General features: G+C 71.8%; 208 protein-coding genes, 5 tRNA genes and 5 pseudogenes (2 of these 218 running past the window's edge). 92 read left to right on the top strand and 126 right to left on the bottom strand.

Annotation, left to right across the window (positions count from 1 at the left end; all coding sequences use genetic code 11):
• Positions 1-3303 carry the 5' portion of a DNA-directed RNA polymerase subunit beta' gene (locus ABD437_RS05460; protein WP_344647629.1) on the bottom strand. It extends 594 nt beyond the left edge of the window, so only the first 3303 of its 3897 coding nucleotides appear in the window; it begins with the start codon at positions 3301-3303; its stop codon lies off the left edge, out of view.
• Between the two features lie 102 nt (positions 3304-3405).
• Positions 3406-6837: a DNA-directed RNA polymerase subunit beta gene (gene rpoB / locus ABD437_RS05465; protein ID WP_344647630.1), complete on the bottom strand. Its 3432-nt coding sequence runs from the start codon at positions 6835-6837 to the stop codon at positions 3406-3408.
• 735 nt (positions 6838-7572) lie between these two features.
• On the opposite strand from rpoB, the pseudogene ABD437_RS42980 reads away from it, so the two are divergent.
• Positions 7573-7740, top strand: a pseudogene (locus ABD437_RS42980) (PRC-barrel domain-containing protein); the annotation flags it as partial.
• A 429-nt stretch (positions 7741-8169) separates the two neighbouring features.
• On the opposite strand, the gene ABD437_RS05470 reads toward ABD437_RS42980, so the two are convergent.
• Entirely contained in the window at positions 8170-8622 is a 453-nt protein-coding gene (locus ABD437_RS05470) for a hypothetical protein (protein WP_344647631.1), read from the bottom strand.
• Between the two features lie 2913 nt (positions 8623-11535).
• Between ABD437_RS05470 and ABD437_RS05475 the strand changes: the two genes are divergently transcribed.
• The 4 genes from ABD437_RS05475 (at position 11536) to gmd (ending at position 15521) form a co-directional block, all read left to right on the top strand.
• On the top strand, positions 11536-12243 hold the full coding sequence (locus ABD437_RS05475) for a phosphocholine cytidylyltransferase family protein (protein ID WP_344647632.1): 708 nt from the start codon (positions 11536-11538) through the stop codon (positions 12241-12243).
• 230 nt (positions 12244-12473) lie between these two features.
• Complete coding sequence (locus ABD437_RS05480) at positions 12474-13214, top strand: CDP-alcohol phosphatidyltransferase family protein (RefSeq protein ID WP_344647633.1); 741 nt, start codon at positions 12474-12476, stop codon at positions 13212-13214.
• A complete protein-coding gene (locus ABD437_RS05485; protein ID WP_344647634.1) occupies positions 13211-14455 on the top strand; it encodes an MATE family efflux transporter in 1245 nt (414 codons plus the stop codon). The genes ABD437_RS05480 and ABD437_RS05485 overlap by 4 nt, the downstream gene beginning before the upstream one ends.
• 13 nt (positions 14456-14468) lie before the next feature.
• Complete coding sequence (gene gmd / locus ABD437_RS05490; protein ID WP_344647635.1) at positions 14469-15521, top strand: GDP-mannose 4,6-dehydratase; 1053 nt, start codon at positions 14469-14471, stop codon at positions 15519-15521.
• A 61-nt stretch (positions 15522-15582) separates the two neighbouring features.
• Here the strand turns inward: gmd and ABD437_RS05495 are convergent, their stop codons facing one another.
• Both ABD437_RS05495 and ABD437_RS05500 read right to left on the bottom strand, forming a co-directional pair.
• A complete protein-coding gene (locus tag ABD437_RS05495) occupies positions 15583-17247 on the bottom strand; it encodes an O-antigen ligase family protein (protein WP_344647636.1) in 1665 nt (554 codons plus the stop codon).
• 171 nt (positions 17248-17418) lie between these two features.
• Positions 17419-18600 carry a glycosyltransferase family 4 protein gene (locus tag ABD437_RS05500; protein ID WP_344647637.1) on the bottom strand — a complete coding sequence of 394 codons (1182 nt, stop codon included), beginning with the start codon at positions 18598-18600 and terminating at the stop codon, positions 17419-17421.
• 66 nt (positions 18601-18666) lie between these two features.
• On the opposite strand from ABD437_RS05500, the gene ABD437_RS05505 reads away from it, so the two are divergent.
• Together ABD437_RS05505 and ABD437_RS05510 are read left to right on the top strand one after the other, a co-directional pair.
• Complete coding sequence (locus ABD437_RS05505) at positions 18667-19617, top strand: GDP-L-fucose synthase family protein (RefSeq protein WP_344647638.1); 951 nt, start codon at positions 18667-18669, stop codon at positions 19615-19617.
• Between the two features lie 27 nt (positions 19618-19644).
• On the top strand, positions 19645-20400 hold the full coding sequence (locus ABD437_RS05510) for a WecB/TagA/CpsF family glycosyltransferase (RefSeq protein WP_344647639.1): 756 nt from the start codon (positions 19645-19647) through the stop codon (positions 20398-20400).
• A 48-nt stretch (positions 20401-20448) separates the two neighbouring features.
• Here the strand turns inward: ABD437_RS05510 and rplL are convergent, their stop codons facing one another.
• From rplL to ABD437_RS05545, 7 genes are all read right to left on the bottom strand, one after another.
• Positions 20449-20838, bottom strand: coding sequence for a 50S ribosomal protein L7/L12 (gene rplL, locus ABD437_RS05515; RefSeq protein ID WP_344647640.1), 390 nt, complete (start codon positions 20836-20838; stop codon positions 20449-20451).
• A gap of 70 nt (positions 20839-20908) precedes the next feature.
• Positions 20909-21481, bottom strand: coding sequence for a 50S ribosomal protein L10 (rplJ, locus tag ABD437_RS05520; protein ID WP_344647641.1), 573 nt, complete (start codon positions 21479-21481; stop codon positions 20909-20911).
• A 266-nt stretch (positions 21482-21747) separates the two neighbouring features.
• A complete protein-coding gene (gene rplA, locus ABD437_RS05525) occupies positions 21748-22464 on the bottom strand; it encodes a 50S ribosomal protein L1 (protein WP_344647642.1) in 717 nt (238 codons plus the stop codon).
• Between the two features lie 68 nt (positions 22465-22532).
• Positions 22533-22967 (bottom strand): 50S ribosomal protein L11, encoded by a 435-nt coding sequence (gene rplK, locus ABD437_RS05530; protein WP_344647643.1) that lies wholly within the window; start codon positions 22965-22967, stop codon positions 22533-22535.
• Between the two features lie 53 nt (positions 22968-23020).
• Positions 23021-23728 carry a transcription termination/antitermination protein NusG gene (gene nusG, locus ABD437_RS05535; RefSeq protein WP_425558093.1) on the bottom strand — a complete coding sequence of 236 codons (708 nt, stop codon included), beginning with the start codon at positions 23726-23728 and terminating at the stop codon, positions 23021-23023.
• Positions 23729-23826: 98 nt separating this feature from the next.
• Positions 23827-24231, bottom strand: coding sequence for a preprotein translocase subunit SecE (gene secE / locus ABD437_RS05540; protein WP_344647644.1), 405 nt, complete (start codon positions 24229-24231; stop codon positions 23827-23829).
• A 12-nt stretch (positions 24232-24243) separates the two neighbouring features.
• Positions 24244-24316, bottom strand: a tRNA-Trp gene (locus ABD437_RS05545).
• Between the two features lie 187 nt (positions 24317-24503).
• On the opposite strand from ABD437_RS05545, the gene ABD437_RS05550 reads away from it, so the two are divergent.
• A complete protein-coding gene (locus tag ABD437_RS05550; RefSeq protein ID WP_344647645.1) occupies positions 24504-25727 on the top strand; it encodes a pyridoxal phosphate-dependent aminotransferase in 1224 nt (407 codons plus the stop codon).
• Between the two features lie 214 nt (positions 25728-25941).
• Here ABD437_RS05550 and ABD437_RS05555 read toward each other — a convergent pair whose 3' ends face one another.
• From ABD437_RS05555 to ABD437_RS05595, 9 genes are all read right to left on the bottom strand, one after another.
• Positions 25942-27360: a DHA2 family efflux MFS transporter permease subunit gene (locus ABD437_RS05555; RefSeq protein WP_344647646.1), complete on the bottom strand. Its 1419-nt coding sequence runs from the start codon at positions 27358-27360 to the stop codon at positions 25942-25944.
• Between the two features lie 74 nt (positions 27361-27434).
• Positions 27435-27989, bottom strand: coding sequence for a TetR/AcrR family transcriptional regulator (locus ABD437_RS05560; protein ID WP_344647647.1), 555 nt, complete (start codon positions 27987-27989; stop codon positions 27435-27437).
• A 71-nt stretch (positions 27990-28060) separates the two neighbouring features.
• Positions 28061-28489, bottom strand: coding sequence for a MaoC family dehydratase (locus ABD437_RS05565; protein WP_344647648.1), 429 nt, complete (start codon positions 28487-28489; stop codon positions 28061-28063).
• The gene (locus ABD437_RS05570; RefSeq protein ID WP_344647649.1) at positions 28489-28941 is read right to left on the bottom strand and encodes a MaoC family dehydratase N-terminal domain-containing protein; all 453 of its coding nucleotides are present in this window, start codon (positions 28939-28941) and stop codon (positions 28489-28491) included. Before ABD437_RS05570 ends, ABD437_RS05565 begins: the two co-directional genes overlap by 1 nt.
• Before the next feature lie 1085 nt (positions 28942-30026).
• Entirely contained in the window at positions 30027-30158 is a 132-nt protein-coding gene (gene rpmG / locus ABD437_RS05575) for a 50S ribosomal protein L33 (protein ID WP_240746576.1), read from the bottom strand.
• Positions 30159-30252: 94 nt separating this feature from the next.
• Positions 30253-30325, bottom strand: a tRNA-Met gene (locus ABD437_RS05580).
• 53 nt (positions 30326-30378) lie between these two features.
• Positions 30379-30451, bottom strand: a tRNA-Thr gene (locus ABD437_RS05585).
• Between the two features lie 89 nt (positions 30452-30540).
• On the bottom strand, positions 30541-33111 hold the full coding sequence (locus ABD437_RS05590; RefSeq protein WP_344647650.1) for a putative bifunctional diguanylate cyclase/phosphodiesterase: 2571 nt from the start codon (positions 33109-33111) through the stop codon (positions 30541-30543).
• 105 nt (positions 33112-33216) lie between these two features.
• Positions 33217-33507: a hypothetical protein gene (locus ABD437_RS05595; protein ID WP_344647651.1), complete on the bottom strand. Its 291-nt coding sequence runs from the start codon at positions 33505-33507 to the stop codon at positions 33217-33219.
• A 145-nt stretch (positions 33508-33652) separates the two neighbouring features.
• Between ABD437_RS05595 and ABD437_RS05600 the strand changes: the two genes are divergently transcribed.
• Both ABD437_RS05600 and ABD437_RS05605 read left to right on the top strand, forming a co-directional pair.
• A complete protein-coding gene (locus tag ABD437_RS05600; RefSeq protein ID WP_344647652.1) occupies positions 33653-34363 on the top strand; it encodes a M50 family metallopeptidase in 711 nt (236 codons plus the stop codon).
• 179 nt (positions 34364-34542) lie between these two features.
• Positions 34543-35148 (top strand): ANTAR domain-containing protein, encoded by a 606-nt coding sequence (locus tag ABD437_RS05605; RefSeq protein WP_344647653.1) that lies wholly within the window; start codon positions 34543-34545, stop codon positions 35146-35148.
• 162 nt (positions 35149-35310) lie between these two features.
• On the opposite strand, the gene ABD437_RS05610 is transcribed toward ABD437_RS05605, so the two are convergent.
• Positions 35311-37536 (bottom strand): putative bifunctional diguanylate cyclase/phosphodiesterase, encoded by a 2226-nt coding sequence (locus ABD437_RS05610; RefSeq protein ID WP_344647654.1) that lies wholly within the window; start codon positions 37534-37536, stop codon positions 35311-35313.
• 343 nt (positions 37537-37879) lie between these two features.
• Here ABD437_RS05610 and ABD437_RS05615 point away from each other — a divergent pair, with 343 nt between their 5' ends.
• The 4 genes from ABD437_RS05615 (at position 37880) to ABD437_RS05630 (ending at position 40377) form a co-directional block, all read left to right on the top strand.
• Positions 37880-38224, top strand: coding sequence for a hypothetical protein (locus ABD437_RS05615; protein ID WP_425558094.1), 345 nt, complete (start codon positions 37880-37882; stop codon positions 38222-38224).
• Entirely contained in the window at positions 38224-39411 is a 1188-nt protein-coding gene (locus ABD437_RS05620) for a hypothetical protein (RefSeq protein ID WP_344647656.1), read from the top strand. The genes ABD437_RS05615 and ABD437_RS05620 overlap by 1 nt, the downstream gene beginning before the upstream one ends.
• Positions 39408-39923 (top strand): roadblock/LC7 domain-containing protein, encoded by a 516-nt coding sequence (locus ABD437_RS05625; RefSeq protein ID WP_344647657.1) that lies wholly within the window; start codon positions 39408-39410, stop codon positions 39921-39923. The genes ABD437_RS05620 and ABD437_RS05625 overlap by 4 nt, the downstream gene beginning before the upstream one ends.
• A gap of 82 nt (positions 39924-40005) precedes the next feature.
• Positions 40006-40377 carry a hypothetical protein gene (locus ABD437_RS05630; RefSeq protein ID WP_344647658.1) on the top strand — a complete coding sequence of 124 codons (372 nt, stop codon included), beginning with the start codon at positions 40006-40008 and terminating at the stop codon, positions 40375-40377.
• 31 nt (positions 40378-40408) lie between these two features.
• On the opposite strand, the gene ABD437_RS05635 is transcribed toward ABD437_RS05630, so the two are convergent.
• Positions 40409-41002, bottom strand: coding sequence for a TetR/AcrR family transcriptional regulator (locus ABD437_RS05635; RefSeq protein ID WP_344647659.1), 594 nt, complete (start codon positions 41000-41002; stop codon positions 40409-40411).
• A 76-nt stretch (positions 41003-41078) separates the two neighbouring features.
• On the opposite strand from ABD437_RS05635, the gene ABD437_RS05640 reads away from it, so the two are divergent.
• Together ABD437_RS05640 and ABD437_RS05645 are read left to right on the top strand one after the other, a co-directional pair.
• On the top strand, positions 41079-41954 hold the full coding sequence (locus tag ABD437_RS05640; protein WP_344647660.1) for an SDR family oxidoreductase: 876 nt from the start codon (positions 41079-41081) through the stop codon (positions 41952-41954).
• Positions 41944-42867, top strand: coding sequence for an alpha/beta hydrolase (locus tag ABD437_RS05645; RefSeq protein ID WP_344647661.1), 924 nt, complete (start codon positions 41944-41946; stop codon positions 42865-42867). The genes ABD437_RS05640 and ABD437_RS05645 overlap by 11 nt, the downstream gene beginning before the upstream one ends.
• Positions 42868-42870: 3 nt before the next feature.
• On the opposite strand, the gene ABD437_RS05650 is transcribed toward ABD437_RS05645, so the two are convergent.
• On the bottom strand, positions 42871-44358 hold the full coding sequence (locus tag ABD437_RS05650) for an NAD(P)/FAD-dependent oxidoreductase (protein ID WP_344647662.1): 1488 nt from the start codon (positions 44356-44358) through the stop codon (positions 42871-42873).
• Positions 44349-45158: a carbon-nitrogen hydrolase family protein gene (locus ABD437_RS05655; protein WP_344647663.1), complete on the bottom strand. Its 810-nt coding sequence runs from the start codon at positions 45156-45158 to the stop codon at positions 44349-44351. The genes ABD437_RS05650 and ABD437_RS05655 overlap by 10 nt, the downstream gene beginning before the upstream one ends.
• 119 nt (positions 45159-45277) lie before the next feature.
• Here ABD437_RS05655 and ABD437_RS05660 point away from each other — a divergent pair, with 119 nt between their 5' ends.
• The gene (locus ABD437_RS05660; protein WP_344647664.1) at positions 45278-45901 is read left to right on the top strand and encodes a TetR/AcrR family transcriptional regulator; all 624 of its coding nucleotides are present in this window, start codon (positions 45278-45280) and stop codon (positions 45899-45901) included.
• Here the strand turns inward: ABD437_RS05660 and ABD437_RS05665 are convergent.
• The 9 genes from ABD437_RS05665 to ABD437_RS05705 all read right to left on the bottom strand — a co-directional run bounded on the left by ABD437_RS05665 (position 45898) and on the right by ABD437_RS05705 (position 52722).
• Complete coding sequence (locus tag ABD437_RS05665) at positions 45898-46431, bottom strand: PaaI family thioesterase (protein ID WP_344647665.1); 534 nt, start codon at positions 46429-46431, stop codon at positions 45898-45900. The two genes, ABD437_RS05660 and ABD437_RS05665, sit on opposite strands and share 4 nt — an antisense overlap.
• Complete coding sequence (locus tag ABD437_RS05670) at positions 46432-47583, bottom strand: PucR family transcriptional regulator (protein WP_344647666.1); 1152 nt, start codon at positions 47581-47583, stop codon at positions 46432-46434. It abuts the gene before it with no gap.
• Positions 47584-47625: 42 nt separating this feature from the next.
• Positions 47626-48051, bottom strand: coding sequence for a hypothetical protein (locus ABD437_RS05675; protein ID WP_344647667.1), 426 nt, complete (start codon positions 48049-48051; stop codon positions 47626-47628).
• Positions 48052-48110: 59 nt separating this feature from the next.
• On the bottom strand, positions 48111-48419 hold the full coding sequence (locus ABD437_RS05680; RefSeq protein ID WP_035857868.1) for an antibiotic biosynthesis monooxygenase family protein: 309 nt from the start codon (positions 48417-48419) through the stop codon (positions 48111-48113).
• Entirely contained in the window at positions 48407-48799 is a 393-nt protein-coding gene (gene hpxZ, locus ABD437_RS05685) for an oxalurate catabolism protein HpxZ (RefSeq protein ID WP_344647668.1), read from the bottom strand. The genes ABD437_RS05680 and hpxZ overlap by 13 nt, the downstream gene beginning before the upstream one ends.
• Positions 48800-48849: 50 nt before the next feature.
• Positions 48850-50580, bottom strand: coding sequence for a permease family protein (locus ABD437_RS05690; RefSeq protein ID WP_344648157.1), 1731 nt, complete (start codon positions 50578-50580; stop codon positions 48850-48852).
• A gap of 2 nt (positions 50581-50582) precedes the next feature.
• On the bottom strand, positions 50583-51254 hold the full coding sequence (locus tag ABD437_RS05695; protein ID WP_344647669.1) for a cysteine hydrolase family protein: 672 nt from the start codon (positions 51252-51254) through the stop codon (positions 50583-50585).
• A gap of 10 nt (positions 51255-51264) precedes the next feature.
• Positions 51265-52002: a biuret amidohydrolase gene (biuH, locus tag ABD437_RS05700; RefSeq protein ID WP_344647670.1), complete on the bottom strand. Its 738-nt coding sequence runs from the start codon at positions 52000-52002 to the stop codon at positions 51265-51267.
• Positions 52003-52068: 66 nt separating this feature from the next.
• On the bottom strand, positions 52069-52722 hold the full coding sequence (locus tag ABD437_RS05705; protein ID WP_344647671.1) for a GntR family transcriptional regulator: 654 nt from the start codon (positions 52720-52722) through the stop codon (positions 52069-52071).
• A 285-nt stretch (positions 52723-53007) separates the two neighbouring features.
• On the opposite strand from ABD437_RS05705, the gene ABD437_RS05710 reads away from it, so the two are divergent.
• From ABD437_RS05710 to ABD437_RS05735, 6 genes are all read left to right on the top strand, one after another.
• Entirely contained in the window at positions 53008-53148 is a 141-nt protein-coding gene (locus ABD437_RS05710) for a hypothetical protein (RefSeq protein ID WP_344647672.1), read from the top strand.
• Between the two features lie 219 nt (positions 53149-53367).
• Positions 53368-55131 carry a trypsin-like peptidase domain-containing protein gene (locus ABD437_RS05715; protein ID WP_344647673.1) on the top strand — a complete coding sequence of 588 codons (1764 nt, stop codon included), beginning with the start codon at positions 53368-53370 and terminating at the stop codon, positions 55129-55131.
• A gap of 27 nt (positions 55132-55158) precedes the next feature.
• Complete coding sequence (locus tag ABD437_RS05720) at positions 55159-57177, top strand: serine/threonine-protein kinase (protein WP_344647674.1); 2019 nt, start codon at positions 55159-55161, stop codon at positions 57175-57177.
• A gap of 18 nt (positions 57178-57195) precedes the next feature.
• Positions 57196-57861, top strand: coding sequence for a Crp/Fnr family transcriptional regulator (locus ABD437_RS05725; protein ID WP_035857871.1), 666 nt, complete (start codon positions 57196-57198; stop codon positions 57859-57861).
• 122 nt (positions 57862-57983) lie between these two features.
• Positions 57984-61223 (top strand): AAA family ATPase, encoded by a 3240-nt coding sequence (locus ABD437_RS05730; RefSeq protein WP_344647675.1) that lies wholly within the window; start codon positions 57984-57986, stop codon positions 61221-61223.
• Between the two features lie 2 nt (positions 61224-61225).
• Positions 61226-65356, top strand: coding sequence for an ABC transporter transmembrane domain-containing protein (locus ABD437_RS05735; protein ID WP_344647676.1), 4131 nt, complete (start codon positions 61226-61228; stop codon positions 65354-65356).
• 10 nt (positions 65357-65366) lie between these two features.
• Here ABD437_RS05735 and ABD437_RS05740 read toward each other — a convergent pair whose 3' ends face one another.
• The gene (locus ABD437_RS05740; protein WP_344647677.1) at positions 65367-65657 is read right to left on the bottom strand and encodes a hypothetical protein; all 291 of its coding nucleotides are present in this window, start codon (positions 65655-65657) and stop codon (positions 65367-65369) included.
• Between the two features lie 1800 nt (positions 65658-67457).
• On the opposite strand from ABD437_RS05740, the pseudogene ABD437_RS42985 reads away from it, so the two are divergent.
• Positions 67458-67613 (top strand): annotated as a pseudogene (locus ABD437_RS42985) (pentapeptide repeat-containing protein); the annotation flags it as partial.
• A gap of 796 nt (positions 67614-68409) precedes the next feature.
• Positions 68410-68724 carry a hypothetical protein gene (locus ABD437_RS05745; protein WP_344647678.1) on the top strand — a complete coding sequence of 105 codons (315 nt, stop codon included), beginning with the start codon at positions 68410-68412 and terminating at the stop codon, positions 68722-68724.
• On the opposite strand, the gene ABD437_RS05750 is transcribed toward ABD437_RS05745, so the two are convergent.
• The gene (locus ABD437_RS05750; RefSeq protein ID WP_344647679.1) at positions 68721-70961 is read right to left on the bottom strand and encodes a putative bifunctional diguanylate cyclase/phosphodiesterase; all 2241 of its coding nucleotides are present in this window, start codon (positions 70959-70961) and stop codon (positions 68721-68723) included. The two genes, ABD437_RS05745 and ABD437_RS05750, sit on opposite strands and share 4 nt — an antisense overlap.
• Positions 70962-71039: 78 nt before the next feature.
• Between ABD437_RS05750 and ABD437_RS05755 the strand changes: the two genes are divergently transcribed.
• A complete protein-coding gene (locus ABD437_RS05755) occupies positions 71040-72371 on the top strand; it encodes an ATP-dependent 6-phosphofructokinase (RefSeq protein WP_344647680.1) in 1332 nt (443 codons plus the stop codon).
• 3 nt (positions 72372-72374) lie between these two features.
• Here the strand turns inward: ABD437_RS05755 and ABD437_RS05760 are convergent, their stop codons facing one another.
• Both ABD437_RS05760 and ABD437_RS05765 read right to left on the bottom strand, forming a co-directional pair.
• Positions 72375-74513, bottom strand: coding sequence for a putative bifunctional diguanylate cyclase/phosphodiesterase (locus ABD437_RS05760; RefSeq protein WP_344647681.1), 2139 nt, complete (start codon positions 74511-74513; stop codon positions 72375-72377).
• Between the two features lie 220 nt (positions 74514-74733).
• Positions 74734-75126: a cupin domain-containing protein gene (locus ABD437_RS05765; RefSeq protein ID WP_035857880.1), complete on the bottom strand. Its 393-nt coding sequence runs from the start codon at positions 75124-75126 to the stop codon at positions 74734-74736.
• 121 nt (positions 75127-75247) lie between these two features.
• Here ABD437_RS05765 and ABD437_RS05770 point away from each other — a divergent pair, with 121 nt between their 5' ends.
• From ABD437_RS05770 to ABD437_RS05790, 5 genes are all read left to right on the top strand, one after another.
• Entirely contained in the window at positions 75248-76708 is a 1461-nt protein-coding gene (locus tag ABD437_RS05770) for a benzaldehyde dehydrogenase (RefSeq protein ID WP_344647682.1), read from the top strand.
• A 36-nt stretch (positions 76709-76744) separates the two neighbouring features.
• Positions 76745-78097 carry a decaprenylphosphoryl-beta-D-ribose oxidase gene (gene dprE1 / locus ABD437_RS05775; protein WP_344647683.1) on the top strand — a complete coding sequence of 451 codons (1353 nt, stop codon included), beginning with the start codon at positions 76745-76747 and terminating at the stop codon, positions 78095-78097.
• Positions 78094-78846, top strand: coding sequence for a decaprenylphospho-beta-D-erythro-pentofuranosid-2-ulose 2-reductase (gene dprE2 / locus ABD437_RS05780; RefSeq protein ID WP_344647684.1), 753 nt, complete (start codon positions 78094-78096; stop codon positions 78844-78846). The genes dprE1 and dprE2 overlap by 4 nt, the downstream gene beginning before the upstream one ends.
• Positions 78847-78949: 103 nt before the next feature.
• Positions 78950-79900, top strand: a complete 951-nt coding sequence (locus ABD437_RS05785; protein WP_344647685.1) for a decaprenyl-phosphate phosphoribosyltransferase — start codon at positions 78950-78952, stop codon at positions 79898-79900.
• Between the two features lie 658 nt (positions 79901-80558).
• Entirely contained in the window at positions 80559-82523 is a 1965-nt protein-coding gene (locus ABD437_RS05790; RefSeq protein WP_344647686.1) for a hypothetical protein, read from the top strand.
• Here the strand turns inward: ABD437_RS05790 and ABD437_RS05795 are convergent.
• Positions 82513-84540, bottom strand: coding sequence for an acyltransferase family protein (locus tag ABD437_RS05795; protein WP_344647687.1), 2028 nt, complete (start codon positions 84538-84540; stop codon positions 82513-82515). The two genes, ABD437_RS05790 and ABD437_RS05795, sit on opposite strands and share 11 nt — an antisense overlap.
• Positions 84541-84597: 57 nt before the next feature.
• On the opposite strand from ABD437_RS05795, the gene ABD437_RS05800 reads away from it, so the two are divergent.
• On the top strand, positions 84598-86628 hold the full coding sequence (locus ABD437_RS05800; RefSeq protein ID WP_344647688.1) for a prolyl oligopeptidase family serine peptidase: 2031 nt from the start codon (positions 84598-84600) through the stop codon (positions 86626-86628).
• A 31-nt stretch (positions 86629-86659) separates the two neighbouring features.
• Here the strand turns inward: ABD437_RS05800 and ABD437_RS05805 are convergent, their stop codons facing one another.
• Both ABD437_RS05805 and ABD437_RS05810 read right to left on the bottom strand, forming a co-directional pair.
• On the bottom strand, positions 86660-87589 hold the full coding sequence (locus ABD437_RS05805; RefSeq protein WP_344647689.1) for an LLM class F420-dependent oxidoreductase: 930 nt from the start codon (positions 87587-87589) through the stop codon (positions 86660-86662).
• A 54-nt stretch (positions 87590-87643) separates the two neighbouring features.
• Positions 87644-87955 carry a hypothetical protein gene (locus ABD437_RS05810; RefSeq protein ID WP_344647690.1) on the bottom strand — a complete coding sequence of 104 codons (312 nt, stop codon included), beginning with the start codon at positions 87953-87955 and terminating at the stop codon, positions 87644-87646.
• 282 nt (positions 87956-88237) lie between these two features.
• On the opposite strand from ABD437_RS05810, the gene ABD437_RS05815 reads away from it, so the two are divergent.
• The 3 genes from ABD437_RS05815 to ABD437_RS05825 are packed head-to-tail and all read left to right on the top strand — an operon-like array spanning position 88238 to position 90980.
• Positions 88238-88978 (top strand): response regulator transcription factor, encoded by a 741-nt coding sequence (locus ABD437_RS05815; protein WP_344647691.1) that lies wholly within the window; start codon positions 88238-88240, stop codon positions 88976-88978.
• 2 nt (positions 88979-88980) lie between these two features.
• Positions 88981-90582: a sensor histidine kinase gene (locus tag ABD437_RS05820; RefSeq protein ID WP_344647692.1), complete on the top strand. Its 1602-nt coding sequence runs from the start codon at positions 88981-88983 to the stop codon at positions 90580-90582.
• 17 nt (positions 90583-90599) lie between these two features.
• Entirely contained in the window at positions 90600-90980 is a 381-nt protein-coding gene (locus ABD437_RS05825; protein ID WP_344647693.1) for a MerR family transcriptional regulator, read from the top strand.
• Between the two features lie 1492 nt (positions 90981-92472).
• Here the strand turns inward: ABD437_RS05825 and ABD437_RS05830 are convergent.
• Genes ABD437_RS05830 through ABD437_RS05845 form a run of 4 tightly spaced genes read right to left on the bottom strand, consistent with a single transcriptional unit; the run spans position 92473 to position 96255 of the window.
• Positions 92473-93309, bottom strand: a complete 837-nt coding sequence (locus ABD437_RS05830) for an alpha/beta hydrolase (RefSeq protein ID WP_344647694.1) — start codon at positions 93307-93309, stop codon at positions 92473-92475.
• A 35-nt stretch (positions 93310-93344) separates the two neighbouring features.
• The gene (locus ABD437_RS05835; RefSeq protein ID WP_344647695.1) at positions 93345-94166 is read right to left on the bottom strand and encodes a carbohydrate ABC transporter permease; all 822 of its coding nucleotides are present in this window, start codon (positions 94164-94166) and stop codon (positions 93345-93347) included.
• Positions 94163-94996 carry a carbohydrate ABC transporter permease gene (locus ABD437_RS05840; protein WP_344648158.1) on the bottom strand — a complete coding sequence of 278 codons (834 nt, stop codon included), beginning with the start codon at positions 94994-94996 and terminating at the stop codon, positions 94163-94165. Before ABD437_RS05840 ends, ABD437_RS05835 begins: the two co-directional genes overlap by 4 nt.
• 29 nt (positions 94997-95025) lie before the next feature.
• Entirely contained in the window at positions 95026-96255 is a 1230-nt protein-coding gene (locus ABD437_RS05845) for an ABC transporter substrate-binding protein (protein WP_344647696.1), read from the bottom strand.
• Positions 96256-96373: 118 nt separating this feature from the next.
• Between ABD437_RS05845 and ABD437_RS05850 the strand changes: the two genes are divergently transcribed.
• The gene (locus tag ABD437_RS05850) at positions 96374-97171 is read left to right on the top strand and encodes an arylamine N-acetyltransferase family protein (RefSeq protein ID WP_344647697.1); all 798 of its coding nucleotides are present in this window, start codon (positions 96374-96376) and stop codon (positions 97169-97171) included.
• Here ABD437_RS05850 and ABD437_RS05855 read toward each other — a convergent pair.
• The 5 genes from ABD437_RS05855 to ABD437_RS05875 all read right to left on the bottom strand — a co-directional run bounded on the left by ABD437_RS05855 (position 97155) and on the right by ABD437_RS05875 (position 101903).
• Complete coding sequence (locus ABD437_RS05855; RefSeq protein ID WP_344647698.1) at positions 97155-97910, bottom strand: ABC transporter permease; 756 nt, start codon at positions 97908-97910, stop codon at positions 97155-97157. The genes ABD437_RS05850 and ABD437_RS05855 overlap by 17 nt on opposite strands.
• 146 nt (positions 97911-98056) lie before the next feature.
• Positions 98057-98341, bottom strand: coding sequence for a GlsB/YeaQ/YmgE family stress response membrane protein (locus tag ABD437_RS05860; protein ID WP_344647699.1), 285 nt, complete (start codon positions 98339-98341; stop codon positions 98057-98059).
• Between the two features lie 99 nt (positions 98342-98440).
• A complete protein-coding gene (locus tag ABD437_RS05865; protein WP_344647700.1) occupies positions 98441-99766 on the bottom strand; it encodes an alpha/beta hydrolase family protein in 1326 nt (441 codons plus the stop codon).
• A gap of 377 nt (positions 99767-100143) precedes the next feature.
• On the bottom strand, positions 100144-100794 hold the full coding sequence (locus ABD437_RS05870) for a response regulator (RefSeq protein ID WP_344647701.1): 651 nt from the start codon (positions 100792-100794) through the stop codon (positions 100144-100146).
• Entirely contained in the window at positions 100791-101903 is a 1113-nt protein-coding gene (locus tag ABD437_RS05875) for a sensor histidine kinase (RefSeq protein WP_344647702.1), read from the bottom strand. The genes ABD437_RS05870 and ABD437_RS05875 overlap by 4 nt, the downstream gene beginning before the upstream one ends.
• Before the next feature lie 86 nt (positions 101904-101989).
• Here ABD437_RS05875 and ABD437_RS05880 point away from each other — a divergent pair, with 86 nt between their 5' ends.
• Entirely contained in the window at positions 101990-102433 is a 444-nt protein-coding gene (locus ABD437_RS05880) for a TIGR03618 family F420-dependent PPOX class oxidoreductase (protein ID WP_344647703.1), read from the top strand.
• 6 nt (positions 102434-102439) lie between these two features.
• The gene (locus ABD437_RS05885) at positions 102440-103237 is read left to right on the top strand and encodes an MBL fold metallo-hydrolase (RefSeq protein WP_344647704.1); all 798 of its coding nucleotides are present in this window, start codon (positions 102440-102442) and stop codon (positions 103235-103237) included.
• 88 nt (positions 103238-103325) lie between these two features.
• Here the strand turns inward: ABD437_RS05885 and ABD437_RS05890 are convergent, their stop codons facing one another.
• Positions 103326-103817: a YajQ family cyclic di-GMP-binding protein gene (locus tag ABD437_RS05890; protein ID WP_035857905.1), complete on the bottom strand. Its 492-nt coding sequence runs from the start codon at positions 103815-103817 to the stop codon at positions 103326-103328.
• A gap of 100 nt (positions 103818-103917) precedes the next feature.
• Here ABD437_RS05890 and ABD437_RS05895 point away from each other — a divergent pair.
• Positions 103918-103999, top strand: a tRNA-Tyr gene (locus tag ABD437_RS05895).
• A gap of 183 nt (positions 104000-104182) precedes the next feature.
• On the opposite strand, the gene ABD437_RS05900 is transcribed toward ABD437_RS05895, so the two are convergent.
• Positions 104183-104563, bottom strand: coding sequence for an ArsR/SmtB family transcription factor (locus tag ABD437_RS05900; RefSeq protein WP_344648159.1), 381 nt, complete (start codon positions 104561-104563; stop codon positions 104183-104185).
• Here ABD437_RS05900 and ABD437_RS05905 point away from each other — a divergent pair.
• Together ABD437_RS05905 and ABD437_RS05910 are read left to right on the top strand one after the other, a co-directional pair.
• Positions 104501-104689: pseudogene (locus ABD437_RS05905) on the top strand (arsenite S-adenosylmethyltransferase); the annotation flags it as partial. The gene ABD437_RS05900 and the pseudogene ABD437_RS05905 overlap by 63 nt on opposite strands.
• Positions 104686-104952, top strand: coding sequence for an arsenate reductase/protein-tyrosine-phosphatase family protein (locus tag ABD437_RS05910; RefSeq protein ID WP_344647705.1), 267 nt, complete (start codon positions 104686-104688; stop codon positions 104950-104952). The pseudogene ABD437_RS05905 and the gene ABD437_RS05910, both read left to right, overlap by 4 nt.
• A gap of 164 nt (positions 104953-105116) precedes the next feature.
• Here the strand turns inward: ABD437_RS05910 and ABD437_RS05915 are convergent, their stop codons facing one another.
• Together ABD437_RS05915 and ABD437_RS05920 are read right to left on the bottom strand one after the other, a co-directional pair.
• Positions 105117-105422, bottom strand: a complete 306-nt coding sequence (locus ABD437_RS05915) for a hypothetical protein (RefSeq protein WP_344647706.1) — start codon at positions 105420-105422, stop codon at positions 105117-105119.
• Between the two features lie 129 nt (positions 105423-105551).
• Positions 105552-105686: a hypothetical protein gene (locus ABD437_RS05920; RefSeq protein ID WP_344647707.1), complete on the bottom strand. Its 135-nt coding sequence runs from the start codon at positions 105684-105686 to the stop codon at positions 105552-105554.
• 215 nt (positions 105687-105901) lie between these two features.
• Between ABD437_RS05920 and ABD437_RS05925 the strand changes: the two genes are divergently transcribed.
• Both ABD437_RS05925 and ABD437_RS05930 read left to right on the top strand, forming a co-directional pair.
• Positions 105902-106312: a HEAT repeat domain-containing protein gene (locus ABD437_RS05925; RefSeq protein WP_344647708.1), complete on the top strand. Its 411-nt coding sequence runs from the start codon at positions 105902-105904 to the stop codon at positions 106310-106312.
• A gap of 89 nt (positions 106313-106401) precedes the next feature.
• Positions 106402-106674 carry a hypothetical protein gene (locus ABD437_RS05930; RefSeq protein WP_344647709.1) on the top strand — a complete coding sequence of 91 codons (273 nt, stop codon included), beginning with the start codon at positions 106402-106404 and terminating at the stop codon, positions 106672-106674.
• On the opposite strand, the gene ABD437_RS05935 is transcribed toward ABD437_RS05930, so the two are convergent.
• A complete protein-coding gene (locus ABD437_RS05935) occupies positions 106590-107162 on the bottom strand; it encodes a GNAT family N-acetyltransferase (RefSeq protein WP_344647710.1) in 573 nt (190 codons plus the stop codon). The genes ABD437_RS05930 and ABD437_RS05935 overlap by 85 nt on opposite strands.
• Positions 107163-107167: 5 nt before the next feature.
• A complete protein-coding gene (locus tag ABD437_RS05940; protein ID WP_344647711.1) occupies positions 107168-107863 on the bottom strand; it encodes an SGNH/GDSL hydrolase family protein in 696 nt (231 codons plus the stop codon).
• Between the two features lie 83 nt (positions 107864-107946).
• Between ABD437_RS05940 and ABD437_RS05945 the strand changes: the two genes are divergently transcribed.
• Positions 107947-108501 (top strand): TetR/AcrR family transcriptional regulator, encoded by a 555-nt coding sequence (locus tag ABD437_RS05945; protein ID WP_344647712.1) that lies wholly within the window; start codon positions 107947-107949, stop codon positions 108499-108501.
• Between the two features lie 115 nt (positions 108502-108616).
• Here ABD437_RS05945 and ABD437_RS05950 read toward each other — a convergent pair whose 3' ends face one another.
• Positions 108617-109096, bottom strand: coding sequence for a nuclear transport factor 2 family protein (locus tag ABD437_RS05950; RefSeq protein WP_344647713.1), 480 nt, complete (start codon positions 109094-109096; stop codon positions 108617-108619).
• An 87-nt stretch (positions 109097-109183) separates the two neighbouring features.
• Here ABD437_RS05950 and ABD437_RS05955 point away from each other — a divergent pair, with 87 nt between their 5' ends.
• Entirely contained in the window at positions 109184-110959 is a 1776-nt protein-coding gene (locus ABD437_RS05955) for an AfsR/SARP family transcriptional regulator (RefSeq protein WP_344647714.1), read from the top strand.
• A gap of 32 nt (positions 110960-110991) precedes the next feature.
• Here the strand turns inward: ABD437_RS05955 and ABD437_RS05960 are convergent, their stop codons facing one another.
• A complete protein-coding gene (locus ABD437_RS05960; RefSeq protein ID WP_344647715.1) occupies positions 110992-112842 on the bottom strand; it encodes a SpoIIE family protein phosphatase in 1851 nt (616 codons plus the stop codon).
• Between the two features lie 299 nt (positions 112843-113141).
• On the opposite strand from ABD437_RS05960, the gene ABD437_RS05965 reads away from it, so the two are divergent.
• Positions 113142-113792, top strand: coding sequence for a GAF and ANTAR domain-containing protein (locus tag ABD437_RS05965; protein WP_344647716.1), 651 nt, complete (start codon positions 113142-113144; stop codon positions 113790-113792).
• Here the strand turns inward: ABD437_RS05965 and ABD437_RS05970 are convergent.
• Both ABD437_RS05970 and ABD437_RS05975 read right to left on the bottom strand, forming a co-directional pair.
• Positions 113781-114332 carry an STAS domain-containing protein gene (locus ABD437_RS05970; protein ID WP_344647717.1) on the bottom strand — a complete coding sequence of 184 codons (552 nt, stop codon included), beginning with the start codon at positions 114330-114332 and terminating at the stop codon, positions 113781-113783. The two genes, ABD437_RS05965 and ABD437_RS05970, sit on opposite strands and share 12 nt — an antisense overlap.
• A 111-nt stretch (positions 114333-114443) precedes the next feature.
• A pseudogene (locus ABD437_RS05975) lies at positions 114444-114965 on the bottom strand (chemotaxis protein CheB); the annotation flags it as partial.
• A 158-nt stretch (positions 114966-115123) separates the two neighbouring features.
• Between ABD437_RS05975 and ABD437_RS05980 the strand changes: the two are divergent.
• Positions 115124-115858: a Crp/Fnr family transcriptional regulator gene (locus tag ABD437_RS05980; RefSeq protein ID WP_344647718.1), complete on the top strand. Its 735-nt coding sequence runs from the start codon at positions 115124-115126 to the stop codon at positions 115856-115858.
• On the opposite strand, the gene ABD437_RS05985 is transcribed toward ABD437_RS05980, so the two are convergent.
• On the bottom strand, positions 115852-117228 hold the full coding sequence (locus tag ABD437_RS05985) for a M20/M25/M40 family metallo-hydrolase (RefSeq protein WP_344647719.1): 1377 nt from the start codon (positions 117226-117228) through the stop codon (positions 115852-115854). The genes ABD437_RS05980 and ABD437_RS05985 overlap by 7 nt on opposite strands.
• Before the next feature lie 267 nt (positions 117229-117495).
• On the opposite strand from ABD437_RS05985, the gene ABD437_RS05990 reads away from it, so the two are divergent.
• Positions 117496-118176 (top strand): hypothetical protein, encoded by a 681-nt coding sequence (locus ABD437_RS05990; RefSeq protein WP_344647720.1) that lies wholly within the window; start codon positions 117496-117498, stop codon positions 118174-118176.
• A gap of 146 nt (positions 118177-118322) precedes the next feature.
• Here ABD437_RS05990 and ABD437_RS05995 read toward each other — a convergent pair whose 3' ends face one another.
• A complete protein-coding gene (locus ABD437_RS05995) occupies positions 118323-119456 on the bottom strand; it encodes an FAD-dependent oxidoreductase (protein ID WP_344647721.1) in 1134 nt (377 codons plus the stop codon).
• Here ABD437_RS05995 and ABD437_RS06000 point away from each other — a divergent pair.
• Positions 119455-120093: a TetR/AcrR family transcriptional regulator gene (locus ABD437_RS06000; RefSeq protein WP_344647722.1), complete on the top strand. Its 639-nt coding sequence runs from the start codon at positions 119455-119457 to the stop codon at positions 120091-120093. The genes ABD437_RS05995 and ABD437_RS06000 overlap by 2 nt on opposite strands.
• Positions 120094-120146: 53 nt before the next feature.
• Here ABD437_RS06000 and ABD437_RS06005 read toward each other — a convergent pair whose 3' ends face one another.
• Positions 120147-122768, bottom strand: a complete 2622-nt coding sequence (locus ABD437_RS06005; protein WP_344647723.1) for an AAA family ATPase — start codon at positions 122766-122768, stop codon at positions 120147-120149.
• A gap of 127 nt (positions 122769-122895) precedes the next feature.
• Between ABD437_RS06005 and ABD437_RS06010 the strand changes: the two genes are divergently transcribed.
• Together ABD437_RS06010 and ABD437_RS06015 are read left to right on the top strand one after the other, a co-directional pair.
• Complete coding sequence (locus ABD437_RS06010) at positions 122896-123417, top strand: nuclear transport factor 2 family protein (protein ID WP_344647724.1); 522 nt, start codon at positions 122896-122898, stop codon at positions 123415-123417.
• Between the two features lie 110 nt (positions 123418-123527).
• Positions 123528-124565, top strand: a complete 1038-nt coding sequence (locus ABD437_RS06015; RefSeq protein ID WP_344647725.1) for a medium chain dehydrogenase/reductase family protein — start codon at positions 123528-123530, stop codon at positions 124563-124565.
• Between the two features lie 92 nt (positions 124566-124657).
• On the opposite strand, the gene ABD437_RS06020 is transcribed toward ABD437_RS06015, so the two are convergent.
• On the bottom strand, positions 124658-126637 hold the full coding sequence (locus ABD437_RS06020; protein WP_344647726.1) for a right-handed parallel beta-helix repeat-containing protein: 1980 nt from the start codon (positions 126635-126637) through the stop codon (positions 124658-124660).
• A 196-nt stretch (positions 126638-126833) separates the two neighbouring features.
• On the opposite strand from ABD437_RS06020, the gene ABD437_RS06025 reads away from it, so the two are divergent.
• Both ABD437_RS06025 and ABD437_RS06030 read left to right on the top strand, forming a co-directional pair.
• Positions 126834-127388 (top strand): dihydrofolate reductase family protein, encoded by a 555-nt coding sequence (locus tag ABD437_RS06025; protein WP_344647727.1) that lies wholly within the window; start codon positions 126834-126836, stop codon positions 127386-127388.
• 68 nt (positions 127389-127456) lie between these two features.
• Positions 127457-127768 carry a hypothetical protein gene (locus ABD437_RS06030; RefSeq protein ID WP_344647728.1) on the top strand — a complete coding sequence of 104 codons (312 nt, stop codon included), beginning with the start codon at positions 127457-127459 and terminating at the stop codon, positions 127766-127768.
• Positions 127769-127830: 62 nt separating this feature from the next.
• On the opposite strand, the gene ABD437_RS06035 is transcribed toward ABD437_RS06030, so the two are convergent.
• Positions 127831-128307 carry a hypothetical protein gene (locus tag ABD437_RS06035; protein WP_344647729.1) on the bottom strand — a complete coding sequence of 159 codons (477 nt, stop codon included), beginning with the start codon at positions 128305-128307 and terminating at the stop codon, positions 127831-127833.
• A gap of 292 nt (positions 128308-128599) precedes the next feature.
• On the opposite strand from ABD437_RS06035, the gene ABD437_RS06040 reads away from it, so the two are divergent.
• Positions 128600-129814, top strand: coding sequence for a hypothetical protein (locus tag ABD437_RS06040; RefSeq protein ID WP_344647730.1), 1215 nt, complete (start codon positions 128600-128602; stop codon positions 129812-129814).
• Between the two features lie 26 nt (positions 129815-129840).
• Here the strand turns inward: ABD437_RS06040 and ABD437_RS06045 are convergent, their stop codons facing one another.
• Positions 129841-132213 (bottom strand): glycoside hydrolase family 2 protein, encoded by a 2373-nt coding sequence (locus ABD437_RS06045; protein WP_344647731.1) that lies wholly within the window; start codon positions 132211-132213, stop codon positions 129841-129843.
• A 57-nt stretch (positions 132214-132270) separates the two neighbouring features.
• Between ABD437_RS06045 and ABD437_RS06050 the strand changes: the two genes are divergently transcribed.
• Complete coding sequence (locus tag ABD437_RS06050) at positions 132271-132888, top strand: hypothetical protein (RefSeq protein WP_344647732.1); 618 nt, start codon at positions 132271-132273, stop codon at positions 132886-132888.
• Between the two features lie 23 nt (positions 132889-132911).
• Here the strand turns inward: ABD437_RS06050 and ABD437_RS06055 are convergent, their stop codons facing one another.
• The 13 genes from ABD437_RS06055 to ABD437_RS06115 form a co-directional block, all read right to left on the bottom strand.
• Complete coding sequence (locus tag ABD437_RS06055; protein ID WP_344647733.1) at positions 132912-133517, bottom strand: dihydrofolate reductase family protein; 606 nt, start codon at positions 133515-133517, stop codon at positions 132912-132914.
• An 87-nt stretch (positions 133518-133604) separates the two neighbouring features.
• Complete coding sequence (locus tag ABD437_RS06060) at positions 133605-136481, bottom strand: AfsR/SARP family transcriptional regulator (protein WP_344647734.1); 2877 nt, start codon at positions 136479-136481, stop codon at positions 133605-133607.
• Between the two features lie 90 nt (positions 136482-136571).
• Complete coding sequence (locus ABD437_RS06065; RefSeq protein ID WP_344647735.1) at positions 136572-137438, bottom strand: NADase-type glycan-binding domain-containing protein; 867 nt, start codon at positions 137436-137438, stop codon at positions 136572-136574.
• 22 nt (positions 137439-137460) lie between these two features.
• Entirely contained in the window at positions 137461-138003 is a 543-nt protein-coding gene (locus ABD437_RS06070) for a phage tail protein (protein ID WP_344647736.1), read from the bottom strand.
• Positions 138000-139955, bottom strand: a complete 1956-nt coding sequence (locus tag ABD437_RS06075; RefSeq protein WP_344647737.1) for a putative baseplate assembly protein — start codon at positions 139953-139955, stop codon at positions 138000-138002. The genes ABD437_RS06070 and ABD437_RS06075 overlap by 4 nt, the downstream gene beginning before the upstream one ends.
• The gene (locus tag ABD437_RS06080) at positions 139955-140362 is read right to left on the bottom strand and encodes a GPW/gp25 family protein (RefSeq protein ID WP_344647738.1); all 408 of its coding nucleotides are present in this window, start codon (positions 140360-140362) and stop codon (positions 139955-139957) included. Before ABD437_RS06080 ends, ABD437_RS06075 begins: the two co-directional genes overlap by 1 nt.
• A 19-nt stretch (positions 140363-140381) precedes the next feature.
• Positions 140382-142244 carry a VgrG-related protein gene (locus ABD437_RS06085; RefSeq protein ID WP_344647739.1) on the bottom strand — a complete coding sequence of 621 codons (1863 nt, stop codon included), beginning with the start codon at positions 142242-142244 and terminating at the stop codon, positions 140382-140384.
• Complete coding sequence (locus ABD437_RS06090; RefSeq protein WP_344647740.1) at positions 142241-142942, bottom strand: CIS tube protein; 702 nt, start codon at positions 142940-142942, stop codon at positions 142241-142243. The genes ABD437_RS06085 and ABD437_RS06090 overlap by 4 nt, the downstream gene beginning before the upstream one ends.
• Positions 142942-143379: a phage tail protein gene (locus ABD437_RS06095; RefSeq protein ID WP_344647741.1), complete on the bottom strand. Its 438-nt coding sequence runs from the start codon at positions 143377-143379 to the stop codon at positions 142942-142944. Before ABD437_RS06095 ends, ABD437_RS06090 begins: the two co-directional genes overlap by 1 nt.
• A gap of 4424 nt (positions 143380-147803) precedes the next feature.
• Positions 147804-147962: a DUF6760 family protein gene (locus ABD437_RS06100; RefSeq protein ID WP_344647742.1), complete on the bottom strand. Its 159-nt coding sequence runs from the start codon at positions 147960-147962 to the stop codon at positions 147804-147806.
• Complete coding sequence (locus ABD437_RS06105) at positions 147959-148405, bottom strand: hypothetical protein (protein WP_344647743.1); 447 nt, start codon at positions 148403-148405, stop codon at positions 147959-147961. Before ABD437_RS06105 ends, ABD437_RS06100 begins: the two co-directional genes overlap by 4 nt.
• On the bottom strand, positions 148405-148848 hold the full coding sequence (locus ABD437_RS06110) for a phage tail protein (protein ID WP_035858015.1): 444 nt from the start codon (positions 148846-148848) through the stop codon (positions 148405-148407). The genes ABD437_RS06105 and ABD437_RS06110 overlap by 1 nt, the downstream gene beginning before the upstream one ends.
• A 30-nt stretch (positions 148849-148878) precedes the next feature.
• Complete coding sequence (locus tag ABD437_RS06115) at positions 148879-150465, bottom strand: phage tail sheath subtilisin-like domain-containing protein (RefSeq protein ID WP_344647744.1); 1587 nt, start codon at positions 150463-150465, stop codon at positions 148879-148881.
• A gap of 223 nt (positions 150466-150688) precedes the next feature.
• On the opposite strand from ABD437_RS06115, the gene ABD437_RS06120 reads away from it, so the two are divergent.
• Complete coding sequence (locus ABD437_RS06120; protein WP_344647745.1) at positions 150689-152035, top strand: RICIN domain-containing protein; 1347 nt, start codon at positions 150689-150691, stop codon at positions 152033-152035.
• A gap of 3 nt (positions 152036-152038) precedes the next feature.
• Here ABD437_RS06120 and ABD437_RS06125 read toward each other — a convergent pair whose 3' ends face one another.
• Genes ABD437_RS06125 through ABD437_RS06145 form a run of 5 tightly spaced genes read right to left on the bottom strand, consistent with a single transcriptional unit; the run spans position 152039 to position 157982 of the window.
• A complete protein-coding gene (locus ABD437_RS06125; RefSeq protein WP_344647746.1) occupies positions 152039-154228 on the bottom strand; it encodes an eCIS core domain-containing protein in 2190 nt (729 codons plus the stop codon).
• A gap of 21 nt (positions 154229-154249) precedes the next feature.
• Positions 154250-156154 (bottom strand): ATP-binding protein, encoded by a 1905-nt coding sequence (locus ABD437_RS06130; RefSeq protein WP_344647747.1) that lies wholly within the window; start codon positions 156152-156154, stop codon positions 154250-154252.
• A complete protein-coding gene (locus tag ABD437_RS06135) occupies positions 156151-156726 on the bottom strand; it encodes a Pvc16 family protein (RefSeq protein WP_344647748.1) in 576 nt (191 codons plus the stop codon). The genes ABD437_RS06130 and ABD437_RS06135 overlap by 4 nt, the downstream gene beginning before the upstream one ends.
• Before the next feature lie 7 nt (positions 156727-156733).
• A complete protein-coding gene (locus tag ABD437_RS06140; RefSeq protein WP_344647749.1) occupies positions 156734-157429 on the bottom strand; it encodes a helix-turn-helix transcriptional regulator in 696 nt (231 codons plus the stop codon).
• The gene (locus tag ABD437_RS06145; protein WP_344647750.1) at positions 157416-157982 is read right to left on the bottom strand and encodes a hypothetical protein; all 567 of its coding nucleotides are present in this window, start codon (positions 157980-157982) and stop codon (positions 157416-157418) included. The genes ABD437_RS06140 and ABD437_RS06145 overlap by 14 nt, the downstream gene beginning before the upstream one ends.
• A 105-nt stretch (positions 157983-158087) precedes the next feature.
• Here ABD437_RS06145 and ABD437_RS06150 point away from each other — a divergent pair, with 105 nt between their 5' ends.
• Together ABD437_RS06150 and ABD437_RS06155 are read left to right on the top strand one after the other, a co-directional pair.
• Complete coding sequence (locus ABD437_RS06150) at positions 158088-158765, top strand: helix-turn-helix domain-containing protein (protein ID WP_344647751.1); 678 nt, start codon at positions 158088-158090, stop codon at positions 158763-158765.
• A 7-nt stretch (positions 158766-158772) separates the two neighbouring features.
• Positions 158773-159474, top strand: a complete 702-nt coding sequence (locus ABD437_RS06155) for an SDR family NAD(P)-dependent oxidoreductase (protein WP_344647752.1) — start codon at positions 158773-158775, stop codon at positions 159472-159474.
• Between the two features lie 16 nt (positions 159475-159490).
• Here ABD437_RS06155 and ABD437_RS06160 read toward each other — a convergent pair whose 3' ends face one another.
• A complete protein-coding gene (locus ABD437_RS06160) occupies positions 159491-159943 on the bottom strand; it encodes an acyl-CoA thioesterase (RefSeq protein ID WP_344647753.1) in 453 nt (150 codons plus the stop codon).
• Positions 159940-160761 carry a class A beta-lactamase gene (gene bla / locus ABD437_RS06165; RefSeq protein WP_344648160.1) on the bottom strand — a complete coding sequence of 274 codons (822 nt, stop codon included), beginning with the start codon at positions 160759-160761 and terminating at the stop codon, positions 159940-159942. The genes ABD437_RS06160 and bla overlap by 4 nt, the downstream gene beginning before the upstream one ends.
• A gap of 141 nt (positions 160762-160902) precedes the next feature.
• Here bla and ABD437_RS06170 point away from each other — a divergent pair, with 141 nt between their 5' ends.
• Complete coding sequence (locus tag ABD437_RS06170; protein WP_344647754.1) at positions 160903-162369, top strand: catalase; 1467 nt, start codon at positions 160903-160905, stop codon at positions 162367-162369.
• A gap of 18 nt (positions 162370-162387) precedes the next feature.
• Here ABD437_RS06170 and ABD437_RS06175 read toward each other — a convergent pair whose 3' ends face one another.
• On the bottom strand, positions 162388-162984 hold the full coding sequence (locus ABD437_RS06175) for a MarR family winged helix-turn-helix transcriptional regulator (RefSeq protein WP_344647755.1): 597 nt from the start codon (positions 162982-162984) through the stop codon (positions 162388-162390).
• Positions 162985-163365: 381 nt separating this feature from the next.
• On the opposite strand from ABD437_RS06175, the gene ABD437_RS06180 reads away from it, so the two are divergent.
• Genes ABD437_RS06180 through ABD437_RS06190 form a run of 3 tightly spaced genes read left to right on the top strand, consistent with a single transcriptional unit; the run spans position 163366 to position 166438 of the window.
• Positions 163366-164121, top strand: a complete 756-nt coding sequence (locus tag ABD437_RS06180) for a S1 family peptidase (RefSeq protein ID WP_344647756.1) — start codon at positions 163366-163368, stop codon at positions 164119-164121.
• Between the two features lie 5 nt (positions 164122-164126).
• Complete coding sequence (locus tag ABD437_RS06185; RefSeq protein WP_344647757.1) at positions 164127-165101, top strand: terpene synthase family protein; 975 nt, start codon at positions 164127-164129, stop codon at positions 165099-165101.
• Positions 165098-166438: a protoporphyrinogen/coproporphyrinogen oxidase gene (locus tag ABD437_RS06190; protein WP_344647758.1), complete on the top strand. Its 1341-nt coding sequence runs from the start codon at positions 165098-165100 to the stop codon at positions 166436-166438. Before ABD437_RS06185 ends, ABD437_RS06190 begins: the two co-directional genes overlap by 4 nt.
• On the opposite strand, the gene ABD437_RS06195 is transcribed toward ABD437_RS06190, so the two are convergent.
• The gene (locus tag ABD437_RS06195; RefSeq protein ID WP_344647759.1) at positions 166425-167441 is read right to left on the bottom strand and encodes a DUF4331 family protein; all 1017 of its coding nucleotides are present in this window, start codon (positions 167439-167441) and stop codon (positions 166425-166427) included. The two genes, ABD437_RS06190 and ABD437_RS06195, sit on opposite strands and share 14 nt — an antisense overlap.
• Positions 167442-167497: 56 nt before the next feature.
• On the opposite strand from ABD437_RS06195, the gene ABD437_RS06200 reads away from it, so the two are divergent.
• Complete coding sequence (locus tag ABD437_RS06200) at positions 167498-168244, top strand: SDR family NAD(P)-dependent oxidoreductase (protein WP_344647760.1); 747 nt, start codon at positions 167498-167500, stop codon at positions 168242-168244.
• Positions 168245-168251: 7 nt separating this feature from the next.
• Here ABD437_RS06200 and ABD437_RS06205 read toward each other — a convergent pair whose 3' ends face one another.
• Complete coding sequence (locus ABD437_RS06205; RefSeq protein WP_344647761.1) at positions 168252-168833, bottom strand: dihydrofolate reductase family protein; 582 nt, start codon at positions 168831-168833, stop codon at positions 168252-168254.
• 62 nt (positions 168834-168895) lie between these two features.
• Positions 168896-169735 (bottom strand): AraC family transcriptional regulator, encoded by an 840-nt coding sequence (locus ABD437_RS06210; protein WP_344647762.1) that lies wholly within the window; start codon positions 169733-169735, stop codon positions 168896-168898.
• Between the two features lie 76 nt (positions 169736-169811).
• On the opposite strand from ABD437_RS06210, the gene ABD437_RS06215 reads away from it, so the two are divergent.
• Entirely contained in the window at positions 169812-170432 is a 621-nt protein-coding gene (locus tag ABD437_RS06215; RefSeq protein ID WP_344647763.1) for a hypothetical protein, read from the top strand.
• Positions 170433-170457: 25 nt separating this feature from the next.
• On the top strand, positions 170458-171024 hold the full coding sequence (locus ABD437_RS06220) for a TetR/AcrR family transcriptional regulator (RefSeq protein ID WP_344647764.1): 567 nt from the start codon (positions 170458-170460) through the stop codon (positions 171022-171024).
• Here ABD437_RS06220 and ABD437_RS06225 read toward each other — a convergent pair.
• The gene (locus tag ABD437_RS06225) at positions 171014-171847 is read right to left on the bottom strand and encodes a helix-turn-helix transcriptional regulator (RefSeq protein WP_344647765.1); all 834 of its coding nucleotides are present in this window, start codon (positions 171845-171847) and stop codon (positions 171014-171016) included. The two genes, ABD437_RS06220 and ABD437_RS06225, sit on opposite strands and share 11 nt — an antisense overlap.
• A 102-nt stretch (positions 171848-171949) precedes the next feature.
• On the opposite strand from ABD437_RS06225, the gene ABD437_RS06230 reads away from it, so the two are divergent.
• On the top strand, positions 171950-172699 hold the full coding sequence (locus ABD437_RS06230; RefSeq protein WP_344648161.1) for an SDR family NAD(P)-dependent oxidoreductase: 750 nt from the start codon (positions 171950-171952) through the stop codon (positions 172697-172699).
• A gap of 7 nt (positions 172700-172706) precedes the next feature.
• On the opposite strand, the gene ABD437_RS06235 is transcribed toward ABD437_RS06230, so the two are convergent.
• Both ABD437_RS06235 and ABD437_RS06240 read right to left on the bottom strand, forming a co-directional pair.
• Entirely contained in the window at positions 172707-173156 is a 450-nt protein-coding gene (locus tag ABD437_RS06235) for a hypothetical protein (RefSeq protein ID WP_344647766.1), read from the bottom strand.
• Positions 173153-173725, bottom strand: a complete 573-nt coding sequence (locus tag ABD437_RS06240) for an RNA polymerase sigma factor (RefSeq protein ID WP_344647767.1) — start codon at positions 173723-173725, stop codon at positions 173153-173155. Before ABD437_RS06240 ends, ABD437_RS06235 begins: the two co-directional genes overlap by 4 nt.
• A gap of 135 nt (positions 173726-173860) precedes the next feature.
• Here ABD437_RS06240 and ABD437_RS06245 point away from each other — a divergent pair, with 135 nt between their 5' ends.
• The 6 genes from ABD437_RS06245 to ABD437_RS06270 are packed head-to-tail and all read left to right on the top strand — an operon-like array spanning position 173861 to position 176399.
• On the top strand, positions 173861-174349 hold the full coding sequence (locus ABD437_RS06245; RefSeq protein WP_344647768.1) for an Asp23/Gls24 family envelope stress response protein: 489 nt from the start codon (positions 173861-173863) through the stop codon (positions 174347-174349).
• On the top strand, positions 174346-174672 hold the full coding sequence (locus ABD437_RS06250; RefSeq protein ID WP_344647769.1) for an Asp23/Gls24 family envelope stress response protein: 327 nt from the start codon (positions 174346-174348) through the stop codon (positions 174670-174672). The genes ABD437_RS06245 and ABD437_RS06250 overlap by 4 nt, the downstream gene beginning before the upstream one ends.
• A 15-nt stretch (positions 174673-174687) precedes the next feature.
• Positions 174688-174873 (top strand): DUF2273 domain-containing protein, encoded by a 186-nt coding sequence (locus ABD437_RS06255; protein WP_344647770.1) that lies wholly within the window; start codon positions 174688-174690, stop codon positions 174871-174873.
• Entirely contained in the window at positions 174866-175264 is a 399-nt protein-coding gene (locus ABD437_RS06260; RefSeq protein ID WP_344647771.1) for an Asp23/Gls24 family envelope stress response protein, read from the top strand. The genes ABD437_RS06255 and ABD437_RS06260 overlap by 8 nt, the downstream gene beginning before the upstream one ends.
• Positions 175261-175818 carry a DUF6286 domain-containing protein gene (locus ABD437_RS06265; protein WP_344647772.1) on the top strand — a complete coding sequence of 186 codons (558 nt, stop codon included), beginning with the start codon at positions 175261-175263 and terminating at the stop codon, positions 175816-175818. The genes ABD437_RS06260 and ABD437_RS06265 overlap by 4 nt, the downstream gene beginning before the upstream one ends.
• On the top strand, positions 175818-176399 hold the full coding sequence (locus ABD437_RS06270; RefSeq protein ID WP_344647773.1) for an Asp23/Gls24 family envelope stress response protein: 582 nt from the start codon (positions 175818-175820) through the stop codon (positions 176397-176399). The genes ABD437_RS06265 and ABD437_RS06270 overlap by 1 nt, the downstream gene beginning before the upstream one ends.
• A gap of 61 nt (positions 176400-176460) precedes the next feature.
• Here the strand turns inward: ABD437_RS06270 and ABD437_RS06275 are convergent, their stop codons facing one another.
• The 3 genes from ABD437_RS06275 to ABD437_RS06285 all read right to left on the bottom strand — a co-directional run bounded on the left by ABD437_RS06275 (position 176461) and on the right by ABD437_RS06285 (position 178329).
• Positions 176461-177486, bottom strand: a complete 1026-nt coding sequence (locus ABD437_RS06275; protein ID WP_344647774.1) for an alpha/beta hydrolase family protein — start codon at positions 177484-177486, stop codon at positions 176461-176463.
• Complete coding sequence (locus ABD437_RS06280) at positions 177483-177836, bottom strand: hypothetical protein (RefSeq protein WP_344647775.1); 354 nt, start codon at positions 177834-177836, stop codon at positions 177483-177485. Before ABD437_RS06280 ends, ABD437_RS06275 begins: the two co-directional genes overlap by 4 nt.
• Before the next feature lie 70 nt (positions 177837-177906).
• Positions 177907-178329 (bottom strand): TetR/AcrR family transcriptional regulator, encoded by a 423-nt coding sequence (locus ABD437_RS06285; protein ID WP_344648162.1) that lies wholly within the window; start codon positions 178327-178329, stop codon positions 177907-177909.
• Positions 178330-178370: 41 nt separating this feature from the next.
• Between ABD437_RS06285 and ABD437_RS06290 the strand changes: the two genes are divergently transcribed.
• Both ABD437_RS06290 and ABD437_RS06295 read left to right on the top strand, forming a co-directional pair.
• Positions 178371-178775 carry a Dabb family protein gene (locus ABD437_RS06290; protein ID WP_344647776.1) on the top strand — a complete coding sequence of 135 codons (405 nt, stop codon included), beginning with the start codon at positions 178371-178373 and terminating at the stop codon, positions 178773-178775.
• 128 nt (positions 178776-178903) lie between these two features.
• Positions 178904-181591 (top strand): helix-turn-helix transcriptional regulator, encoded by a 2688-nt coding sequence (locus tag ABD437_RS06295; RefSeq protein WP_344647777.1) that lies wholly within the window; start codon positions 178904-178906, stop codon positions 181589-181591.
• 40 nt (positions 181592-181631) lie between these two features.
• On the opposite strand, the gene ABD437_RS06300 is transcribed toward ABD437_RS06295, so the two are convergent.
• The 6 genes from ABD437_RS06300 to ABD437_RS06325 form a co-directional block, all read right to left on the bottom strand.
• On the bottom strand, positions 181632-182252 hold the full coding sequence (locus ABD437_RS06300) for an SRPBCC family protein (RefSeq protein WP_344647778.1): 621 nt from the start codon (positions 182250-182252) through the stop codon (positions 181632-181634).
• A 122-nt stretch (positions 182253-182374) separates the two neighbouring features.
• Positions 182375-183304, bottom strand: coding sequence for an NADP-dependent oxidoreductase (locus ABD437_RS06305; protein WP_344647779.1), 930 nt, complete (start codon positions 183302-183304; stop codon positions 182375-182377).
• Positions 183305-183380: 76 nt separating this feature from the next.
• A complete protein-coding gene (locus tag ABD437_RS06310) occupies positions 183381-184235 on the bottom strand; it encodes a helix-turn-helix domain-containing protein (RefSeq protein ID WP_344647780.1) in 855 nt (284 codons plus the stop codon).
• A 4-nt stretch (positions 184236-184239) separates the two neighbouring features.
• Positions 184240-185454, bottom strand: a complete 1215-nt coding sequence (locus ABD437_RS06315) for an MFS transporter (RefSeq protein ID WP_344647781.1) — start codon at positions 185452-185454, stop codon at positions 184240-184242.
• Positions 185455-185582: 128 nt separating this feature from the next.
• Complete coding sequence (locus ABD437_RS06320; RefSeq protein ID WP_344647782.1) at positions 185583-186605, bottom strand: hypothetical protein; 1023 nt, start codon at positions 186603-186605, stop codon at positions 185583-185585.
• A gap of 49 nt (positions 186606-186654) precedes the next feature.
• A complete protein-coding gene (locus tag ABD437_RS06325; protein WP_344647783.1) occupies positions 186655-188127 on the bottom strand; it encodes an MFS transporter in 1473 nt (490 codons plus the stop codon).
• A gap of 185 nt (positions 188128-188312) precedes the next feature.
• Between ABD437_RS06325 and ABD437_RS06330 the strand changes: the two genes are divergently transcribed.
• Positions 188313-189896 carry a peptide chain release factor 3 gene (locus ABD437_RS06330; protein ID WP_425558095.1) on the top strand — a complete coding sequence of 528 codons (1584 nt, stop codon included), beginning with the start codon at positions 188313-188315 and terminating at the stop codon, positions 189894-189896.
• On the opposite strand, the gene ABD437_RS06335 is transcribed toward ABD437_RS06330, so the two are convergent.
• Positions 189893-191314 (bottom strand): FAD-dependent monooxygenase, encoded by a 1422-nt coding sequence (locus tag ABD437_RS06335; RefSeq protein WP_344647784.1) that lies wholly within the window; start codon positions 191312-191314, stop codon positions 189893-189895. The genes ABD437_RS06330 and ABD437_RS06335 overlap by 4 nt on opposite strands.
• A 235-nt stretch (positions 191315-191549) precedes the next feature.
• On the opposite strand from ABD437_RS06335, the gene ABD437_RS06340 reads away from it, so the two are divergent.
• Both ABD437_RS06340 and ABD437_RS06345 read left to right on the top strand, forming a co-directional pair.
• The gene (locus ABD437_RS06340; protein WP_344647785.1) at positions 191550-192332 is read left to right on the top strand and encodes a hypothetical protein; all 783 of its coding nucleotides are present in this window, start codon (positions 191550-191552) and stop codon (positions 192330-192332) included.
• Entirely contained in the window at positions 192329-192703 is a 375-nt protein-coding gene (locus ABD437_RS06345) for a GntR family transcriptional regulator (RefSeq protein ID WP_344647786.1), read from the top strand. Before ABD437_RS06340 ends, ABD437_RS06345 begins: the two co-directional genes overlap by 4 nt.
• A 1-nt stretch (position 192704) precedes the next feature.
• Here the strand turns inward: ABD437_RS06345 and ABD437_RS06350 are convergent, their stop codons facing one another.
• Positions 192705-193586 carry a TIGR03854 family LLM class F420-dependent oxidoreductase gene (locus ABD437_RS06350; protein ID WP_344647787.1) on the bottom strand — a complete coding sequence of 294 codons (882 nt, stop codon included), beginning with the start codon at positions 193584-193586 and terminating at the stop codon, positions 192705-192707.
• Between the two features lie 29 nt (positions 193587-193615).
• Positions 193616-194584 (bottom strand): SEC-C domain-containing protein, encoded by a 969-nt coding sequence (locus ABD437_RS06355; protein ID WP_344647788.1) that lies wholly within the window; start codon positions 194582-194584, stop codon positions 193616-193618.
• Positions 194585-194666: 82 nt separating this feature from the next.
• On the opposite strand from ABD437_RS06355, the gene ABD437_RS06360 reads away from it, so the two are divergent.
• A tRNA-Met gene (locus tag ABD437_RS06360) sits at positions 194667-194743 on the top strand.
• A 173-nt stretch (positions 194744-194916) separates the two neighbouring features.
• Here ABD437_RS06360 and ABD437_RS06365 read toward each other — a convergent pair.
• Positions 194917-195460 (bottom strand): annotated as a pseudogene (locus tag ABD437_RS06365) (alpha/beta hydrolase); the annotation flags it as partial.
• A gap of 41 nt (positions 195461-195501) precedes the next feature.
• Positions 195502-195759, bottom strand: coding sequence for a hypothetical protein (locus ABD437_RS06370; RefSeq protein ID WP_344647789.1), 258 nt, complete (start codon positions 195757-195759; stop codon positions 195502-195504).
• 38 nt (positions 195760-195797) lie between these two features.
• Here ABD437_RS06370 and ABD437_RS06375 point away from each other — a divergent pair, with 38 nt between their 5' ends.
• From ABD437_RS06375 to ABD437_RS06390, 4 genes are all read left to right on the top strand, one after another.
• Positions 195798-196967 carry a cytochrome P450 gene (locus ABD437_RS06375; protein ID WP_344647790.1) on the top strand — a complete coding sequence of 390 codons (1170 nt, stop codon included), beginning with the start codon at positions 195798-195800 and terminating at the stop codon, positions 196965-196967.
• 19 nt (positions 196968-196986) lie between these two features.
• Positions 196987-198264, top strand: coding sequence for a hypothetical protein (locus tag ABD437_RS06380; RefSeq protein WP_344647791.1), 1278 nt, complete (start codon positions 196987-196989; stop codon positions 198262-198264).
• Positions 198265-198339: 75 nt separating this feature from the next.
• Positions 198340-199173: an alpha/beta fold hydrolase gene (locus ABD437_RS06385; protein ID WP_344647792.1), complete on the top strand. Its 834-nt coding sequence runs from the start codon at positions 198340-198342 to the stop codon at positions 199171-199173.
• 21 nt (positions 199174-199194) lie between these two features.
• On the top strand, positions 199195-200145 hold the full coding sequence (locus ABD437_RS06390; RefSeq protein WP_344647793.1) for an NAD-dependent epimerase/dehydratase family protein: 951 nt from the start codon (positions 199195-199197) through the stop codon (positions 200143-200145).
• Here ABD437_RS06390 and ABD437_RS06395 read toward each other — a convergent pair.
• Complete coding sequence (locus tag ABD437_RS06395) at positions 200142-201215, bottom strand: serine hydrolase domain-containing protein (protein WP_344647794.1); 1074 nt, start codon at positions 201213-201215, stop codon at positions 200142-200144. The genes ABD437_RS06390 and ABD437_RS06395 overlap by 4 nt on opposite strands.
• A 109-nt stretch (positions 201216-201324) precedes the next feature.
• On the opposite strand from ABD437_RS06395, the gene ABD437_RS06400 reads away from it, so the two are divergent.
• Positions 201325-202254, top strand: a complete 930-nt coding sequence (locus tag ABD437_RS06400) for an alcohol dehydrogenase catalytic domain-containing protein (RefSeq protein WP_344647795.1) — start codon at positions 201325-201327, stop codon at positions 202252-202254.
• A gap of 3 nt (positions 202255-202257) precedes the next feature.
• On the opposite strand, the gene ABD437_RS06405 is transcribed toward ABD437_RS06400, so the two are convergent.
• From ABD437_RS06405 to ABD437_RS06430, 6 genes are all read right to left on the bottom strand, one after another.
• On the bottom strand, positions 202258-203307 hold the full coding sequence (locus tag ABD437_RS06405) for a hypothetical protein (protein WP_344647796.1): 1050 nt from the start codon (positions 203305-203307) through the stop codon (positions 202258-202260).
• A gap of 2 nt (positions 203308-203309) precedes the next feature.
• Positions 203310-203819, bottom strand: a complete 510-nt coding sequence (locus tag ABD437_RS06410) for a SigE family RNA polymerase sigma factor (protein ID WP_344647797.1) — start codon at positions 203817-203819, stop codon at positions 203310-203312.
• 21 nt (positions 203820-203840) lie between these two features.
• The gene (locus tag ABD437_RS06415) at positions 203841-204569 is read right to left on the bottom strand and encodes a VOC family protein (RefSeq protein ID WP_344647798.1); all 729 of its coding nucleotides are present in this window, start codon (positions 204567-204569) and stop codon (positions 203841-203843) included.
• A 63-nt stretch (positions 204570-204632) separates the two neighbouring features.
• Entirely contained in the window at positions 204633-205274 is a 642-nt protein-coding gene (locus ABD437_RS06420) for a response regulator transcription factor (protein ID WP_344647799.1), read from the bottom strand.
• Entirely contained in the window at positions 205262-205582 is a 321-nt protein-coding gene (locus tag ABD437_RS06425; protein WP_344647800.1) for a sensor histidine kinase, read from the bottom strand. Before ABD437_RS06425 ends, ABD437_RS06420 begins: the two co-directional genes overlap by 13 nt.
• Positions 205573-206019, bottom strand: coding sequence for a hypothetical protein (locus ABD437_RS06430; RefSeq protein WP_344647801.1), 447 nt, complete (start codon positions 206017-206019; stop codon positions 205573-205575). Before ABD437_RS06430 ends, ABD437_RS06425 begins: the two co-directional genes overlap by 10 nt.
• A 111-nt stretch (positions 206020-206130) precedes the next feature.
• Here ABD437_RS06430 and ABD437_RS06435 point away from each other — a divergent pair, with 111 nt between their 5' ends.
• Together ABD437_RS06435 and ABD437_RS06440 are read left to right on the top strand one after the other, a co-directional pair.
• The gene (locus ABD437_RS06435) at positions 206131-207210 is read left to right on the top strand and encodes an alpha/beta hydrolase family protein (protein WP_344647802.1); all 1080 of its coding nucleotides are present in this window, start codon (positions 206131-206133) and stop codon (positions 207208-207210) included.
• 5 nt (positions 207211-207215) lie between these two features.
• A complete protein-coding gene (locus tag ABD437_RS06440; RefSeq protein WP_344647803.1) occupies positions 207216-207476 on the top strand; it encodes a hypothetical protein in 261 nt (86 codons plus the stop codon).
• Here ABD437_RS06440 and ABD437_RS06445 read toward each other — a convergent pair.
• Together ABD437_RS06445 and ABD437_RS06450 are read right to left on the bottom strand one after the other, a co-directional pair.
• Positions 207459-208106, bottom strand: a complete 648-nt coding sequence (locus ABD437_RS06445) for a response regulator transcription factor (protein ID WP_344648164.1) — start codon at positions 208104-208106, stop codon at positions 207459-207461. The genes ABD437_RS06440 and ABD437_RS06445 overlap by 18 nt on opposite strands.
• A complete protein-coding gene (locus ABD437_RS06450; RefSeq protein ID WP_344647804.1) occupies positions 208106-209338 on the bottom strand; it encodes a sensor histidine kinase in 1233 nt (410 codons plus the stop codon). Before ABD437_RS06450 ends, ABD437_RS06445 begins: the two co-directional genes overlap by 1 nt.
• 110 nt (positions 209339-209448) lie before the next feature.
• On the opposite strand from ABD437_RS06450, the gene ABD437_RS06455 reads away from it, so the two are divergent.
• The 5 genes from ABD437_RS06455 to ABD437_RS06475 all read left to right on the top strand — a co-directional run bounded on the left by ABD437_RS06455 (position 209449) and on the right by ABD437_RS06475 (position 214400).
• Positions 209449-210153 (top strand): hypothetical protein, encoded by a 705-nt coding sequence (locus ABD437_RS06455; RefSeq protein ID WP_344647805.1) that lies wholly within the window; start codon positions 209449-209451, stop codon positions 210151-210153.
• Positions 210153-211010, top strand: coding sequence for an ABC transporter ATP-binding protein (locus tag ABD437_RS06460; RefSeq protein ID WP_344648165.1), 858 nt, complete (start codon positions 210153-210155; stop codon positions 211008-211010). The genes ABD437_RS06455 and ABD437_RS06460 overlap by 1 nt, the downstream gene beginning before the upstream one ends.
• Positions 211007-212497, top strand: a complete 1491-nt coding sequence (locus ABD437_RS06465) for an ABC transporter permease (RefSeq protein ID WP_344647806.1) — start codon at positions 211007-211009, stop codon at positions 212495-212497. The genes ABD437_RS06460 and ABD437_RS06465 overlap by 4 nt, the downstream gene beginning before the upstream one ends.
• Before the next feature lie 191 nt (positions 212498-212688).
• The gene (locus ABD437_RS06470) at positions 212689-213636 is read left to right on the top strand and encodes an ATP-binding cassette domain-containing protein (protein WP_344647807.1); all 948 of its coding nucleotides are present in this window, start codon (positions 212689-212691) and stop codon (positions 213634-213636) included.
• Positions 213633-214400: an ABC transporter permease gene (locus tag ABD437_RS06475; RefSeq protein ID WP_344647808.1), complete on the top strand. Its 768-nt coding sequence runs from the start codon at positions 213633-213635 to the stop codon at positions 214398-214400. The genes ABD437_RS06470 and ABD437_RS06475 overlap by 4 nt, the downstream gene beginning before the upstream one ends.
• Here the strand turns inward: ABD437_RS06475 and ABD437_RS06480 are convergent.
• The 6 genes from ABD437_RS06480 to ABD437_RS06505 all read right to left on the bottom strand — a co-directional run bounded on the left by ABD437_RS06480 (position 214342) and on the right by ABD437_RS06505 (position 222249).
• Positions 214342-217410 carry an ATP-binding protein gene (locus ABD437_RS06480; protein WP_344647809.1) on the bottom strand — a complete coding sequence of 1023 codons (3069 nt, stop codon included), beginning with the start codon at positions 217408-217410 and terminating at the stop codon, positions 214342-214344. The genes ABD437_RS06475 and ABD437_RS06480 overlap by 59 nt on opposite strands.
• A complete protein-coding gene (locus tag ABD437_RS06485; RefSeq protein ID WP_344647810.1) occupies positions 217407-218789 on the bottom strand; it encodes an MFS transporter in 1383 nt (460 codons plus the stop codon). Before ABD437_RS06485 ends, ABD437_RS06480 begins: the two co-directional genes overlap by 4 nt.
• A 63-nt stretch (positions 218790-218852) precedes the next feature.
• Positions 218853-219332 carry a MarR family winged helix-turn-helix transcriptional regulator gene (locus ABD437_RS06490; RefSeq protein ID WP_344647811.1) on the bottom strand — a complete coding sequence of 160 codons (480 nt, stop codon included), beginning with the start codon at positions 219330-219332 and terminating at the stop codon, positions 218853-218855.
• A 40-nt stretch (positions 219333-219372) separates the two neighbouring features.
• Positions 219373-220266, bottom strand: a complete 894-nt coding sequence (locus tag ABD437_RS06495; protein ID WP_344647812.1) for a CPBP family intramembrane glutamic endopeptidase — start codon at positions 220264-220266, stop codon at positions 219373-219375.
• Between the two features lie 73 nt (positions 220267-220339).
• Positions 220340-220999 carry a response regulator gene (locus tag ABD437_RS06500; RefSeq protein WP_344647813.1) on the bottom strand — a complete coding sequence of 220 codons (660 nt, stop codon included), beginning with the start codon at positions 220997-220999 and terminating at the stop codon, positions 220340-220342.
• On the bottom strand, positions 220987-222249 hold the full coding sequence (locus tag ABD437_RS06505; RefSeq protein ID WP_344647814.1) for a sensor histidine kinase: 1263 nt from the start codon (positions 222247-222249) through the stop codon (positions 220987-220989). Before ABD437_RS06505 ends, ABD437_RS06500 begins: the two co-directional genes overlap by 13 nt.
• Positions 222250-222387: 138 nt before the next feature.
• Between ABD437_RS06505 and ABD437_RS06510 the strand changes: the two genes are divergently transcribed.
• Positions 222388-222576: a hypothetical protein gene (locus ABD437_RS06510; protein WP_344647815.1), complete on the top strand. Its 189-nt coding sequence runs from the start codon at positions 222388-222390 to the stop codon at positions 222574-222576.
• Here the strand turns inward: ABD437_RS06510 and ABD437_RS06515 are convergent.
• Positions 222558-223367, bottom strand: coding sequence for a nucleotidyltransferase domain-containing protein (locus ABD437_RS06515; protein ID WP_344648166.1), 810 nt, complete (start codon positions 223365-223367; stop codon positions 222558-222560). The two genes, ABD437_RS06510 and ABD437_RS06515, sit on opposite strands and share 19 nt — an antisense overlap.
• Before the next feature lie 38 nt (positions 223368-223405).
• Positions 223406-224890: a C40 family peptidase gene (locus ABD437_RS06520; RefSeq protein WP_344647816.1), complete on the bottom strand. Its 1485-nt coding sequence runs from the start codon at positions 224888-224890 to the stop codon at positions 223406-223408.
• 392 nt (positions 224891-225282) lie between these two features.
• Between ABD437_RS06520 and ABD437_RS06525 the strand changes: the two genes are divergently transcribed.
• On the top strand, positions 225283-226755 hold the full coding sequence (locus ABD437_RS06525; RefSeq protein WP_344647817.1) for a DedA family protein: 1473 nt from the start codon (positions 225283-225285) through the stop codon (positions 226753-226755).
• 69 nt (positions 226756-226824) lie between these two features.
• On the opposite strand, the gene ABD437_RS06530 is transcribed toward ABD437_RS06525, so the two are convergent.
• Together ABD437_RS06530 and ABD437_RS06535 are read right to left on the bottom strand one after the other, a co-directional pair.
• Entirely contained in the window at positions 226825-227472 is a 648-nt protein-coding gene (locus ABD437_RS06530; protein WP_344647818.1) for a response regulator, read from the bottom strand.
• 41 nt (positions 227473-227513) lie between these two features.
• Positions 227514-227705: the 3' portion of a M12 family metallopeptidase gene (locus ABD437_RS06535; protein ID WP_344647819.1), read on the bottom strand. Its footprint extends 2967 nt past the window's final position; 192 of the gene's 3159 nt are visible here — the last part of the coding sequence; the start codon falls outside the window, past its right edge — the gene reads right to left on this strand; the stop codon is at positions 227514-227516.

A 227705-nucleotide genomic window follows, 5' to 3' on the forward strand; every position in this document is an offset into this window, starting at 1 on the left:
GTGCGGGTCGACCACACCGTCGGTGAGCTGCTGGCCCACCGTGACGTGCTCGCCGTCGGCCACCCGCATCCGCACGCGGCGCGAGAGCTTGTCGTAGGCGATCTCCTCCGACCCGTCGTCCGGGACGATGACGATCTTCCGCGACTTCTCGGTCTCCTCGATGCGGATCCGACCGGCCATCTCGGCGATCGGGGCCTTGCCCTTGGGGACACGGGCCTCGAACAGCTCGACCACACGCGGCAGACCCTGCGTGATGTCGTCACCGGCCACACCACCGGTGTGGAAGGTACGCATCGTCAGCTGGGTGCCGGGCTCACCGATCGACTGGGCGGCGATGATGCCGACCGCCTCGCCGACGTCGACCAGCTTGCCGGTCGCGAGCGAACGCCCGTAGCAGTACGCGCACACACCCATCGCCGACTCGCAGGTCAGCACCGAGCGGACCTTGACGTCCTGCACACCGGCCTTGACCAGGGCGTCGATCAGCACGTCGCCGAGGTCGGACCCGCCCGGGGCCACCACGACGCCGTCCGGGCTCTTCGCGTCGGTCGCGAGCGTCCGGGCGTACGAGTTGGTCTCGACGTGCTGGTGCTTGGTCAGCGTGCCGTCGGGGCCCTGGGTCGCGATCGGGACCATGACACCACGCTCGGTGCCGCAGTTCTCCTCGCGGATGATCACGTCCTGCGAGACGTCCACCAGACGACGGGTCAGGTAACCCGAGTCGGCGGTACGCAGGGCGGTGTCGGCCAGACCCTTACGGGCACCGTGGGTGGAGATGAAGTACTCCAGCACCGACAGGCCCTCACGGAACGAGGACTTGATCGGACGCGGGATCGTCTCACCCTTGGGGTTGGCGACCAGACCACGGATACCGGCGATCTGCCGGACCTGGATCATGTTTCCTCGGGCACCCGAGTTGACCATCATCCAGATCGGGTTCGTCTCCGGGAAGTTCGCCTCCATGGCCTTGGCGACCTCGTTCGTCGCCTTGGTCCAGATCTCGATGAGCTCCTGACGGCGCTCTTCCCCGGTGATCACACCGCGCTGGTACTGCTTCTCGATCTTGTCGGCGTCCTTCTCGTACCGGTCGAGGATCTCCGGCTTGCTCGGCGGCGTCACGACGTCGTCGATCGAGATGGTGACGCCGGCCCGGGTGGCCCACCGGAAGCCGTACGCCTTGAGGGCGTCGAGCGTCGCGGCGACCTGCACCTTCGGGTAGCGCTCGGCGAGGTCGTTGACGATCGCCGAGAGCTGCGGCTTGCGCACCTCGTAGTTGACGAAGCGGTAGTCGGTCGGGAGCGTCTCGTTGAAGAACACCCGGCCGAGCGTCGTCTCGACGAGCAGCGGCGAACCCGGCTCCCAGTCCTCCGGCGCGACCCACGGCTCCTTGCCGGGGCCGTTGTCGACCGTCGGCGCACCGTCGATGCGGATCTTGACCGGGGTCTGGATGTTGAGCTCACCCAGGTCGTAGGCCATGACGGCCTCGGCGTCCGAGCCGAAGATCCGGCCCTCGCCGATGCGCCCCTCGCGGACCGCGGTGAGGTGGTAGAGCCCGAGCACCATGTCCTGCGTGGGCGACGTGATCGGGCGACCCGACGCCGGCGACAGGATGTTGTTGCTCGAGAGCATCAGCACCCGGGCCTCGGCCTGGGCCTCGGCCGACAGCGGCAGGTGCACCGCCATCTGGTCACCGTCGAAGTCCGCGTTGAACGCGGTGCAGACGAGCGGGTGGATCTGGATGGCCTTGCCTTCGACCAGCTGGGGCTCGAAGGCCTGGATGCCCAGACGGTGCAGGGTGGGTGCGCGGTTGAGCAGCACCGGGTGCTCGGAGATGACCTCTTCGAGGACGTCCCACACGACCGGGCGCGCACGCTCGACCATCCGCTTGGCCGACTTGATGTTCTGCGCGTGGTTCAGGTCGACCAGGCGCTTCATCACGAACGGCTTGAACAGCTCGAGCGCCATGTAGCGCGGCAGGCCGCACTGGTGCAGCTTGAGCTGCGGGCCGACGACGATGACCGAACGGCCGGAGTAGTCGACGCGCTTGCCGAGCAGGTTCTGGCGGAACCGGCCCTGCTTGCCCTTGAGCATGTCGGACAGCGACTTCAGCGGGCGGTTACCCGGGCCGGTGACCGGCCGGCCGCGGCGGCCGTTGTCGAACAGCGCGTCGACGGCCTCCTGCAGCATCCGCTTCTCGTTGTTGACGATGATCTCCGGCGCACCCAGGTCGAGCAGGCGCTTGAGCCGGTTGTTCCGGTTGATCACCCGGCGGTACAGGTCGTTCAGGTCGCTGGTGGCGAAGCGGCCACCGTCGAGCTGGACCATCGGCCGCAGGTCCGGCGGGATCACCGGAACGCAGTCGAGCACCATGCCCATGGGCGAGTTACGGGTGTTCAGGAACGCCGCGACGACCTTGAGCCGCTTGAGCGCCCGGATCTTCTTCTGGCCCTTGCCCGACCGGATGGTCTCGCGCAGGCTCTCGGCCTCGGCGTCCAGGTCGAAGCCCTCGAGCAGCTTCTGCAGCGCCTCGGCGCCCATGCCGCCCACGAAGTACTCGCCGAACCGGTCCCGGAGCTCGCGGAACAGGAGCTCGTCCGGGATCAGCTGCTTGACCTCGAGCTTGCGGAACGTGTCGAGGACCTCGTCGAGACGGTCGATCTCCCGCTGCGCACGGTCGCGCAGCTGGCGCATCTCGCGCTCGCCGCCTTCCTTGACCTTGCGGCGGACGTCGCTCTTCGCGCCCTCGGCCTCGAGCTCGGCCAGGTCGCCCTCGAGCTTCTTGGCGCGCGCGTCGATGTCGGCGTCGCGACGCTCCTCGACCCGACGACGCTCGACGGCGATCTCCGCCTCGATCGTCGACATGTCGCGGTGACGCGCCTCGGTGTCGACGGCCGTGATCAGGTAGGCCGCGAAGTAGATGATCTTCTCGAGGTCCTTGGGGGCCAGGTCGAGCAGGTAGCCCAACCGGCTCGGGACGCCCTTGAAGTACCAGATGTGGGTGACCGGAGCGGCCAGCTCGATGTGGCCCATCCGCTCACGGCGCACCTTGGCCCGGGTCACCTCGACGCCGCAGCGCTCACAGATGATGCCCTTGAACCGGACGCGCTTGTACTTACCGCAGTAGCACTCCCAGTCCCGGGTGGGGCCGAAGATCTTCTCGCAGAAGAGCCCGTCCTTTTCCGGCTTGAGCGTGCGGTAGTTGATGGTCTCCGGCTTCTTCACCTCGCCGTGCGACCACTGACGGATGTCGTCGGCCGTCGCGAGGCCAATTCGCAGCTCGTCAAAGAAGTTGACGTCAAGCACGTGTTTCAGTCCCTCTTCTAGAGGTTCGTTACTGCCTTTGGGTGTAGCTCTTGACCCTCGTTACGAGCCGGCGGCGGCTGCTGTCGCCGCCGGCTCGGAACCTCACACCTCTTCGACGCTGCTCGGCTCGCGACGAGACAGGTCGATGCCCAGCTCCTCCGCGGCCCGGAAGACTTCGTCGTCCGAGTCGCGCATCTCCAGGGCCACACCGTCGCTCGAGAGGACCTCGACGTTCAGGCAGAGCGACTGGAGTTCCTTCAGCAGAACCTTGAACGACTCCGGAATGCCCGGCTCCGGGATGTTCTCGCCCTTGACGATGGCCTCGTAGACCTTCACGCGGCCGAGCACGTCGTCGGACTTGATCGTGAGCAGTTCCTGCAGCGCGTAGGCGGCGCCGTAGGCCTGCATCGCCCAGCACTCCATCTCACCGAAGCGCTGGCCACCGAACTGCGCCTTACCACCCAGCGGCTGCTGCGTGATCATCGAGTACGGGCCGGTCGACCGGGCGTGGATCTTGTCGTCGACCAGGTGGAGCAGCTTCAGGATGTAGATGTAGCCGACGCTCACCGGCTCCGGGAACGGCTCGCCGGAGCGGCCGTCGAACAGCCGCGCCTTACCACCGGCGTTGACCATCCGGTCGCCGTCGCGGTTCGGGATCGTCGAGGCCAGCAGCCCCGTGATCTCGTGCTCGCGGGCACCGTCGAACACCGGGGTCGCGGTGTTGACGTTCGGCTCGGCCTCGTCGGCGCCGATGCGCTTCAGTTCCTTCATCCACGGCTCGTCGCCGTCGACCTTCCAGCCCTGGGACGCGATCCACCCGAGGTGGGTCTCCAGGACCTGGCCGAGGTTCATTCGACCGGGGACACCGAGCGGGTTGAGCACGATGTCGACCGGCGTGCCGTCCTCGAGGAACGGCATGTCCTCGGCCGGGAGGATCTTCGAGATGACGCCCTTGTTGCCGTGGCGGCCGGCGAGCTTGTCGCCGTCCTGGATCTTGCGCTTCTGGGCGACGTAGACCCGGACCAGCTCGTTCACGCCCGGCGAGAGCTCGGCGCCCTCGTCCCGGCTGAACACGCTGACGCCGATGACCTTGCCGGACTCACCGTGCGGCACCTTGAGCGACGTGTCGCGGACCTCGCGCGCCTTCTCACCGAAGATCGCGCGGAGCAGCCGCTCCTCCGGGGTCAGCTCGGTCTCGCCCTTCGGGGTGACCTTGCCGACCAGGATGTCGCCGGTGGTGACGTCGGCACCGATCCGGACGATGCCCCGCTCGTCGAGGTCGGCCAGGACCTCCTCGGAGACGTTCGGGATGTCCCGGGTGATCTCCTCGGCGCCGAGCTTCGTGTCGCGGGCGTCGACCTCGTGCTCCTCGATGTGGATCGAGGTGAGGACGTCGTCCTGGACCAGACGCTGGCTCAGGATGATGGCGTCCTCGTAGTTGTGGCCCTCCCACGGCATGAACGCGACCAGCAGGTTCTTGCCGAGCGCCATCTCGCCTTCGTCGGTGCAGGGACCGTCGGCGATGACGCCGCCCTTCTCGATCCGCTGCCCCTCCTCGACCAGCGGGCGCTGGTTGATGGCGGTGCCCTGGTTCGAACGGCGGAACTTGTGCAGCAGGTACGTGCGGCGGGTGCCGTCGTCGTGCATCAGCGTGACGTAGTCCGCGCAGACGTCCTCGACCACACCGGCCTGCTCGGCCAGCACGACGTCACCGGCGTCCTGCGCGGCGCGCGCCTCCATACCGGTGCCGACCAGCGGCGACTCGCTACGGAGCAGCGGCACGGCCTGACGCTGCATGTTCGCGCCCATGAGCGCGCGGTTGGCGTCGTCGTGCTCGAGGAACGGGATCATCGCGGTCGCGACCGAGACCATCTGCCGCGGCGACACGTCCATGTAGTCGACCTCGGTGCCGGGCACGTAGTCGATCTCACCGCCCTTACGGCGGACCAGGACGCGGTCCTCGGTGAAGCGGCCGGAGGCGTCGAGGATGGCGTTGGCCTGGGCCTTGACGTACCGGTCCTCCTCGTCCGCGGTCAGGTAGTCGATCTGCGACGTGACGACGCCGTCCTCGACCTTGCGGTACGGGGTCTCGATGAAGCCGAACGGGTTGACCCGCGCGAACGTCGAGAGCGCACCGATCAGACCGATGTTCGGACCTTCCGGCGTCTCGATCGGGCACATCCGGCCGTAGTGGCTGGGGTGCACGTCGCGGACCTCGAAGCCCGCACGCTCACGGGACAGACCACCGGGGCCGAGCGCCGAGAGCCGGCGCCGGTGGGTGAGGCCACCCAGCGGGTTGGTCTGGTCCATGAACTGCGACAGCTGGCTGGTGCCGAAGAACTCCTTGATGGAGGCGACGACCGGCCGGATGTTGATCAGCGTCTGCGGCGTGATGGCCTCGACGTCCTGCGTGGTCATGCGCTCGCGGACGACCCGCTCCATGCGGGAGAGGCCGACGCGGACCTGGTTCTGGATCAGCTCGCCGACCGTGCGCAGGCGCCGGTTGCCGAAGTGGTCGATGTCGTCGGGCTCGTAGCCCTCCTCGGCCACGTGCAGCTTCACCAGGTAGTCGATCGTCGCGACGATGTCGTCCTCGGTGAGCACGCCGGTCGTGATCGGGACGTCGACCTCGAGCTTCTTGTTCACCTTGTAGCGACCGACCTTGGCCAGGTCGTAGCGCTTCGGGTTGAAGAAGAGGTTGTCCAGCAGCGTCTGGGCGTTCTCGCGCGTCGGCGGCTCGCCCGGGCGCAGCTTGCGGTAGATGTCGAGCAGGGCCTCGTCCTGCGTCTGGACGTGGTCCTTCTCGAGCGTCGCGAGGACGATCTCCGAGTGCGCGAAGCGCTCGCGGATCCGCTCCGGCGTCCAGCCCAGCGCCTTCAGCAGAACCGTGACGGCCTGCCGACGCTTGCGGTCGATCCGGACGCCGATCGTGTCGCGCTTGTCGACGTCGAACTCAAGCCAGGCACCCCGGCTCGGGATCACCTTGACGTTGGTGACGTCCTTGTCGGAGGTCTTGTCGGGCTGCCGGTCGAAGTACACGCCCGGCGAACGCACGAGCTGGGAGACGACGACGCGCTCGGTGCCGTTGATGATGAACGTGCCCTTGGGCGTCATCATCGGGAAGTCGCCCATGAACACCGTCTGGCTCTTGATCTCGCCAGTGGTGTTGTTCGTGAACTCCGCCGTCACGAACAGCGGAGCGCAGTAAGTGAGGTCCTTCTCCTTGCACTCCTCGATCGAGGCCTTGACCTCTTCGAAGCGAGGGTTGGAGAAGGACAGGGACATCGACCCCGAGAAGTCCTCGATCGGGGAGATCTCCGTCAGAATTTCATCCAGACCGGCGACCGACGACGGGTCGCCAGTGACCCGGGACCGCCAGGCGTCGTTGCCGACCAACCAGTCGAACGAGTCCGTCTGGAGTGCCAGCAGGTTCGGCACCTCGAGCTGTTCGGCGATCTTCCCGAACGAGATGCGTTGTGGCTTGCCGGCGGCGGTACGGGGAGGAGTGTTTGTGCCGGGGCGGGAGACTGCCAAGATGCGTCCTTCCGAGGACCTGCGGATCCGAACGGTCGTCGTGCGCGCACTCCTATCGACCTCCAGCAAACTGGAGGTGCGAAAGGCAGAAGGCAGCGCAAACTAGCAGTGTAGCCGCAAGGCACACTACTGTCGAATCCCCAGGCAGGCGGCTTGACACCCCGTACGTCAACCACCTCGAACCCAACTCCCGGTTGAACCGTGTTCCCCGCAGACCGCATCTGCCGAAACATCGGGGGGACGACGGGAGCCGGCCCGACCACGCGCCCTGCCGCGCACCTCGGCAGGCCGAAATTACCGGGTTCGAATTACAAGCCCGTACTTCAGGTACTCGTCACGCTCAGCCACCGAGCATGTGCACTGGCTGCGCGCTACGAGAAGAGCGTGCCTGTGCCGGTCCGCCACGTCAAGAGGCGCGCCCCAGGTGGGGGGATACCTCACCGGATGAATGCCGCCCTGGCCAGGTGGAGGATGAGCTGGAGGGACACCGCGAGTCATGCGCGGATCACGGGTCAGAAGTGGGCGATGCACCACTTCGACACGGTTGTGACCGGAGTGACTATCGATGACTCCTGACTCACTGTGTCCCCCGCGCGAACCATGCGGGCCCAGTGAGCGTTTCACCTCACACCAGGCACACGGATTGGACTTTCCGACGATGGGTACCTTGTCCGGCTGAACGAAGACATCGCGGAGGCAAGGACTGTGTTGACCCAGGAGCATGCCCAGGCGCTGGTGCATGCGACGGCCTATGACGCGACCGGTAGCAAGCTCGGCAAAATCGGTCAGGTCTACCTCGACAACCGGACGCAGGCGCCGGAGTGGGTCACGGTCCACACCGGGTTGTTCGGCACCAAGGAGTCTTTCGTCCCGGTGCGGGACGCGGAACTCGACGGCGACCGGCTGCAACTGCCGTTCGAGAAGCACGTCGTCAAGACCGCACCCGACCTCGACCCGGCCGGCCCGTTCGGCGCGCTGACGCCCGAGCAGGAGCTCGAGCTGTACCAGCACTACGGGGTGCGGCCGCCGGCTCTGCCGAAGGTCTCCGACGCGATCGACGAGGACACCGGCCGGTTCAGCTCGTTCGGGGGTGCCACGGCGCTGGACGGCCTGGCCGACGACACGCCGCACGGGGAGCAGGCGCCGGTGCGGGCGGCGCGGGCGGATCTGCCGCCGGATGATCCGTTCGGCGATCCGTACGGGCCATATGACGATGATCCGGATGAGGTTTCGGGTTTTCGGGGTTCGTCGGACGGGGTTGATCGGGGGTCTTTCGGCGAGGGGTCTTCTCGGGAGGGCTCTTCTCGGGAGGGCTTCTCTCGGGAGGGGGCTTTAGCCGAGGGCGATGAGTTTCGGCGTGAGCGGCCGGAGCCGTTCGGGGCGCCGGCGGAGCCGTTCGGCGAGCGGGAAGGGTTTTTGCGCCCGGGGGGTGAGCGCGAGGAATCCCCGAGCGAGCGGCCGGATCCCTTCCGCGAGCGACCGCTGCCGTTGGGCGAGCGGCAGCTGCCGTTGGGCGAGCGGCCGGAACAGTTGAGCCGGCGGCCGGAACAGTTGGGTGAGCGGCCGGAGCAGTTGGGTGAGCGGGGCGATCCGTTCCGCGAGCAGGCGAAGCAGTTCGGCGAGCGGCCGGATCCGTTCCGCGGGCAGGGGGAGCCATTCCCCGAGCGTGAGGGGCCCTTCCGCCAGAGGGCTGAGCGCGAGCAGCCTTACCGCGAGGGGGGCGAACCGTCGGGCGCCTACGGCGAGCGGGAGATGCCCTTCCGCGAGCGGGACCGGGACGAACACGACGAGTTTTCTCGTGCGCGGGTCGACCGCGATGAGCCGTACCGGCGACCGCGTCACGACGAGCCGGACGCGGGTCGCCGCGAGGGCGATGCACCTCGCGACGAGGCTTCGAGCGCACCCACGTCCCCGGCGCCCCGATGGGGAGCCCCGACGGACCAGCAGCGGGATTCCGCGACCCGGACCAACACGCCCGACGCGACCCCGCGCCCGTTCGGCAGGCAGCCTCCGGAGCCGTCCGGCCTACGCGCCGTTCCGGAGCACTCCGAGTTCCGCCCCGGACCGACGCTGTCCAGCTTCCGCCCACCCACGCCAGGATCGCGCCCCAGCCCCATCGAGGATCGCCGTCCAGAAACGCCGCCGCGCACCGACAGCCCTCACGCCGACCGCCCTCGCTCCGAAGGGCTCCGCTCCGAAGGGCTCCGCTCCGAAGGGCTCCGCTCCGAAGGGCCTCGCTCCGAAGGGCCTCGCTCCGAAGGGCCTCACTCCGAAGCGGCACGCCCCGGTGCGGCCCGGCCGGAGCAATCGCGGTCCGGCCAACTGCACGTCGAGCAAACGGGACCCGAAACATGGCGGCCTGAGCAGCCACGCCCCGAACAACGGCGACCCGAGCAGCCACGGCCCGAACAATGGCGACCCGACGAGCCGCGGCCCGAGCAGCGGGGGCCCGAGCAGCGAGGGCTCGAGCACTCAGATCAGCCGCGCTTCGATAGGCCTCGCCCCGGGCAGTCGCGAACTGACCAGCAGCGGCCTGACCAGGTGCGATCCGGCCAGGCTCGCTTCGGTGGGCCCGGCTCCGAGCAGGCGCTCCCTGAGCTTCCTCGCGCTGAGCATGAACGCCCCGAAGGACTCCGCCGGGAACAGGCACGTCCCGAATCGTCCCGCCCCGATCAAACGTGGCCCGACCAGGCACGATCCGAGCAAGCGCGATCCGAGCAAGCGCGCGGCGAGTCAGCACGCAGCGAGTCAGCACGCAGCGAGCCGGTGCGCCCTGAAGCGCAGGGCCCTGACTTGGTGAGCCCTGAATCGACGCCTCGTGAATCGGCTCGCTCTGAATCGGTGCGCCCCTGGTTAGCGCGGCCCGAATCGGCACGTCCTGAATCGGCGCGTCCTGAATCGGCACGTTTTGGGGAGCCTCGGGATGCGCAGGCGCCTTCTGAGGGGTCTCGCTTCGAGCAGCGGCGGTCTGATGGAGGTCCGTCAGCGGGGGCGGGCGGCGAGCGGGTGCGGGCTCTGCGGCCCGTGGAGGCACCTCCGGGCGATGGGCAGTCGGAGGGGCCCTACCCTCCCGGCCCGGTCTCGCTGGATTTCCGGCCGACAACGCTGCACATGCCGCCGCGCCCCGTGGACGCTCCTTCTGAGCCGCTCTCCCCGACGGCGCCCGTGTCACCGGCGGGCAACTGGCCGGCTCGTCAGGTCTGGCCGAACACCCCGACCGGCCGAGCCGTGCCCCCGCAGCCCGGGGCCACCCCGCCGACCGCCAGCTCGGCTCCTGCCACCCCGCCGGCCGCTAGCTCGGCTCCTGCCACCCCACCCGCCGCCAGCTCAGCGGCCACCGACTTCCCCGCTACCAACTCGGCCGCCGCAAACCGGGCGGCCGCCAACCCGGCCGCCGCCGACTCACCCGCTGGAAACCGGACAGCAGCCAACCAGGCCACCGCCAACTCCCCCGCTGCCAACCGGGCAGCAGGCAACTCACCGGCTGCTAACCGGGCAGCAGGCGACTCGCCCGCTAGGGACCAGTCAGCAGCCAATTCGCTCACTGCGAACCGGGCCGGAGTGACCTCGCCTGTTACCGCCTCGGCGGCCACACCCACTGGTGCCAGGCCAGGCGCTGCCGGGCCAGCTACGAACGACTCGACAGCACCTACGCCAGCCGCTAGTAAGCCAGCTGCATCCACCCATAAGCCCACTGCTGCGGCGCCTGACTCACCCGAGTCCGCCGCAGCCAAGCCCGCCCCGACTAAGCCCGCTGCACCCAAGCCAGCCGCAGCAAAGCAGGCCTCTGCGGGCGCGCCCACCGCAGGCACACCTACCCCGGGCGCACCTAACGCAGGCGCATCCACCGCAGGCGCATCCGCCGCAGGCGCACCTGCCGCCCGCGTATCACCCGCGGGTGCAGCCACCGGCGGCGCATCTGCCTCAGGCGCACCCGCGGCATCGGCGCCTTCTCCGGCCGGATTCTCCGATCGAGCCAAGGCGGGAAACCGGTCGAGCCATACTCCACCTAATTTGTCGGCTTCGGCAACAAAAGGGCAGGAAGCCGCCGAAGAAGACAACCAGGACGACGACGCCGTCCGGCCGCCCAACGTCTTCGTTCAGCGCGCCGGCGACGGCTCTCCCTTCCCGCCGGTGACCAAGAGCCCTCTCGTTCCCCTCACCCCGGCCTCCACCGCTGAACGCGGACCCTCCGACCACGTAGGGCGCCACCGCCGCCCGCGATAAGACACCTACCGCCCGCCGGCGGCGAAAAGCCGCCCACAGCAGACGGCTGCCCACAGCGGGAAGCTCCCCACAAGAGGCTGCCATGGCGAGGCTGCCGACAACGGGATCCCGCCACCGGCGAGGCTGCCAGCGGCGAGAGACGCCAGCAGCGAGAGACTCCGACGGCGAGAGGCTCAGGCGGCACAGGCTCAGGCGGCACAGAAGGGCCGCCAACGGAAAGCCGACGCCAGCGGACAGCCGTTCGCAGCAACGAATCCGCCAGCTGCCCGCAGGCAAAAAAACAACCACCGGCAGTGAGAACCACGGCGAGAAAGCCCCAACCCCGCGGGAACTCGGGATGATCAACACCTATCGCATCGGTGACCACCGGGTATCCACAGCCGGGCTTCCGACCGGACGTGAACCGATCACGGGACGCTATCCTCCCCGCGGGGACGACAGCGGACACATGAACGAGGAGTTGATGGCTTGATGGCGCCGCAGGTGGTGATCCTCGCGGCCGGGCTGGGCACGCGGCTCGGACGACCCCACCCCAAGACCTTGACTCCCTTGCGTGACGGCAAGAGCATCCTGCGGCACCAGCTCGACCGGATCGATGCGGCGTTCGGGGGTGCGGCCCGCGTCACGATCGTGGTCGGCTTCAAGATGAACCTCATCATGGAGGCCGCGCCCGAGGCGTTGTTCGTCTACAACGAGGTCTACGACCAGACGAACACCAGCAAGAGCCTGCTCAAGGCGTTGCGGCTGTCCGCTCCGGGTGGGGTGCTCTGGCTCAACGGTGACGTCGTGTTCGTCGACGGGCTCTTGGAGGACGTGGCCGCGCAGGTCGAGGCCGGGCCGAGCTTCATCTGTGTGAACACCGAGTCGGTCGCCGACGAAGAGGTCAAGTACACCCTCGACGGCGACGGGTTCGTGAAGGACCTCTCCAAGCAGGTCCGTGAGGGTGCGTTGGGTGAGGCCGTCGGGATCAACTACGTCGCGGCCGACGACAAGGCCACGTTGATCGAGCATCTGGACGCGGCCGACGACCAGGACTACTTCGAGCGCGGGGTCGAGACCGCGATCGCGGACGCCGGTAGCCGGTTCCGTGCGGTCGACATTTCCCGCTTCGGGGTGGTGGAGGTCGACTTCGACGCCGACCTCGCCCGCGCCAACGAACTGGACGTCGAGACCCGATGACTTCGCCGATCCCCCCGGCCGCCGCGCCCACGATCGCCGCCGCCACGGCCACCCCGCCGAACCCCGATCCCACCCCCGCGGCCACGCCACCGAGCCCAGACGCCGGGGCCACCCCCCAGAGCACCGACTCGGCAGCCACACCCAAGAGCTCCAGCCCGGAGAACTCCCGCCCCGAGAACTCCCGCCCCGAAAGCTCCCGCCCCGAGACCACGCCACGAAGCCCAGGCACCATGCCCCACGCACCGAACACCCGGCCCACCGCCGCCGACTTCCTCTCCCGTCACCGCGGTGGCGGGTTGTTCACCGAGACCGTGAACCAGCGTGTCGGCTCCTACCTGGCCGTCGCCGCGCATCGCCTGCGGCTGGCGCCGTCCGCGCTCACGCTGATCAACCTGGCGCTGGGCCTCGCGGCCTCGATCGCGGTCGTGACGCTCGCACCGGCGGCCGCCCGGGACGACGTGCCGGCCTGGGCCCTGGGCCTCGGCGCACTGCTGCTCTGGCAGCTCGCGTACAGCCTCGACTGCTCCGACGGCCAGCTGGCCCGGGTCACCGGCATGGCCGGTCCGGCCGGCGCCCGGGTCGACATCCTGTGCGACGTCGCGGTGCAGATCTCGCTCGTCGCGGCGATCTCCGCGACGGCGCTGGCGCACGCTCCGGGGACGCCGATCTGGCTGGTCGCGGTGTTCGCGGGCACGTGGATGATCAACCTCGTCACGTCGGTGCTGGCCTCGTCCAACACCGCGTCGGCGAGCCTGATGACGTCCACCTCGCTGCCCGTGCGCATCGTCAAGCTGGTGCGCGACTACGGTGCTGTCGTGACGGTGTGCGGGGTGGTGATCGCGTTCGTGCCGGGCCTGACGCCGTGGCTGATGGCCGCGTTCACCGTGGTGAACGGGTTGTTCCTGCTCGCCAGCATCGGCCAGTCCGCGCGCAAGGCCGGCCTGGTGGCACCCCCGCACGAACCCCAGTGAAGAAGCTGCGGGGCAACGCCGCCGCCGGCCTCGCCGACCAGCTGGTCAGCGCCGGGGCGAACGCGGCGACCGGTCTGCTCGTCCTGCCGTTCCTGGCCCCCGCGGAGGCCGGCGCGGTGCTGTTCGCGATCGGCGTCGGCTTCTTCGTGATCGGTATCGCCCGCGCGCTCGTGGGCGACGTGTTGCTGACCTACTCCGCCCGGTACGGCGACGCCGACCGGGCCCGGCAGTCCGCCGACGCCACCAAGACCGCCCTGGTGTTCGGGGCGGCGGCCGCGCTGGTGGTCGTGGTCGCGTGGGCGGTCGGTCCCGGGTTCTTCGGCGAGCTGATCTGGCTGGCCCCGTTCCTGCCGTTCGTGCTCGTCCACGACGCCGGGCGGTACTACTTCCTCGCCGAACGGAACCCCGCCCGTGCGCTCGTCGCCGACCTGACCTACGTCGGCGTGCAGGCGTTGATTTTGGTCGTTCTGCTCGGGCTCGGCCACCGCGACGGTGCGGTGTTCCTGTGCGCGTGGGGCCTCGGCGGCGTCGCGGGGGCGGCTTCGTTCCTGCTCCGCACCCGGATCAGCCCGTGGAGGGGCGACCTGCGCGGATGGATCCGGGAGACCCGGCACCTGTCCAGCTGGCTGACGCTCACCGCGCTGCTCGGGCAGGCTCAGGTGCAGTTCGTCTCCACGCTCGTCAGCGGCCTGCTGACGCCGACGGCGTTCTCGTTGCTGCGTGCCGCCCAGTACGGGCTGCTGATGCCGGCGCAGAACCTGCAGATGGCCGTGTCCAGCCTGCTGACGCCGCGGATGTCGCGGCTGGCCGGTGCCGGTGACGCGGCCGGGATCAGCCGGCTGCTGCGCAAGGCGCTCACCGTGACCGCGCTGTGCGGGCTGGTGCCGGTCGCGCTCTCGCCGCTCGCCGGTCCGGTGCTCGACGTCATCCTGCCGAAGTACGCGCAGGCGAGCACGATCGCGCTCCCGGTGGCGATCCAGGCCCTGATCTACCTCGTGCAGGTGCCGTTCACCGCGGCGCTGCGCGGGATGCAGCGCGTCCGCAGCCTGTTCGTGCAGTACGTCGTGTTCGTCGTCGCGCAGGCGGTCGCGTTGGTCGTCGGCACGCTGGCCTACGACCTGCGCGGTGCGGCGTGGGGCATGCTCGTCGGCTCGGCGGTCGGCCTCGCGGCGATGATCGTGTTGTACCGGAACGCTCACCGGCGGCTCGAGCCGGTGGAACCCGCGGCCGCCGTACGATGAGCCCCGACCCCCAATGACAGAACAGGACAGCTCAGTGACCGACCCGACCCCCAGGCGTGTGGCATTCGTTACCGGCATCACCGGGCAGGACGGGTCGTACCTGGCCGAGTTGCTGCTCGCGAAGGGTTACGAGGTCCACGGCATCATCCGCCGTGCGTCGATGTTCAACACCGAGCGGCTGGACGCGATCTACCAGGACCCGCACGAGGCCCACCGCCGGCTGTTCCTGCACTACGGCGACGTCACCGACGCCAGCGGGCTGGTCAACTCGATCCGCGACATCCAGCCCACCGAGGTGTACAACCTGGCCGCGCAGAGCCATGTGCGGGTGAGCTTCGACATCCCGGAGTACACCGGTGACACCACCGGGCTGGGCACCGCGCGGCTGCTCGAGGCGATCCGGGCGGCCAAGATCGAGACGCGGTTCTACCAGGCCTCCACGTCCGAGCTGTACGGCTCGACGCCGCCGCCGCAGAACGAGCAGACGCCGTTCCACCCGCGGAGCCCCTACGCCGTCGCGAAGATGTACTCGTACTGGTTGACGGTGAACTACCGAGAGTCGTACGGGATGCACGCGTCGAACGGCATCCTGTTCAACCACGAGTCGCCGCGGCGCGGTGAGACGTTCGTGACGCGCAAGATCACCCGGGCGGTGGCGCGGATCGCGGCGGGCCTGCAGGAGGAGCTGTTCCTCGGCAACCTCGACGCGGTGCGCGACTGGGGATACGCGCCGGAGTACGTCGAGGGCATGTGGCGGATCCTGCAGCAGGACGAGCCGGACGACTACGCGCTGGCCACCGGCGTGCCGGCCACCGTGCGCGACTTCGTCGCGGCGTCGTTCTCGCACGTCGGGCTGGACTGGGAGAAGTACGTCAAGCACGACTCGCGGTACGAGCGTCCGGCCGAGGTCGACGCGCTGGTCGGTGACCCGGGCAAGGCCGAGCGGAAGCTCGGATGGAAGGCCGACACCGATTGGCGCCGGCTCGCCCAGATCATGGTGGACGCCGACATCAAGCAGCTCGACGACCAGCTCTCCGGGCGCTCCGTCCGCCTGGACGACCGCTGACCTGACCCGACGACGAAGGCCGCGCCCTGATGAGGGGCGCGGCCTTCGTCGTGTCCGGGAGTCAGCGGCTGGCCGGAGCGCTGGCCTGGCCGGGCACCGCCGCCGGGTCCGGGGCCACCGGACGGGAACCCACCGACGGCCCGCTCGGGGCGGGGTCGGCCGGGCCACCGGCGGCCGGGGACGGGTTCACGGCGCCCTCCGGCGCCGGAGAGGTGCGTCGAGCCGGCTGGGCGGACCGGCCGAAAGCGATCCAGGCCTCGGCGGCGAGCAGGAAGATCCAGAACGTGCCGCCGACGCCGCCGAGCAGCCAGTCGGCCCACGGGATCGTGGCCAGCGACGCCACGACCGTGATCGTGAACCAGGCCGGCGCCCCGCGCCGGATCCCGCGCCACAGCAGCAGCCCGAGCCCGAACAGGAACGCGACGCACCCGAGGACGCCCGCGCGGCGCAGCGCGCCGATCGCCGAGTTGTCGGTGGTGAGCTCTGGACGCTCCCCCACCGGACCGGTGTCCTCCCGGACCACCGCGCCCCGCGGATCGGAGTTGTTGCCGAACAGCTTCGCGACGACGGCGTCACCCTCGAACTCGTCGATCACCTGCTTCCAGGTGTCGAACCGGCCGCTGGTGTAGTCCTTCACCTCGGTCGCGGTGCTCGGCTCCGTCACCGTGTTGTCGTAGCGGCTCTGGAACAGCGAGGACACCCCGCCCATCCCGATGAACACCATGCCGACGAGCACGATCGGCACGACCGCCGCCACCACGGCCTCGCGGAACGAGGAGCGCACCGGCAGCCCGTCGTCGGGCACCGCGGCACCGCGGCGCGTCCACCACTGCTTGCGGGCCAGCACGAGCAGGTGCACACCGGCCGCGCAGACCAGGAACAGCCACGCCGTGCGCGAGTTGGTCAGCAGGATCACCAGCCCGGTGACGCCCATCACCGCCCACCGCTGCCAGCGGGCGAACGACCGGTCGGGGGCGATCCGCAACGTGACCAGCACGCCGATCAGCGCGAGCGAGTTCGGGTGGTACAGCAGCCCGGGACCACCCCAGAACCGGCCGGTCATCGCCGATCCCCACGGCCCGTCGGGCACCGCGTGGGCGTCGTCGAGGAGGTTGCCGGAGCCGACCAGGAACAGCGCGGCGATCGCGAACAGGAACGCGGTGACGACGCCGATCGACGGGTCACGCCCGGTGCGGCGCAGCGCCACCAGGATGCCGAGCGCGGCCACGGCCGACACCCCGAAGTACGCGACGCGCTGCCCGGCGATCGAGACGTTCGCGGTCAGCAGCGCCGAGATGATGCCCAGCGGCCAGTACGCCAGACCGAGCCAGGCCGCGCCCAGCCGTGGTAGCCGGATCGCGTCACGCACCCAGGGGAACGTCCAGGCGATCAGCAGCAGCGCGCCGATCACGTAGACCGACCAGGTGACCTCGCGGGTGGTGGTCCAGGTCCACGACATGATGCCGCTGAACACCACGAAACCGCCGACGGCCAGGCCGGACCAGGTGACTCCGCGCAGCGTCAGCGCCAGACCGGCGACGGTCACCGCGAGCGCGGCCCCGATCGCGGCCCTGGTTCCGTTCGCGGCGTTGTTCTGGGCGGCTTCGAGCAGCCAGGCGATCGCGACGATCACCGCGCCGATCGTCGCGAAGCGGGTGTGCCTGCTCGTCCATCGATCGGAATCGAGCACCGGGAAGGCGGGGCTGACGCGCTGCTGGTTCACCACGGCTGTGCTGAATCCTCCGGGTCGCTGTGTGCGTACCTGTACTGCTGCACGGCCGCGCCGTTGCCCCGTAGCGCTACCGCACAGTGGACGCGATGCTTTCTGCATCGGTCCCGTTGATTCTCGCATTGCGTCGTCCGAGCCACTGACGGTACTCGCCAGCTATATCCACTCTTATCCTGTGAACTTCGAGGGAAACTTCGAAGCCAGTTCCTCGTACACGCCGATCAGCGCGGCCGTGGTCACTTTTGTGGAGAACTTCTCCTCGTACCGGGCCCGGGCGGCGTCGGCCAGGCCGGGCGCCTCGGCCACCACGCGCGGCAGGATCGCGGCGAGCGCGTCCACGTCCGGCGGCACGGTCCAGCCCGCCGCCCCCTCACCGACGAGGTACGGCAGGCCCCCCATCGCGGTGGCCAGCACCGGGCGGGCGTTGGCCAGCGCCTCCACCACCACCATCGGGCACACCTCGTCCCACGTCGAGGGGGTCACCAGGGCCGCCGACGCGCGCATGGCCTCCTGCACCTCCTCGTGGGTGCGGCGCCCGAGCAGTTCGATGTCGGCCCGACCGGCGGCCACGGAGGCCACCGACGAGGCCAGCGGTCCGTCGCCGATCAGCCGGAGCGTGCCCAGCGACCCTTCGGCGTGCCGCTGCCAGGCGTCCAACAGGAGGTCGAGGCCTTTTTCGGCGGAGAACCGGCCGACGAACAGCAACCCGTTCCCGGCCTGGGAATGCCGGCCCGGGTCCGGGACGCCGTTGGGCTTCACCGTGATGTGCGAATCCTCGATGCCGAACGACCGCAGGTGATCGGCGATCGCCGGCGTGAGCGCCAGGTAGCGGTCGACGGAGTGCCAGGTGCCGCGGTGCACCGCGAGCGTGGTCGCCATCAGCGCGCTCTGCGCCTTGGAGCCGCGGTAGCAGGAGTGCTGCACGGCCGGGTACGGGAACGACTTGCCCAGGCAGTCGTGGCAGGCGTGCCCGTCCCGGAAGTACAGGCCGTTGGCGCAGACCTGCCGGAAGTTGTGCACGGTATGGACGACCGGGACGCCGTGGGCGTGCGCGGTACGGATCACCCACGGCGACAGCAGCGGGTAGGGGTTGTGCAGATGAAGCACGTCCGGCTTTTCGGAGGTCAGCAACGCGGAAAGCGCCTGCTGCGCCTGACGCGCGTAGATCGGCGAGATCGGCAGGAACGCCTTCTGGCCCTTGGAGAGCGACGCGATCTCGTCGGAACTGCGCTGGAACGGCAGCACGGTGATGCCGGCCTCGGCGAGCAGCCGTGATTCCAGGTCGACGACCGTGTTCTCACCCGACGGATTGGCCGAGACGTAGCGGTTGTGCGCTATCACGATCTTCACGGCGGGAGGCTCTCCACAGGCTTGGATACGCTGGCGCCAGACGTTACTACCCGGAGAGGACACGCCTTGTTCCACCACCCGGTCCCCCGTGACGCTCGGGTCTACATCGCCGGCCACGGCGGCCTCGTGGGCTCGGCGCTCTGGCGGTACTTCGAGTCGGTCGGCTTCACCAACCTGGTCGGACGCCGGTCGAAGGAGCTCGATCTGCGTGACCGCGAGTCGGTGCGTGCGTTCTTCGACGAGGTGAAGCCGGAGTACGTCATCGACGCCGCCGCGAAGGTCGGGGGCATCTTCGCGAACTCCACGTACCCGGCGGAGTTCCTCTCCGACAACCTGCGGATCCAGACCAACCTGCTGGACGCCGCGAGCGAGTTCGGCGTCACCCGCTTCCTGTTCCTCGGCTCGAGCTGCATCTACCCCAAGTTCGCCCCGCAGCCGATCCGGGAGGATTCGCTGCTCACCGGGCCGCTGGAGGAGACCAACGACGCGTACGCGATCGCGAAGATCTCCGGCGTGATGCAGGTGCAGGCGATCCGGCGCCAGTACGGCCGCAGCTTCATCTCCGCGATGCCGACGAACCTGTACGGGCCGGGTGACAACTTCGAGATCCCGGGCGCGCACGTGATGCCGATGGTGATGCGTCGGATGCACGAGACCCGGTACGAAAAGACCTTCACGATCTACGGGACCGGCACCCCGCGCCGCGAATTCCTGCACACCGACGACCTGGCCCGCGCCTGCCTGGTGCTGCTCGAGCGCTACGACGACCCGGCGCCGATCAACATCGGGGTCGGCGAGGACGTCACGATCGACGAACTCGTGCAGATGATCGCGGACGTCGTCGGATACGAGGGCGAGTTCACGCACGACACCTCGAAGCCCGACGGCACGCCGCGCAAGGTGCTCGACGTGTCACGCATCAAGTCACTGGGCTGGGAACCGACGGTCGAACTCCGCGACGGCATCCGCAGCGTCTACGAGTGGTTCCTGGAGCACCAGGCGACTTTTCGTCGCTGACGCTTCTACAACTAAGCTCCGATAGCTATGACGACGTCTACGCGGCCGGGCACGTTCGTGTGCTGCGGTGTCCATATCGAAGCAGTCACCCGGCAGCCGGCGGCTGATCTGGTCGTCGACTCGCACTACGGCCAGGCCCGGGCCACGCACCTGTGCAACGCGTACACGCTGTCGCTCGCGGTCCGGGACGAGAAATTCCGGGCGCTGCTCAACGACGCCGACATCAACTTCGCCGACGGTCACTACGTGGCGATGGTGGGTCGGCGTCGCGGGTACCCGGACATGAACGCGCGTACGTACGGGCCCGACCTGATGGCCGACACGATCGACCAGGGGCGCGCGAAAGGCCTCAAGCACTACCTGTACGGGGCGTCCCCGGAAACCGTGGCCAAGCTCGCGGAGAAGCTGGGCGAGCGTTTCCCCGGTGCGGAGTTCGTCGGGGTGGAGTCCCCGCCCTTCCGCCCGCTCACCCCGGAGGAGGCCGACGAGCTGGTGGCCCGCGTCGCAGCCGCCAAGCCGGACGTGTTCTGGGTCGGGCTCGGCACCCCCCGGCAGGACGAGTTCGTGGCCGCGTACACGAAGCGGCTGAACTGCACGGTGGTGCCGGTCGGGGCGGCGTTCGACTTCCACGCCGGCAACAAGCCCTCGGCGCCGGCGGCGGTGCAGAAGTACGGCATGGAGTGGGCGTACCGGCTGGCCACCGAGCCGCGCCGGCTCTGGAAGCGGTACCTCGTCGGTAACCCGATTTTTGTGTACGGGGCGCTCACCGACAGGTGGCGCTAAAAAAAGCCCCGCCCCGGTGTGACCGGGGCGGGGCTTTTTTCGACAGACTTACTTGACCGACACCGTGGCGCCGGCGGCCTCGAGCTGAGCCTTCGCCTTGTCGGCGGTCTCCTTGTTGGCCTTCTCCAGGACGGGCTTGGGCGCGCCGTCGACCAGGTCCTTGGCCTCCTTCAGGCCGAGGCTGGTGAGGGCACGCACCTCCTTGATGACCTGGATCTTCTTGTCGCCGGCCGACTCGAGGACGACGTCGAACTCGTCCTTCTCCTCGGGGGCCTCAGCGGCGGCACCGGGGCCGGCCGGGCCGGCAACGGCGACGGCAGCCGGAGCGGCGGCCTTGACGTCGAAGGTCTCCTCGAAGAGCTTCACGAACTCGGAGAGCTCGATGAGCGTCATTTCCTTGAACGACTCGAGCAGGTCGGCCGAGCTGAGCTTCGCCATGTCAGGCGGTTCCTTTCAGGTTGGGGTGCCGGGGATCGTTCACCCCAGCGTGGTTTTCGTGCGGCGAGACTCAGGCCTCGTCGGCGGGTGCCTCGGCCGGAGCCTCGGCGCCGCCTTCGGCGGCCTTCTTCTCCTGCAGCGCCTGGGCGAGCCGGGCGAGCTGAGTGGGCAGCGCGTTGAACGTCGCCGCCGCCTGAGCCATCTTGGCCTGCATGGCGCCGGCGAGCTTCGCGAGCAGAACCTCGCGCGACTCGAGGTCGGCCAGCTTCTTGATGTCGTCGGCGGAAAGGGTCTTCCCGTCGAGGACACCACCCTTGACGACCAGCAGCGGGTTCGCCTTCGCGAAGTCCCGCAGGCCCTTGGCGGCCTCGACCGGGTCACCCTTGACGAACGCGATCGCGGTGGGACCGGTCAGCAGCTCGTCGAGGTCGGTGATACCGGCGTCGCGCGCGGCGATCTTGGCCAGCGTGTTCTTGGTCACCGCGTAGGTCGTCTCGCGTCCGAGCGAGCGACGCAGCTCAGTCATCTGCGCCATCGTCAGACCGCGGTACTCGGTGAGCACCGCCGCGGACGAGTCGCGGAATCCACCGGTGAGCTCAGCCACCGCGGACGCCTTGTCGGGGCGAACCTGCGTGTCAGCCATGGGCCTCCTCTCTCGTAACTCGGGCTGGTCTACATCCGCCAGAAACGAGAGACGCCCCGGCGCAGGCGCACGGGGCAGCACAAAGGAGAAACCAATGGCGACCGTCCGGCCTGCGCGGGTCGCCCGCGTTTTCAGCGGGACCTTCGGCTGCGCGAGCGCAGCGACCAGCGGTCTTCGGTGGAATGTCGCTCCAAAGCGTACCTGAACTCCAGCGAAACACGAAAAAGGGCGGCCCCGCCTGGGGCCGCCCTTCTCGATCAGGTGATTCAGACCGCGGGGTCTTCCTCGGTGAGGTTACGCGCGCGGTTCGGGTCGACCGGGATGCCCGGGCCCATCGTGGTGGTGAAGGTGACCTTCTTCAGGAACTTGCCCTTCGCCGCACTCGGCTTCGCCCGGTTGATCTCGTCGAGCGCCGCCGCGTAGTTCTCGACCAGCTTCGTGTCGTCGAAGCTCGCCTTGCCGATCACGAGGTGCAGGTTGGCCTGCTTGTCGACGCGGAAGTTGATCTTTCCGCCCTTGATCTCGTTCACGGCCTTGGTGACGTCCGGCGTGACCGTGCCCGTCTTCGGGTTCGGCATGAGGCCGCGCGGGCCCAGGATCCGCGCGATCTTGCCGACCTTGGACATCTGGTCCGGGGTCGCGATGGCGGCGTCGAAGTCCAGCCACCCGCCCTGGATCCGCTCGATCAGGTCGTCCGAGCCGACCGCGTCGGCGCCGGCGGACTCGGCCTGCGCGGCCTTGTCGCCCACCGCGAACACGATGACCCGAGCGGTCTTACCGGTGCCGTGCGGCAGGTTGACCGTGCCACGCACCATCTGGTCGGCCTTGCGCGGGTCGACGCCCAGCCGGATCGCGACCTCGACGGTCGCGTCGTACTTGGTGGTGCTGGTGCTCTTGGCCAGCCGCGCCGCCTCCAGCGGGCTGTAGAGCTTGGTCTTGTCAATGGTCTCCGCGGCTGCGCGGTAGGCCTTGCTGCGCTGCATTTGCTTCTCCTGAAAGCTATGGAGTTGTGGTGAATGAGCCGCGCCCGGCTCTCCCACTAACTACTGAGTCAGTCCTGGACCGTGATGCCCATCGAACGGGCGGTGCCCGCGATGATCTTCTCGGCCTGGTCGATGTCGATCGCGTTCAAGTCGACCATCTTGGTCTGGGCGATCTCGCGGACCTGGTCACGGGTGACCGTGGCGACCTTCGTCTTGTGCGGCTCGCCCGAGCCCTTCGGCACACCGGCGGCCTTGAGCAGCAGCCGCGCGGCCGGCGGGGTCTTGGTGACGAACGTGAACGAGCGGTCCTCGTAGACCGAGATCTCGACCGGGACGATGTCGCCCCGCTGCGACTCGGTGGCCGCGTTGTAGGCCTTGCAGAACTCCATGATGTTCACGCCGTGCTGACCCAGCGCGGGGCCCACCGGCGGGGCCGGCGTCGCGGCGCCGGCCTTGATCTGGAGCTTGATGATCGCGGAAAGCTTCTTCTTCTTGGGAGGCATCTTCCTGGGCTTCCTGGGCTTTACTGCAGACCCCCGGTATCTCCGGAGGAAACTTAGATCTTCGAAACCTGGTTGAAGTTGAGCTCGACCGGGGTCTCACGACCGAAGATCGAGACCAGCACCTTCAACTTCTGGGCGTCCGGATTAATTTCGCTGATCGACGCCGGCAGCGTGGCGAACGCGCCCTCGGTGACCGTGACCGAATCGCCGACCTCGAAGTCGACGACCTTGACCGGCGCCTTGACCTCTTTCTGCACGGTCGGCGCGAGGATCTTCACGACCTCTTCGAGGCTCAGCGGGCTCGGCCGGTCGGCTCGCGAGGTGGCGCCGACGAAGCCGGTCACACCGGGCGTGTTGCGCACCGCGGACCAGGACTCCGGCGTCAGCTCCATCCGGACCAGCAGGTAGCCGGGGAAGACCTTCGACTGGACCTGCTGCCGCTTGCCGTTCTTGACCTCGGTGACCTCCTGGGTGGGCACCTCGATCTGGAAGATGAAGTCCTCGACGTTCAGCGAGTTGATGCGGCTCTCGAGGTTCGTCTTGACCTTGTTCTCGTAGCCCGCGTAGGAGTGCACGACGTACCACTCACCGGGAGCCATCCGCAGGGCGCGGCGCAGCTCCTCGACGGGGTCTTCGTCCTCCTCGACCACGGGTGCCGGAGCCTGGACCGCCTCGACGTCGGCCGACGCCTCGGCGTCGTCGGACAGGGCTTCGGTCTCGCCTCCCTCGGGAAGGCGGTATTCCTCGTCGTAGTCGGGCACGCGATGGCTCTTCTCTGTCTGTGGGGTGTCAATACATTGTTCCGCACGCGAACGCGGCACGAGGCCAACCCGCTGAGCGGGCCGGCCTCGGAGTGGAACTAGGAGTCGCTGTTGGCTCCGAACGCCCACATCACCAGCTTGGCGACACCGGCGTCCAGGCCCCACACGATCGCGGTCATGATCGTCACGAAGACGACGACCACCGACGTGTAGGTGATCAGCTCCTTGCGCGTCGGCCAGATGACCTTGCGCAGCTCGGCCACGACCTCGCGGATGAAGCGAATCAACCGGGAGATCGGGTTGGGGCGACGCTCCTTGGTGCCCTTGCGCGGGCCCTTGTCGCCCGGGCCCTTGCCGCCGCCCGTCGGCTTCTTGGGCGGCTTCGACGAGTCGTCGGACGCAGACCGCTCTGCGGCAGCGACATCCTGGGCGCCGCCCTTACTGTCCGCCACCGGATCTGCCTTCTTCCGTCGTCGGTCGTTCCCAGCCACGTTCGTCGTCATGTGTGTTCTGCGCAGGGGTGACAGGACTTGAACCTGCAGCCTGCGGTTTTGGAGACCGCTGCTCTGCCAATTGAGCTACACCCCTTCGCGCCACTGGGTGGCGCGCTTGCAACATACTTCCTGAGGGCGAGCGCGACGACAACCCGCCGTCCAACCAGGGGTGGCGGGTCGGGCGTCGGCGCGCCCCAGAGCGATGAGTCTACGGGGTCGGCCACGTTTATCCCAAACCGGTGCCCCGCAACCCGGGTGACGCGTCTGCCAGAGTAAGAGGCATGACCGCAGCAGACACCAGCCCCGCCCGCCGCATCTCGAGCAAGGTGGGCGCCATCGCCGAATCCGCCACCCTCGCCGTTGACGCCAAGGCCAAGGCCCTGAAGGCGGCCGGGCGTCCGGTGATCGGCTTCGGCGCGGGCGAGCCCGATTTCCCCACCCCCGACTACGTCGTGCAGGCCGCGATCGCCGCCTGCAGCGACCCGGCGAACCACCGCTACACCCCGGCCGCCGGTCTGCCCGACCTGAAGAAGGCGATCGCCGCCAAGACCCTGCGTGACACCGGCGTCGAGGTCGCGGCGAACCAGATCCTGGTCACCAACGGCGGCAAGCAGGCCGTCTACGAGGCGTTCGCGACGCTCGTCGACGACGGCGACGAGGTCATCCTCCCCGCGCCGTACTGGACCACCTACCCGGAGGCCATCCGCCTGGCCGGCGGCGTGCCGGTCGACGTGGTCGCCGACGAAACCCAGGACTACCTGGTGACGGTCGCGCAGCTGGAAGCGGCCAGGACCCCACGCACCAAGGCGCTGCTCTTCTGCTCGCCGTCGAACCCCACCGGCAGCGTGTACACCGCCGAGCAGGTCGAGGAGATCGGCCGCTGGGCGCTCGAGCACGGCATCTGGGTGATCACGGACGAGATCTACGAGCACCTCGTCTACGGCGACACCGAGTTCGTCTCGATCGTGAAGGCCGTCCCGGAGCTCGCCGACCAGACCGTGATCCTCAACGGCGTCGCCAAGACCTACGCGATGACCGGCTGGCGCGTCGGGTGGCTCATCGGCCCGGCCGACGTCGTGAAGGCCGCCTCCAACCTGCAGTCGCACGCGACGTCGAACGTCTGCAACGTGGCGCAGCGGGCCGCGCTGGCCGCCGTCTCGGGTGACCTGTCGGCGGTCGACGAGATGAAGGTCGCGTTCGACCGGCGCCGCCAGACGATCGTCCGCATGCTCAACGAGATCGACGGCGTGTTCTGCCCGGAGCCGAAGGGCGCGTTCTACGCGTACCCGTCGGTCAAGGGCCTGATCGGCCGGTCGCTGCGTGGCGTCACGATCGAGTCGTCCGCCCAGCTCGCGTCGGTGATCCTCGACGAGGCCGAGGTCGCGGTCGTCCCCGGTGAGGCGTTCGGCACGCCCGGATACCTCCGCCTGTCCTACGCGCTCGGCGACGACGACATCGTCGAGGGCGTCAGCCGTCTGCAGAAGCTGCTGGCCGAAGCGCACTGAACCCCGCTCCTGCCGAAAGCCCGGTGCGTCGGCACCGGGCTTTCGTTTTCATTACGCCACGCGGCGAACCGAGTGCGGGACGGGCGCCGCGCGGGGCCGGCGGCAAGCCATCCACTGTGACCACCGCCCGGCACCAAGCCGCCCGCGAGCCGCCCGAAGCGGTCCCCTTCCGGCGGGCTCCAGCGCGCCGGAAGGGGACCGCTTTGGCCGGCCGTCAGGCCGCGATCGGCTCGGGCTCACGGACCGGCAGCGGCGCCGGGTCCGCGGCGGGCTTGCGGAGGCCCGGCACGAAGAGGGCGGCGACCGCCCCGGCCAGCACCACACCCGCTCCGACCCAGGTCGCGATGCTCGTCCCGTCGGAGTACTCCTGGGCCGAGGCGTAGCTGCCGGTGTGCGAGAACACCGCGGCCAGCACCGCCACCCCGAACACCCCGCCGATCTCGCGGATCGCGTTGTTCGCACCCGACGCCACACCGGTGTCCCTCTCCGGCACGGACCCGAGCACCACGTTGGCGATCGGGACGAAGAACAGCGCCATCCCGATGCCGGAGACCACGAACGCCGGCCACTGCGTCGAGTAGGGCGTGTCGGCCGACATGTTCGCGGCCAGCCAGGCGAGCCCGGCCGCCTGCATGAGCAGCCCGACGACCAGCAGCGGACGCCCGCCGATGCGGTCGGACAGCGGCCCGGCCAGCGGCGCGACGAGCATCGGCATCGCCGTCCACGGCAGCATCTTCAGACCGGCCTCGAACGGACCGGATCCCTGCACGGTCTGCAGGAACTGCGCGAGCAGGAAGATCGAGCCGAACATCCCGAAGCTGAACAGCAGCGCGGTGACGTTGCTCGCGGCGAACCCACGGCTGCGGAACAGGCGCAGCGGCAGCATCGGGTGCTCGGTGCGGGCCTCCCAGGCGACGAACAGCGCCGTGACGACGCCGCCCGCGACCAGCGAGCCGACGACCTCGAGGCTCCCCCAACCGGCCGCGTTGCCCCGGACGAGCCCCCAGACCACGCCGAACAGGCCGACCGTGACGAGCGCGAGACCGGGCAGGTCGAGCCGCTGGGCGGCGCCGCGGTCGGGTGCGAGGCGGCGCAGTGCGATCGGCGCCAGTGCCAGGCCCACCGGGACGTTGATCCAGAAGATCCACTGCCACGCCCAGCCGTCCACTATCGCGCCGCCGACGAGCGGCCCGAACGCGACGCCGAGCCCGGACACCGCACCCCAGACGCCCAGCGCGGCCCCACGCCGTTCGGGTGACACCGCGGCCGAGAGCAGCGTCAGCGTGAGCGGCAGGATCATCGCGCCGCCGACGCCCTGCACCGCGCGGGCGGCGATCAGCGTCCCGATGTTCGGCGCCAACGCGGCCAGCGCGGACGCGACCGTGAAGAGCGCGATGCCCAGCCCGAGGATCCGGCGTCGTCCGAAGCGTTCGCCGAGCGAGGCGCCGGTGAGCAGCAGGACGCCGAACGTCAGCGTGTACGCGTTGACGGTCCATTCGAGGTCTTCGAGGTCGGCGTCGAGCGCGGTGCGGATCGCCGGCAGCGCGGTCGTCACGACCAGGTTGTCCAGGGACACCATGAACGCGGCGAGCGTGGTGACGAGGAACGTCCAGCGTGTGGTGTTGGGTGGCATGTCCCGCTCCCAAGTAGTGATTGGTCACTAACTTCAATGGTCAAAAAGAAGTCCCGGCCGCGCCGGGACCCGTACTAGTCGAAGTTCAGCTTGCCGCGCATGTCCTCGGGCAGGCACATCTGCGCCCACGGAGCGTCGTACTCGTCGAGGTTCATCGCCGCGACGACGTTCCAGAGCATGCCGTAGGCGAAGAACTGGCGGACCGATTCCTCGTCGCACCCACCGATGCGCTCCACGGCCTGCCAGAGCCGGCCGTAACCCTCCCGGGTGGCGATGCGGACCTCCTCGTCGTCACAGCGCGAGTAGGCCTGCATCTGGAGCATCAGGAGGCCGCGGTCGCCGATGAGCTTGGCGTAGGCCTCCCCCATCGCGATCATCGCGTTTTCGCCGGCGAGGCCCTCGGTGGCCTCTTCGAACGTGTCGAGGATCAGCTGGAAGCACTGCTCGACCGCGGCGACGAACAGCGCCTTCTTGGTGGGGAAGAGCCGGAAGAGGTAGGGCTGGCTGATGCCGGCCCGGTGGGCGATCGTCTCGGTGCTCGTGCCGTCGAGCCCACCGCGGGCGAATTCGCTCAGCGCGGCGTCGAGCACCATCTTGCGTCGCTCGTCGGCGCTCAGTCGCGTTGCCATGCGCCCTAAGTTATTGACCAATCACTACTTAGTCAAGGCCGACGTGAGCCCCGCTCTCGCGGGGCGCCTCGTCAGGCGAGTTGGACGATCGCCTTGGCTCGCCCGAGCACCTTGTCGTCGCCGGCGCGCGCGGTGAGGTCCACGCTCACGCGCCGGTCGTCGAGCTTCTCCGAGATCTTCGCGGTGACCTCGAGCGTCGCGCCCCGGTCGTCGTCGGGCACCGGCACCGGCTTGGTGAACCGGACGCCGTAGTCGACGACCGCGCCGGGGTCACCGACCCACTCGGTGAGGATGCGGCTGGCCTCGGCCATCGTGAACATGCCGTGCGCGATCACGTTGGGCAGACCCACCGAGACCGCGACCCGCTCGTTCCAGTGGATGACGTTGAAGTCGCCGGAGGCGCCCGCGTACTGGACCAGGTTCGACCGCTGGATCGGGAACGTCTTGGGCGGCAGCTCGGTGCCGACCTCCACGTCGTCGTAGGAGATGGTGGCGGCCATCAGCCCTCCTTCTCAGCGGCGCGGGAGACGATCAGCGCGTACGCGGCCAGCACGGGCTCGCCGTCCTCGGTAGTGACGTCGGTGCGCATCGACAGGAAGATGCTGCCGGCACGCAGCTTCACGTCCTCGATCTGCGTCTCGCAGACGAGGCGGTCCCCGGCGCGCACCGGGCGGGTGTAGACGAACCGCTGCTCACCGTGGACCACACGCGCGTAGTCCATGCCGATCTCGGGATCGAACACCGCCGGGCGCGTGGACCGCATCGTGAAGATGATCGGAAAAGTCGGCGGGGCGATCACGTCCGGGTGCCCCAACTTCTGCGCCGCGGCCGCGTCGAGGTAGGCCGAGTTGGTGTCCCCGATCGCTTCGGCGAATTCGCGGATCTTCTCGCGTCCGACCTCGTAGGGAGCGGTCTTCGGGTACGTGCGCCCGATCGCATCCAGGGCGCTCACAGGGCGCCCACCAGCGCACTCCAGGTCCGGTCGGCCACGGCGCCTCCTTCGGGGTCGGTTTCCACGCAACCTACCGGGAACTACAGGCACAGCGTCCGCCACGAGCCGGAACCGAGGCACAGCCCACACCGCTCCGTACCCGAAGCGACGAGCGGGGCCTCGAATGCCGGCGCGGGACGCGGGGAGGTGCGGCCCGACGCAGCTCGGCACACAGGAGACGCAGCCTAGATGCGAGGCGCGCGGGCTTGAGGTGCAAAGCGCGGCGCACGGGACCGGAGCGCAAGGCGCGGCGCACGGGACTGGGGCGCAAAGCGCAGGCGCGGGACTGGGGCGCAAAACGCAGGCGCGGGACTGGGGCGCAAGGCCGCGACCGGCGGATGGTGCGGCATGCGCGCAGAAACGGAGTATCGCGGCACCCGGACACGTCCCGACACGCGACTACGCAAAGCACGGCAGCGAACCCAGCGAACTCGGGGCGGGCCCCTACGGACCGCAGAACGCGATGCAGGTGCGGAGCACGCGCAAGCTCCAGAAGGAGAGGAGGGCGTCCGCGCATGGAGCGGGATGGGGCTTCCCCGGGTCTACGACGACATCTCGGCCCTACGACGACATCTCGGCCCTACCGGAGTCCCGCGTAGCCCCGGAAACTCGTCGTAGGCCCGACAACTCGTCGGCGCCGAGGCGATGCACGCCGGCACCCGTTCGTAGACACCGCCAGACCCAAGGCGGAGCGCCGTCCAGCGCAAAGCCCTCGAACGCGGCGCCCCGAGGCGTAGAACCCGAGGTCCGAAACCCTGGAGCGCCTCACCCGCGCACACTCACCACAGCACGCGGACCACGGCGCGGACGTCCACAGCGCGATCCCCAGCAGCGGGGTCCCAGGGGCCGCCGACAAGCGCGTGGAAGTGCCGGGAACCCCAGCTGGCCGCCCAGGCCGTGCCAGCGAATCCATGCTCGACTGCGAATCCCGACTCAGCGGAGCACCCCGAGCCATCGAGCCACCGCCCAGCCCCATCGAACACGAATGGCGCCGACCCCGGTGGGGTGGCGCCATTCGTGATGTTTGTGCGGGGAGCCGCGGAAGGTCAGCGGGTCTCGCGGTGGGGCTGGTGCTTGCCGCAGTTGGGGCAGAACTTCTTCACCTCGAGCCGGTCGGGGTCGTTCCGCCGGTTCTTCTTGGTGATGTAGTTGCGGTTCTTGCACTCCACGCAAGCCATCGTGATCTTCGGTCGGACGTCGGTGGCGGCCACGGAAGTGCCTCTTTCTACGTAATCGGGTTCGGTGCTCGACCTACAAGCTTACCTGGCACGGTAGCGGTGGCCGGACTTGAACCGGCGACACAGCGATTATGAGCCGCTTGCTCTGCCATCTGAGCTACACCGCCATTGGCAGCAAGAGAAACTCCACTGCCGGGCAACCGACCTAGGTCGGGATCGGAGCCCCCTTACGGAATCGAACCGTAGACCTTCTCCTTACCATGGAGACGCTCTGCCGACTGAGCTAAGGGGGCCTTGCGAGCCGCTGCAAAGATTACACGGCCCGCCCCGCACATGCGAAATCGGTATCCCCGGTCCGGCGAAAAACCGCGTCGACCTGCGCTTATCCGTGCTGACCGACGACGCGCAACCGGCGCGTCGCCTCGTCGGCGTCGGCGGAGGCGTCCGCGGCGGTGTCGGTGGACGAGGACGTCCGCGCGGTGACCCAGGCGGAGAGCCGGTCGGGCGGCAGCGGGCGCGCGAACAGGAAGCCCTGTGCGATGTCGCAGCCCATCTCCTCGAGATGCGCCAGCGCCCGCTCGCTCTCCACGCCCTCGGCCACCACCGACAGCCCGAGGTGCTGACCGAGACCGACGATCGACCGGACGATGCCCAGGTCCGCGGCGTCGGTGTTCATTCCGAGCACGAACGAGCGGTCGATCTTGATCTCGTGCACGGGGATCGTGCGCAGGTAGCTGAACGAGGACGTGCCGACCCCGAAGTCGTCGAGGGAGAGCCGCACCCCGCGCTCGGCCAGGCGGCGCAGTGTCGCCAGCGGACGCTCGGCGTCGGTCAACGCCCCGCCCTCGATGATCTCCAGCGTCAGCTGCCCGGCAGGTACGCCGGCCTCGTCCAACAGGTGGTCCAGGTCGTCCGGGAAGTCGGGATCTTCGAGCGTTCGGGCCGAGAGATTGACCGAAACGCCGAGGGGACGGCCGCGGTCCTGCCAGCGCCGGCATTCGGCGAGCGCGGCCCGGAGCACCCAGCGGGTGAGCGGCCCGATCAGGCCGGTGTGTTCGGCGACCGGTACGAACTCGCCCGGCATGAGCAGGCCCTGGTCGGGGTGCTCCCACCGCACCAGGCACTCCACGCCGATCAGCTCGCGCGAGGAGAGCGCGACCTTGGGCTGGTAGTGCACGGTCAGTTCGTCCCGCTCGATGGCTCGGCGCAGTTCGGGCACCAGGCTCAGCCGGTGGACGCTGCGCGACTCCATCGTCGTCGCGTACACCGCGACGCCACGCGGTGACGCCTTCGCCGCGTCGGTGGCCGCGTCGACCCGGCGGAACAGCGACTCGCTGTCGTCGCCGTGGTCGGGGAAGAGCACGACGCCGACCGCGGCGCCGACCTCGATCGTGAAGTTCTCCAGCGGGAACGGTTCGATCGCGACCCGGCGGAGCTCGGTGGCGAGCGCCACCACTCCCTCGACGCCGGAGGCCCGGAGCAGGACCGCGAACTCGTCGCCGCCCAGGCGGGCCACCAGTGCGCCGTCGGGAGCGTGTGAACGGAGCCGGCCGCCGACCTCGGCGAGCAGCCGGTCGCCCGCTTTGTGCCCGAGCGTCTCGTTGACGCCGCGCAGTGCGTCGATGTCGAACTCCAGCAGCGCGACGACCTCGTCGGGCACCGGGTCGACCGCGATCGCGGCCTCCACCGCCTCGACCAGGCGCCGCCGGTTGGGCAGCCCGGTGGTCGTGTCGTGGTAGGCGTCGTAGCGCAGCCGCTCGACCAGCCGCGAGTTCTCCACCGCGACGGCGGCGTGCGCGGCGAGCGTCTCCAGCAGACGGACGTCGGCCGCGCCGAACGTCGCCAGGTCGTGGAGGCGGTCGGCCACCTCGAGGCAGCCGACGACGGCGGTGCCGGAGCGCAGTGGGACGACGATGAGGTCCTTGACCTCGCGCCCGCGCAGCGCGCGGCGCAGACGCAGGTCGGCGTTGGTGCCGCGGGGACCGAGGTGCACGGTGACACCGGTGTCGAGCACGCGCCGGCGGATCGGGTCCTCGCCGATCTGCTCGTCGATCAGGCCGGCCTGGTCCACCCGGGCCACCAGCGCGGTCTCCGGGTGACGGCCCAGCGCGGGCATCCAGAGCGTGGCCGACTCGGCCGACAGCAGCTCGCGCACCCGGGTGAGCATCGTGTCGGCCAGGCTGTTCTCCTGCCGGGCCGTGGAGACCGCCCGGGTGAACGCGTACAACTCCCCCAGGCTCTTGTGCTGGGCCAGGAACTGGGCGTAGGCGCGGTAGCCGGCCACCAGCACCACGGCGAGCACGACGAGCAGCGCGAGCGCCGCCATGTTGACCTTGAGCACGATCAGGACGACGAGGCCGACCGTGGTGTTGAGCACACCGACCGAGATCGACGCGATGATCAGGCGGGTGACCGCGACCGGCGCCGGGCGCCCCTCGTAGAGGGTGATGGCGGCCAGGATGCCGGCGAAGCTGACCAGGTCGGCCAAGCCGACCGCGAGCAGCACCGACACCCAGAGCATCGGTTTGGTCGTGTCGAGCGGGCTCATGTACGCGAACACCGCGACCGCGACGCCGGTCTCGGCGGCGGCCACGGTGCAGTTCGTGACGAACTTGTGCGGCGTGGTGCGACGGACCGCGTTGACCACGATCACCGCGGTGAGCCGGCTGATCACCAGGGCCAGCGGGGAGAGCCAGTAGAGCCCCAGCACCAGCGGGATCTCGGAGATCGAGAACGAGTGCGTCTCGCGGCGGAGCTGGACGTGCAGCTGGGTGGCTTCGCCGACCAGGAACAGGCCGATGAAGACCGGGATCAGCCAGCCCGGAGCGAGCCGGGCGCCGGTGACCGTGATGGCCGCCTCGGTGCCGGCGAGGCCGACGGCGGCCGTGACGAGAACCAGCGGCCAGAGCCGGGTGGGAACCCCGGCGATGCGCCGCCTCGTCACTTCGGCCACGCGCACCTCCCCGGCAGTGTCGTCCCAGCTTGGGCGATCACATCATGCAGGACCCACTGGGCGCTGTTCCCGGAAAGGTGCACAGATTCGGCGCAACGGCCAGGTTCAGCTGGACCCATCGGCCATGTCGGCATCGCCCGTCCCGGACTCGTTGTCACTGTCCTGTGCAACCGTCACGGTCACCGTCACGTCTCCGGTGCGACGCAACGTCCAGCTGGAGCCGAGGACGGGCACGGTCTCCGGCCGGATCACGCCGGTGTCGCCGGTGCCCGTCGCCCGGTCGGAGGCGGCGCTGGCGGCCGGTGCCCAGAGCATGCCGCCGGCCAGGGCGGCGAACAGCCCCACGACGGCGATCCGGCCGCCGGTCGTGCCACCGGCGGAATGTTCCCGCATCATGTCCCCCTCGAACCACGAACGTCCCAATACCACTTAAAAAGGATTATCTCACGCTAAAGCCACCCGGTCATCAAGGCCGCTCACCGGTGAGTGGTGGGCATGTGCGACCCTGCCCGCGACGACGCACGCGACAGACGGGGACCGGGTGGACGAGCGGAGCCTGAGCGAGGTCTGGAACAACGTTCTGGGCACTCAACCCGACCCACCGCGCTGGCTCGTCCTCACCGCCGCGGTGCTCGCCCTGATCGCGGTCGTCCCGCACGCCGTCTGGCGGATCTCACGCAACGTCGTGACGATCGCCCACGAGGGCGGGCACGCGGCCGCGGCCGTCCTGTCCGGCCGTCGCCTCACCGGCATCCGCCTGCACTCCGACACGTCCGGCGTCACGGTCTCCAAGGGCAAGCCGTACGGGCCGGGCATGGTCGCCACCGGCGTCGCCGGCTACATCACGCCGTCGCTGCTCGGGCTGCTCGGCGCGGGCCTGCTCACCGCCGGGCGCATCACCGCGATGCTCTGGCTCGCCATCGTCGGCCTGGCCGCCCTGCTGGTGATGATCCGCAACTTCTACGGCGTGCTCTCGGTGGCGGTCACCGGCGGCCTGGTGTTCGTCGTCTCCTGGTTCGGCACCCCGGAGGTGCAGGCCGGGTTCGCCTACGCGTTCACGTGGTTCCTGCTGCTCGGCGGCGCCCGCCCGGTGGTGGAGCTGCAACGGCTCCGCCGTCGCGGACAGGCCCCCCACTCCGACGCCGACCAGCTCGCCCGGCTCACCGGACTGCACCCGCTGCTGTGGGTCGCGCTCTTCGCGTTCGTCGCGCTCACGTGCCTTCTGCTCGGGGTCCGCTGGCTGCTGAACTGACGTTCGCGACCGTCGACCGGGGACAGTTGCACCACCACTCGACGTCGATCGGCATAATGGCAGCGCACATCTTCGGGAACACGGTTGAGCAGCCAGCCGCCCTATTGGGGAGGGGTGGCTGGGCAGTGGTTTCAGCGGGTCCTGCGGGTGATCCCGCAATCCCGAGCGACGTCACGAATTTGCGCGATGAGTTGCTGAACGTCCGGGCCGAGCTCGACGGGCTCCGGGAGGCGATGAGCCGCCGAGCCGTCATCGAACAGGCCAAGGGCGTGTTCATGGAGCGCTACGGCGTCGACGACGAGGGCGCGTTCGCGCGGCTCGTGAGCCTCTCGCAAAGCACCAACGTGAAGCTCGTACAGATCGCGGCCGACGTGGTGGCACGGTCCGGGATCGGCGGCGCGGACAACGGCCGGGCGCACTGGATCGACCGGGCGCTCGACGCGTTCGGCGAACCGGCGCTGGTGCTGAGCCCGGTGCCGACCGAACGGGGCGCGGTGGCCGACTTCCAGGTCGACCACGCCAACCGGTCGGTGCTGCGCTGGCTCGGCCGACCGCGTGACCGGGTGGTGCGCAGCGCGGTGAGCGAGCTCTTCCCGGCCGCGTCCGGGACGCTCCTGGTCAACGCGTGCCGCCGGACGCTGGCGACCGGCACCGCGGTGGGTGGTCCGTGGCTTCCGGGCGAGGACGACGGGGAGAAACGCGGGGTGCGCCTCCACGCCGCCCGCATCGCCACCGTGGTGCTCGTCACCTGGCAGCGCGCGACCGGCGAGAGCGACCCGCTCTAGGCCCTGTCCTGCAAGTCCATGCTCGGCTGCGGCTCCGCTCAGCCGCCGCCAGGCCGCGTTGGAGGCCTTCCCCGATACAACAGCGGTATCGGGAAAGACCTCCGCCTTGCCTGACGACGCCTGAGCGGTGCCTCGCTGCGAGCGAGACTTACAGGACAGGGCCTAGGCAAGTGACGCGGCGAACTCGTCCGGGGCCATCGGGCCGGCGAAGTACCAGCCCTGCCCGGCGTCGCAGCCCAGTGCGCGGAGACGGTCGGCCTGTCCGGCCGTCTCCACGCCCTCGGCGGTGACGCTCAGGCCGAGCGCGTGGGCGAGCCCGACCAGCGCACCGACCACGTCGACGTCCATGTCGTCGGTGCCGACGCCGCTCGTGCCGGCCAGCTTCAGCTCACGCACGGGCAGGTGGCGCAGCGTCGAGAGGTTGGAGTACCCGGAGCCGAAGTCGTCGATCGCGATGCCGATGCCCTCGCCGGCCAGCGCCTGCAGCACCTCGGTCGGCGCTTCGGCACCGCCGACGATCGCGCTCTCGGTGATCTCCAGCTGCAGCGCCTCCGGCGGCAGCCCGGACCGGCTCAGCGCCACCGCGACGTCGTTGAGCAGCGACGGGTCGGCCACCTGCCGGGCGGCGATGTTGACGCTCACCAGCGGCGGCCTGGCCCCGGCGACGCGCCAGCGCGCGGCCTGCCGGCAGGCCTCGGAGAGCACCCAGCGCCCCAGCGGGACGATGAAGCCGGTCTCCTCGGCCAGCGGGATGAACTGCGCCGGCTCGAGGACGCCGAACCGGGGATGGTTCCAGCGCACCAGCGCCTCGGCGGCGCGGACGGCGTCGTCCGGGAAACCGACGATCGGCTGGAACTCCAGCTGGAACGCCCCGCTCTCCAGCGCGGCCGGCATCGCGGCGGCCAGGCGCCGACGGGCGGTCTCGCGCTCGCCGCGCCCGGCCTCGAACGCCGCCCAGGAGCGGGTGGGGTCGGCCTTGGCCCACTCCAGCGCGGTCTGGGCCGCGCGCAGCAGCCCCGAGGCGTCCACCCCGGCCGCGTCGACCTCGGCCACGCCGATCGTCGCGGTGACCGGAATCGCGTGCGCGCCGACGGCGAACGGGCGGGCCAGCACCGCGAGGATCCGGCGGGCCAGCGCGTCGGCGGAGCCCCGGTAGCCGCCGGGGCCGACCAGCACCGCGAAGTCGTCGCCGTCGATGCGGGCCACCAGGTGACCGGCGCGGGCCACCTCCTCGGACAGGCGGTCGGCGACCGACGCGAGGATCTGGTCCCCGGCTTCGTGCCCGAGGCTGTCGTTGACCGCCGCCAGCCCGTCGACGTCGATGACGAGCACACCCACCGGGTCACGCGGGCCGGTGCGGACCAGCACCTCGCGGAGCCGGTCGAAGAACAGCGCCCGGTTCGGCAGGCTGGTGAGCGGGTCGTGCAGCGCCTGGTGCACCAGGCGGGCCCGCATCCGCCGCCGCTCGGTGACGTCCTCGATGACCGTGAGCTGGTACCGGGTGCGCTTCGGGTCGTCGAGCAGGGCCAGCGCGGTGCCGGGCTCGCCGTCCTCGGCCGTGGTCTCCCCCGGCGTGATCACCGACGTCGTCAACTGCACCCAGATGACGCCACCGCCGTTGACGACCAGCGGGCGCTCGCCGCTCACCGGCGCCACCGCGTCGCCACGCAGGCCCACCTCGGTGGGGCCGGCGAACGCGCCGTCGCGGTGCACCAGATCGTCGAGCCGGCGTTGGCGCAGTTGTTTGAGCGTGTAGCCGAGCATCCGGCGCAGCGCCGGGTTGGCCTCCAGGATCGTGCCGTCCCACTCGCTGATCGCGATGCCGACGCCCGCGTTGTCGAACACGGCGCGGAACCGGGCCGCGTGGGCCCGGGAGGCCGCCTCCAGGTCGGCCCGCGCCACCAGGTCGGCGCGGCGCAGCTCCTCCTGCTGCGCGAGGGTCTGCGAGCGCAGCGCCTCGGTGTACCCGGCCACCAGGGCCGCGCGCAGGGCCGAGAGCCGCGACGAGCGGTCGACGGCGCCGGGGCGCACCAGCCCGTCCGATCCGGACGGCGCGGCGCGCCGCCGGGCCCGCGACGCGGTCGGGACGCCGAGCGGCGCGAGCACCGAATCGTCGAACAACTCGACCGTGCGCCCGATGAAGTCGGGCGCGGCGAAGTGCCGGGCGACGAGCGCGGCCCCGACCTCACGGGCGGGCTCGCTGCGGAACGGCACCGTCGACAGCGACCGCAGCAGCCGGGCGGTGTGCCCGCGCAGCTCGGCCTCGACCTCGGCCGAGCTCATCGGGACGAAGCACGTCTCGTCGGCGATCTGCCACCAGCGGTGGGCCACGGCGTCGACAACTGCCGGAGCCGCCAGGACCCCGGTGCCGCCTGCGCGTACCGCCACGCGCGAGCCTCCGCTGAGCTTCGTCGGACATTCCTTGCCGACCGCCGAGCATACGGGCGGTACGGAACCCCCGGTACCAGGCGTCCGTCCGAGATGCGCCCCCGGCCGGACAGGTGTCGCTCGAATACACGGGCGCAAAGTGATACCTGAAGGTATAAACCCGAACCTCATAGAATACGTACCGCACCCACATCACCGCTCGCTGTAGTCGTAAGATCCCTCCGGGGCGCACGACCGGCTGGCCCCGTTCGGTTACTGGCTGCTCACCAGTTCCGCGCGGCCCAGCCTCACCGGCAGGGAGAGGTGACGTGTGCCCGGGATCGACGAGAGCCTCCGCCACGCCATGTCCATTCCCGGCGTGCTGGGCGCCGGGCTGGTCGACTACGCGTCCGGGCTCGCGGTAGGCAGCGCCGGCGACTGGCCCTGCGGTGAGGAGCCGGCCGCCGCCGGTGCCACCGAGGTGGCCAGGGCCGCGCTGGAGAACGCCACGTTCGCGGTCTCGGCCGCCGGCGACGTCCTCGAGGACATCGTGGTGGCCTCGGCCGCCCGCTACCACGTGCTCCGTTTCCTCAACGCCCGCCTGGACAGCCGCCTGTTCCTCTACCTGTGGCTCGACCGGGAACACGCCAACCTGGCCATCGCCCGGCACCGGCTGGCCGGGCTCGCCGCCGACCTGGTGCTCGGCTGATGGCCACCCACGCGACGGCGACGCACCGGGAAGGGCTCGAGTCCGGGAGCTGGCGTTCGGTCACCGAGGCGCTGGACGAGTCGACGGCGAACCGCGTGACCGGAGCACTGCACGTCGACGGCCGGATCAGCGGCTCGATCTACCTGATCGACGGCGAGGTGTACTACGTCCACACGCCCGTGGCCCCCGGCGTCGACTGCCTGTTACAGGCGTCCGGGACGGTGCCGGCGGCGGCGTTCCAGAGCGCCTGGACGACCGGCGCCGCCGCCGGACAGGTCGGCGACGTCCTGATCAAGTCCGGTGCGCTCAGCCGCGGCGAGGCCGAGCTGTGCACCGCCGCGGCGATCACCGACGGGGCGTACGCGCTGCTCACCGCGGTGCCGGTGGATACCGGGCCGGTGCGTTTCGCGGCCGGCGAGGGCCACTGGTGGGGCCCGGTCCGCCGGATCGGGGCCGCCGCGCTCGACGTCCAGATCCGAAAACGCATGCGCCTGCTCGAACGGACACCGCCGGGGAACGTGGACGACCAGCCGGTGGTGGCCGCCGGGCGGCTCGGGCGCCACCACGTCGTCCTCACCGATCTGCAGTGGGAGCTGATCGTCCACGCGAACGGGCGCCGCACCCCCCGCGAGCTGGCCCGGCTGCTGGGCCGGTCGGCGTTCAGCGCGATCCTCGAGTCGCGCCGGTTGATCACCGCCGGGCTGATCCAGGTGGCCCGTCCGGAGCAGGCGTCCCAGCCGGCCGCTCCCGTGCCGGCCGCTCCCGTGCCGGCCGCTCCCGTGCCGGCCGCTCCCGTGCCGGCCGCTCGCCCGGCGTCGGTACCGGCAGTGGGTGGTGGCGGTACCGGCGCCGAGCCGGCGCGCGCCACCGAGCCCGCGCCCACCACCGAGCGGGCGTCCGGCGACGCCGACGGACCGGCCGAGGGCTGGCGCGGCGGGCTGCGCACCTCCGGACGCGGCCGCCGGAAGCCGGACCTGCCGACGCGCAAGCCCGAGCAGCCGAACCGCCGGCCCGATCCGGCCCATCCGATGCCGCTGCCCCGCCGGCAGCCCGGGGCCGCGCTGCGTGGCGTGGTGCCGGTGCCGCCCCGCGCGGAGACGAGTCGGGAGCCGTCGATCCTCGACGTCCCGGAACCCGACCACAGCCTGCTCACGCGGGTGCGCAACGCACTGGAGGGGCTCCGATGAGCGCGCGCTGGCCGCTCGGGCCGCGCCGCGTACCGATCGCGCCCGGCCCGCACCCCGGCGGCGTGGTCCCGGCCAGACGCCCGTCCCGGTTGATCGGCAAGCGACTCGATGGAGGCAGTGCGGTGGAGCTCGAGGCGGACGTCCTGGCCCAGATCAGGGGGTTACGCGACCGCGTGCGCCACGTGGCCGGCAGCCTGGTCGCCAGCGTCGACGGGCGGCTGATCGCGCACGACACCCACGGCATCGAACCCGACGGCATGGCGGCGCTCTCGGCCGCGGTGCTCGGGCTGAGCCAGCGGCTGATCGAGACGGTCGGCCCCGGGCAGTTCGCCGAGACCGTCACCAGGGGCACGCACGGCTACGTGGCGACGTACGCCGCCGGGCCGCGCGCCGTGCTGACCGTCGTGACCGGCGAAGAGACGAACATCGGCCGGCTCCATCTGGAGGCCAGGCAGGTCGCGAACCGCCTCGCGGCCCTCCTGGACGCCGTCACCTCGGCCGAGCGCCGATGAGGAGGTGGTCACCGAACTGACTACGACCGAACAACCACTCGACCCGTCCGAACTCGATCCTTCCGACCAAGGAGCACAGCAAATGGCAAGTGTGGACACCGCGTTAAAAGAGGCCATGACGATCGAGGGCTCGATCGGCGTGGCACTCGTCGACTACAACAGCGGGATGGCGCTCGGCACGCTGGGCGGCACGAAGGACTTCGATCTCAACGTCGCCGCGGCCGGGAACACCGACGTGGTCCGCGCGAAGATGCGCACGATGGAGATGCTCAACCTCGGTGACAACATCGAGGACATCCTGATCACGCTGCGGCACCAGTACCACCTGATCCGGCCGGTGCAGTCGCGGTCGGGCAAGGGCCTGTTCCTCTACCTCTCGCTCGACCGCGGGCGCGCGAACCTGGCGATGGCCAGGCACATGCTCTCGCGCGTGGAGAACGACCTGGAAGTCTGACGTCCCGATGGCCTAGCCCGGCGCCTCCGGGCTAGGCCATCAACGCGGCTCGGACGAAGTCGGTGGCCTCGCCGGACAGGTCGGTGAGGCGGTCGGCCCGACCGTCCTCGACGGCCTCCAGCACCAGTTCGTTGAGGCCGCCGATCACCGCGGTGGCCATCGCCGGGGAGAGCTGCCTGGCGCCCTGCTCGACGCGTTCGAGCAGGAGCGCGGCGAAGTCCTGCTGGCCCCGGCGACGCAGCCGGAGCGCTTCCGGCCCCGCCGACGGCAGCTCGAGCAGCATCGCGCGGGTGAGCGCGGGATCGGACTGGAGCGCCGACAGGTACGCGTGCACCGCCGTGCGCACCTGGTCGCGCCAGTCCATCTCCGGCCGCGCGGCCTCGGCGACCACCCGCAGCAGCCGGTCGCTGGCCGCGGCGTACACCGCGAGAAAGCACTCCTGCTTGTCGGCGAAGTGCTCGTAGAACGTGCGCTTCGAGACGCGGGCGTGCCGGGCGATGTCCGCGATCGTGACCGCCCCGTACCCCTTCTCGACCAGCGCCGCACCCATCCCGGACAGCAGACGGCTCCGGTGCCCGCCCGCGGTGTCGTCGGGGTTCGTCGGCCGCACCGCCGCAGTAGTCAACGCTTCACCCTCCTCGCCCGAAATGGTACCGTCACCCCATTCTGGTACGCCCCGGTACCACGAGCGAGGGAGTGCCGTGACCCGACCGCCGACCGTGCTGATCACCGGCGCCGCCCGCGGCATCGGCGCGGAACTCGCCCGCCAGGCCACGGCGGCGGGCGCCCGGGTGGCCCTGGTGGGGCTGGAGCCCGGCCGGCTGTCCGCGCTGGCCGACGCACTCGACGGCGCGACCTGGGTCGAAGCCGACGTCACCGACCAGGCCGCGCTCGAGGCGGCGGTCGAGCACACGCTGGCGGCGCACGGCGCGATCGACGTCGTCGTGGCGAACGCCGGGATCGCCAACCACGGCACCGTCGCGGTGACCCCGCCCGAGGCCGTGGCCAAGGTCATCGAGGTCAACCTGCTCGGCGTGGTCCGCACGGTGACCGCCACGCTGCCCGCGGTCACCGCCAGCCGTGGCCACTACCTGCTGGTCTCGTCCGCGGCCGCGTTCGCGATGCTGCCCGGGCTGGCTCCCTACGCCGCGGCGAAGGCCGGGGTGGAGCAGTTCGCCAACTGCCTGCGGCTGGAGTTGGCGCACCGGGGCGTGACGGTCGGCTCGGCCCACCCGATCTGGATCGACACCGACATGGTGCGCTCGCTCGCCGCCGACCTGGGCACGTTCCGCGACGGGCTGCGCCGGGTGCCGGGACCGCTGGGCCGGACGGTGTCGGTGGAGGACTGCGCGTCCGCGCTGCTGACCGGCATCACCCGGCGCGCGCGGAAGGTGTACGTCCCGCGTTCGGTGGCGGTGCTGTCGGCGTTGCGGACGCTGCTGCTCGGGCCGGTGGCCGACCGGGTGATCAGCGCGCAGGCCAGGACCATGGTGCCGCAGTTCGAGGCCGAGGTGGCGGCGAGCGGTCGCTTCTTCGGTAGTCACAGCACAGCACTGGGAGGCGACGATGCCCGTTGACCCGTCGATCGAGTCGTTGTTGGCGCTCATCAACTCACCGGGGATGCCGGGGCTCGCGGCCGGCACCCCGGACGAGGCACGGCGGAACTTCCGCGCGTTCACCGTCGACGTCCGGAATCCCTCGACGCTGGTGCCGGTGGCGTCGATCTCGGACGTCACCGTCGGTGCGCTTCCCGGGCGGGTCTACCGGCCGGACGGGGACGGGCCGGTGCCGACGGTCGTGTTCTTCCACGGTGGCGGGTTCGTGCTCGGTGACCTCGACACCCACGACGACCACGCGCGGTGGATCTGCCGTGAGGTCGGCGCGGTCGTGCTCAGCGTCGGCTACCGGTTGGCACCGGAGTCACCCTGGCCGGGCCCGGTGGAGGACGCGCTCTCGGCGGTGCGCTGGGCGTCGGAACACATCGACTCGCTGGGCGGGGACGCGTCGCGGATCGCGGTCGCCGGCGACAGCGCGGGCGGGAACCTGGCCGCGGTCGTCGCGCAGGACTGCCGGGACGCCGGCGGCCCGGCGATCGCCGCGCAGCTGCTCATCTACCCGGCGACCGACTTCGTCGAGGAGTACCCGTCGATGGCGGAGAACGCCGAGGGGTACTTCCTGACCGGCACCGACATGGCGTGGTTCACCACGAACTACGTCCCGCCGACGGCGGACGTGTCCGACCCCCGGCTCTCGCCGTTGCGCGGGCGGCTGGAGGGGCTGCCGCCCGCGGTCGTCGTCACCGCGGAGTTCGATCCGCTGCGTGACGCGGGTGAGGCGTACGCGGCGGCGCTGTCCGCGGCGGGCGTACCGACCAGGGCGCACCGCTTCGACGGGCTGATCCACGGCTTCTTCGCGATGACGGTCGCGTCCCCGGCGGCGGAGAAGGCGCTGCGCGAATCGTGCGCGTCGCTCCGTGAGCTGCTGGGGTGAGGCTCACACCGGCGTGAGCTCGGGCGCGACCCGCTGGGTGGGGATGGTGACCGGACCCGCGAGCGCCACCAGGACGTCCTCGCGGGTGAGGCCGGTGTCGGGTTCGGACACCGGCGCGGACCGGACGCGCGCCAGCACGTCCGGATCGTTGAGCACCGACGACGGCACGACCAGCAGGTTCTGCATCCGCGTGTAGGCCGACCAGACCACCGGGTCGTGCTGCGCCGCCCGTGCGAGCTCGGCGTGGGTCGTTGACCCGGCGTCGAGCGCGGCCGAGTCGCGGAACCACGGCGCGATCTCGGCACCGATCGCGGCGTCCATGGCGAGCGTGCGCGCGGTCACGTCGGCCGGTGCGAGACCCGGGTTGGCGTCGACGGCCTGCACCAGGCGCACCGCCGAGAGCATCGCCAGCGTGACGCCCCGACCGTGCCCCGGCGACGTCGCGCACACCGCGTCGCCGACCGGGAGCAACCCGACGACGAGCGGGCGCCCGTCCTTGGTCAGGCGCTGGAGTCGGTTGTCGGCGCTGGTGAGACGCGCGACCCGGGTGAGGCGCCGGCTGACGTCCGGATCGATCCACTCGGCGAAGCCCGGAACCGCGGCGGCGGCACGGTCGAACGCACGGCCGTCGACGAGCGCGTCGAACGCCCGGTCGTCGGCGGGCACCTCGAACGTCACCGCGAACACCCCGGCTTCGGCCGGGATCAGCCGGCTCCGGAAACCCTCGTAGGCCCCGCCGAGCACCGCGCCGGGGCCGGGCCGGCCACCGCGCATCTCGTAGAAGCGGGTGTGCGACGTGACCGCACCCGGGGTCTCCTCGACGGTCAGCGGCGGTCCGCCGGCCGCCAGCAGCCACCCGGGCACCGGCGAACGCCGGCCGGCCGCGTCGACGACCAGGTCGGACGGCAGGAACTGCCCACCGGCCAGCCGGACCGCGGTGACCCGCGGGTACTCGCTCTTGCCGAGCACCAGGCCCACCGCGGGCAGCCCGGAGAGCAGCGTGACGCCACGCTCGCCGAGCACCGCGCGGCGCAGCACCCACTCGAACACCGACCGCCGGGCCGCCAGCCCGACCAACCGGGGGTCGTCGTCGACCGGACCGGTCAACGTGGAGGGTGCGTGCTGCGTCAGCCGGATCTCGGCGATCTCGGCGCGGCGCATCGCGGCCAGCACGTCCGGCGCCTCGGCCGCGAGCAGTTCACGGCAGCGGGCCGGGAAGACGTGCGCGTGGGCCGCCTGCGGGGTGCTCGAACGCCACCACCAGCGGGCGTCGGCCAGCGCCGCGGGAGCCGCGATCGGCTCCTGCTCCACCACGACGACGCGGTGACCGCGCCGCCCCAGCAGGAGCGCGGCGGTGAGGCCACCGATGCCGGCCCCGACGACGACCACGCTGAGCGGCGTGCCCGTATCCGGAACGGACGGCCGGCGAACCGGGCCCGCCGACCGGGACTTCTGCCGCTTACGCACCTTGAACCAGGATCTCACTGCCACGCTGCGACCGGAACGCTTCCTGTATCGGACGAGTCACCGGAGGCGCTCGTCGCGGTGCCGACCCGACCGATCATCGCCTGCCGGGCCAAACCGACGGCCTCGGCGACGTCGACGTCGGCGATCGCCGCACCGGCCGCGGTGCCCGTCGTGGCGAGCACGTCGCCACTCGGGTCGACGACCTTGGCGCTCGCGACGAAGCGGACGTCGCCGAACGTGCCCGACTGGTTCGCGGACAGCCAGAGCAGCTGGTTCTCCACGGCGCGGGCCCGGTCGAACAGGTCGAACCGCCGGGTCCACCGGTCACGACCGAGGTCAGGTGAGGAGTTACCGCTGCTCGCCGGCCACGCCGAGAGGCAGACGCCGATCTCCGCGCCGTCGGCGGCGAGTGCTCGTGCGGTCTCGGGGAAGGCCTTGTCGTAACCGATCATCATCCCGATTCTGCCTACAGGAGTGTCGAAAGCACCAAACGGCTCACCCGTTGCGTGACGCCCCAGTACGCCATCTCCGGTGACGCACACCGCACTGTTGTACCGAACCACACCGCGTTCGCGGTAACCGGCGCACACCACCATGTCGCCGGCGAGCTGCGCGAGGCGACGGACCTCCGGCCCGTCCGGGTCGAGCACGGGCGGTGCGTCGTCGGCGTCCGCGGCGTATCCCCCGAGACAGGCGTCCGGCAACGCCACCATGCGGACGCCACGCGCCCGGCTCAACGCGAGCACGCGTCCGATTCGTGCGAAACACTCGTCGAGGTCGCGGCCGAACGGTGCGGCCACCGCCGCGAAACGCGTCGTTCTCATCGCATCCCCCATGGTGGATCCGGTTTCGCCCCACCTAGTCCAGAGGTCGCGGATTAACTCACGATGACAACCGGAATAAACTCCTGTCGCCAGACCATCCCGAGCTGTGGGGACAGCCTGTGACCACGACCTCGCCCGCCAGAACCCCCGCGCCACGGGGCCGGCCCCGCGACCCCGCGCTGGAGGACCGCGTCTTCCGCGCCGCGATCGAACTGTTCGGCCGGAAAGGCTGGGCGGGCTTCACGATCGACGGCGTCGCGCGCGCCGCCGGCGTCGGCAAGGCATCGCTCTACCTGCGCTGGGAGAGCAAACAGCAACTGCTGTTCGACGCGCTCGCGGCGCGGGCGTCGGTGGACGTCTCGATCGACACCGGCGACATCCGCTCCGACCTGCGCCATCTCGGGTCCCAGCTGCTCAACATGTTCTGGGCCGACGGCGGGGTGACGTACATGCGCCTGGTCGTCGAAGGCGCGGTGCACGAGGAGTTCGCCGAGCACCGCGACCGGCTGACGCACCCGACGATGCTGGCCGCCCGCCAGATCGTGCGGCGGGCGACGGCCCGGGGCGAACTGCCCGCCGGTACGTCGCCCGCGCTGGTGCTCGACGCGATTCTCGGCGCCACGATGGTGCACGTCGCGGTCACGCCCGCGGAGTTGCGGGACGTGGCGCGCGAGCAGAGCGACAAGTACCTCGATCAGCTCGTCGATCTGGTGCTCGCCGGGGTGCGCGGCACCGCCGGTTAGCCGCGGGCGTCGCGCGGAGGGGCACCGTCCGGTTCCGGCGGGCCGTAACGGCCTGCCCGTCCGTCCGCCGGGAGCAGTACCTGCGTGCAACGACTGGTGGCCAGCAGGACACCGTCGGCGTCGTGCAGTTCGGCCGCGCAGAACACCACGCGACGCGTCCGCCGGATCACCTCACCGGTCGCGCGCAGCAGCCCGGGGCGGGAGCTGCGCAGGAACTCCACCCGCAGGTCCGCGGTGAGGAACGCCTGGTCGTTGTCGAGCACGGTCCAGCACGCGCCGCCCATCGCGGCGTCGAGCAGCGCGGTGACGAGCCCGCCCTGCACGATCGGCCCGCCCGCGGACGGGAAGCAGTAGTCGGGCGTGGCGTCCCACTCGACCGTGCTGCTGCCCGGTTCCCAGCCCGACTGCCGGTAGCCGAGCGTCCGCCAGAGGTGCGGCCCCTCGCCGTCGACGTCGGCCCAGAGCTCGGGGTCGGTGAACCGCTCTCCGGCGGTGATACCGCGCCCGGAGACCCGCTGTTCGTCGGTCATCTATTCCTCCGTCGAGCGTGACGTCGCGGCGATCCGCGCGCCGAGGTCGAGCACAAAACGGTCCCAGCTCCGGCGCGGATCGCGCCCGGTCAACTCACGCACCCGCCGCAGGCGGTACCGCAGGCTCTGCGGGTGCAACCCCACGCGGACGGCCGCGGTGGTCGCGGAGCCGGCGGCCAGGAACGCCTCGAGCCCTTCCCGGACGTGTTCCTGCCCCGGGTCGAGCAGCGCGCCGAGCAGGCGGCGGGCGACGAGCCCCGGCGCGGCCGGTGGACGCCCGGCCAGCACCGCGAGCGCGTAGCCGTCGGACTCGCCGAGGAGCGGGCCGCCCTCGTAGGCGTCGGGCGGCGCGAGGTCGAGCGCGAGGGTGGCCAGGCGGTAGGCGTCGACGAGCGTGTCCGGCCGCGGCGGGCGAATCGCGCAGCCGCGGCCGCGCAGCTCGGTGAGCACGGCGCGGATCGTGTCCTCGTTCCGCACCGGGAGCAGCAGCACGACCCGGTTGCCGTGCACGGTGACCAGCGGACCGGCACCCAGTGCCGCACCGAGTTCCGCGGCCGGCGGCGCCCCGTCCCGCTCGGCGACGAGCAGGCAGGCCGGGTTGGGCAGCACGACGTCGAGCGCGCGGGAGCGGTCGGCGGCCGCACCGGGGTGCGCCTGGCGTCCGGCCAGCAAATCGTCGAGGAACTCGCGCACCGCACGGGCGCGGTCGACGGTCAGCCGCTCCGCGGAGACGCTGTACCCCTCGTAGATGGCCTCACTGAGCTGGTCGAAGCTGCTCAGCCAGAGCCGCGCGAACGCGATCGTGTCCGCGACCGTCAGCGCGGGCTCGACCAGCTCGACGATCTGATCGATCGCGGTGTTCGCGGCGACCCGGTACGCACGCAGCACGCTCGGCAACGGACGCCCGTCCGCGGCCCGCGCAGCCCCGATGCCCCGCACCCGGAGCAGGTCGTCCTCGCTCAGCTCGGCCCGGTCCACCCACAGGTCGAGGACGCGCCGCAACAACCAGAGCGCGATCGCACGCACCTCGGCGAGCTGGCGGGCGTCCAGCGCACGGTAGGCCGGGATCTCCGCGACGATGCGCTCGAGAAGCAGGTCACCGATCTTGTCCTCAGCCGCGAGAACGGTGCTGCGAACACCCGCCCGTTCCATGCTGCCACCCCAGCAGCTTCGGCACCGGGTGACAAGCGGTTCTCACGCAGCCGCGGCCGGCGTCAGCACGGTCAGGTCGTCCACCAGCGTCGAGCACTCCGCGAGCAGGGTCCTGGGCACCCGGATCGTCTGCTGGTGCCCTGGGCGGCCGACCTGGCTGCCCAGGTGCACGGCCAGCCAGTCGAGGACGACGACCAGGTGACCGCGCAGGTCGACCAGGAGCGAGTCCAGCTCGGCCAACTCGTCGGCGAGCACCGTGCGGCTCGTCCACCGACCGGGGTTGGTGGACGAGCCGGCGAGCCAGGCGCTCGCGCGCTGACCGGCGTCGGCGGCACCCATGACGGTGCGGGTCTCCGGGGGCACGGCCGCCGTGATCCGGAGCAGGCTGTAGGCCGCCCGTGCGGTCAGCGCCTGCCGGATCTCGTGCTGACGCAGCAGCTCGTCGAGGCTTTCGAGGGTGTTCGACACATTTGTTCAGTCGGCCACCCACCCGGCCGCTGAAGGCCGGCACCCGTCCCGCTCCCTGATTACGCCTGCGGATCGGCGGACTGGATGACCTCGAACTCGAGCAGGGACGAGCCGGACGCGACCGGGCGGGCCCGCTCCCCGGAGTGCGCCTCCATCGCCGGGCCGTTCACCCAGGCCTGGAAGTGCTCCTCGCTCTCCCACCGGGTGTAGACGAAGTAGCGGGTCTCCCCCTTCACCGGACGGAGCAGCTCGAACCCCAGGAATCCGGGCGAGCCCTCGACCGCGCCGTGCCGCGCGCCGAAGCGCTTCTCCAGCTCGGGGCCGGCGCCCTCGGGAACCTCGATCGCGTTGATCTTCACGACAGCCATACCGGCGAGCCTAACTGCGAGACGTGTGCGCTCACGATGCGCCAGCCCGCGTCGAAGCGCACCCAGGTCTGCGACTGCCGGCCGAGCGCGTCGCCGTCCGGGTACGTGAACAGCGTCGTCACGACCGCGTAGTCGGTGCCGAACGTCGTGACCCTGGTCTCGGCGAGCGTCCGGCCGGGCGGCACCGGCGGCTGTTCCGCCCGCCACGCACGCAGCTCGTCGACGCCGTTCTGCCGGTCCGCGACCCCGAACCGCACGGTCTCCTCCGCATCCCAGAACCAGCGCAGGATGCCGGCCCGGTCGTCGCGCACCAGCGCGTCCTCGTACGCGCGGAAGGCCGCCAGTACCTCGGCCACGACCTCCGGATGGTCGATCTCCATCCAGCCCTCCCGGTGAGGGCCCCGCCGCGCGGGCGCGGCGGGGCCGGGTGTCACTTCTCCGCCGGGGCCGACGCTTCGGCCGGGCTCTTCTCCGCCGGAACCGCGTCGGACGCGGCCTTCTCGTCGGCGGGCACCGCGCGGGGCGCCGGCATCACGTCGGCGGCCGGTACCAGCGTCGCGGCCGGCTCCTCCCCCGGCAGCACCGCGGCGCCGCCGCCGTGCAGGCGGTCGAGTTCGATCTCCTCGGCATCGCGGACGCGGGGCGCCGGGCGCGTCGCGGCGAACGCGGCACACACGATCGCGACGAAGAGATAGCCGAGCGCGACCGGCCCGTTCATGTTCCAGCCGACCTCCGGCGCGTGGATCAGCCCGACGAACGAGAGCACCGCGCCGACCGCGGCCACCACCGTGGCCCCGACGAACTTCTTGTCGATCAGGAACACCACGAGCGCGCCGAGCACCATGCCGGCGAGCACCGCGCCCTGCCCCAGCGTGTTCAGCCCGCCGTAGACGACGCCCGCGTTCGCCAGCGCGTCCTCGCCCACCGCGGCGGCCGTCGTGCCCGCCGCGGCCAGCGCGTTGTCCATCTGCCCGGCGGCCCACGACGCGATGTTCGGGATGAGCGCGGCCACCACCGCGGCGGCGTGGGCGCGTGGCGTCGCCTGGAACGCCTGCGCGCCGATCAACAGACCGATGTACAGCAGGATCGGGACGATCGCCGCGGTCGGCAGGATCGCGCCGAGCAGCGAGAACATGCCCAAGAAGCAGAGGATCGCGATGACGACGCCGGTCGCCAGCGAGTAGCCGGCCCGACCACCGGCGGCCTTCCACCCCGGGTGCCCGACGTACACGGCCGGCGGGAACGGCGAACCGAGCGCGGCCCCGATCACCGCTCCGGCCCCGTCGGCCAGCAGGATGCTGCGCAGGTTGTAGTTGTCGCCGGCGGTGGCGGCGCTCTCGACGTTCGTCATGCCCTCGGTGAAGTTGTAGACGCCGAGCGGGATCGCGGTCGCGAGCAGCGGCCCGACCTCACGCAACCCGTCGAACAACTCCCCGAAGTGGAAGTTCGGGATCGCGAACGCGATGTCCTTCGCGGCGGCGCTCACGTCCGGGACGCTCATCGCGCCGCCGATCCAGCCGATGGCCGTGCCGAGCACCAGCGCCGCGAGCCCGATCGGGATGTTGCCCGGCAGCTTGAGGTCGGTGAACAGGCCGATCAGCAGCAGCGCGAACACCGGCAGCGCGATCCAGGCCTGCGCCCACATCTGCCCGGCCGGCCGCATCGAGATGAACGTGATGCTGATACCGGCCAGCGTGCCGAGCATCGCCGCGCGCGGCGTCCAGCGCCGGATGTACGGACCGACGAACGCGCCGATCAGCACGATGATCCCGATGATGAACGCCCAGGCCAGCCCGGCTTCCCAGGCCCGGAGCGCGTCTTTGGTCTCCACGTAGATCGGCAGCATGATCAGGAACACGACGATGAACATGTGCGGGACGCTGGGCCCGTACGGCATCGCGGTGACGTCGCTGCGGTTCTCCCGCGCGGCCAGGCGTCGCGCGAGGTAGGTGTAGTACGCGTTGCCCGCGACGAGCGCGATGCCCAGGGCGGGCAGGATCGAGCCGAAGACGTCGTCCTTGGGGATGTGCACGACGAACAGGCACAGGCCCGAGAGCGTCAGGACGTTGACCAGGACGTTGATGCCCAGGCCGAAGAACGCGTTGGTGTCGCCGCGGACCCAGAGCGGAAGGGCGGAGTTCGACCGCGCGAGCTTGATCATCGTCATCTCTCCAGTGCGTCGAGCACGGCGGCGGACGGAGCGACCCAGCCGAAGATCCCGCCCTGGGCGGCGATCATGTCGAGGGCGACCCGGTGGAACTCGGGGAAGTAGGAACCGACGCAGTCGGCGAGCACCAGGCACTCGTAACCCCGGTCGTTCGCCTCGCGGACCGTGGTGTGCACACAGACCTCAGTGGTTACGCCGGCCACGATCAAGCTCGTGATGTGGTGTTCCTTCAGGAGTTCGCCGAAGTTCGTGGCGTAGAACGCCCCCTTGCCGGGTTTGTCGACGACCGGTTCGCCGGGGAGCGGCTTGAGTTCGTCGACGATGTCCTGGCCCTCCTCGCCGACGACGAGGATCCGGCCTTTCGGGCCGGGGTCACCGATCCGGAGCGAGGGGTTGCCCCGGTTGAGCTTCGCGTCCGGGAGGTCGGAGAGGTCGGGCCGGTGGCCCTCGCGGGTGTGGACGATCAAGATTCCGGCGGCGCGGAACGCGGCCAGGATCGCCGCCGTGGGTTCGATCGTCGAGCGCAGCAGGCTGACGTCGTTGCCGAGCGTCTCGCCGAAGCCACCCGGCTCCATGAAGTCGCGCTGCATGTCGATGACGACGAGCGCGGTGGTGGCCGGGTCGAAGGAGTAGGGGTACGGACGCGCGTCGACGGACAGAGTGGGCATGGCGCGCCTCTCAGGGGGCAGCGGTGAGCGCTTCGGCTTCGGCCGGGATCGAGGTGCCGGCGATGATGTCGTCGGACGTGCTCACGCACCCGAAGACTCCGCCCTGCATCGTCACCATGTGCAGCGCGGCGGCGTGGTTGCCCGCGTCGGTGGCGCCGGTGCAGTCGGACAGGATCACGCACTCGTAGCCGCGGTCGTTGGCCTCGCGCATCGTGGTGTGGACGCAGACGTCGGTCGTGATGCCGGTGAGGATGATGTGCGTGATGCCGTGCGTCCGGAGTACGAGGTCCAGGTTCGTGGCGTAGAACGCGCCTTTGCCGGGCTTGTCGATCACGACCTCGCCCGGGGCCGGCGCCACCTCGGGAACGATCTCCCAGCCGGGCTCGCCCCGGACCAGGATCCGGCCGCACGGGCCGGCCGCGCCGATCTCGGCGCCGATCTGCGCCGAGCGCCAGCGCTTGTTCGGGGGCAGGTCCGAGAGGTCGGCGTCGTGCCCCTCCCGGGTGTGGACGACGAGCATGCCGAGCGCGCGTGCGTGCTCGAGGAGACGGGCGGTGGCCGGTAACCCGGCCCGGGTCAGCGCGATGTCGTAACCCATCGAGTCGACGTAGCCGCCGGGGCCGCAGAAGTCGGTCTGCCAGTCGATGCAGATCAGTGCGATCTTGTCGACGGGCGCGGACCCGTCGTACGGCCAGGAGTAGGGCTGAGCTCTGACCGGCCCGATCCGGGCCGCTTCACCAGATTGCATATTGTCGATTGTCGAGCGCCCTTTTTCCGGAAGCGCTCCTCGACGTTACGAATCAATGACGCGGAGTCAGATGTACTGGCGGGCGCCGTGGGTCGACAGCTCGGCCAGCACGACGTCGGCGTCGGCCTCGACGCCGGTGATCGTGTCGTACAGGCGCTGGTGCCGGGCCACGTTGTCGGCCCCGTGCCCGTCGTCGGCCTCGCGACGCAGGTTGATCGCCATGTAGAGCTGGGTCTTCACCAGCACCGACTCGTGCACCCAGGCGAGCTGGCGATTGTTCGCGAGCCCGACCAGCGCGACGTGGAAGTTGCGGTGCGCCTCGGCCATCGCGAACCGGTCCCCGACGCGGTCGGCGGCACGCATGGCCTCGAGCTGCGCACCGAGCGCGACGAGCCGGCGCGGGTCGTCGATCGGGAACGACTGCTCGACCGCGTAGCGCTCCAGCACGTCACGCACGCCGTACAGCTCCCGCAGGTCGGCGTCGGTCAGCGTGGCCACCCGCGCACCGCGCCGCGGGAAGTGGTCGACGAGGCCCTGCTGCCCGAGCAGCCGGAGCGCCTCGCGCAGCGGAGCGCGGCTGATGCCGAACCGACGGGTGAGCTGTTCTTCGATGAGCCGTTCGCCCGGTTCGATCCCGCCGCTGAGGATGTCGGCACGCAGCCGGGCGACCGCGAGGTCGACGAGGCTCGGAGTCTCCAGCTCACCGGTGTCGGGTCCCACTCGGACGAGTCTGCCAGCCGCTGTCCGAGCCCAACTGACCCCCCGAACGGTCGACGCCGTACAAACCGGAGGGTCACACCTGCCTGACCGGATCGGCAGACCCCCTCCGGGCCAGCACTGGACCTGAGCGCCAGGAGCTGACGAGCCGGCCGGACGGCCTTCTCATGGAGGCCGACGGAGTGTTCGCCCGCGAACGTTCCGGGCGTTCCCGCCACGATCACGGGCTCAGCCGCCAACCCCGACCCTGGTCGTACACGCTTCCGACTACCGGGAAGGACCGGGACGATGACGATCTCGCTGGAGTTGCTGACCGACCGCCGCTGCCCCTTCGACCGCTCCGAGGGCGCGGCCTGCCCCGGTTCGAGCGCCTGCGTCGGACGCGCGACCTTCGTCGGGAACGACCCGGTTCTTCCGGCTGCGGTCTGACCACTCGTACCCGCCCGCTGTCGTGATGCGACAGTGCAGCTCAGCCGGTCATTCGGCGGCAGTGTCGGCCTTCCGACTCCCCGCCGGTACCGGCCACTTGTCCGGTTACGCCGCCCTGGACCCCGTGATAACTTTCTCCGGATTCATGGTCCAGTCACAGGCGCCGGCCGCCGCCGATATCGACGCTCTTCTCTCACCCTCCGAGTGGAGGAACTCCCCATGCGTCTGCCTCGTCCCAGACTGACCGCCGCGGTTCTCGCTGTGTGCGTCGCGGGCCTCACCCTTGGTGTCGCCACGCCCGCCCAGGCCCACAAGCACCCGACGCCGGTCGAGCTGATCTCCCCGGCGGTCGTCCGGATCATGACCTACGGCAAGGTCAGCATCTCGCTGATCGAGCACAACTTCCGCGGCTCCACCGGCAACGACATCTCGCTCGTGCAACGCTCCTACCAGCCCCTGCTGGCCACCGGCAGCGGCTCGGTGGTCAACCCGAGCGGCACGATCGTCACGTCGCCGAGCGTCACCGGGGTGGACCTGAAGCGGGCCGCGGTCTTCGCGGTCAACAAGATCTTCAACGAGCGGTACGGCGACGGCGCTCCGATGCCCGCCGACCCGTACAGCAAGGCCAAACCGTCGGCCAACACCGACGACGTCGTCAGCAAGCGGCTGCAGCGCTGCTACCAGGGCAACACCACCGACGAGACCGGCGGCTGCGTGATCTTCACGCAGGCCGTGGTCACCGTCCAGCCGTTCGTCGCCGACCAGAGCAAGTTCGGTGACCTGCCGGCCGAGGTCGTGTACCCCACCGCGGGCAAGAAGTCCGACGTCGCGGTGCTGAAGGTCGGCGCGAGCAGCATGCCGTCGGTCGTGCTCGGCTCGTCCTCCGCGGACGTCGAAGCGGTCAGCTCGCTCGGCTTCACGAACACCCCGTCGGACGAGAAGTCGCTGAAAATCACCCAGGCCCACTTCACGAAGAAGGGCAGCGGTGTCGTCCGGCCCAACGACGACTACCTGGCCCAGCTGAAGACCGGGTTCACCAGCGGCATGTCCGGCGGCCCGGTCGTCTCCGAGAAGGGCCAGGTCGTCGGGTTCCTCGCCCAGTCCGGCAACGACATCAAGCTGGTCGGGCCGGAAGCGATCACCGAGGCGCTGGCCGCCATCGGCGTCGAGGCCGAGCGCGGCCCCACCGACCTGGTCTACGAGAACGCGCTGCACAACTACAACAACCAGCTGTACACCGCGGCGGCGCCGAACCTCACCCAGGTGCTCAAGCTCTACCCCGGGCACGCGCTGGCCACCGAGAAGCTGACCACCGCCCAGCAGCGCAAGGGCACCTCGGCCGACAAGGGCACGAACGGCGCGACCGACACGTCCGGCTTCGGCAACACCGGAGACACCAGCTCGAGCGACTCCGGCGGCTCCACGAACATCCTGCTGTGGGGTGGGCTGGCCGCGGTCGTCGTCCTCGCGGTGCTGCTCGGCGTCGTGCTGCTGCGCGGCCGCGGTCGCGGCAAGGGCGTTCCGGCTCCCGACGGGTCGAGCTCCGACCCGAACCTGATGCCCGGCTACGGAGCTCCGTACCCCGGCCAGGCCGGGCCGCCGCCCGGCTGGGTCGATCCGCGCTACCAGCAGTACGCCGGCCAGCCGTATCCCGGCGTTCCCGCGTACAGCGAGACGCCGTTCCCGGGCGCGCCCGACCCGAACTCGGAGGCGCAGACCGTGCTGCGGTACTCGCCGACGAACCCGCCGCCGGTCAGCGGCGTTCCGGCGGTGGCCGGGCCGCCGGTGCCGGGCGGGAGCAACCCGTCGGGTGCGACCGCGGTGATCGGCGCCGAGGGCGCACCCGCGGCCGCGCAGCCCGGCTCGCTGGCCGGCGCGCTCGCCACCCACCGCGAGAGCGCCGCCAGCAGCTGCGACCAGTGCGGGCAGCCGCTCCAGCCGGGGCAGCAGTTCTGCGGGTACTGCGGGAACCGGGTGCACTGACCGTGTCGAACCAACCGGTGGTCAGCGATGAGTGATCCAGTCGAGTCCGCGCGCCTGGACGGGCTTCGCGCTGCGGGCTACGAGATCCACTCGCTCATCGGGCGCGGGGGGATGGCGTACGTCTACCGCGCTGAAGACACCCGTTTGGGTCGCATCGTCGCGGTGAAGGTGCTGGCGCCGGAACTCGCCCAGAACGACGAGTTCCGGCAACGGTTCCTGCGCGAGTCACGCCTCGCGGCGTCGCTCGACCACCCGAACATCATTCCGATCTACGAGGCCGGCGAGGTCGACGGACACCTCTACCTCGCGATGCGGTTCGTGGAGGGCGCTGACCTCAAGGTCGTGCTGAAGCGGCGGGGCACGCTCACCGTCGAAGAGGCGATGACGCTGTTCGGCCAGGTCGGCGCCGCGCTCGACGCCGCCCACCAGGCCGGGCTGGTGCACCGGGACGTCAAACCGGCGAACATCCTGGTGTCGGCGGCCACCACGCCGGCCGGGCGCGACCACGTCTATCTCAGCGACTTCGGGCTCACCAAGCGGGCCTCGTCGCTGACCGGCGTGACGGCCACCGGCATCGTCGTCGGCACGATGGACTACGTCGCGCCGGAGCAGATCGGCGGCAAGCCGGTCGACGCGCGCACCGACGTCTACGCGCTCGGCTGCGTGGTCTACCAGGCGCTCACCGGCAAGGTGCCGTTCACCCGGGACGACGACGCGGCGCTGCTCTGGGCCCACCTGATGGAGATGCCGACCCCGGTCAGCTCGGTGCGGCCGGAGATCCCGGTCGAGGTCGACCAGGTGATCGCGACCGCGATGGCCAAGGGGCCGGAGGGCCGGTTCGCGTCCTGCGGCGAGTTCATCGCCGCGCTCGGAGCGGCGTTCGGCGGCAAGCCGGTGAACCTGCCGACGGCCGCGAGCGGCACCGCGGTCACCCCGAGCAGCGCGCCTCCCGCACCGCCGACGCCGCACTCGCCCACCACGCCGCCGCCGGCCTCCGGGCCGCCGTCGTGGACGGCGCCGCCCGCCACCGGCGCGAACCCGCAGCAGCAGGGCACGCCGCTGCCCACCGCGCAGTGGCCCGGGGGCGAGTACTCGCCCCAGGCCTACTCGCCGCAGACCTACTCGCCGCAGAGCGCTCCGCCGGCCGGCACCTACCCGAACCAGTACTCGCCGACGCAGTTCCCACCGGCCGGGTACCCGCATTCGGCACCGCCGCACTCGGCGCCCCCACACTCGGCGCCACCACACTCGGCGCCACCGCACTCGGCCCCGCCGAGTCAGGGCCTGCCGTACCCGTACTCCGGGCCGCCGCACCCCGGCTCCAGCCCGCCGTACCAGTACTCGGGGCCGCCGCATCCGTTCTCCGGGCCGCCGCAGGGCATCAGCGCGCCACCGCACGTGGCGAGCGGACCGCCGGCGCGGCCGAACTCCGACGGCAGGCGCAAGCTGCTGATCGGCGGGCTCGCCGGCCTGCTGGTGCTGGCGATCGCGCTCGTCCTCGTGCTGGTGATCAAGCCCTTCCAGGAGGGCACGAAACACTTCACGGCGACGACGACGGTGCCGGTCTCGTTCGACTACCCGGAGAGCTGGCGGACGCACGGCGAGGGCACGAACGTCGTCTTCTCACCGCACGCCGACGAAGCGTCCACGCTGTTCACCACCACCGGCACGAGCGCCGGCTGGACGCAGCTCGAACGGGAGCTGCGCAGCGACCCCGACTCCGTCGTCGGCGTCTACACGCTGTTCCTCACCACCGCCTTCCCGAACACGGCCGACGAACGTCGGGCGTCGTTGATCGCGCAGATGCCGACCACCCTGTCGCTCGACCCGCAGGAGACGACGGTCATCGACGGCCGCGACTCGACCCTGCACGACGGGACGCTGCGTCAGGACGGCGGCGACGGTGAGCTGCGGATCCGTTGTTTCGTCACCACCGACCCGACGTCGAACCAGACCGTTGTGCTCGTGTTCTTCTCGTCCGAGGGCGCGTGGAGCAAGAACGAGAGCAAGTTCAAGGCTCTGCTCGACTCGGTGAAGTTCAGCTAAGAGGAGGACCCCCGGTCGATGGAATGGTCAGCGCTGTCCATGATCGCGGACAAGGAGCGACGCGAGCTGCTCGCCGTCGCCCGGCGCCGTAAGTTCCGCCGGAACGAAGTCCTGTTCCACGAGGGGGATCCGGCCAACTCACTGCACCTGATCGAGTCCGGTCACGTCAGTGTCCGGGTCACCACCGGGGCCGGCGACAGCGTGACGCTGGCCGTGCTCGGCCCGGGTGAGACCGTCGGCGAGCTGGCGTTACTGGAAGCCGATCCGTCCAAGGCGGTGCGGTCGGCGACCGTCACCGCGCTGGAGGGCTGCGAGACGCTCTCGCTGCAGCGCGACCGGTTCGACGCGCTGCGTCAGCAGTACCCGCGGGTCGACCGGGTGCTGGCCGAGCTGCTCGCGAACGAGGTGCGCCGGCTCAACGGCCGGTTGCTGGAGTTCCTCTACCTGCCGGCCGACAAGCGGGTGCTCCGGCGGCTCGCGACGCTCGCCCGCGCGTACGACGACGGGGTCACCCGCCCGGTCGCGGTGCCGCTGACCCAGGAAGTGATCGCGAGCCTGGCCGGTACTTCGCGTCCCACCACGAACCAGGCCTTGCGGGCGGTGGAAGAGGCCGGGATCATCGCGATCGGACGGTCGAAGATCGAGATCCTCAACCCGGCGGCCCTGGTCCGTAAGGCCCGTTGACCGAGTCCCAACCGGCTCGAACAGCGATTACCGTCACGCGCGCGCTGGGTGACGGGGGCCACGCAGTCAGGCTTCCGTCAGTCCGGGTGGGCCGGGGAGCGGCGGGCGCCTACGCTACCTCCGTGCCACCCGTGCTCCGGTGCTCGAATTGCGGCGAGGAAAACAACCCGCCGCAAGCTCGGTTCTGCTTTTCCTGCGGAAACGCGATCAGTTCCGAGGACACCCGCGAACTCAGAAAGACGATCACGGTCGTCTTCACCGACGTCGTGGGTTCCAGCGGGCTGGGCGAACGGCTGGACCCCGAGGTCCTGCGCCGCATGATGACCCGTTACTACGAGCACGCGACCGCGATCCACGTGAAGCACGGCGGCCGGGTGCAGAAGTTCATCGGCGACGCGGTGATGGCCGTCTTCGGCCTGCCCAACTCCCGCGAGGACGACGCCCTCCGCGCGGTGCGGGCCGCGGCGGAGCTCCACGCGTCGCTCGAGGCCCTCAACGAGACGCTCCAGCGTGACTGGGGCGTCACGCTGAACCTGCGCACCGGCGTCAACACCGGCGAGGTGGTCATCGGGCGCGCGTTCCTCGGGCAGGACATCACGCTCGGCGACGTCGTCAACGTCGCCGCACGGCTGGAGACCGCCGCCGAGCCCGGCACCGTCCTGATCGGTGACTCGACCTACCGCCTCTCGCGTGACGCCGTCACCGCGACGATGCTCCCGCCGATGACCGTCCGGGGCCGCGGGGTGCCGGTGGACGCCTGGCGGCTGCTCGCGGTGAAGCCCGGCGCGTCCGGCCACGCCCGGCGCCTGGACGCGCCGATCGTCGGCCGTGCCCGCGAGCTGGAGGAGCTGCGCCGGCTGTTCGACCGCACGGTCGCCGAACGTTCGGTCCGTACCGTCACCGTGCTGGGCACCGGCGGCGCCGGCAAGTCCCGGCTGCTGCACGAGCTGCTGGCCCAGGTCGGCGACCGGGCCACCGTGCTGCACGGCGAATGCCTGAGTTACGGCGACGGGTTGACGTACCTGCCGCTGGCCGAGGTCGTGCGTCAGGCCGCCGAGGCGGGGCCGGAGGAGGACGCCGCCGCGATCCGCCGCAAGCTCTCCACGCTGCTCCCCGGCGACGACCGCACGATCGACGTGCTGGCCGGGCTGCTGGGCGAGCCCACGGCGCCGTCCACGTCCACGACACCGTCGACGACGAGCAGCGTCGAGAACCTCCCGCAGGCCATGTACCGCTTCGCCGCGACGCTCGCCGCGCGGCGTCCGCTGGTGCTGGTGCTCGACGACCTGCACTGGGCCGAGCCGGCACTGCTCGACCTCATCGACCAGCTCGCCGAGTGGCTGCGTGACAGCCCGGTGCTGATCTGCTGTCTGTCCCGGCCCGAGCTGCTGGAGGACCGGCCGGAGTGGGCCCGGGGCGGCAGCCGCACGTCGACGCTGATGCTGGAGCCGCTGGCCGCCGACGAGTCGGCCGCGCTGCTGGACAACCTGCTCGACGGCGCCGAGGGGGCCGAGGAGGTCCGCGCGCGGATCGTCGCGGCGGCCGAGGGCAACCCGCTCTACATCGAGGAACTCGTCGGCATGCTGCTCGACGACGGCTTACTCGACCGGGTCGACGGCCGCTGGGTGCTCACCGCCGAGATCAACCGGCTGGCCGTGCCGCCGAGCGTCGGGGCACTGCTCGCCGCGCGTCTCGACGGCCTGCCGAAGGGCGAACGGGGCGTGCTCGAGCGCGCGAGCGTCATCGGCGACGTGTTCTACCGCAACGGCGTCGTCGCGCTCACGCCGCCCGAGCAGCGCCGGGACGTGACCGGCGCGCTGCTCTCGCTGGTGCGCAAGGAGCTGCTCCGGCCGGAGGGGTCGGTGCTGCACGGGGAGAGCGCGCTGCGCTTCCGCCACCAGCTGGTCCGGGACGCCGCCTACAACTCGCTCTCCAAGCGGGAACGCGCGCACCTGCACGAGGTCGCCGGCCGCTGGATGGAGGAGACGCTCGCCGGGCGGCTGCCCGAGCTCGAGGAGATCGTCGGTTACCACCTGGAACAGGCGGCGCGGTTCCGCACCGGTATCGGCCCGGCCGACCCCGAGACGCAGGAGCTGTCGAGGCGCGCCGCCGAACACCTGGGGCGCGCCGGACGGCGTGCGTTCGCGCGGCGCGACATGCCGGCCGCGATCACGCTGCTGGGCCGGGCCACGTCGCTGCTGCCCGCCGAACATCCCGGCCGGGTCGGGCTGCTACCGCAGTTCGCGGCCGCGCTGGTCGAGCGGGGCGAGTTCAACCGGGCGTCGGACCTGCTGAACGAGGCCACGTCGGCGGCCGGTCGCACCGGGGACGCGGAGCTGCGCGCGGAGGCCGACAAGGTCCGCTCGGTGCTGCGGCTGCTGTCCGGCCGGTCGGCCGACGACCAGACCGGCCTGACGAGCACCGGCGGCCGGGCCCCGATCCCCGACCTCTCGACGACCGTCGAGCTCGGATCCGGCGGTGGTTCGGTGGCGGCGAACTGGACCCTGCTGCGTGACGTCCGGTGGCTGCCGAAGGCGATGAACTCGTCCCGCGGCGTGGCCGACACCGAACCCGGCAGCGGCTCCGGGGACGGCGGCGACGGGCGGCGCCAGGCGATCGCGAAGGGCTTCTCGCTCGCCGCGGTGCTCGGCGACGCCCCGGTCGAGCCCACGATCAACCAGTACCTCCGGGAGCTGTCCAGCGTCACCACGAACCGCACCGCGGAAGTGCGGCTGCGCGGCGCGCTGGCCGGTCTGAGCGCGATGGCCGGCCGGTTCGACGCCGCCCGCGAGAACCTGGTGGCCGCGCAAGCCATCACCGACCGGCTCGGGCTCCGCGTGCGCGCCGTGTCGCTCGCGTACCTCGGCGGGTACGTCGAGATGCTGGCCGGTGACCCGGCCGGCGCGGCCGAGAAGTTGCACGCCGGTGCCGAAGAATGTGCCCAGATGGGCGAACGGTACGTCCTTTCGAACCTGCTGGCGCTGCTGGCCCAGGCCCGGTACGCCCAGGGGGTATTGGCCGAGTCGGCCCAGCTGGCCAGCGACGCCGAGCGGGCGGCGCCGTCCGACGAGGTCGTCGCGCAGGCCACCGCCCGGGCGGCGCGGGGCAAGGCCCTGGCCCGGCTCGGACGGGTGGAGCAGGCGGTGACCGCGGCCCGGTCCGCTGTCGATACGGTGCGCGGAACGGGTTTGTCCACCGTGGAGGCCGACGTCCTGCTCGACCTCGCGGAGGTACTGGAAACGTTGAGGGACCCGATCGGCGCCCGGAACGCGGCCGCCGACGCACTGGAACGGTACGAACGAAAGGGCAACGTGATCTCCGCAGCCCGCGCACGGTCGGTCGTCCTGCGGCTGGGTGGGTGATGATGGCCCAGCTCGTCGAAGTCCGGGAAGCCGGACTGGAGCCGCGGACGGCGGTGATCGACGGCGTGGTCGAGGTGGGGCGGGACGCCGCGGGCATCCTGCTGTCCGACCCGGAGACCTCCCGCCGGCACGCCGCGCTCACCAGCGTCGAAGACTTCCTGACGGTTCGTGATCTGGGGAGCACGAACGGCACGACGGTGAACGGTGCCGCGATTCAGGCCGAGACGCTGCTCAACCCCGGTGACACGGTGGGGATGGGCGATGTTCGCATCCTGGTGATCGGCCCGCTGACCGATGCGCCCACCGATGGGATCCCGGTCGCGCCGGGGTCGGTTCCGGCGGTGTCGCCGGAGGGTGGTGCTGTGGCGTCGCCGGGCGGTGCCGGGGTTTCGCCGGGCGGTGGGGCGGGTTCGCCGGGGGGTGCTGCGGCGGGTTCGCCGGGGGGTGAGTCGGCGCCGGTTGCGGGTGGGGCTTGGGCGGGGAGTGCGTCTCCGCCGGGATCCAGGCCGTCCGATGAGGGGCCGGCTGGTGCTGCGGGGCGTGCTCAGGTGCCGTCGCCGCCGGCGGTGGGGTCCGCGGCGGTCGGGTCCGCGCAGCCGCCGCAGTCGGGGCCGCCGGCCGCCGGCTCCGCGCAGGTGGGGTCGGCTCCTGCCGGCTCCGCGCAGGTGGGGTCGGCGCCGGTCGGGTCGGCGCCGGTCGGGCAGGCGCCGGTCGGGCAGGCGCCGGTCGGGCAGGCGCCGGTCGGGCAGGCGCCGGTCGGGCAGGCTCCGGTGGCCCAGCCGCCCGGGGTGCAGCAGCCCGGTGGCCAGCAGCCCGGCGGGCGGCACCCTGGATACCCGCAGCCTGGGTTCCCGCAGCCCGGTGGCCAGCCTCCGGGCGCTCAGCCGGGTGGGCAACCCGGGCCGCCGGGCGCGCCGCCGCACGCGGTGGGATCCGCACGGCCGGTACCCGCGTCCGCCCAAGCACCCGGCACCGCCCAGGTGCCCGGCACCGCTCAGGTGCCCGGCACCGCTCAGGTGCCCGGCACCGCTCAGGTACCCGGCACCGCTCAGGTGCCCGCGCCCGGGGCCGCGCCGGCCGCGTGGCGTGCGTCCGCGTCACCCGGCGCCCCCGCCGGCATCCCCGCTGGTGCCCCGGCCGGCGTTCCCGCCCAAGCCCGCGCTGGCGTCCCCGGCGGCACCCGCTTCGACGCCGAGCACCCGGCCTCCGCCGAGGGGCGCGCCTTCCAGACCGGCCAACCGCTCCTCCCCCTGCGCCCGGCGCTCGAGGAACTGGTCGCCAAGGAGACCGACGCCGCGGTCCTGCGCTACCGCCCCGGCAGCGCGGGCGAGGCCGCCGCGAACAGCTACGCCACCGCGGTGAAACGAGCACGCAAGCGCCTGGCCGGCCTGGGCTCCGAGCCCTGGGGCGTCAAACCCCAGATCTGTCTCGTCGACCCGTTCCCCGACCCGGACGACCCGGCGAACATCCTCACCTCCGGCACCGTCGTCGACCCCGTCCGCGGCGAGATCTTCGTCGTCGTCACCGCCGAGGCACCCCCGGAGCCCCCCGAGCGTCCGCTCGCGCTGTTCTTCGGGGCCGCACTGCCCGCCGCGCGTGACGTCGAACTCCTGATCGAAGGCTACGGCCTGCACCTGTGCGGCGTGCCCTCCGCCGACTCCTACCTCGCCGACATCGACGAGGAACGCGGCCTCCCCCCGCTGGTGCGCGCCGAGGGCGAGCTGCGCACGCTGATGGCGCTGTCGTTCGTCCGATTCCTTCTGGAGCGGGGCAGCGAGGCCGACCTCTGGAAGGTCTTCACGACGGCCCGGCCCGGCGCGGCCGACCTCACCGTCCAGGAGGTCTACGGCGTCGGCCTCTCCGCGCTGGAGGAGCAGTGGCTCCGCTCGCTCGAGGTCGACGAGGAACCCGTCCGGATCACCGCGTTCCTCAAGCTGGCCGGCCGGTACCTGCGCCCGCACGTCCGGCGCGAGATCGAGATCGCGATCTACCTGCTGATGGAGCTCGGCTTCGTCGCGGTGTTCCCGTTCGCGTTCACGAGCCTGATCAACAACCTGACCAACGGCACCGCCACTCTCCAGTTCATCCTGCAGCTGGTCGGGCTGCTCGCGGGCACGTTCGCGATCAGCCTCCTCGCCGAGCTGCGCCGCAACTACGTCTCGGCGTTCGTCAGCCAATCGATCGTCCGTGAGCTGCGAACTCAGATGTTCAGCGGTTTGCAAAGGCTCACCGCGCGCTGGTACTCCGGCCGCAAACAGGGCGACATCCTGTCCCGGCTGCTCTCCGACGTCGGCCAGTTGGAGCAGGGTCTTTCGAACACGATCCGAGACGGCCTCTTCCAGTTGCTCTCGCTGATCGTGGCGGCCGGCACGCTGCTGGTGCTGAACTGGATCCTCGGCCTGATCGTGCTGGTCGGGGCACCGATCGTCGCGTTCATCTACCGACGCATGGACGCGCCGGCGCTCAAGCGCAGCAAGGCCGTCCAGGAGAACGTCGGTGTGCTGGTCTCGGTCGCGGCCGAGAGCTACCAGGCGCACTCGGTCGTCCAGGCCTTCGGGCTAGAGGACGAGGAGCGTTCGCGCTTCAAGCGCGCCGCCGACCGGCTGTTCAAGCGCCAGCTGTCGCTGCAGCTGTTCAGCGGCCTGTTCGATCTTTCGGTCGACGCGGTGGTGACGACGCTGCGCCTGGTGACGCTCGTCGTCGGGGCGTACCTGGTGATCGGGGACCGGCTCTCGATCGGTGCGTTCGCCGCGGCGATCACGCTGGTCGGGCAGGTCGTCGGGCCGGTCACCGGGCTCACCGGCATCGGCCAGCAGATCCAGACGTCGACCGGTGCCCTTCAGCGGGTGAACGAGATCCTGCTGGCCAAGCCGGAGATCGACGACCACCCGCAGGCCACGCCGCTGCCGCCGCTGCGTCGGGAGATCCGGCTCGCGGACATCGGGTTCTCCTACGACGGCGACCGGCCGACGTTGCGCGGCATCGACGTCACGATCCGCGCGGGCACGAAGGTCGCGTTCGTGGGCCCGACCGGCGCCGGCAAGTCGTCGACACTGCAGTTGCTCATGCGGTTCTACGACCCCGACCGGGGCGCCGTGCTGTTCGACGGCCGCGACATCCGCGGTGCGACGATGGCCTCGCTGCGCGCGCAGCTCGGCGTCGTCTTCCAAGAGACGTTCCTGTTCGACGGGACGCTGCGCGACAACATCGGCCTCGGCCGGTTGGGGGCGTCACCGGAGGACATCGAGAAGGCCGCGCGGGCCGCTCAGCTGCACGAGTACATCACCACGCTGCCGCGGGGGTACGACACGCCGGTCGGCGAGCGGGGCGTGCGGCTGTCCGGTGGTCAGCGCCAGCGGCTCGCGATCGCCAGGGCGCTGCTGCGCGACCCGGCCGTGCTGCTGCTGGACGAGGCCACCTCGGCGCTCGACCCGCGCACCGAGCGGCTGGTCGCCGAGACCCTCGACACGGTCGCGAGCGGCCGCACGCTCATCGCGGTCACGCACCGGCTGACGTCGATCGTCGACTACGACCAGATCTACGTGCTGGAGAGCGGGCAGATCGTCGAGCAGGGGCGGCACGACGAGCTGGTCGCGCAGGGCGGTGTGTACGCCGACCTGTGGGCCGAGCAGAACGGTCTGCCGCGTCCGCAGGACGTGTCGGGCGAGGTCGTGGATCCGTCGCGCGCGCTGGCTCAGGTTCCGTTCTTCGCCCAGTTGGACGCCGCCGGGCTGGCCATCGCGGCCGCGGCGCTGCGTGAGATCCGGCTCGAGCGGGGTGACACGCTCCCGGCGCGCAACGGCCAGCTCGCGGTCGTGGTGCGCGGACAGGGGCGGGTGTTCGCGCCCGACCCGACCGGCCGCTCGGTGCAGGTGGCGCAACTCGGACCGGGGCAGCTGTTCGGGTTGGGTGCGCTGCTCGGCGACGACACCGCCGCGGAGCTGCGCGCGGACCGGCGGATGGAGCTCGGGATCCTCACCGACCAGGCCCTGTACCACCTGGCGACGCGGTTGCCTCCGGTCGCGGCGGCGCTGAACGCGCGGCGGGCGGCGTCGGCGCCGCTGGGTGGTGAGCGGCTCTCGCAGATCCGGATGTTGCCGCCGGAACTCCGACGGTTGCCCCCGGCTTCGTAGTTTCCTCGGTCTACCCGGGGACGTTCGCCAGGTAGTAAACGGCCGCCGCGCGAATCCAGTGGCGGCCCGGATCGCCGTACGGGTCGAGCGTGTGGCGGGACGGGTCGGGGATCGCGCGGTGGCCGATGATCCACGCGTCGTGACCGGTGGAGAGCCGGGCCCGGAGCGTGTTCATCATGTAGTCGCCCGCGTCCTGCCGGGCGAGGGGGCCGACCTCGGACATGTTCGCTTCGAGGGTCTTCTCGCACATCTTCTGGTCGAGGACGAAGAAGAGGTCGTTGACCGCAAGCCGTACCCGCATGAAACGTAACGATACGGCATATAACGCCATTTTTGTCCCGATCGGGAGGGTTCGTCGGGGCGGAAGGGGCCGTCGGATTTCCCTGTGACGCGAGGCACTGGAATGATGCAGCGCGCGACCGGACCCGAGGAGAACGATGGCGCCGGAACATCCTCCAGTCACCGGCCCCACGCCGGACGACGAGCCGACCGTCGCTGCCGCACTGGCACGCGCCGCGGCGGCAGCCAAGCGCCCCGACCCGAATGCCGCGAACCGTGGCAAGTTGACGTCGCGGCTGCGCGGGCGGGCCGCATCGGCGACCCAGCCGATGCCGGTGCTTCCTCCGGTCGAGAGATCCGCTCCCGCGACTTCGGCGCCGGGTTCCAGCGCGTTACCGCCACGGCGGGGCGTTACCCCGGTGCCAGCCGGGCCGGTGTCCTCGCTGCACAATCGCCCGGCGTCGTCGGGTGAGGGTTCTTCGGCGGGGGGCGGCCCGGGTGAGCCGCGGGACGGTTCAGGCGCGCCGGCTGGCTCGGCAACACACGGCGAGGCCAGACTGCACGGCGATGCTGGCGCACACAGCGGTGCTGGCGCGCAGAGCGGTGCCGGCGCGCACAGCGGTGCCGCTGAGCACAGCGGTGCCGCTGAGCCGGGCGGTCCTGGCGCATATAGCGGTGCAGGTGCGCGGGCTGGTACCAGTGCGCACAGCGGCGCTGGCACTCAGAGCAGCCCTGGTGCATACGGCGGTGCCGGTGCGCAGGGCGGTGCCAGTGCGCAGGGCGGTGCCAGTGCGCAGGGCGGTGCCAGTGCGCAGGGCGGTGCCAGTGCGCAGGGCGGTGCAGGAGCGCACGACGGTACTGGTGCACACAGCAGTGCAGGAGCGCACGGCGGCACTGGTGCGCAGGGTGCAACTGGTTCTCGGAACGACTCGGCCGCGGCGCAGGACAGCTCAACAGCGCCGCAGGATGGCTTGGTAGCGCACGGCGGCCCGGCAGCACAGGGCGGCCCGACGGCGCAGAGTGGCCCGACGGCGCAGAGTGGCCCGACGGCGCAGAGTGGCCCGACGGCGCAGAGTGGCCCGACGGCGCAAGGTGGCTCGGCGCCTGCGGATGGCTCGGCAGCATGGGACGGCTCAGCAGGCCAGGGCAGCTCAGCGGCGCAACGCAGGTCAGAACCGCAACGCGGCTTGGGTGAGCCTAGGGATGGCTCGGTAGCGCGGGGCGGTCCGGCAGCGCAGGGTGGCTCTGCGCCATTGGCGGCGGAAGGTGGCTTGGCCGCGCGAGGTGGCGCTCCGAAGTCGGATGCTGGCACGGAAGCGCGGAGGAGCGGTACCGGCCTCGAACCGGCTGGGATGCCGCCTGCTCCCGTTCCAGGCTGGTCCGTTCCGGGTTGGCCTGTTCCAGGCACCGCCAACACACCCGCCGACCCCCTCACGCCAGGCGCTTTACCTCCGCCACCACGTGCGCTGCCCCCAGCGCTGGGCGTGACACCGCCGCTGAGCGCGACACCCCCGCCGCTGGGCGCGACACCCCCGCCGCTGGGCGCGACACCGCCGCCGCTGGGCGCGACACCGCCGCCGCTGGGCGCGACGTCTTCGCCGCTGGGGGCGTTGCCTCCGCCGCCGGCCTCGTGGACGCTGGCTTCGACCTCGTATCCGGGTGGGCTGGGTCTGCCTCCGGCCCCGCGTAAGGCGGGTATCCCCGACCCGCCGGCGACCGGCTTCCAGGATGCCCCGACCGAGCCGCTCGCCCAGCCGACGATCCCCTCGCCGGCCAACCCCGACAATGCGCACTCGGCCGGCGGCCCATCCGCACCGCCGAAATTCAGTGCGCCCACCTCGGCGATCCCGGCGGCGCCGACCCCCAGCGCGGCGCCACCCGGCGCGCCAACTTCCGGCGCGCCAACTTTCGACGCACCCACTTTCGACGCACCCACTTCCGGCGCACCGACTTCTGGCGCACCAACTTCCGGCGCACCCACTTCCGACGCACCAACTTCTGGCGCAACACCGAGGTCCGGCGCCGCGTCGAACCCGCCCGTAGCACCGGCAGGGCCCGCCTCGACGATTGCCGGCTCTTCGGCGACCCCGGCAGCGCCTGGCTCCGGGGCGCGTCCGATTTCGGCGCCTCCGGTTACCCGGCCCGCACGACCCTTCTCCAAGCTCCCCGCGGCTCAGCCCACTTCAGCAATTCCGGTATCACCCACGGCTCCGGCCGCTTCGGAACCTCCTGGCTCGCCCACGACCCGGCCCGCCCCGGCAACACCGGCTCCTTCGGCCGCCCCAACGCCTCCGGCCGCCCCAACGCCTCCGGCCGCCCCGACGTCCTCGGCTGCCCCAAAGCCTCCGGCTGCCCCAACGCCTCCAGCTGCCCCAACGCCTCCGGCTGCCCCGACGTCCTCGACCGCCCCAACGCCTCCGGCTGCCCCAACGGCGGCCCCGGTCTCCCCGGACCCGGACGCGACCGTCCTGCTCGGTGGAAACCCAGCCGCGAACTCCCCGGCATCGAGCGCACCGCACCCACCGACCCCACAACCCGCGTCAACCGCACCGGCCAATGCCCCCGCATCGAACGCACCGGCCGGATTCGCCGTAGCCGGGAACCCAGCCCTCAACCAGGCCGCGCCAGCCGGCTCCGCGGCCCACACCGCCGACACCGAGAACTTCGCGAACATCGACCCCACGCAAGGCAAGTGGGCCCTCTCCGCCTTCCCCACCTCCCCCTCCGGGAACCCCCGAAACAGCGCCCGCAACAAGCTCATCATTTTGGGCGGTGTGCTGGTCGCCGTCGTCATCGTGGGGTTTGTTCTGGTGCTTCCGGCGCTCTCCGGGACCGACTCCGCCGACAAGACGGAGACCAAGCCCGCGGCCGCTACCCCCAGCGCTCCCCCGACCTCGGCCAGCCCGAGTCCGACCCCGCCCCGTCCGAGCGCTTCGGCGGCCGGTGGTGAGTACGTCGCGCCGTATGTTCCGCCGGCTCCGAAGCCGACCACGGCGTCCCCGAGCGACGAGGGTGACTGGAACGACGAGGGCGACTGGAACGACGACGGCGACTGGGACGACGATCCCCCGTGGTGGGAAGAACGCTAAGCCACCACCGGCGTCTCCAGCAGCGCGGTCAGCTCACCGGCCGGCATCGGCTTCGCGAACAGGAACCCCTGCGCGTGCCCGCACCGCAGGTCGCGGAGCCGGTCGGCCTGCGACGTCCCTTCCACGCCCTCGGCCACCGGCCGCAGTCCCAACGTCTCGGCCAATCCGAGGATCGCTCTGGTCACGGCCTCGTCGGTGGCGTTGCCGTCGAGGTCGTGGACGAACGACCGGTCGATCTTGATCGAGTGGATGGGCAGGGTCCGCAGGTAGGTGAGCGACGAGTACCCGGTCCCGAAGTCGTCCAGAGCGATCCGCACGCCGAGCGCCGACAACTCGCGCAGCGTCTGCGCGGCCATGGCCAGGTCGGCTACGAGCGCCGTCTCGGTCACTTCGAGCATGAGCGCGCTCGGTGGGATGTCGGCGGCCGCCAGCGCGGCGGCCACCTCGTCGGGGAGGCCGGGGTCGACGAGGTGCGCGGCGCAGATGTTGACGCTCACCACGAAGTCCGAGCGCACCGCGCGCCACGTCCGCGCCTGCGCGCACGCCGTCCGCAGCACGAACCCGTCCAGCGCCGCGAGCAGGCCGGTGCTCTCCGCGGTCTCCAGGAACGCGGCCGGCCCGAGCAGCCCGCGGACGGGGTGTCGCCAGCGCAGCAGGGCCTCCACCGCGGTGATCCGCTCCGACGCCAGCTCGACGATCGGCTGGTAGTGCACCTCGAACTCTCCCGCGTCGAGGGCGACACGCAGTTCTTCTTCCAGCCGCAGCCGGCCGAGCGTCGAGTCGGACAGCTCCGGATCCGCCACCCGGTACCGGTTCTTCCCGCTCTCCTTCGCTCCGTAGAGCGCCAGGTCGGCGTCGCGCAGCAGCGTTTCCGCAGTTGACGACGCGTCGGCGAGCGCGATGCCGACGCTCGCGCGCACCGACACCGGGGCGCCTTCGCCCACCGTCACCGGCGCGCTCACCCGCTCCAGGATCACCGCGGCGACGGCGGTCGCGTCGGCCTCGGCGGCGGCGCCCGGCAGGAGCACGGCGAACTCGTCGCCGCCGAGGCGGGCCACTGTGTCGGTCGCGCGCACCGCACCACGCAGCCGCCCGGCCACGGCGACGAGCAGCTGATCGCCGACGCCGTGTCCGCGGGTGTCGTTCACGGCCTTGAAGCCGTCGAGGTCGACCAGCAGCAGCGCCGGGTGCCCTTCGAGGGCCGCGTCCAGCCGCTCGTTGAACAGCGCGCGGTTGGCCAGCCCGGTGAGCGGGTCGTGAAACGCCTGGTGCGCGAGTCGCGCCCGCTGCGCGCCCAGTTCGTCGGTGAGCGACGTGGTCATGCGCAAGGTCAGGAACTGGCGGCCGAGGACCGCGACGACCACGCCCACCTCGTGCCACATCACGATCGAGTCCAGCCGGTCGGCGGACATCTGCTGCCGGATCATGAACAGCACCAGCACCAGCAGCGGCACGTACGACCAGGCCTGCATCAGCGGGGACGCGCCCCGGTCCCGGACCGGAACGGACTCCGACGGCCGCCCGGCCGACCACGCGATCGCGAGCAGGCCCAGCTGCGCCACCGCGTGGCCCCAGAGCCAGTCCTCCGCACGCAGCACGGCGACGAGCTGGAACACCATCGAGGCCGCCAGCAGCGCCGCGCCGACGGCCAGCCCGGTGAACGCGGACCGCCAGGCGACCTGCCCGTAGATCAGCAGCAGCATCACCATCGCGACCACGGTCATCAGCGTCAGGCACAGCACGGCCACGCTGACGTCGCCGAACGGCGAATCCCGGCGGCCGTACCAGTCGTCGCCGACGAACAGCCAGACGAGCGCGGAGAGCGAGAAGGCGATGATCGCCCCGTCGCAGAGCAGGCGCAGTTTGCCCATCACGGTCGGTGGCGCCACCGGCAGGGCGAGCATCGCGACGGCCAGGAAGATCGCGGCCGGCAGCACGAACGCGGTGAGCGTCAACGCGCGGAACGACACCGAGAGGTCGAGCCGCTCGGTCACCGCGTGCCACACCAGGGCCACCAGCCAGCAGCCCATGCCCAGCGCACCGAACTGCCGGCCGATCCGCACGCGGCCCCGGGTTCGTGGCCCGCCGCGCAGGAAGCGCAGCAGCGCCCAGCCGACGAGCGAGATGAGCAGCACGTCCTGGACCGCGTCGTAGGCCGGGACCAGCCGCGGCCCGACGATCGCGAACGCGATGAACTCGACCGCAACCGCGATCCAGGCCCACCACCGCCTCGGCATGTCTCCCCATCGGCGCTGATTGGCACGGATCAAGAGTTCCGTGACGTCCACGAAACACCGGCGGGGGAGGCTGAGGGGGTGGAGCTGTCCGAAGGCACCGAAGACCGGGACTTCTCCGTGGCGTCGCTCGGCGCCTGCCGGATCGATTCGCCGTTGGCGCCGCTCGTCGAAGCGCGGCGCACCACCGAGGCGTACGTCGACGAGGGTGACCGGGTGTTGTTCGACGACACGATCTCGATGGTCGCCGCGCGCGGCCTGCCGATCGAACGGCTGCCGAGCTTCGAGCCGGGCGGACCGCGCCGCCGCATCTACTTCGACCCGGCCAAAACGCGAGTGGCCATCGTGACCTGCGGGGGTCTCTGCCCCGGCCTCAACGACGTGATCCGCGGCCTCGTGCTCGAGCTGACCGAGCACTATGGCGTCCGGCGGATCGTCGGCATCCGCAACGGCTACCAGGGTTTCATCGCGAAGTACGGCCGGGACGTCGTCGACCTCACGCCCGACGCGGTGGCCGGCATCAACGAGCACGGCGGCACGATCCTCGGCACGTCACGCGGCCAGCAGGATCCGGAGGAGATCGTCGACTGCCTGGAGCGGCTGGGCATCACGATGCTGTTCGTGATCGGCGGCGACGGAAGCATGCGTGGCGCGATCGGCATCGGCCGGGTCGTCGGCGAACGCGGACTGAAGATCTCGGTCGTCGGCGTCCCGAAGACGATCGACAACGACATCCCGTTCATCAACCAGAGCTTCGGCTTCCAGACCGCGTTCAGCCGCGCCGCGGAGTCGATCCGGACCGCGCACGTCGAAGCGCGGACCGTGCCGAACGGCGTCGGACTGGTGCGGTTGATGGGGCGGCACTCGGGTTTCATCGCCTGTTACGCCGCGCTGGCGAAGAACGACGCGGACTTCGTCCTGATCCCCGAGGTGCCGTTTACGCTGACCGGAACCAACGGGCTGCTGGCCCACCTCCGCAAGCGCGTGGTCGAGCGCGGGCACGCCGTCGTGGTCGTAGCCGAGGGCGCGGGGCAGGAACTGCTGAACCCCGAGGGCACCGACGCCTCCGGCAACCAGAAGCTCAGCGACGTCGGCGTCTACCTGCGGCACCGGATCGTCGAGGACTTCGAGGAGGCGGGCCTGGAGATCAACCTCAAGTACATCGATCCGAGCTACACGATCCGCAGCGTGCCCGCCAACCCCTACGACAGCGTCTACTGCTTACGGCTGGCTCACACCGCGGTGCACGCGGCGATGGCCGGGCGCACCGAGATGGTCGTCGGCCGCTGGCACGGGCGGTTCGTGCACGTCCCGATGCGGCTGGCGGTCAGCCGACGCAACCAGGTGGACCCGGACGGCGACCTCTGGATGTCGGTGCTCGAAGCGACCGGCCAGCCCGCGCGGCTCGGCTGACCGTCAGGCGACGCGGGGTGTGTCCAGGAGGTCGGTGAACTCGGACGCCGGGACCGGGGCGCCCAGCGAGGCGTAAGCGGCGCCGTAGTCGCGCAGAGCGGCCCGCGACGCACCCCCGGCGATCACCGCACGCAGCCCCAACGTGCCGGCGAACCCGAGCAGCGCCTGCACGAGGGCCGGGTCGCCGCCCAGCGTGCGGTGCAGGGTGAGCGTGCGGAGGGGCAGCGCACGCAGACACCGGAGGTCCACCGGGCCGGCGCCGAAGTCCGCGACACCGAGGCCGACGCCCAGTTCGGCGAGCCCACGCAGCGGACGCTCGACCGCGGCGACGTCGGCGCTCAGCGCGGCCTGCGGGATCGCCAGCTCCAGCGCGTCGGCCCGGAGCCCGGCGAGACACTTCACGACGACACCGACGAGGGACGGATCCGCGACGCAGGCCGCGCAGACCGGCACGGTCACGGTGAGGTCCCGCCAGCGGTGGGCGTCCGAACACGCGAACGCGAGCAGGCGCCGGTCCAGCGCGCCGAGCACACCGGCCGCCACCGCGGCGTCCGCGAACTCGTCGCGTTCCAGCAGGCCCCGGCGGGGATGGCGCCACCGCAGCGTGGCCTCGGCGCCCACGACCCGCTCGGTCGCCAGCTCGACGATCGGGCGGTAGGCCACCTCGAAGTCGTCGGCCGCCCGCAGTTCCTCCTCGAGGCGGAACCGGTCGAGGGCGTGCTGCGCGAGTTCCCGGTCGGCGACCCGGTACCGGTTCTTGCCTTCCTGTTTCGCCCGGTAGAGGGCCAGGTCGGCGTCCCGGAGCACCGCGTCGGGCGGACCGTTCGCCACTCCGACGCTGACCCGGAGCTCGACGGTCGACTCCCCGAGCGACACCGGGCCGGCGACCCGCTCGAGGATCCGCCTGGCGACGTCCTCGCCGTTCCCGTCCGGCACCAGCACCGCGAACTCGTCGCCGCCCATCCGGGCCACGGTGTCGCCGTTGCCCGCGGCGGCGCGCAGCCGCCTGGCCACGGTCACGAGCAGCTGGTCGCCGACGGCGTGGCCGCGCGAATCGTTCACCGCCTTGAAGCCGTCCAGGTCGATCAGCAGCACCGCGGGAGCGTCGAGAACCGCCAGCCGCTCGGCGAACAGCGCGCGGTTCGCCAACCCGGTCAGCGGGTCGTGGAACGCCTGGTAGGCCAGCTTCGCGCGCTGACGGGTCAGCTCGCCGGCCAGCCGCGCGTTCCGCTTCAGCGACAGGAACTGCCGGGTCAGCACCGCGACGGCCAGCACGAAGAGCATTCCGACGAGCACCAGGTTGACCCGGCGCACCACGGCCTGGTGCACCGCCGCGATCAGCGCCAGCCCGAGCAGCCCCAGGTAGGGCAGCGCCTGGGCGAGTGTGGACGGGTAGTCCCAGGACGTGCGGCGCCCGAACATCGGCATCGGCAGCAGGGCCGCCCGGCCGATCAGCACGGTGCCGAGCAGCAGCGCACCCCCGGCCACCCGCTCCGGAGCCGGGTCACCGGCCAGCGCCGCGAAGCCCGCCGCGACCGCACCGCACGACATCACCGCGATACCGCCGGCGAACGATCCGAGCGACGTCGGCCCGTTCGGGGAGCGGCCGAGCAGCAGCGGCAGCGCCGCCGACAGGAGCACGAGCAGCGAGCCCGACAGCGTGATCAGCGCGAGCGCGCCCGGAGCGTCCACATCGACCCGCGGGTCGACGCCGAACAGCGCCGTCCACGCCAGGCTGGTCAGCGAGAGGCCCACCGCGGCGCCGTCGACGAGCATCCGCGTCACCGACGAGCGGGTCAGGGCCACCCCGGGCACGGCCAGCAGCGTGACGACCGCGCAGGCGAGCGCGCCCTGCGCCACCACGGCGAGCAGCGACATCCGCGCCCCCAGCGACACCCCGGCGAGCAGCCCGACCTCGTTGCACACCAGCGCGAGCGCCCACAGCCCCAGCGCGACGACGCTCAACATCCGCCAGCGACGCTGCGCGCCGGTCAGCTCACGAGCGCGCCGGAGGAACAGCCGGGTGGCCCAGCACGTGGCGATCAGCAGCCCGACCATCTCGACGTGCAGTGCGCCGGTGGGCAGCACCAGGAGCACGACTTGGAACGCCGCGCCCAGAACCACGAGCCAGCCGAGACGCATACAGTCCCCCGTCCTCCGCGCGCTGGCCGGGGTGGCGTTCCCGGGCAGGCGTCCGACGACGATCGAAAAGCGACTGTATGACCGATGAGCCCCGCGTAACACCCCGTTCACGGGAGTTCACAGAAGGACACCTTCGCTCAGCTAGGGATTCACGCGAGCACTGTGACGCACATCGCAAAAAGCCCCGCGGGCCGGAGCCCACGGGGCGGTCGCGTACGCGTCACGACTGCGGCGGTTCGTCCTTGCCCGCTTCTTCGAGGCGGTCGGCCTCTTCCTTCGTCTTGTGGACGGCGCCGTCGGCGTGGTCCGGCGGCCCGTAGATCGTGTAGAGCACCAGCGGGTTCGGGCCGGTGTTCACGAAGTTGTGCTTACGACCGGCCGGGACGACCACGAGGTCACCCTGCGCGACCTTCCGGGTCTGCCCGGAGACGCGCGCCTCACCGACGCCGCTGACGAACGTCAGGATCTGGTCGTTCTCCTCGTGGACCTCCTCCCCGATCTCCCCGCCGGGCGGAATGGTCATGATGACGAGCTGGGTGTGTTCCCCGGTCCAGAGCACGCGGCGAAAATCCGGGCTCTTCTCGGCTTCGGTGGCGATCGTGAAGTGCTCCATGCGCGAGGGCTTCCCAGGAAGAAGGCCGGTTACACGGAGTGGAACGAGTGACGTGACAACTTCGTTGGCAGGGCGTTACATCTGTTCCTGACCGCTACGCCCGTCAAAGGAGATGGCAACCATGGCTCTGCTGGACAGTTCGGTCTGGGAAGGCAAGATCTACCTCGACGGCTGGACCGCCGGCGGAGCCGAGCCCGCGCCCGCCGTCGAACCCGCCACCGGCAAGGAGCTGGCGCTCGTGGGGCGCGCCTCGGTGGAGGACGTCCGCCGTGCGGCCGCCCGCGCCGTCGAGGCGCAGAAGGACTGGGCCGCGCGGCCCTACACCGAGCGCGCCGCCGTGCTGCGCAAGGCCGGTGACCTGTTCACGCAGAACGCCGAGGAGATCTCCGGCTGGCTGGTCCGCGAGGGCGGCGCGATCCCCGGCCGCGCCGGGTTCGAGATCGACACCGCCGCCCAGGAGTGTTACGAGGCGGCGGCGCTCGCGTCGGCACCGTACGGGGAGATGCTGCGTTCCGCGCTCCCCCGCTACAGCCTGGCCCGGCAGCTGCCGGTGGGCGTCGTCGGCGTGATCGCGCCGTTCAACGTGCCGATCATCCTCGGCATCCGGGCCATCGCCCCGGCGCTGGCGCTGGGCAACGCGGTCGTGTTCAAGCCCGATCCCCGCACCGCGATCTGCGGCGGGGTGTCGATCACCCGCGTGCTCGAAGAGGCCGGGCTGCCGGCCGGGGTGTTCTCGTACCTGCCCGGCGGCGTCGACGTCGGGGAAGCCGTGATCACCGACCCCGCGACCCGGGTGATCGCGTTCACCGGGTCGACGCGGGCCGGGCGGCGCATCGGTGAGCTGGCCGGAAAGCACCTCAAGCGCACGCACCTGGAGCTGGGCGGCAACTCGGCGCTGATCGTGCTGGACGACGTCGACCCGGCCGAGGTCGTGTCGGCGGCGGCCTGGGGCTCGTTCTTCAACCAGGGCCAGGTCTGCATGACGACCGGGCGGCACCTGGTCGCCGCCGGGGTGGCCGACGACTACATCGCCGCGCTGGCCGAGCGGGCCGACCACCTGCCGGTCGGCGACCCGGCGACCGAGCAGGTCGCGCTCGGCCCGGTGATCGACGCCCAGCAGCGCGACAACATCCACGCGCGGGTCACCGCCAGCGTCGAGCAGGGCGCCCGGCTGGCCGCCGGCGGCACGTACGAGGGCCTGTTCTACCGGCCGACCGTGCTCGCCGACATCCCCGTGACCGCGCCCGGTTGGGCCGAGGAGATCTTCGGTCCGGTGGCGCCGATCCGCCGCTTCTCCACCGTCGAGGAAGCGATCGCGCTGGCCGCGGACTCCGAGTACGGGCTCTCCCTGGGCATCATGACCCGCGACGTGGCGCGTGCCCTCGACATCGCCGCCCAGATCCCGTCCGGAGCCGTCCACATCAACGACCAGACCGTGAACGACGAGGCGACGATCCCGTTCGGCGGCGTCGGCGAGTCCGGAACCGGCTCCCGTCACGGCGGTACACGCGCCAACCTGGAGGCGTTCACCGAAACGCAGTGGGTCACGCTGCGATCGACTCCGGCCCAATATCCATTCTGACCCTACTGGCGGGTAATCCATGGCAGGGTAGCCCGCGTGAACGTTCAGCGGCGTCTGCTGGCCGGGTGGGGCGCAACCGCTCCCACGGCCGCGGACGTGACGTCTCCGGCCTCGATCGACGAGGTCGTCAAAGCGGTGGGGGACGCTCCGGAGCGGGGCGTTCTCCCTCGCGGGCTGGGCCGCAGCTACGGTGACGCCGCCCAGAACGCCGGCGGGCTGGTCGTCGACATCACCCGGTGCACGCGGGTACGCCGTTTCGACGTCGAGGCCGGCGTCATCGAGGTCGAGGCCGGCCTGAGCCTGCACACGCTGATGCGTCAGGTATTGCCGTTCGGCTGGTTCGTGCCGGTCACGCCGGGAACCCGGTACGTCACCGTCGGCGGCGCGATCGCCGCGGACATCCACGGCAAGAACCACCACGTCGAAGGCTCGTTCACCCAGCACGTCCGCGGTCTCGACCTACTGCTCGCCTCCGGCGCGGTGGTCTCGCTGACCCCGGAGGACGACGCGTTCCGGGCCACCGCCGGCGGGATGGGCCTCACCGGCATCGTCACCGCGGCCACGATCCAGCTGCTGCCGGTCGAGACCAGCCTCATGTCGGTCGACACCGAACGCGCCCCGAACCTCGACGCGCTGCTGGCCCGGCTGGAAGCCACCGACGACGCGTACCGCTACTCGGTCGCCTGGATCGACCTGCTCGCCCGCGGCACGCGCATGGGCCGGTCGGTGATCACCCGCGGTGACCACGCCCGCCTCTCCCAGCTCCCACCGCGCAAGCGCGGCGAACCGTTCGCGTTCGCACCGCACCCGCTCGCGTCGGTGCCGCCGGGCGTCGTCCCGCCGGGGCTGCTGAACAAAGCGACGGTGGCCGCGTTCAACGAGCTCTGGTACCGGAAGGCGCCGGCGTCGCGTCGCGGGCAACTGCAGTCGATCGCCGCGTTCTTCCACCCGCTCGACCTGCTCGAACGCTGGAACCGCATCTACGGCCGCCCCGGCCTGGTGCAGTACCAGTTCGTCGTGCCGTACGGCGCCGAAGACGTCGTCCGCACCGCGGTCGACCGGCTGAGCGCCGCCGGGTCACCCGCGTTCCTCGCGGTGCTGAAGCGGTTCGGCGCCGGCAGCCCCGGCCTGCTGTCGTTCCCCACCCCCGGCTGGACGCTCGCGCTCGACCTGCCGACGACAATGGCCGGCCTGCCACGCCTGCTCGACGAACTCGACGACCTGGTCGTCGGCGCCGGCGGCCGGATCTACCTGGCGAAAGACTCGCGGCTCCGGCCGGAACTGCTCCCCGCGATGTACCCGCGGCTGGACGAGTGGCGGGCCGTCCGGTCCGCGCTCGACCCCGCCGGGCTGTTCGCGTCCGATCTGTCGAGGAGGTTGGGCCTGTGATCAACGCCGTGGGTTCGCCGCAGTCCCTGCTGCTGCTCGGCGGCACCTCCGAGATCGGGCTGACGCTCGCGCGCACGCTGGTCGCCGACCGCTGCCGCCGGGTCGTGCTCGCCGGGCGTCCGTCCGAGGCGCTCGACCGGGCCGCCGACGACCTGCGGTCGGCCGGCGCCCAGGTCGAGGTGCTCCCGTTCGAGGCGTCGGACACCGGCTCGCATCCGGCGCTCGTCGAAAAAGCATTCGTGGACGACGTCGACCTGGCCGTCGTCGCGTTCGGTGTCCTCGGGGACCAGGCCCGGGCCGAGGTCGACGCCGCCCATTCGGTGGAGATCGCCACCACGAACTACGTCGGCGCGCTCTCGGTGCTGGTGCCGGTCTCGCAGGCGATGCAGCGCCAGGGGCACGGCGCGATCGTGGTGATGTCGTCGGTGGCGGGTGAGCGGCCGCGGAAATCGAACTTCGCGTACGGCTCGTCCAAGGCCGGGCTGGACGCGTTCGCCACCGGCCTCGGCGACGTGCTCCACGGGTCGGGCGTGCACGTGATGGTCGTCCGGCCCGGGTTCGTGCGGACGAAGATGACCGCGCACCTCGAACCGGCCCCGCTCTCCACCACCCCGGAGGAGGTCGCGGACGCCATCGTCCAGGGGCTGCGCCGCCGCCGGGAAACCATCTGGGTGCCCGGGACGATGCGGCTCGTGATGAGCGTGCTGCGTGCCGTCCCCCGGCCGATTTTCCGCAAACTCCCGATCTGAAATCACGCGTTCCACTTACCATCGCTGAACGGCAACGTGGCCCATACGCTGCCCGGATCGACCGTTGCCACGGGCGGTTCGGGCCGGCGGCGAAGGAGTTCGAGTGAGGGAGACGGCTACCGCTTCCGACCCGTCGCTGACGCTGCCTCGTGCTCCGGAACGGCCCGGCGCCTCGGCGCGTGGCGTCGCGTTCGTGATGTCGCTGCGGCCCCGGCAGTGGGTCAAGAACGTGCTGGTGGCGGCGGCGCCGCTCGCGGCCGGGCGGCTGTGGGACGTACCGGTGCTCCTCGACACCCTGGTGGCGCTGGGCGCGTTCGTGGCCGCGTCGGCCGGGGGTTACCTGATCAACGACGCGCGCGACGTCGAACGCGACCGGGCGCACCCGTCGAAGCGGCGGCGCCCGATCGCGCGCGGAGACGTGCCGCTGGTGCTGGCCTACGTCGCCGGTGTGGTGCTGCAACTGGCGGCGATCGGCGTGCCCGCGCTCACCGGGTACGGCAACCTGGCGATCTGCGTCGGCGTGTACGTGACGTGCACGACGCTGTACAACAACTGGCTCAAGCACGAGCCGGTGGTGGATCTGGCGCTGGTCGCGGCCGGGTTCCTGCTGCGCTCGATGGCCGGCGGGCTCGCGGCGGGCATCCCGCTGTCGCGCTGGTTCCTGATCGTGGCCGCGTTCGGCAGCTTGTTCATGGTGGCCGGGAAGCGGTACTCCGAGATCGTGACGGTCGGGGACGACCAGGGCACCCGGCCGTCGCTGCGCGAGTACTCGGCCAGCTATTTGAGATTCGTGTGGAGTACGTCGGCGGGTGTGGTGATCGCCGCGTACTGCTTATGGGCGTTCGAGGTCGCGGACGAACGGGCCGGGGAGACCACGGCGCCGTGGACGTCGTTGTCGATCGCGCCGCTCGTGCTCGGACTGTTGAAATTCGCCCGGGACGTCGATCGTGGACACACCGGTGAGCCGGAGGAAATCGTGTTGCGGGACAAGGTGCTGCTCGCGCTAGGTGGGGCGTGGCTGGTGCTGTTCGGTCTGGGCGTGCTCCATGTCTGACCCCACCCGCCCCGGCTGGTTCGGTGCCGACCGCCCCGCCACGGACGGCACGGACGCGGAGCGCACCGAGGGTGGTGACGCCGGGGCGTCGGACGGTGAGTGGTGGGGGCCGCGGGAGGAGCCGAGCTGGGCGGCGGCGGAGCGGGCGCGGTATGCGCAGGGGCCGCCGATCAGTCAGCCGTCGGCGGATCCGTGGTGGGAAGCTCCCGCGGACAGTTGGTCCGACACCAACGCGCTGCTGAACCAGTTGGCCACGCCTTCCGCTGAGCCCGCACCGCCATCCGATCCCCCGCCTCCCCGCGGTTCCGCCCCCGCGCGCGGCACGGCCACCGCCCCCACAGCGATGCCACCCGCACACCCCGACGCCCCACGGCCCGCCACCCACCCGGAGCCCTTACCTCCACCGGAAGCGACGCCTCCGCGCGGAACCCAGCCGCCACTGTCACGCGATGCGGCGCCGCCGGAGGTGATCGCGCCTCGCGAAGAGCAGCGGCCGGCTCCAACCGCCGCAGCGGCCACGGCACCGGTGCCGACCACCGTCCCAGCGGAGCAGCCGGCAGAAATCGCGGCACCGCTCGCGTCGGCGAAGCCTGCCCGGGCAGCGGTGGACGGCGCGGCGCCGGACACACATGAGGCGGAGCGGCCCGCGCCGACAACGGTGGACACCGCGTCGCCCCCGAACCTCGCGGCGGAAACGCACGCACCGGCAACGATCGACACCGCGGCGCCCCAGGAACCCGCGGCGGCGAAGCCCGCACCACGAACGGACGACCCGGCGTCCGAGCGCCCCACCCCGGAAGACGCCGCTGCGCCGAGCACACGGTTCGTCGACACGGCCGCGGTCACGCTCATCGTCACGGCATTGCTCATTCGGGCCTGGGCCGCCTGGGGCGGCTACTTCTCGCTCGACGACTTCACGTTCGCGCGTCTCGCCGCCGAGAAAGGTCTCACCTCCGACCTCCTCCTCACCCCGTACAACTCGCACTTCATGCCCGGTGCCTACCTCATGGTCTGGGCCGAGACCACGATCGCGCCGCTCGACTACCGGCTCGTCGCCGGGGTGGCGCTGGCCGGCATGGCGATCAGCTACGTGCTGATCTGGCTGCTGATCCGCCGCCTGGCCGGCCCGCGCCTGGTGGCCCTCGTCCCGCTGACGATCGCGCTCTTCTCCCCGATCACGCTCCCCGCCACGCTCTGGTGGGCGGTCTCGATCAACCAGCTCGCGATGCTGATCGCGATCCCCGGAGCGCTCCTCGCGCAACTCGCGTACCTGCGCACGGGCCGAGCCCGGTACGGCGTGATCGCGGTCGTCACCGCGGCCCTCGCTCTCCCGTTCTACGAGAAAGCCGCGCTCGTCGTCCCCCTGGTCTTCGTCTTCACGGTCGTTCTGCAGCCGCAGACGGACCTTCCGGACCGCATCAAAGCGGCACTGACCCGGTTCACGTACCAGTGGGGCGCGTTCGTGGTCGTCGGCGCCACCTACGCCGGCATTTACCTCACCCGGCCTCTCGACGAGCGCTCCGAGTCCGCTGTGGACCTCGGTGGTCTGCTCGGCAACGCGGCGACGAACTCGGTGCCGTCCGGCCTCCTCGGTGGTCCGTGGTCCTGGAAGGCCATCGGCGCGGTGGACGCGAGCGCGCACCCGCCGGTCGCGCTGCGCACCGCGGCGGTCGTGATCATCCTCGCGGTGATCGCACTGACCGTGTACCGCCGACCGCTGGCCTACCAGGCCTGGGTGTTCTTCGGCGGCACGCTGCTGTTCGACGTGCTGGTGCTGGCCGTCGGACGCCTCCAGCTGGGGTCGGGCGCCGCGATGGAGTACCGCTACTTCACCGACCTGGTGCCGATCGCCGCGGTGGCGCTGACGCTGGCGCTGCTGGGTCCACCGGCGTGGGCGGCCACCTGGCCGCAGCGGCGGGGCATCGCCTGGCCGCCGGTGGTCGGCGGCACCCGGGTCGCGCTCGCGAACGCCAACGCGCTCGTGTTGCCGCTGGTGGTCGCGCTGTTCGTGAGCAGCCTGGTGTCGACGGTGAAGTACAGCAACCGCTGGCACGACAACCCGGCCAAGGACTACGTGGCGAACGCGCAGAAGTCGATAAACGCCATGGGCCGGACCGTCGATCTGTACGACGGCGCCGTGCCGGAGCAGGTGGCCTGGGGCGTGCTCAACCCGACGAACTTCCCGTCGCGGCTGATGGCGCCGCTCGACCTGCCGATCAACCCCGATCCGGACGTCAGCGACGACCTGTACGTGCTCGACCCGAACGGGCAGCTCTCGCACGCGTCGGTGACCTCGGCGAAGGCGCCGGCCGGCACCGCCAAGAACTGCGGTTACCGGATCGCCGGCAAGCGGGTGCCGATCTTCCTCGACAAGGAGCTCTTCAACTGGTGGTGGTACGCGGAGCTGCGGTACACCGCGAAGGAGACGGTCACGATCCCGTTCAACTCCGCGAAGACCCTCGGGAAGAAGGTCACGTTCGAGAAGGGTGAGCACACGGTCTGGGTGAAGGTGCAGGGTCCGGCCGGGTGGATCACGCTCGACGACGCACCGAAGAGCGCCGGCCTGTGCATCAGCTACGCCGCGGTGGGTGTGGCCGCGCCCGGCGAACCGGCTACCCCTTGATCAGCTGGGGGCGCAGCCAGTTCCAGACGAGCTTCCCGCCGGCGGTCGTGAGGTGCAGGCCGTCGGTGCGCAGCGTCACCCCGTTGATCTCGTTGGTGTAGCCGCGAGCGCAGAGGAACGGGTTGGGGTCGATGATCGACACCCTGTTCCCGAGTGACGCCGCCGCCGCGCGCACCGCCGCGTTCGTCGCCGCCACGCGCTTGGCGTCGTTGAGGACCGGCGGGTAGCGGCCGGCCGCGAACATCGTGGCGGCCGGCAGGCCGGTGTCGGGCACCTGGTGGCAGTGGTTGAGCACGACGACCGCGCGGGGCGCGTACTTGAGGATCTCCCGGAGCACCTGCGTGTAGTCGGCTGTCGTCGCCTTCTGCCAGGACGCCGAGGTGTACGGCACGGTGCGCCCGCCGATCCACCGGTCGTACTGCTCCCAGGAGCCGGCGAACAACACGCCCACCGAGGGCTGCGCCGACTCGATCTCCAGCTCCCGCGTCGCGGCCCAGTCGGTGCAGAGCGGTTGTTCGGGCGAGAGCGGCTTGCCCTCCACCGACGCCGTGTACGGCACGACCCCGCACCCGAAGCGGGTGGCGATCGAGAGGCTCAGGCCGGCCCCCGGGTCGTCGCGGACCGCGGCGAACAGGCTCAGCGCGTTCGAGTCGCCGACCAGCAGGACCTTGGTGCCACCGCTGCTGCCGCGGGTCCGGTCGGCCGCCACCTCGGCCAGCGAGTCGACCGAGTCGGCGGACTGCTCCTTGATGCCCGCGACGCCGGGCACGATGACGCCGATCAGCGCCGCCCCGGCCGCGATCACCGCGATCGGGGCCGCGACCTGCGGGGAGGCCAGCGAGTTCGGCGGCGCACCGATCCGCAGCGGACGTTCGACGATGATGAAACTGGCCACCGACACGAGCCCGGTCAGCGCCAGCCGGACGACGAGCAGCGGTATCCCGTCGACACCGGTGCGTTCGGGGCTGAGCACCAGGAAGATCGGCCAGTGCCAGAGGTAGAGGCCGTACGACAGCACCCCGACGACGACGAGCGGCTGCCAGCTGAGCAGCACGTTCGGCGAGTACCGGCCGCGGCCCACCACCGAGGCCACGACGAGCGCGGTCACCACCGAGAGGGCCAGGAACCCGCCCTGGTACATCCGGGGATCGGCCTGGGCGGCGACCACGAACGCCACGACCAGGCCGGCCAGCCCCACCCATCCCAGAACGGCCACCACCGCACTGTCGACGAGGCGCCGGCCGAATTTCGACGCGACCAGACAGGCGAGCACCGCGCCGACGAGCAGGCCCTGAAGCCTCGAATCGGTGCCGTAGTAGGCGCGTGAGCCGTCCGACGTGGACTGCACCGCGGCCATGACCGCCGCCGAGCCCAGCGCACCGACACCGAGTAGCCAGCCGAGCGACCGCCGCCCGAGCCTCGAGCGGAACAACACGACGAGCACCAGCGGAAGGAACAGGTACCACTGCTCCTCGATCGCGAGCGACCACGTGTGCTGGAACGGCGAGGGGTCCTCGAACGCCTGCGCGTAGGACTCCCCACGCAGCAGGAACCACCAGTTCGAGACGTAGAGCAGCGCGGCCAGCGCGTCACCGCGGGTGCTCGGCGGCCATTCGACGCCGAGCATCGGGAACAGCACGAGCACGGCCGCGACCATCAGCACGAGCGCCGGCATCAACCGCCGGATGCGCCGGATCCAGAAGTTCCGCAGCCGCAGCGTGCCGGTGCGGTCGTGCTCGGTGAGCAGCAGCGACGTGATCAGGTAGCCGGACAGAACGAAGAACACGTCGACGCCCAGGAAGCCGCCGGGCAGGAACGTGACGCCGCCGTGGTAGAGCAGGACGGCGAGCACCGCGAGCGAACGGATGCCGTCCAGCGCGGGGATGTAGTGGCCGCCGGCTCTCGGGCGGCTGAACGTCTGACCTTCGGCGACCGACGACCGCGCGGTGTCGAGCGGTCCCTCGACGGCGCGTTCCTCGGACGGGGCTTCTTCCGGCGCGACGGTGTGCCTACCCACGCGGGCGATTGTGCCATTACTCGTGGGTAAGAAAGGACATCTTCGGGGAAGTGCTCGATGGCGGTTACGAGGCAAACTGAAGCCGTGGATTCCACCGACATTTCGCAGGATCAGTTCCTCTGGCTGGAGGAAGTCACCGGCGACGGGCCGCTCGAGTGGGCCCGCGAACACAACACGCGCACGGTCGACGCCTACGCCGGATCCCCGCGGTTCGAAGCGATCCAGGCCGAGATCCGCGAGGTGCTGGACGCCGAGACACGCATCCCGTACGTCACCCGGCGCGGTGAGTACCTCTACAACTTCTGGCAGGACGCGGCCAACCCGCGTGGCCTCTGGCGCCGCACCTCCCTGGAGCAGTACCGCAACGACAAACCCGACTGGGAGCTGCTGCTCGACGTCGACGCGCTCGCGGCCGCCGAGGGCGAGAACTGGGTGTGGCACGGTGCGGCGTTCCTCGCGCCGAGCTACGACAAGTGCCTGATCTCGCTGTCGGTCGGCGGTTCGGACGCGGACGTCACCCGGGAGTTCGACCCGGTGACGAAGGAGTTCGTCGAGGGCGGGTTCGCGCTGCCGGAGGCGAAGAGCAGCGTCGGCTGGATCGACGCCGACACGCTCTTCGTCGGCACCGACTTCGGGCCGGGTTCGATGACCGACTCGGGATACCCGCGCGTGGTCAAACGCTGGCGACGCGGCACCCCGCTCGACGACGCGGAGACGGTGTTCGAGGGCGAGCCGACCGACGTTTCGGTGCACGCCTGGCGCGACCCGCTCTCCGGCCTGGACTTCCTCACCCGGAGCACCGACTTCTACCACCGGAAGCGGTACCTGCTGGTCGACGGCGCGCCCCGGGAACTGGACGTGCCGGACGACGCCGAGATCAGCGTCCACGCCGGGCACCTCACCGTCGAGCTGCGCTCCGAGTGGGGCGCGTACCCGGCCGGTTCGTTGCTGGTCATCGACTTCGAGCGGTTCCGGGCCGGGGAGCGCGAGTTCCAGTCGCTGTTCACACCCGACGACCGATCGGCGCTGGTCTCCTACCACTGGACCGAGCACGCGCTGCTGCTGAGCTCGCTGATCGACGTCAAACCGAGTTTGGAAGTTCTGCGGTCGACCGCGGACGGCTGGACGCGGACACCGTCCGCGCCGGTTCCGGACTGGTGCACGGTCCGGGTGCTGTCCACCGACCGGTTCCACGGCGACGAGTACCTGCTCGCGGTCGACGGGTACCTCACGCCGCCCGAGCTGCACCGGCTGGTCGCCGGATCGGACGAGCCGGCGGAGGTGCTCAAGCACTCGCCGGCCCGGTTCGACCCGACCGGCCTGAGCGTGAACCAGTACTTCGCGACCTCGGCGGACGGCACCCGGGTGCCGTACTTCGTGGTGGGCACCGGGCGGCCAGGGCCCACGCTGCTGAACGGGTACGGCGGGTTCGAGGTGCCGTTGCTGCCCGGGTACGACGGCGGTCTCGGCCGGGCCTGGCTGGCGCGGGGCGGTACTTACGCGGTGGCCAACATCCGCGGGGGCGGCGAGTACGGACCGCGCTGGCACCAGGCGGCGCTCAAGGAGAACCGGCACCGGGCGTACGAGGACTTCGCCGCCGTGGCGGCGGACCTGGTGGCCCGGGGCGTCACGACCGCGGAGCAGCTCGGGGTCTCCGGTGGTAGCAACGGCGGGCTGCTCACCGGCAACATGTACACCCGCTACCCGGAGCTGTTCGGGGCGGTGGTGATCCAGGTGCCGCTGCTGGACATGCGGCGCTACCACCAGCTGCTGGCCGGCGCGTCCTGGATGGCGGAGTACGGCGACCCGGACGACCCCGCGCAGTGGGAGTTCATCCGCACGTTCTCGCCGTACCACCTGCTGGCCGCCGACCGGCCCTACCCGCAGCTGCTGGTGACGACGTCGACCAGGGACGACCGGGTGCACCCCGGGCACGCCCGGAAGTTCGTCGCGCGGATCGAGGAGCTCGGCTACCCGGTCGACTACTACGAGAACATCGAGGGCGGCCACGGCGGCGCGAGCAACAACGAGCAGCGCGCGTTCATGCGTGCGCTGTCGTTCGCGTTCCTGTGGGACAAGCTGAGCTGAGTGGTGGGCGGCCCACCGGCCGCCCACCCGTTCAGACCTGCGGCGCGACCTCGTTCGCGATCAGCGCCAGGTGGTCGGTGTCCTGCAGGTCCAGGAACTGGAGGTACATCCGCTCGGCGCCGATGTCGCCGAACGTGCGCAGCTTCGCGGCCACCTCGTCCGGCGTGCCGCAGAGGCCGTTCTCACGCAGCTCGGCGACCTCGCGGCCGACGGCGGCCGCCCGGCGCGCGATCTCGGCGTCGTCCCGGCCGCAGACCACGATCTGCGCCGCCGAGAGGACGATCTCCTTCGGGTCGCGCCCCGCGGCCTCGGCGGCCGAACGCACGACGTCGAACTGCGCTCCGACGGCCTCGACCGAGTCGAACGGGACGTTGAACTCGTCCGCGTACTTCACGGTCAGCGCCGGGGTGCGCTTCTTGCCCTTGCCGCCGATGACGATCGGCGGACGCGGGCTCTGGGCCGGCTTCGGCAGCGCCGGCGAGTCGACGATCTGGTAGTGCTTGCCGTCGAACGAGTAGGTCTCGCCCTCCGGCGTCGCCCAGAGGCCGGTGATGATCTCCAGCTGCTCCTCGAGCCGGTCGAAGCGCTCGCCGAGCGGCGGGAACGGAATCGCGTACGCCTTGTGCTCGGCCTCGAACCAGCCGGCGCCGAGGCCGAAGTCGACGCGTCCGCCGCTCATCCGGTCGACCTGGGCGACCGCGACCGCCAGCGGACCCGGGTACCGGAACGTCGCCGAGGTCACGAGCGTGCCGAGGCGGATCCGGGAGGTCTCGCGGGCGATCGCGCCCAGCGTGAGCCAGGTGTCGGTGGGACCGGGCAGGCCGTCGACGCTCCCCATCGAGACGTAGTGGTCGGAACGGAAGAACGCCTCGTAGCCGAGCTCCTCGGCGGCCTGCGCCACCGCGAGCAACGTCTCGTAGTCGGCGCCTTGCTGGGGCTCAGTGAATACGCGCAACTTCATGACCGCCATACTCACACGCCGCTCAGTGCTCGCTCCGGTGCGGCTGCGGTCGTCTCAGCGGTAGACCTTCAGCACCCAGTCGTCCCGGTCGTGGTGACGACCGTCGCGGCGGTCGTGCCCACGGCCGTGGTCGCGGCGGTCGCAGTCGAACCACTTCCAGCGGTGGTACCGCTGGCCGCGCCGACCGGCGTCCTCGCACGCGTCGTGGTTGCGGTACGTGCCCTCCACCCGGCCGTGCCGGTCCGTGGCCGGGGCGGCCTGGCTGGTTCGGTCCGGCTGGGCGGCCTGGGCCGGGATCGCGGCGAACGGACCGGTCAGCGCAGCGCCCAGCACCAGGCCGGCGGCGATCTTCTTCGTGGTGACCATCAGTAACCCCCGAATGGTTCTCCGAAATGACATTTCCACCGAAACATCGCTATACGGACATGTGCAAACGGTCGGAGAAACGTTGGAGATCGCTGAACGTCAGTACCCAAACCGCTTACTACCAGCGCGGATACCGACATCTGGTGCCATTGTTGGCACTGTGTTGGGTGAGTTGTTAGCTACTACGCTTCGTCGCTGCTCACCTCGGAGGGTGGGATGATGAACTGGCTGGCCGCTCGTACGGCCACGCTGCCCAGTTCACCCGCCGAGCCGAGGAGTGTCATGGCCGACCGCGAGGCCGCGGCACCAGAGGCGCGGCTGCTCGTCGTCGACGACGAGCCCAACATCGTCGAACTGCTCGACACCAGCCTCAGCTACGCCGGCTTCGAGGTCCGTACCGCCACCACCGGCCGCGAAGCCGTGGCGGCGACCAGCACGTTCACGCCCGACCTCATCGTCCTCGACGTGATGCTCCCGGACATGGACGGGTTCGAGGTGCTCCGGCTGCTGCGCGGCAGCGGCACCAGGATCCCGGTGCTGTTCCTCACCGCCCGCGACGGCACCGACGACAAGATCAGCGGCCTGACCCTCGGCGCCGACGACTACGTCACGAAACCGTTCAGCCTCGGCGAGGTGCTCGCCCGGGTACGCGCGGTGCTCCGCCGCACCGCCGAGACCGCGCCCGTCTCCCCCGCCCCGGAACGCGTTCCCGACGTGTCGGCACGCACCACGTTCGCCGACATCGAGGTCGACCGCGAAACCCACGAGGTCTGGAAAGCCGGCAAACCGGTGACGCTGTCGCCGACCGAGTTCCGGCTGCTGCAGTACTTCCTCGACAACCCGGGCAAGGCGCTGTCGAAGGCGGTCATCCTCGACCACGTCTGGCACTACGACTTCGGACGCGACTCGAACATCGTCGAGTCGTACGTTTCGTATTTGCGTAAGAAAGTCGACACCACCGAACCGCGGTTGATCCATACGATCCGCGGTGTGGGATACGCGTTGCGAGTGCCGCGGACTTGATCGTGAAGCGCTCATTGGGTCGAGTGCTCACCGCGGTCAGGGCTGCCCCGGACGTGCTGCCGCTCGGCGTCAAACTGGTGGCGGCGCTGGTCACGCTGCTGTCGATCGCGCTGGTCGTCACCGGCGTCACCGGCACGCTCGCGCTGCGCGGATACCTGATCGACCGCCTCGACGGCCAGATCCGCGGCACCACGAACCGGTACAGCCACAACCCTCCGGAGACGTCGGGCACCGAGAACGACCGCACCGAAGACGCGTCGTTCGTCTACTACCGCCCGCCGGGCGACACTCCGGTCGTGCGGCTCAACCGCCCGGCCGGCAGCGACCAGACCGCACCGAAACTGCCGAATTTCGACGACGAAGACACGCTGCGGCGGCTCGACGAGAGCTACTTCGACGCCGAGCCGACCGGAGCCGGGCACAAGTGGCGGATGACCGTCCGCTACCTCTCCGACGAGGAGGGGCTCCTCGTCGTCGGCATCAGTTACGACGAGGTCGACGACACGGTCAAGCGGCTGATCGCGATCGACGCCGGCACCGGCGCCGTCACGCTGTTCGCGCTCGCCGGGGTGGGCTGGGCCGTCGTCCGTTCCAGCCTGCGGCGGCTGCGCGAAGTCGAGACGATCGCGGCCGCCATCGCCGGCGGTGACCTGGGGCAACGTGTCCGGCCCGGGGGTGAGCGCACCGAGGTCGGGCGGCTGGCCACCGCGCTCAACTCCATGCTCGAACAGATCGAGACCGCGTTCACCGAGCGCGAGGCCTCCGAGGCGAGCGCACGCGCGTCCGAGGACCGGATGCGCCGCTTCGTCGCCGACGCCAGCCACGAACTGCGCACCCCGCTGACCTCGATCCGCGGTTTCGCCGAGCTGTACCGGCAGGGCGCCGTGCCCGACGACCGGCACGCCGTCGACCGCGTCATGGAGAAGATCGAGGTCGAGGCGATGCGGATGGGGCTGCTCGTCGACGACCTGATGCTGCTCGCCCGCCTGGACCAGCAGCGCCCGATCGAGATGCGGCCGGTGGACCTGCTCCAACTGGCCGTCGACGCGGTGGAGGGCGCCCGGATCGTCGCGTCGTCACATCCGATCGAGCTGCGCATCGACACCGACGAGCCGCTCACCGTGACCGGGGACAGCGCGCGGCTGCGCCAGGTGCTCGACAACCTGCTGTCGAACGCGACGATCCACACGCCGGCCGGGACGTCGGTGGAGCTGCGCCTCTCGGTGGACGGTTCGGACGTGATGGTGGCCGTCGTGGACGCCGGGCCCGGGCTGGAACCGGACCAGGCGGAGCGGGTGTTCGAGCGGTTCTACCGGACCGATCCGGCGCGGAGCCGGGCGCACGGTGGGTCGGGGTTGGGCCTGTCGATCGTGGCGGCGTTGGTGGCGGCGCACAGCGGCTCGGTGCGGGTGGAGACCGCGGTCGGGAAGGGCGCGAGCTTCGTGGTGCGGTTGCCGCTGGAGCGGGTAGGGATCTCTGGTTCCGGTGGGGCCGGGTCGGAGTTCGAGGTCGGTTCCCGGGCTGGGCTTGATGGTGGGGCGGAGGTCGACCAGGCCGGGGGCGTGGACTATCCGCAGCCGTCCGGTTCCAGCTCCCGTGGGTGAGGGTGTTGGGTAGAGACATGCAGAGCTACTCACCGAGCCAGGCCGCCGAGAAGACCGGCTTCAGCCTCGACACCCTGCGCTACTACGACAAAATCGGGTTGCTCGACGAGTTGGCGCGCACCCCCGGTGGGCAGCGGATCTTCACCGAAGACGACGTGGCCTGGCTGGGGATCCTGCGGTGCCTGCGCGACACCGGGATGCCGATCGCCCAGATGCAGCGATACGCCGACCTCGCCCGCGCTGGCGACGAATCACTCGCCGAACGGATAGCGCTGTTGGAGGAACACGACCGTGCCGTGGAGGACCAGATCGCCCGGTTGCGGGCGCAGCAGTCGCACATTCGGCACAAGGTGACCTTCTACCGCTCTGAACTGGCGGCGCGCACTCCCACCGCGTGAGGCATTTGCGCGCTCCTCGACGGCCGCGATCGGGACCACAGAAGTGGTAGGCAGAGCAGCGCCAGCGCGATGTCGGTGCAGACGAGGATCTACAGCGCGCTGGGATCTCCGGCGAACGGCTGCGCGGTCAACAAGCCGTTCACTGTTGAGCCAGGTGGGGCGACTGAGCCAGGTGGGTCAGGTGGGTGCACAGGGTGAGCCGAGCGGGCTTGGTGGCGCGAGGGGCCGCAGTGGCGCGACGGCCGCAGTGGAGCAGGGACCGCGGTGGCGCGCAAAGGGCCGCCGTGGCGAAAGGGGCGCCGTGGCGCAAAGGGTCCAGTAGTGCGAAGGGCTGCCGTAGTGCGAAGGGCTGCCGTAGTGCGAAGGGCCGCCGTAGTGCGAAGGGCCGCCGTAGTGCGAGGGGCCGCCGTAGTGCGAGGGGCCGCCGTAGTGCGAGGGGCCGCCGTAGCGCGAGGGGCCGCCGTAGCGCGAGGGGCCGCCGTAGCGCGAGGGGCCGCCGTAGCGCGAGGGGCCGCCGTAGCGCGAGGGGCCGCCGTGGCGTGAAGGGTCAAGGCGGCACGGCTAGTGGTGCTGTCGGCTGGGGGCGGTCGGTGGGGTGCGCAGTGAACCGGGATCGCGCTGGGCCGGGGTTGCGATGGGCGGGAGTGCGGCGTGGGCCGGCGGGCTGGAACCTGGCGACCGGAGGTGGCGCGGGCAATCGGCACGCAGCGCAGGATGGGCTGAGGGTGCTCAAGCCCCTGCTGGCGGTCAGTCCGCTGACGGCACGCGTGCCGTGAAGACTTCGCACGTATCGCCGCAGCGCGGTTGACCGCCGCATACATGGCGGCAGCACGGCTAGCCGCCGCACGCACGGCCAGTCGCCGCACACGGGCGCCGTACGGACGAGCGCCGTACGGACGAGCGCCGCATGGACGAGCGCCGCATGGACGAGCGCCGCATGGACGAGCGCCGCATGGACGAGCGCCGCACACACGAGCGCGGCGCGATCGGGGGGTGCAGTCGGGCGTCGCACGGACGAGCACGGCACGGCCGAGCACGGCACGGACGAACGCCGCACACACGGGCGCCGTACGGACGAACGCCGCATACAGGCGCCGTACGACGAGCCCCGCACACACGAGCGCGGCGCGATCGGGGGCACGTAGCCGGGCGCCGCACGGACGAGCCCGGCACGGACGAGCCTGGCACGGACGAGCCCGGCACGCACCGGGCGCCGCACACACGGGCCCCCGCACACACGAGCCCCGCACACACGAGCCCCGCACACACCAGCCCCGCACACACCAGCCCCGCACACACCAGCCCCGCACACACCAGCCCCGCACACACCAGCCCCGCACACACCAGCCCCGCACATGAGCGTCGTGCGGGCGGGCGCCGCACGATCGGGGATCCGCAGTCGGGCGGCGAGGGCACCGTTGGCCGAAGTGCGATCGCGTGGAGGGCCCTTCGCGGGGGCGGGGCGGGGGCGGGCTAGTAGAGCGGGCCCGGGCTACGGCTCGGTGGGGGGCGCGGGGATTCGGGCTTTGAGGAAGGCTGATACCTCGGCCTCCACGGCGGCCGCCGCGGGAGTTTGGGGGGCCGCCTCCAGGCCCGGCTCCAGCGCCAACGGATGGGCCAGGCCTTCGATCCGCGTCAGCACCACCACTCCGCCGTCGCGATGGTCGCCCAGGGCTCGACGCAACTCCAAGGCGTCGTCCTGGAAGGACTTGTGGTCTTCCTGGCCGCTGACGATCAGTACGTCGGGCTGCGGGCGCCGCGCCATGATCTCGGCGGCGCGGTCGACAAAATCGAGCCGCCCGGCCAGGGCCCTCGACTCCGCGGACCACTGGTATTCGATGCCCATCCCCTGTTCGACCAGCTCCACCAACGTCGTGGCCCGGATCGCCGCGTTGATCGCCACCAGCCCCGCGATGGGGTGCGGCGACTCGGTGAGCGTGAGCAGCGCGGCCCCGCCGCCCGCCGAACCGCCGACCAGGAACAGCGGCCCCTGCGCCAGCGGCAGCTGTTCGCGCAGGGCGTCGAGCACGGCTGGGAACTCGGCGGCGGCCTGGGTGATCACCGCGCCGTGGCACTTGAGCAGCGTGTCGTCGCGGACCAGCGCCATGATCTCGTCGAACCCGCCGGCGGGGGTGCGTGAGCTCATCAGCGGCAACCCCAGGTACACCCGCCAGGCCGGCACGTCCTCCAGCGGCAGCGCGGCCGCCATCGCCACCTCGGTGCGCGGCGAATCCATCAGATGCCAGACGACGACGAGCGGTGCCGCACCGCCGTGAGCGGGCGGCAACGCCACGAACGGCACCCCGGCCGCGACCCCCTGAATCCTCATGCCCGGAACGCTAGGCCACCCCTACGACAGAACGCTCACTTGATCGCTCCCCGCGTAACTCCGGAGATCACCCAGCGCTGGGCGAACAGGTAGACGATCAACATCGGCGCCATCGCCATCAGGTAGCTCGCGAACGCCGCCGGGTAGTTCGTCTGGAACTGGCTCTGGAACACGTATTGCACCAGCGGCAGCGTGGCCCAGCCGGGGTCGGACAGGATCACCAGCGGCAACAGGAAGTCGTTCCAGGCCCACAGGCAGGTCAGGATTCCCACGGTCGCGTTCATCGGGGCGAGCAGCGGGAAGATGATCCGCCAGAACACGCCCCACGTGCTCGCGCCGTCGGTGACCGCCGCTTCCTCCAACTCACGCGGGATCGAGTTGATGTACGCGGTGAAGATGAAGATGTTGAACGCGAGGCCGTAGACCACGTAGAGCAGGATCAGGCCGCCGGGATTGTCGAGCCGCAGCAGCGCGGTCAGTTTCGCCACCGGCAGCATGATGATCGGGAACGGCACGAACAGGGCCGAGACGAAATAGTAGAAGAGGATCCGGAACAGCCGCCGGTGCATGTTCCGCGCGATCGCGTACGCCACCATGGAATTCGTCAGCAGCGTGAGCACCACCGCCCCGACCGTGATCAGCGCGCTGTTCAACGCGGTCTTCGGGAAGTTCGTCAGCCGCCAGGCGTCGGCGAAGTTCTCCCACCGCACCCGGTCGGGTAGGCCGAATCCGGTGCCGCCGAGCTGGTCGGTCGTTTTCAACGCCGTGACGATCGCGAAGTACAGCGGGATCAGGATCGTCAGGGCCAGCACGGCGAGCAGTGCCGTGAGCCACCAGTTGGTGCGAGCCGCTTTCACACCGACACCTCCCGCCGCTGGAGCACACGCAACTGCATGATCGAGAGCGCCACGATGATGAGGAAGAAGACGACCGAGTTCGCGCTCTGGTAGCCGTACTCGCCGCCCTGGAACCCGCCTTTGTAGATCAGCACCGACACCGACTCGGTGTCCGTTCCCGGACCGCCGTTGGTCAGCGCCATGATGTGGTCGAAGATCTGCAGGAACGATTTGAGCGACAGCACCATGTTGATCGTGAAGAACCCGGCGATCATCGGGAACGTGATGCTGCGGAACTGTCGCCAGGTCGACGCGCCGTCGAGGTCGGCGGCTTCGTAGAGGTCGGCCGGAACGGTCTGCAGGCCGGCGATGTAGATGATGATGTTGAACGCGGCCGCCTGCCAGACCGCGAGGATCACGATCCCGATCCAGGCCGTCGAGGAATCGGTCAGCAGCGACGTGGAGAGCGAGTCGATCCCGAGCTTCGTCGCGAACGCCGGGAGCGAGTTGTTGAAGAGGTAGGCGAAGATGTAGCCGACGACGAGGATCGCGAGCACGTTCGGGATGAAATAGATGCCGCGGAGCGTCGTCTTGAATTTGATCCGGCTGTTGAGCCCGAGTGCGATGGCCAGCGCGACGACGTTGACCAGCACGGTCGCGACCGCCGCGATCAGCAGCGTGAACCAGTAGGCGTGCAACACCCGGCCGTCGGTGAACAACGCGATGTAGTTCTGGAAACCGACGAGGTCGGACGGACCGTAGCCCGGGGAGTCGGTGAAGCTGTAGTAGATGCCCTGCAGTACCGGGATCGTGTGGAAGACGAAGAACAACACGAACGCCGGCAACACCATCAGGTAGAACGCCCGTGGCACACGTCCGGTCACCCTTGCTTCACCGCCCCGAGACCCCAGGTGCGGCGCTTGGCGACCTTGTCCCACGAGTCGTCCAGGTCGTGCAGGAAAGCGTCCACGTCGCCGTCGACCACGAACGTCTGCAGCAGCGGGCCGAGCGGGATCGCCGGGATGAACTGGTGGTCGGTGAAGCCGACGATCCGTCCGGACTCGACGTAGGGCTGGACGCCGGCGAGCGCCGGATCGGTGTTCGTGAGGCCTTTCCGGGTGGGCACGGCCACTTGGGCCTTGCAGTATTCGCTCACGACCTGCTCCCCCATCAGGAAATCGATGAAGCGCTGCGACTCGTCGGGGTGCTCGCCGTCGCGGGAGGCGGTCAGCACGACGTCGACGCCGGACACGAGCGTCGTTTTCGACGGATCGTCGGTGGCGGGCAACGCGATGCTGCCGATCTCGAACTTCGGCTTCCCGGCCCGGATCTGCGGAATGGCGTAGCTGCCGAGCAGCAGCATCGCCACTTCCCCACGGGCGAAAGCGGCCGTGCCGTCCTCGTAGCCTTTGGACAGCGGGTCGGGCTGGGTGTACCGGAAGAGCTGGGCGAGCTTCTCCATCGCCTCGTGCCAGCCGGTGGCGAAGTCGGTCCGGCCGGCGAACCGGTCGTCGAAGAACGTGTCGCCCTGGGTCTGGGCGGTGAGCGGAGCGAGCGGGGACTGGGCGGTCCAGGTGTCGGCGAGCATTCCGTAGAACGGCGTGATGCCTGCCGCTTTGAACTTCTCGGCCGCGTCGACGAGTTCGTCGAACGTCCGCGGCGCCGCGATTCTCTGCTGGGCGAAGAGCTGCTCGTTGTAGAGCAGCCCGCTGGCGTTGGCCGCGAACGGTACTCCGTTCACCTCGCCGGGCGTCCCCTGGCCGAGGTTCTTGACGATGTCGACGTAGGCCGGGTTGACGTCGTCGAGAATCGGCTCGTCCCGGAAATCACGGAAGATCTCGGCCGTGGCCCACTCGCCGAAAGCACCGTTCGCGTTCAGCGACATCACGTCGGGGACGTCGTTCTTCACCAGCCGGGTACGCAGCGCGGTCTCGGGTTCGGCCGGGTTGTCCACCACCACCCGGACGTCGGGGTTGGCTTTCTCGAATTGATCGGCCAGGTCCTGGAAATAGGCCTGGGCTTCGGGCTTGAACTGGAAGAACGTGATCGTCGTCCGGGAACCGTCGCCGGCACAGGCCGTGAGGAACCCGGCCACGAGGATCAGGCTCACGACGAAAGGACGCGCTCGACCGACAGACACGGGCATCACCGACCGATCCGAAGGGGTGCGCACCCCTTACCCGCGCATTCTTGACCTCAACCGCAGTGCAGATGTGACGGTGGAAAACATGAGCAACGCGTACCTGAGCCGGATCGGGCACGACGGCCCGGTGGCGGCCGACCTCCGGACCCTCGAAGCGCTGACCTACGCCCACGCCACGACGATCCCGTTCGAGAACCTCGACCCGTTCTCCGGCGTCCCGGTGGACCTGGACACGCTGCGCGAGAAGCTGGTGCACCGCCACCGGGGCGGTTACTGCTTCGAGCACAACCGCCTGCTGAAATCCGCACTGGACGAGATCGGCTTCACCACGACCGGCCTGCAGGCCCGCGTGGTCTGGGGCGGCTCCGATGACGACGTCACCCCACGTGCCCACAAACTGCTCCACGTCGACGTCGCGGGAGCGCCGTACGTCACCGACGTCGGTTTCGGAGCGATGACCCTCACCGCGCCGTTGCGTGTGGAGCCCGACGTCGAGCAGGAGACCCCGCACGGCGTTTTCCGGCTTCTCCACGCGGAAAGTCCGCTCGGCGCGTGGCGTCAGCAGGTGCGGTTGCGGGGCGAATGGCGCACGACCTACCGCTTCGACCTCACGCCGGCGTTCCCGGTGGACGACGAGGCCCCGAACTGGTTCCTCTCGACGTCGCCGAAATCGCATTTCGTCCGTGGCTTGACCGCGGCCAGGCCGACGCGTGACGGGCAGCGGTTGGCGCTGGCCGGACGTTCCTTCACCGCGTACGCGTCCGACGGCACGCCCGACCGGCGCGAGATCGACACCCTGGCCGAGCTGCGCACCGTACTGACCGACGACTTCCTCATCGAGCTACCGGCCGGCATCGACGACACCCTCAAGCGGCTGTTCTGACCTTGCCTCGCGCGACGAGTTCGGTGACCAGGACGATCGCGATCGACTCGACCGCGAGCAGCCCGACGAGCACGAGGAGCTGAGTGGCCCCCGCCTCGACCGCGCTGCCTCCACCGAGCAGCACGCCGACGAACGCACCCGGCAGCGTGACCAGCCCGACCGTGCGGGTCTGGTCGAGCGCGGGCACGAGCGCCTGACCGGCCGAGGGGCGGCAGATCTCCAGCGCGGCGTCCCGGTCGAGGAAACCGAGGGACAACGCCGCCTCGACCTCGCCGCGGCGGGTCCCGAGCTCGTCGAGCGCGCGGCGCCCGGCCAGCGACGTGGCGGTCATCGCGCCGCCGATGAGGATCCCGGCGATCGGGACGATCGTGATGCCCTCGACCGGCACCAGCCCACCGGCGATCAACCCGAGGACGATCGGCAGGCTGCCCGTCGCGATCGGCACGGCCGCCCACAGGGCGGCGGTCACCCGCCGGCGGCGTCGGTCGGCGCGGGTGATCCGCTGACCCGACGTCCAGGCCGCGGTCGACACCATCGCGACGACGAACAACGCGGTGAACCAGAGCGACGAGACGATCGCCGCGATCAGCAGCGACACCGCGCCGAGCTGGAGCGTGGCCCGGGCGGCCGCGATCGGGATCGAACGCCGCGAACCGAGCTGCCCGAACCCCACGACCAGCGCGGTGATCACCGTCAGGAGCACGAGCGCGACGGCGAGCCGCGGCCCCACCTCGATCATCGGGCCACTATGCCCCGAAGTCCGCGGCCCGGCGGGAAAGGGGTGGCCGGACCGCGGACGACCACCCCCGCCCGGCAGTGCCCAGGGCGGGAGTGGTCACCTGGCCGCGACGAGGGTCGGGCGTGCGGCCAGGGGTCTGAGCGGGGTCAGCGTCCGGACGTGATCTTCGGACGGTCCTTCGCGGAGTTGGACACCAGCGACACGCCGATACCGGCGAGCGTGACCTGGGCGGCCAGCTCGATCCAGTCGACGCCGGGCGTGTCCGCGACCCCGAGCACGCTCGCGACGCCCGTGCCGACCAGCGCGGCGACGATGCCGACGACGAACGTCATCAGCCAGCCGACCCGCTGCTTACCCGGCACGACCAACCGGCCGAGCGCACCGATGATCGCGCCGACGATGAGGGCAGAAATGATTCCGTCGATCTCCACGGCTCTCTCCGATGGACGAGGATTTCGTCCCTCCAGCGTCGCGCCGACGCGCGGCCGCGCCCATCGGGGAAGCACCGGAGATCACCCCTGAGATGGCCCTCAGACGATTGTGACCTCTGGGAACGCTGGTACGGCGCGGTCGAACAGGTGCCAGTCGACGCCACGCAGGTGCAGATCGAAGAACGCGCTCACGTACGCCCGTTCCACCGTGACGGCCCGGCGGCCGTCCAGCGTCCCGAACGCCTCGGTCAGGATCGCCGGGGCGACCCCGGGGATCTTCGCCAGCTTCGCCCGGGCCAGTACGACGTCGTGGAAGCTCAGGTGCTCGGTGCCGGCGATCCTGATCTCGCGGTGCCAGCCGCGCAGGTGGTCCTTGAACGTGCCCCAGTCCGGGGTGTTCTCCCGCGTGGTGCTGCCGCTGGCGAGTTGCAGGAACGGCTTGTCGAGGCCGTCGGTGACCACCGAGCCGTACGGGTTGCCGTCCATGTTGATGCCCGCGGTCACGCGAGGGTCGTCGTGCGCGACCTGGGCCGCGGTCGCGCCGCCGAGCGAGTGCCCCACCATGCCCACGTGGTCCAGCCGCATCCAGCCCGGGTTGCGCCGCTGCAGCTCGTCGAGGACGAAGCGGGTGTCGGCGACCCGGACGTCGAGCGCTTTCCGGATGACCGCGTCGGGATCCTTCTCCACGAGCGCGTTGATCGTGTTCGGCACGACCCGCCCGTCCGGGAACTCCACGGCCATCGCGTCGTGCGGGTGGTCGATGGTGACGACCACGTAGCCGCGGCTGGCCAGTTCCTCCACGAGGGCGGCGCTGGAGTTGCGCTCCGCGCCGTAGCCCGGCGAGAACAGCACGACCGGGTGACCGCCCGGCTTCGTCGCGACCGGCGCTCCCACCGCCCCGTGCGTTCGCACTGCTTCCACGCCCCCGACGACGCCGGGCGCGCCGGTGAGCGTCTGCACGATGTCGCGTCCGACGGGGCCGGCTTCCGCGGGTGTGAGCCACGGGAAGCGGGCGTGGCCAGCCGCCGTTCGGGCCGGGTACCAGATGTTGACCATCAGTTCCCGGCGCTGCTTGCCGTCACCCCAGGGGTCGGGGCGGTGGGTGTCGACGAGATGGAGCGGTGTGGTGCCGACCGGGTAGGTGCCGGTGGGCGTGGGCAGGGTGAGCAACGGAGCCGTGGCCGCGGGCCGCGCGGCCGGGCTCGCGGGAGTCGTTGCTCCGGGGCTCGCGGGAACCTGGCTCGCGGGAACCTGGCTCGCGGGAACCTGGCTCGCGGGAACCTGGCTCGCGGGAACCTGGCTCGCGGGAGCGGTTGCTGCGGGGGGTTTGGCGGTGGCTGGTGGGGCGGCGATGGCGGCTGCTCCGGCCAGCGCGGTCGCCACGGTGGCAACGGCCAGCGCGGCGCGGGGTGGAGTGAGGCGCATCCGGGTCCTTCTCGTCGGGCCGAGACCGGGATGGCCTCGGGGCGCCGCCGACGCTAAGTAAGCAACCATCCGGCCCGCGTCTGCCGCCGGGCCACATCGAGTAGACCCGGAGAGGGACCCGCTGCCCCTCGAGCCGCCACCACCGACAGCGCCTCGAACCGGCAGGTGCCCCTGACCGGCGGGCACCCTAGACCGGTGGGTGCCCCGAACGAGCGGGCATTCCGGGCCAGCAGGCGCCCCGAACCAGCGGGCACCCCTGGCCGGCAGGCGCCCGAACCAGCGCGCACCCCTGGCCGGCAGGCGCCCGAACCAGCGAGCGCCCCGAACCAGCGAGCGTCCCCGAACCGACGGGCACCCTGGCCGGCGGGCACTCCGGATCAGTGGCCGGGGCGGATCAGGCCGGATTCGTAGGCGCAGACGACGGCCTGAACCCGGTCCCGGGCGGCTAGTTTGTGCAGGATCCGGCCGACGTGGGTCTTCACCGTGCCGGTCGAGACCAGCAGCCGCTCGGCGATCTCCGCGTTGGAGAAACCGCGAGCCATCGCCACCAGCACGTCACGCTCACGGCCGGTGAGCGACTCCACCGCGCGCACCGCCGCCGGATCCGAGCCGGGCGCGAGCGTGTCCAACAAGCGCCGGGTCGTCGAGGGCGCGATCACCGCGTCCCCGGCGTGCACCGTGCGCAGCGCGGCCAGCATGTCCTCCGGCGCGCCGTCCTTGAGCAGGAACCCGCTGGCCCCGGCCCGGATCGCCGCCAACGCGTTCTCGTCCAGGTCGTACGTGGTCAGGACGACGACCTTCGGCGGGCTGGCGAGAGCGGTGATCCGCCGGGTGGCCTCGATACCATCCATGACCGGCATCCGGACGTCCATCAACACGAGGTCGGGGCGCACGCGCTGGACCTCGGCGACCGCGGCCGCCCCATCCCCCACCTCGCCGACCACGGTCAGGTCCGGCTGCGAGTCGATGACCAGCCGGAACCCCGCCCGCACGAGCAGCTGGTCGTCGACGAGCACGACCGAGATCACGGGGACGTCGGGATCCGTGCGAACACCTCGTGCCCTCCCCGCCGCCCCGGTCCGGTCCGGATCGTGCCACCGTACGCCGCGACGCGTTCACGCATCCCCACGACGCCGTGCCCACTGTCGCCGCCCGCGATGGCGCCTTGCCCGTCGTCGGAAATGCGTAGTTGTAGTTCGTACTGGGACCAGCGCACCTCGACCGAGGCCCGGGCCGCCGGGCCGGCGTGTTTCACCACGTTGGTGAGGCTCTCCTGGACGACCCGGTAGACGGCCAGGCCGAGGCCGGAACCGACCGGGGCCGGTGGCGGGTCGAAGCGGAGGGCGACGTCGAGGCCGTCGGCGCGGACCTGGTCGACCAGCTGGGGAACGTCGTGGAGGCTGGGCTGCGGGGTGCGGAGGTCGGGCTCCTCGCGGAGCAGGCCGAGGAGACGGCGGGTCTCGCCCATCGCCCGGCGGCCGGTCTCGCCGATGGTGGTGAGGGCGGCCTGCGCGGCCTCCGGCGAGCCCGCGTACCGGCCCCCGTCGGCCTGCGAGATCACGATCGCGAGCGAGTGGGCGACGACGTCGTGCATCTCGCGGGCGATGCGGGTGCGCTCGGCCGACACCGCGAGCCGCGCTTTCTGGTCGCGCTCGACCTCCAGCGCCGCGAGACGCTCCTCGCGGACCCGTTTCAGCGCCCCCAGCGCCCAGCCGGTGAGCACAAAACTGGCCATCGCGGCACCGAAGAGCACGTGGCTGCCCAGCGTGGCTTCGGGCACGGGAGGCCAGGTGAGAGCGCCGAGACCGGCCCCGACCAGGCCGGCGGCGAGCATCGCGCGCGACGACCAACGGGGGCCGTAGGCGGCGGTGGCGTGCACCGCGAGCGGCACCGCCAGGTCGGCGACGAGCAGCACGATGTGCGGCAGGAACAACCACTGGGTGAACGCGACGACCGTGACGAGCCCGGCGCACCAGACCGGGCGGGTGCGACGCAGCAGCAGGGCGGCCGCGAGCAGCCCGGAGACGATCAGGTTCGACCGGAGGAGCAGGTCGAGCGACCACAGCAGCAGCGCCACCCCGACGTCGGCGAGCACCGGACGCCGGCGCAGCCAGGATTCGACGCGTTCGGTCACCACGGCACCGAGACTAGTTTTCGCCGGGCCCCGTTTTCGTCTGTCCACAGGCGTAGTTGGGCTCGGCCGCGAGGCATACAGTCGGTCGCATGGCCGACCTCACGGATGTCGCGCGTTTTGTCACGCGTGAGCACGGGCTCGTCGTGGTTTCGACGTCACGGGCCGACGGGAGCATTCAGTCGTCGGTGGTGAACGCGGGCGTGCTCGCGCATCCGGTGAGCGGCGAGCAGGTCGTCGGGTACGTCGCCGTCGGTGGCTCGCGCAAGCTCGCCAACCTGCGCGAACGTCCGCGGACGACGCTGGTGCTGCGCGTCGGGTGGGAGTGGATCACGGTCGAGGGAACGGCCCAGCTGATCGGGCCGGACGATCCGGTGGGCGGCGTCGATGCCGAGCGGTTGCGGTTGTTGTTGCGTGAGGTCTTCACCGCGGCCGGCGGCACCCACGAGGACTTCGACGAGTACGACCGGGTGATGGCGGCCGAACGGCGCACCGCGGTGCTGGTCACCCCGTCGCGGATCTACTCGAACGGGTAGACGCGGATGCTGATCGGGGACATCGACGTCCACCCGCTCGCCGACGGGACGTTCCGCGCGTCGCCGGAGTACTTCGGCGACCACGTCCGCGCCGAGGGGCACGAGGATCTGTTCGGCTCGGACGGGTTCGCGTTCCTGCCGATCGGGTGTTTCCTCGTCCGCACCGGGGACCGGACGATACTGGTCGACTCCGGGATGGGCCCGCAGATGCGGGACAGCGGCCCGCGGCGGCTGCTCGTCGGCGGTCAGCTGCTCGTGGGGCTGCGCGCGCTCGGGGTGGCGCCGGCCGACGTCACCGACGTGGTCTGCACGCATCTGCACTCCGACCACACGGGCTGGCTCTTCGACCGTTCCGCGTCACCGACGTTCGGCAACGCGACGATCTGGTTCGGCGCTCCCGACTGGCACCATTTCGTGCTGGATCCGTCGGTGTGGATGTTCGACCACATCCGGGCCGGGTTCCGCGGGTCCACCCGGCTGCGTCCGGTCGCCGAGGACATGACGATCGCGCCCGGGATCTCGGTGACGATGACGCCGGGGCACACCCCGGGGCACCTGAGCGTGATCGTGGCGTCGGGTGGTGCCCGTGCGTTCCTGCTCGGGGACGCGATCGTGTGCCCGGTTCAGTTGGACGAGCCGACGTGGCAGTCGATCGGTGACGTGGACCCCGAATTGGCCTCGCGGGTGCGTGAGCGGCTGTTCCGCGAGCTCGAGGACCCGGCGACGCTCGGCGCCGGTGCGCATTTCCCCGAATTGCAGTTCGGCCGCGTGCTCGTCGGCCAGGGCCGCCGTTGGCTCGGCTGACGATCCGCGTGGCCGTGGACGCCGAGGCCGGGCACCGGGGACGCGCTCCGGACGCCGGCGACCACGGAGCCGCCGGCGTCACGCGCGCCTAGCGGTAGTTCACGAACTGCAGCGGGATGCCGAAGTCCTCGTTCTTGAGCAGGGCGATCACGGCCTGCAGGTCGTCGCGCTTCTTGCCGCTGACCCGCAGCTGGTCACCCTGGATCTGGGCCTGGACGCCCTTGAACCCCTCGTCCCGGATGGCCTTGGCGATCTTTTTCGCCTTCTCGCTCTCGATGCCCTGGACGATCGTCCCGGACAGCTTGTAGGACTTGCCCGACTGCTGCGGGTCGCCGGCGTCGAACGCCTTAAGGCTGATGCCCCGCTTGACGAGCTTGTCCTTGAACACCTCGAGCGCCGCGAGCAGGCGCTCCTCGGTGTCGGCCTGGAACGTGACCGCCTCTTCCCCCGCCCAGCTGACCGACGCGTTCGTGCCCCGGAAGTCGAACCGCTGGCTGAGCTCCTTGGCGGCCTGGTTGAGAGCGTTGTCGACCTCCTGCCGGTCGACCTTGCTGACGACGTCGAACGACGAGTCCGCCACTGTGTGCTGCTCCTCCCGGTTGTGTCGGGTACCTGATTGGTGCCCGGGCTAGGTCATTGGCTATCCTCCCTCTTGGCAGTGCGGCAAGTGCAAGACCCCAGGCGGGTTGCCCGAGTGGCCAAAGGGAGCGGACTGTAAATCCGTCGGCTCAGCCTACGAAGGTTCGAATCCTTCACCCGCCACACGCAGGGCAAACAGCCCCTGGCCAGCGGAAACGCTGGACAGGGGCTGTTGCGTGTCCGCTGGCTTCAGGGCTCGGCTCCGCCGAGTTGTCTCCGACTGTGTTCCAAGGCCATCACTGACGCCGGACGCACGGCGACCACGTCCGTGGCCGACACGCGAGTTCGCGCCGGTCGCAGCCTGTGCTACGGGCGCGAAGAGGGCTGGCCGAGCGCTTGACTGATCTGGTTCAGCCGCTCGGGTACGAGGCGGTAGTATGCCCACACCCCTCGCTTCTCCCGGAGCAGCAACCCGGCGTCGACCAACACCTTGAGATGGTGCGACACGGTCGGCTGGGACAACCCCACCGGATCGGTGAGATCGCAGACGCAGGCCTCGCCGCCCTCGTGCGCGGCGACCAGCGACAGCAACCGCAGGCGCGTGGGCTCGGCAATCGCCTTGAGCAGTGCCGCTAGTTGTTCGGCTTCCGCCGCTGACAACGGGGTCCCGGCGATCGGGGCGCAGCACACCGCAGCAGCTACGTCGGCTGCATCGCCGGCGCCCTCTCCCGCTCGGAATACCTCCACGGGCTCGCCGCGGCCGGGTTCGCCGACTCGTCGGTGACCTTCACTCACGAAGCCGGACCGGGCCTCCACGGCGCGATCGTCCGCGCCACCAAATCCGCCGACGCCATCGACAGGAACCTGCGATGACCGAACCCACCACCGCGCCGGAGCCCAGCGTCTTGTTCGTCTGCGTTCACAACGCCGGCCGCTCCCAGATGGCCACCGGCTGGCTCACCCATCTCGCCGGTGACACCGTCGAGGTCCGCTCAGCCAGCTCCGCACCCGCCGAGTCGATCAACCCCGTCGCGGTCGACGCGATGCGCGAAGTCGGCATCGAGGTCGTCCGCCAGGTCCGCGACGAGATCCGCGGACGCGTCGAGAAGCTCCTCGCCGAACTCACCCAACACTGACCCAACGGCAGGACCGCGCGCTCACAGCGGCCCCCGAACACACCGGGCGGCCCTCCGCGGATCGGGGGTGGCGGTGAGCACGCCGCAGACCTCCGACACGCCCGATCCGCGTCGACCGGGGGCATACACACTTCCATCCGGCCGGAGCCCCAGGTCGGCGCGGCTCACCGACCGAGATGGGCGCTCACGGCCGGGACATCGGCCAGTACGGAGTCGAAGTAGGCCCAGATGGTGGCGATCTGCGGATGAGCCAGCCCGTCCTCGCGTGACACCTTGGTCCCGTAGAGCGGAACGTCGGGGGCCAGCGAAGCGCCGTCCAGCAGTGTCGAGGCGATCGAACCACCGTCGACCGGGCCGGTGCGGGACGAGAAGGTCAAACGTTCGCGTGGATCGGCGCCCTCGCCCCAAGGACCCACGATGAGGTCCGTGAAAACTTCACGCCCCCCGACGTGGTCGTAGAGGAACGACATGAACACAGCCACGGTGCGGCTGCTGTCGTCCAGGACCTCGCCGCGCAAGGCCTGGCCGGGGATCCGGCGGGCCGGACAGAACGCGGCCCGGGGCGCATCGTGCGCTCCGGGCCGCGGCGAAGAAGACGATCAGCTGCAGGGGTTGTAGTCCCAGCAGTCGTTGTAGCGCTTCTTGTGGTGGCGACGACGGCGCGGCTTGCACTCGTTGTAGTCCCAGTCGTTGCACTGGTTGTAGTCGTACGAGTAGTCGTAGCAGCCGCTCATGTCGTCCAGCCTCCAAGAAGAAAGTGTGTGTTCCTGCTGTGCCACTAGCTTCGCGGGAAAGCCGGGCACGCTCGATCGGCGGCGCAACGGCCGGAACGTTCGCTTGCGAACACTCGCTCAGGCCGCCGTCAGCAGGGTGGTTCACTGGCCCGAATGGCCCCTGGAGCGCAGAGTTGGACAACCGAGCAGAGCCGCGCGGATGCACTGGAGCGGTCGTGAGCCACCAGCACCACATCTTTCACAATCCTCCACCGGCGACGCCCGACGATGTGCTGAGCGCTCTCGACCGTGCGGACATCCCCGCCGCGACAAATGCCATGGTCGGGTGCGCGCTGTACGGCGACGGCGACTGGCGGGAGGCCCAAAGCCTGTTCCTGGCCCTCCTCGATCACGACGACCCCCAGGTGCAGTCGCTGGCCGCCACCTGTCTCGGTCACCTGGCCCGGGTCTACCGCCAGCTCGACGAGGATCGTGTGGTACCCGCACTGCGGCGGGCGCGTCAGAAGCCGCACGTCCGGGGAACCGCGACCGACGCGTTGGGGGACATCACGACCTACTTGCACCCTCGGCGCGCACGCTGGCGTGGTCGCCTGTGGCGACTCGGACACCCGTCGACGTGGTGGTAGTGGTGTCGGACGATGATTGGGTGGCCCCTTGGGGCGAGCGACTCAGGACTGCCGTCGCGCTGGTGGGCCCGCCAGCGTCCGCGCCTCAAATGTCACTGCTGCGCACGCATCTGCCGTGGATCCCCGACGCACTCGCCGACCGGCTCGACTGGCCCTCGGCGCCTCGCGCCATCGAGATCGTGGTCTTCGGAAGCACCGGCGGCGGCGACCTCTACGCCATCGACATCGAGACCGGCCGAATACTTCGGCTGCAGGGCGCCTCGTACCTGGCCGGCGTCTACGAAGGCACCGATCGCGGCATCACGGTCGTCGGCCGCGACCTGCGTGACTTCCTCGACCGCGTTCTCGCCGCGGTCGTCTGACGTGGCTCCCGGAAACCGAGCGTCCACCGGGTTTCGCCGTGCCCGGTTCGTTCGGGCTGGGCGTCGGACGCGCGCAGGATCGTGACCGCTCCGAGGTTGCCCGCCTCGGTCCAGGCGACCAGCCCGGGCAGGCGTGCCCGGCGCGCGGCGTCGACGAGATGGCGCGCCATCGCCGAGCCGATGCCCCGCCGCTGCCAGTCGTCCTGGAGCAGGAGCGACACCTCGGCCATCCCGCCGGGTGCGCTCCGGAGCAGGGTGGCGTAGCCGATCAGCCGCCCGGGGTGGTCCGACGCCGCCAGCACGAGCGCGCGTCCGGCGGCGGGGTCGACCATGCGTCGCCATTCGCCGGCGCGCAGTCGGTCGCGGCCTCCGTGGTAGCGGCGGCAGAGCGTCCGCGTCGAGCAGCGTTCGTGCAGGTCGTTGACGGCGGTCAGGTCACTCGCCGTGGCCCGGCGCACCAGCACCCGGTCGCCCGAGGCCGTCGTCACGGTGCTCATCCGAGGTCGAGCTGGCTCGCGATGGACCGGGCCCAGTAGCGGTAGCCGGTGGCCGAGAGGTGCAGGCCGTCGGAGGCGAAGAAGTTCCGCGTGGGTACCCCGGTGGCCGTGACCCAGGTCGTCCGCGACGAGGTGGCGCAGATCTGCCGGGAGACGTCGTCGAGCGCGTCGGCGCGGCCACTCAGATAGCGTCCGAGAGAAGCGGGAAGCGCCGGGAAAGTGACGAACGGCGGGATGCCGACGATCGTCACCCGGTCGGCGCGGTCTTCCAGCTCGCTGACGATCGCGGTCAGGTCGTCCCGCCACTGGGCGGCACCGCGGCGGCTCATGACGTCGTTGCCGCCGCACAGCAGCACCGCCAGGTCGTAGCCGGTCCCGGCCGACGGGACGAGTCGGTGACGGATCCGGCGGGCGGTCGCACCGTACTGGCCGACCACCCGCCAGTGCACGGGACGCCGGGTCCGCACGGTGAGCGCGTCGGCGAAGTTGCCGGTGAACGCGTCGGCGTGGGTGTCGACGCCGCAGCCGGCGGCGGTGGAGTCGCCCACCACGAGGAGGCGGAGCGGCGGGCCGCCGTCGCCGTCGACGACTCCCTCGGTCGGGCCCGCGGCCGGCGGTGGGGGTGCTTCGGTGATGGCACGCACCCACGCCCCCTGCAGAGCGACGGTGAGCAGTTGCAGGTGGATGGTCATGGCAGACACCTCGATCTATACGATTGCGTATAGATCGAGACTAGCGTCATCTGTACGGGCCCGTATAGATAGAAGGAGTTTCCGTGGCAGGCACGATTCGGACCTCCCGTGACCGGTGGGTCACCGAAGGGCTGCACGCCCTCGCGACCGGCGGCCCGGACGCCGTACGCATCGAGTCGCTGGCGAAGGCCCTGGGCGTCACCAAGGGCGGGTTCTACGGGTACTTCGCCGACCGGGACGCCCTGCTGACCGCGATGCTCGACACCTGGGAGCGCGAGAGCACCGACGAGGTGCTCGAGCGTGTCGAGCGCGAAGGCGGCGACGCCAAGGCCAAGCTCCGGCGGGCCGGTCTGCTCACCTTCTCCAGCGACCGGCTACTCCCGATCGACCTGGCGATCCGGGACTGGGCGCGCCGGGACGAGCAGGTCGCGGCGCGCCTGCGCCGGGTCGACAACCGCCGCATGACGCTGCTCAGGACGATGATCGGCACCTTCTGCGCCGATGCCGAGGAGGTCGAGGCGCGCAGTCTGATGGCCTTCTGCCTCGCGATCGGCGAGCACTTCCTGGCCGCCGATCACGGGCAGCGGAGCCGGGCCGAGGTGCTCGCCCGCGCGGCCGACATCCTCTTCGATCAGTGATCGGTCAGGCTCGCACCCGCAACTGGCCACGGTGCCCCTCGGCCATATCGCTGAGCGCGCTGATCCCAGCTCGCCCTGGGTCATCAGCCGGCACGAGTGGCTTGAGTGAGGCTGGTCACCCGAGCAGCATGGTGGGGTCGCCGTCGAACCAGGCGTTGGCGATGTCGAGCTGCTTGATGCGCCACGCTGCGCCGTCGCGGACCATCGTGGCGGTGTACCGGTTCATCATCAGCGCGTGCCGGGTCACGGTCGGGTCGGACCCCACCCCGGGCTTGAAGTGCTGAGCTTGGGCGTACGCGTGGACCGTCGCCGTGTCCCCGTCGACAGTGCTGCGCACGTTGCTGATCGAGTGGCTCGAGTCCAGCGGTCCCACGGCGGCGATCAGCGCGCCGACGACGGTCTCGCGCGGCTGCAACGGGGGGAAGTCGTAGCCGATGCGGCGCATCGCCGGCCCTAGGTCGACGGTCGCGTCCTCGGTGAGCGAGGAAGCCAGCAGATCGGCGTCACCGAGGTCCAGGCCGGCGGCGTAGCGGTGCAGGGTATCGACGATGGAGGCGTGATCCGTCAGCGCCGACAGTGCAGTTGATTCGGTCATGAGCCCAGCCAACTAGCCGCGCGCCGACAAAACGTTGACGCGGCGCATACTTCGGTGGGAGAAACCCACGTCGTTCGGGACGATCAAATGGTGCGTTTCACTCTGCTCGGCCCGGTTCGCGCGATCACGGACGCCGGTGACATCACGCTGGGTTCACCCCAGCAACGCGGGCTGTTGAGCCTGCTGCTCCTGCGGAACACGCCGGTGCCGATCGACGACGTGGTCGACGCGCTGTGGGGCCCGGAGCCGCCGCCATCGGCGCACAGCACCGTGCGCACCTACGCCGCCCGGTTACGGCAGCTCCTCCCCGGCGAGGACGTCGAGCTCCGACGCTCGGCGAGCGGCTATTTCGTCGTACGGCACCGAGCCGACGTCGACGTGGAGCAGTTCGATCGGCTGGTGCGGCGGGCGCGCCGCGCGCGGCGGGCCGGCGACGTGGACGACGCCGCGGCGACCCTGCGTCGAGCGCTGGACCTGTGGGCCGGCCCGGCCCTCGGCGGCGTGCACGCGGACTTCGTCGCCGGCCAACGCGCCCGCCTGGACGAGTCCTACCGCACGGCTCGTGAGCAGTGGTTCGACGCCGAACTCGCGCTCGGCCGGCACGAACCGATCTGCGCGGAGCTGGGCGCGGCGGTCGCCGAACGACCGATGGACGCACGTCTCACCGAGCTGTGGATGACTGCTCTGCATCGCTGCGGCCGGACGGTGGAGGCGCTCGAGGCGTTCCGGCGGTTGCGGACCCGCCTGCGCCGCGAGCTCGGCATCGAGCCCGGCCCCGAGCTCCAGCGGCTGCACCAGCGATTGCTGCAGGGCGACGAGGCGGTCGTTCGGGCGGCGACACCGCCGGTCCGGCCCGACCAGACGCCCCCCGGTATCCGGGATTTCACCGGCCGCCACGCCGAGATCGAGCGGCTGCGTCGCGTCCTCACCGAGGACGGGGTGGCGCTGGCCGGCATCACCGGTCTCGGCGGCGCCGGCAAGTCGACCCTGGCCGTACACGTGGCCCACCTGTTCGCCGACCACTTCCCGGACGGCCGGGTGCACCTGGACCTACGTGCCCGCACCGGGCAGCCGATGGGTGTCCACGAGGCGCTCGGATCACTGCTGCGCACGGTGCGGCCGGACGTCGCCGTGCCGGACACGGTGGCGGAACGCTCCGCGCTGTGGCGCACTGTCGCGTCCGGACGCCGGATGCTCGTCGTTCTCGACGACGCCGACAGCAGTGCTCAGGTCGAGCCGCTCCTGCCGGCCTGCGCCGTGATCGTCACGGCGACGCGCCGGCTGCTGCGACTGCCGGCCGTGTCTTGGCTGCGGCTCGGGCCGCTCAGCGACGACGAGTCGCTGGCCCTGCTGGGCGAGATCGCCGGGCACCACCGGGGCGCCGCCGAGCCGGGCCCGGCGGCCGAGCTGGTCGCCGCCTGCTCGGGCCACCCGCTGTCGATACGCGTCGCCGCCGCGCGGCTCCTGGACAGGCCGATGTGGACCGTCGAACGGATCATGGCTCAGCTGGACGAGGATCTTCGCGAGCCGGTCGTGATGCACGAGGACTGCAAGATCGTCGATGAGCCGATGCGCCGGGCGGAGGGCCGGCTCGACGCGGTGGCGGCCACCGTCTTCCGCGTCGGCGCCCTCGCGGTCACGCCGTTCCGCGACGTGGACGACGTGATCGCGATGACCGGACTGCCCCGCGCCGAGACGCGCGCCGCTCTGGAAGACCTGGTCGACGCTCATCTGTTGCAGGCGGTCAGCGCCGACACCTACTGGTACTCACCACTGATCCAGGCTTTCGCGCGGCGCCGGGCCCAGCAGGTCGAGGGAACGGACCGCTGCCGCGCCGCACTGGCCGGACTCGTCCACGCGTGAGCCCGGACCGCTGAGCACGCCGCCGGTGCGCGTCACCCGAAGTGCGGGTCCTCGGTGACGTGCGGGAGCGCGACGAGGCTCAGGACGTGGTGGGCGAGGCTGCCTGCCGGTGCGTAGAGCGACAGCGCGGTGTCGTGCCGCCGGGCGAGGACGGCCACGGCGCTGCTGGCCAGGTGGGTCACGGCGGTGAGGTCGACGGTCAGCGGGTGGGTGCCGCCGAGCGTGCGCCGGGTCAGTTCGGCGGCGAACTGCGGTGCGGTGGTGGCGTCCAGCGGCCCGTGGACGGCGATGCGGCTCGCCGGTGCCTGCGGCTGGTCCAGGACGAGCAACAGGTCGGAGACGGGCTCGGACGGGTGGGCCGGCACGCCGTGGTGGATCTCCTCGGTGGTCAGCAGCCGGGCCGGGCGCGTCAGCCGGTGGTGGACCGTCGCGGTGGTGCCGTCCGGGCCGCGGTGCAGGTCGAGGTCGTCGACGAGTTCGGCGGTCATGGCCAGCCCCAGGCCGCCGCTCAGCCGGGATCCCGGCTCCGCGGTACGGGGGCGGTCGCGCCACTGCCCGTCGTCGGCGACGCGCACCGTCACCACGGCGTCGTCGCCGAGCTCGGCCGTGACGGTGACCGTTCCGCCGACGGTGTCGGGGCGGCTGTGCTCGGCGGCGTTGGTGACCAGTTCACCGATCGCGTGGGCGAGCAGGAACCGGTCGTTCTCCCCGGTGTCGTGGTCGTGCAGCCAGGCGTCCAACGCGTGCCGGACGGCGCGGATCGTGTCGTGATCGGCGGGCCGCGTGCACTCGAACGGGGCCGGTGGGGTGCGTCGTTGGGCGGCGAGCAGCGTGATGTCGTCGGTGTGCCCGGTCTGGCGGACCAGGAGCTCGAGCGTCTGGGTGCAGGCGCGATCGATGGCCGGCAGCGGCCCGTGGAAACCGCGGCCGGCGACCGCGTCGACGGCGACCTGGGAGAGCTCCACGGTGGCTGCGGCCGGGTTTCGACCGGGACGTTCGACGATGCCGTCGGTGTACAGGAGGACGACGTCGTCGACGTCGAGGTGGTCGGCGGCAACGTCGTAGCCGGCGCCGGTGCCCAACGGCCGGGCGCCGGACGGAGGCAGGAACCGGGCGGTGTCCGCGCTGACGATCAGCGGCGGAGGGTGTGCCGCCGAGCAGTAGGTGAGCGTGCCGTCCGCGGGATCGAGTGCGGCGATGCACACGGTGGCCGCGTGCGCTTCGGGTACCCGGCGGGCCATCCGGTCGGCGGCGCGGATCGCGGCGAGGAGGTCGCCGGTCTCGTCGAGCCGGTCGTGGATCACCGCACGCAGTTGCCCCATCGCCGCGGACGCGGCCACCCCGTGCCCGACCACGTCGCCGACGACGAGCGCGACCCGCCCGTCGGGGAGCGGGATCGCGTCGAACCAGTCGCCGCCGGCCGCGTCCTCGGTGTCGGCGAGCAGGTAGCTCCCGGCGACCCGTACGGCGGGCAGTACGGGGAGACCCGGCGGAAGCAGCCGGCGCTGGAGGTCGGTGATCACGTCGCGGGCCTGGGCGTACCGGTGCTCGGCCTCGGCGGCGTGCTGCTGGTCGGCCTCTCGGCGGCGGACCTGCTCGGTGACGTCGATGGCGATGCCGGAGACCCCGACGATCGTGCCGTCGGCCTCCCGGTAGGGCTCGATGACGAAATCGAGAAAGAACTCGCGAGCCGGGCTGGTGCCGTCCGAGTCGACCTGGAAGCGCCACCCCCGTCCCGTCTGCGGTTCGCCGGTGGCGTAGATGCGTTGCACCATCGGACTGATCTGCTGAGCGGCGAACCCCGGAAACACCTCGGAATAGGCGCGGCCGACGACGTGCTCGTCGCCGACGAACGCGCGGAAGGCGGCATTAGCGGCGACCACGCGCAGCTCGGGGCCGGTGTAGGAGGCGAGGATCAGCCCGAGGAGTCGAATCGGCTCCGCACGGTCGCCGCATCACCGATCCGCTCGTCGTCACTCAGGTCCATTGGCGCGGGCTACCCACATCCACGCCGACCGATTCCGCGGGGACGACATGGCATAGTCGGGCCGTCGGACACGGAGCTGGATCCGGCCCGGAGGGAGGCGGCATGGCGGAACCCGACGCCCCTGTCGTCCAGGGGCGGCCCTCGTCCAGTTACACCGGTTCGGTCCAGCCGGAAATCCTAGCCGAGCAGCTTGGCGTGGTCGCGCGGCGACTGCAGTCCGAGCCCACGCTGGAGGGCACGCTGCAGGCGATCGTCGAGGCGGCGGTCGACACCGTGCCCGGCGCCGGGTACGCGGCGATCTCGCAGGTCAGGCGGCGTCGCGAGGTCTACACCCCGGTCGCGACCGACGAGCTGGTCCTCCGCGTCGACCAGGCGCAGTACGACACCGGTGAGGGTCCGTGCCTGGACAGCCTGTTCGAGCACTACACCGTCCGGCTTCCGACGGTGTCCGACGAGCCCCGGTGGCCGACGTTCAGTGCCCGCGCCGCCGACCTGGGCATCGGCAGCATGGTGTCGTTCCAGCTCTACGTCAACGGCGACGATCTCGGCGCGCTGAACCTGTACGCGTCCGAGCCGAAGGCGTTCACCGACGAGTCGGAACAGGCCGGGTTGTTGTTCGCGACGCACGCGGCGGTGGCGATGGGTGACGCGCAGCGGATCGAACACCTCACCAGGGCGCTCGGCGTCCGTGAGGTGATCGGCCAGGCCAGGGGCATCCTGATGGAGCGGCACAAGCTCACCGCGGACCAGGCGTTCACCGTTCTGGTGCACGTCAGCCAGCGGACGAACGTCAAGATGGCGGAGATCGCCCGCCACCTCACCGAGACCGGCGAACTACTCGGCTGAACTCCCGTGGCCCGGCTCGTGCGGACGTCGCGCAGCGATACGCGCACGGAGCGCGGCATTGTGCCGACGCATCTCGTGGGCACGGCTGGCCGCTTCCCTCGCGGACGTCTGCAATGCGGCGGCGTTGTCCAGGTGGATGGCCATCAACCGGCGGTCGTCGGCCAGCTTGCGGGCCAACCCGGGGTCGTGATCGGTGGAAGCCGTCTCGACCCACTGACCGGCGAGGCTCAAGAGGCGGAGCACGGCCGGTGGCGCGTCGCGTAGCCACAGCTCGCAGGCCGCTGCGGCGCAGCGTGCCCGAGCGTAGCCCAGGGTGCGCAGCCCGCCCGCGTCGATGATCGTGAGCCCGGCCAGGTCGACCCGGATCGTCCGGGGCCGGCCGGTGGCGAGAGCTCGGTCGACGGCGTCGATGAGCTGGCCGCCGGTGGTCCGGTCGAGTTCACCGGCGACCGCGAGCCGCGTCTCCTGAACGGAGGTGCGGGTCACCGTGATCGTCAGCCCCGAATCGCCGGGCGTCCGGAAAGAGAGTGGTTCGTCCATGCCGCGGTCGTCCCGTCGTGGCGCCGGCCGCGTGCCCTCGGTTCGGAAAGCCGCGCCGGCACCGCAACCTTATCCGCTGGACCGGACGTCCGGTCCGCGCGGACGCCCGACTCAGGCGGCGAACTGGGCCCAGGGGGCCGGCGGCACCCGGAAGAGGTCCGCGGCGCCGGGAGCCATCGTGAGGGCGACCAGGGCGTGGGCGATGTGGCCGAGCGGAAGGACGAGATCGACGCAGCCGGTGGCCAGCGCGGCGCCGGGCATGTCGGGTGCGCTGGCGGTGCGCGGGTCCTGCACCAGCGTCCGGCCGCCGTGTCGTTTGACGGCCCGGGTGCCGGCCGCGCCGTCGTCGAGGCGACCGGTGAGGACGGCCGTGATCGCCCGCGGGCCGTGGACGGCGGCGACGCTACTCATCAGACCGTCGGCGCAGCGGAAATCACTCGCGGGCTGGAGGCGCAGCAGACCGTCCTCGACCGCGGCGGTCTGGCGCGCGGGCAGGACCGTGATGCCGGGAGTACGGATCGGCTGACCTTCGGAGGCCGACCGGACCGGGAGGGCCGTGCGCCGTTGGAGCGCGTCGGTGAAGACGCTCTCCAGGCCCGGTGAACGGTGCTGGGCCACCAGCACCGCGGCCGGGAAGCCCGCGGGCGGGGCCGCCCAGCGACGCGGCGATGATCACCACGTCGAATGCGCTCGCCGGACCGGCCTTGTGTGCGCCACCTGACATACCAGTTACGCTACTCCTTTTGTCCGGTGGCCGGCATAGGGCGCGACCCGGCGGGTACGAAGTGCTGGTGCCCGCTGATCTGGACGTCGCCCGGCAGCACAACTTCCTGCTGTCCGCCCTGCCCGAGGACGAATGGCAGCGCATGAAGCCGCACCTGTCCCTCGTCGACGCGGCGGTCAAGGACCTGGTGTACGAGGCAGGGCTCCCGATCGAGCACGTCGTTTTCCCGGTCACGTCGGTCGGGTCGATGCTCAACGACATTGAAGGGGAGACGGCGGTCGAGGTCGCGACGATCGGCCGGGAGGGCATGGCCGGGCTGCCGGTGTTCCTGGGCGTGAGCGAGAGCCCGAACCGGGTGGTGATACAGGTCGGCGGCGCCCTGATCCGGATGACGGCTGTCGATCTGCGGACATTCCTTCTCGGCGACGGGGTGCTCCACGCCCAGCTGCACCGTTACGTGCAGGCCACGATCGTGCAGCTGTCGCAGAACGTGGCCTGCAACCGGCTGCACAGCAGCGAGGAGCGCGCGGCCCGCTGGTTGTTGATGACCGCGGACCGCGTCGGCTCCTCGGAGTTCTTTCTGACGCAGGAATTCCTGGCGCAGATGCTCGGGGTGAGGCGGGGCACGGTGTCGTTGACCGCGGGTGTGCTGCAGACCGCGGGGCTGATCAGCTACTCCCGTGGGCACATCACGATCACCGATCGGGGCCGGCTGGAAGAGGTCGCGTGCGACTGCTACGGCATCGTCCACGCCGAGTTCGAGCAGCTGCGGAGCCGGAGTGCCGAGAAGCGGCGTCAGTAGGACTCCAGGCGGGACCAGAGGGACGCCAGGGTGGCCGCGCCGGCCAGCAGGACGTCGATCGAGATGCGTTCGTCGCTGTCGTGCCACCGGTCTTCGGGCAGGCCGGTGCCGAACAGGATGACCGGGGCGTCGAGCGCGGTTCCCAGCAGCTCGGTGGGGCCGCCACCGGCGTTGCCCATCCGTCCCGGGCGTCGGCCGAACCCGTCCTCCATCGCGTCGGCCAGCGCCAGCACGGCGGGGTGGTCGTCGGCGATGCGGTAGGGCTCCTGGCCGGTCTCCTCGGAGACGGTGAGTTCGTACTCGACGGCGTCGGACAGGTTCCCGGCGACCCAGCGGCGGATCCGGTCGGCGACGGCGGCGACGGTCTGGTCGGGCACGGTGCGGAAACTGATGCTCGCGGTGGCTTCGGCGGGCACCACGCTGCGGGGTACCCCGATCGGGTCGCCCCCGATGATGCCGATCACCTCGACGGCCGGGCGCGCCCAGAGCTGCTCGAGGACGGTCCAGCCGTGTTCGCCCGCCGTCGTGCGCGTCTCCGAACGATCCAGCCAGTCCTCCTCGGTGAACGGCAGCGCCGCGTAGGCGGCCCGAACCTGTTCCGACGGCTCGACGACGTCGTCGTAGAAGCCGGGCAGCGTTATCCGGCCCTTGTCGTCGAGCAGTTTCCCCAGTAGCTCGGACAGCGCGAGGATCGGGTTCGGCGCGGGCCCGGAGACCGCACCGGCGTGCATGTCGCGCAGGGGGCCGAACACGCGCAGCTTCGCCAGGATCATGCCGCGGACGCTGGTGCAGATCGCCGGGTGGTCGGCGTGCCAGAGCATGGTGTCGGAGAACACGACCAGGTCGGCGTCGAGGCGATCGCGGTGCTCCTCGATCAGCTCTTTGAACCCTGCACTGCCGGACTCCTCCTCGCCCTCGACCAGCACCTTCAGGTTGACGGCCGGCGCGGCCCGGCCGGTGGCGGCCAGGTGCGCCCGGATGCCCCACAGGTGCGCCAGCACCTGGCCTTTGGCGTCGGAGGCTCCGCGGCCGTAGACCCGGCCGTCGCGCACCGCGGGCTCGAACGGCGGCGTCTCCTCCCACTCGTCGTCCTTCGCGGCCCGGACGTCGTGGTGGCTGTAGATCAGCACGGTCGGTGCGCCGGGCGCGGCGCACCACTCCGCGTAGACCGCGGGCGCGTCCGGCGGCCCCCACACGTCGGTGATCGGGAAGCCGACGTCACGCAACGCGCCGGCCAGCCAGTTCGCCGAGCGACGCAGTTCGATCTCGTGCTCGGGCACCCCGGCCACCGATCGCCGCCGAACCCACCCGATCAGCTCGTCGATGATCCGGGCGCGATTGGCGTCGAGGAAGTCGGACGCGCTGGTCATGGTGGTGCTCCTGTCGGCGGCGGCAGTCGGGGCGCGGTTCCCGCTCCGAGCGGCCACAAACGCCGCGCCGTCGTCGCCACCACAAGAAGCGTTACAACGACGCTGGGACTACAACCCCTGCAGCTGCTGATCACGGATCGGCCGAGGCAACTGCACTGTCCACAGTGTCAGTTAGACGACGCTTCCTGGGAACGTGCGGAAAGGCCCGACATCCTCGGCCGAGTCACCGGAGAGACCGGTGAGAATCGGGGTAGACAAGTGATTCGTATGCGCTCGCGCATCTTCGCGCTGCTGGCCGCTGCGGTCGGCGTGCTAGCGGTTCTTGCGCCATCGTCGGCCGCCGCGGCCGAGGACGAGCCGCCGCTGTCCGCGACCCGCCAGCCCAGCCAGTTCAACTGGGCCAACGCGACGATCGACCTGCCGTGGACCGGGGCCGTGCTGAAGGACGGCACCACGTGCCCGGGAGGTCGGATCGACTTCACGCCCAGCGAGCAGAACCCGGCCTACGGACAGGCCACCGCGAACGGCATGACCTACCACATCACGCTGCGGGAGTTCGGCAACGTCTCGGGCATCACCGGGCTGTCCTCCCCGGAGGCGATCGTCTCGATCGGCTGTGGCTACACCTCGGGGACGAGCACGATCGCAGCCTCGTACGAGTACCTCTTCTACTTCAAGTGGAGCGGTTCGGGGAACAGCTCGAAGGGTGCCTTCTATCCGAAGGTGCGTGACTTCATCACCTCCAGCGATTCGTCGGGTAGCTCCCGCTACCTCGTGCAGCTGATCGACGGCACCGGGCCGGTCGACGGGCAGCCCGGCAAGGTCACCGTCCGGCACTTCCTCTACCAGGTCGGCACCCACACCCGGACGTTCACCTGGACGGATGAGGGCTTCGTCGCGAACACGCCGCTGATCCGGTACCCCGAGGCGGACACCGCGCCGGTGTGACCGTGAGGTCGACCTGATCGACCTCCGTGCGCGGAGACCGGCCGCTGGCCGGTCACAGGGGCTCGCTCTCCGGGAGCGAGCCTCTCCGTGCCGGAAGTTATAGATCAACGGATACCACGTCCCCACTGGGCTGCGGCATGCCGCGGTCAGCGGTTGTCGGCGGTGGCGAAGTCGGGTAGTTCGGTGGACAGCAGCTGCTCGGCGGCGCCGTCGAGGAGCTGGGCCATCTGCGCCGACCGGGCAAGCATGGTGTCTTCGTAGGCGTGGACGGCTTGGTCGATGGTGTCGTGACTGGCCAGGGCGAGAGCGAGGTCGCTGGCGTCGAGCATGGCGAGGTTCACGCCTACGCCGAGCGGAGGCATGAGGTGGGCGGCGTCGCCGAGCAGGGTCACCGTCGGGTTGTGCTCCCAGACGTGGGCTACGGGTAAGGCGAAGATCGGGCGGTCGACGTAGGGGCCGTCGTTGTCGGTGATCAGCCGGCGCAGCCGCGGCGACCAGCCGCGGTATCGCTCCGACAGCCACGCGCGGATGCCGTCGGTGGCGCGGGGGTGCAGGCCGTTGGCCGCGATCCAGTCGGCGGGGACGCGCTGGATGAAGTAGACGCGGATGTGGTCGCCGCTGTTGCGCTGGGCGAACAGGCCGCGGTCACCGTCGGCTGCGGCGGCGCTGCCCTGGCCGACCAGCTCGGCGATGTCGGGGTGCTCGGTCGCGACGTCGTGGAACCAGGCTTCCAGGAAGCTCACGCCGCTGTACTGGGGATCGACGGGGGAAACGGCGCGGCGGACCTTGGACCACGCTCCGTCGGCGCCGATGACCAGATCGGCTTGGATGGTGGTGCCGTTGGCGAAGTGCACAGTTCGAGGGCCGCCGGCGGGACCGCTGACGCCCTGCAGGGCGTGGTCCCAGTGCACGGTGCCGGGCCGGAGCGAGTTGAGCAGCAGATCGCGCAGCTGGCCGCGGTCGATCTCCGGCTTGAACCGTTCGTCCTCCTCGGGAACGTGGTGGAAGAGGATCGCGCCGGACGGATCCATCTGACGCATCTCCTGCCCCTCGGGCCGGGCGAGCCGGAAGAACTCCTCCAGGAGACCGGCCTCGCGGAGGGCGATCTGGCCGTTGTCGGCGTGCAGGTCCAGGGTTCCGCCCTGGTCGCGCGCGGCGGGTCCGGTGTCGCGGTCGTAGACGGTGGCGGGGATGCCCCGGTGCTGGAGGATTCGCGCGCAGGTGAGGCCGCCAGGGCCGGCTCCGATGATGGCGATGCGGGCTGCCGCTGGGTCTTTCATGCTGCCGCTCCGTTCGTTTCGCGGTGTGTGTGCGGCGACCGGCACCTCTCCCGCACCGGTCGGGCGCCGCGAGCGCAAGAAGGCCGCCACTCGCCGGGCGATCGCCGATGCGGCGCTGCGCCTGTTCCTCGAGCGTGGCTACGACGAGGTCGGGATCCGCGAGATCGCGGACGCCGCCGACGTGTCCACCACGACGCTGTTCAAGCACTTCCCGGTCAAGGAGGCTCTCGTCTTCGACGAGGAAGTCGACCAGGAGACCGACCTGCTCGCTGCGGTTCGGCACCGGCCCGAAGGCTGGTCGATACCTGCCGCGCTGCGCGAACACGCCCTGACCAGGCGGCTCGCGGCGGCCGACGGTGACGCCGACTTCACCGCCTTCCTAGGCCTCGTGGCCAGCACTCCCGCGTTGCGCGACTACGCCCAGAAGATGTGGCTGCGTCATGCTGCGGCGCTCGCCCAGGTGATCGCGGAGGAGAGCGGTCTCGCCGCGGGCGACCCCATCTGTACGGCCATGGCCCACTTCGCCCTCGAGGCACCCCGCGCGGCGTACGCGCACGACGACCCCCGCGAGGCCATCACTCGCGCCTTCGACCTCCTGGAACACGGCTGGAATACGGTTGCCCGTACGACGGCGTGACCGGGCTCGCGCGGGTGCAGCGCGCGCCGTCAGAACTGCCCACACCCGCTCGTTCACGAATCGAGGGGGTGGTCTTTGAGTTGGTGGCGCGAGGTGAGGTCGAGTTTGCGGAAGATGTTGCGCAGGTGGGCGTCGACGGTGCGTTTGCTGATGAAGAGCTGGACCGCGACCTCGTTGGAGGTGGCGCCGGCGGCCACCAGGCGCGCCACGGCGAGCTCCTGCACGGTGAGTTTTTCGTAGGCGGGTGAGCCGCGGCGGCTCGGTTGTTCCCCGGCCGCGCGTAGTTCGGCCGCCGCCCGGTCCGCGAACGCCTCGGCGCCGGAGGAGGTCAGCAGGTCCTGGGCGGTCCGCAGGTGGGTGATCCCCTCCCGGCGGCGTCCCTGGCGGCGCAGCCATTCGCCGTAGAGCAGGTGCGCGCGCCCGCGGTACGGGCGCAACGGGCTCGCGGCCAAGAGCGAGACGGCCTCGTGGAAATCGTCCTCGTCGTCGGTCAGCAGGGCTCGCGAGTAGGCGGCGACGCCGGTGCCGGAAGGGCCGGACACCCGATCGGACAAGGCCTCCAGCGCGTCAGCGGCGACCGCGGGCTCGTGGCAGCGGACGGCGGCCTCGATCAGCTCCGGCAAGGCGACGCCGGTGAGGAACAGGTCGTGGTGCGACGTGGCCGCGCGGGCGGCGGCGAGGGCGGCCGGATAGTCAGCGAGCCCGTTGTGGAGCAGGGCCTCCATCCACGCCAGGTTGGTGACGCGAGCCGCGTTCCTGGACAGCGCCCGGAATTCGGCTCGGCGGCCCCGGGCGGCGGCCACGTGCAGGCGGTTGTAGATCAGCGGCGGCAAGCCGGCCGCGTCCGCTACGGCCTCCTCCTCGGCGACCGCGGCCAGTGCCCGCCCCGGGTCGCCGCGGACGGTGGCATCCGCTGCCACCAAACCCAGGCCGAGCTGCAGCGACAGCGCCGAGCCCGATTCGCGGCCGGTCCCGACCAGCCAGTCGGTGATCGCGCCGAGCGCGTCCAAGTCCCACAGCTCGACCGCGATCATGCTGGCCAGCCCCGGCTGGTGGGTCCGCGCCGGACCGGCGAGGGCCTCGCGCAGCAAGGGGCGCGCGGCCCGGTAACCGTCGGCCGACAGGGCGATCAGCGCGTCGAGCAGGTCGGGCGCGTCGGCCGGGGGCGCCGCGGCCCGAGCCGCGGCCAGTACCTCGTCGACGACGCCACGGGCCCGGCCGACGACCAGGCTCATCTCGACCGCTTCGAGGAAGTAGCGCCGCGCCGAGGCCGGATCGAGGGTCGCGAGCCGCCGGGCGGCCCGGACGATCGGCTCCGAGCCGTCGCCGTGGGTGAACGCGATGCGACCCCGTAGTAGGTCGGCGCGGGCCTGGTGGTGGTCGCCGAGCGTGGCGGTGTCGAGGCCCGCGAGCAGGTGGGCGGCGCGGTCGACGGTGCCGGCGTCGAGGTGGGCATGGGCGGCGGCCAGCGTGCGTTCGGTGCGGTCCGGGGCGTCGAGCGAGAGCGCCGCCGCGCGTTCGAGGAAGACCGCCGCGGCGGCCACCCCGCCGCGCGCCTCGGCCCTGGTCGCGGAGCGCACCAGCTCGGCGGCGACGTCGTCGTCGGGCCCCGGGCTGGCCTGTGCGCGGTGCCAGGCGCGGCGGTCGGGCGCCGCGTCCCGGTCGGTCACGTCCGCGAGCGCCCCGTGGGCCGCGCGCCGTAACGCCGCCCCGGCCGACCGGTAGACCGCGGACCGCGCGATCGGGTGGCAGAAGCGGATGCGGGTGCCCACCTCGATCAGCCCGCTCGCCGACGCGTCCGCGGTGGCTCGGGACACGTCGAGCCCGAGCAGCCGGGCCGCCGGCCACAGTAGGCCGGGGTCACCGGTCGGGTCGGCGCTCGCGACGGTCAGCAGAAGGCGCGCGTCGTCGGGAAGCTCCGCCAGCCGGGCCCGGAAGCCCCGCTCGACCCGGGCGGGCACCGAGGCCGGCTCCGGCAGCAGGAACCCGCCCGCGCGCGGCAGCTCGAGCAGCGCGAGCGGGTTGCCGTGCGCCTCGGCCACCAACCGCTCCCGGACCCGCTCGTCCAGCGGGAACGGGTGGCGCGCGGCCAACACCCGCCGTGCGTTCTCGTCGTCGAGCCCGCTCAGCGTGAGCCCCGGGAGTTCCCGCAGCTCATCGGCCGACCGCGTGGCGACCAGCACCGCCACCGGATCGGCCGGGACCCGGCGGGCGAGGAAGACGAACGTCCGCGACGACGCCGGGTCCAGCCATTGCGCGTCGTCGATCAGGCACAGCAACGGCCGTACGCGGGCGGCCGCCGACATCAGCTCCAGCGCCGCCAGTCCGATCCGCAGCGGGTCGGGCCGGCCTGGCCGCGTCCCGAAGGCCACCCGCAGGGCCTCCTGGAGGTGTTCCGGGAGGTCGGGGACGTGCTCCAGGATCGGGCGGCACAGGTGGTGCAACGCCGCGTACGGCATGCCCTGCTCGAACTCCGCCCCGGACGCCCTGACGACCCGGAATCCGCTCGCGGCCTCGGCCGCCCGATCGAGCAGCGTGCTCTTGCCGATGCCGGCCTCGCCGCCGAGCACCAGGGCACCGCCGCGCCCGGCCCGGGCGGCGCGGATCAGCCCGTCGATCTGCTCGATCTCCTCGTGCCGTCCGATGAGCACGTGTTTCGCCAGCGGGGTCCGCATAGCGGGAACCGTACCGGCCCCGTGCCTACCGCGTCGTATGCCGAGATTTGGTTACCTATATTCAGTTTCGGACGGGTGCTACCTAACCTCGACCGCGATCGAGAGTCGATCGGAGGAAAGGATCACCGTGTCCATCAACCGCCATCTGGCCCGCATCGCGATGGCCGCCGCCCTGGGAGCGTCGGTGTTACTCGCGTTCGCCGGCGTCGCCCAGGCGAAGGCCTCGGACCGCACGACCCCGCGGCACCCACAGTGCTCGGCTCTGCTGACGACCTGGTTCGGCGCCTGGAACAGCAATGACGGCAAGCGCCTCGGCACGCTGTTCACCGCGGACGGCCACTACACCGACCACGCGTTCGGGGCGGCCTTCACCGGCCCCGACGGCGTCGCCGGGTGGGTGACGCTGTCCCACGCGCACATCGCCGGCCTGCACGGCAAGCTGCGCTGGGAGGAGCGCCACGGCGACGAGGTCGTGTTCGGCTGGACGTTCAGCGGCCAGATCACCGGCGCGCCGCACGCGTTCTCGGTGCCCGCCGTCACCGTCGTCCGGTTGCGCGGCGCCAAGATCGCCGCCAACGACGACTACTACAGCCGCGCGGACGTGCTGAAGCAGTCCGGCCTGCCCGCCGACTGGCAGCCCCCGGCCTGACCCTCCTGCCGTCCCGGGCCCGCCGATAGGCAGCCGTTGCCGACGCGGCGGGCCCGCGACCGCCCGAACAATCGTGGGCGATCGCCGACCCCACGAGGAGACATCACGCTATGAACAGCGCCGACGCGACCGAGATCGTGCTGCCCGGCAAGGTCGAGCCGACGGACTTCCAGATCCGGCACCGTACGCTCGCCGCACCTGCGCCCGGCCACGTCCTCCTGCGCATGGAGGCCACCGGAGTCTCGTTCGCGGAGCAGCAGATGCGCCGCGGCACGTACTACGACCAGCCGCCGTTCCCGTTCGTGCTCGGCTACGACGTGGTCGGCACGGTCACCGCGGCCGGTCCTGGCGTCGACCCGGCAACGGTCGGCCGGCGGTACGCCGTGGTCACCAAGACCGGCGCGTGGGCGAGCCTGCTCGACGTCGAGGCCGCCGACCTGCTGCCGGTGCCGGCCGGTCTGGACCCCGCCGCGGTGGAGGCCGTACTGGTCAACGGCATCACCGCCTGGCAGATGCTGCACCGCACCGCGAAGGTCTCCCCCGGCGCGACCGTCGTGGTCCTCGGGGCCAACGGGGGTGTCGGCACCACGCTCGTGCAACTCGCCCGCGACGCCGGATGCACGGTGATCGGCACCGCCTCGGCGCGCCACCACGACCTGGTCCGCGGGCTCGGCGCCACCCCCGTCGACTACCGCGACCCGGCCCTGTACGACCGGATCCGCGAGCTGGCGCCCGACGGGGTGGACGCGGTGTTCGACCACGTCGGCGGCGACGGGCTGGCGAAGTCGTGGGAGCTACTGCGCCGCCGCGGCACCCTGGTGCAGTACGGAACGGCGTCCGCCCGCGACAACGGCGGCGCGGTCTCGCAGCTGCCGGTGATGGCGGCGTTCGCCCGGTTGACGATGTGGAACGCCCTGCCCAACGGGCGGCACGCGCACTTCTTCAACTTCTGGGCCGGCAAGCGGAACGTCGACACGTTCCGTGCCCGGCTGCGTGAGGACCTCGACGCCGTGCTGTCGCGGCTGGCCGACGGGGTGCTGGTTCCGCGGATCGCCGCGCGTTTCCCGCTGTCGGAGGCCGCGGCCGCGATGACGCTGGCCGAGACCCGGACCGTGGCCGGCAAGGTGATCATCCTCCCCGACGCCTGATCGAGGAGGCCGTGGACGGCACCTCGCCGGTGTCCACGACCTCCCGCGCGATCAGCCGGAACTTGACGCCGTGCTCCTGCGCGGCCCCGCCGTCACCACACGCGGATGCGGGTGGCACCCGCGTGCAGGGCGGTCAGCGGGCCGGCCGGATACTGCTGCCCGTCCTCCTTGCGCACGCCGGTCAGGTCGCGGTCGATCACCGCCGGGCTGCCGTCCCGCTCCTCGAACTCGGCGTCGACAAAACGCACCCGCTCCAGGTCCCGCCCGGTGACGACACCGACGCGGGCGTCGTCGAAACCCTCGGGCAGCTGGGCGCGCAGGTACACCTCGTCGCCCTCCTCCTCGATCACGACCTCGGCCGTCCCGTCGAGCACGGTGGCGTCCGGTTCCCGATCGGACGGGCGCGCGCCCGCGGCGTAGACGTTGCCGCGCGTGTAGACCGGCTGCTTGACGCCGGGGAAACGCTCGTGTTCGCCGTGGTCGTTCGACTGCTGCTCGATCAGCTCGAGGTACTCGTCGAACGTCGTCGGGTGGCCCTGGAAGATCTCCAGGCCGTGGCCGGGCGCGCCCCGGAACCTCGCGCCGGGGGCGTAGGCGCGGTCGACGTCACCGCCGAGGAACACGTTGCCGACGTAACGATCGTCGGCGCCGTAGATCTGCGCGTAGCCGGCGACCTCGGTGCTGTGCGGGACGTGGTACGGGGTGGGGCGGTCCATCACCGGTCGCCACTGCAACGTGCCGCACAGCAGGTTGTTGACGAACGCCCCGCCCTGGCTGAACGACTCGAACGACACGGCGGACCCGAGAACGTTGTGGTCGACGAGGTACGGCCCGTGGCTGACCTCGACGAACAGGTCCCGATTGTTGTTGTAGAAGACGTTGCGCGTGACGCGGACGCCCTGGGCCTGCCAGTCGAGCCAGGTGCCGAGCGTGCAGTCGTGGATGCGGTTGTGGCGGATCACCACGTCGATGGGCGCATGCAGTTTGATGCCGCCGATCTCGTAGCCGTAGAACTCCCGCTTGAGAGCGATGTTGAAGATGTGGTTGTCCTCGATCGTGGAGAACACACAGCCGAGGTGCCCCACGATCGCGTTCTGCCCGCAGTCGTGGATCGTGTTGCGCCGGATCACGTGCGAGCCGATGTGCTCGGCGTCCCAGCCGATCTGCCGGGCGGAGAACACCGACTCCAGCTGGTACTGGTAGCCCGGCTTGTCGCCCCGCGACGTCGCGAAGTTGTGCCCGGTCGAGGCCTCTTTGCCGATCGCGATCGCCGAGCACTTGGCGTCGTGGATGTCGTTGTCCTCGATGATCCAGCCCTTGGCCCAGTTGGGGCCGATCAGGCCGGGCTGGTCGGCCGTCGGCGGCACCCACGGGCACGCGGCCTGGGCCAGCTCGAAGCCACGCACCGTGATGTAGTTCAGGTGGTGTTCGGTCGGGTAGAACACCGACCGCCGGACGTTGATCTCGACCAGCTCGTCGCGCGGATCGGCGCCCTGGAAGTTCGCCCAGATCGTCGTCGAGTCCGCCCCCACCTCGGCGTACCAGACGTATCGCGTCCGCTCCGGGTCACGCACGTGGTCGGGCAGCTCGGTCCACTGGTCGAGCGCTTCGGTGCGCCGGGGCGGATCGGACACCTCGCCCAGCGTCAGCACCTCGTAGAAGCTCTTGCCGTTGAGGTAGACGTCGCCGAGGTGCTTGCGCGGCGCGTCCTTGGCCGCGTGCACGAGCCAGTCGCCGTCGACCGGTTCGGCGAACGGATTGAACGACCCGAACAGCGCGTTCGGGACGGACGCCGACCACACCGTGCCCTCGACCGGCTCCCAGCCGGTCACCTGCTCCGAACCCGTGATGACCACGTTCTCACCCGGCGCGGCCTGGTAGGTGATCCGGCGCCGGTCGCTCAGGCCGCCCCGCCGGGGACGGACCCACTCCCGGTACACCCCCGCGTGAACGGTCACGGTGTCTCCGGCCCGCGCCAGCTCGGCCGCGCGGTTGATGGTCCGTAACGGGCGTTCCGGCGACCCCTCCCAGGAGTCGGAGCCGGTGGTCGCGACATGGAGGGCAGACGGCATGACCGGGCCTTTCCCAACACTCGACGGCTTACTCGATCAGGTTGATTTATAACCGTTACCGACACGAAACGCCTCGGTCGATACCCACCAAAGTCGAAGTCCGTTCCCACCTCCGGCCGAAGCGGCGGCAATCCACTCGGCGGCATCGTTCTCGGCAGCAACCAGCCGATCGGATTCGACCTCACCTGGAGTAAAGATGCGACGCGTGATCGTCTCGACGTTCGTGACCCTCGACGGGGTCGTGGAGGCCCCGGAGACGTGGTCTTTCGACTTCCACGACGAGCAGAACATGAAGGACGCGCTGGCCCTGGTGCTCGACGCGGAAGCCCTCCTGCTGGGCCGGACGACCTACGAGTCCTTCGCCGAGGCGTGGCCGTCGCGGACGGACCCGATGGGCTTCGCCGACAAGATGAACGCGATGCCCAAGTACGTCGCCTCGACGACGTTGCGTGAGCCCACCTGGGCCGGCACCGAGGTACTCGACGGCAGCCACGGCGACGTCGCCGACCAGGTCGCCGCCCTCAAGGCTGACGGCGACGGCGACCTGCTGATGTACGGCAGCGCCACCCTGATGCGTCACCTGCTCGCCGCCGGCCAGATCGACGAGATCCGGCTGCTCCTGAACCCGGTCGTCGTCGGCTCGGGCCGCACGCTGTTCCCCGAGGGGCAGGCACGCACGACGCTCGACCTGGTGGAGACGCACCAGTACCCGGGCGGGATGGCCCGGCTGACGCTCAGGGCGCGCCGGTGAACCGGACAGCGACTCCCGCCTGGGTACGGTTCAGGTGTCAACACCGACCCGTCGGAGGAGCGCGCACGTTGAGTGAAGACCGGATCGAGCTACGAGGGGGTCCGGCGAGCTACACCAACCTCACGGTCTACCGCGACAACAACCACCAGCTGCCGCCGACGGTCGAGATGCTGGTCGCCGACGGAATCCTGGACTACAAGCTGACCAGCGCGGTCACCACGCCGGACGGGTACCCGATCTACCGGTGCCCCACGAACTGGCGGCTCGCCGTGCGTCCCGCGCCGACCGCCGCGCCCCGGCCCGAGCCGGCGGCCGAGGTCGACCCCCTCGACGCGCTGCTCGCCGCGCTCGACCAGGACGACGCCGACAACCGGCACTGACCCACCGTACGGCTCGACCACAGTGCGGCTCGACCACCGTGCGGCTCGACCACCGTGCGGATTCACATCGTCGAGAGGGCGACGGCGAACGTCGCGGCGGCCGCGGCCAGCAGCGCGCTCAGCGAGCCGCCCATGGCGACGAGCGCCGAGCGGGGCGTCAGGCCGAGACGGAGCAGCCGGTAGACGCCGAGCGCACCGATCAGGGCCATCGGCGCCAGGTAGGAGACGAACACGAAGCTCGCGGCGACCAGGGCCGCGACGCCGACGGCCGTCGACGCGGCGGTGCGAGCGCCCAGGTCGGCGCGCAGCGTCCGGTGGGTGGCGACGACCGCGAACGCCGCCCCCAGGGCCCAGGTGGCTGGATACGCCACGTGGGCCAACAGGATCATCAGGAGGAACACTCCGGCGACGACGGCGGCCGTGCCCGCCCCCGCCGTCCGGGCCGCCCGCCGCGACGTCGTGCGCGTTTCGGCCACCACTGTGACGGAACCCGCGTAGAGGGCCGTCGCGGCAATCATGAGTCCTAATGAGATGTCCATGCGCTGACCGTAGGGACGCGCCGCAATTCGCTCCGACGCTCCCGCGCCCGCGACACCGCTCTCACCTGCTGGAATAGAGGGACGAGCCGCGAGCCAGAGGTGGGTCGGCATTCGGACTCCGCTCGAGGCGACCATCGATGCGACGTGGGCGATGCGTACACGAACGATGCCAACGGCCGCGACCTGTGCGAAGAGCACCGACGCTGACCCGTTGAGCGAAAGTCGAACGGGCCGGAGTTCCGCGAGTGTCTAATGTGGCTAGCTGTCTCGCTGATACGAACGGGGCCAGGCTTTGCGCGAGGGACTGGAACTCGAAACCGCCGACGTCATCCGGGACAACTGGGCCCTGGCCTACAACCTCGTCGGCCGGGCCGCGGAATCGACGCCGACGATCCTGGCCGTCCTGCACCGCACGGTGGCGGAGACACTCGCCGGGCCACCCAGCGACCTCGTCCACCTCCGCACGCGCCTGCTGGTGACGGCGGTCCAGGCCCTGCGCACGGCGGAGCGGACCACGCTCGCCGCCCACACCGATCCGGTCGGCGGCCTCCCGGGCTTCGCCGCCCGCACCATGCTCCAGGTGTGGCCGTCCGGCCAGCGGCGGGAGGCCGTCGAAGCCACCCACTGGATCCTCGACGACGAGCGGGCCCTGCTGTCGCTGTGGTGGCTCGAAGTGGCCGGGCAACTCAGCCGATCGGACCTCGACGCGGTCCTCGGCCTGCCCAAGACCGAGACCGCGGTGCTCGTCCGCGAGATCGAGGCCCGCTTCGAGGACGCCAGGGCGGTGGTGCGTGCACTCGGAGCGGCACCGCGCTGCCCCGGGCTGACCGACGTGGTGGCCCGGTGGGACGGCGAGCCGTCGGTCCGTTGCCGTCGGCAGATCGTCCGGCACGTGCAGGGCTGCGCGGTCTGCCGGGACGGCACGTCCGACCTCGTCCCGGCCGACCGGTTGTTGCGTGGTTTCCCGCTGGTGCCGCCGCCGCGCTGGCTCACCGAACGTCTGACGCCGCCGTCGCTGCCCGCCGCTCCGGCCGCACCGTCCCCGTCGGCCCGCTGGTCACCGGTCCGGATCCGGGCCGCGGTGGCGTTCCGGATGACCGCGGCCGCCGCCGTCACCGCGGTCGTGACGATCGGCCTGCTCTCGTACGCCCGGAGCGACACCGACCCAGCCACCCCGGCACGGGTGGTCCTGGACCGGACCGACCTGGAACGGGCCGAACTTCAACGGGCCGACCTGGAACGGGCCGATCTCCCCGCGGCGGAGCCGACCACGCGCCGGCCCGACACCGGTGGCGCGCCCGGGGCCACCAACGCTCCCGTGGCCGCCACGCCGCGCACCGGGCCCGCGGCCAACCGCACGGAACCGCGCACCGCGCCACCCGGGACGACCCGACGCCACCCGTCGACGCACGGCGAGCGCGGGCCCCGGCACCACGCACGCCCGCACCACGAACGTCGGTGGCAGCACCCCCGCCGCAACCGCTGGCGCCCCGGCCGCCCTCGCTGATCAGGCGATCCGACTACGGTTCCGCACTACCGCTTCAGCACCGACGCCAGGTCGGTGAGCACCCAGGGCTCGTGCACCGAGCCCGGGTCCAGCTCGATCGGTGCGCGGACACGGACGACGGCCGACTCGCCGGCCAGCAGCGTGACGAAGCCGCGGTCGGCCACCGCGCGCGGATGGATGCGGTCGGCCTGGAGAAGGACGTCCCGGGCCAGCGTGCGCGCCTCGACCCGGACGTCCAGCCCGCCCGGAACCGGCTCGACGGTGACCGCCAGCTCGGCGTCGGGATAGGGGAAGTCCTTGTCCGGGACGCCGAACCACAGCGCACGCTCGTCGTCCAGCCGGGCCACCAGGAACTCCGCGTCGGCGAGCGAACCCGGCACGGGCACCAGCTCCACCGACCGGGGCGCCACCACGACGTCGGCGCAGTGCCGGCCGCCCGTGGTCGGCCGTTCGACGGTCACCTGGCCGGTCCACGGCCGTGGGCTGTCGTTGAGCACGGCGACGACGAGGCCGCCGTCCCGGGGCTGGATGGTCAGCGCACGCTCGGCGAACAGTTCGGACAGCGCGAAGTACAGCGGTTTGAAGCGCCCGGCCCCGTCGATCGCGGCCCACGACGTCACCGGCCAGAGGTCGTTGAGCTGCCACAGGATCGAGCCGCCGGTGTGCGGCCAGTGCGCACGCCAGTGTTCGACGCCGGTGCGTACCGCGCGGACCTGGTTGAGCTGGCTGAGGTAGTGCCAGGCGTCGACGTCGTCGGGCACGCCGAAGTGCGGGGCGAGCCCGCGGGCCAGTTTGCCGTTGCCGTCCTCGGCCTTCTGGTGGTGCAGCACGCCGGGCGAGTCGGGGCGCAGTGGCTCGTCGGACACCGCGTCCCGCAGCGTGCGCCAGGCGGGCGGCGCCTGCCAGCCGAACTCGGCGACGAACCGCGGCGCGGAGTTCCGGTAGTTCTCGTAGTCCTCCCGGTTCCACACGTCCCACGAGTGGAACGTGCCGTGGTCGGGGTCGTTCGGTGGGAGGTCACGGCGGCCCGGCCAGGGGCTACCGGCCTGGTACGGCCGGGACGGGTCGAGCTCGGCGACGATGGCCGGCAGCGTCTCCAGGTAGTACTTCTCGCCCCAGGTCTGCCCGGTGTCCCAGCCCATGGCCTCGTACAGCCACAGGTTCTCGTTGTTGCCGCTCCACGTGACCAGGCTGGGGTGCACGGCCAGCCGCGTGACGTTCTCCCGCGCCTCGGCGACCACCTCGGAGCGCAGCGGCTCCTCCTCGGGGTAGCAGGCGCACGCGAACAGGAAGTCCTGCCACACCATCAGGCCCAGTTCGTCGCAGATCTCGTAGAACGCGCGGTCCTCGTAGATGCCGCCGCCCCACACCCGCACCAGGTTGACGCCGGCGTCGGCGGCCGCGCGCAGGCGTCGCTCGTAGCGTTCGCGGGTCATCCGGGACGGAAAGACGTCGTCGGGGATCCAGTTGACGCCCTTGACGAGAACCGGCTCGCCGTTGACACGGAACACGAACCCGCCGCCGGTCCGGTCGATCCCGACCGTGCGGAAACCGGTGCGGCGGTTCCACCGGTCCAGCACGACGTCGCCGTCGAGCAGTTCGACGGTCAGCTCGGAGAGCGTGGGTTCGCCGTGGCCACGCGGGCTCCAGGGCGTCACCTTGCCGACCTCGACGGCGCACCGGGCGCCGGTCGTGGCGCCGGGGAGGTCCAGCACGGCGACCTGCTCGCCGTCCACCAGTACGCGGGCGCGGAGGTCGCGGGCCCGGGTGCGCTCCACGTCGAGGGTCAGGGCCAGCCGGCCGACGCCGTCGGAGTGGGTCGCGAGGGGTAACACCGTGGCCAGCCGGGCCGTGTTCCAGCCCTCCAGCCGCACCGGCCGCCAGATGCCCGCGGTGACCAGGATGGGACCCCAGTCCCAGCCGAAGCTGCACGCCATCTTGCGGATGAAGTTGAACGGCTCCGGGTACGCGTTGGGCCGCGGCCCGAGCTCCTCGCGCACGGCCTCGGCCTCGACGTAGGCGGACGTGAACCGCACCCGCAGTGGCCGCGGGGTCGAATCGACCGACGACGTCACGTCGAACCGGTACGAGCGGTGCATGTTGCGTGTCGCACCGAGCGTGACGCCGTCCAGCTCGATCGCGGCGACCGTGTCGAGTCCCTCGAAGAGCAGGTCGATCCGCTCCGGCTTCGGACCCGGCCACGCAATCTCACGCGCGTAGGTCCAGTCGGTCCGGCCGACCCAGGCGACCGCCTTCTCGTTGTCGTCGAGAAACGGGTCCGGGATCAGACCGGCGGTGAGCAGATCGGTGTGGGCACAGCCGGGAACGGTCGCGGTGGAGGGCGCGCCGCCGTCCGACCACAGCGTCCACGCGCCGCCGAGATCGTGCTGGGAGATCATCGGGTCCCCGCTCTCTGGTCGCTCCGGCGGTGACGCCGTCGTAGGTAGGGTCGAGCCATGACCGGCCTCACGATGGTGGCATTCATTCGCGTCCCCGCTGATCAGGCTCCGGCTCTGACGCGGTACGAGGACGCCGTGCTGGGCCTGCTCCCCAGCCACGGCGCGCTCGTCGAGCGGCGGGAGAAGTCCGCCGACGGCAGCGTGGAGGCGCACCTGCTTAGCTTCCCGTCCCGGGAGGCGATCGACGCGTTCGACGCGGACCCGCGCCGCGCCGAGGCCCGCGCGGGCATCGACGCCTCGACGGTGGAGGCACTGCGCTTCCTGGTGGACCCGGAGGACGGCCCCGACGACATCGTGCTGTGGCGCTTCCTGACCGAGGAGTGGTACAGCATCCTGCTGGAGAAGGACCAGGACCTCGCCGACGTCGATCTCCTCCTGCTGGCCGACGTCCTGTTCGACGCCGACGGCTACGTCGCCGCGGCGCGGAGGCTGGCGGCCGAGACGCTCACCGGTGCGGACGAACTGACCTCACCGGAGATCACGTTCTACGCCGGGCCGCAGTGGGTGGTGCGGTTCGCCGAGGGCGCCCCGGATCCGGAGGGTGTGCTCGTGGTGTTCGACGGCCGCGACCCGGTGCGCCTCGAGGAACTCGACGCCGGCGAGGTCACGGAGTAACCAGCGCGGGGCGCCGGCGCGGGTCAGCGGACCCGGCGGTAGCGGACATGGGTGGTCAGCGGGGAGTGCAGCGCCTCGACCGGTTCGAAGCCGAACGACTCGACCCCGTCGAACAGGCGCTCACCCGAGCCGAGGAGCACCGGCGCGATGTCGAGCGTGAGCTCGTCGATCACGTCGGCGATCAGGGCCTGCCGGACGGTCGAGGCCCCGCCGGCGATGTCCACGCCCCGGTCGCCGGCGGCCTCGCGCGCGGCGGCGTAGGCCGCGTCGAAGCCCTCGGTGACGAAGTGGAACGTCGTCCCGCCCTCCATCTCGATCGGGTCGTGGGCGTGGTGGGTCAGCACGAACACCGGCGCGTGGTACGGCGGCTCGGCGCCCCACCACCCGGACCAGTCCTCGTCCCAGTCGCCGCGGATCGGGCCGTACATGTTCCGGCCCATCACGTACGCGCCCCGGGGCCGCATCAGCCACTCGGCCGCGATCTTGTCGGCCTCGGTCGCCCGCGGGTCGCCGACGTGCCAGCTGTGCACCTCCAGCCCGCGCCGGCCCAGCGGGTTCTCCCGGCTCTGGTCGGGCCCGGCGACGAAGCCGTCGAGCGAGATCGACATGTGGCAGGTGGTGTCGGACATCGGGTACCTCCAGCAGCGTTGCGAACTCTTGTCAGCAGGGTGTCGGAGCCGCCCGCTCCCGCTCGACGTCCGCAAATGTGACCTGTGTCACGCGCTGCTGCGGCCGTCCGGGAGCCAGCGGAGGGTCCGGCCCTGTCCGGAGCCGCGCCGGGTCATCTCGTCGAGCTTGACCCGCACGTGTTCGGCGTCCGGGTGGCCGAGGCCCTCGAGGATGACGATCGCCGCCTGCCAGGCCCCGGCGGCCTGCGCGTCGGAGCCGGCGGCGGCGTGCGTGTCGCCGAGGTGGTCGAGCGTGTCGGCTTCCAGGTAACGGTCGTGGATCTCGCGGTAGATCGAGAGCGCGTGGGCGAAGCAGTTCAGCGCCTCGGCGTACTCACGCAGGTTCAGGTGGGCGCTGCCGAGGCTGTCCCAGGCCGCCGCGGTGCCGTTGCAGTCGTGGATCTCCTGGTGGATCGTCAACGCGCGACCGCACTCGACGAGCGCTTTGCGGTTCTCGCCCCGCAACATGTACGTGTAGCCGATCTCGTTGAACGTGCTGGCCTCGCCCGATCGTCGGCCGGTGGCCCGGTAGAGCGTCAGCGCGTGCCGGTAGCGGGAGAGCGCTTCGCGGTGCTGGCCGCGGGTGTTGGCCAGGAAAGCCTGGTACCGGTAGACGCGGGCCTGGCTGTTGCGGTCGCCGAGCTTCTCGAACAGCTCCAGCGAGAGACGCAGGTGCCCGTCGGCGTCGTCCCACCGGCCCAGCCGGCCGTTGACGAAGCCCAGCGAGCGGTGCACGTGCGCCAGGCCCTGCTGGTCGTCGAGCCGCTCGGCGGCGCTCAACGCCGCGGTCTGCACGGCCAGCTGGTCCTCCCACCGGCCCTGCCGGTCCAGGTAGATCTCCAGCACCGACGCGAGCGGCCAGCTGTGCCGCCCGTCGCCGTCCCTGGCGTCCAGCTCGATCACCGACAGCAGCGTCGTGCGTTCGACGTCGAGCCAGTTCCCGGCCCGGCGCGGCTCGGTGAACCGTTCCGGCCGGATGTCCGGCGGCGCGGCCGGCAGCGTGACGCGGTCGCGCTCCGGTGCGAGCAGCTGGTCCGCGGCGTGCGCGCTGTGCAGGTAGTAGTCGAGCAGGCGGCGCATCGCGGCCGCGGTCTGCTCGGTCGAGTCCTCTTTGGTGGCCCGCTCGGTGGCGTACACGCGGAGCAGTTCGTGCGTGCCGAACCGGCCCGGCGCCTGCTCGGTGATGAGCTGCACCTGGGCCAGCTCGGCGAGCACCGGCCGGACGTCGTCCGGGCACTGCCCGGCCAGCGCCGCGGCGGCCGCGATCGAGCACTCCGGCCCGGGATGGACGCTGAGCAGCCGGAACAGTCGGGCCGCGGCGGGGCTGAGCGCCCGGTAGGACCAGGAGAACACCGCGCGCGCGTCGCTGGCCGGGTCCTCACCGGCGAACGCCTGCAGGCTGTCCCGGCTCTCGTGCAGCTCGTCCGCGACCGTGCTCAACGGGAACGTGGGGTGCAGTGCGGCGCGGGCGCAGACGATGGCCAGCGCGAGCGGCAGCCCACCGCACAGCGCGACCAGCTCGGCGACGACGTTGGGCTGACCGGCGATCCGCGCGGAGCCGAGCCGCCGGACGACGAACTCGTGCGCCTCGTCGTCGGACAGCAGGTCGAGCGGCGTCGACCGGGCACCTTCGCGGGCGATCAGACCCTGCAGCGGGTTCCGGCTGGTGACCAGCGTCAACGATCCGGCCGAGCCCGGCAGCAGGGAACGGACGTGGTCGGTGTCGCGTGCGTTGTCCAGCACGACGAGCATCCGCCGGTCGGCCAGCAGGCTCCGGTACAGCGCGATCCGCGCGTCCGGGTCGGTCGGCACGCGCTGCGCCGGGACACCGAGCGCGTCCAGGAAGAGGCGGACCGCCTCGGTCGGGCTGGTGACCGAGTCGCCGGGGTGGAAGCCGCGCAGGTCCACGTAGAGCTGCCCGTCCGGGAACCGGTCGGCGAGCCGGTGCGCGACGTGCACCGCCAGCGTCGTCTTCCCGATGCCGGCCATCCCGCCGAACGTCACGACCGGGAAGCCCGACCCGCCGTCGGCCTCGTCGACGAGCGACTCCAGCGCGGCGATCTCGGCCCGCCGCCCGGTGAACCCGAAGACGTCGGCCGGAAGCTGGGCCGGCCGCGCCGCCGGGGCCCGGACCGGAGCTTCCGGAGCCGCCGGTGCCGGCGCCTCGGGCTCGGACTGCAGCACGGCCTGGTGCGCGGCGCGCAGCTCCGGGCCGGGGTCCAGCCCGAGCGCCTCGGCCAGCTCGAGCCGCACCGCGGAGTAGACGTCGAGCGCCTCGGCCTGGCGTCCGGCCGCCCGCAGCGTCCGGATCAGCCGGGCCTGCAGGTCCTCGTCGTACGGGTGCTCGGCCGCGCACTGACGCAGCGGCAGCAGGAGCCGCTCGGCGAGCACCGGGTCGGCAGCCGCCGCGGCCCGGTCCGCGGCCTCCTTCACCGCGAGGAGCCGCTCGCCGTCCACCGCGGTGACGAGCGGATGCGCCGCGACCTGCGGCGGCAGGCCGGCGCCCGGTGGCCCACCCCAGAGTTCGAGTGCGCTCAGTAACAGCTCGGCCGCGTCCGCGGGCGATTCCGCGCCCACCTGGGCCGCCCGGAGCCGCAGCTCGCGGAACTGCAACAGGTCGACGTCGTCCGCCGCGACGTCGAGCCGGTAGCCGCCGGCACCGCGGGCCACCCATCGTCCCGGCTCGCGTGCGGACAACTCCGGCTCGAACACTCTCCGTAGCCGACCGATGTAGCGGTGGATGATGTTGACAGCGGTGCCCGGCGCCTCCGGACCCCAGAGAACGTCGATGAACTCGTACAGCGAGACCGGGGAACCGGCCCGGAGCAGAAGGACTCCGAGAACAGATCGTTGCTGCGCAGGGCCTAAATCGAGTTCGACTTCACCCCGCCAGGCCCGGACCGGGCCCAGCACCGAGAATCGCATCGTCGTGTTTCGAGTTCCTCAAGAGGGCCACTGCGGACAGACATCACAATACGTGGTCAAGTTCGGGCCGTCCGGACATCGTGGAATCTGTCAGCGACCCGACGGTTTGCCGAACAGCGCCACCTCGCGGATCGCCACCTGCTTGCCGGCGCCCGCGCCGTAGGCGGAGGCGAGCGTCAGATCCAGGCGCACCAACCGGTCGACGCGGACACGCAGGAACGACGCTTCGTAATCGTCGAGCGTCACCACTTCGCGGAACCGGCCGCCCTGCGCGTCGGTGAACACGACCTCGATCTGGTGCGGCCGGGCCTGCTCGTCCTTGCTCGTGGCGCCGGGCACGATACGCAGTCCGGTGAAGTCCACCGGCTGACCGAACTGGGCGGTGAGCGTCTGTCCTCTCGAGTCACCGCCCTGACCGGTGCCGTACCAGGTCTTGTCGTTGTCGTCGAACGCCGCCTGCGCGGGGTGACCGGGGTCGGCGACCGAGGCCTGCGCGGCGGCCGGCGTCGCCCGGTCGGACTGGGCCAGCTGGTCACGGACCAGGCCGACCAGCGGGATCGCGATCAGCACCAGCAGGATCACCGCCGCGAGCGCGCCGAGCGCGATGAACAGGCCCTTGCGGCTGCGCTTCGGGCGCGGCGGCGGAGCGGCCTGCGGCACCCGGGCGAGTTCGACTCCGCAGTTGCGGCAGAAGACCCGGTCGGTCCGGTTGCCGAACCCGCAGTTCCAGCAGGTGACGCCTTGCTCGTCGTCGCTGCGCTGCGCCTGCGCGTTCGGCCGCGGCGGTTCCGGCCGGCCGGGCAGCACCGGCGGGACGACGTCCTCGGTGGACGGGGGCGGTGGCGTCGGCGACGAGACCGGCAGCAACAGCGCGCGGGCGCGGTCGGCCGCCGACGTCGTCGGGTCGTCCTCGGGGTCGCGGTCGGTCTCGTCCGGCGGGTTCGGGGGCTGGCTCATCGGGATCCGTTCTTCGGTGGGGTCACTGCTGGACGACTTCGACCTGGAAGGGCAGGTGGGCCGGGCACACGTCGGCCACCACGGCGTTCAGGCGCCGGACGTCGACGGCGGCCGGGTCCGGGACACGCAGCCGGACCCGCACCGACGGCCGCGGGTCACCGGGGAAGGCCTGCAGCGGGCGGGCCGACCAGGTCGCGCCGCCGCTCTCGGTGATCTCCGGCTCGACCCCGAACACGAGGGCGACGGCTTCGGCCAGCCCGCGGCGGGTGCCGCGCAGGCGGTGCGCGGCCGTCGCCAGGGCAACGGCACGGCGCCGGACCGGCTCCGGATCGCCGTGCGGGTCGCTACCCGCGCCCACCCAGCCCCCGATCCAGTCGAGGAAGTCCGGAGGCGCGGTCTCCGGCCGCAGATACGCCGGCAGACAGTCCAGCACGTTGATCAGTGGGCCGAGCACCGCGTCGAGACCACCCGAGAAGCGCTGGAGCAGGTCGTCCTCGGCGTAGACGCCGGGAAGGCTCGCGCCGATCGGGTGGCTGCTGCCCAGGTCCTCGCCGCCGCCCCTCATCGGGCGGCCCTGACCTGCACAGAGTGCTCGTAGGAGAAGAACAACGATGCCGGTCCGAGGTCGATGCGGTCGGTGGGGTCGGCCCGGCGCCCGGTCAGCGGGTCGACGGCGATCAGCTGCACGTCCTCGACCAGCTCGACGCCGGCGGCTTGCGCGAGGACACCGAAGAGGTCACCGGCACGCAGCGACCGGCCCACCGGCCAGCCGGTGCCGTCGGGGCCGCCGACGAGCGGATCGAGGTAGCGGTAGAGGCTCGCGAGCGCGGTCTCCCGTACCCGCGTGGCGGTGGACCGGCCGAACGCACGGACCGTCGCCGACACGGTGACGCCCTGGTAGAACGGCGGCCCGATCGAGAGCCGCGTGCCCAGTGGCCGCCGGTCGTCCAGGTAGCGGGTCACCCGGTCCAGCAGGGCGTCGTCGGGAACCAGTTGTTCGAACCGGAGGCGCCCACCCGGGTCGGCGACCGCCTGCGGCACCACCAGCAGACGGACCGCGTATTCGCCGTTCTCGGCCGCGTCCGCGCCGAGGCAGGCGATGCGCGCGGCCTCCGGCGCGGCCTGCCGGGCCAGCTCCTCGTAGTCGCGTGCGGTCACGGCCCGGTCCTGCGCACGCAGCGCGATCGGCGCACGCAGCTTCGCCTCCTCGACGGTCTCGCCGTCGACCCCACCGGTCGCGTTCTCCCGGTTCTCCACCCGGGCGATGTACGGGATCGAGGTACGCAGCACCTGGATCGCGCCGCGCGCCACGTTGCCGGTGCGGCCACCGCCGGCCCGGTAGCGCGCGGCCCGGATCGCCGCACCCACCGGCGGCACGGCGCCGTACTGCCGCAGCGAACCGTCCGGCTGCCGCACCGACGGTCCGAACGCGATCTCACCCGCGGTCGCGTCGAGCGTGTAGTGCCGGTCGCCGGGCTTGGAGCGGCCGAAGTCGCCGACCGGGTTCCAGAGGTACCAGCCGTCGTCGGCGGCGATCTCCAGCGTCAGCGGCGGCTCGTCGGCCAGCACCGGGCGGTGCGGCAGCCGCACCCGCTGGCCCGGCATGCCGGTGGACTCACCGAGCAACTCGTTGCGGACGACGATCGCGTGCGCGGCCCTGGTCGTGCCACCGATCGTGTACCCCGACGCCGAGCGGAGCGTCGGTGACGAGGCGTAGAACGGCTGGCCCTTCGCCGGCTCCACGACCCGGCACCGCAGCCAGCCCGCCTGGTGACCGGCGATCGCCGAACGGGCGTGCCCCGGCGGGACGAGCAGCACGACCTCGCCGCCCCGGTTGAGCCCGCCGGTGCTGTCCCGGTCGACCTCGCAGGCCCGCCAGCCGCGTGGCGTCCAGGCCTCCCAGCGCAGCGGCGGCTGCCGCGGGTCCACGCCGACACCGTCGACGCGGCTCTCCAGCTCCAGCACGACCGTGCAGCTGGGCACGGCCGCGGACAGCGCGAACAGCACGACGTCGCCCGGCTGGATGGGGTCGCCGAACACCGGGACGTCACCGTCGCCGAGCAGTTCGCGGGTGCGGTCCTCGGGTTCGCCGCCTCGCACCTGGCGCAGCACCCGCTCCAGCGAGGTGTCCGGGATCGTCAACGCGGAGCCGGTCGCGAACACCACCGCCTCGTCGGTCTCGGTGCGCTGCGTGGCCACCTCGGTGCCCGCGGGCAACACGACCGGTTCGGTCTGCGGGGCCGACAGCCAGAACGTGACGTCGGCCGCGGCCGCCGACGGCGGGAACAGCGTGACGCCGAGCAGGTCGAGGAACGCCAGGTGGTTCTTCTCCGGCACCCGGTTCAGCCGGTAGACGAGCTGGTCGACCATGTGGGCCACGGCCTCGATCAGCGTGATGCCCGGATCGGAGACGTTGTGGTCGGTCCACTCCGGACTCGTGCGCTGGATGTAGCGCTTCGCTTCGTCGACGAACTGCTGGAAGTGCCGGTCGTCGAGGTTGGGTGCGGGCAGCGCCATCAGCGGCCGCCCTCGATCGCCGGGATCGTGTAGAAGGGGAACACCAGGCTGCGCGGGTTGTTGGTGCCGCGCACCACGTACTGCACGTCGATCAGCAGCACGGTCGCGTCACCGTCGTCGATCGTCACGACGACGTCGGCCACGTCGATCCGCGGTTCCCACCGGTCCAGGCTCAGCCGCACCTCCTGCCGGATCGCCCCGGCGGTCGCCTCGTTGACCGGGGCGAACACCAGATCGTGGATCGCGCACCCGAACTCCGGACGCATCGGCCGCTCCCCCGGTGCGGTGGCCAGCACCAGGCGGATCGCCTCTTCGATCTCTCGTTCGCGCCGCACCAGCGCCACCGCGCCGGACGTGTCCGTCCGCAGCGGGAACGCCCAGCCGGCGCCGACGAATTGCTCGCTCACTCCTGGATCTCCTGGGAACTCAGAACGGGACGCCGTTGCGCAACGTGACGCCGGTGAGCGTGATCGTGGTCGCGGTGACCGACGTGTTGACCGCCGACTGCACGCTCACCGGGCCCACCGCCTTCGCGTTCACGGCCCCGGCCGCGTCGATCATCACCGCGCCGCCGGCGTTGACGCCGACGCGCCCACCGGCCCGGATGTTGACCGCGGCACCACCGCTGATCGTCACCGAGCGGGCGGCGCTCAGGTCCAGGTCACCGGCCGAGCGGATCTTCACCGCGCGGGTGCCGCTGATGCTCACCGTGCCGTCGCTGTCGATCGTCACCGTGGTCTTGCTCTGGTCGAGATGCACGGAGAGGCTCCCGTCTCCGGTCCGCAGCCGGACGCCCCTCCCCGCCCTGGTGGGCGCGTCGATCAACTCGAGCGCGTGCCCCGCCCTGGTCGTGACGCTGCGCCAGTTGACCCGGCCGCTGGTGCCGTCCACCGCCTCCAAGCCACCCGACTGTTTCGTCGGACGGTCCTTGCCGTTGTAGAGGCCGGCGAGCACGTACGGGTGCTCCAGCGAGCCGCGGTCGAACGCGACGAGCACCTCGTCGTCGACGTCGGGCAACATCAGCCCGCCGCCCCGGACGCCGCCGAACTGCGCCACCCGGCACCAGTCGCTCTCGTAGGTGTCGGACAGCCACGGGAACTTGACCTTCACGCGGGCCATGTCCAGCGGGTCACGCACGTTGCTGACCTGCGCGATGACGACGCCGGGCAGGTTCGGTGCGTCGTCGGCGCCGCCCGACGTGAGGCCGTAGAGCGACCGGAACTGGCGGCCGCTGACCCCCACCCGGGTGACGTACTGCCGGCCCGACGCGAACACGTGCCGCGCGTCGGTGACCGTGTAGCGCCCCTCGAACGGGAACCCGGCGCCGTTGACCGCCACCGGCTGACCCGGCCGCAGCGACGGATTGCCGGTGACCGTCACCTCGAGCTCGGCCGACGACCCGGCGACGTCGTGCGCGAGCGCCTCGCTGGCGTGCTGCACCTGCGCCTGCGTCGTGTACGGCACGCTCGCCTCGACCAGGCCCGCGTTGCCGAACTTCGCGACGAGCTGGGCCGGCGTCAGATCCGGCTGGACGTCGGTCGACGTACCGGCCGGGGTCTCGGCGCTCAGTGCCCGCTTCGTCTTGACGTCCCAGCCCCGCACCTCGACCTTCTTGACCTGGCCGGACGCGGTCAGCCCGACGCGGCTGCGCTGGGTGTTGACGCCGAACTCCAGCACGAACGGGCTCTGCGTGGACGGCGTGGTGTCCGACGGCGCGGACGTGGCCTTCGGCAGCTCGCGGAACTGGAGCGCGCCGTCCTCGTCGAAGTACAGGCGGACGTCGTTCTCGCGGGCCAGGCGGGTGAGGAAGTCCCAGTCGGTGAGGTTCGGCTGGGTCGCGAGGTCGTAGACGGTCGGCGTCGGGTCGATCCGGCCGACGCGCACGCCGGCCTGCCCGGCCAGCTTCCGGACGATGTCGGCGGCGGTCATGTTCGGATAGCCCGCGACGCGCCGGACCCGGACCAGCCGGTGCCCCGGGTCGTACCCCCGCACGAGCAGCGTGCGGCCGGCGGTGTCCGCGTCCATCTCCAGCGCCGTGATGTCGCCGGTGAGCAGCGGATCGCTGCGTGTCCCGTCGGTGATCGCGGAGAGCTTCACCTTCGCGCCGACGGTCAGCTGCCGGTTGTCGCGCAGCACGGTGCCGTAGGGGTCGGTGAACGTGAGGCCGAACGCGGCCGGCACGGTGACGCTGGTGTCGACCCAGCCCTCCAGGAGCAGCGCGTTCAGCGGGTCGGGAAGCGGGGCGCCGTCTACCTCGACGGCGAGCACGCTGGTGAGGATTCGGGTCATGTGATCTCTCCGGCTGACGGGAGCAGGAGCTCGCTGCCGATCGTCAATCGCATCGGGTCGTCGATGTCGTTGGCCCGCGCCACCGCGCGCCAGAGCGTCGGGTCGCCGTACTCGCGCCAGGCCACGCTCGCCAGCGAGTCACCCGCGACGACCCGGTGGACGCGGGTCGCCGAGCGCGCGCCGGACGTCGGATTCTGGCCCTTGGTGGGGAGCGGGATCTCGGTCAGGGACAGCTGGCAGGCCGCACGCAGCGGCTCCCCGGTGGAGCTGAACAGCGTGTACGTCGCGTTGACGCTCTGCACGTTCGCGGCGAACCCCACCGTGGTGAACGAACCCCAGGAGAACCGCACCCACGGCGGCGCCGGCTTCTTCGCCGCGATGCTCTGCGGCTCCACCTCGCAGCACGACAGGAGCCGATCGACCTGCTGCTGCACCTTCGACCCGGTGGGCCGGTCGGACGCGTCAAGGAACACCTCGACCTCGAGCGTGGCCGGGCTGACCCCGGCGAACTCCGGCGTGGCGCCCTTCGTGTACGCCACCGCCGGCTGGGTGTGCCACGACGCCGACCGGGACATCTGCAGCTGCGACGGGTTGAACTGGAACTCGACCTCGGCGAGGCGGCCGCCCACGCCCGCCGGTGGACGGTTGATCGTCAGCTTGGCCTTGACGAGGCTCGCGTTGCGTCCGCGGGGCGGCATCAGACCGCCCCGGCGTCGGTGAAGCCGTGGTGGGTGATCTCCAACGTCTCGGTGGCGACGCCGGGGTTGCCCGGGTCGAGGCTCGGGCCGGTCCAGCGGACCGGGAGCACCTCGATCAGCCCCCACTGCGCGACCGTGGACCCGTCCGCGCGGAGGGCGGCGATCTGCGCGGTCGGGCGTTCGATGCCCTTGGAGATCGACGAGATCCACGCCGCGACCTTCGCGGTGTCCGGAGTGAGCGGCCGGCCCAGCGTGATCGTCGAGAAGGTGACGCGCGACGGCAGCTGCCAGACGAAGTCGTTGTTGCCGCCTTCTTCCCTGGTCTCGATCACCACTTCCGACGACAGACCGTCGCAACTGGAGAACAGGCCGAGATCCTGGCCGTCGATCGCCAGCCGGAAGAACACGGTGGCGGCCGGGTCGAGAGCGGGCGGCATGGCGGTGCGTCCTTTCAGAAACGTGCGTCACGCAGGCGGCCGATCCGCTCGCGGTCGGCGCGTAGCTCGGCACGAAGGAGGCGACTGAGCGGCTCGACGAGGCGGTGAGCGAGGTCGTCGAGTTCGGTGGGTTGGGGGGTGGTTCTGCGTTGGATCGGGGTGGTGGTGCCTTGGATCGGGGTGGTGGTGCGTTGGATCGGGGTGGTGGTGCTTGCTCGGGCCGGTGGGGTGCGTGAGGGATCTTTGGGTGCGGGGTGTGTCTGGAGGGCCTTCGCGGGCGAGGCTTTTGCTGGGGCGAGCTGGGTGGGGGGTTTCTGTGCGGACTGGGTTTGCGTGGGGGGTCTCTGCGCGGGCTGGTGCTGCGCAGGCTGGTGCTGCGCAGGCTGGTGCTGCGCGGGCTGGTGCTGCGCCAGTGGGGTCTGGGCGAGCTGGTTTTGCGTGAGTGGGTTCTGCGCGGGGTGGTGCTGCGCTGGCTGGTTCTGCGCGTGGTCCGGCTGCGCGAGGCGCGTCTGGATGGGGCGCGTTTGGGTGACGTGCGTTCGGGTGGGGTGCGTCTGCGCTGGGTGTCTCTGCACGGGCTGGGGCGTGGGGCTTGGCCCGGGCACCGTCGGCCGCGTGTTGCGGCGACCATGAGAGTGGGCGTTCGCCGAACGCTGAAGAGGCGCAACAGCAACCGCCACCGGACGCGACGACCCCTCGGCCACCGGAATCCGCCTAAGCGGGACCGGCGAAACCGGCGGCCGCACCGGAACCGTCCGCTCAGCTCGCCGTACCTGTCCAGCGGTCCGGGCCGCTGGTGCAGCTCGCAGCGGCAACGGCGGCCCAGCTCCCATGGGCGACAGCGACGCAGCCCGTAGAGGCAATGGCGACGCAGCCCGTAGAGGCAATGGCGACGCAGCCCGTAGAGGCAACGGCGACGCGACCCGTAGGGGCAACGGCGGCGCACTCCCGAGCATCGGCCGCGTACCGGTCGGAGCCGGTCGCACCGGCGCCCGCTGAACCCGCACGATCGCAGCCGGAGCGGTGGAGGTCTCCGGCAAGGGCCCAGCCTGATGCGGCGCCGGCACATCCCTGGAGGACGCGGCCGATCCCGCCTGCCCCTCGGCAGCCGAGGCAGCGGCACCCCGCGGAGCTACAAGCCCGTCCGACGGCCCTTGACTCACGACCGGCACCCGACGGCTCGACACACGATCAAGCGCCGATGCCCGATCAGGCCCCGACGCGCGACTAGGAGCAGGCGCGCGACCAAGTACGGGCGCGCGGTTCGGCGCGGACGCGTGCTTCAGGGCAGGAATGTGGTTCGGCGCGGACGCCTGGTTCCGGACAGGCGCATGATTCGAGACAGGCCCGTGATTCCCGGCAGGCGTATGGTTCGCGGCAGGCGTATGGTTCGCGGCAGGCGCGTGGTTCGGGACAGGCGCGTGATTCCGGACAGGCGCACTATTCGAGGCAGGCGCCTGGTTCGAGGTTGGCCTGTGGTTCGGGGTGGGCCCCTTGTTCGGGGTTCGCACGTGGTCAGGAGTTGGCGCGTGCCGAGGAGCTATCGCACGCTGGTGGGCCGGTGCGCGCTCAGGGACCGAGGCGTGGTTAGGGGCCGAAGCGCGATCGAGGGCTGAAGTGTGGCTGGAGTCTGGTGCACGTTTGACGGCCGGGGCCTGCGTGACGGTTGGTGCACGTTCGACGACCGGTGGCTGGTTAGGGGCCGATGTGCGCTCGCCAGCCGACGCGCGATGAAGGCCCGGCGTGCGTTCGATGCCAGCCGCGGAGTTAGCGGTCGGTGCCGGCGCACGGTTGAGAACCGGTCCGCCCTCGACGGCAGACGCAGAACCGGGAGATGGCGCTTGTCCCGCGCCGAGCGCAGACGCGGCATCAAGCCCAGGTCCGGCGCCACGACCAAGAACCGCGCCACGGCCAGGCGCGGCCCCACGGTCAGTCGCGGCTCCGAGAGCGGGCGCCGTGCTGGAAGCGGGTGCAGCTCCGCGGCTCGGCGCTGTGCTGGGGGCGGGCGCAGCTCCGCGGCCCGACGCCGTGCTGGGGGCGGGCGCGGCCCCAGGAGCGGGCGCAGCGCTCGGAGTGGACACACCGCCACGGCCAGGCGCGGTCCCATGGCCAAGCGCGGTCCCATGGCCAGGCACGGCCCCATGGCCAGGCACGGCCCCATGGCCAGGCACGGCCCCATGGCCAGGCACGGCCCCATGGCCAGGCACGGCCCCATGGCCAGGCACGGCCCCATGACCAGGCACGGCCCCATGACCAGGCACGGCCCCATGACCAGGCACGGCCCCACGGCTAGTCGCGGCGCTGGGAGCAGGCGCAGTGCTGGGAGCAGGCGCAGTGCTGGGAGCAGGCGCAGTGCTGGGAGCAGGCGCAGTGCTGGGAGCAGGCGCAGTGCTGGGAGCAGGCGCAGCACCAAGGCCAGGAGCATGGCCGAGGGTGGGTGCGGACTTAGGGGTGGGTGCGGGGCTAATGGCTGGTGCGCGTTGGACGGCTGGGGCGGGGCCAGGCGTTGATGTTCGTGCGGGGCCGAGGGCGGGTGTCGCGCCGGGGGACGGTGCACCGCTGGCAGCGGGTGGTTTCGCGCTCGCGGATGGCGGTGGGCTGGTCGGTGCGAGCGGCACTGTCCGGGTGGCGGGAGTGGTGCCCTTGGTCGGCGTTCGAGCCACGCTGCGCTCGGAGGGCACGCCCGGGTTTGCTGCGGTGGAAGTGACTCCTGGCGCCAGTGGGGCGCCGAGACCCAGCGTGGGTCGTCGGCCCGCATCCGGACGAACCCGCGAGGCTTGGCCCCCGGCGGTGGGGCTGTCCACTGCCGAGTCAGTGCCCGAGCGCGGCACGCCCGACGCAGAGTTCGAGTGCCTTCCAGGTGCGTCAGCGCCTCGCGGCCCAGCTACTGCACCCTGCTCGCCGCCGACCGGCCCAGCTACTGCACCCTGCTCGGTGCCGACCGGCCCAGCTACTGCACCCTGCTCAACGCCGGCCGACCTGGTAGGTCGCCCACCGCTCGGCCGCTGACCGTCAGCCACCCGCTGAACAGCCGCCGCGGCCGACCCCGCCCGCCCAGCCGTGCCCGACCCGCTGGAAGCTACAGCCGCGCCTGACCCGCGGGAACTCCCCGCCACTCCCGACCCGCTCGAAGTCCCCGCCACACCCGACCCGCTCGAAACCCCCGCCAACCCCGGCCCACTCGAGTGCGCCGGCGCACCGTACCCAGCCGAGCGCTTGATCGCTTCGGGTCCGCCGGAGCCTCCTGCGGTGCCGGGGCGACCCGAGCGATCCATCGCGCCGAGCTCAGTGGAGTGTTTCGCGGCACTGTGCGCGCCGGATTGGGTGGCCGCGCCGTGGCTACCCGGATGTGCTGCCGCGCTGGGAGTGTTCGAGCGGATCTCCGCGGCGGAACCGGTGTTCCTAGGCGCGCCCAGGCCGCCACGTACGGGGCGCTCACCTGCCGATTTGGGTGCTGGTCCGGACGGCTGACCGGTTCCACGGCTGCCCACCGCACCAGCTTGTGCACCCGAGCCGGAGCTCGTCGATGGACCCGGGGTCTGGCCCGGACCGGGCTGTGCGCTCGAACCGGAATTCGTGACCGCGCCAGGTTGTGCGCCCCCGGCGGGGCTCTGGGGCGTGCCAGGTCGCGGGCCCAGATCGGGGTTCGTGGTCGCGCCCGGGCGCCCGAGGTTCGAGGTGTCGCTGGGTCGCGTGGCAGGGGTGGTTCCTGAGCTGGAGCGCACCCCGGCGGCAGGGTTGGCCTTGCTTCGTTGGACTCCGACCGTGGGGGCGCTAACCGAGGCCGGGCGCGCCGCGCTCGCAGAATTGAGTGCTGCAGCGCCCGAGTCGGGAGTCACGGCTGCGCCCGGGCTGGAACTCGTGGTCGCACCAGGCCCGGGTGAGGTGAGGTGGCCTGGTCGCACGGCCGACGAAGCACTACTGCCGGGGCCCCCGGCGCTGGGGAAGTCAGCGCCGGGAGCCGAGTGCGGCTTCGATGCCGCCGCTTCGGTCAGCGATCGGCGTTGCACCGCGGTCGTCGGAGAGGGCCCCGATGCTACGACCGGCAGCGACAACGCGGGTAGCTCGCGCGGCTTCGAACGCGGCCGCCGGACTGGCGTCAAGGCATCGCGGAGCACTCCCGCCGGTGCGCTGGCGTTCCGTAGGTGATCGAGACCCCCTGTCACCAGCGGGCGGGAATGGCTCGCCAGGTGGGCGTCGAAACCGGCAGTGGTTGGTTTCTGCCTGGCCAGCACCGACATCGGCGGCAGATTGGTCCATGCATCCCCGCGTGGACGCGGAACCGGTGTTCCGGCCTCGCCGCCAGGAGATCCAACGCCGCCGGAGCCGGCGGAAGACCCGGCACCCCCGGGAGACCCCGACCCGGCTTCGCCGGTCGGAACACCCCTGGAACGACGCCAACGCGCGAAGCGGCCTGCCATCGCTCACCCGTTCCCTTCTGCGCGTTCCACCAGCGCCGCGGTCTCGCGGACGTATCGGCGCCGGTCGTGGTGTTCCAGTTCCAGCAGGTCGGACAAGTTCCAGTGCAGGTGGAACGCCAGGTACGCGGTTTCGGCGTGGATCGCTTCGGCCGCGTACGTCACGATTCCCCCAGGCGGCTCCCACCCAGTTCGACCTCGAACGTCTCCGCGCAGTGCGGGCAGGCGACCGCGGCCCTGGTGTGGCCCTCGGCGTTGATCTGGCGGTAGAAGTCCTGCAGGAACGCCAGGTCGGCGGCGAACATGTTCTCGACGATGCCGTCGTGCACGTTCGGGAGCGTGCCGAGCCCGGTGATCACCCGGGCCAGCAGCACCACCGACAGGTAGGCCGGGTTTTCCTGCACGCGCAGGTCACGCAGCGGGATCAGCTCGTCCTTGCCGGTGGCCAACCGCATCGTGCCGGCCCGATGGACCGTGCCCAGCTCGTCCACATAACCCCGGGGAAGTTCGAACGAGAATTCGGTGCGCAGCGCAGAAGGAATCGCTGCTGGAACCGAAGCCGGAGCCGGAGCCGGAGACGCGGACACAGAAGGCGCGGTCCGACGCATCACTCGATGACCAGTTCTTCGTACGTGATCGTCACCTGCTCGGTGAGCGCCGACGCGTCACCGGCACGCACCCCGCTGGTCTCGATGCGTGAACACCAGGCGTTGCGCAGGTTGTACCGCTTGACCGGCGAGTTCTGGTAGTCCATCAGCATGATCGTGGCGTTCTTGCGCGCGTTGCCCATGTCGCCGGCCATCGACGCGTTGATCCACTCGGTGAACGCCGGCGACTCGGTCATGCCGCGGGTCACCGTGCACTCGCCGGCCTTGGCCACGCCGGGCATCTTCTTGGTGACCGGCTTGCCGTCCGACGAGACCTGCTGATATTCGATGACGTCCTGCTCGAACGTCAGTCCGGACACCTCCTGGAGGTACTCGACGGTGACCCCGTCGATCTGGAGGCCGAAATTGTGTGCGGCGAGGGCGTCACCCGGCTGCAGAGACATATCAATCCACTCTCAACTAGAAGAAACAACTCACTCGGTGAGCTCGCCGCCGCCCTCGGAGTACTGCGCGAGCCGGAACACGACGAACTCCGCCGGCTTGACCGGTGCGATGCCGATCTCGCAGACCACGCGGCCGGCGTCCACCGACTCGGCCGGGTTGGTCTCGGCGTCGCACTTGACGTAGAACGCCTGCTCGGGGGTCGCACCGAAGAGAGCACCGGCGCGCCACTCGTTCACCAGGAACGCCGACACGTTGCGACGGATCCGGGCCCACAGGGCCTGGTCGTTGGGCTCGAAGACCACCCACTGGGTGCCCAGCAGGATCGACTCCTCGAGGTAGTTGAAGTAGCGGCGCACGTTCAGGTAGCGCCAGGCCGGGTCGGACGAGATGGTCCGCGCGCCCCACACCCGCACACCGCGGCCGGGGAACGCCCGGATGCAGTTCACGCCGATCGGGTTGAGCAGGTCCTGCTCGCCGCGGCTGATCTGCAGCTCGAGGTCGACGGCGCCGCGGACCACCTCGTTCGCGGGGGCCTTGTGGACGCCGCGCTCGGCGTCGCTGCGGGCCCAGATGCCCGCCATGTGCCCGCTCGGCGGCACCAGCCGCTGCCGGCCGGTGGAGGGGTCGAACACCTGGATCCACGGGTAGTACAGCGCCGCGTGCGTCGAGTCGTAGCCGGCCTCGTCCTGGCGCCACCGGCGGATCGCCTGCGCGCCGTAACCGGGCGGCGGGTCGAGGATCGCCATCCGGTCGCCCAGCGACTCGCAGTGCGCGATCATGCCGAGCTGCACGCTCTTGACCCCGTCGAGGTCGATCACACCGCGTTCGTAGGCTGCCATCAGGTCGGGCGCGGCGACGATGCTGATCTCGTCGAGCGCCTCCAGGCTGCCGAGGCCGGTGCGTTCGTCGGTGTCACCGAGGAACTGGGTCGGTTCGAGCCGCTTGCGCTGCGGCACGGCCACGGCCGCGGGCGGCTCCGGCGCGGACGGCACCGCCACGGCCTGGTTCGGCGGCCGGGTCAGCTGGGAGGCCGGTGCCGCCTCGTCCACGACGACGAGCTTCGAGCGCTGCTTCACCGTCGAGACGACGTAGTTGCGGGCGTTCCGGCGGGCCGAGACGTCGAACGTCTCGGCGGCGTTGTCGCCCTGCTTGACCGTGAGCGTGAACCGCTCCTCCGGGCCGTCGCCGGTGGGGTCGCCGACCTCGACGGTGAGCCCGTCGGCGCTGACCCCGTCGGCGGCGGCGACCCGGAACGTTCCGAGCGCGGCATAGGCGGAGTCGGGCAGCGCACGCGAGCGGGACGGCGGGGCGACCGCGCGGGCCCGGTGGTTGCCCGCCTCGGTCTCGCCGATCGTGTCGCCGACCCGGACGACGTAGGCCACGCCGCCGCCGTTGGCGAAGAACCCGTAGACGGCGTGCGCCAGGTAGGCGTCGGCGCTGAAGTCTCCGAAGGTGCCGACGAACTGGGCCCAGTTGCGCACCAGGACGGCCTCGTTCAGCGGGCCGGTGGGCGCGAGCCCTACGAACGCGGCGACGCTGCTCCCGACGCCTTCGATCGGTCGGGATCCGCCGGCCACCTCCTCGACGTACACGCCTGGCGACAGGTAGGTGGGCATGACGACTCCTCGCTGATCAGTCGCTGGGGTGTGTCCCACGCGGCGGGGACGGTGCCGCGCCGGGCGCGGATCACCAACCAGCGTGCTGCGGGCGGGGATCGACGGAAACAGGCACGCGGACCCAACGGGAGGCAGACCGGTTGCCCGGACGGGCAGCGGGTCTGCCCGGAGGCGTGCCTCTCGGGCCGGTGTCGCCGGTCGATGCCGGACCTACCGTGCGGGCATGAGTAGCTGGACGTCCTTGGAACCCGCGTCGGTGCCCGTCGAACCCGGCGGTTCGGCCAAGGTGACACTGACCGTACGCAACGAGGACGACACCGTGAGCGAGTACTCGTTCTCGGTGGTGGGGGCACCGGCACCGTGGACCACTGTGGAGCCGAGCACGCTGCGGTTGTACCCGGGCGCCCGCGGCACCGTGACCGTGACGTTCGCGCCACCGCGCACGGCCGCCGCGCCCGCGGGGCCGACACCGTACGGCGTCCGGGTCCGCTCGCAGCAGAACCAGAACCTGTTCGACGTCGCCGAGGGGCGGGTGGACGTCAGCCCGTTCAGCGACGTCCGGGCCGAGCTGTACCCGGTCACGGTACGCGGGCGCCTGGGCGCCACCCCGCGACTGACCTTCCAGAACAACGGCAACGCACCGGTCGACGTGACGGTGGGCGCCCGCGACGACGAGGACGCGCTGCGGTTCCGGCCGACGCCGGCCGCGATGCGTGTCGCGCCGGGCTCCACGCTGTCGGCCGGGGTGCGCATCCAGGCCCGCGGCCTCAACCTCTTCCGCGGCGAACAGCGGCTGCCGTTCGCGGTCACGAGCCAGCTGGGCGGCCCCGGCGTCGACGCGTTCGGTTCCCGCCTGGAGTCGCGGGGCACGTTCGTCCGGCGGCCGCTGCTGCCCCGCTGGCTCTACGTCGTCGCCGCCGCGCTGGTGGCGCTGGCGTTGCTCAGCAGTGGTGTCTACTACGGAGCGCGTGCCTTCCGGAACGCCCCACCGGCGGCGGTCGCGGTGCCGACCGGTGCGCCGCCCACCGGCCAGGCCCAGGACGTGGGCAACGGGCAGACCGCCCCGCCGCCGCCCCCGGACCAGCAGAACACCGGCGACGCCCAACCGGACCAGCAAGACCAGCAGGGCCAGCAGGGCCAGCAGCAGTCGCTGGTGATCAGCGGCGCCCGGGTCGGCGATCTGCTCACCCGCCCGACCGACAGCACCGACGTCGGGTTGCTCGCGCGGGCGTCCCAGCCGGCGCGCGACTACCAGCGCTGGATCGTCCTCCCGGCCGGTGACGACACCGTCGTGCTGGTGCCGGCCACGTCGAGCACGCTGGTGCTGGAGCAGCGGCGGGGCGAGGCCGAGGTGCGGCTCCGCGAGACCTCCACCGACGACATCCGGCGCGGCCGCGTCGACGACCGGCAGAAGTGGCGGGTGGAGGACAAGGGCAACAACCGGTCGCAGATCACGAACGTCGACACCGGCGACTGCCTGACCGACATGGGCACCGGCAACAAGGTCGTCGCGTCCGACTGCACCGGCGACCTGGAGAACCAGCAGCGCTGGCAGCTGCTTCAGAACTGACGGTCAAACCGGCGCCGCTGCGGTCTCCATCGCGTCTTCGGCGGCTTCCGCCGCGGCGATGCGGCGTGTTTTCACCAGGTCGGTGACGGCCTTGTAGAGCGCCGTCGCGTCGCTGACCGCTTTCTCGTACTCGCTCACCCGCTGCGGCCGCTCCTCGGCCGATGCGGTCGTGACCTTCTGCAGAGCGGTTCGGCACGCCGCCGCGGCGGTCTGGTACCGGTTCAGGAGCGTGCGGCTGTTGGTGCGGCGCTTCTGGTGCCCGTACCCACCGGTGAGCCTTGTCTGGTGGTCGGCTTCCAGCGCGGTGACCGCGCGGACCAGCACGCGACCCTGCCGGTCGAGCTGGTTGTTCGTGCGTTCGCTGTTCTCGAGGAACCGTTCGAACTCCTGCTGCCGCCTTTGCTCCTGCTCCTGCTCCTGCTTCTGGCGCTCGACCTTGATCCGGTCGGCGTAGACGTCGAAGGTCGCGCCGCGTTCTTCCTGGTCGTAGGGCACCCCGAAGTTCTTCGCGATGTCCATCGTCTCGTGCAGCGTGTGGTAGGCCAAGTCCATCGTGTGGTCGTAGTCGATCCGCCAGAACGCGAAAATGCTCAGCGCGACCGCGGTGAGTTCCTCGGTGTCCGCGCCCGCCAGCTGCGAGAGGTACAGCATCCGGGCCGCGGTCGACGACTGGCCGGCGTACACCGGGATGTTCTGTTCCCGGGCCATCTTCGTCGAGTCGGCCGCCTCGTCACGGGTGGTGCCGCCGCGGTGGGTTCCCCGGTCCGTGCCGCGGACCGGGGGTTTCCCGGATTCGACCTTCTGGGTGCTGCTGACCAGCGCCTCGGGGGGCGTATCGGGGAGCAGATCGTTGCCTGCGGTCTGCGCGTTGGGCCGGCCCGAATTCCTCTGCTTGAAGTACTCGTACAGGTCGTGGATGACGACGACCTTGTCGCGGAGCGGGTACTGATCGGGATTTTGCAGTACGGCCATGAAGTTCCCTTTGAACCTCGTGCGCTGCTCCTCGTCGTTGCGGATGTCGAGATGGTGCTGGTAAGTGCCGAACTCCTTCCAATGCCCCTCCACCTTGGATTTGATCAAGCCTTCCCCGGTCTCCAACTCCTTCCGGAGCCTCTCCAGGTCGAGCCATTCCGTACTCTCGCCGCCGCTGAAGAAGGTCCGGGGCGGCGTGCTCTTCAATGTGGCGATCCAGTGCTCGATCTTGCGCAGCACGGTGTCGAGACGCTTCGCGACCTCTTCGTCGCCGTACACCTGCTGGGCCAGCACCTTCTCGTCGTGCCGGCCGGGCTTCTGGCGCACCCATCCGACGAGCGCGCGCGCGACCTGCAGGTAGGAGGGATAAGTGACGACGCGACGTTTGCTCCCGAACGCGCTGTGGCCGGTAAGAGTGCCGACCTCCGTGTCGGCGACCCACTTTTTGGCCTGTGCAGTGACCAGGGCCAGGTTCTCGGCGAAGGCGGCTTGAAGCTCCGGATCGCCGCTGGCGTCGACGGCCTCGGTGACCCGCTTCATCAGGTCAGCCGCGTCGGCCTGGGTGAATTCAGGCTTGACCCGGTTCTTGTCGTCGGTATGGGCGCGCTTCTCACTTCCGTCGGCCACCTCGACCAGCCGCTGCACCGCGCCGTCGGCGGTTGCCGCCGGAGCGTCGGAAGCGGCCGGTGACACGTCGGGCACCGGGCCGCGCAGCGCCGCCCTCGCGGCCGCATCGGCCGCGCGCTCGAACTGGTCACCCGGGTCGGAGAGGGTCAACCCGTCCGGGCCCGGCGTGCCCGCGACCGGGCCGCTGCGCTGCTGCACGACGTGGGTGAGCTCGTGCGCGAGCGTGTGCCGGTCACCGCCCCCGGCGCCGAGGACGACGTGCGGTCCGGACGTGTAGGCCCGCGCCCCGATCTCGGCGGCCGACCGCTGCGCCGCCGGGCCGGTGTGCAGGCGGACGTCGGAGAAGTCGGCCCCGAGGCGCGCCTCCATCTCGGAACGCAGCGAGCCGGGCAGCGGACGACCGCCCGAGCGCAGGACGTCGGGCACCGTCGTCGTGACCTCGGCGGCCAGCGCCCTGGCCACGGCACCGTTTCCCGCGCTGCGCTGGAGCGCACGCACCATCGCCTCCGGCTCCGGGTTCCGGTCGGCCGACGTCGCTCCGCGTGCCGTCGGGCCCTGGGGCTCGTGGGCGGACCCGTCCGTGTGTCGGTGCATGGCGGTGCCTTTCGATCGTGGTCAGGCCGGGGTGGGGACGAGCCGGCCGAGCTTGCGGTACTCCCGCTCGGCGCCGGCCAGTGCGTCGGCCGCGGTGACCGGGGTGCCGCGCCCGGCGGCCAGGTAGGCGGCGGTGACGGCGGCGCTGCGGATCGCGCCACCGGCCAGTTCGAACTGCGCGGCCAGCCGCGGCAGGATCTCGGCCAGGCCGTCGGCGTGCGGTGCGCCGGAGAGCGCGAGCCACCACAGCCGGGCCCGGTGCTCGGCGTCCGGGAACGGGAAGTCCACCACCAGGTCGAACCGGCGGGTGAACGCCTCGTCGACGTTCGCGCGGAGATTGGTGGTGAGCACCGCGATCCCGCCGAACGACTCCAGCCGCTGCAGCAGGTAGGCGCTCTCCAGGTTCGCGTAGCGGTCGCGCGCGTCCCGGACGCCACCGCGTTTGCCGAACACCGCGTCGGCCTCGTCGAACAGCAGGACGGCGTCGGCCTGGTCGGCGGCGGTGAACACCCGCTCGAGGTTCTTCTCGGTCTCGCCGACGTACTTGTCGACCAGCGAGGCCAGGTCGACGACGTGCAGATCCAGCCCGAGCTCCCCGGCGACGACCTCGGCCGCGAGCGTCTTGCCGGTGCCGGATTCGCCGGCGAACAGCGCCACGACACCCTGTCCGCGGCCGCCGCCGGTACGCATCCGCCAACCCCCGAGGACCTGCTGCCTGGTGCGGGCCCGGACGACCAGTTCGTGCAGCTGGGCGGACCGGTCGTCCGGCAGCATCAGGTCGTTCCAGCCCACGGCCGGCGGCACCCGGCGCACGTGCCGGTCCAGCTGCGGCGCCGACTGTTGCCGCGCCGCACGCTGGACGTGCGTGTCGGCCACGGGCAACCGGTCGATCGCGGCGAACACCCGGGCCGCCTCGACCGTGGCGTCGATCTGGGCCGGCGTGAGCCGGTAGGGCGCGAGCGCGGTCGCGAACTCGGCCGGCACCGTCGGCGTCGGGTGCGCAACCTCGACGGTGACCACTGTCGTCTCCGGCGCCCAGGCCGGGTCGAGGCCGGTCGGTCCGTACGTGAGCAGCACCGGCGGCGGTGGGACCGCGGCCAGCTGCCGGATCGACCGGGCAGCGTCGTCGACCAGGGGGCCGACGACGAGCCCGGCGTCCCGGAGCCGGGCTTCGCGCACCGCGGCCGGGAGTGGGGCCAGCGGGGAGACGACCAGGGCGGGTCGTCCCGTCGCGGTGATGGCGTCCACCGCGGCGTCGGCACCGTCCGAGGCGTCCGCCCTGGCCGCGCGGACGTGCACCAGCAGCGGTCCCGCCGACGGCAGCCCGACCAACGCCGACACCGGCGGCACGGCGGGCACCGGCACCAACCGCGCGACGCCGACGAGTTCCTCGTCCAGCGTGTCGTCACCGAGCAGGTGCGCGACGACCCGGTCCGGAACCCGCAGCGAGCGCCCGGGAAGCGGCCGGTCGTCGTCGTCGAGCGTGAGCAAGCCGCCGGCACGCAGCGGTGCCGACCGGTGGAACCGCGCCCGCGCCTCGGCCAGGTGCGGTCCGAGACCGAGCAGCTCCAGCGCCAGTTGCACGGTCGCGCGCCGGCGGCTGACGTCGTCGTTGAGGTAGCCGTACAGCGGCTCCACCCGGCGGTCGACGTCCGGCGCGACCGCGATCAGCAGGATCGCCTCGTCCAGCGGGGTGAGCGCGAACGCGGTGGCGACGTCGTCCGGCAGCCGCAGCGGGCCCGGTCGGAACTCGTCCGGTGTGGACGCGGCGAGCGGGCCGCGCTCGGCGAATCCCAGCGCCGCGTCCGGGGCGACGACCAGGCCGCGAAGCGGGTCGAACGCGCCGGGATCGCCCGCGACGCTCTCCGCGATCGTCGCCCGGAGCCGCTCGTGCAGCGCGGCCAGCGGCGCGAGCAGCGCCGTCACTCGCGTACCCGCACGTCGGCGACGAGCGGTTCGGTGACCACCGGAGCGGTCCGGTACTCGGGCGAGACCGGGAACGGCACCACGACCGTGATGTCCAGAGACGGTTTCAGCTCCCCGCCCAGCGCGGACCAGATGTCGGCGATCGACCGTGACTGCTCGGGCGGTACCCCGACCGTGATCGGCAGCGCCACGCCGAGCGCGGCCAGCGCGGCCGGAGCGCCGTCCAGCGGCACCGTCTCCCGGGGCAGCAGTCCGACGAGCACCGCGGAGAGCAGCCGGTGCTCGTCCTCGGGCCGGCTCGTCCACGCCGTGACCAGGTACGTCAACCGGAACCACCGGGGCGGCTGGCGACGTCCGACGACCCGGCCGCTCTCGTCGCGGATCGAGATCGCGCCGCGTTCCCGGCGGGCCAGATCCTCCTGGATCTCGTACAGGTACGCGTTGACCGTCGGGCCGGTCCGCCGCGCCGCCCAGTCCCTGGTCGGCGCGTCGAAGACCACCTCACCGGCTCCGGCCGGCGTCGCTATCTCGGTGAGCAGGGTACGCAGCACCTGATCGACGTCGTTGATCACGGGCGGTTCACAGGTAGCCCTCGCGGAACGCGAACGCGACCGCGTGCGCCCGGTTACGCAGCTGGAACCGGGCCGTGAAGCCCTGCAGGACGTTCTTCACCGTGCGCTCGGAGTACGCGAGCCTGGTCGCGATCACGCGGGTCTCCCAGCCCTCGGCGAGCAGGCGCAGCACGTCCAGCTCCCGGTCGGTCGGCCCGTGCGAGGCGGTCGGGGCCACGTGGCCGTCGGCCTGCACGAGGAGCCGGTGGACGACGTCGACGAGCTGGCCGACGAGGTCACCGGGCAGGTCCCGGTCACCACGGACCGCCGAGCGGACGGCGTTGACCAGCCGCTCCGGGGTGGCCTGGTGGCGCAGCACGATCGCGGTCACCCGGAGGTCGAGCGCGCGGAGCAGTTCCCGCTCGGGCAACTGGCCGACGACGAACACCACCTGCTGGGTCTGCGCGAGCCGGCGCAGACGCGCGGCGGTGAAGTCGTCCAGCCGATCGGCGAGCACGATCGCCACGCCGCCGCTCGACTGCGCCGAGGTGTCCCGGAGGGCGATCAGCGGTTCGGTGCGCAGATGGCTCGCGATCCCGGCGCGGGTCAGCGGGTCTTCGCAGTGGACGGTGACGTCGATGCGCTGCGGCCCCGACCGGCTCGCACCGGACTCGACCGCGAGCGCCGACGAGATGTCCCTGCGCATCCGATCAGTCGTCCCCATTGGCCTTCTTGCCCGAGGGGGCCAGCGTGAACCAGGTGCCCTGCACGGCCTCGCCGGAGATGTCGCCGGGCTTCGCGTCGTCGGCGAAGCGGTACACCGGCCACCCGCCGAGCGTCACCTGGTAGGTGCCGTCGGACCGCTGGATGGTGCCGAGCGCGTTCCGGTCGATGCCGTTGAAGACGATCTTGTTCCGGGTCAGCACCGGCGGCCACTTCTGCGCGCAGGCGTCGAAGCACGTCGTCCGAGACGGGTGGTTGCTGTCCTTGTCGAAGCGGTAGAGCGTGAAGCCGTCGCCGTCGGTCACGATCGTGCCGAGCTTCTTGTTCTCGGCGGCGTTTATCGACGCCGGCCAGTAACCACCGTTCGGATTGGTCTCCGGGGCGGCGCCGGGCTGCTGCCCGGTTTGCTGCTGGTCGCTCGGGGCGGCCGAGGTCGGCGGTGCCGCGGGCGCCGACGCCGGCAGCTGCGCGGGTGCGTCGTTGCCGCAGGCGCTGAGGGCCAGAACGGCGCTCAGGCCAACTGCGGCGGCCAGGGACACCGGGGGACGTCGCACGAAACTACTCCTGACTGAATCGAAGCAGGGAACGCCGCGAATGTAGGCCGACCGGTGTGGACGAATACTGACCCGCTTGTTACTACGTTCTGTAACTATCGAGCCATGCCGATTCAGCGAGGGGTGCTCGACGGCGCCTTCCGCGTCCTGCACGCGCTGCCCGGCGTCGGCCCCCGGCAGCAGGTGGCCCGGCTGGCCCGCGCGACCGGGCTCCCGCGGCCCACCGTCTACCGGTTGCTGGACCAGCTGGCCGAGGTGGGCGCCGTCGAGCGGCGCGACGGCCGGTGGACGCTGGCGGCCGGGATGCTGGGGTTGGCCCGGTCCGTCGAGCCGGTGCCGGGGCTGCGTGCGCAGGCCATGCCGGTGATCCGGGAGCTGCGTGAACTGACCGGCGGCGCGGTGTCCCTGGTGGTGCCGCGCGCGGAGGCGTTCGTCGCGCTGGAGATGGTGCCGGGCCGGGAGGCGCTGCCGATCGACGCCCGGTCGGGCGCGGACATGCCGGCCTCCACCGCGGCCGGGCAGGTGCTGCGGCCGGGCCGCCGGCGGCACGTCGGGCAGGCCGTCGCGCACGGTCCGGAGCTCGGCGGGGTGACGTGTTACGCCGTGCCGATCGTGCTGCCCGGCGGCGCACGCGCGGCGCTGCAGATCGCCACGGCGGCGCGTCCGGCCGAGCGCTTCGCGGCCCCGGTCCACCGGGCCGCGCTCGCGCTCGAACGCCGAGCCGGCACCGAGGTGTCCGCTCACCGGACATCCGCTGTCGAGCGGACCGGACCCGCTCGATGATCGGGTGATGACCGATCAGAAAGTGGCGTTGGTGACCGGGGCGAACCGTGGGCTGGGGGCCGGCGCGGCCCGCCACCTGACGCGCGCCGGCCTCGCCGTTCTCGGCACCTACCACCGGGGCGCGGACGAGGCCGCGGCGGTGAGCGCCGGCCTCGGCGACCGCGTCGCGTTCCTCCCGCTGGACGTCACGCGGCCGGAGACGTTCGGCGACTTCGTCACCGCCGCGCGGACGACGATCCGGGAGCGTTTCGGTGCCCACCGGCTCGACTACCTGGTCAACAACGCCGGCATCGGGGTGTTCGCGCCGTTCGCCGAGACCACCCCCGCGCAGTTCGACGAACTCGTGGCCGTCAACCTGCGCGGGCCGTTCTTCCTGACGCAGAGCGCGCTGCCGCTGCTGGCCGACGGCGCCCGGATCCTCAACGTGACCACCGCGCTGACCCGCGGCGTGGTGCCGGGCATGGCCGCCTACGCCGCGACCAAGAGCGCGGTGGAGGCACTCACCCGATACCAGGCCGTCGAGCTCGCCGACCGGCGGATCCGGGTCAACACGCTGATGGGCGGCGCGGTGGACACCGACTTCGGCGGCGGGCTCATGCACGCACCGCAGGTGCGTGAACTGGCCGCGCACACGATCGCTCAGGGTCGCATCGCGACGGTCGACGACATCACCGCGGCCGTGCCCGCCGTTCTCTCCGACGCGTTCTAGTGGGCCACCGGAAGCGTCATCGACCTGTCCGGGGGGCAGAGCCTGTGAACGGGACGAGGTCGACGACGGTGAGGTCGCGCAGGAACTCGCCGTAGCGCCCGGCCGCGTCGTCGACCAGCTTCCGTGCCCGCAGGTCCATCAGGCCGGTGACGCTGACGACCTGCGCGGCGACGACCCCGTCGCGCCGGGTCAGTGTCTGCACCACCTTCACGAGCTTCGGCGACGGGTACTCGAACCGGGTCTCGACCGCGACCTCGTCGCCGAGCACCAGCTCGCGCGAGTACGTGATCGACACCTCGAGGTTGACCGGCCCGAGACCGGCCGCGACCAGCTTCGTGGCGTCGAGCCCGGCGTGCGCCAGGGTCACCCAGCGGGCGTGCACCGCGTAGTCGAGGTACTTCGAGTCACGCACGTGTCCGTTGACGTCGATGTCGTCGCTGCGGACCGCGATCCGCGTCGTGTGGGTCATGCCGACCGCAATTCGGCCGAGACCACGCGGGCGGCGTCGGCGATCAGGGCGTTGTCGTACTCGGCGTCCGCGTCGGTCTTGCGGGAGAGCACCGCGAGGACGATCGGCGCGCCGGACGGGGGCCAGAGCACCGCGATGTCGTTGCGGGTGCCGTACTCGGCGGCTCCGGTCTTGTCACCGACGATCCAGCCGGCCGGGACACCGGCGCGGATCAACTCGCCGCCGGTGGTGTTGCCGCGCAGCCAGCCGACCAGTCGCCCACGATCCGCGGCGTCGAGCGCGTCACCCAGCGCGTAGGCACGCAGGTCGGCGGCGAGCGCGCGCGGAGTGCTGGTGTCGCGGACGTCGCCGGGCACCGCGCCGTTGAGGGCGGGCTCCACCCGGTCCGCCGACGTCACCCGGTCGCCGAGGCAGCGCAGTGCCCGCTCGAAGCCGGCCGGGCCGCCGAGCTCACGGAACAGCAGGTTCCCGGCCGTGTTGTCGCTCCTGGTGACCGCCGCCTCGGCGATCCGGCCGAGCGGCAGACCGCGCCCGGCGTACTCGGCCGTGACCGGCGAACCGTCCACCACGTCGGCGGCGGTGTACCGCACGACCCGGTTCAGTGCCGCGGGTTCGGTGCGGTCGAGCACCGCGGCCGCGGCGAGCGCCTTGTACGTCGACGCGTAGGCGAACCGCTCGTCCGCCCGGTACGCGACCGTGCGGCCGGTGCCGGTGTCCACCGCGTAGACGCCGAGCCGGGCGTCGTAGGTCGACTCCAATCGACGCAGCGCGTCGCGGGTATCGGACGGGGCGGCGACGGCGGCCGACCCGGTGAACATCAAGGCCAGCGAGGTCGCCACCGCGAACAGCCGCACCATGATCAGACGCCCTCTTTCTGGAGTGGTTCAGTTCTGTCTTGTCCTGTCGCGAACCATTCTGGCACAGTGTCGATAGGAGTCCTACCGAACCGAGAGTGAGCAATGGCCGCCGAAGACAACCTCGATCCGCTGACCACGGCCGCCGGGGCGCCCGTCGCGGACAACCAGAACAGCCTCACCGCCGGCCCGCGCGGTCCGGTGCTCCTGCAGGACCTTTGGCTGCTGGAGAAGCTCGCGCACTTCGACCGCGAGGTCATCCCCGAGCGACGGATGCACGCGAAGGGCTCCGGCGCGTTCGGCACGTTCACGGTCACCAACGACGTCACCCGCTACACGATGGCCGAGCTGTTCAACTCCGTCGGCAACACGTGCGAGACGTTCGTCCGCTTCTCCACGGTCGCCGGCGAGCGCGGTGCCGCCGACGCCGAGCGCGACATCCGTGGCTTCGCCGTGCGCTTCTACACCCCGCAGGGCAACTGGGACGTCGTCGGCAACAACACCCCGGTGTTCTTCTTCCGCGACCCGCTGAAGTTCCCCGATCTGAACCACGCCGTGAAGCGGGACCCGCGCACCAACCTGCGCAGCGCGGAGAACAACTGGGGGTTCTGGACGAACCTGCCGGAAGCGCTGCACCAGGTGACGATCGTGATGAGCGAGCGCGGCATTCCCCGCTCCTACCGCCACATGCACGGCTTCGGGTCGCACACGTTCAGCTTCGTCAACGCCGCCGGCGTGCGGCACTGGGTGAAGTTCCACTTCCGCACCCAGCAGGGGATCCAGAACCTCACCGACGACGAGGCCGGCGTGCTGATCGGCCACGACCGCGAGTCACACCAGCGCGACCTGTTCGACGCCATCGAGCGCGGCGACTTCCCGAGCTGGAAGCTCTTCGTCCAGGTGATGCCGGAGAGCGACGCCGAGAGCTACCGCTTCCATCCGTTCGACCTGACGAAGGTGTGGAGCAAGAAGGATTACCCGCTGATCGAGGTGGGCGTGCTCGAGCTCGACCGCAACCCCGAGAACTACTTCGCCGACGTCGAGCAGGTCGCGTTCACGCCGGCGAACGTCGTCCCGGGCATCTCGCTCAGCCCCGACAAGATGCTCCAGGGCCGCCTGTTCTCGTACGGGGACGCCGCCCGGTACCGGCTGGGCGTCAACCACCACCAGATCCCGGTGAACTACCCGCGGGGTGCGCGGCTGGTGAACTCGTACCACCGGGACGGGGCCATGCGTGTCGACGGCAACCAGGGCGCGGTGCCGGGTATCCAGCCGAACAACGCCGGACGCTGGCCCGAGCAGCCGGCGTTCGCCGAGCCGGCTCGCGCCGTGGGCGGCACCGCGGACCGGTTCGACTTCCGCGCCGACGACGACAACTACTACGAGCAGCCGGGTGACCTGTTCCGCTCGATGAGCGGCGCGCAGCAGCAGGTGCTGTTCGACAACACCGCGCGGGCGATCAAGGGTGCCCGGCGGGAGACCGTGGAGCGGCACGTCGCGAACTGCGCCCAGGCCGACCCGGCCTACGGCGAGGGTGTGCGCAAGGCCTGCGAGGCGATCGGCGCGCTGTGACCACCCGGACGGCTCGAACTACCCGACCAGCTCGTGTTCCGGACAGTCGGTGCGGAGCTCGGTGAGCGGCAGTGCGGTCTGCAGCAGCTCGCACCGGTGCGGAGCGGCCGGGTCGGGGTACACGTCGGGGCGGAAGAAGCGACAGGTCGTGCACGTGCGCGCGATGCTGATCGCGCCCCGGCGCTGCAGGTCGGCGATGACTCGCAGCAGCGTGTGCAGCGTCGTGGCCCGGTCCTCCACCGGCAGCGCCGAGAGCGCTTCGACGAGCGAGCCGTCCCACCCGCTGAGCTCCTCGGCGACGCTGAACCCGAGTTCGGTCAGCGACAGCACGCGCCGACGGGCGTCCGAACCCGGCGTGCGGGTGAGCAGCTGCTTGCGTTCGAGCGCGGCCACGGCGTCGGACACCGTCGGGGTGGTGACGTCGAACTCGGCGGCGAGCGCGTTCACCTCCCGGCGGGCCGGGGGCTGCCGACAGAGCGCGAGCACGACCTGTTGCTGCAATGGCGACAGGTTGTGCCGGCGGGCGCTGCGCTGAGCAAGCGCGCGCAAGCCGTTCGCGAGCCGCTCGACGGTATCCGCCAGCCGCCGATCGAGGTCGGCCGTGCCGTCGATCATCTGACCGCCTTCGGTAGGACAAGTCATCGTAGCTCGCCGACGGTTCCTTCTGAGTGCCAACTACCCCGCTAAGCTGCGAGGATGGCCTGGTTCGGGCCGGATGTGCCGGTCGTCGGACAAGGCCGTTTCCGGTCAACCCCGCCCGAACGACCACGCTGCTCCGCCGGTCGGAGGCGTGATCACCGTCTCATGTGGCGGACGTCGCACCGATTGAACTCTGTTCACCCCGGTCGCGTTTTGCCTGCTCAACCCGTCGAATCGCAATTCGATCAGCCCTCGCCGCGAGCGGGGCGGATCCGCGCGAGTGACCGGAATCCGTCCCACTCCGCAAACCCCTTGAATCCGAAGTTAGAAAGGAGTCCTACCTATCTAGGAGTTGACGTGCGTTCGCTTTCGATCTTTGTCCTAGCCGCCGGTGCCGCTCTGGTGATGAGCGCGTCGCCGGCCCACGCGGTGGCCAACGGCGTGCCGGTGGAGGAGGGCAGCTTCCGGTTCGCGGCGAAGCTGACGATGACCGGGATCCCGAAGCCCGACGGCACGACCCGCGACAGTGGCTGTTCGGGCGCGCTCGTCGCCCCGGAATGGGTGCTGACCGCCGGGCACTGCTTCCACGACGTCGCCGGTGAGCGCGTGAGCGGACCGGTGCCCTACGACACCACAGTGGTGCTCGGCCGGGTCGAGGCCGACGGGGACGGCGGAGTGGACACGTCCGTGGTCGAGGTGCACCAGTCCCCCGTCAACGACATCGCGCTCGCCCGGCTGGCGGCCCCGGTGACGGACGTCGAGCCGATTCTGGTCGCGGCCGGCGAGCCGGAGGTCGGAGAGCGACTCCGGCTGACCGGCTGGGGCGCACTGGACGGCGGCTCCACCACCCCCGCCGATCGTCTGCAGACCGGCGTGTTCACGGTCGGCAGCGTGGGCGATTCGACGATCGGGGTGACCGGCGCCGAGCCGGCACCGGACACGAGCGCGTGCCTGCTCGACTCCGGCGCCCCGTACTTCCGGATGACCGAGGCGGGGCCGGAGGTCGTGTCGACCGAGAGCAGCGGGCCGGGGTGCCCGCACGCCGACGAGGAGACCACCGCGCGCGTCGACGTCGCCGCCGACTGGATCACCGAGACGATCGGCGACCTCTGACCACGATGATCGACGTTCCCGTTCTGCACGTTCCGTTCCCGGCCCTGATGAACCCGCACGCGGCCGCGCTCGGGCCGCAACTGCAAGGCTGGCTGCTGCGGTCCGGTCTGGCCACGCCCGAGTTGAGCCGGCAGTTCGAGCGGGCCCGGTTCGACCTCCTGGTCGCGTCCCTCTACCCCACCGCGGAGCCGGACGAGCTGCGCACCATGGCCGAACTCGTGGCCTGGATGTTCGTGTACGACGACCACTTCGACGTCCATCGGCTCGGTGCGTCGCCCGCGAAAGCGGCCGCGGCGGCGGACCGGGTGTCGGCGGTACTGGCCGGAGCCCCGGCGTCCGGACCGCTGATGAACGCGCTGGGTGAGCTCGTGCGGGACCGGCTCTCCCCCGCGCCGGCTCCGCTGCGGCAGCGCCTGCTCGGCCATCTCGACGACTACTGCCGGAGCCTGGTCGATGAACTCGAGTTGCGGGCGTCCGGACGGATCCCCGCGCCGGACGTCTACTTCGACCTGCGGGTGAACACGTTCGCCTGGCCGGTGCTGGCCGATCTCGCGGAGTTCGCCGTGGGCACGGTGCTGCCGGCCGAGTCGCGCGAGAGCCGGGACTTCTCGGCGCTGCTGGCCACGGCGGGCCGGCTCATGATCCTCATCCAGGACCTGCGCTCGCTCGACCGGGAGATCGCGAACGGGGAGTCCCACAACGTGGTGCTCAGCCTGCAGGACGAACGCCAGTGCAACCTGCCGCAGGCGATCGAGCTGGCTCATCAGCTCTTCGCCGATCGGTTGACCGAGTTCCTGGACCGGCGCGACGCGGTGCTGGCGACGTCCGACCACCGGTCGCGGCGCGCGGTCGCCGCCCTGGAACACCTGCTCAGCGGCCACCTCGCCTGGTACGCCCGCACGGACCGGTACGACCGGGCCGACGGGCTGGAGAGCCTCGGCGGAACCGACGACCTGATCTTCGAAGGAGTCGACCGATGACCGGTCTCGCGGGCCGCAAAGTGATCGTCGTCGGCGCCGGCATCGCCGGCCTCACCGCGGCCTTCCGGCTGACCAGGGCGGGCGCCGAGGTGGTCACGCTCGAATCGAGCGATCGGGTGGGCGGCCGGATGCAGACCGAACGCGTGGGCGACTACCTGCTGGACACCGGGGCGTCGGTGCTCACGTCGTCGTACCTCCAGATGCGACGCCTCATCGCCGACGCCGGGCTGACCAGCAAGATCGTGCCGACGAGCGGCCTCATCGGCACGCTCCGGGGCACCACCGTGCACCGCGTCGACCCCGCGGCCGTGTGGCCGGTGGGACAGTTGGTGCGCTCCGGGCTGCTCGGCCCGGCGTCGAAGCTGAAGGCGGTCCGGCTGCTCCGTGACGTGCGTCGGGCCCGGCCGAGCCTGCGCTGGGACGATTTCTCCGACGCGACGGACTGGGACGAATCAGCCGAGGAGTACAGCCGGAGGCGCCTCGACGACGAGCTCCTGGAGTACGTCGTCGGTCCGCTGGGCCGGGCCATGAACCTGGTCGACGCCGATCAGTTCACCATCGGCCTCGTCCTCTTCACGATCCAGCACTACCTGCTCGGAGGGGCGTACTTCAACTCGCCGGAGGGGATGTCGTTCCTGCCGCTCGGGCTGGCGAAAGACCTGGACGTACGGCTGAACTGCCGGGTCGAGAACGTCGAGGTGCGGGGCGACGAGGTCCAGGTGTCGTGGCGGAACGCGGACGGGTCAACGCGCACCGAGTCGGCGGACCACTGCATCGTCGCCGTCCCCGCGCGTGACCTCCCGCGGATCTACCCGCAGATGACGCCGGAGGCGCACGACTACTTCTCCGCGTTGCGGTTCGTCCGCAGCATCCAGGTGATGTTCGGGCTAACCGAGCGGCTGCCGGAGGAGGCGATCTGGGTGAACGTCCCGAGAACCGAGCACCGGGACCTGTTCGTGTGGATCAACGATCACCGCCGGGCGCCCGGCCGAGCCCCCGACGGCAAAGGGCTCATGACGTTCTCCTGGCGGGACGAGTGGTGCCGCCGGCACTGGGACGACGACGACACCGCCGTGGCCGACGCCGCCCTCGGCGAGATCGCACAGCTCGAGAGCCTGCGCGGTCTGGCCGACCGGGTGGAGATGTCGTTCGTCAAGCGATGGAACCCGTGTGCGCCGACGCGCTCCCCCGGCAGCACCGCCGCGCTGGGGCGTTTCCTCCGGAGTCGGTCGCCGGCGGACCGGGTCCTCTATGCCGGCGACTACTTCTCGGCCGCCACCACCAACACGTCCTTGAGCTCAGGGGAGCGCGCCGCGCGGCAGATCATCGGGTCGTAGGGCTGGGAACCACGTAGGGGAACGTGTCCGACGAGGCCGGCGCGCTCAGGCCGGTCGTCACCGCGCTGTTGGTGACCAGCGAGAACATCACCTCGGGCGCGTTGTCCGCCAGGTGCCTGCCGTTGAACCCGGCGAAGCCGAACACCGCGGGCGTGCCGACCCGGTACGGCAGGGTGTCCGGCGTCAGCCGCTCGGTCACCGCGGCCGCGTACGCGTCGGGCCGGGCCGAGGTGCCCCGGCGGGTCACGACCCCGGCGACCAGGTCGGTGATCGTCTTCGCGTAGTTGGCCCGGTCGTCGGCCGGGTGGGTCTGGTCGGACTCGCTGGCGACGTCGCTCTCCGCGTCGCGGAAGATCGGCCAGATCATCGGCAGGCCGGCCCGGTTGATCTGACGCCAGCCGCCGGCGTCGGTGGCGAGCTTCGCGACGCTCCACACCCGGATGTCGCGACCGGGTGCGACCACGGGATCGGTGTGCGGAAGCTGGAGAACGATGCTGTCGACCGCGGCTCCGGCGAACGTGTTCTGGCCGGCCCAGCCGGTGATCGGCACGTCCTCCCCGTGCTGCACGACCTGGTCGACCGCGCCGAGCAGGCCGAGGTCGAGGTAGAAGGGCTCCGCCGCGCGGCCGGCCCAGATCCGGAGGCCGCCGGGGCCGTCGACGGCCTCGCCGGTACGACCCTCGACGAGCGTCGTGCCGTCGGCGTCGTCGCGGCCGGCGTCGTCACCGTCGAGGCGGACCAGGCGGTACGTCTGCTCGCCGTCGGCGTCCTCCGGGTCGAAGGAGACGCGGAACGTCAGCGACTCCCGGTCGGCGTCGCCCTGGTGGATCTTGAACTCGTACCTTCCCTCGGGGTGGAAGCCGGCCGGGCTGTCCGTGCCCGCGAGCGACGTGCGGACGTTCATCACCAGCACGGTCGCGTCGTCGACGTCGAACACGTACTGGTCGGTGATGTTGAGTCGGGGGTCTTGGCGGGCCAGGGGTGAATCCAGGTGGTGGGACATGGACTCAGCATGCCACGATCTTGATAGGAGTCCTACCTACTTGGAGGTGCATCTTCATGACGTTCAGCGGCGCGGGGGTCGTGGTGACCGGAGCCGGCTCCGGTATCGGCCGGGCGACCGCGGTGCACCTGGCCTCGCTCGGCGCCGAGGTGGTCGTCGCCGACCTCGACACCGGGGGCGGCGAGGAGACCGTCGAGACGATCCGCGCCGAGGGCGGCACGGCGACGTTCGTCCACGCGGACGTCGCGGACCCGGACAGCGTCGACGAGCTGATCGAGCGCGCGGTGCGTCACCTCGGCGGCCTCGACCTGGCGGTGAACAACGCCGGGATCGGGCACGCACCCAGCGACCTGCACGAGCTGGAGATCGAGACCTGGGACCAGGTGCTCGGCGTCGACCTGCGCGGCACATTCCTGTGCCTGCGGGCCGAACTCAAGGTCATGGTCGACGCCGGGCACGGCAGCGTCGTCAACATGGCGTCGAACGCCGGCCTCAAGAACGCGCCCGGGATGGCGGCGTACACCGCGGCGAAGCACGGCGTGATCGGCCTGACGAAGAACGCCGCGCTGCAGTACGCGCGCCGCAACATCCGGATCAACGCGATCTGCCCGGGCACCGTGCTGACGGCGGGGCTGGCCGCGTTCCCGGAGGAGAACCAGCGGGAGTGGGCCGAGCTGATCCCGATGGGCCGGATCGCCTCCACCGAGGAGATCGCCCAGGCCGTGGCCTACCTGCTCTCCGACCAGGCCGCGTTCATCACCGGCATCGGCCTGCTCATCGACGGCGGCCTGATGTACGACTGAGCGCCGGTCAGCGGCGCACCCGGTACCGCAGGTGGAGCACCCGCTTGCCGGGAATCACCAGGTCCGGGTCCTCCAGCAGGTGCAGACCGTCGACCGAGCCGAAGTAGCGCTTGCCGGACCCGAGCACGACGGGCGCGACGTCCATTCGCACCTCGTCGACCAGTCCGGCGGCGAGCAGCTGGCCGCCGACGTCGCCGGCGGCGACCTCGACCGTGCGGTCGCCGGCCAGCTCCCTCGCCGTGGTCACCGCCGCCTCGATGCCCCCGACGAAGTGGAACGGCGCCGTGGCGTCCCAGCCCTCGGGCGCGGGCCGGTGGGTCACCACGACCACGTGGTCAATCCCGCTCGGCGGCGTCCCGTCCCAGCCGTCGGTGATGTCGAACGCGTGCCGGCCCGCGATGGTCACCGCGATCTCGTCCCAGTACGGCCGGATGTGGTCGTAGGAGGTCTGCGACACCTTCAGCACGCCGCCGGAGTCCAGCGGCACGTCGCCGCTGACCAGCCACTCGAAGATCGGGCCGGGGTCGTCGTCGGCCGCGGCGATGAAGCCGTCCACCGAGACCGACGCGTTCATTACCACTTTCCCCACTGGTTCCTCCTCGGTTCGGAGTCCCAGCCTGGTGGGTCCCGAGTGCGCGCTCTTGTACAAAATCAATCGGCCGGTAGCGGCCACCCGTCCAGGGTGTGGTCGGCGTGCTCACGCAGGAAACGTCGACGCACCTCGACGTACCGGGTCGGGGTGAGCCCGGTGAACTCCCGGAACTCGCGCACGAAGTGGGCCTGGTCGAAGTAGCCCGCGCGGGCGGCGACGTCCCCCCAGTCGATCGGCGCGGCGACGTCGAGGGCCAGCACCGTGAAGGTGAAGCGGTAGCTGCGCGCCAGCCGCTTCGGCGTGACCCCGACGACGGCCCTGAACCGCTTCGCCAGGTACGTGCTGCTGGCGCGGGCGGCCAGGCCGATCTCGCTGATCGGCACCGTGCCGCCGGTCGACGCGATCGTGCTGCTCACGTCCCGGACCAGGTCGAGACCGTCGACCGCGCGCAGGCGTCGCACCAGCTCGTCCTCGAGCACCGTCAGCATCTCGTCCGGCCCGGCGGCCGCGGTCAGCCGTTGCCGCAGGTCGGCGACCGCGCCCGGACCCCAGATCCGCCCGACCGTCGCCGGTCGATCGCACCAGTCGGACGCCGGCCCGGGAAGGAACGGTGCCAGTCCCCACGGCTTGACGTGGACCCCCACCGACCGGGTCGGGGCCGGATAGCCGCACTCCCACGCGCGGGTGGGCGTGGTGACCACGCAGCCGTCGGCGTACTCCGCGGCCGCGTCGTCGGTACCGCCGCGGATGAGGAACGGCGCTCCGAGATTGACGATGAGCAGCGGCGCGGGCGCGGCCGGCAGGAGCAGCCGGGGATACGGCGGAACGCCCTCCAGGTAGTAGAGGTCGTCGATCAGCCCGTCCAGCGGCGGACGCGGCGCTCTGGACACGTACTCCACGCCCCCATCATCGCCGAGCTCGCGTCTAGTACAGTGTGCTAGTACGCTGTACTAGACACTCGGATGGGAGAAATCGATGTCGTCAGTCGCACCGCAGTTACGCCGCCCGCTCCGCGAGCACCGACGTGCGCTCGTCGTGATCGCGCTGGTCAACCTCGCGCTGTTCCTCGCGGGGGTGCTGCTCACCGTGCTCGTCCCGGAGACGCGCCCGGGCGGGCTCGGGCAACTCCACGGCGAACCCGACACCCCGGGGTTGGGCACGCTCGTCGCCGAGGCGTACCGCAGCGAGAACGTGGCCTGGGCGGCCACCGTGACGTTCCTGGTCAACCTGGTGCTCGCCTCGATGCTCCAGACGACGCTGCCCAGCCTCGTCGTGCCGTTCCTCGGCGTCGTCGTCACCGCGGTGCGGATCTTCTCCTGGGGTGTGCTGTTCACCCCGGCCGGCCAGGAGGACGCGGCCTTCCTGTTCCACTACGTGACGCTGCTCATCGAAGGCGCGGCCTACGTCCTGGTGGCGTTCGCGACCTGGGTACAGGCCCGCCGCTTCCTCCAACCGCGCCGGTACGGCCTGGCCGGCCACGGGGCCGGGTACGTCGCCGGGCTCCGCGCGACCGCGCGGATCTACGTCTGGGTCGTCGTGCTGCTGGTCATCGGCGCGATCTACGAGGCCTTCTCGGTGATCTACCTCGTCGCCTGACGGGCCGGCACGGGAAGATGGGCCGATGAGCGACCGACGCACCCAGATCGTCGCCGCAGCGCGGGAGCTGCTCGGGGAGAACGCGGAGCGCGCGCTGAGCGTCCGGTCGGTCGCCGCGCGCGCCGGCGTCGGCGCCAGCACGTTGCGCCACTACTTCCCCACCCAGCGGGAGCTCTACCGGGCCGTCTTCGACACCGCGTACGACGAGACGGCACGCGACCTGCGGATCGACGACCCCGACGTGCCCGCGGTCGACCGGCTCGTCGAGTGCCTGGCCCAGCTGCTGCCGCCGCACCTGCCGTTCGAGACCTGGGTCGTGGTGCTCAGCGGCATGGTCGGGTCCGACTCGACAGCGGATTCCCGGCTCGCGTGGACGTCGTTCGTGGAGCGCTCACGCGTCCGGGTCGTCGACTGGCTCACCCGGCTCGAGCAGGAGGGCGCCGTCGCGCCCGGTCCGGTCGAGCGCAGGGCGCGCCTTCTCCTGGTGGTCGTCGACGGCCTGTCCATCGGCCGCATGCTGCAGGGTCACCGCGCCGAGCAGGAGGAGCTCGACGTGCTGCGTGACGCCGTCGAGGCGATCGTCACGGGGTGACGAACTCCCAGGCCGCGAGCGCGGGCAGGAGCCCGGCCGTCGGCGAGTCCGGCGGCGCGGTGTAGATCGTGAGCCGCTGGTCGGGTTCGTGGGGCGCCCCGACGACCTCGATGTCGAACTCGAGCCGGCCGAACGCGGGGTGCTCGATCCGCTTGGTCACCGACGTGTAGTCGCGGACGTGCTGGTCGTCCCACCAGCGCGCGACGTCCGGATCGTCGCGGCGCAGTGCCGCGATGTCGGCGTGCAGACGCTGGTCGTGCGGGTGCCGCCCGACCTCCCGCCGCATCGCGCCGATCGAGGCCTGCGCGAAGTCGGCCCAGTTGACGATCCGCTCCCGGGCCATCGGGTCGCGGAACAGGTAGTCGACGAACGCGGTGCCCGGCGTGAGGTCCCGCCCGAGCACGGCGCGGAGCAGCGCGTTGCGGGCCAGCACGACACCGCGCCGGCCGAGCAGCAGCACCGGCCGGTGATCGAGCGCGGTCATCACCCGGAGCAGGCCGGGATCGGGGCGCTGCGCGACAGCGGTTCCGCCGCGCCGCCGGCCCGGCGCCGCGAGGTCGTGCAGATGTGCCCGCTCGACGTCGTCGAGGCGGAGCGCCGAGGCCAACGCGTCGAGCACCTCGAGCGAGATGTTCGGCTGTCGTCCCTGCTCGATCCGCGTGTAGTAGTCGACGCTCAGCCCGGCCAGCATCGCCAGCTCCTCGCGCCGGAGCCCCGGCACGCGCCGCTGGCCGCGGAACGGCTCGAGGCCGGCCTGCGCCGGGCTCAGCCGGTCGCGGCGGGAGCGGAGAAAAGCCGCCAGCGCGGTCCGGTCGGGGTGCACGTCTCCAGCTATACCCGACCCGTCGGTGCGCTGCCTGGTCACACCATGACCAGGCTGAACGTGACCTGGTACCACTCCGCGCACCGGCCGAGACTTCCCGGCATGACCTTCACCACCGCATTCGTCACCGGCGCCACCAGCGGAATCGGCGCCGCCATCGCTCGCACCCTGGCCGCCGACGGTCTGCACGTCGTCGTCGGCGGCCGGGACTCCGCCCGGGGCTCCGCCGTCGTCGACGCCATCCGCGCCGCCGGCGGCAAGGCCGATTTCCTCGCCGTCGACCTCGGCGCCGCGCCGGGTGTGCTCCGGACCGCCGTGACCGAGGCGACCGAGCTGCTCGGCGGCCGGGTCGACGTCCTGATCAACAGCGCCGGGCTCTACCCGGTCGGTCCGACCGAGGCACTCGCCGACGAGGACCTCGACGCGATGCTCGCCGTGAACGTCCGCGCGCCGCACGTCCTGGTCGGGGCACTCGCGCCGGCGATGGCCGAGCGGGGTTCGGGCGCGATCGTGACCATCGGGTCCTGGATGGCGACGCTCGGCGGCCCGTTCGGCGCGCTCTACAGCGCGACCAAGGCCGCGGACGAGCAGCTGACCCGGTCGTGGGCGGCCGAGTACGGACCTCGCGGGGTCCGGGTCAACGCCGTCGCACCCGGCGCCACCGCGACGCCGGGCAACGAGTACGCGGCCGAGGCCGTCCGCGCGATGGCGGCGACCACCCCCGCCGGCGTCCCGCTGCAGCCGCAGGACATCGCCGACGCGGTGTCGTTCCTGGTCTCCGACCGGGCCCGCATGGTCCACGGTGCGACGTTCGCGGTCGACGGCGGCATCACCGTCGCCCGCCCGGCCTGACGCCGGCTCAGCGCTCGTCGACGACGTCGTCGATGTGGACGTGGGTCCGCACGGCGTCGACGCCGGGCGCGAGGTCGCCGAGCAGCTCGACGATCGTCGCGTGGGCGGCGGCGTGGGCCTGGGCCGCCAACGTGGACAGTTGGCGGCCGTAGCCCGCGCTGATCTGCATCGTGACCCCGGTGAGTTCGTCGCGGTCACCGGTCGTGCAGGTGATCGACGCCGCGGCGGCGCCGGGGATCGCGTCGACGGCGCGCCGGATCTGGTCGGTCAGCACGTCGGTGCGGACGAAGTAGTCGCCGTGGGCGTGGCGGCCGCGCACGGGCTCGGACGTGCGGAACGCACCGCGCGCACGCTCGAGCAGGCCGGGCTGCAGCCTCGTCCAGCCGGTGTCGGTGTGCCCACGCAGCAGGTCGGTCGCGCGCGCGAGGGCGTCACCGGTGTCCGAAGGGTCGTTCACCGCCACTCCTTCAGCGTAGTCGCCAACGTGACCCGGGCTCGCTCCAGCAGACCGCGTACGACGGTCGGGCTGACGCCGAGGACCAAACCCACCTCGGCGTAGCTCAGCTGCTCCACCTCGCGCAGCAGCCAGGCCGACCGCTGCCGGTCCGGGAGCAGCCGCAACGCGCTGTCCAGCGCCTCACGCAGGTCCCGGCCGAGGGAGAGCTGGGCCGGGTCGGGTGCCGGGTCCGCGATGTCGGCGGCGGCGTCGTCGAAACCGGTCTGCGGAACGGCCGAGCGGCGGCCCAGCTGACGCGAAACGCGGTGGCGCACCAGCGTGAACAACCAGGTGCGCAGCGAGGAGTCGCCGCGGAAGCTCGGCAGGCCGCGCCAGGCGTCGAGGAACGCGTCCTGGAGAACGTCCTCGGTCGCCGAGCGGTCGTCGAGGACGCGGGAGGCGTAGCGGTAGAGCGCGGCGCCGTGGCGCGTGACGATCGCCGCAAACGCCTGCTTGTCGCCGAGGCGCGCGCGGCGCACCAGCACGGGGTCCGGCGGATGCCCGTCGGCGGCCTCTGTCGTCGGGGGCACCAGGCGTATCTGCCCAGGTCAGCGACCATTCTCCCTCGACTGTGACCTAGGTCACAGGAACTCCGCCGTGACGAATGGGCCGCACCCCGGCTCCAACCATTCGACACCAACACGGACTCCCGAGGAGGAGAGGTCATGACGGAGACGACGACCACGACCAAGCAGAACGTCGCGTCCACCCCCCGCAGCGCCGGCTCGAGCGAGCTCGTCGTGCGCGGCAGCCGCCTGGCGGGCGACCTCGGCTCGACCTCGATCGCCGACACGGTGGTCAGCAAGATCGCCGGCATCGCGGCCCGTGACGTCGCCGGCGTGCACACGCTGGGCAGCGGCGCCGCCCGCACCATCACCGCGCTGCGCGAGCGGATCCCCGGCAGCCGCACCAACCACTCGCAGGGTGTGTCGGTGGAGGTCGGCGAGACCCAGGCGGCCGTCGACATCGACCTGATCGCCGAGTACGGGGTCGCGATCACCGAGCTGGCCGCCGGGGTCCGTCGCAACGTGATCACGTCGGTGGAGCGGATGACCGGGCTCGAGGTCGTCGAGGTCAACATCGCCGTGGCCGACATCTACCTGCCCGACGAGGACACCGCGGTCGAGTCCGACCGCGCGCCGCGCGTGCTGTGATCGCTCGCCCCCCTGGCCCGGCGGCCGACGAGCCGGCCGCCGGGCCGGAGGTCGACGCGACGCTCGCGGACACGATCGCCGCGCTGGCGATCGGGGTGCCCGGGGTCAGCCGGCTGCACGGCGGCCTCTTCGGCGAGGTGGCCACGTACCTGCCCGGTCGCCGCGTCGCCGGGGTCACCGTGCACGACGAGGACGTCGAGGTGCACGTGGTGCTCGACGCCTCGGCCCCGATCCGCGCCACCGCCGAGCGCGTCCACGCCGCCCTGGCCACCGCCGTGGACCTGCCCGTCCGAGTGGTCGTCGAAGACATCGACCCGTCCTGATCGAAGGAGATCACCATGACCGTTCCCGCGTCGGTCGTCGGCCTGTTCGCCGCGCTGCTAATCGCGCTCACCGGTGCCGTCGGCGGCCTCGGCTGGTGCCTGGCGGCCGTGCTGCTCGCCACGGTCGGATACCTGGTCGGCGCCCACCTGGACCGGCGCATCGACCTCGGGTCGCTCCTGCCGGGACGCGGCCGTGGCTGAGACGACGACGGCCCCCGCCGCACCGGCCGCCGGGGCCCGGCCCGAGCCGGTGCCCGCGGGTGAGCGCGGCCGGCTCCGGATCGCCGACCGGGTGGCCGAGCGCATCGCGGTCGCCGCGGCCCGCGGTGTGGACGGCGTCGCCGTCACGTCGGGCGGGCTGGCCGGGCGCGGCTACCCCCGCGCCGAGGTCGTGGTCGCCGGTGACCGCGTCCGGGCCCGGCTCGAGATCGCCGGTCGCTGGCCGGTGCCCGCGGCGCGGCTCGCCGCCGACGTCCGGAGCACGGTCGGCGAGCAGCTGACGGCGCTGGCCGGGTTCCGCGTGGACACCGTCGACGTCACCGTCGCCACGATCGTCCGCGACGACACCACCCCCGGAAGGAGAGTCCAGTGACGACACCAGGTGAACGCGCCCCCGCCCGGCTCGTCCGCGGGCCGATCGGCGTCGCCGGTCCGCTGCTCGCGACCGTGCTCCTCGTCGTCGGTGTCGTCCTGGCGCGTGACGGCCTCGTCGCCGGTGGGCTGCTCGGGGGCCGGGCCACCGTGCCCGCACTCCTCGACGCCGCCGGCCGCCTCACCGCGCGGTCCTGGCTGATCCCGGTCGGCGCCGGGCTCGCTCTCGTCGGCCTCGGGCTCGTCTACGCCGCGGTCCGTCCGCGCCCCCGCCGCGGCATCCCGGTCGACTCCGCCACCGGCCTCTACCTCACCGCCGACGGGGTGGCCCGGCTCGCCTCCGACGCCGCCGGCGAGGTGGGTGGAGTCCTCTCGGCGCGGACGTCGGCTGGCCGCCGTCGCGTCGTGACCACGGTCGAGGCCACGACCGACGATCCCACGCTCGCGGACGCCGTCACGCGAGCCGTCTCCGCGCGCCTGGCGCACCTGCGGACGCCGCCCGCCGTGCGGGTCCGGCTCCGTGCGCCGCGCGCCGACTCCCGGAGGGTCCTGTGATGCGTCGCTCCACGCTCGTGCTCGACCGGCTGGCCGCGCTGGTGGCCGGTGTCGTTCTCCTCGGCCTCGGCGCCGCCCTGGTCGCGTGGCCGACCGGCTGGCTGGCCGATCAGTGGCCCGGTACACCCGACCGCATCAGCACCGGATCCGCCGACGACGTCGTCACCGCGTCCTGGTGGCCGTTGGCCTCCGGCGCCGCCGGGGTGCTCGCGGTCGTGCTCGCGGCCTGGTGGCTGCTCGCGCACCTGCCCCGGCGCGGCGTCGGCGCGCTGCTCCTCTCCGGGTCCGACCGGAGCGGACGTCTGGTGCTCTCCCCCGCCGGCCCGGCCGACACCGCCGCGTCGGTGTTCGCCGAGACACCCGGGGTCCGCTCGGCCCGCGGCCACGTCGTCCACGAGCGCGGCGCGACCGTCGTCGACCTCACCGCGACGCTGGAGCCGCACGCCGACCTCACCGACGTGGTTACCGCCTCGGACGCGGTGGCCGCGGACCTGCGGACCGTGCTGGGACGCGACGACGTGACCACCCGGATCAACCTCACGGTCGCCGGCCACCGGCGTTCGCTACCCCGGGTGCACTGAGCGTCACGGGGCGAGCTCGTCGGAGCCGGGCAGAAGGCCGCCCCGCTGTTCGGCTGACGGGTCAGTCCCGCAGGAACCGGTGCACCGCGTCGAGCAGCGACGGAGCGAGCGTTCCCGGAGCGGCGGGGTCGGTCATCAGGTGGCCGACGCCGGGCAGGACGACCCGGCCGACGACGGCGGCCAGCTCGGTGGTGGCGTCGCACGGGACCTGCGGGTCGGCGGTGCCGCAGGTGAGCAGCGTCCGGGTTCCCGGCGGCAGGCGGCGGGCGAGCGACGCGGGCTCGACGGCGTCGATCGTCTCGACGTAGCGGCGGCTGGGGCCGGCCAGCCCGCGGAACAGCTCCGCCACCGCCGGCGGCATGCCCTCGGTGCCGATCGGGCGGTGTGCGCGGAGGTCGGCCACGGCGCGGTCGACGGCACGCTCCGCGGCCCGTTGCCGAGGACGGTCCAGCTGACCGGCATCGACGGCGGCGGCCAACTGGTCACGCAGCTGCTGGGCGAGCACGTCGAGGAAGCGTCGCGCCAACGGCTGCAGCAGGCCGACGCCGTCCGCACGCGGTCGCGCGGTGACGGCGACGCGCAGCGCGGTCAGCGCGCCTTCGCTGTGTCCGATCAGGTGCACCGCGCGCCGGTCGATCTCGGGCCGCCCGGCGAGCAGGCGGTAGGCCGCGTCGGCCTGGCGGACGAACGCGTCGTAGTCGATCGTCTCCGGCTTCCGAGCGTAGGCGCCGAGCCCGGTGCGCCCGGTGCCGTACTTGTCGAAACGCAGGCTGACCACGCCCTCGCGCGACAGTGCCGCCGCGAGCTGGGTCAGCGTGTGGGGCGCGAGCGCGGCCTGGTCACCGTTGCGGTCGGTGGGGCCGCTGCCGGGTAACAGCAGCGCGGCCTTCATCGTCCGACCCCGGTGATGGGCGGGGACGTGCAGAGTGCCGTACGTGGTGGTGCCGTCGACCACGAAACTGACCTCGTGGTCGGTCGCAGGCACGGTCGGCGCGGTCGGCGCCGCGGCGCGGGCCGGTGGGGCCGCCGCCGCGACGAGGCCGGTGAGGACGGCCGCCGACAGTGCGAGCCGGAGACCGGCCTTCATCGGGGAATCGCCTGCTCGATCAGCGCGACCGTGGCGGCCGGGTCGGGCACCTCGACGACCAGGCGGGCGTAGCGCTCGTCGGCGAGCGCGATGACCACGGCGCGGGCCCGGTCGCGGACGTTCCAGAAGACGCGCTCACCGTCCTGGTGGAACGTGCCCGCGGTGATCACGCCGGGCACGTTCGTCCCGGGCGCGCGCAGGCCCTTCGGGTCGTGGGCGATCCCCGGGTCGGCGGTGGCGCCCCGGACGTTCACCAGCGGGATCACCAGGCGGCTCTTGAACGCCCAGAGCTTCTCCAGTGCTTCCATCTCCACGACGAGGTCGTCGCCGTTGATGCTGACCTGAGCCATGCGCAAAGTCCTTTCGTGGGCAGGCGGGACCGGCCGGAACCGACGTCCGGCCGGCGGTGGGTGGCGAGCGCTACGGGCGGCGCACCCCGGCGCGGACCCGGAGCCGTTCGCCGAGCACCGCGCTGAGCGCGGTCGGAGCCGGGGACAGCTGCAGTGCCCGCTCCAGGTCGTGCCAGGCTTTGGACACCAGGGCGGCCACTTCGACGTCGACGGGGGCGCGCTCGACCGCGGCCAGCAACAGCAGGTCGAGCCCGGGTTCGTCGACGACGTCGGCGCCGGCGGCGAGCCGCTCGGCCAGCGGCGGGAGCTGGTGCTCGAGGTGCCACCGCAAGGCCGCGAGATAGAGCCCGCGTTTGCTTCCGAAGACCTTGTAGAGGCTGTTGCGGTGCACCCCCAGCTGCTGGACGAAGTCCTCGACGGACACGCCGTCGTAGGCGCGGCCGGCGGTACGTAGGTTCTGCCGACGCGAGAGACCGCCGCTCGAGCGTTCGATGAAGGTGTCCGGCACACCTCCCCGAGCGAAGGCGGCGACTGGTGATCTTCCACGGCAACCGGATCAAGTTGAAGGACGGCATCTCCGCCGAGGCCGCGCACGAGGCACTCGCGCTGCTACGGACGGCCGGCGAGGAGATCCCGGCCGTGCTGAGCTTCGTCGTCGGCACCGACATCGGCGCCGACTACGACTTCGGCGCGGTGTTCGTCCTGGCCGACCTGGACGGCTACTGGGAGTACCTCACCCATCCGGCGCACTCCGCGGCCGAACGCGGCGGACTGCCGATGATGGAGAAGTTCGAGGCCTTCGACGTCACCGACGACCCCGACCCCGAGTTCGGCGCCAAGGTGGCCGATCTCCAGCGGCGTCACGTCGAGACCGACCCCGTCCTCGCCGAGCTGATGGCAGCGCTACCGACGAACCTCGGCAGCTCCCGCGTCCAGTAGCCGCCAGCCCCGGCCGAGTACGTAGGCCAGTGCGGTGGTCACCACGACGAAGCCGTCGATGGCCGCCGTCGCCGGTGCGTCCGGCGTTCATTGCCGGAGGTCGGGCGCCGCGCGTTAACGTTCCCATCGTGTGGACGGCCGCGCCCGCTGATCGCCTCGTGGGGAGACAGGAGGAGGCCCGGCGTCTCGACGAGCTGATCGCGGCCGCGCGTACCGGGCCGGGTGGCGTCCTGGTGTTGCGGGGCGAGGCCGGCATCGGCAAGAGCGCGCTGCTCGACCACGCCCGCCGGGCCGCCACCGGCTTCCGGATCGTCGACGCCTCCGGAGCCGAGTTCGAGAACGTGCTGCCGTACGCGGCGCTGCACCAGCTGTGCGCGCCGTTCCTCGAGCACCTGGCCGACCTCCCGGACCAGCACCGGGACGCCCTGCGGGTCGTGTTCCAGTCCGCGCCCGGCGCCGCCGACCTGTTCCGGGTCGGCCTGGCCACGCTGAACCTGCTGGCCGCCGCGGCCAGGGAGCAGCCGCTGCTCTGCCTCGTCGACGACGCGCAGTGGCTCGACGCCGCCTCGGCGAACGCGATCACGTTCCTGGCCCGCCGGATCACCGCCGAGCCGGTCGCGATCGTGTTCACGGTCCGCACCCCGGCCCCGCCGGACGCGCTCGACCAGCTCCCCGGCCTCACCGTCAGCGGGCTGACCGACCTCGAAGCGCGGACGCTGCTCGCCGCCAGTGGCGCCGCGCACCTCGACGAGGAGGTCCGCGACCGGATCGTGGCCGAGGCCCAGGGAAACCCGCTCGCGCTCCTCGAGCTGCCGCGCGCGGGGGGCTTCGCGCCGCCGGACACGACGTCGCTGACCCACCGGATCGAGAGCGGCTTCCGCGAGCGGCTGACCGACCTGCCCCCTGCGGCGCGGCTGCTGCTCACGGTGGCCGGCGCCGAGCCGACCGGCGACCCGGGCCTGCTGTGGCCGGCCGCACGGCACCTGGGCCTCGACGCCCCGGGGGTCCGCGCGGCGGTCGCCGACACCGGCCTGGTCGAGTTCGCCACCCGGATCCGCTTCTGCCATCCGCTGGCCCGGTCCGCGGTGTACCGGGCCGCGTCCGGCGAGCAGCGTCGCCGGGCGCACGAAGCGCTGGCCGAGGTCACCGACCCCGTCACCGACCCCGACCGGCGGGCCTGGCACCGGGCCCAGGCGTGCATCGGCCCCGACGACGAGGTCGCGACCGCGCTGCGGCAGTCCGCGTCACGCGCCCAGTCCCGGGGCGGATTCGCGGCCGCGGCCGCGTTCCTGGAGCGCGCGGCGGCTCTCACCACCGACCCCGACACCCGCGTCGAACGGACGCTCGCCGCCGCGCAGGCCGGCCTCGACGCGGGCGCGGTCGACAACGCGGCGGAGCTCCTGCGCACGGTCGGGACCGACGCGCTCGACCCGCGCCGGCACGCCGAGGTCGACCTCTTACGCGGGCAGATCGCGCTCGCCCGGCACGACGCCGACGACGGCCCGATGTACATGCTGCGCGCCGCCGAGCGGCTGCGTGACGTCGATCCGCACCGATCGCGTGAATGCCTCGTCGACGCGCTGGAGATGAGCCTGTTCGTCGGCCGCCCCACCGGTGTGCTGGAGCAGGTCCTCGCGGCCGCCCGGCGCGCGGCACCAGCCCCACCGGACCTGTTGAACGCGCTGGCCTCCCTGGCCGCGGGCGGCCACCGGGCGGCGGCACCGCTGATCCGCCGGGAGCTCGAGAACGCGCAAAATCCGCTGTGGACGCGGCGCCCGGCGCTCGCCTCCCTGCTGGCGGCCGAGCTCTGGGACGCCACCGCGCACCGCGCGATCGCGGAGGGGCTCGTCGAGGCCGGCCGCGAGTCGGGGTCACCGCTCCTGCTCCGGTTGGGCCTCGGCCAGATCGCGTCCAGCGCCGCGCTCATGGGTGACCTCGGCCGCGCCCTCACGGCGACCGCCGAGGGGGAAGCCATCGCGGACGCGGTCGGTCTGGCGCCGGTCTACTACGACCGTCTGTACGTCGCCGCGGTGCGCGGTGACCGCGACGCGTTCGAGCTGTTCGACGCGGTGGCGGCCGCGGCGGCCGAACCGGGGTCCGGCCAGCTGGTGGCCAACGTGCACTGGTCCGCGGCGGTGCTCAACAACAGCCTGGCCGACTATCCGGCCGCGCTGGTGGCCGCTCGCCGGGCCGTCGCGTCCGGTGATCTGTTCCTCGCCGGGGCCGCTCTGCCCGAACTGGTCGAGGCCGCCGTCCGCACCGACGAGCCGGGCGCCGCGGCCTCCGCGCTGGAGGAGTTGTCCGAGCGGGCCCTGGCCGCCGCGACGGAGTCCGCCGCGGGGGTCGCGGCCTACGCCCGTGCCCTGGTGACCGGCGTCGAGGACGACTACCGGAGCGCGGTCGAGCACCTGGAGAAGTCCCCGCTGGTGCTCTACCGGGGCCGGGCCCAGCTCCTGTACGGCGAGTGGCTGCGCCGCCAGGGGCGTCGGCGCGACAGCCGCAGGCACCTCCGGATCGCCCACGAACTGCTCTCCGACGCGCGGATCGACGCGTTCGCCCGCCGCGCCGCCGACGAGCTCCGCGCCACCGGGGAGACCGCGCGCAGCCGGACGACGCCGACCTACGAGCAGCTGACCAGCCGCGAGCTCTACGTGGCGAGGCTGGTCGCGACCGGCGCGACGTCGGCCGAGGTGGCTGCCCGGCTCTACGTCAGCCCCCGGACCGTCGACGCCCACCTGCGCAACATCTTCCGCAAGCTCGGCATCACGTCGCGCCGGCAGCTGCGTAACCTGCGGGGCCTCGGCGCCGACACGTGAAACGGCCCCGCCGGGGCGGGGCCGTTTTCTCATCTCGACGTCAGTGTCGGCCGCACTCCCGCTCGGCCGTCGTCTTCAGGTCCTTCAGCCAGGCGTCGAGCCCGGCGCCGAGCACCGCGGTCGAGAACGCGACGTCCTGCTCGGGCTGAGCGCCGCGCCAGGTCTCCTCGGTGCGGACGTGGACCCGGCCGTGGACCTCGCGGAACTCCCAGACGTGGACACCCTGGTCGATACGCAGGCCCTTACCCACCGCCGGGCCGGTCCAGCGCACGCACTTCTGGCGCTGCACCTGCTTCACGGTGGAGGTGACCGCGAGCGTCGTCGCGGGGTTGAGCGCGGTCTCGGGCACCGGGGTCGTCCACCGGAACGACGATCCGGGGCGCAGCGGGCCCCGGTCGAGACGCTTGCTGGTGGTGACGGCCGACTGCCACGTCGGCCATCGGGCGACGTCGGTCTGGATGCGCCACACGGTGCGCAGCGGCGCGTCGATCACCGTCTCCGCGCGGTAGCGGATCCTCGCGGCCGGGTCGGTGCCCCGTCCGGCGCACTGCGGAGCGCCGGGACCGGAGCCGGTGTCCGGGGTCGCCGATGCGGGCGCGGCGGCGACCGTCAGCGCTCCGACGATCGCCAGCAGGGTCGACATCGCTCGAGCAGTTCGCATCAAATTTCCTCCGCAACGGACGTCGGACTGACCTCACCGAGCGTGCGCGCGCGAGTCCCGCGTTCGCGTCGGCGAAAGCCGCCTAGGTTGCACCATCGGCGCGGAGTGGTGACTGCGCGTCATCAGACGACGATGACGGCCTTGCCGGAGAGGTCGCCCGCGCCGGCCTGGGCGTGGAGGGTGGCCAGGTCGGCCAGCGGCACCCGCTGAGCGACGTCGATCGTCAGTTCGCCGGTGTTGACCCGGGCCACCAGGTCGGCCAGCTGGTCGGCGTCGCTGCGGACGAACAGGTCGATGCCGCGCACTCCGCGCTTCTCGTCGGAGGGTGCCGGCATCCAGACCGTGGTGTTGACGAGCGCGCCACCGTCCCGGACCAGGGTGACCAGCGCGGCCAGCTGCTCCGGGGCGACCGGCGCGAGGTTGAGCGCGAGGTCGACCGGCTCGGTCACCGCCGCGGTCACGTCCGTGGTGGTGTGGTCGACGATCTCGTCGGCGCCGGCCACCCGTCCGCTACTGCGCGGAGAGGCCACCGCGATCACGTACGCACCGGCGTCCTTGGCCAGCTGCACGGCGTAGGCGCCGACCGCTCCCCCGGCGCCGTTGATCAGCACCCGCTGCCCGGCGGCCAGGTTGCCGTGCTCGAACAGCGCCTGCCACGCGGTGAGCCCCACCAGGGGCAGCGCCGCCGCGTCGGCGAGCGGGACTTTCTTGGGGGCCGCGGTCAGGATGTCCGCCGGCGCGATCGTGTACTCCGCGGCCGCGCCGGTGCCCACCATCGGCAGGAAGCCGACGACCTGGTCACCGACCGCGACGCCGTCCACCCCGTCGCCGAGCGCGTCGACCGTGCCGGAGACGTCGATGCCCGGGGTGTGCGGGAGCTCCACCGGGATCGGCCCCTGCATGAAGCCGGCGCGGATGTTGCCGTCGACCCCGTTGAACGACGTGGCGGCGACGCGTACCCGAACTTCGCCGGCGCCCGGGGTGGGCTGCTCGACGTCCTCGTAACGCAGGACCTCGGGACCGCCGAACTCGTGAAAACGCACTGCCTTCATGGCTGGGCCTGCTTCCTGTGAGTGCTCCGTGGCCCCGTCTCCGGGGCCGCACCCAACATCGCAGGATCCGGCGCGATCAACCTGGGCCGAGTTGGCCCACCCGCACGACGGCCGGCCCTTCGGCGGCGCCGACGACCTCGGCGAGCCGGGCCGCGTCGGCCGATCCGGGCGCCGCGGTGAGCAGCAGCGCGGTCAGGTCGTCACCCGGCACCGCGAGCAGGCTGCCGACGAGCGTCACCGAGTGGCCGTCGGGGTGTTCGAACGCGGCGCTGCTCTCGTAGGCCGCGACCGGTCGCGGCGTGCGCCACAGCGCGTCGAACCGGCGGCTGTGGGTCCGCAGCTCGTCGACGAGCGACGCGAGCGACGCGTCGGTCGGGTAGCGCAGTAACGTGCTCCGCAGCTGGGCGACGAGGATCGACTCGTGGTCGGACGCGTCCGCGTCGGACTGCTGGAACTGGTCGAACGGGTCGCAGAACGTGCGCCAGGCGACGTTCCAGTCCCAGGGGTCGCCGGTGAGCGTCCAGTGCTCCAGGGCCAGGAACGCGCTGTTGACCGCGACCAGGTTCATCGCCGCGTCGGAGATGAACATCGGGGTGTCGGCGAAACGTTCCAGCAGCCGGGTGGCGCCGGGCCCGACCTCGTTGGGCACCTGCCCGTCGGCGGCGGCGTACCCGGCCAGCGCGCAGAGCCGCTCGTACTCCGCCCGCCCGACCTTCAACGCGCGGGCGATCGCGTTCACCACACCGGCCGACGGGTGGCTGCGTCCCTGCTCCAACCGCCGCACGTAGTCCGCGGACATGCCGGCGAGGTCAGCGAGCTCTTCCCGGCGCAGCCCGGGAACCCGCCGATCGCCTACCGGTAGCCCGACCGACGCGGGAGCCGTGCTCTCGCGCAGCTGGCGCACGGCGGCGCCGAACTCCTGTCCTCCCACCGCCTTATTGTGCCCTGCCGTCCCGGCGGGAGAGCGCGCCGGAGAGCGCGATGATGAGCACGCCGACGATCGCCAGGCCGGTCGCGATCAGCGCGGGGGCGCGGTAGCCGAACCCGGCCGCGATGACGACGCCACCGGCCCACGCCCCCAACGCGTTGCCGACGTTGAGCGACGCGTGGTTCATCGCCGCGCCGAGCGTCACCGCGTCGCCGGCGACGTCCATGAGACGCAGTTGCAGGTTCGTCACCACGATCGAACCGAGCCCGGCGAAGACGAACACCACCGGGAGCGCCCACCAGCCGTGCGGTGCGGCGAACCAGAACGCCAGCATGGCCAGCGTCGTGCCGATGGCGCCGAGCAGCAGCGACCGGTAGACCGACCAGGCCGCCAGCTCGCCGCCGGCCCAGGTGCCGACGGTCAGGCCGAGACCGAACGCGAGCAGGAACAGCGGGACGGCGGAGGCCGAGAGCCCGGCGACGCCGGTGACGGTCGTGGCGATGTAGGAGTAGATCGCGAACACCCCGCCGAGGCCGATGGAGCCCGCCGCGATCGTCAGCCACACCTGGCCGCGGGTGAAGAACGTCCGGGCCTCCGCGCGGCCGCTGCTCTGGCCGGTGGCCGGCGTCGCGGGCACGAACGCGGAGATGAGCGCGACCGCGAGCGCCGCCAGCACGGCGCAGGCCAGGTAGGTCGTGCGCCAGCCCAGGTGCTGCCCCATCCAGGTCGCGGCCGGCACGCCGACGAGGTTCGCGACCGACAGGCCCAGCATCACCGACGCGATCGCGCGCCCGCGCCGGGCCGGGTCGACCAACGCGGCCGCGGCCAGACTGGCGATGCCGAAGTACGCGCCGTGCGGCAGCCCGTCGAGGAAGCGCGCGGCGACGAACAGGCCGTAGTTCGGCGCGATCGCGGTGAGCAGGTTGAACACCGCGTAGGCGCTCATCAGGGCCAGGAGCAGCCCGCGCCGGGGCAGCCGGGCGCCGAGGATGGCCAGCACCGGCACGCCGACGACCACGCCGAGCGCGTACGCGGTGATGCCGTGCGCGGCCTGCGGCTCGGTGCGGTGGAGTCCCTCGGCGATCTGCGGCAGGACGCCCATCGTGACGAACTCGGTGGTGCCGATCGTGAAGCCGCCGACGCCGAGGGCCAGCAGGCCCGGCAGGGCCCGGGTGCGGCGCGGCGGAGCCGGGATCGTGGCGGTGGGTGACGTGACGGTCATTCGGGTGCGGTTCCTCTGTGCGTGACGTCGTCACCCGTCCCATGACGGCAGGCCGATCGCCTCTCGGTAGATCGGCGACGCTGCCGGTTCTGAAGAGTAATCCGCGTCGGTTGCTACGCCCAACCGCGTCAGTCGTCGAGGAGGGTCCGGATCCGGTCCATGGCGGCGATCGCACCCGCCCGGTCGCGGCGCCCGAGGCCGCAGCTCGTCGACACGTCGACCCGGGCGCCGACCGCGTCCTCGACCTGGTCGCGGACGCGCCGCTGGGTGCCGAGGTCCTGCTCTTCGTGGGCGTAACCGGCGACGACGCGGACGCCACCGGGCCGCAGGCCACGCAGGGGCCGGTAGAACGCGGGGTCGACCACCGGAGGTTCCGCCCCGGCCGCCAGCGGGAGGTGCACGTACTGCAGCGGGCGGCTCGCCGGCCAGCGCTCGACCAGCGCGTTGGCCAGCTCGACGAGCGGCTGGGCGTCGCTCGGCGCCCCCAGCGCCCGGTGATTGAGATCACCCAGGCACAGGTGCGCACCGAACCGGGCTCCGCGGGGTGCGCCCAGGGCGAGTGCCGCCACCCGCCCGGCCAGCAGGCCGGCCAGCGCCCGGCGCGCCGGGCGCGGCGCCCTGGTCAGCAGCACCAGCTCGGCCGGCAGCTCCACCTGGAACACCACGTCGTCACGGTGCACCTCGTGCATGGCGATCGCGAGCGCTTCGGCGAACGGCCGCTCGTAACGCAGGACACCGGTCGGACCGAACGTGAACAGCGCCAGGTCGATCGCTCCCGGGATGCCGACCTGGAACCCCCGGACGCCCGCGGCGCGCTGCTCCCGGTAGACCGGGTACGACGCACGCGCGGCGGCGGTGATACCGAGGTCCAGGGTGGCGCCGTAGAGCCGCTCACCGCGGCGGACCCGGTAGCGGGGCACCGTGTCGTACCCGGAGAAGTCGCCGGGCCGGGTGATCTCCAACGCCGGATGGTGACGGAAGTCGTCCAGGACGTTCATGATCCACTGGCTCCGCTCACCCGTCTCGCCGTCGGGCAGGTGGTCCAGGCGCCCCGGCAGGTGTTCGACCGCCAACCGCATCGCGTCGGCGGCGTCGTCCGCCGGAATGCTGCCCACGAGGTGGGCTCGACGTCGGCTCTCGGTTCCGGGCACGACGTCGAGCCTGTGCGACCGCCGGACGCGGCGCATCGGCAACCGCTACCTATTCTTCGACCGAGCGCGAGTTGGTGAGCGTGAGCGCGCCGCCCGCCGCGACCAGTCCGACGATCACCGCCACCACCGCGTAGGTGATCCGCTCGCCGTGGAAGAACGACGCCACCAGGCTCGCGCTCCACGCACCGGCCGGCAGCTGGGTGGCCACCAGCGCGGCGATGAACGTGCCGATCACCGCGGTTCCGACGCTCGTGCCCACCTCCTGGGCGGTGTCGTTGAGCGCGGTGCCCATCGAGGTGCGGTTGCTCGGCATCGCGTCGACCAGGGCGATGGCGCAGATCGTCATGACGGTGCGCAGACCGATCGTCATCGCCACCATGCAGACCGCGATGACCGCGTACCCGTGGTCGACGCCCCAGGACAGTCCGGCCAGCGAGCCGGCCAGGAAACCCGCGCCGACCAGGCACGCGATCCGGTGGCCGAACTGCTTCGCGAGCCACTCCGACAGCGGGGTGGCGGCGAGCATCGTCACGATGATCGGCAGGTTGGCCAGACCGGCACGCATCGGGCTCCACCCGTAGGCGTACTGGAAGTGCAGGATCAGGCCGAACATCACGGTGGCCATCGCGATCGACGTCCCGATCTGCGCGATCGCGGCGCCCCGGACGGTGCCGTTGGAGAACAGCTTCAGGTCGAGCATCGGCGCTGGCGTACGACGCTCGTGCCACACGAACCCGAGCGCCGCCACCACGGCGCCGACGATCGAGGCGATCGTGATCGCGGAGCTCCAGCCGTTGTCGATGCCGCTGGTCAGCGAGTAGCACGCGAGCCCGATCGCGGCGACGCTGAGCACGGCGCCGGGCAGGTCGAGCGTGTCGTCGGTCAGGTCCTCGGCGCGGTCGGCCGGCACCCCGAGCCGCACGCCGATGCAGGCGATCAGCGCGATCGGGGCGTTGACCAGCAGCAGCCACTGCCAGTCGAAGTGGGCCAGCACGGTGCCGCCGAGCACCGGGCCGAGGACGAAGCCGGACATGCCGACGATGATCATCACGGTCATCGCACGCATGCGCAGCGTCTGGTCGTCGAACAGGCGGAAGACCAGCGAGTTCGTGATCGGCGCCATCGCCGCCGCCGCGATGCCCAGACCGGCGCGCAGCGCGATCAGCTGCCAGCTCTCGGAGACGAAGACGACGCCCAGGCTCAGCAGCCCGAACACGGCCAGTCCGACCAGCAGGACACGGCGGCGGCCGAGGCGGTCGGCCATCGAGCCGGCGGTGAGCAGCAGACCGCCGAACGTCAGCGAGTACGCGCCGGTGACCCACTGCAGGCCGGTCGTGCTGCTCCCGAGGTCACGGGCGATCGTCGGCAGCGCGATCGACAACAGCGTGTTGTCGACCATCTCGACGAAGAACGCCAGGCAGAGGGCGGCCAGCGGGATCCAGGCCGCGCCCAGCGAACGGTAGGTGTGCGACGACTGGCCGGGTGCGGCGACGTCGGGGGTGGCAGTCACGGTGGAACCCATCGGTAGGTACTTCGCGGTCATGAGGCGCGGTTGCGCACAGCAACGACCTTGGCCCCCGCCGCCGTCAGATCGCGCACAGCTCGCTGCCATCGCCTCTCAGCGCGCTGTCAGCGACGTTGGCGGACATCAGCCGCGTCCGCCTACGCTGACGGTCGAGAACCTGTTCAGCTGGAAGTAGGGATCTGGTGTCCGACCCCGACGTCGCCGTCCAAGCCCGCCGTCGGCGGACCTTCGCCGTCATCAGCCACCCCGACGCGGGGAAGTCCACGCTGACCGAGGCGCTGGCGCTGCACGCCGACGCCATCACCCAGGCCGGCGCGGTACACGGCAAGGCGAGTCGCCGTGGCGTCACCAGCGACTGGATGGAGATGGAGCGCGAACGCGGGATCTCGGTCACGTCGGCCGCGCTGCGGTTCACCTACCGCGACACGATCCTCAACCTCGTCGACACGCCCGGCCACGCCGACTTCTCCGAGGACACCTACCGGGTGCTGACGGCGGTCGACTGCGCGGTGATGCTGCTCGACGCGGCCAAGGGCCTGGAGCCCCAGACGCTGCGCCTGTTCGAGGTCTGCCGTCACCGCGGCATCCCGATCCTCACGTTCATCAACAAGTGGGACCGGCCGGGGCAGGACGCGCTCGGGCTGCTCGACGCCGTCGAGGAGCGGCTGGGCATCCGCCCGACGCCGGTCACCTGGCCGGTCGGCATCGCCGGTGCGCTGGAGGGGCTCGTCGACCGTCGCCGCGACGACGAGGTCGTCGGGTTCGAACGCTCGGCCGGTGGGGCCACGGTGGCGGCGGAGAGCGTGCTCGACCCGGCCGCGCTGAGCGGCGACGCCGCGTACACCACGGCGGTCGAGGAGCTGGACCTGCTCAGCAGCATCGGCGCCGAGCACCACCCGGACGACTTCCTGGCCGGCAAGGCCACCCCGGTGTACTTCGGCAGCGCGGTCTCCAACATCGGTGTGCGTCACCTGCTCGACGGGATCGTCGACCTGGCCCCGTCGCCCGGTCCGCGGCCGACCGCCGGAGGGGCACCGCGCCCGCTCGAGGCGGACTTCTCCGGCGTCGTGTTCAAGGTCCAGGCGAACATGGACCGGGCCCACCGGGACCGGATCGCGTTCGTCCGGGTGTGCTCCGGCCGGTTCGACCGGGGCATGCAGGTCGTCCACGCCACCACCGGCCGCCCGTTCAGCACGAAGTACGCCAGCTCGTTGTTCGGTCAGGAGCGCTCGACGCTCGACATCGCCTACCCCGGCGACGTCGTCGGCCTGGTCAACGCGTCCGCGCTGCGTGTCGGCGACACCCTCTACACCGGGCGCGCGGTCGCGTTCCCGCCGCTGCCCGCGTTCGCCCCCGAGCACTTCGCCGTGCTCCGTCCGAAGGACCTCAGCCGCGTCAAGCAGTTCCGTCGCGGTGTCGTCCAGCTCGACGAGGAGGGCGTCGTCCAGGTGCTGGTGTCCGACCGGCGCGGCGAGCAGGCCCCGGTGCTCGCCGCGGTCGGCCCGATGCAGTTCGACGTCGCGCTGCACCGCCTGGCCCAGGAGTTCGGCGCACCCGGCGTCCTGGACCCGCTGCCCTACCAGCTGGCCCGCCGCACCGACGCCGCCGCGGTCGGCGTCCTGGAGCGGGCCCCCGGCGTCGAGGTGTTCACCCGGACGCGGGACGGGGCGCTGCTCGCGGTCTTCCCGTCACCGTGGCGGCTGTCCTCGGTGACCAGGGACCACCCCGACATCCGGCTGGACGACATCCTCGACAGCTCGAGTTAGCCGGCGGGGCCGAACCAGCGGGCCAGCCGGTCGTCCAGGTCGTGCTGCTCGTCACCGGCCCAGGCGACGTAGCCGTCGGGGCGGAGCAGGACCGCAGGCACCTCCAGCGACGCCGCCGGATCCGCGACGTGCTCGACCCGGTCCGACCAGCGCCCGACGGTCAGACGTCCGGTGCGGTCGAGCAGCAGGCCCCGGCCATGGTGCAGCCGGTCGTAGAGGCTCCCCTGCGCCAGCTCGACGTCACGCAGACGTCGGCCGACCGGGGCGGGGCCCTCACCGAGGTCGTAGCGCAGGTCGATCGCGGTGATCTTCCCGATCAGGTGACGGTTCACCTGATCGAAGCCGATCAGCTCGGTGAGCAGCCGGCGCACCGACTGCGGGCCGGGCTCGGTGGACGACAGCTCGATCTGGGCGCGGGTGTTGTCGAGCACGTCGGCGGCGACCGGGCGGCGTTCGGACTGGTAGGTGTCGAGCAGCGGCTCCGGCGCCCAGCCGCGGATCTGGGCGGCGAGTTTCCACCCGAGGTTGAACGCGTCCTGCAGGCCGAGGTTGAGCCCCTGCCCGCCGATCGGCGGGTGGATGTGCGCCGCGTCGCCGGCCAGCAGGACCCGCCCGACCCGGTAGTGCTCGACGAGCCGGGTGGCGTCGCCGAAGCGGGACAACCAGCGCGGGGAGTGCACCCCGAAATCGGTTCCGGCGAGCGCGCGCAACTGCCGCCGGAAGTCGTCGAGGGTGGGTGGTTCGGCCCGGTCGACGACGCCCGCCGCCGGAACGATGACCCGGTAGGTCCGCTCGCTGACCGGCGCGACGATCACCCGCGGGTCGGTCTCGCGGACCCGGGCCATCGTGGCGGCGATCTCGTCCGGCGGTGTCGCGGCCGCCAGCTCACCCATCAGCGTCTCGGTGCGTGCGGGCTCGCCCGGGAAGCCGACCCCGAGCAGTGTGCGCACGGTGCTGCGGGCGCCGTCGCAGCCGACGAGGTAGCGCGTACGCAGCTGTGCCCCGTCGGACAGTCCGACGGTCACGCCCTCGGTGTCCGGCTCGAGCGCGGTCACCGCGCAGCCGCGCCGCACCTCGGCGCCCAGGGCGATCGCGTGCTCCTCGAGCAGCTGGACGAGGACCGGCTGCGGGATGCCGAGCAGGTAGGCCTGGGCGGAGTCCAGCCCGTCGGGCACGGGCGCCGGGATGGCCGCGAAGAAGCCGCCGGCCGGCCGCTTGCGTCCGCGTTCGAGAACGCGCTCCAGCAGCCCACGCATGGCCAGCAGCTCGAGGCTGCGGATGTGCAGGCCGACGATGCGTGCGAACGAGACGGGCTCGGTGTCCTTCTCCAGGACGAGAACCCGGACGTCGTGCCGGCGCAACTCGGCGGCGAGCACGGCTCCGGTCGGCCCACAGCCGGAAATGATGACGTCGAACATGAGGTGTTGCCTTTCGGGAGAGAGGCGCTCCCGGCGACACCTACGTCAATCGCCCGATCGTGACGGGAGGGGGAGCACCCACGCTGCTAGCACGTTCATGGGTCTCACCTCCTCCGGCAGGGCCACGGCCGACTGGAAGCTACAAGGCCGCGCAGCCGACCGTCCACCTCTTATTGACTTGTCGCAAGCATTGTCTCAAGCTGTTGCGACAAGGGTTGAGACGTTGGAGGTGCTCATGTCCGCGGAGACCGTTCCTACGGGGATCAGGATCGCCCGGTTGTGGCTGGCCGGGCGGGGCCTGGCCGAGGTCCCACCGACACCGGGGCTCGCCGCGCGCCTGACGGTCCGGCGCCGCGCGCGCGTGGCCGCCGCCGTGGCGCTGGCCGTGTTCCTCGTCGCGGTCGCCCTGGTCAACGTCGCCCAACTACCGTCCGACGCCACCGACGACGAGCTGGGGGCTGGTCGGCTCGTGGCGCTGCTGGGCCTGGTGGCGCTGGTGCTCGCCCTGGTGCTGACCCTGTCCCTGCTGGACCGGTGGGTGTGGCGGGTCGATCAGCGGGCCGCCGCGGCGCTGGCCCGCCGGGCGGCCCACCCCGTCCGGCCCGACTGGCGCAGCGTGCTCGGCCGGGCGCGGGCCGCGTTCCTGGTGACGACGTTCGCGGCGGCGACGGTGCTGGCGATCGCCAACCTGGTCGTGCGTGACTCGACCGCGCGGTACGCCGCGATCATCCAGGTCGTGGGGTTGTGCGGGCTCGCGGTCGGCACCGCGCTGCAACTGCGTCACGTGCTGACCCGCCCGGTCGTGGCCGACGACGAGAACTCGCTGACCGTCGACCACCTGATGCGTGTCGAGGACGCCCGTGAGGTCGCGGTGCCGACCGCGGTGTGGTCGCTGCCGGTCGTGTCGGTGTTCGCCACCGGGCTCGACTCGTGGAACTACGCCTGGCTCGCGTTCATCGTCCTGAGCGTCGTCGCGCTCGTCGCGATCACCGTGGCGACCGCGCGGGGCGCCCGATGATCGTCATCGACCCGTCCTCACCCACCCCGCCGTTCGAGCAGCTGCGGGCCCAGCTCGCCCGGCAGATCCAGGACCGCACGCTTGCCGTCGGCACCCGCCTGCCGGCCATCCGGCGGCTCGCCGCGGACCTGGGGCTGGCGGTCAACACCGTCGGGCGGGCCTACCGGGAGCTGGAGGAGGCGGGGCTGATCGAGACCCGCGGCCACGCCGGCTCGTTCGTGTCCGCGGCCGGCGAGCAGGGACGCGCCCGGGCGCAACGTGCCGCCAGCGAGTACGCCGCCGTGATCACCAGCATCGGTCTCGACGCCGGCGAAGCACTCCGGATCGTCCAGGCGGCACTGGGCCACGGCCTCCCCGACCCGACGGCCTGACTCAGGTCTCCAGCGGTTTCGCGTGCTCGGTGAAGGCGTCGAGGAAGTCGTCCCACTCGGCCGGGGTGATCACCGGGTAGAGCACGAACTTGGTGACGCCGGCCTCGACGTACCGCTCGATCGCCGCGGTGATCGCCGGCCAGCCCACCGGCACCAGCTCGGCCGGATCGACGTCCGGGCGGCGGGTGCGGAGAGCCGCCGCCGTCTCGGCGGGCAGCGCACCGAACGCCACCGGCAGGCTCAGACCGAAGTGGTCGGGTTCGATCTCGCGCCCGGCCCGCTCGGCGGCCGCGTTGATGCTCGCGATGCCGGCCGCCGCCTCCGCCGGTGTCCGCCGGCTGGCCAGCCACCCGTCGCCGAACCGGCCGACCCGCTCCAGCGCCGCCGGCACCGCCCCGCCCAGCCAGATGTCGGGTGGGCGGGGAGGTCGCTCCCCGATGCCGATGTCGTCGAACGAGAAGTGTTCGCCGTGGAACGTGACCGTCGGCTCCGACAGCAGGCGACGCACCACGGTCAGCGCCTCGTCGAAGACCGCGCCGCGCTTCCCCGGCGGCACCGGGAACGCGCCCCGCTCGCTCGCGCGGGCCGGGCCGAGACCCACCGCGGGTAACACCCGGCGCGGAGCGAGCAGCGCGAGCGTCGCCAGTTCCTTCGCGAACAGCACCGGGTTCCGGCCCGGCAACACCACCACACCGGTGCCGACCTTCAACCGTTCGCTGCGGGCCAGCGCCCAGGCCAGGCCGGTCATCGGGTCGACGGACGGGGCCGAGAGCTGCTCGGAGAGCCAGAGCGAGTCGATGTCGAGCTCGTCGAGCCGGGACACCAACCGCTCCAGCGCTCCGGCGGGCAGCGAGCCGGTGCCCACCCCGATGCGGACCTTCACCCGCGAGTCACCCGCGTCTCACCCGCGTCTCACCCGCGCGAGCGGGGCAGGCAGCACTTCTTGTACTTGATGCCGGAGCCGCACCAGCACGGGGCGTTGCGCTCGGGCGGCCAGTTGATGTGCTCGGTGCTGTTGCTGACGTAGGACGCCCTGGTCTGCGGGTCGGCCGGGTCACCTGCCGCCTCCAGGCCCGCGACGGTGCCGGGCACCAGCACCAGGTCGGGCCCGGAGCGCCGGACCAGCTCGCGCTCCAGGCGGGCCCGGTGTTCGTCCCAGTCCGCGCCGTAGGTTTCGGTCAGCGCCGGCCACCGCTCCACCAGCTGGTCGAACTCGGCCTTCGGCCAGAACACCAGGTCGTCGGTGGCTTCCGCGGCCGTACGCGCGTTGGCGTTGGCGAGCTTGGTCTCGAGCCGTTCGGCGAGCACGTCGTGCGCGTCGTGCGACCGGCCGAGGGTGTGCCGGATGCGGTGGCGCTGCTGCAGGAGGAAGAACAGCAGGCCGGCGTCCTCGGCGCTGGTCGGGGCGGGACCCTCCCGCTCGGCCAGCACCTCCTCGACCGCCCCGGTGAGCCACTCCTCGGCGAGCCGGGCGCGCCCACCGACGGCCAGCGCGACGGTGACGTAGGCAGGGGCGTCGGGGTACTGGGTGAGCACCGGGCGCAGCGGCTCGAGCTCGGCCACCGCCTCGTCCTCACGGCCGGCGCGGAACAGGATCCGGGCCCGCAGCGCGCGGGCCGCCGCGACCGGGCTGTCGTCCCGTTTGTCGTACGCGTCGAGGGCGCGCTCCACGTACCGCAGAGCGGCGTCGAGCTTGGAGCGGCTCTCGGCGATCTCGGCGGCGAGCACGAGCGCGAGCCCGGCGTCGTCAGGGTCGGACAGACGACCGGCGTCCACGGCGCTCACCAGCTCGGCGGCTACGCCGAGCGGGTCGGCCGCACCCAGTGCGGACTGCCGGATCTCTGCAAGGTCTGTGCTGGTCAAGTCAGCTTTCAGCGCCACGCCGCAACCGTACTCCGCCGGAATGGATTTGCCGTTCACGAGATCCCGGGCTAACGTTCACAACGTCCTCATGAGGACGCGGCGCGGGGTGGAGCAGCTCGGTAGCTCGCTGGGCTCATAACCCAGAGGTCGTAGGTTCAAATCCTGCCCCCGCTACCAAGGAAAGGGCCCGGACGGTTTCCGTCCGGGCCCTTTCGCATGGCGCAGGTCACACCACCGGCCGACGCCTCAGTGGTGAACGCTCCGTCCGGCGCGAGGGTGCCGGCGACGGCGTCGAGCAGGTCGTCCTGATGACCGGGCGCGAAAGCGGCCCGCGGCAGCCCGCTGACGATCACGTCCGCGCGGGGAAGCCATGCTGCGCCGAAGCCGTGGAACCCGCCGGCCCGGACGAGCAGCTCGGCCTGGCCACCGGCGGCCCAGATGCGGTCGGCGTAGGCGACGTCCTCGTCGCGGAAGACCTCCGCGGACCCGGCGTCGATGTACGTCGTCGGCAGGCCGGAGAGGTCGTCGGCCACGGCGGGCGACAGGTGGCCGGGGACGTCGCCGTCGGACAGGTCACCCAGCAGCGTGACGCCGGCGGCGAGGCCACCGCCGGCGCTGATTCCGGCGACGACCACCCGATCGGCGTCGACGCCCAGCTCGGTCGCGTGCGCGGCGGTCCAGCGGAGACCCCGGTAGGAATCCTCGACCGGGACCTCGCCGCCGGCCTCGGGTGCGAGCCGGTAGTCCGCGGTGACCACCGCCGACCCGAAGCGGTCGAGCCACTCCAGCGGAATGTCGATCTGGGAGAACCGGCGCCCCATCACCACCCCGCCGCCGGTAGACGCAGGGCGCGTCCGGCTCGAGGTGGCGCGGAGTGAAGATCGACAGCGGCATCCCCGCGAGTAGCGCCCGCAGCTCGGGATCGACCGTGGGCTTCACGAGTCCACCTCGGCGAACGCGGGCTTACCGCCGACCGGGATCGCGTCGGTGTACTGCGACTCGCCGTGCAGCAGCGGCCTGAGTACCGCGACGAACGCCTGCGCGGGCTCCGAGGCGAAAAACGCGGCGTGCGCGCGCTCGGTGGTCCAGCCCTCGGCGACCGAGACCACGTCCGGGAGGCCGGCCCGGGCCGTGACACCGAGCTTCGGGAAGATCCGGTAGAGGTTCGGCCGGCCGCCGAGCCACGACGCCATCTAGTTTCTTAAATCACCTAAATAGGTGAAAATACGGCATGACCGTCTTGCCTATGTACATGGCCAGGAACGGCTTCGATCCGGTTCCCGAGCTGGTCGACGCTCCGCGGGTGAGCCGGGTCCGGACGCCGTTCGGGGTCGACGCCTGGCTGGTGTCCCGGCGCGACGACGTGCGCGACGTGCTCTCCGACACCGGGCGGTTCAGCAACGCCCGGCGGCTGCGTGATTTCCCCGGCTTCGAGGACCTGGACGACGAGCAGTTCGCCCGGGTCCGCGCGGGCAACCTGCTCAGCTTCGATCCCCCCGACCACACCCGCCTGCGCCGGTTCCTGACGGCGGAGTTCACGGTCCGGCGCGTCCGGGCGCTCGAACCGCGCGTGCGCGAGATCGTCGAGGAGCACCTAGACGCGATGGAGCGCACCGGTCCGCCGGTCGACCTGGTGTCCGCCTTCGCCCTGCCGGTGCCGTCGCTGGTGATCTGCGAGCTGCTCGGCGTGCCGTACGGCGACCGCGACGGGTTCCAGCAGCGCACGCGTGAACTGCTGGACATCCGCACGACACCGCGGGAACGGCGCCGGCTCGGTGACGAGTCGCGCGCGTACATGGCGACGCTCGTCGAGCGGGAACAACGCGACCCCGGTGACGCGCTGCTCGGCTCGCTGATCCGCGAACACGGCGACGACCTGTCGACCGACGAACTGGTCGGCATCGCGCTGTTGCTGCTGATCGCCGGGCACGAGACCACGGCGAACATGCTCGGCCTGGGCACGCTCGCGCTGCTCCGCGCTCCCGCGCAGCTCGAACGGGTCCGCGAGGACGACGACGCGGTCGCGCCGGCCGTCGAGGAGCTGCTGCGGTGGCTGTCGATCGTGCACGCCGGCGTGTTCCGCACGACCGTCGCCGACGTGGAGTTCGGCGACGTGCGGGTACCCGCCGGTAAGCTGGTGCTCTGCTCGCTGGCCGCGGCCAACCGGGACGCCGCCACGGTCGACGACCCCGACCGGCTCGACATCGGCCGCGGCGAGATCGGGCACCTCGCGTTCGGGCACGGTGTGCACCACTGCCTGGGGGCGTCGCTCGCCCGCGTCGAGCTGCGCATCGCCTACCCGGCGCTGTTCCGCCGGTTCCCGGGCCTGCGCGAGGTGCACGCGGAGTTCCGGGCGTCACACGCGATCTTCGGCTTGGAGAGCTGTGTCGTGACGTGGTGACGGTCCCGTACTCTCCGGCGTGGACAGTGTGGAGTGGTTGATCGGACTGGCCGTCGTCGCGATGGTCACGGCCGGTGTCGCCGCCGCGGGCAGCCGGCGGCGCCAGCGCCGGGTGGTGGGCGGCGAGACCGTGCGGTGTCACACCACGCTGGCCCTCGGCGACGAACGGCCGCCGTGGTGGCGGGGCGGGCGCGGCGGATGGCTGCACCTCTCCCCCGGCCGCGCCGAATGGCGGAGCGCCCTCGGCCGGAGACACCTCGACCTGTCCGGCGCGCGGGTGCACGCGGTCAGCGGAAGCGCGGGCACGTACGGCGCGGCCGGTGACACCGATCTCCGCCTGACCCTCCCCGACGGCGGGCTGGTGCGGCTGGACCTCAAACGCCGGGACGCGGTGACGGTCGCCGCGGCGCTGTCGACCCGGACGCCGCCCAGCCGGAGCCCGGTGCCCCCACGCCGGCGGCGGTGGCCGGTGATCGCGCTGGCGCTGTGCGGCGCCTGGCTGCTGACCTGGGCGCTCACCGGCACGATCGTCGACCGGGACTGGACGTTCGTCCTCGCGCTCGTCGGCACCCCGCTCGGGATCGCGGGCCTGACCGGGCTGGCCTACGACCACGGCGACCGGCGCACACCGCGGCGGAGCCTGCGGGCGCCGGAGCGTCCGCTCGAACCCGAGCTGCCCGCGCCGGACGAGTTCCGGTTCGAGGCGCTCGCCCCGTACGCGGCCCGGGAGGCCAGGCCGTACGTGTGGCTGGACCCGCACCGGCCGGACGGCATCCGGCTGCACCCGGGAGGGCGCGAGGTCCTGGATCGGCTGGGGTTGCCGTTCGGCCTCCTGATCTTCGTAGTGGCCCTCACCCGCCCCACCGACGTCACCGGCGGCCGCGCGATCGTGACGCTCGGCGCCGCGCTGCTGCTCGGCGTCTGGGCGCTCCAACGGGTCCTCGCGCTGTTCCCCGCCCACCGCGCGCTGCGCGTGCTCGCCGGGCAACCCGGAGAGGCGGTGTCCGGGCTGGTCGTCGCGCGGCCGGACGGAGAGCCGGTGCTGCTGCTCAGCGGCGCCGACCGGCGCCAGGTGCCGCTGCGGCGCCCGCTGCCGGCCGCCGCGCTGGACTTCACCGGACCGCTCCGGCTCCGCTCCCACGGCCGGCTGTTCACGTTCGAGGACGTCCCCGGCGTCGCGCTGTTCCCCGACGGCCCGGTCACCCCGTTGCCCGACGACGAGCTCACGACGCTCGTCGACTCGGCCGGAGCCCTCCGCCGCGAGGGGAAACGTGTCGCCGCCGGTTACCGCGTCTGAGGCCCCTTGACAGTGGAAGCTAATCGCATTAGCTTTTAGCTAAGCGAGTTAGCCAGTCCCCTCCTGGAGGCAGACATGACCGAGTTCCTCACCGTCGACGGCGGCACCATCGCCTACGACGTCACCGGCACCGGACCGCTCGTCGTGCTCGCGCACGGCATGGGCGACAGCCGCGCGTCGTACCGGTTCGTCGTTCCGCAGCTGGTGGCGGCCGGCTACCGGGTCGCCAACGTCGACCTGCGCGGGTGCGGCGAGTCGAGCGCCGTCTGGCCCTCGTACACCCGCACCGACATCGCCGGTGACCTGCTCGCGGTCGTCCGGCACCTCGGTGGCCCGGCCGTCCTGGTGGGGCAGTCGATCTCCGGCGGTGCGGCCACCGTGGCCGCGGCGCAGGCCCCGGACCTGGTGGACGGCATCGTCGAGATCGCCCCGTTCACGCGCAAGCAGGCGCTCAGCTTCGGTGCCCTGCGCTCGAAGCGGTACCGCACCGGCCTGCTCCGGCTGGGTCTGATGGCCGTTCTGGGCAGCACCACGTGGTGGCACCGCTACCTCGACCACGCGTTCCCCGGGCGCAAGCCGGCCGACTGGGACACCCAGCTGCGCAACAACCAGGCGATGCTGGCCGAGCCGGGCCGGATGAAGGCGCTGCAGCGCATGGGCCAGACCCCGGCCACCGACGCCGGTGCGCAGCTGCCCAACGTCCGCGTCCCGGTGCTGGTCATCGAGGGCTCGCTCGACCCCGACTGGGCCGACCCGCGGGTCGAGGGTCAGGCGATCCTCGCCGAGCTGCCGGCCGGTGTCGGCACGCTCGAAGTGATCGACGGCGCGGGCCACTACCCGCACACCCAGTACCCGGACGAGACCGTCGCGCTCCTGCTGCCGTTCCTCAAGGCCAACACCCACCGGTGACGATCGGGAAAGATGGCGGGCATGCGACGCGTAGTGGTGATCGGGGCGACGGGGCACATCGGTAGCTACCTGGTGCCGCGGCTGGTGCGGGCCGGGTACGAGGTGATCGCGCTGAGCCGGGGCGAGCGTGCCCCGTACCACGACGAGCCGGAGTGGCAGTCCGTCCAGCGGCTGACCGTCGACCGGGACGCCGAGGACGCGGCCGGGACGTTCGGCGCCCGGGTGGCCCAGCTGGAGCCGGACGCCGTCGTCGACCTGATCTGCTTCACGCCCGAATCGGCGCGACAGCTCGTCGACGCGCTGCGCCCGACCCGTCCGCTGCTGTTGCACTGCGGGACGATCTGGGTCCACGGACGCGCCGCCGGCGTACCGGTCACCGAGGACGAACCACGCACCGGCTACGGGGAGTACGGCGCCGGCAAGGTCGCCGCCGAGGCGCTGCTGCTGCAGGACACCGGCGTGCCGACCGTGGTGCTGCACCCCGGTCACATCTCCGGCCCGGGCTGGCCGGTGATCAACCCGGCCGGCAACCTCGATCCGGACGTCTGGCGACGGCTGGCCACCGGTGAGCCGCTCGCGCTCCCGGCACTCGGGCTCGGCGTGCTGCACCACGTGCACGCCGACGACGTCGCCCAGGCGTTCGAGAAAGCGCTGACCCGGCCCGACGCGGTGGGATCCAGCTTCCACGTGGTGGCCGAGCGCGCGATGACCTCCCGTGGGCTCGCGGCCGGTGCCGCGGCCTGGTTCGGCCGCGAACCGGTGCTCGAGCTGGTGGAGTGGGCCGAGTTCGAGAAGCAGGCGGGGCCCGAACACGCCGGGGTGACGCGCGACCACATCGAGCGCAGCATCACCGCCGACATCACCCGCGCACGGACCGTGCTCGGGTACGCGCCGAAGTACAGCGCGCTGGACGCCCTCCGCGAATCGGTCACCTGGCTCGCCGCGAACGGCCACGTCGACGTGAAGTTCTAGGCGCAGAGGGCGTTGTCGACCAGGCGGTCGGCGGCGCGCTGCTGGGCCAGGACGTGGTCCGGGGAGTCGGCCATCGCGCTCGTCATCGAGACCAGCGCGCTCCGGCGGCCGTCCCCGGTGACGCCGGTGACGAGGATGAAGCCGCCGTCGCCGCCGTCGTGCCCCCACCGGTACCCGCCGCACGGCAGCGGACGACGCACCAGGCCGAGCCCGTACCGCCCGCCCGGCCAGTAGTGCCCGGTCGCTTCGTCGAGCGGGACGGTCTTCTGCATCTCGGCCAGCTGCGCCGGGCCCAGCAGCCGTCCGCTCAGCAACGCGCGGAAGAACCGGTCGAGGTCGCGGGTGGTGGAGATGATCGAGTCCGGATCGCTCGGCACCTGCTCGGTGACGTCGACGATCTGCGTCGGCGAGAAGTGCTGGTAGGCCCGTGCGGACGGGGACGGCACGATCGGCGAGGCGCCGGGCCAGGTCGTGCCGGTCAGTCCCAGCGGGCGGACGATCCGGTCGGTGATCTCCTCCGGCAGGGTGCGCCCGGTGACCCGCTCCACGAGCGCGTCGGCGAGCAGCGCCGCGGTGTTCGAGTAGCCGAACTTCGTCCCCGGCGGGAAGTCCAGCGGGTGCTTCAGCGAACGGGCGACGAGTTCGTCGCGGGTGTGCACGTCGTCGCGCTGCTCGCGGTACTCCGCGGGCGTGGTGTAGCCGGGGTGGTCGTCGTGCAGGCCGCTGGTGTTCTGCAGCAGGTGCCGCACGGTGATGCCGGCGGGCACGTCGGGCAGCCAGCGGTCCACCGGGTCGTCGAGCGACAGCCGTTCTTCGGCGACCAGTTGCAGCGCCACCACGGCCGTCATCGTCTTGCGGGTGCTGGCGATCCGCAGATGCCCGTCGGCGGGCATCGGCTCGCCCGTCGTGCGGTCGGCGACACCGCTGGTCGCGGTCGTGACGCGGGGCCCGTCCGCCGCCTGCGCCTGCACGCCGACGACGCCGAGCGCGCGAATGGCGTCGGCATCCCGTTGCAGCGCAGCCGGTGGGGCGGGGGTCAGGCTCAGGACCAACGCCAGCAGAATTTTCATGTCTCCGACGCTAGGTTCGGCGCCCGCCGCGATCGATGGAGCCAGCCGCCCGGGCCGCGGTAGAGCTGGGTTGACCTTCCGTCGACGTCAACGTTTAGCGTGCGGGCCCATGCGCGCTCTGCAGCAGCACTCGTTCCGGGGGCCACGGGACCTGCGTCTGGTCACCGACGTGCCGGTGCCGACCCCCGGCCCGGGCGAGGTACTGATCCGGGTGACCGCGGCCGGCGTGAACCTGGCCGACGTCACCCAGACCTACGGCCGCTACGGCGGCGGGCCGCAGCCGCCGTACCTGGCCGGGTTCGAAGGCGCCGGTGAGATCGTCGCGCTCGGCCCGGGAACGACCGGGTTCACGGTCGGTGACCACGTGATCGGCACCGGGTACGGCGCGTTCGCCGAGTACCAGGTGCTCTCCGACGCCACGCCGGTGCCACCGGGCTGGGACGACGAGCAGGCGCTCGGGCTGATGCTCAACTGGGGCACCGCGGTCGCCGCGCTGAAGCCGCTCGGCCGGCTCGCCGCCGGGGAGACCGTGCTGATCCCCGCGGCGGCGGGCGGCGTCGGGCAGGCCGCCGTGCGTGCCGCGGTCCACTACGGAGCGACCGTGCTCGCCACCGCGTCCCCGGCGAAACACGACGTGGTCCGCGCGCTGGGGGCCGAGATCGTCGACGTGCGTGACCAGCGCGACGTCGACCTGGTCCTGGAGTCGATCGGCGGTGACACGTTCGCGGCGTCGCTGGCCGCCGCCCGGCCGTTCACCGGCCGGGTGGTGGTCTACGGGCTGGCCTCCGGCGAGGCCGCGGTCACCAACCACCAGCTCGTCTTCGACCACCCGGTGCAGGTGGTCGGCCTGCACATCGGGAGGCTCCGGACCGACGCGCCGGACCTGTTCGCCGCGGTCGTGTCCGAGCTCGAGACGCTCCGCGCGGCCGGGGTGCTGACCCCGGGCACGCCGACCGTCCACGACCTGGCCGACGGGCCCGAGGCACTACAGCGCCTCGAAACCCGCCGGACCATCGGCAAACTCGCCCTCAAGCCCTAGGACCTAGCCGACGAACGGGCGTTTCCAGTTCTTCGGGTCGCCGGGGTCGTCGACCAGATCCACCGTGGACGCGGCGCGACGCGCGGCGTCGGGTTCGATCACCGGACCGGAGCCCGGCACGGCCACCGGAACCACGCCCACCACGTCCTCCTTGGTCGGACGGGCGACGGCGGCGTCCTCGGGCACCGAGTTCGCCGCCCCGCTGTCGTACTCGTCGTCTCCGGCCAGTACGTACGGGGTGGACGACCGCACCGCGTCGGGGGCGTTCGTGGCCGAGACCGTGACCCAGCTCCCGCCCAGCCAGCGGCCGTCGGAGTTGAACTTCAGCACGCCGGCGTACAGGCCGTCCGGACCGCTCATCGTCGCGGCCCTCGCCAGTTTCAGGCCACCGAACGCCGGGACGGTGAACGGCATCCGCACCGGGTCGTTCGCCGCGGTCCGCACGGCCTTGGCCAGCCGCACGGCGAGGTCGACCGGGTCCGACGAGTCGTGGATCCGCACGGTGGCCCATGCGGTCGGTCCCCAGAACCACCACAGCTGACCACTGCGGTCCGAGGCGCCGTCCGGTTGCAACCAGTGGCTCGGATTGCCGTCGTCGTAGATGCTCGCCGCGTTCTTCGACGGCCATCGCTCGTCCGGTAGCACCTGACCGGTGCCGTTGATGCTGATCGTGGCGAGCGGGGACAGCCCCTTCGTGAGCAGCGTGATCCGCTGATAGGTGACGGCGGACTCGTGCTCCTCGGCCACCACCCCGTCGGGGCGCCAGTCGAGTTCGAGCGCGAACCGGGTCGGGTCGAACACGTGCTTCGGCGACAGGTTGAACTCCGCCGGCGCGATCGCGACCGGCGTCGGCTCGTCGTTCCGCAGCGTCGGCAGCAGCGCCAGCACCGCACCCAGCGCGACGACGAACGCGCCCGCCGTCAACACGCTCACCCGGCGACGACGGCGACGACGCTTCGCCCCGGCGAGCACACGCTGCGGATCGACCCGGCTGGGCGGCGGTTCGTCGGCGACCAGGGTGTGCAGCAGCCTTCCGACCTGGTAGTCGTCCATCGTCAGCTCCTCGCCGCCGCGGCGGCGTCGTTCTCCGTCAGGGCTTCACGCAGCTTGGCCAGCCCGCGGGCGGCCTGGCTCTTCACCGTGCCCGGACTGCAGTGCAGGGTCTCGGCGGTCTGCTCGACCGAGAGGTCGCAGTAGAAGCGCAGCACCAGCACCGCTCGTTGACGCGCGGGCAGGTCGCGGAGCGCGTCCCGCACGACCAGGCGTTCGGCCACGTCGGGCGGCGCGGCGGTGGCCGACTCGGGTGGTCGGTCGAGCAGCACCACCCGGCGGGACCAGGCCGTCCGCTGCTCGCCCAGGAAAACGCGGACCAGCACGGTCCGCGCGTAGGCGATCGGCTCGCGCGCCGCGGCGGCCTTCGCCCAGTGCAGGTAGACCCGTTCCAGCGCGCCTTGGACGAGGTCATCGGCTCGATGCCAGTCCTGGCACAGCAGGAACGCGACCCGCCGCAAACTCGGTAAGACCCGGTCGACGTACTCCAGGTACGCCTCGTCGTCGGCTGACACCGAACCTCCAGCTCTCGCGTCTCACCCTCCTGATGCGGACGGGCTCGATCCGGGTTGCACGAGATCGGCGGCATTCTCGAGCGCGTCGGCCGCGGAATCGCGCTGTTCCGGCGTCAGGACGACGTCCCGAACCCGCCGCAGCAGGTCGTCCGCGGTGGCCCCGTCCCCGAGCACGGTCGCCAGTTCGGCGCGGTACACCAGCACCTCGATCAGCGCGACCGGGTCGTCGGCGGCGTCGGGCCGCTTCAGCGCGGTGTCGAGGATCCGCGCTCCCTGCTCGGCGCGTCCGCGGGAGTCGGCCTGCACGACCGCGTTGGCCAGCGCCGTGCGCATCGGGCCCACGGCCGCGTCGGACCCCGCTTCGCGATTGACGACCCGGATCCAGTTCCCACCCGGGTCGACGACGCTGAACCCGGTCACGCCGTCGGCGTTCTTGCGTGCCCGCGGCCGGGTCATCCGCGGGATGCCGGACACCAGCACTCGGCCGTAGGCGGCACGCATACCCGCGGCGAACGCCCGGTGCAGGCCGGCCACGTCCGACGTCACCACCAGGCAGGAGCCGTAGGACTGCGCCGGATCGAAGCCGGGCAGCTCGAAGAAGTGCAGCCCGATGGCGTCGCGCTCGACGACCACGTGCGGGTTGGGTTTGCGCTGCTTGTACGTGGTGCGGAAGCCCAGCACCAGATAGAACGCTTCGACGTCGTCGATGGAGGAGCAGGGCAGCAGGGGAACGGTCACCTCGTCGGCCATGCCTTCGTTCCTAGGCGACACGGCAGCCCATGTGCACATAGATTTGTCCGTTCGGCGGAGGGCTCACTCGTGCAAATAGGTGAGGACGGCGCGTACGCGGCGGTGGTCGTCGCTGCTCTCGGCGGGCAGTCCGAGCTTCAGGAAGATCGAGCCGATGTGTTTGCTCACCGCCTTCTCGGTGACCGTCAGCGCCCGGGTGATCGCGGCGTTCGAGCGGCCCTCGGCCATCAGGGCCAGCACCTCGCGTTCGCGCGGGCTCAGCCGGGCCAGCGGCGTCCGCGCGAGCAACCGGCGCACCACCTGCGGATCGATGACGCACTCCCCGGCCGCGACCCGCTCGACCGCGTCGACGAACTCCGCGACCCGGCCGACCCGGTCTTTCAGCAGATAACCGACGCCCGACACGTCGGCCGGCTCGAGCAGCGATTCGGTGTACCCGGCGGCCACGTACTGGCTGAGCACCACCACCGGCAGCCCGGGATGCTCCCGGCGCAGGGCCAGCGCGGCACGCAGCCCCTCGTCGGTGAACGACGGCGGCATCCGCACATCGGTCACGACGACGTCCGGGCGCTGGTCCGACACCGCGCGCGTCAGCGCGTCGACGTCACCGACCGCGGCGACCACCCGGTGACCGAACCGGGTCAACACGGCGATCAGCCCCTCGCGGAGCAGCACCGCGTCGTCGGCGAGCACTACACGGAGCACGGCAGCTCCAGGCGCAACACGGTCGGGCCCCCGAGCGGACTGGTCAGCGTGAGCCGGCCACCGCGCCTGTCGACCCGGTCGGCGAGGCCGGTCAGCCCCGACCCGTCGGCCGGGTCGGCACCGCCGACACCGTCGTCGCGGACCTCGACGGTCAACCACGACCGCTGCACCGCTCCGGTGACCGCGATCCGGTTCGGCCGCGCGTGGCGCATCGCGTTCGTCAACGCTTCCGCGACGACGAAGTACGCGGTCGACTCGACGGCCGCGGGCAGCCGCCCGTCGACGTCGATCGTCACGGTCAGCGGCACCCCGCAGGCCTCGGCGAGCTCCGCGACCGGGTGAGCGTCCCCGGCCGGAGCAGGGAGTCCGCGACCCAGCCGGCCCCGGACGCCACCACCCGAACCACACCCCACCCCACCGCCAGCACGACGACCAGCGGAAACACCAGCAGCGGCCCGGGCTCCCCGGTGAGCGACATGACCAGCAGCAGGATCGGCAGAGCGACCGCCACCGCCGTGCCGACCACGTTCGCCGCGAGCAGCACGGTCGCCAGCAACCCGACGTGCGCCACGTCCCGCCAGGTCACTCGCGCGTCCGGCGGTACCGGCCGGCCCAGCAGCGCGAGCCGCCGACGCTCCACCGCGACGAGCGGCCGGATCGCCGGCGGCACCAGCAACGACACCCACGCGAGAAGGCCGACGCCCACGCCGGAAACCACGTAGGCGAGCGCCCGGATTCCCTTCACGACGGTCACGGTACGGATCCGGAGCCGCCCCGGCAGTGGGGTGCACTCCCCGATCGGAACGGGGTCGCCGCCCACTGCGCCCGACCGTCCCCAGCCGCTTCCCTGAGCCCCATGACCACACGACTTCTCGCCGGGCTCGCCGCCCTCGCGCTGATCACCGTCGGTGCCACCGCTCCGCCCGAGCCGGCCGGGGCCACGGCTCCCTCCGAGCCGGCCGGGGCCACGGCTCGCTCCGAGCCGGCCGGGGCCACGGCTCCGGCGCGGTTCACGCTTCCCGCGCCCACCGGTCCCTACGAGGTGGGCACCGCCGCGCTGCACCTGGTCGACGCCTCCCGGGCCGACCCGTGGGTGCCCACCGACCGCTCCCGCGACCTGATCGTCCAGCTCTGGTACCCGACGTCCCACGCACGGGGCTACCCCGCGGCGCCGTGGCTGACCCCGGCCGCCGCCCGCGCCTACGAGCGGTCGAACCAGCTGCCGACGTTCCGCTGGCCGATCACCGCCGGCCACCGGGGTGCACCGGTCGCCCCGGCACCGCACGGCTGGCCGGTGCTGCTCTACTCGCACGGGCTCGGCGGCCACCGCGGCGAGGCCACCGCGCTGGTGCAGGGCCTGGCCGGCGAGGGCTACCTGGTCGTCACGATCGACCACGTGCACGACGCGCGGGTCGTCGAGATGCCCGACGGGCACGTCGAGACCAGCGCCCTGCCCGAGCTGACGCCGGCGAACGAACTCGCGGTCACGACCAGGGCGATCGAGGCCCGGGTGGCCGACACCCGGTTCGTGCTCGACCAGCTCGCCGCGCTCGACCGCGGTATCGTCCCCGGCGGCGTGGCGTTGCCGCGTGGGCTGCGCGGTGCGTTCGACGAGCGGGCGATCGGCATGCTCGGGCACTCCGACGGGGGCGCGACGACGGCCGCGGCGATGCGCGCCGACCGCCGCATCGCCGCGGGCGTGAACCTCGACGGCACGCTCTGGACCGCGGCGGCGCAGCAGGGCTCCGACCGGCCGATGCTGCTGTTCGGCCGGGCCGGCCACGACCGCACGACCGACCCGACCTGGGCGAGGTTCTGGGCCCGGCAGCGCGGACCGAAGCTCCAGCTGAACCTGGCCGGTTCCGGCCACGGCGCCCACCTCCAGCACCGTCCCGAGCGACTGCCGAACTACCCCGAGGTGACCGCGCTACGGTGACGGCCATGTTGTTAGGCGACCCGGCCCAGACCTTCCAGGTGAACGCGGAGACGATCATCGCCCAGCAGTTCGATCCCCGCCGGTATCCGCACCGGCATCTGGTGATCGTCGGGGCCGGGTCGCCCTCCTGGATCGACCAGACGCTCCGGGTGATGGCGGCGGTGGAGATGCTCACCACGGCCGGGTTCGAGCTGGTGTCGGTGGCCGAGAACGAGCAGGCGCACCTCCGCTACGCGGTGCTGCGGAGGTCAGTCCCGGCTGCGTAGCCAGGTCAGGACGGCCAGGACGCGGCGGTTCCCGTCGGTGGCCGGGGGCAGGTCGAGCTTCGTGAGCACGTTACCGACGTGTTTGCCGACCGCGGCCTCCGACAGGAACAGCCGCCGCGCGATCGTGGCGTTGGAGTGTCCCTCGGCGACGAGTTCGAGGACTTGGCGTTCCCGGTCCGAGAGCCGGGCCACCGGGTCCTTGCGCCGCCGCAGGAGCTGCCGGACGACGTCGGGGTCGACGACCGTGCCCCCGTCGACGATCCGGCGCAGCGCGGCGATGAAGTCCCCGACGTCCACGACGCGGTCCTTGAGCAGGTAGCCGACCCGGCGGCCGTCCGCGGACTCGAGCAGGTCGGTGGCGTACGCGTGCTGCACGAACTGGCTGAGCGCCACCACGGCCAGCCCCGGGTGACGTTCACGCAGCGTGAGGGCGGCACGGAGGCCTTCGTCGAGGAAACCCGGCGGCATCCGCACGTCGGTGATCACCAGCTGCGGCTCCAGCCGGGCCACCGCGTCCAGCAGCGCGTCGGCGTCACCGACGGCGGCCACCACGTCGAACCCGAACCGGCCCAGCACACCGGCCAGTCCTTCGCGGAGGAGCACACCGTCCTCGGCCAGCACGGTCCGGATCAGGTCCACGGCAACTCCACCCCTAGTGTCGTCGGGCCGCCGTCCGGGCTGGACAGCAGGAGCCGGCCCCCGGCCGCCGCGACCCGGTCGGCCAGCCCGGTGAGGCCGGTGCCGCGATCGGGCGACGCTCCCCCGCATCCGTCGTCGCTCACCAGCACCGTCAGCAGCGTTCCGTCCCGGCGGAGCGTCACCGTCGCCGACGACGCCCCGCTGTGCTTCGCGACGTTCGTCAGCGCCTCGGCGACGACGAAGTACGCCGTGCCCTCCACGTGCGACGCCGGCCGCCCCGGCAGCGACGCGTGCACGGTCACCGGCACCGCGCTCCGGTCGGCCAGCTCGCGGACGGCGTCGGGCAGCCCGAGCTCGGTGAGCAGCTGGGGACGGATGCCGTGAATGAGCTCACGAACCTCCACCATCAGGTTCTTCGCCTGCTGGTGGGCGTCGGCGACGGCCTCCGCGGCCGGCGTGCCCTCGTCGATCAGCATCCTGGCCACCCCGAGTTGCAGCGAGAGGCTGACCAGCCGCTGCTGGGCTCCGTCGTGCAGGTCACGCTCGATCCGCGTCCGCTCGGCCTCGAACGCGTCGACGAGCCGGGCCCGTGACCGCGTCACCTCGACCAGTTCCTCCGACTCACCGAGCAGTGCACGCGCGACCGCGCCGTGCGCCCAGGCCGCGACGCCGAACAGGTAGGGCAGCACAGGCAGCGCGAGCAGCGCGGTGACCGTGTAGGGCAGCGCCTCGGACACCGTGGACACGGTCCCGAGACCGAGCGCCACCGGCCCGTCCCCCACCGCCAGCGGGGCCAGCACCCAGCCCACGACCAGCACGACGACGAGGAACAGCGCGCCGTAGAGCACCGGGCCGGCGGTCAGGAGCAGCACCGCGTACGCGACCTCCCGCCAGGTGGCGGCCTCGGTGTAGCGCGTGCGGAGCCAGTGCTCGGCCCGCGCCGGACGATGTCCGGACCGGACGCCCCGGTACCCCAGCAACCGCAACCGCGCCCGCTCCACCTGGGCGAGCGGCACGGCCACCAGCGGGCCGAGGCCGACGACGAGCACCACCCCCGGCACGACCCACACCGGCTGGAGCCGGGAGAAGGCCAGCAGCACCGGCAGGCCGAGCAGCCCGAACGGCACCGCGGCGGCCACACCGACCGGCACGGTCGACACCAGGTACGCGATCGCGCGCCACGGCCCGGCGGTGAGCAGGTACCGGCGGTCGAGAACGTTCACCGGCGCCAGTCAACCGGCCGCCCGGCCCGATGTCGGTAGAGCCAGGTCTACTCCGGGCCGATGGCTACGGTCCGTGTGCCGAACCCGCCCCCGCTGATGTGCTCGGAGGCATGAGATTCCCCCTGGTACCGATCCTGGCGGCGGTCGTCGCCTGCGCCGCCTGCACCGACGTGAGCTCGATCAACGAGACCAGCCAGGACCGGCGTTCGTTCCCGCTGTCCGGGTCGGCGCTCGTGGTCGACGCGGCGGGCACCAGCGTCCGGCTCGTCGCGGGTTCCGGCGAGGACGTCGGCGTCGACCGTGAACTCACCGGCAAAGCCACCGCCGACGGGCAGGCGTCCTGGTCGATGAGCGGCAACCGGCTGACGCTCCGCGTCACCTGCAGCGGCTTCGTCCCGGACTGCAGTGGGCTGCACGTCGTGCACGTTCCGACCGGGACCGCGGTGACGATCACGAGTGACTCCCCGGTCCGCGCGGTCGCCCCGTCCGGCGCGTTGACCGCGACGGTCACCGGCAGCTGGCTGCGGGTCGAGGACCCCGCCGGGGTGCTGCGCCTGCGTGCCGAACAGTCGGTGACCGTCACCGGCGCCACCGCGAGCGACGTCACGGCCGCGTCGGAGAGCCGGGTCGAGCTCGGTTTCCGTACGGCACCGGAGCACGTCGACGTCCAGGCGACCGACCGGGCCACGGTCACGCTCCCGAACGGTCCGGAGACCTACCGGGTCGACTGCGCCTGCACCCGGTCGAACGACCCCGCGAGCGCGCGCACGATCACCGTCCGGGCACGCACCGCCCAGGTCCGGAGGGCCGCGTGATGCTGGAACTCGTCGAACTCACCAAGGACTACCGCAACAAACCACGCGCGGTCGACGACGTCACGCTGCGCCTGGAAGCCGGTGTGCTCGGGCTGCTCGGCCCGAACGGCGCCGGCAAGTCGTCGCTGATGCGTATCGCCGCGACCGTGACCAGGCCGACCCGCGGCCGGGTGCTGTTCGACGGCGTCGACGTGGTCGCCCGGCCCGACGTGCTGCGACGCACGCTCGGTTACCTGCCGCAGGACTTCGGCGTGCACCCGCACCTGACCGCGGTGGAGTTCCTGTCGTACCTCGCCGCGGTCAAAGGGCTGTCGCGGCGCTCGGCCCGCCGGCGCATCCCGGAACTGCTGGAGCTGGTGAACCTGAGCGCGGCGGCCAAGCGACCGCTGGGCGGCTACTCCGGTGGCATGCTGCGTCGCGTCGGCATCGCCCAGGCCCTGCTCGCCGACCCGCGGGTGATCGTCGTCGACGAACCGACCGCCGGCCTCGACCCGCAGGAGCGCGTCCGGTTCCGCACGCTGCTCAGCGACCTGGCGTCGGACAAGGTCGTGGTGTTGTCGACGCACATCGTGTCGGACCTGGAGACCGTCACCGACGACATCGCGGTGCTCGCCGGCGGCCGCCTGGTGCACCGCGGGAGCCTCGACCGGCTGCTCGGTGCCGTGGCCGGGCAGGTGTGGGAGATGACCGTCGCACCGGCCGACGTGGCGAGGGTGCAGGCCGGGCACGTGGTCACGAGGCTGATCCGCACGTCGTCCGGGGTGCGGGTGCGGGTGCTCGCGCCGTCCCCACCGAGTCCCCGCGCCGAGCCGGCCACCCCCGACATCGAAGACGCCTACCTGGGCCTGGTCCGATGATCCTCGCCGTGGCCATGGCCGGCTTCCGCGAACGCCGTCGCCGCCCCGCCTACGCGGTCGTCCTGCTGGCCGCGGTCGGCCTGGGCTACCTCGCGATCCCGGCGCCCGGGTCACACTGGACGATCGTCAGCCTCGGCGGTTACCGCGGTGTCTACAACAGCGCGTACACCGGCACGGTCGCCGCGTTGGCCGGCGCGCTCTGGCTCTGCGTCGGCGGCTTCTTCGTGGTGCGCACCGCGCTCGCCCAGGACCGGGCCACCGGCGTGCGCGAACTCCTCGTCGCGTCCCGGATGCGTAGCGCGTCGTACCTGATCGGCACGTTCCTCGGGAACTTCCTCGTGCTCGCGTCGATGGCCGGAGCGCTCGCCGTCACGGCCGCGCTCATGCAGCTGGCCCGAGCCGAGTCGACGGCGCTGTCCCCGGTCGCGCTGCTGACGCCGTTCGTACTGCTCACGCTGCCGGTGCTCGCGGTCACCGCGGCTCTCGCCGTGCTCTGGGAGACCGTGCCCGGGCTGCGCGGGGGGTTCGGGAACGTCGTCTGGTTCGGCGTCGCGCTGATCGGGATGATCGCCGCGCAGTCGGCGACCGCTCCACTCGGCGGCCTCGGCACCGGCCTGCTGACCGACTCGCTGCGCACCGCGATGACGGCCCAGGGCCTGCGGCCGGAGGAAGGCGCGATCGGCTTCATGTACCTCGACACCGCGCCGACCACGTTCCTCTGGACCGGCTTCCCGGTCACCGCGGGTCTCGTCGGCCAGCGCGTGCTGCTCGCGCTCGGCGCGGTGGTGGTGGCCGTGCTGCCCGCGCTCTGGTTCGCACGGCTGAGCCCGCTCCGGTCGTCCGGTGGTCCGCAGCGGGCGGTGCCCGGTCAGCCCCAGGACTCGTCCTCCGCTGATGCGGTCGCTTATTCGCGCGGTGCCGAGGCGGCCCGATCGACCTTCGCCCGACTGGTCCTCGGGGAGGCCAGGGTGCTGCTGGCCGGCGTCTCGCGGTGGTGGTGGGCGGTGGCCGCGGTGCTGTTCGTGGCGGCGATCTTCGTCCCGTCGCGGGCGTTGCTGCTGGCGTCGTGGGGCTGGCCGGTGCTGGTGTGGTCGCGGCTCGGCCTGCGCGGCCGCGACGTCGGTGTCGACGCCCTGCTGGCGGCCGCGCCGCGGCCGGTGGCCCGGCTGCTGGCCGAGTGGGTGGCCGGGGTGGTGTTCACGGCCGCGGTCGGCGGCGCGGCGATCGTGCGCAGCGCACCGGAGGCGTGGGCCGGTGCGCTCTTCGTTCCGTCGCTCGCGCTGCTGCTCGGGCTGGTCAGCGGTGTCCCCCGACTGTTCCAGGCGCTGTACCTGGCGCTCTGGTGGTGCGTGGTCAACGAGTTCGCGTTCCTCGACTACCTGGGGGCCGTGCCCGGCGGCCCGAGCCCGCTGGCCATCGCCGCCGCCTCCGCCGTGCTCCTCGCGCTCGCGACCGCGGTGACCACCACCCGACATCGCCTCCGCTGACCGACGTCGGCTCCGCGGACCGGAACCGGCTCCGCGGACCGGAACCGGCGTGGGCTCCGCGGACCGGAACCGGCGTCGCGGGCCGGTGGAACCGCGTGGAACCGCCGGGGGTGGCGGCGGAACCGCGACGGAACCGCGGCGGAGCCACGGTCCTCGATCGTCATCGGCAAGCCCATGACGGAGGAGGAACCGTGACCAGTCCCCAGCCGGCGATCGCAGTCGCCGGGCTGCGCAAGTCGTTCGGCGAGCAGGTCGTGCTCGACGGAATCGACTTCGAGGTAGCCGCCGGAACCACGTTCGCACTGCTCGGCCCGAACGGTGCCGGCAAGACCACGACCGTCCACATCCTCTCGACGCTGCACGCGGCGGACGGCGGCGACGTGCGCGTCGCCGGGGCCGACCCGGCGAAGGACCCCGACGCCGTCCGCCGGGCGATCGGCGTGACCGGCCAGTTCTCGGCCGTGGACGGGCTGCTCACCGGCGCCGAGAACCTGGCCCTGATGGCGCGCCTGCACCACCTCGGACGCGCCGACGGCCGCCGCCGGACCCGGGAACTGCTGGAGCGCTTCGACCTCACCGACGCCGCGAACAAGCCCGCCTCCACGTACTCGGGTGGCATGCGGCGCCGCCTCGACCTGGCGATGACGCTCGTCGGCGACCCCCGGATCATCTTCCTCGACGAGCCGACGACCGGCCTCGACCCGCGCAGCAGGCAGACGATGTGGGGCGTCATCCGGCGGCTCGTCGCCGACGGCGTGACGATCTTCCTGACCACGCAGTATTTGGAGGAAGCCGACCAGCTGGCCGACCGCATCGCGGTCCTCGACCACGGCAAGCTCGTCGCGCTGGGCACGGCCGACGAGCTGAAGCGCCAGGTCTCCGGTGGTCACGTCCGCCTCGTCTTCGCCGACCTCGCCGCGCTGGAGGCCGCCGCCGCGGTGCTGCCCGAGGCCGAGCGGGACGGCCTGGCGCTGACCGTGCCCGGCAACGGCAACGTCCGCGCATTGCAGGCGCTGCTCGACCGGCTGTCCACCGCCTCGATCGAGGTCGAGGAACTGTCGCTGCACACGCCCGACCTCGACGACGTGTTCTTCGCGCTCACCGGCGCCCCCACCGCTTCGAAGGAGACCGTGAAATGACGTACGCCCTGAGTGACTCCCTGACGATGTTCCAGCGGAACATCACGCACCTCCGGCGAAATCCGACCGCGATCATGGTCTCGGTGCTCATCCCGGTGTTCCTGCTGCTGCTGTTCGTCGGCGTCTTCCGCGCCCTCGGGCAGGCCGCGTCGGGCGACGGCGAGTACATCGACTACCTCGTCCCGGGCATCCTGCTGATGACGATCGCCTACGGCGTGCAGTCGACGACGCTGGCCGTGAACCAGGACATGACCGAGGGCGTGATCCAGCGGTTCCGCACGATGGCGATCGCGCCGTCGTCGGTGCTGACCGGCCACGTGCTGGCCGCGGTGATCCGGACGCTGGTCAGCGTCGCGCTGGTGCTCGGCGTCTCGCTGGCGCTGGGGTTCCGGCCGGACGCCGGGCCGCTGGACTGGCTGGCCGTGCTCGGGCTGGTGACGCTGATGTCGGTGGCGCTGGCGTGGCTGTCGGTCGCCGTCGGGCTCGCCGCGCCGACCGTCGACTCGACCGGCGGTTTCCTTATCGTCATCCAGCTGCTGCCGTTCATCAGCAGCGCGTTCGTCCCCACCGACACGATGTCCGGCGCGATCCGCTGGTTCGCCGAGAATCAGCCCTTCACGGTGCTGATCGACACCATCCGGGCGCTGTTCTCCGGTGCCGCGGTCGGCTCCGACGGGTGGGTCGCGGTCGCCTGGTGCATCGGGCTCACGCTTGTCGGATTCGGGTGGGCGCGGGCGGCGTTCCGGAAGATCCGCGTCCGCTGAGCGCGGCGTGGTTCGCCAGCAGGGTCCGGGCGACGGTCGGGAGCTCGTCACGCGTGAGCGTGGCGTACTTCTCGACCGCCGCCCGATAGGCGTCGGTGTCCACGACCCGGTCGCGGACGCGGGCGACGCTCGACGCCGACGACGGGAAGCCGCCACCGGGGCCGCACCGCTCGGCCAACGCGATCAGGTCGCCGGCCGGTCGTACCGCCGCGAGAGCCGACAGCGCCGCGCCGCAGGCCGACAGCGACGGCGCCGGATTGTCGGCCAGGAGCGTCGCCGGATCGATCTCCGGGATCAGGTCGAGCCGATCGGCGCCGGCGTGCGCCAGCACCGCGGCGGCCTGGGCCTCCGCCGCCCACGACAGCCCGGACGAGGTCAGATCGTCGGAGGCCTTGGCGATCTCGACCACCGACCGCCACAGCTGAAGACCGGTCCCGACGTCACCGCGCTGCAGCGCGAGTTCCGCACGCAGAGCGAGGTCGAACCCGTACATGGTGGTGCGTTCGTCGGGATCGTGGAGCATGCACTCGGCCAGCCAGCGCTCCGCCTCGTCGATCCGACCGGCCACCAGGTTCGCGAACACGAGCGCCCACCGGATCCGGGTCGCGGTCGCCCAGGCCCCCAACTCGGTGAAGACGTCGAGGACGACGCTGAAGTGCATCCGCGCCTCGTCGGTGCGCTCGATGCCGAGCAGTTCGCCGACCCGCGAGTGCGCGGCCGCGCGGATCCACCGGTTGCCGGTGTCGCCCAGGACGTGGAGCGCGCGTTCGGCGGCGGCCAGTGCCTCGGTGCGATCCCCCGTCCCCTCCGCGCTATAGCTCAGGACGCTGTTGGCGACCGCGCCGAGCATCGGCTCGGACCGCTCCGCGAGTTCACGCACCTGGTTCAGGTCCCGGCAGCGCAGCACCGCGTCGGCCGCGCCGATCAGCGTGGTGGGCGCGGTCGGCGGGAGACGCCGTGCCGTGACGATCGACCGGACCGCGCGTTCGGGCTGCAGCAGGAGCGCGCTGATCGCGGTCAGCACCATCGCCACCCGCGCCACCTCGACGCTCTCCGGGGCGGGCCGGTAGTGGGACAGCACCCAGCCCGGATCGTCGACGAGCGGCAGCAGCTTGCCGAGGTTCGACTCCACCATCCACAGGCCACCGACCGCGGCGACCATGGCCGCGACGGTCGGGCCGTCGCGGCGCTCGACCGCGATCCGGAGCGCGAGCGCGAGGTTGTCCTGCTCGGCGCGGACCAGCCGGACGGTGCGGATGAAGTCCGGCCCGAACAGGCCCTCGTGATGTGCGACGCCGAAACCGCGGGCCCAGGCCAGGAACCGGTCGTCGACGCTGTCGGTCTCGCCGGACTCGGCCCGGCGCAGCGCGCTGAACTCACGCACCGTCTCGAGCATGCGGAAGCGTAGTTCGGAGCCGGTCTCGACGACCGTGAGCAGGGACTGGTCGACGAGGTGCTCGAGCGTGTCGCCGTCGATGCCGAAGTCCTCGGCGGCGGCGCCGGTGAAACCACCGGGGAACACCGACAGCGCACGCATCGCGGCCTGGCTGGACGGCGTCAGCAGGTGCCAGCTCCAGTCGATCACCGCGGAGAGCGTCCGGTGCCGTTCCGGCGCGTCCCTGGACCCACCGCGCAGCAGCGTGAACCGTTTGTTCAGCCGGTCGGCGATGTTCCGCACGGAGAGCGCGCGGATCCGGGCCGCGGCCAGCTCGACGGCCAGCGGCAGGCCGTCGAGGTGGCGGCAGACCTCGCGGACGACGTCGTCGGGCAGGTCGGCACCCGGGCGCACCGCCAGGGCCCGCTGGCGGAACAGCTCCTCGCTGTTCTCCGGGCTCAGCTCGGGCAGCAGGTGGACCGCCTCGGACGAGAGGCCGAGCGGGGTGCGGCTGGTGGTGAGCACGCGCAGCTGCCTGCTCCTCGCCACCAGGCGGTGCACCAGCTCGGCCGCGCCGCGGATCACGTGCTCGCAGTTGTCCAACACGAGCAGCGCCGAGCCGAGCGCCTCGGCGAGTGCGTCGACGGCGTCGGTCGGACCGGTCACCACCCCGAGCGCGGTCATCACCTCGCCGAGCACGTCGTCGTCGGTGGCCACCCCGGCCAGCGGGACGAAGTGGACGGTGGTGCGGTCGGCGGCGCGGGCCACCGCCTGCGCCAGGCGGGTCTTGCCGAGCCCGCCGATGCCGATGATCGACGTCACCCGGGACGTGCGGATGAGCGCGGTGACCGCGGCGAGGTCGGCGTCGCGGCCCAGCAGTGGGTTGGGGTCGAACGGGATGCCGTGGTGCTCGGCGCGGGCCTTCGGCCGGAGCAGCTCGGCGTGCGCCGCCTGCAGCTGCGGGCCCGGGTCGGCGCCGAGCTCGTCCCGCAGGGCGCGGCGGTAGGTGTCGTAGCGGGCCAGCGCGGCGGCGGGGCCCTGGGTCGCGGCCTCGGCGCGGAGCAACTCGACGAGCAGCTCCTCGTCGCGCGGTGCGTCGGCGGCGAGCTCGGTGAGCGGCCCGATCGCGTCGGCCCACCGCTCGAGACGCGCGAGCGCGAGCGCCCTGGCCCGGTGGAGCGCCGCGCGGGTGCCGGCGCGGTCCGCACGCAGCTCCCCGAGCGGATCGGTGGCGGCCGCCGGGGTGTCGGCGCCGAAGAGCGCCAGGCCCGCTTCGGCCGACTCCAGCGCGACCGGGTGCGCGCCCCGCCGGGCCGCCGCGGCCGCTTCCGAGGCCCGGAGCAGCACCGCCGACGTGTCGACGTCCTCGTCGGCCAGCGCGAGGCGGTAACCCCTCGGCGTGCTCACGATCAGGTCGGGGCCGAGCGCCGCCCGGGCCCGGAACACCAGCGCCTGCAACGCCTTGGTGGGATGTTCCGGCCGCTCGTCCGGCCAGAGCTCGTCGATCAGCCGGTCGGAACTCTGCCCGGCCCGCAGCTCACCGGCCAGCAGAGCGAGGAGGCGCTGTACCCGGGGACCCACCACGTCGACACCGCGATAGGCCACCCGGGCCAACAGAGCGAGCTGGACCGTCACACGTTCAGGCTAGTGACCTCCGCCGGGGCCTCGCGCCGCTGACGGAGCAATCCGAACGCGAGGGCGAACGCGGCGGCGAGCAGGGCCGTGCCGACCGCGAACGCCGCGTGGTACCCGCCGGTCAACGCGGCGGCGCGACCTTCGTCGAGCAGCGACTCGGTGCGAGCGGCCGCGATCGTGGAGAGCACCGCGACACCCACCGCCATCCCGATCTGCTGCGTGGTGTTGAACAGCCCGGACGCGAGCCCGGCGTCGTCGGCCGTCGCGCCGGACATGCCGAGCGACGTCAGCGCGGGCAGCGCGAGCCCGAAGCCGGCGGCGAGCACCATCAGCGGCAGCAGGTCGGTGACGTAGTCGGCGCGCACCGGGACGCGGGTCAGGAGCGCGAGCATCAGGATCAGCAGGCCGATGCCGGCGAGCAGGACCCTCCGCTCCCCGAACCGGGCGTTGAGCCGCGCGGCCACCCCCAGGGACACCGCGCCGATCGTCAGCGCGGCCGGCAGCATGGCCAGCCCGGTCCCGGTGGCGTCGTAGCCCTGCACGTTCTGCAGGTACAGCGCGAACAGGATCTGGAAGCTGAACAGCGCCGCGACCATCAGCACCTGCACCCCGTTGGCCACCGCGACGCTCCGGGTCCGGAAGATCCGGAGCGGCATCAGCGGGGTGGCCGCGGTGGCCTGGCGCACCACGAAGCCGGCCAGCAGCGCGAGCCCGGCCACACCGACGAGCGGCGACCGGGTCACCACCGCGTAGATGCCGGTCATCAGGCCGCTGGTCACCAGCACCGCGCCCAGGACGTCCGCACCGGCCTCGAGACCGATGCCGCGGTCGTTCGGCAGCGCGGGAATCGCCAGAGCGACCGCGGCGACGCCGATCGGCGCGTTGATGAAGAAGATCCAGTGCCAGCTCAGCGCGTCGGTGAGGACGCCGCCGACCACCTGGCCGATCGAGGCGCCGGCCGCGCCGGTGAAGCTGAAGACCGCGATCGCCACCGACCGTTCCTTCGCCTCGGTGAACAGCGTGACGAGGATGCCGAGGCTGACCGCGGCGCTCATCGCGCTGCCGACGCCCTGCAGGAAGCGGGCCACGATCAGGGCCTCCGCGCTGGTCGCCGCGCCGGCGAGCAGGGAGGCCAGCGTGAACACGATCGAGCCGGCCAGGAACATGCGCTTGCGGCCGATCAGGTCGCCGAGCCGGCCGGCGAGCAGCAGCAGGCTGCCGAACGCGATCAGGTAGGCGTTGACCACCCAGCTCAGCCCGGCGGTGGAGAGTGCCAGGTCGGCCTGGATGGCCGGCATTGCGACGGTGACGATGCTGCCGTCGAGCACGCTCATCAACAGGCCGGTGGCGATCACACCGAGAGCGATCCAGCGGGACATGACGGTCCTCCTGTATTGGCTACAGGTCGGACTCTAGTAGATAGTTTCGTTGCAGACAATCTCTTACGAACGTTGTCTGGCGCGCCGGGCCTGACTCTCGGCCGGCTGGGCGAGGTGACCGGTGGCCAGGGCGGTCAAGGCCGAGAGCAGCGCGTCCCGGTCCTCGACCGCCAGCGATCCGAGCGCCTCCGCGTGCACGCGGTCGACGATCTCCTGGCTCTGCCGCGCCACCTCGACCCCCTTCTCGGTGACGGCGATGATCCGGGCCCGTCGATCGGTGCTGGACGGCCGACGCTCGGCGAGGCCGGCCTCGTCCAGCGCGTCGACCGTCACGACCATCGTGGTCTTGTCCATGTCACCGATCTCGGCCAGCTGGGCCTGCGTCCGCTCCTCCTCGATCGCGTGGACGAGGACGCAGTGCATCCGGGCGGTGAGCCCGATCTCCGCCAGCGCCGCCGCCATCCGGGTCCGGAGTACGTGGCTCGTGTGGTCGAGCAGGTACGAGAGGTCCGGGCTGGTGCGGTTGGGCGCCATCGCAGTCATGCCTCCAGCGTACGACTGGTTCCGTTACGGATGATCCGCGTCAGACGCGAGCCGGTTCGACCGGGCGTTCCCTCTCCTCGGTGGTGTCCAGACCGAGGCGACCACGGGTGACGACGATCAGGACGATCGCCGCGATCGTCGTGACGATCAGGAGGCCGTGCAGGGTGTCCTTGTCGTCGTTGAGCCGCGGGAACATCTCCGGCCAGACCAGCGAGTACGTGCTGTTGATCAGCGCGTGCAGCAGCATGACCAGCGGCAGGCTCTGTCCGGACCGGTTGAACACCCAGGTCATCACCAGGCTGAGCGGGATGCACGAGGCGACGAACTCCACCGGCTGCACCCAGCTGACGTCGGGGTAGCCACCCCACTCGGTGAGGAACAGCGGCAGGTGCCAGCAACCCCAGAGCAGCCCCAGCAGGCAGGTACCGAGCACCGGCCCGAACCGCCGCTGCATCCGGGGCAGCGCGAAGTCACGCCAGCCCGGCTCCTCGGCCGTGGCCGTGGTGAGGAACTGCATGATCACCACCGGGATGAACGCGATCGCGATCATCGCCGACGGCACGCGGATCTCTTCCCAGGCGGCGGGCAGCGCGGCCGTTCCGATCAGGATCGCGGCCGGAACGCCGAACAGCACCCCGAGGAACCAGCCCCACCCCACCCGCCAGCGGAAGAGCCGCGCCTTCCAGTGCCGGAGCCCGCTCCGGCCCTCGCTGACCGCGGTCACGATGAACGCCGCCGTCAACGGCCCGAGGTACGCGCCGGGAAGCACACCGACGAGTTGCCCGTTGCCGCCGATGTCCGGGATGTGGATGTCCGGTTCCACGTTCGTGCCGTGATCACCCAGGACGTAGGGCATCCACAGCATCCAGCTCAGCCCGAAGGCGAGCGTGAAGAAACTCGTTACCGGGAAGCGTCGGATCAGGTTTTTCAGCATGGACCGAGTTCATCGGTCCGGGGCCGTCCGAACACTCCCGCAGATGACCGTCCTGCGGTAGCGCCTGCTGTACCTACTGCTTGCGGCGCACGTCCTCGAGGTAGCGCAGCACCGCGGTGACCCGGCGGTCGTTCTCGTCGTCCGGCGGCAGGTCGAGCTTCGCGAAGATGCTGCGGATGTGCTTGTGCACGGCCCCGTCGGTGACGACGAGCCGCTCCGCGATCGCCGCGTTGCCCAGGCCCTCGGCCATCAGCGCGAGCACGTCGCGTTCACGCGGGCTCAGCCGCTCCAGCCGCGGGTCCGTGCGGGTGCGTGAGAGCAGCTGCGTGACCACGTCCGGGTCGATCGCGGTGCCGCCGTCGGCGACCCGGTGCAGCGCCTCCAGGAACTGCTCGACGCGTCCGACGCGCTCCTTGAGCAGGTAACCGAGACCGCTGCTGCCGCCGGCCAGCAACTCGGTGGCGAACGCCTGCTCCACGTACGCGGACAACACGAGGATCGCCAGCTTCGGGTGGCGCTTGCGTGCCTCGACCGCGGCCTTGATGCCCTCGTCGGTGTGCGTCGGAGGCATCCGGACGTCGACGAGCGCGACGTCCGGGCGATGGGTGTCGATCGCCGCCAGCAACTCGGACGCGTCACCGGCCGTCGCCACCACGTCGAGTGCTTCCGCTCTCAACAGCAGCGCGAGCCCTTCACGCAGCAGGGCGTCGTCCTCACCGATCACGATCCGCACGGCAGCTCCACGGCGAGGATCGTAGGCCCTCCCTTCGGGCTGTCCAGACGCAGTACTCCGTCGTAGGCCTCGATCCGGCGCCGGATGCCGTCCAGCCCGGACCCGTGCCGCGCGTCGGCGCCGCCGTGCCCGTCGTCGGTGACCTCGACGCGGAGCGTGCCGCCGCGCAGCGTGGCGGTGAGCCTGGCGCTCCGCGCGCCGCTGTGTTTCGCCACGTTCGTCAACGCCTCGGCGGCGACGAAGTACGCGGTGGCCTCCACCGAGGCCGCGCACCTCCCGGCCACGTCGATCTCGGCCTCGCAGGGCACCGGCGAGGCGCTCGCCAGCCCGGTCAGCGCACCGGCCAGGCCGCGGTCGGCGAGCACCGGCGGCAGAATGCTGCGGGCCACGGCACGCAGGTCGGCCAGCGCGGTCTCGGCAGCGTCCTGCGCGCGGGCCAGGATCGCCTCAGCCTCGTCCGGGTGACGCACCAGCGCCCGGCGGGCGGCACCCAGCAGCACGTTGACCGCGACCAGCCGGTTCTGGCTCCCGTCGTGCAGCGCCCGTTCGATCCGCCGGAGCTCCACGGCGTGGGCGTCGAGGGCGGCGGCGCGGGTGGAGGTCAGCTCCGCGACACGCATCGAGAGGTCGACGCTCGCGTCCGGGACCAGGAGCTTGCGCGCCGGCCACGACTGCAGCCGCGCCATGTTCGGGACGACCCCGACGATGACCGCGACCCAGCCCACGCCCAGGAGCGAGACCCAGAGCGCACCGAGCGTGCTGTGCACCGTGCCGACGCCGATCGAGGTGGCGGTCGGATCGGCCGGCAGCAGCCGCCAGTAGAGGACGAACGTCAGGTCGCGCACCGCGATGAACGGCAGCAGCACACCGAGCAGGCCGAGGACGAACCCGAGCGTGCCGTGCCCGACCGCCCAGCCCAGCTCGCGACGCAGCGACCGGTCGGCCAGCGCGCCCCGCACGCCCGGCGCGGGCGGAGCGAGATCGGGCAGGTCGACGCCGTACCGGGCCAGCCGGTGACGCTCCCGGTTGGCCAGCGCACGCACGGTCCGCGCCGCGGCCGGAACCGCGAGCAGGCCGACGCCCACCAGCGACGTGACCGCGGTGACGACGACGAACGCCAGCACCGCGAGCGCCGCGGCCGCGGTGCCGAACCCGCCGACCAACTGCTCGACGCCGGCCCAGCCCCGGCGGGCCGCGCGGCCGATCGCCGAGCGGAGGCTGCTCCGCGGTCGCGCGGGGTCAGTGCTCATGCTCGACGACCCTAGGCCGCCGCCGGTCACCGGGCAGTACAGCAGGCTGTACTCCGACTGGGCAGGTGAGGGGCTCGGCGTCGCCCGGTTCGGTTCGTAGCTTCGTAGTCATCACCAGTTACCGACGAAGGAGCACCGATGTCCGAGCAATCCACTTCCACCCCGTCGATCCTGCGCCCGCTGTTCTGGGTGTTGCTGACGATCGGCTTGATCGGCAACCTGGCCATGTCGCTTCTCAGCGGCCCGATGGCGATCCACACCGCCTTCGGGGCGCTCACCGTGGTCAGCGGCGTCGTGCTGGCGGTGCACTACCTGCGGAAGCGCTGACCGCAGCTCGCCGACGTGGCCGCGATCAGCCGACCGGCGGTGTGCCGGGCCGCGCGCAGGTCGATCTCCGACCGGCCGAGCCCGGCCAGCACGCCGTGGGCCGCCTCGGCGAAGTCCAGCGGCGCGCCCGGCAGCGCGGCCGCGGCGTCGACCGCGCCTTTCTCGTTGATCAGCCAGGCGCCGGCGTGCGCGTGCAGCGCGTGGGCGCAGAGCCCGACCACCCGGAACAGGCAGCCGGCGACGTAGGCCGTGTCCCGCCGACCGACGCCTTTCCCGGCGATCGTCAACGCGAACTCCGCCTCGCCCAACGCGGTGGTGACGACCCGGCGGCGGAGCTCCGGCGGGTACTGCTGCGCCTCGGCACGCAGCGCGGTGAGCACCCCGGACGGGTCGGCGAGGATCCGGCCGAGCGCCACCTCACCCGCGTAGGAGAAGTCGGGTACGCCCAGCGGGTGCCCGACCTGGAAGTGGAAGTGGAACCGGCCTTCGCGGGCGTCGCGCCAGGCGGTGTCCACGCGGTCGAGCTCGCGGTAGATCCAGTCGACCGGGGTGTCGTCGACGTGGAGCCAGCCGCCGCCGTCCACCCAGGGGCCCCATCCGCCCGGGGCGGTGACCGCCGCGTCGGGGCCGGCGAGTTCGCGGGCCAGCGCGCCGAGCGCCTCGACGTCGAGCGGCGGCCGGTAGTAGAGGCCTAGGTCGACGTCGGAGGAGTCGGTGTGGGTGTTGCGGGCGCGGCTGCCGCCCAGCATCACGCCGACGATCCCCGGGACGTCGACCAGCCGCTGCGCCATCTCATGCAGGTGGTGGTCGCTCAGCACCCCTGCATGATCTAACAGGCGGGCGCGGACGGGCTGGGACTCGACGTCGGTGTCGGCGTCGGTGATCCGGACGGGCTCGGTGAGGGGCTCGCAGCGCACTCCTCGTCGCCGCCCGGTGCAGGGCTGGTCTCGCCCGGGGTGGGGCTCGTTGCGCTCGGAGTGGGCGAACCGTCTCCGCCCGGGGAACCGGAGCCGGACGGGGAACCGGAGCCGGACGGGGAACCGGAGCCGGACGGGGAACCGGAGCCGGACGGGGAGCCCGAACCGCTCGGGGAGGTCGAGCCGCTCGGGGACGGGGAGCCGGTCGTGCTCGGGCCGGGTGACGGCGGGCCGATCGGGGACGGCGTACCGGACGGCGATTTCGACGGCGACGGCGAGGCCGACGGTGAGCCGGACGGCTTCGCGGGCGGGGCCGGCGCCGGGACCGGGCGCGGTTTCACGCTCCCCGGCACGACCCGCGTCGCGGCGTAGAACTCCTCCCACCACACCGGCGCGACCCGCACGACGTCGCCGGTCGTCGGCGCGTGCAGCATCTCCCCGTTGCCGAGATAGATCGCCACGTGGTGGATGGAGTCCCAGTTGGACTTGTCGGTCGCGAAGAACAGCAGGTCACCGGGGAGCAACTCGGTCGTCGCGACCAGCTGCGTCGACCGGTACTGCGGACGCGCCGTACGCGGTAACGAGATCCCGGCGTACGCGAACGCGGTCTGCACGAGCCCCGAGCAGTCGTACGTGTCCGGCCCCTCGGCGCCCCACACGTACGGCTTCCCCCGCTGGGCCAGCGCGAACTCGATCGCACTGAGCACCGCCGGCGCAGCCACACCCTTCGCGTCCCGGATCCACTCCGAGGACCGCGCGGCGTCCACCGCTTCCTGCCCGGCCCGCGCCGCGTCGAGCACGTGCTCGCGGCCCGAGCGCAGCTTCTTGATCTCCGTCGCCCGGCGCGACAGGTCCGCCCCGAGCTTCTCGACCCGCTCCGACGCGGCGTCGGCCAGCGCGGTCGTCGCGTTGACGTCGCTGATCGCCGACCGTTCCGCGGCCTCGGCCCTGGCCACCCTGGCTTCGGCGGAGTCGGTGCCGGGGTCGGGGTGGCCGAACATCCGGCGGCGGGGGTCGCCCGATAACGCCGACGGCTGCTCGGCCGACTCGATGTAGGTGCGGCGCGCCCACTCGTCGAACGCGGACCGCGCGGCCGCCACCTCGGCGGTGGCTTCGGAGCGGAGGGCCTCGGCACTCTCCTGGTCGCCGCGTGCGGCGGACAGCTCGCCCTTGGCCTCTTCCAGCCGCTCCGCGACCGCTTCGGCGGCGATCTGCTTCTTCTTCACCTGCTGCGCGAGGCTCAGGTTCTCCGGGCTGGGCTCGGACGCGGCCGCCGGGGTCGTCGAGGCCGTCGGGGCGGCCGTCTCGCCGGCCGGTGCCGGTGCGGGCGGTTCGGCCCGCGCCACCTGCGCCGGGCCCGTGAACAGCCCGGCCGCGAGCACCGCGGCGAGTGCCATCGAGGTCCTGCGTCGCCCGATCATCGCGTCACCAAGTACCCGGGCCGCGACCGGCCCAGTCCTCACCATCCGCGCTGATCGACGCAACCGCACATCCTCACCAGAGCTATGCCTGACGCGACCTAGGCTTCCATCGTTGCCCCAATTGACGGCCAACGCATCTTTAAACGGCAGAAAACCTCGAGATCCCCAGGTCCGCGAACCATCCACCTTCCGTCGCCGTGTACCTACTGCTGGTCACCACCACGCGCACGGGAAGGATGGGCCCAGTGATGCAACACGGCTGAATCTCAGGGTGGGCTCCCAGGGCTCTCCCCGATGTGACCGACTGTCCGGAAACGAGAGTCTGCAGGCGCCCGGCCGACGGAGCCGGCCGCGCCGGAGGTCGCCCCATGCAGACCGTGTTGGACAGCCTCCTCGGTCTCCCGGCGCCCGTCGTCGTCGTACTCGCGTTCCTGATCCTGGCCGGTGAGCCGGCGCTGCTCCCCGGCATCCTGCTGCCGAGCGTCTCGACCGCACTCGGCCTGGGTTTCCTCGCCGACAGCGGCACGATCAACCTCCCCACCGCACTGGTCACCGCCGTCGTGGCGGTGGTCGCCGGTGACGCCTGCGCCTACCTGGTCGGGCGTCGCGGGCCGACCGGACGGCGGCGCAGCTCGTTCGTCCAGCGGCGCCTCGACGGCGCGGTGAACCGGGCGGCGACGCTGATCGCCCGGCACGGCGGCCGGTCGGTGTTCTTCGCCCGCTGGCTCGTCGGGGCCCGGACGCTGGTGCCCCGCCTGGCCGGCGCCGGCCGGATGTCGCCGGGCACGTTCCTGCGCTACAGCGTTCCGGCCGGGGTGCTGTGGTCGGCGTTCTTCGTCGGCGCCGGGCAACTGGCCGGGAGTTCCTACCGCCAGGTCTCGGCGGTCGCCGGGCAGGCGTCGCTCGGGCTCGTCGTCGCGGCGGTCGCGGTGGTGGCCGGTGTCGTCGCCGGGCGTCGGCTCGGGCGGCTGGGCGGTACGTCCACCGTGCGGCTCGTCGCCGCGCTCACCGCGATCGGCGGTGCACTGACCGCGCTGGTGGCGGTGGCCGTCCGGGCCGGTGGTCTGCCGCGCGTCGACGAACCGGTCGCGGCGGCGTTCGACTCGTTCTCCTGGAGCGGCCTCGACGTCGTCGCCCGGATCCTGCTGACGTCGACGCCGTCCTACGCGGTGATCGCGGTCGCCGCCGTCGTCGTGCTGCTGCGGCCGGTGCGTTCACCCCGGCGACGCGGGGCGCTGGGCCTGCTCGCGTCGGGCGGCGCGGTGGTGCCGCTGATGATGCTCGTCGTCGTGCTCAACGTCGCCGAGGCGGTGGCACACAGCGAGCGGCTGTTCGCCATCCAGCACGCCACCTCGACCACCGCGATCGTGCTCGCGGTCTGGACGGTCGCGCGCAAACAGCGGACCCGGCTCGGCCAGGGCTCCACCTGGACGCTCGGCGCCGTAGCGGTGGTGGTGCTGGCCGCGGGCCGGATCTACCTGGGTTGGGGCTCGGTGAGCAGCACCGTCGCGGCCCTGCTCATCGGCGCGGCCTGGGCGGGGGTGTTCGCCGCCGCGTGGACGGCGGCCCCGGGCGCCCAGGCCACGAGGACCGACCGGAACGGATCAGGCCGCCAGACCGCCGGGCCGACCGAACACGCGGCGGCGGAGCACGGCCACCGGACTTCCACGGTGAACCAGGCTGTTGTGCAGCTCGAGAAGGGCCTGGACCTCGGCGCGGTTGGTGCTCGACGCTCCCGGCTGGGCACACGCTCCACAGTGAAGTTCGAACATGACGGTTACCTCCTGGCCCTACCGGCGCCGACCGCTCCGGACGGTCGGTACGCGCTCCCCACCGGATAAATCCGGTCTTGGGGGAGTCCCCCGTGGATTCCCGTTAGAAACCCGTTCACGGAACCTCACGCTGTGCAATCAGCGCACGATCCCGGCGTCCCGGGCAAGTAGTGCAGCTTGGACGCGATCGCTCACGTTCAGTTTGTTGAACACCGCGGACATCTGGTTACGGACCGTCTTCTCGCTGACGTTGAGATGGCGGGCGATCTGCGCGTTGGTGTCGCCCATCGCGAGCCGGTTGACGATCTCCAGCTCGCGCGTCGTGAGCTGGTCGAACGGCGGTGGGAGCACGGCCGGCGCCCGGCGCAGAGCGGTGAGCACGGTGGGCCCGACCCGCGGTCCGAGCACGACACCGCCGCTGGCCACCGTCCGCAGCGCGTCGATCACCATGTCGGGGTCGGTGTCCTTGAGCAGGAACCCGCGGGCGCCGGCGTTCAACGCCTTGGCGACGATGTCGTCGTCGTCGGCCATCGTGAGCATCAGCACGGCGGTGTCCGGGCAGGCTTCGAGGATGCGGCGGGTCGCGTCGACACCGTCCCCGTCCGGCAGCACGACGTCCATCGCGATGACGTCGGACCGGCACGTGATGGCCTCGCGCACGGCCTCCTCGACGCTGGCGGCCTCGGCGACCTCGCTGACCCAGGGTTCGTCCTCGAGCATCACCTTCAGGCCACGCCGGACCACGGGATGATCGTCGACGATGAGGACCCGCTTCGGCTCGTCCACCGGTGTGCCTCCCTGGAACGACCACGCGCCGCTCACCGGAATCACACCACGCTCGTCATCGGGACGGCGACCGTGGTCGGAGCACCGCCGGTGAGTACCGGGCAGGCGGCGGCGGTGACCAGGTCGCCGGCGGCGATCTCGCCGTCGCCGGAGACGTCCACATGGGCCTCCACGGTGTAGACGGCGTCGGGGTCGACGTCGGTGACCGGCACCCGGAACGGGATACCGGCGCC

Source organism: Cryptosporangium japonicum, from assembly GCF_039524755.1.
GTDB lineage: Bacteria > Actinomycetota > Actinomycetes > Mycobacteriales > Cryptosporangiaceae > Cryptosporangium > Cryptosporangium japonicum.

Excerpts from the sequence above, each read along its gene's own strand:
- ABD437_RS05475 (WP_344647632.1), top strand. The coding sequence starts at position 11,536 with ATGGCGCCGCAGGTGGTGATCCTCGCGGCCGGGCTGGGCACGCGGCTC.
- ABD437_RS05480 (WP_344647633.1), top strand. The coding sequence starts at position 12,474 with ATGCCCCACGCACCGAACACCCGGCCCACCGCCGCCGACTTCCTCTCC.
- gmd (WP_344647635.1), top strand. The coding sequence starts at position 14,469 with ATGACAGAACAGGACAGCTCAGTGACCGACCCGACCCCCAGGCGTGTG.
- ABD437_RS05510 (WP_344647639.1), top strand. The coding sequence starts at position 19,645 with ATGACGACGTCTACGCGGCCGGGCACGTTCGTGTGCTGCGGTGTCCAT.
- rplL (WP_344647640.1), bottom strand. The coding sequence starts at position 20,838 with ATGGCGAAGCTCAGCTCGGCCGACCTGCTCGAGTCGTTCAAGGAAATG.
- rplJ (WP_344647641.1), bottom strand. The coding sequence starts at position 21,481 with ATGGCTGACACGCAGGTTCGCCCCGACAAGGCGTCCGCGGTGGCTGAG.
- rplA (WP_344647642.1), bottom strand. The coding sequence starts at position 22,464 with ATGCAGCGCAGCAAGGCCTACCGCGCAGCCGCGGAGACCATTGACAAG.
- rplK (WP_344647643.1), bottom strand. The coding sequence starts at position 22,967 with ATGCCTCCCAAGAAGAAGAAGCTTTCCGCGATCATCAAGCTCCAGATC.
- secE (WP_344647644.1), bottom strand. The coding sequence starts at position 24,231 with ATGACGACGAACGTGGCTGGGAACGACCGACGACGGAAGAAGGCAGAT.
- ABD437_RS05550 (WP_344647645.1), top strand. The coding sequence starts at position 24,504 with ATGACCGCAGCAGACACCAGCCCCGCCCGCCGCATCTCGAGCAAGGTG.
- ABD437_RS05555 (WP_344647646.1), bottom strand. The coding sequence starts at position 27,360 with ATGCCACCCAACACCACACGCTGGACGTTCCTCGTCACCACGCTCGCC.
- ABD437_RS05560 (WP_344647647.1), bottom strand. The coding sequence starts at position 27,989 with ATGGCAACGCGACTGAGCGCCGACGAGCGACGCAAGATGGTGCTCGAC.
- ABD437_RS05565 (WP_344647648.1), bottom strand. The coding sequence starts at position 28,489 with ATGGCCGCCACCATCTCCTACGACGACGTGGAGGTCGGCACCGAGCTG.
- rpmG (WP_240746576.1), bottom strand. The coding sequence starts at position 30,158 with ATGGCTTGCGTGGAGTGCAAGAACCGCAACTACATCACCAAGAAGAAC.
- ABD437_RS05595 (WP_344647651.1), bottom strand. The coding sequence starts at position 33,507 with ATGATGCGGGAACATTCCGCCGGTGGCACGACCGGCGGCCGGATCGCC.
- ABD437_RS05615 (WP_425558094.1), top strand. The coding sequence starts at position 37,880 with ATGTCCATTCCCGGCGTGCTGGGCGCCGGGCTGGTCGACTACGCGTCC.
- ABD437_RS05620 (WP_344647656.1), top strand. The coding sequence starts at position 38,224 with ATGGCCACCCACGCGACGGCGACGCACCGGGAAGGGCTCGAGTCCGGG.
- ABD437_RS05625 (WP_344647657.1), top strand. The coding sequence starts at position 39,408 with ATGAGCGCGCGCTGGCCGCTCGGGCCGCGCCGCGTACCGATCGCGCCC.
- ABD437_RS05630 (WP_344647658.1), top strand. The coding sequence starts at position 40,006 with ATGGCAAGTGTGGACACCGCGTTAAAAGAGGCCATGACGATCGAGGGC.
- ABD437_RS05645 (WP_344647661.1), top strand. The coding sequence starts at position 41,944 with ATGCCCGTTGACCCGTCGATCGAGTCGTTGTTGGCGCTCATCAACTCA.
- ABD437_RS05655 (WP_344647663.1), bottom strand. The coding sequence starts at position 45,158 with ATGAGAACGACGCGTTTCGCGGCGGTGGCCGCACCGTTCGGCCGCGAC.
- ABD437_RS05665 (WP_344647665.1), bottom strand. The coding sequence starts at position 46,431 with ATGACCGACGAACAGCGGGTCTCCGGGCGCGGTATCACCGCCGGAGAG.
- ABD437_RS05670 (WP_344647666.1), bottom strand. The coding sequence starts at position 47,583 with ATGGAACGGGCGGGTGTTCGCAGCACCGTTCTCGCGGCTGAGGACAAG.
- ABD437_RS05680 (WP_035857868.1), bottom strand. The coding sequence starts at position 48,419 with ATGGCTGTCGTGAAGATCAACGCGATCGAGGTTCCCGAGGGCGCCGGC.
- hpxZ (WP_344647668.1), bottom strand. The coding sequence starts at position 48,799 with ATGGAGATCGACCATCCGGAGGTCGTGGCCGAGGTACTGGCGGCCTTC.
- ABD437_RS05690 (WP_344648157.1), bottom strand. The coding sequence starts at position 50,580 with ATGATCAAGCTCGCGCGGTCGAACTCCGCCCTTCCGCTCTGGGTCCGC.
- ABD437_RS05695 (WP_344647669.1), bottom strand. The coding sequence starts at position 51,254 with ATGCCCACTCTGTCCGTCGACGCGCGTCCGTACCCCTACTCCTTCGAC.
- biuH (WP_344647670.1), bottom strand. The coding sequence starts at position 52,002 with ATGCAATCTGGTGAAGCGGCCCGGATCGGGCCGGTCAGAGCTCAGCCC.
- ABD437_RS05710 (WP_344647672.1), top strand. The coding sequence starts at position 53,008 with ATGACGATCTCGCTGGAGTTGCTGACCGACCGCCGCTGCCCCTTCGAC.
- ABD437_RS05715 (WP_344647673.1), top strand. The coding sequence starts at position 53,368 with ATGCGTCTGCCTCGTCCCAGACTGACCGCCGCGGTTCTCGCTGTGTGC.
- ABD437_RS05720 (WP_344647674.1), top strand. The coding sequence starts at position 55,159 with ATGAGTGATCCAGTCGAGTCCGCGCGCCTGGACGGGCTTCGCGCTGCG.
- ABD437_RS05725 (WP_035857871.1), top strand. The coding sequence starts at position 57,196 with ATGGAATGGTCAGCGCTGTCCATGATCGCGGACAAGGAGCGACGCGAG.
- ABD437_RS05735 (WP_344647676.1), top strand. The coding sequence starts at position 61,226 with ATGGCCCAGCTCGTCGAAGTCCGGGAAGCCGGACTGGAGCCGCGGACG.
- ABD437_RS05740 (WP_344647677.1), bottom strand. The coding sequence starts at position 65,657 with ATGCGGGTACGGCTTGCGGTCAACGACCTCTTCTTCGTCCTCGACCAG.
- ABD437_RS05750 (WP_344647679.1), bottom strand. The coding sequence starts at position 70,961 with ATGCCGAGGCGGTGGTGGGCCTGGATCGCGGTTGCGGTCGAGTTCATC.
- ABD437_RS05760 (WP_344647681.1), bottom strand. The coding sequence starts at position 74,513 with ATGCGTCTCGGCTGGCTCGTGGTTCTGGGCGCGGCGTTCCAAGTCGTG.
- ABD437_RS05765 (WP_035857880.1), bottom strand. The coding sequence starts at position 75,126 with ATGGAGCACTTCACGATCGCCACCGAAGCCGAGAAGAGCCCGGATTTT.
- ABD437_RS05770 (WP_344647682.1), top strand. The coding sequence starts at position 75,248 with ATGGCTCTGCTGGACAGTTCGGTCTGGGAAGGCAAGATCTACCTCGAC.
- ABD437_RS05800 (WP_344647688.1), top strand. The coding sequence starts at position 84,598 with ATGGCGGTTACGAGGCAAACTGAAGCCGTGGATTCCACCGACATTTCG.
- ABD437_RS05805 (WP_344647689.1), bottom strand. The coding sequence starts at position 87,589 with ATGAAGTTGCGCGTATTCACTGAGCCCCAGCAAGGCGCCGACTACGAG.
- ABD437_RS05810 (WP_344647690.1), bottom strand. The coding sequence starts at position 87,955 with ATGGTCACCACGAAGAAGATCGCCGCCGGCCTGGTGCTGGGCGCTGCG.
- ABD437_RS05815 (WP_344647691.1), top strand. The coding sequence starts at position 88,238 with ATGGCCGACCGCGAGGCCGCGGCACCAGAGGCGCGGCTGCTCGTCGTC.
- ABD437_RS05825 (WP_344647693.1), top strand. The coding sequence starts at position 90,600 with ATGCAGAGCTACTCACCGAGCCAGGCCGCCGAGAAGACCGGCTTCAGC.
- ABD437_RS05830 (WP_344647694.1), bottom strand. The coding sequence starts at position 93,309 with ATGAGGATTCAGGGGGTCGCGGCCGGGGTGCCGTTCGTGGCGTTGCCG.
- ABD437_RS05840 (WP_344648158.1), bottom strand. The coding sequence starts at position 94,996 with ATGGTGTTGCCGGCGTTCGTGTTGTTCTTCGTCTTCCACACGATCCCG.
- ABD437_RS05850 (WP_344647697.1), top strand. The coding sequence starts at position 96,374 with ATGAGCAACGCGTACCTGAGCCGGATCGGGCACGACGGCCCGGTGGCG.
- ABD437_RS05855 (WP_344647698.1), bottom strand. The coding sequence starts at position 97,910 with ATGATCGAGGTGGGGCCGCGGCTCGCCGTCGCGCTCGTGCTCCTGACG.
- ABD437_RS05865 (WP_344647700.1), bottom strand. The coding sequence starts at position 99,766 with ATGCGCCTCACTCCACCCCGCGCCGCGCTGGCCGTTGCCACCGTGGCG.
- ABD437_RS05880 (WP_344647703.1), top strand. The coding sequence starts at position 101,990 with ATGGCCGACCTCACGGATGTCGCGCGTTTTGTCACGCGTGAGCACGGG.
- ABD437_RS05885 (WP_344647704.1), top strand. The coding sequence starts at position 102,440 with ATGCTGATCGGGGACATCGACGTCCACCCGCTCGCCGACGGGACGTTC.
- ABD437_RS05910 (WP_344647705.1), top strand. The coding sequence starts at position 104,686 with ATGACCGAACCCACCACCGCGCCGGAGCCCAGCGTCTTGTTCGTCTGC.
- ABD437_RS05915 (WP_344647706.1), bottom strand. The coding sequence starts at position 105,422 with ATGTCGTTCCTCTACGACCACGTCGGGGGGCGTGAAGTTTTCACGGAC.
- ABD437_RS05920 (WP_344647707.1), bottom strand. The coding sequence starts at position 105,686 with ATGAGCGGCTGCTACGACTACTCGTACGACTACAACCAGTGCAACGAC.
- ABD437_RS05930 (WP_344647709.1), top strand. The coding sequence starts at position 106,402 with ATGTCACTGCTGCGCACGCATCTGCCGTGGATCCCCGACGCACTCGCC.
- ABD437_RS05940 (WP_344647711.1), bottom strand. The coding sequence starts at position 107,863 with ATGACCATCCACCTGCAACTGCTCACCGTCGCTCTGCAGGGGGCGTGG.
- ABD437_RS05950 (WP_344647713.1), bottom strand. The coding sequence starts at position 109,096 with ATGACCGAATCAACTGCACTGTCGGCGCTGACGGATCACGCCTCCATC.
- ABD437_RS05955 (WP_344647714.1), top strand. The coding sequence starts at position 109,184 with ATGGTGCGTTTCACTCTGCTCGGCCCGGTTCGCGCGATCACGGACGCC.
- ABD437_RS05970 (WP_344647717.1), bottom strand. The coding sequence starts at position 114,332 with ATGGACGAACCACTCTCTTTCCGGACGCCCGGCGATTCGGGGCTGACG.
- ABD437_RS05985 (WP_344647719.1), bottom strand. The coding sequence starts at position 117,228 with ATGACCAGCGCGTCCGACTTCCTCGACGCCAATCGCGCCCGGATCATC.
- ABD437_RS05990 (WP_344647720.1), top strand. The coding sequence starts at position 117,496 with ATGCGCTCGCGCATCTTCGCGCTGCTGGCCGCTGCGGTCGGCGTGCTA.
- ABD437_RS06000 (WP_344647722.1), top strand. The coding sequence starts at position 119,455 with ATGCTGCCGCTCCGTTCGTTTCGCGGTGTGTGTGCGGCGACCGGCACC.
- ABD437_RS05995 (WP_344647721.1), bottom strand. The coding sequence starts at position 119,456 with ATGAAAGACCCAGCGGCAGCCCGCATCGCCATCATCGGAGCCGGCCCT.
- ABD437_RS06005 (WP_344647723.1), bottom strand. The coding sequence starts at position 122,768 with ATGCGGACCCCGCTGGCGAAACACGTGCTCATCGGACGGCACGAGGAG.
- ABD437_RS06015 (WP_344647725.1), top strand. The coding sequence starts at position 123,528 with ATGAACAGCGCCGACGCGACCGAGATCGTGCTGCCCGGCAAGGTCGAG.
- ABD437_RS06020 (WP_344647726.1), bottom strand. The coding sequence starts at position 126,637 with ATGCCGTCTGCCCTCCATGTCGCGACCACCGGCTCCGACTCCTGGGAG.
- ABD437_RS06025 (WP_344647727.1), top strand. The coding sequence starts at position 126,834 with ATGCGACGCGTGATCGTCTCGACGTTCGTGACCCTCGACGGGGTCGTG.
- ABD437_RS06035 (WP_344647729.1), bottom strand. The coding sequence starts at position 128,307 with ATGGACATCTCATTAGGACTCATGATTGCCGCGACGGCCCTCTACGCG.
- ABD437_RS06045 (WP_344647731.1), bottom strand. The coding sequence starts at position 132,213 with ATGATCTCCCAGCACGATCTCGGCGGCGCGTGGACGCTGTGGTCGGAC.
- ABD437_RS06050 (WP_344647732.1), top strand. The coding sequence starts at position 132,271 with ATGACCGGCCTCACGATGGTGGCATTCATTCGCGTCCCCGCTGATCAG.
- ABD437_RS06055 (WP_344647733.1), bottom strand. The coding sequence starts at position 133,517 with ATGTCCGACACCACCTGCCACATGTCGATCTCGCTCGACGGCTTCGTC.
- ABD437_RS06060 (WP_344647734.1), bottom strand. The coding sequence starts at position 136,481 with ATGCGATTCTCGGTGCTGGGCCCGGTCCGGGCCTGGCGGGGTGAAGTC.
- ABD437_RS06065 (WP_344647735.1), bottom strand. The coding sequence starts at position 137,438 with ATGAGCCAGCCCCCGAACCCGCCGGACGAGACCGACCGCGACCCCGAG.
- ABD437_RS06070 (WP_344647736.1), bottom strand. The coding sequence starts at position 138,003 with ATGAGGGGCGGCGGCGAGGACCTGGGCAGCAGCCACCCGATCGGCGCG.
- ABD437_RS06075 (WP_344647737.1), bottom strand. The coding sequence starts at position 139,955 with ATGGCGCTGCCCGCACCCAACCTCGACGACCGGCACTTCCAGCAGTTC.
- ABD437_RS06085 (WP_344647739.1), bottom strand. The coding sequence starts at position 142,244 with ATGACCCGAATCCTCACCAGCGTGCTCGCCGTCGAGGTAGACGGCGCC.
- ABD437_RS06090 (WP_344647740.1), bottom strand. The coding sequence starts at position 142,942 with ATGCCGCCCCGCGGACGCAACGCGAGCCTCGTCAAGGCCAAGCTGACG.
- ABD437_RS06095 (WP_344647741.1), bottom strand. The coding sequence starts at position 143,379 with ATGCCGCCCGCTCTCGACCCGGCCGCCACCGTGTTCTTCCGGCTGGCG.
- ABD437_RS06105 (WP_344647743.1), bottom strand. The coding sequence starts at position 148,405 with ATGCGTCGGACCGCGCCTTCTGTGTCCGCGTCTCCGGCTCCGGCTCCG.
- ABD437_RS06110 (WP_035858015.1), bottom strand. The coding sequence starts at position 148,848 with ATGTCTCTGCAGCCGGGTGACGCCCTCGCCGCACACAATTTCGGCCTC.
- ABD437_RS06115 (WP_344647744.1), bottom strand. The coding sequence starts at position 150,465 with ATGCCCACCTACCTGTCGCCAGGCGTGTACGTCGAGGAGGTGGCCGGC.
- ABD437_RS06120 (WP_344647745.1), top strand. The coding sequence starts at position 150,689 with ATGAGTAGCTGGACGTCCTTGGAACCCGCGTCGGTGCCCGTCGAACCC.
- ABD437_RS06125 (WP_344647746.1), bottom strand. The coding sequence starts at position 154,228 with ATGCACCGACACACGGACGGGTCCGCCCACGAGCCCCAGGGCCCGACG.
- ABD437_RS06140 (WP_344647749.1), bottom strand. The coding sequence starts at position 157,429 with ATGGGGACGACTGATCGGATGCGCAGGGACATCTCGTCGGCGCTCGCG.
- ABD437_RS06150 (WP_344647751.1), top strand. The coding sequence starts at position 158,088 with ATGCCGATTCAGCGAGGGGTGCTCGACGGCGCCTTCCGCGTCCTGCAC.
- ABD437_RS06155 (WP_344647752.1), top strand. The coding sequence starts at position 158,773 with ATGACCGATCAGAAAGTGGCGTTGGTGACCGGGGCGAACCGTGGGCTG.
- ABD437_RS06160 (WP_344647753.1), bottom strand. The coding sequence starts at position 159,943 with ATGACCCACACGACGCGGATCGCGGTCCGCAGCGACGACATCGACGTC.
- bla (WP_344648160.1), bottom strand. The coding sequence starts at position 160,761 with ATGTTCACCGGGTCGGCCGCCGTCGCCGCCCCGTCCGATACCCGCGAC.
- ABD437_RS06170 (WP_344647754.1), top strand. The coding sequence starts at position 160,903 with ATGGCCGCCGAAGACAACCTCGATCCGCTGACCACGGCCGCCGGGGCG.
- ABD437_RS06175 (WP_344647755.1), bottom strand. The coding sequence starts at position 162,984 with ATGATCGACGGCACGGCCGACCTCGATCGGCGGCTGGCGGATACCGTC.
- ABD437_RS06185 (WP_344647757.1), top strand. The coding sequence starts at position 164,127 with ATGATCGACGTTCCCGTTCTGCACGTTCCGTTCCCGGCCCTGATGAAC.
- ABD437_RS06190 (WP_344647758.1), top strand. The coding sequence starts at position 165,098 with ATGACCGGTCTCGCGGGCCGCAAAGTGATCGTCGTCGGCGCCGGCATC.
- ABD437_RS06195 (WP_344647759.1), bottom strand. The coding sequence starts at position 167,441 with ATGTCCCACCACCTGGATTCACCCCTGGCCCGCCAAGACCCCCGACTC.
- ABD437_RS06200 (WP_344647760.1), top strand. The coding sequence starts at position 167,498 with ATGACGTTCAGCGGCGCGGGGGTCGTGGTGACCGGAGCCGGCTCCGGT.
- ABD437_RS06215 (WP_344647763.1), top strand. The coding sequence starts at position 169,812 with ATGTCGTCAGTCGCACCGCAGTTACGCCGCCCGCTCCGCGAGCACCGA.
- ABD437_RS06220 (WP_344647764.1), top strand. The coding sequence starts at position 170,458 with ATGAGCGACCGACGCACCCAGATCGTCGCCGCAGCGCGGGAGCTGCTC.
- ABD437_RS06230 (WP_344648161.1), top strand. The coding sequence starts at position 171,950 with ATGACCTTCACCACCGCATTCGTCACCGGCGCCACCAGCGGAATCGGC.
- ABD437_RS06245 (WP_344647768.1), top strand. The coding sequence starts at position 173,861 with ATGACGGAGACGACGACCACGACCAAGCAGAACGTCGCGTCCACCCCC.
- ABD437_RS06255 (WP_344647770.1), top strand. The coding sequence starts at position 174,688 with ATGACCGTTCCCGCGTCGGTCGTCGGCCTGTTCGCCGCGCTGCTAATC.
- ABD437_RS06270 (WP_344647773.1), top strand. The coding sequence starts at position 175,818 with ATGCGTCGCTCCACGCTCGTGCTCGACCGGCTGGCCGCGCTGGTGGCC.
- ABD437_RS06275 (WP_344647774.1), bottom strand. The coding sequence starts at position 177,486 with ATGAAGGCCGGTCTCCGGCTCGCACTGTCGGCGGCCGTCCTCACCGGC.
- ABD437_RS06280 (WP_344647775.1), bottom strand. The coding sequence starts at position 177,836 with ATGGCTCAGGTCAGCATCAACGGCGACGACCTCGTCGTGGAGATGGAA.
- ABD437_RS06300 (WP_344647778.1), bottom strand. The coding sequence starts at position 182,252 with ATGCGAACTGCTCGAGCGATGTCGACCCTGCTGGCGATCGTCGGAGCG.
- ABD437_RS06305 (WP_344647779.1), bottom strand. The coding sequence starts at position 183,304 with ATGAAGGCAGTGCGTTTTCACGAGTTCGGCGGTCCCGAGGTCCTGCGT.
- ABD437_RS06315 (WP_344647781.1), bottom strand. The coding sequence starts at position 185,454 with ATGACCGTCACGTCACCCACCGCCACGATCCCGGCTCCGCCGCGCCGC.
- ABD437_RS06325 (WP_344647783.1), bottom strand. The coding sequence starts at position 188,127 with ATGGGTTCCACCGTGACTGCCACCCCCGACGTCGCCGCACCCGGCCAG.
- ABD437_RS06335 (WP_344647784.1), bottom strand. The coding sequence starts at position 191,314 with ATGTTCGACGTCATCATTTCCGGCTGTGGGCCGACCGGAGCCGTGCTC.
- ABD437_RS06340 (WP_344647785.1), top strand. The coding sequence starts at position 191,550 with ATGTCCGCGGAGACCGTTCCTACGGGGATCAGGATCGCCCGGTTGTGG.
- ABD437_RS06345 (WP_344647786.1), top strand. The coding sequence starts at position 192,329 with ATGATCGTCATCGACCCGTCCTCACCCACCCCGCCGTTCGAGCAGCTG.
- ABD437_RS06370 (WP_344647789.1), bottom strand. The coding sequence starts at position 195,759 with ATGGCGTCGTGGCTCGGCGGCCGGCCGAACCTCTACCGGATCTTCCCG.
- ABD437_RS06375 (WP_344647790.1), top strand. The coding sequence starts at position 195,798 with ATGACCGTCTTGCCTATGTACATGGCCAGGAACGGCTTCGATCCGGTT.
- ABD437_RS06385 (WP_344647792.1), top strand. The coding sequence starts at position 198,340 with ATGACCGAGTTCCTCACCGTCGACGGCGGCACCATCGCCTACGACGTC.
- ABD437_RS06390 (WP_344647793.1), top strand. The coding sequence starts at position 199,195 with ATGCGACGCGTAGTGGTGATCGGGGCGACGGGGCACATCGGTAGCTAC.
- ABD437_RS06395 (WP_344647794.1), bottom strand. The coding sequence starts at position 201,215 with ATGAAAATTCTGCTGGCGTTGGTCCTGAGCCTGACCCCCGCCCCACCG.
- ABD437_RS06400 (WP_344647795.1), top strand. The coding sequence starts at position 201,325 with ATGCGCGCTCTGCAGCAGCACTCGTTCCGGGGGCCACGGGACCTGCGT.
- ABD437_RS06405 (WP_344647796.1), bottom strand. The coding sequence starts at position 203,307 with ATGGACGACTACCAGGTCGGAAGGCTGCTGCACACCCTGGTCGCCGAC.
- ABD437_RS06415 (WP_344647798.1), bottom strand. The coding sequence starts at position 204,569 with ATGGCCGACGAGGTGACCGTTCCCCTGCTGCCCTGCTCCTCCATCGAC.
- ABD437_RS06435 (WP_344647802.1), top strand. The coding sequence starts at position 206,131 with ATGACCACACGACTTCTCGCCGGGCTCGCCGCCCTCGCGCTGATCACC.
- ABD437_RS06440 (WP_344647803.1), top strand. The coding sequence starts at position 207,216 with ATGTTGTTAGGCGACCCGGCCCAGACCTTCCAGGTGAACGCGGAGACG.
- ABD437_RS06455 (WP_344647805.1), top strand. The coding sequence starts at position 209,449 with ATGAGATTCCCCCTGGTACCGATCCTGGCGGCGGTCGTCGCCTGCGCC.
- ABD437_RS06460 (WP_344648165.1), top strand. The coding sequence starts at position 210,153 with ATGCTGGAACTCGTCGAACTCACCAAGGACTACCGCAACAAACCACGC.
- ABD437_RS06465 (WP_344647806.1), top strand. The coding sequence starts at position 211,007 with ATGATCCTCGCCGTGGCCATGGCCGGCTTCCGCGAACGCCGTCGCCGC.
- ABD437_RS06475 (WP_344647808.1), top strand. The coding sequence starts at position 213,633 with ATGACGTACGCCCTGAGTGACTCCCTGACGATGTTCCAGCGGAACATC.
- ABD437_RS06485 (WP_344647810.1), bottom strand. The coding sequence starts at position 218,789 with ATGTCCCGCTGGATCGCTCTCGGTGTGATCGCCACCGGCCTGTTGATG.
- ABD437_RS06490 (WP_344647811.1), bottom strand. The coding sequence starts at position 219,332 with ATGACTGCGATGGCGCCCAACCGCACCAGCCCGGACCTCTCGTACCTG.
- ABD437_RS06495 (WP_344647812.1), bottom strand. The coding sequence starts at position 220,266 with ATGCTGAAAAACCTGATCCGACGCTTCCCGGTAACGAGTTTCTTCACG.
- ABD437_RS06505 (WP_344647814.1), bottom strand. The coding sequence starts at position 222,249 with ATGAGCACTGACCCCGCGCGACCGCGGAGCAGCCTCCGCTCGGCGATC.
- ABD437_RS06510 (WP_344647815.1), top strand. The coding sequence starts at position 222,388 with ATGTCCGAGCAATCCACTTCCACCCCGTCGATCCTGCGCCCGCTGTTC.
- ABD437_RS06515 (WP_344648166.1), bottom strand. The coding sequence starts at position 223,367 with ATGGCGCAGCGGCTGGTCGACGTCCCGGGGATCGTCGGCGTGATGCTG.
- ABD437_RS06520 (WP_344647816.1), bottom strand. The coding sequence starts at position 224,890 with ATGGCACTCGCCGCGGTGCTCGCGGCCGGGCTGTTCACGGGCCCGGCG.
- ABD437_RS06525 (WP_344647817.1), top strand. The coding sequence starts at position 225,283 with ATGCAGACCGTGTTGGACAGCCTCCTCGGTCTCCCGGCGCCCGTCGTC.